This window comes from Pseudonocardia sp. P1, assembly GCF_000178675.2.
Classification (GTDB): domain Bacteria; phylum Actinomycetota; class Actinomycetes; order Mycobacteriales; family Pseudonocardiaceae; genus Pseudonocardia.
On the sequence record NZ_ADUJ02000001.1, the window covers coordinates 4,697,786 to 4,926,866 of the forward strand.

Sequence of the window (229,081 nt, forward strand, 5' to 3'; positions counted from 1 at the left end):
GTGATCGAGTACCAGCGCGAGGGGTTCGACATGTTCTCCGCGATGCTCGAGGGCATCAAGGAGGAGACGATCGGCCACCTGTTCAACGTCGTCGTCCAGGTGCAGCAGCCGGCCGCCCCGGTGCAGGAGGAGGAGCCGGTCACCACCGAGATCCCGGTGATCCGCCGGGCGCCGGCCGAGGACCCGAGCGAGAGCACGGTGGTCCTGCCGAACCTCTTCCGCACCACCCCGCCGCAGAACCTGCAGTACAGCGGCCCGGAGGAGGGCGGTGGCGTCAGCCGCCGCGGCGAGGACGGCGCTCCCGCCGCGGCGGGTACCGGCCGGACCGGTCGCTACGCGGCGCGCCCGGCCCAGGGGCCGCCCCCCGGCGGCGTGCCGAACGGTGCCGCGTCGCAGGGCGACGGCGGGTCGAACCGGGCCGAGCGCCGGCGCGCGGAGAAGGCGAACCGCCGGCGCCGCTGACCGGCACCGCCGTGCCGGTGGCCGTCAGAGCAGCCGGACGGCGGTGACCCGCCAGTGCGGGCCACCGGGCCTCCGGTCGAGACGCAGCACGAGCGCACGGGTCCGACCGGTGACGGGCAGCGTGGTGCAGACCTCGGCGGCGTCCGGGTGCGGTTGTGCGACGTGCACCCGGCCCGCCCACCGGCCGGCGGGCCGCGGCGTCCCGCACCCCGGAGCGCCGGCCCGCCCTCCGCGGCCGACGGTGGACCGCGCCGGCCGTGCGGCGGTGCCCGTGCGGGCGGCGGTGAGGTAGCGGAGCACCTGCGGTGTGACGACCGGCCCCAGCTGCGCCGGGGCGCGGCGGCCGGTCAGGACCTCGGCGACGAGCCGGGTCAGCTCGGCGGCGCGGACCCGGGTCGCCGGGGCGTCCGGTGGGACGACGTCGGGCGGCTCCACCTCCGGTGCCGGCGGCCCCGGGAGCGGTGCCGGCCGGGGCGGACGGCCCGACCTCATCCGGAACCCGCCCGGGAGCACGACGACGAGTCCCGGTGGCAGGTCGGCGGGGACGTCGTCGAGGGTCCGGGCTACGAGAACCGTCTCGCCGGCGGACGGTGGCACGTCCCCGACGTGAGCACCGGCAGGACCGGCGGCACCGGCGGGACCGGCGGCACCCGCGGCACCGGGGGCGCCGGCGGCACCGGGGGCGCCGGCCGCGGCGACGACAGGTGCGCGAGGAGCGGGGAGCGGGGCGGTGCCGGGGCCGGAAAGGACGGCCCCGGCGACGGGAGGTGCGGGCGCGGCGCCGGGAGACGTGGTCACGCGTCCAGCCTGCGGAGCCGGCCGCCGCCGAGGACCGGTCCGGCCGGGATCCGTTCCTGCACCGTCCGTTCCTGCACCGTCCGTTCCTGCACCGTCCGTTCCCGCACCGTGCGAGTCCGCACCGTGCGAGTCCGCACCGTGCGAGTCCGCACCGTGCGAGTCCGCACCGTGCGGGTCGGCACCGTTCGCGCCCGCACCGGGCGCCCCCGCGATCCGCCCCGGCGCCGGGCCGCGCCCCCGTACCCTCCCGCGATGCCCGACCGCCCGACGCACCCGTCGCCGTCGCCCCTGCTCTGCCCGCCCCGCCTCGTCCCCGCGGGCGGCGGATCCGCCGGTGGCCCGCACGGGACGAGCACGGCCGATCTCCTCGTCCGTACCGGCGCCGCGGTGCTCGGTGCGCGCCGGGCCCGCGCGGCCGCGCACGGGCTGCCGCTCACCGCCGTCACCGTGCTCGACGTGCTGTCCCGCACCGGCGGCGGCCTCGTCCAGCGCGAGCTCGCCGCCCGGGCGCGGATCGGGCCGACCACCCTCGTACCGGTCCTGGACGCGCTCGCGGACGCGGGGCTCGCGGAGCGGGTCGTCGATCCCGTCGACCGGCGCGTGCACCGGGTACGGATCACCGACGCCGGCCGGGAGCGTCTGCGCGCCGCCCGGCCGGCCGTGCGCGGGCCGCGCCTGCCCGAACCTCCCGCGGAACACGCGGAGGCGATCAGGGGGTATCTGGTCGCGGTGGTCGTGGCCCTGGAGCAGGATCACCGGGAGACGTCGTCGTAGGGGGACACCATGGGACAGGCCGCGGTCGAGGTCGTCGACCTGGTGAAGCGCTACCCGAAGGCCGACCGCAACGCCGTCGACGGGTTGTCGTTCGAGGTCGGCGAGGGCGAGGTGTTCGGCCTGCTGGGCCCGAACGGTGCAGGGAAGACGACGACGGTCGGCGTCCTGACGACGCGGGTGGTGCCGACGTCCGGGATCGCCCGGGTCGCCGGGCTCGACGTGCGGACCGACGCGGTCGCGGTGTGCGCGAAGCTCGCCGTCGTGCCGCAGCGGCAGAACCTGGACCGCTCGCTCGGCGTCCGCGACAACCTCGTCTTCCATGCCGCGTACCACGGGGTCGGCCGCGCCGAGCGGAACCGGCGGGCCGACGAGCTGCTGGAGCGGATGGGCCTGGCGGACAAGGCGAAGGCGATCGCCGACGACCTCTCCGGCGGCCAGGCGCAACGCGTGATGATCGCGCGAGGGCTCATGCACCGGCCGGAGGTCCTGTTCCTCGACGAGCCCTCCACCGGGCTCGACCCGCAGGCCCGGCTGTTCGTGCACGACCAGATCCGCGGGCTGTCCGACGAGGGCGTGACCGTCGTCCTCACCACGCACGACATGGACGAGGCGCACAAGCTCTCGGACCGGATCGGCATCGTCGACCACGGGGCGCTGCTGGCGCTCGACACCCCGGAGGCGCTCGTCCGCGAGCTGCCGGGCAGCGCGACCGTCGGCGTCGTCGCCGAACCCGGGCCCGGCGGCCCGGAGCCGCTGCGCGACGCGCTGGCCGGGCTCGACGGCGTCGCCCGGATCGAGTCGGTGCCCGGGACGGGCGGTGAGGGCACCGTGACGTTCCGGCTGTCGGTGACCTGCGAGCCGGCGACCCTGCTCGCCCCGGTCGTCGACCTGCTCGGGCGGCACGGCGCCGGGGTGCGGGACGTGTCGCTGGGCGAGGCGACCCTGGAGGACGTCTTCATCGACCTGACCGGGAGGGACCTGCGATGAGCGGGCGCGCGTTCCTGGCGGTGCTCCGCCGCGACGTCTACGTCACCGGACGGGAGCTGCCCTCGTTCCTGGCCCAGGTGCTGGTGCAGCCGTTCTTCTTCCTGCTGGTGTTCGTCGTCGTCCTGGGCCGCGGCGGGTTCGTCGCCGAGGGCTACGGCGAGATCATGCTGCCCGGCCTCATCGCGCTGAACGCGATGTTCGGCGCGCTGCAGAGCGTCACGCTGCCGCTGGTGTTCGAGCTGTCCTGGACCCGCGAGATCGACGACCGGTTGCTGGCACCGATGCCGGTGTGGGCGGTCGCCGTCGAGAAGATCGTGTTCGCCGGGCTGCGCGGGCTGCTGGCGAGCCTGCTGATGGTGCCGATCGGCCTCGCCATGATCGACGTCGGCTGGCCGGCGGAGGGGCTGCTGCCGGCCCTGCTGATGGTCGTCCTCGGTGCGCTGCTGGGCGCCGCCATGGGGCTGACGATCGGCACGGCCGTCCCGCCCCGGCGGATCAACATCCTGTTCGCGGTGATCTTCACGCCGCTGCTGTTCACCGGCTCCGTGCAGTACCCGTGGCTGACGCTGGAGGACCTGCGCTGGTTCCAGGTGCTGTCGGCGCTGAACCCGCTCACCTACGTGAGCGAGGGGCTCCGCGCGTCGCTGGTCCCCGGGATCCCGCACATCCCCCTGTGGGTCTGCGTGCTGGTCCCGGTGCTCGCCATCGTGCTGTTCACCCTGCTGGGTATCCGCGGTTTCCTCCGGCGCGCGCTGGACTAGCGTCCGAGGTGGCGCTGGGTACAGTCGCGGGGGTGGCGGAAGCACGCACCCTGCGCGGCCTGATCGTCGACTACGGCGGCGTCCTCGACGAGCCCGGTGGCGGCGCGCTGCTGCTCGACTACGCCCGCCGCGCCGCCGGCGCCGGGGTCCGGACGGCACTGTTCTCCGGTGCGCACGCGGTGCCCGACGAGTGCGCCGAGGCGTTCGGCACCGTGCTGCTCGGCGCGGTCCGCGGTGCCCGCAAGCCGAGCCCGGACGCGTTCGCGGCGGCGGCCGCGGAGCTGGGGCTGGAGGCGGCCGACTGCGTCGTCGTCGACGACCTCGGGGCCTGCGTGCGCGGCGCCGCCGCGGCCGGGGCGGTCGGCGTCCGGCACGTCGAGCCCGGTGCGACCCTCGCCGAGCTGGAGATCCTCCTGGGGGTCCCGGCCGGCCCGTGACCCGGTCCGGACGTGCGGAGGCGCCGCCCGCGATGCGGACGGCGCCTCGGAGTCGCGGTGCCGGCGGATGCCGGACCGGTCGTGCCGCGTGCCGGTGCTACCGGCACGCGCTCACTGCTGCGGCGGGGGCGGCGGAGCCTGGCCCGGCTGCTGCCCGGGCGGGGGCGGCGGGGCCTGGCCGTCCGGGCCGGGCTGACCGGGCTGCTGGGTGCTGTCCCCGGTCCCGGTCCGCTCGCGCGCGAACTTCGTCGCGGTGTCGATGTGCTGCTCGTTGCCGGCGAACTTCTTCTTCGCCGCGTCGCCGGCCTTGTTCAGCGCCTGATCGACCTTGTCGTCGTGCTTGCCGAGCAGTTCCTTGGCCTTGTCCAGGAAACCCATGCGGACATGGTGGCCTCGTCACCGGCCCCGCGCACCCGGTGCGTGTAGTCCGTCCGGGTGAAGGGGACGGGTGGTCGCCGGGCGGAGCCGGGCGTGCTCCGGGCGCAGGTCGTCGATCCGGGTGACGCCGAGCAGCTGCATCGTGCGCTCCACCTCCGCCCGCAGGATCTCGATCGACCGCCGCACACCGGCCTCGCCACCGGCCATCAGGCCGTACAGGTAGGCACGACCCACGAGCGCGGCCCGCGCACCGAGCGCGACGGCCGCGACGACGTCGCCGCCGTGCAGGATCCCGGTGTCGACGAGCACCTCGGCGTCGTCGCCCAGCTCCTGCACGACCGGCTCGATCAGCTCCGCGGGCACCGGCGCCCGGTCGAGCTGGCGGCCGCCGTGGTTGGAGAGCAGGACGGCGTCGGCACCGGCCGCGACCACCCGGCGCGCGTCGGCGACCGACTGGACGCCCTTGATCACCAGCTTGCCCGGCCAGGTCTCGCGGAGCCAGGCGACGTCGTCCATCGTCAGTGCCGGGTCGAACACCTTGTTGATGACCTCGAACGGGCTGCCGCCCGCGGTGAGGCTCTCGAACGTCAGCGGCTCGGTGGTGATCAGGTCGAACCACCAGCGCGGGTGCCGGGCGCCGTCGACGAAGGTCCGCAGCGAGAGCGCGGGCGGGATGGACAGGCCGTTGCGGGCGTCGCGCCGCCGGTTGCCGCCGACCGGCGTGTCGACGGTGAGCAGCAGGGTGTCGTAGCCGGCGGCCCGGGCCCTGGAGACCAGGTCGTGCGCGACCGAGCGGTCCTTCCAAAGGTAGAGCTGGAACCAGTGCCGTCCGCCGCGGCCGGCCTCGGCGACGCCCTCGATCGTCGTCGAACCCATGGTGGACAGCGCGTACGGGATCCCGGCCGCCGCCGCCGCGGCGGCCACGGCCCGCTCGCCCTCGGTGTGCATCATCCGGGTGAAGCCGGTCGGGGCCAGCGCGAACGGCAGCGCGGACCGGCCGCCGAGCACGTCGCGGCCGGTGTCGACCCGGGAGACGTCGCGCAGCACCGTGGGCGTGAACTCGACCGACGACCACACCTCGCGCGCCCGCCGCAGGCTCACCTCGTCCTCGGCGGCGCCGTCGGTGTAGTCGAACACCGCACGCGGGGCCCGCTTCCGGGCGAGGGCGCGCAGGTCGCCGATGCTCGTGGCACGGGCCAGCCGCGCGGCCGTCCGGTCCAGCGTGACCGGTGCCGGGCGCAGCAGCGGCGCGAGCTCGGACGGGCGGGGCATGCGACGTCGCACCATGACCCGACCCTAGGCAGCCGGCGGCGTCCGGGGGAGGGGTCAGTCCCGGCGGCGCAGCAGCTCGTAGGCCGCGACCGCGCCGGCGGAGGCGACGTTGAGCGACTCCACCCCGCCGTACATCGGGAGCGACAGGATCCCGTCGAGCCGCTCCCGGACGTCCTCGGTCAGGCCGTCGGTCTCGTTGCCGAGCACCAGCGCCACCCGGTGCGGCAGCTCGGCGTCGAGCAGCGAGCCGGAGCCGGTGTCGAGGCCGAACACCGAGAACCCGGCGTCGCGCATCAGGTCGACGCCCTCGGCGGCGGTGCCGCAGCGCAGCACCGGGGCGGCGAACGCGACCCCGGCCGACGCCTTGATCACGAGCGGGTCGATGGCGGGCACGCCGCGGCGGGGCAGCAGCACGCCGTCGAGCCCGGCGGCGGTGGCGCTGCGCAGGATCATCCCGACGTTCGACGGGTTGGTGACGGCGTCGAGCACCAGCACCGACGCCGGTCGGCGGCTCCCCAGGTCGGAGAGGAACACCGGCAGCGGCGCCATCCGCGGGGCGACGACGTCGGCGAGCACCCCCTGGTCGTGCCGGCCGTTGCCGGCGAGGACCTTCACCCGCTGCGCCGACGCCCGCTGGACCGGCACCCCCCGACCGCGGGCGGCGGCGGTGATCTCGCGTTCCCCGGCACCCCGCACCGAGTCGGCGAGGACGATCTTGTCGACCTCCAGATCCGGGTCGGACAGCGCCTCCAGGACCGGCTTGCGGCCGTACACGGTGATGAATCGGTCCTTCGGGGACACGGCGCGGTCGGTCACGGCGGCCACGATCCCACGCGCACGTAGGATCGCGGCCATGCCGTCCCGGCTCTCCGCGCTCGACGCCTCCTTCCTCTACCTGGAGGAGGCGACCACACCCATGCACGTCGGCGGTGTCGCCGTCTTCGACCGGCCGCGCGACGGCTTCGACTACGACCGGCTCGTCGAGCTCATCGAGCAGCGGCTCGCCCTCGTGCCCCGGTTCCGGCAGAAGGTCCGGCACGTGCCCGGGAACCTCGCCCGCCCGGTGTGGGTCGACGATCCCGAGTTCGACATCGCCTACCACGTGCGGCGCTCGGCGCTGCCCCGTCCGGGCAGCGAGGAGCAGCTGACCGACCTGGTCGGGCGGCTGATGTCCCGCCCGCTCGACCACGGGCGCCCGCTCTGGGAGATGTACCTGATCGAGGGGCTCGCGCCTGCCTCCGACGGGCGTCGCGGCGGTGAGGACCGGGTCGCGATCGTCACCAAGACCCACCAGGCGATGGTCGACGGCATCTCCGCCATCGACATCGGCCAGGTCATCCTCGACGTGTCCGCCGAGCCCCGTGACACCCCGGACGAGCTGTGGATGCCGCGTCCGGAACCGAGCGACGGCCAGCTCGTGCTCGACGCGATCGGCGAGGCCGTGACCCGGCCGACCGAGCTGGTCGAGAACGTCCGCGTCGCCACCGGCGACGCCCTCGCGACCGTCGGCAAGGTGACGGGTGCGGCCGGGAAGGTGCTGGCGATGGCGCGGACCGCGGGCAGGCGTGCCCCTGGGCTCCCGCTCAACGCCGAGATCTCCACGCAGCGCCGGTTCGCGCTGGCCCGCACCGGCCTGGAGGACTACCGCAAGGTGCGCGCCGCCTACGGGTGCGACGTCAACGACGTCGTGCTCGCGGTGATCGCCGGTGCGCTGCGCACCTGGCTCATGTCGCGCGGCGAGCCGGTCGGCGGGTCGTCGACGGTGCGGGCGCTGGTGCCGCTGTCGGTCCGCGGCGAGGGCGACGTGCCCAGCTCGGCGACCGGCAGCTCGCTCGGCAACCGGGTGGCGTCGTTCCTGGTGGACCTGCCGGTCGGCGAGCCGAGCCCGCTGGTGCGGCTGCACCAGGTGACCCACCAGATGCGCGAGCACACCGACACCGGCGACGCCGTCGGTGCCGACACCCTGGTCCGGATCGGCGGGTTCGCCCCGCCGACGCTGCACGCCGTGGGCGCCCGCGCGGCCAGCGGCATGTCCCGGCACTTCTTCAACCTGATGGTGACCAACGTGCCGGGCCCGCAGTTCCCGCTCTACGCCGCGGGTGCCCGGATGCGGGAGATGTTCCCGGTGGTGCCGCTGGCGAAGGGGCAGGCGGTCTCCATCGGGCTGACCAGCTACGACGGCGGCGTCTACTACGGACTGAACGGCGACCGGGACGCCATGCCCGACATCGAGGTGCTCGCCGGGATGGTGAACGAGTCGCTCGACGAGCTGCTCGAGACCCTCCGGCAGTAGCGCCGCGAGCTTCGAGAAAGGACCCCCGACGTGCGGATCTACCTCCCCGCGACGTGGCCCATGCTGGCCCGCACGGTGAAGACCGGCAGCTTCGAACCGCTCGGCGGGACCGCGTTCGCGCTGACCCCGAAGCTGCGCGAGTCGTACACGACCGGCGACGACGAGGAGCTCGAGTACGCCGCGCTGAACGAGGCCGCGCGCGCCTCGCTGCGGCTGCTCGCCGTCGAGTTCGGACTCGGCGAGGACGGGACCCCGTCCCGCCGGGTGGTCGTCGCGGCCGACACCGACGACGTCACGCTGCGCCCCGATCTCGACGACGGCGCGGTCCGGGTGACCGGCCCCGTGCCCGTCGCGAAGCTCGCGGCGGTCCACGTGGACCTTCCGGAGGCCGAGCACGCCGTGCGGGAGGCCGCCGCTGCCGTCGACAAGGCGGACCTGGGGGACCTCGACGCCGAGTTCCTGGTCGGTGAGGCCGAGGACCACGAGCTGGCCTGGTACGACCCGTCCGAGCTGCCGTTCCTGGTCGAGCTGGGCTGAGCGCCCTCAGGACGCCGACGACAGGCCGGCGCGGGGCCGGGCGGAGGAGCGCACGACCAGCTCGGGGGAGAAGACGAGGTTGCTCCGCCCCGCGGCGTCGTCCAGCAGGAGGCGCGCGGCCTCGGTCCCGAGCTGCCGTGCGGGCTGGGCCACGGTGGTGAGCGCGACGCTCGCCGTCTCGGCGAACGAGATGTCGTCGTAGCCGACCACCGCCAGCTCGTCGGGGACGGCGACGCCGCGCCGCATGCAGGCGTTGAGCACACCGATCGCGAGCAGGTCGTTCGCGCAGAACACCGCCGTCGGCCGGGCCGGCTCGGGGACCGCGAGGATCTCGTCGAGGACCGCGGCGCCGGAGCGGATCGACAGGTCGGCGCTGTCGATCACCCGGATACGCCCGCGGGAGCCGGACCGCAGCCCGTGCAGCCGGTCGGAGACCTGGCGCAGCGACACCGGCCCACCGGCGAACGCGATCCGCTCGTGGCCGCCGGCGTCGAGCAGCTCGCCGACGAGCTCGCCGCCCCGGACGTCGTCGACGGCGACCGAGGCGAACCCGGGACCGGCCGGCACCCGGTCGACGAAGACGACCGGCGGGTGCGACCGACGCGCCGCGAGCTGCTGCGCGCTCGCGACCTCGTGCACCGGGGACAGCAGGATGCCGAGCACCTGCTGCTGCAGCAGCCGGTCGAGGTGCCGGGCCTCCCGGGCCGGATCCCCGGCGCTGTTGCAGACGACCACCTGGGCGTCGTGCTGCTCGGCGATCTCCTCCGCACCCTCGACGATCTCGCCGAAGAACGGGTTGGTCACGTCCAGCACGACGACGGCGACGGTCCGGCTCATCCCCGCCCGCAGCTGGCGGGCCGGTTCGCTGCGCACGAACCCGAGTTCGGCGATGGCCCGCTCGACGCGGGCCCGGCGCTCCGGGCCGACCCGTTCCGGCCGGTTCAGCACGTTGCTCACCGTGCCGAGGGAGACCCCGGCCAGGCGTGCGACGTCCTTGATGCTGGCCACGGGCACCACGGTAGCCGCCGGTCGCGCGTGTCAGCCGACGGCCGGTGAGCCCGGCTTCGGGGTGCCGGGGGCGATCTCCGGAGAGACGACCTCGCCGTAGCGCTCGATCTCGATCTGCTCGAGGCTCTTGCCACGGGTGTCCGGGGCGAACACCGCACCGACGACGAGCGCGACGACCAGGAAGGCGATCATCAGCAGCCCGACCGGGGCGACGCCGTGGGTGGCGAGCAGCGTCGGGAACCAGTAGCTCAGCACGCCGATCGCGAACCGGACGGCGAAGAACAGCACGCCCTGGGCGCTGGCCCGGTACGGCGTCGCGAACAGCTCGCTGGTCCACAGCGCGTAGAACGCCTGCGCGCCGATGCCCGCCGAGACGCCCCAGCTGACCGCGAAGAGCAGCAGCAGCGGCAGGTTCGCCTCCGCGAAGACCAGGATGACCCAGGCGAAGATGCCCAGCGCCGCACCGATGACGTAGAGGGTGCGGCGGTTCACACGGTCGCCGTAGCGCATGAAGCCGAACCAGGTGGCGGCCACCGTGCAGCCCCACAGCAGCGCCTGCAGCAGGTTCTGCTCGACCTCGCTGGTCACGCCGGAGGTCTCGTAGACCCGCGGCATGAAGATCCCCATCTGGCCGGCGACGAGGTTCCAGAAGCCGTAGATGCCGAACAGCACCAGCAGCGCGGTGACGTTGGCCCGCCCGGAGAACAGGGCCCGCAGCCCGCCGCGGCGCACGGCTGCGCCGGCCTGCTGGTTGTGCTTCCACATCCGCGACTCGGAGAGCCCGCGCCGGATCCACCAGACCACGAACGCCACGACGAACAGGTGGGCGAACACCAGCCGGGCGCCGAACAGGCCGAGCGGGGCGGTCAGCACGACGGCGAGCAGGAACCCGACGACCGGGCCCGCGGACCAGGCGAGCTGCGCGGCCCCGACGTGCTTGGCCCGCTCCCCGGGCGGCGCCTCCTCGGCGATGTAGGTCCACGACGCCGGGACGCCGGCCCCGACGGCGATGCCGGTGATCAGGAACGCCGCGAGCAGCATCGGGAAGTTCACCGCGAACGCGGCCAGCAGCACGCCGACCATGAACACGACGAGGTCGTAGGTGTAGATGAACTTGCGGCCGTAGCGGTCGCACAGCGGGCCGCCGATCGCCGCGCCGATCGCGGCACCGAAGGCGTTCGCGCTGAACGCGGCGAGCAGCCCGACGGCGAAGTCGTCGATGCCGAACGCGTCCTGCCACAGCGACAGGCTCGTCGCGATGGCGATGATCGATCCGGCCTCGATGTAGTTGGACATGGCGACGGATGCCGTCGCCTTCCAGCCGGTGGTGTGCGTGCTTCCGATTCGCATCGTCGCAGCCCTCTCAGGGGTCGGAAGTGCCGTGGTCGGTCAGGCGAGGTGGAAGTACTCGGTGAGCCGGTCGAGCCCCTGATCGGGGCGGGTGCCGTCGCCGGCGGCGAAGAACCGCGACATGGTGGCCTGCCAGCGCTCGTTGACCGGCTCGCCGTCCATGCCGGCCAGGGATGCGGCGAAGTCGTCGCAGGTGACGGTCCCGACGACGAGCGCGGCCTCCGGCTTCACGAACAGCGAGTAGTCCCGCCAGCCGTGCCTGCGCAGCGCGTCGAGCATCTCCGGCCACACCTCGCGGTGGGCCTCGAGGTACTCGTCGACCAGCTCGGGCCGCAGGTGCATCAGGAAGCAGACACGCTCTCCCACCGGCATCCCCCTCGATGTGTGGAGTCGATGATGAACCGTTTCAACATCTGGCGGCGGAGTGTGGCACGGCGCACCGCTGCCGGACAAGCCCTCTCTCGCCTCGTCCGTCGGGGCTCGATGGTGTCGAGGGTTGACCGGCCGTCGGTGACGTCCGTACCGTCCGGCTCAGCAATTGATTCGTTTCAACGGCTGCGGCCGTGCCGATGCACCCCGGGGTGATCACCGATGACGCCGTCCGAGACGGTCCTGTCCGCGCTGGCCGAGCAGAGCATCGAGCTGCCCAGCTGGGCGTTCGGGAACTCCGGCACCCGCTTCAAGGTGTTCGGGCAGCCGGGCACCGCGCGGACCCCGTACGAGAAGGTGTCCGACGCCGCGACCGTGCACCGGTGGACCGGGCTGGCGCCGCGGGTGTCGCTGCACGTGCCGTGGGACCGCGTCGACGACTGGGCCGCGCTCTCCGCGCACGCCGCCGACGAGGGCGTGCGCCTCGGCGCCGTCAACTCCAACCTGTTCCAGGACGACGACTACCGGCTCGGCTCGCTGACCCACCCGGACCCGCTGGTGCGCAAGAAGGCGATCGCGCACCACGCCGAGTGCGTCGACGTCATGCGGGCGACCGGATCGACCGACCTGAAGCTGTGGCTGCCCGACGGCACCAACTACGCCGGCCAGGACGACATCCGCGCCCGCCAGGACCGGCTCGCCGAGTCGCTGTCGGAGATCTACGCGCTGCTCGACCCGCACATGCGGCTGCTGCTGGAGTACAAGTTCTTCGAGCCGTACTTCTACACCACCGACGTCCCGGACTGGGGCACGTCGCTGCTGCACTGCCTCGCACTGGGCGACCGGGCGCAGGTCGTGCTCGACACCGGGCACCACGCACCGAACACCAACATCGAGTTCATCGTCGTCCAGCTGCTGCGGGCCGGGCGGCTCGGTGCGTTCGACTTCAACTCCCGCAACTACGCCGACGACGATCTCATCGTCGGCGCTGCCGACCCGTTCCAGCTGTTCCGGATCATGAACGAGATCGTCGGCAACGACGCCCTGACCGGGCAGGGCGTGAACTTCATGCTCGACCAGTGCCACAACATCGAGCCGAAGATCCAGGGCCAGATCCGCTCGGTGCTCAACGTGCAGGAGGCGACGGCGAAGGCGCTGCTCGTCGACCGCGCCGCCCTGCGGGCGGCACAGACCGCCGGTGACGTCCTGGGCGCCCACCAGATCCTGGTCGACGCGCACTCGGCCGACGTCCGCCCGCTGCTCGCGGAGTTCCGCGAGTCCCGCGGCCTGCCCGCCGACCCGTTCGCGGGCTACCGCGCGTCCGGCCACGACCAGCATCTCGCCGCGACCCGCGTCGGTGGCGAGCAGGCGTCCTGGGGCGCCTGATGACCACGCACGAGGAGACCATGAGCCCGCACCCCGTCGTCGCCGACCTGATCGCCCGCTCGAACCGGCTGGGCGCCGACCCGGCCACCACCAACTACGCCGGCGGCAACACCTCCGCCAAGGGCACCGCCACCGATCCGGTCACCGGCGGCGACGTCGAGCTCGTCTGGGTCAAGGGCTCCGGCGGCGACCTCGGCACGCTCACCGCGTCCGGGCTCGCCGCGCTCCGCCTCGACCGGCTGCGGTCGCTGGTCGGCACCTACCCGGGCGTCGAGCGCGAGGACGAGATGGTCGCCGCGTTCGACTACTGCCTGCACGGGCGCGGCGGTGCCGCCCCGTCGATCGACACCGCGATGCACGGCCTCGTCACGGCCCCGCACGTCGACCACCTGCACCCGGACGCGGGTATCGCGATCGCCTGTGCCGCCGACGGCGAGGCCCTGACGAAGGAGATCTTCGGGGACCGGGTGCAGTGGGTGCCGTGGCGGCGCCCCGGATTCCAGCTCGGCCTGGACATCGCCGCGGTCGCCGAGGCGAACCCACAGGCCATCGGGGTGGTCCTCGGCGGGCACGGGATCACCGCCTGGGGCGACGACGCCGACGCCTGTGAGGCGCACTCGCTGGAGATCATCCGGACGGCGCAGGCGTACCTGGACACCCGCGGCGCCGCCGAGCCGTTCGGCCCGGTCCGCCCCGGCTACGAGGCACTGGCGGATGCCGAGCGGCGGGCGAAGGCCGCGGCGCTGGCCCCGGTCGTGCGCGGGCTCGCCTCGACCGACCGGGCGCAGGTCGGTCACTTCACCGACTCCCCGGTCGTCCTCGACTTCCTGTCCCGGGAGAAGCTTGGCGCGCTGGCCGAGCTGGGTACCTCCTGCCCGGACCACTTCCTGCGCACCAAGGTGAAGCCCCTGGTGGTGGACCTCCCGGCGGACGCGGGCGTCGAGGAGACCGTCGCGCGGCTCCGGGAGCTGCACGAGACCTACCGGGAGGGTTACCGCGCCTACTACGACCGGCACGCCGACGCCGGCTCGCCCGCGATCCGCGGTGCGGACCCGGCCGTCGTGCTCGTCCCCGGGGTGGGGATGTTCTCCTTCGGCGCGACCAAGCAGACCGCACGGGTGGCGGGCGAGTTCTACGTCAACGCGATCAACGTGATGCGCGGCGCCGAGGCCGTCTCCCGCTACGCCCCGATCGACGAGGCGGAGAAGTTCCGCATCGAGTACTGGGCGCTGGAGGAGGCGAAGCTGCAGCGGATGCCTGCCCCGAAGCCGCTCGCCGCGCGGGTCGCGCTGGTGACCGGCGCGGCGTCCGGGATCGGGAAGGCCGTCGCGCAGCGGCTGGCCGCCGAGGGCGCCTGCGTCGTGGTCGCCGACCTGGACGCGCAGCAGGCCGCCGACACGGCCGCCGCGCTGGGCGGCACCGACGTCGCGATCGGGGTCGCGGCCGACGTGTCGAGCGCGGACGGGGTGGTCGCCGCGTTCGCCGCGGGCGCGCTCGCGTTCGGCGGGATCGACCTCGTCGTCAACAACGCCGGGCTGTCGATCTCCAAGCCGCTGCTGGAGACCACCGAGCACGACTGGGACCTGCAGCACGACGTGATGGCGAAGGGCTCGTTCCTGGTGTCCCGCGAGGCGGCCCGGACGATGATCGCGCAGGGGACCGGTGGTGACATCGTCTACATCTCCTCGAAGAACGCCGTGTTCGCCGGACCGGACAACGTCGCCTACGGCGCCACCAAGGCCGACCAGGCCCACCAGGTGCGGCTGCTCGCCGCCGAGCTGGGCGGGCACGGGATCCGGGTCAACGGCATCAACCCGGACGGCGTCGTCCGCGGCTCCGGGATCTTCGCCGGGGGCTGGGGCGCGCAGCGGGCCGCGGTCTACGGCGTCGAGGAGTCCGAGCTCGGCGAGTTCTACGCACAGCGCACCATCCTCAAGCGTGAGGTGCTCCCGGAACACGTGGCGGCGGCGGTGTTCGCACTGACCGGCGGCGACCTCACCCGGACCACCGGCCTGCACGTGCCGGTCGACTCCGGCGTCGCGGCGGCGTTCCTGCGATGAGCGCGGGGACGTTCGCCGCGGTCGACCTGGGCGCCTCCAGCGGCCGGGTCATGACCGCCCGGATCGGCCAGGGCGTCCTCGAGCTCGCCGAGGCGCACCGGTTCGCGAACCGGCCGGTGCGGGTCCGCGGCACCCTGCACTGGGACGTGCTCGACCTCCACCGCGGTGTGCTCGACGGGCTCCGCGCCGCCGCCCGCGCCGCGGGCCGCCTCGACGGCGTCGGCGTCGACAGCTGGGCCGTCGACGTCGGACTGCTCGACGCCGACGGCGACCTGCTCGGCAACCCCGTCCACTACCGTGACCCGGTCCACGAGCGCGGCGTGCCGGTGGTGCACGGGCTCGTCCCTCCGGACGAGCTCTACGCCGTCAACGGGCTCCAGCACCTCCCGTTCAACACCGTGTTCCAGCTCGCCGCCCGGCAGGGGAGCGCCGCGCTCGCCGCTGCCCGCCGGATGCTGCTGGTGCCCGATCTCGTGGCGTACTGGCTCACCGGCGCCGTCGGCGCGGAGGTCACCAACGCCTCCACCACCGGGCTGCTCGACGCCCGCACCCGGCGGTGGGCGACCGGGACGGTGTCGCGGCTCGGGTTCGATCCCACGCTGCTCCCGCCGTTGTGCGAGCCCGGCGACCGGATCGGGGAGCTGCTGCCGGAGGTGCTGGACGCGACCGGGCTCACCGGCCCGGTGCCGTTGACCGCGGTCGGCTCGCACGACACCGCGTCGGCGGTGCTCGGCGTCCCGGCGGCCGGGGACTCGTTCGCCTACGTCTCGTGCGGCACCTGGTCGCTGGTGGGCGTCGAGCTGGCGAAGCCGGTGCTCACCGAGGACGCCCGCACGGCAGGTTTCACCAACGAGCTAGGTGTCGACGGCACGGTCCGGTTCCTGCGCAACGTGATGGGGCTCTGGCTGTTGCAGGAGTCGTTGCGCACCTGGGCCGACACCGACGGCACCGAGCCGGACCTCGCCGCGCTGCTCGCGGGGGCGGCCCGGCTGCCCGCGTTCGGGTCCGTCGTGGACGCCGGAGACCCGCGCTTCCTCGCCCCCGGCGACATGCCGGCGCGGATCGCCGAGGCCTGCGCCGAGCGCGGCGAGCCGCCACCCGACGGCCGGGCCGGGACCGTGCGCTGCATCCTCGACAGCCTCGCGCTGGCCTACCGGCGCGCCGTCGACCGGGCCTGCACGCTGTCCGGGAATCCCGCCGAGGTGGTGCACCTCGTCGGCGGCGGCGCGCGCAACACGCTGCTGTGCGACCTGGCGGCCGACGCCTGCGACCGGCCGGTCGTCGCCGGGCCGGTGGAGGCCGCGGCGCTGGGCAACGCCCTGGTCCAGGCCCGGGCGGCCGGGATCCTCGACGGCGGCCCGCCCGAGCTGCGACGGCTGGTCCGCGACACCCAGGAGGTGCGGACCCACCGGCCCGACCCGGTGCGGGCCCGCGCCGCGGCCCGCGCGCTGGAACGTCTCGGGGCCTGAGACCCCGGCCCGCCGGCTCAGCCGTCGGTGAAGCGTGGCGCGCGACCCTCCAGCCGGGCGACGACCGCCTCACGCTGGTCCGGGCTGCCGATCAGCGCGCCGATCTCGTCCTGCTCGGCGGCGAGGCCGTCGGCGATCGGGGACCGGCCTTCGTCGTCGAGCAGGCGTTTCGCGGCGCGTACGGCCTGCGGGCTCAGGGCGGCGATCTCCCGCGCCGTCTCCCACGCCGCGGCCCGCGGGTCGGTGGCGGTGCGGGTGGCCAGCCCGAGCGCGACGGCGTCGGTGCCCGACACCGGCCGCCCGGTGAAGGTGAGGTCCTTCGCGACGTCCCGCCCGACCAGCCCGGGCAGCAGCCGGGTGCCGCACATGTCCGGGACCAGGCCCCAGCGGATCTCCAGCACCGACAGCGTCGCGTCCGGGGCGACGATCCGGATGTCGGCGCCCAGCGCGATCTGCAGGCCGCCGCCGAGGGCGTTGCCCTGCACCGCGGCGATCACCGGGACGGGCAGCTCCGCGAACCCCCACACCGCGCGCTGACCGGTGGCCCGCGCGGGTGAGCCCGCGGCGGGCGGGGGAAGCTCGGCCGTCGCGGAGAGGCGTTCGCCGGACCCCATCGCGCGGAACATGTCGCGGTCGAGACCGGCGCAGAAGTCCGGCCCGTCGGCGGAGAGGACCACCGCGCGGAGTCCCGGCGTCGTGCGGAGACCGTGCGTGGCGTGCACGATCGCGGAGAACATGGCGACGTCGAGTGCGTTGCGCTTGTCCGGCCGGGACAGCCGTACCTCGGCGACGCCGCCGTCCACGGTGGTCCGTACGCGCTCGTCCATGGGCCGACCGTAACCCGCGAGGAGGCAATGTCGGATGTTCGTCGCACCGGAGCTGCACGAGGTGACCCGTGGGCTGGCGTTCCCGGAGGGCCCGGTGGCGCTGTCGGACGGGTCGGTGCTCGTCGTCGAGATCGCCGCGGGCCGGGTGACCCGGGTGCTGCCGGACGGCACGCACGCGCTCGTCGCGGAGACCGGCGGCGGCCCGAACGGCGCGGCGATCGGCCCCGACGGCGCCGTGTACGTCTGCGACAACGGCGGTTTCGCCTGGCACACCCGCCCTGACGGCACCGTCTATCCGGGGAACCAGGCCGAGGACTACCGGGGCGGCGCGATCCTGCGCATCGACCCGGACAGCGGCGCGACGACCGTGCTGTACGACGGGCTCCGCGGCCCGAACGACATCGTCTTCGCCGCGGACGGGACGTTCTGGTTCACCGATCTCGGCAAGCGGCGCCCGCGCGAGATGGACCTCGGCGGGCTGCACCACGCGACCACGGACGGGTCCGCGCACACCGAGGTGGTGCACCCGCTGATCACGCCGAACGGTGTCGGGCTCTCCCCGGACGGCTCCCGGCTCTACGTCGCCGAGACCGCGACCGGCAGGGTCTGGTGCTGGGCCGTGACGGGCCCGGGGACGCTCGCGGCGCCCGACGAGCTGCCCGGCCCGCCGGGGCCCGGCGGTGCACGGCTGCTGCACGGGTTCGCCGGGTACCGCAACCTCGACTCGCTGGCCGTCGACGGCGACGGGAACGTCTGCGTCGCGACCCTGGTCAGCGGGGAGATCAGCGTGCTCTCCCCGGCGGGCGAGCTGCTGGGCACGGTCGCCCCGCCCGAGCACGACCCGCACGTCACGAACATCTGCTTCGCCGGTGCGGGGTCCCGGGAGGCGTGGGTCACCTCGTCCGGGTGGGGCAGGCTCTACCGCTGCACCTGGCCGGTGGACGGCCTCGACCTCGCGTTCCGGCGGTGAGCGCTCAGCCCGGCACCGGCGGCTCGATCGACACCGGCGCGCCCCAGTCCCGGTAGCGGATCAGCAGGTCGAGCGTCCCGGCCCCGGGCAGCTGCTGGCGGAGCCTGCTGCGCAGCGGTCTGCGGTCGGCGTCCAGCCACACCTCGGTGCTGATCCGCGTCACCCCGGCCCGGTGCTGCGCGGCGAGCGCCTCCCGGCTCGCCGGGTCGTGCTCGCTCGCGATCGCGCGCACCAGGTCGACGACGAGCGTGTAGTGCACCGCCGGGGTGCCGTCGACATCGGAGTCGCTCGCGTCGGCGACCAGCACGGCGTCCGGGTAGCGGGCCACCGCGGCGAGCGGGTCCACACCGGACGCGACGTTCGCGGCGGTCGTCGCGTCGGCGGTCACCTCCGGCGGCATCGCCGCGCGGCCGGCCTCGGCCCAGCCGGTGCCGGTCGGGTGCAGCCACGTGCGGTCCCCGACCCGGACGAGTTCGGTCGTGCGCCCGCCGTCGCCCTCCGGCCCGGTGCGCAGCACCAGCCGCACCGACGGCCCGGCGCCCGCCGGGTCGAGCCGCATCACGCCGTCGCCGCTGACCGGGACCGGGCCGGAGCCGCCGTCGAGCGTCCCGGCGACCGACAGCCCGGCGGTACCGTCGGACCGGGTCCGGGCGCGGACGTCCGCGAGCATCGGGGCCGGGTCGTAGTACTTCGGCAGCTCGGCGGCCGTCGGCGACGGTTCCGGGGTGGACCCGGACGAGCCGGGCCAGGCGCAGCCGGAGAGCACCGCGGCGAGCACGGCGATGCCGGCCACGAGTGCCGCGCGGCGCCGTCCCGGCACGTCCGCCTCCGTCCTGCGGGTCAGCCCTGGTTCAGCGCCACGAGGATGCGGCGCAACGCCCCGAGTCTGCCCCCGGCGAGCGCGCCGGAGGCGACCAGGTCGTCCAATGCGCACTCCGGGTCGGCGGGCGGACCGAGGTGGCCGCAGCCGCGCGGGCAGTCGTCGATCACCGCGGCCAGGTCGCCGAACGCCGCGACGACGTCGTCCGGGCCGACGTGCGCGAGCCCGAACGAGCGGATCCCCGGGGTGTCGACGACCCAGCCGTCGGCGTGCGGGAAGGCGAGCGCGGCCGTCGTCGTGTGCCGTCCCTTCCCGACACCGGAGACCCGGCCGGTCGCCTGGTCGGCGTCCGGGACGATCGCGTTGACCAGCGTCGACTTCCCGACACCGGAGTGGCCGACGAGGGCGCACAGCCGTCCGGACAGCTCCGCGTGCAGGGCGTCCGCCCCCTCGGGCGCCCCCGCCGCGTCCCGCCCGGTGATCACCAGCGGCACCCCGAGCTCGCGGTACTGCGCGGCGAACGGCTCCGGATCGGCCAGGTCGGACTTCGTCAGGCAGAGCACCGGCTCCAGGCCGCCGGCGTAGGCGGCGACCAGGCAGCGGTCGACGAACCCGGTGCGGGGGACCGGGTCGGCGACGGCGGTGACGACGACGAGCCGCTCGGCGTTCGCGACGACCACCCGCTCGTACGGGTCGGTGTCGTCCGCCGTGCGCCGGAGCACCGTGTCCCGCTCGGCGACCCGCACGATCCGGGCCAGGGTGTCCGGCTCACCGGACAGGTCCCCGACGAGATCGACCCGGTCCCCGACGACCACCGGCGTCCGGCCCAGCTCCCGGGCCCGCATCGCGACCACCTGCGGGCGTGCCGGGTCGGCGTCGACCGCGCAGGTCCAGCGCCCCCGGTCGACGGCGGTGACCATCGCCCGGGTGGCGTCGGCGTGCGCGGGCCTCCGCTTGCTGCGCGGTCGCGATCCGCCCCGGCCCGGGCGGACACGGACGTCGGTCTCGTCGAGGGCACGGATGTCGCGGGCCACGATCAGCCGTTCGCCGGGGTCCCGAGGAGGGCCGACCATCGGCCGGGGAAGTCCGGGATGGTCTTGTCCGTGCAGCCGATGTCGTCGACCAGCACCCCCGGCACGACCAGCCCGACGATCGCCCCCGCCGTCGCCATCCGGTGGTCGGCGTAGGCCCCCCACGGCCGGTCGGCGCGGCCGGTGAGCGGTTTCGGGTCGATCACCAGGCCGTCGTCGGTCTCGGTGACGGACCCGCCCAGCGCGGTGATCTCCGCGGCGAGCGCGGCCAGCCGGTCGGTCTCGTGCCCGCGCAGGTGGCCGATGCCGCGCAGCCGGGACGTGCCGTGCGCGAGCGCGGCGATCGCGGCGACGGTGGGGGCGAGCTCACCGGCGTCGTGCAGGTCGACGTCGATCCCGGACAGCCGGTCCGGCCCGGTGACGGTCAGCCCGGCGGCGTCGTGGGTGACGGTGGCGCCGAACCGCTCGAGGACGGGCAGCACGTCCACCCCGGGCTGGGTGGACGTCGCCGGCCAGCCCCGCACCGTGACCCGTCCGGCGGTGACGGCCGCCGCGGCCAGGAACACCGACGCGTTCGACAGGTCCGGCTCGATGTCCCAGTCGCGCACCGCGACCGGGCCGGGCTCCACCCGCCAGGTGTCGGGATCCTCGCCGGTCGTCCGGTCGGCGACGGTCACGCCGGCCTCGCGCAGCATCCCCACCGTCATGTCGATGTGCGGCAGCGACGGCAGCGCCCGCCCCGCGTGCCGCACGGTCAGCCCGCGCTCGAAGCGGGCACCGGACAGCAGCAGCCCGGACACGAACTGCGACGACGCCGACGCGTCGATCGTCACCTCGCCCCCGGCGATCGGCCCGCCGTCGAGCCGGAACGGCAGCGCGTCGCCGTCGACCCGGGCGCCCAGCGTGCGCAGCGCCGACAGCACCGTGCCCATCGGACGTTCCCGGGCGCGGGGGTCGCCGTCGAACCGGACCGCACCGGACGCCGTCGCCGCGGCGGGCGGGGCGAACCGCATGACGGTGCCCGCGAGCCCGCAGTCGATCTCGGCCGGGGTGTCCCCGGTGCCGCCGCGCAGCCCGTCGTGCGCCCCGGTCGTGACGGTGTCCCCGTCGGCCGACACCGGGACGCCGAGCGCGGCGAGCGCGCCGGTCATCAGCGCGGTGTCGCGGGTCAGGGGTGCCCCGCCCACCCGGCAGGCGCCGCCGGAGAGCCCGGCGAGCAGCAGCGCCCGGTTGGTCACCGACTTCGAGCCGGGGACGGAGACGGTGCCGGTCACCGGGGCACCGGGCGTGGGGGCGGACCAGAAGCTCACGCCCCCATCTTCTCCCACGTGCCAGGATGGGGCGCATGTGCGGCCGTTACGCCTCCACGAAGGCCCCCGCCGACCTGGCCGACGAGTTCCACGCCGTCGACGCCACGGCCGAGACGTCGCAGCGCGCCGACTACAACGTCGCACCGACCAAGGACATCACCGTCGTGGTCGAGCGGCACCCCCGCGACGACGACGGCGAGGCCGACCCCACCGTCACCGAGCGGTCCCTGCGCACCGTGCGCTGGGGCCTGGTGCCGTTCTGGTCGAAGGACCCCTCGGCCGGGGCGCGGATGGTGAACGCCCGCTCGGAGACGATCACCGAGAAGCCCGCGTTCCGGCGCGCGGCGGCGTCGCGACGGTGCCTGTTCCCGATGGACGGCTGGTACGAGTGGCAGCGCTCCGCCGCCGTGCCGAAGAGCGAGGGCGGCACCGGCAAGCCGCAGAAGCAGCCGTACTTCACGCACTACGCCGACGGCTCCACGATGGCGATGGCCGGGATCTGGGAGTTCTGGCGCCCGAAGGACGGCGAGCTCGCCGAGAAGTACCCCGACGGCCTCGTCACCGCCTGCGTCCTCACCACCGAGGCGGTCGGCCCGCTCGCCCAGGTGCACGACCGGATGCCGCTGGTCCTGCGGCCCGGCGACTGGACCGACTGGCTGGACCCCGACACCGGGTCGGGCGACGAGCGGGTGTCCCGGCTGCTCGTCCCGCCGACCCCGGAGCTGGTGTCCACCTGCGAGATCCGGCCGGTGTCCGCGCAGGTCAACAACGTCCGCAACAACGGCCCCGAGCTGCTGGACCGCATCCCCGACGACGAGGTGCGCGAGCCGATCCAGCTCGACCTGCTCTCGTGACCGGCGAGGAGACGGCTACCGGGATCGACACCCCGCGCGGCCCGGCCCGGGTCACGTGGCACCCGTCGACGTCGGGGCCCGCCCGCGCGCTGCTCCTGCTCGGGCACGGCGCCGGCGGCGGGATCGGCGCCCCCGACCTGGTCGCCGCGACCGCGGCGGCGACCGCCGCCGGGTGCGACGTCGGGCTGGTCGAGCAGCCCTACCGGGTCGCGGGGCGGCGCGCACCGGCCCCGGCCGGGCACCTCGACGAGGCGTGGCTCGCCGTCGCGGCCGCCGTGCGGAAGGACGGCGACCTCCCGCTCCTGCAGGGCGGGCGCAGCTCCGGGGCCCGGGTCGCCTGCCGCACCGCCGCCGCGACCGGCGCCGCGGGCGTCCTGTGCCTGGCGTTCCCGCTGCACCCGCCCGGGCGTCCGGAGCGGACCCGGCTGCCCGAGCTCGACGGTGCCGGCGTCCCGGTGCTGGTCGTGCAGGGCCGCTCCGACCGGTTCGGCGTCCCGGATCCCGGCCCGGACCGCCGCGTCGTGCTGCTCGACGGCGACCACGGGCTGAAGAAGCAGCACGCCGAGCTGCGCAGCGCCGTCGGGGAGTGGCTGACCGGGTTCACCCGGCCGGGCGACGCCCGTCCCCGAAGCTGACCCGCCGGTCCAGCATCTGCTCGACCTCGCGCGCAGGCAGCGGCGGCGCCATGAACCAGCCCTGACCGACGTCGCAGCCCAGCGAGCGCAGGTGCGCCGCCTGCCCGTCGGTCTCCACCGACTCGGCGACGACGCGCAGCCCCAGGCTGTGCGCGAGATCGATCATCGCCGAGAGGATGACCGGGCTGTCGACCTCGCGCGTGGCGTCGGCGGCCTGCGGGTCCTGCGCGGACACGAACGACCCGGCCAGCTTCAGTACGTCGACCGGCAGCCGGTGCAGGTAGACGAGGTTCGAGTAGCCGGTGCCGAAGTCGTCGATCGCGATCCGCACGCCGAGCCGGGACAGCTCCTGCAGCGCGGCGACCGGGCGGCCGCTCGCCGACATCAGGTCGCTCTCGGTCAGCTCCAGCTGCAGCGCGTGCGCCGGCCACCCGGTGCGCTCCAGCACCCCGGCGATCCGCTGGACGGCGTCGGGCTGGCGCAGCTGACGTCCGGCGACGTTGACGCTCAGCACGAACTCACGTGACGGGTCGGCGTCCACCCAGGCCCGCGCGTCGGAGCAGGCCCGGTGCAGCAGGTGCAGGCCGAGCGGGACGATGAGCCCGGTCTGCTCGGCGAGCGGGATGAACACGTCCGGGCCCAGCCGGTCGCCGTCGGCGGTCCGCCAGCGCGCCAGCGCCTCCACGCCCGCCACCCGGCCGTCGGAGAACGACACCAGCGGCTGGTACTCGAGGTCGAACTCGCCGCGGTCCAGCGCGCCGGGCATCCGTCCGGCGAGCTCGAACAGGTGGACGTCGTGGCGGTGCCGGGCCTGGTCGAACACCGCGATGCGGTCCCGGCCGTCGCGCTTCGCCCAGTACATGGTGGTGTCGGCGGCCTGCATCAGCTCCGCCGCACCGCTCTGCCGGGCCTCCCCGGTGTCCTGCGGTCCGCCGGGATCGTCGTCGTGCGGCACCGGCCACACGACGATGCCGATGCTGGCCGACACCACGACCTCCCGGCCGCGCAGCGCCACCGGCCGCCGCACGACGTCCAGCGCCCGCTCCGCGACCGCGTTCAGCTGCGCGGTGCCCGTGCACGCCTCGACGAGCACCACGAACTCGTCGCCGCCCATCCGGGCGACGGTGTGCCCGTCCACCCCGAGCTCGTCGTGCAGCCGCTGCGCGACGGCGGAGAGGAGCTGGTCGCCCGCGTCGTGGCCGAGGGTGTCGTTGACGGCCTTGAACCCGTCCAGGTCGAGGTAGCAGACGCCGACCCGGGAGTCCGGCCCGGCGTCCAGGGCGGCGGTCAGCCGGTGGAAGAACAGCGCGCGGTTCGGCAGCCCGGTGAGCGGGTCGTGCTCGGCCTGATGCTGCAGCCGGGACTGCAGCCGGTGCCGCTCGGTGACGTCCTCGATCATCGCGACCAGGTGGCGCGGTGTGCCGTCCGGGTCGCGGATCAGGGACACGACGAGCTGGGTCCAGACCTGCTCGCCGTCCTTCCGGAAGTACGACTTCTCCATCCGGACGTGCCCCACCCGGCCGCCGAGCATGGCCTGGATCTGCGGCCACATCTCGGGGGTGTCCTCGGGGTGGATGAACTCGAACACCGAGCGGCCCACCAGCTCGCCCGGGGGGTAGCCGAGCATGCCGGCCAGCGCCCGGTTCGCCTCGAGGATGGTCCCGTCGGCGTCGGCCACGCTGATGCCGAGCGCGGTGTTCTCGAAGACCGCGCCGTAGCGGGCCTCCGAACGCCAGCGGGCGTTCTCCGCCGCGCTGCGGGCCGCGAACGCGGCCGTGCTGATCCGGTCCTGCTCGGTGCGTGTGCGCTGCTGCAGCGTCCGGGCGTACCCGGCCGACATCGCCCCGACCGCCGCGGTGAACCGCCGCAGCCGGGCCGGGTCGGTGGTCCGGTCGGCGAAGTGCGACGACAGGACGTCGAGCGAGCAGCGCAGCGCAGCGGGGTCGGTCAGGTGCGCCGCGACCAGCTCGGCGCCGACGTCGGCCGCCATGTCGGTCTCGGCCCGGCCGTCGACGACGGCGGTGGTCCACCAGGCGGCCCCGGACAGGAGCTCGTACAGCTCGGCCCGGCCCGCCGAGACGAAGCCGCGGGCGTGGATCGCCGCCACCCAGGCGTCGGTCAGCTGGCCGACGCTCGCGTCGTGCCGCCCACCGGCGTCCGCCGGTACGGGTTCGCCCACGCCGTCTCCTCCGCGTCCGCCGGGTACGGGCCGCTCAGCGCCGGGCCACCGCGGCCAGGCCCGGATAGCGTTGTGCCTCCGGCCCGACCGGGGACTCCGGCCGCCACAGCGGTATCCGCACCACTCCCGGTTCCAGCAGTTCCAGGTCGCCGAACAGGGCGCGCAGCTCCTCGGTGCTCCGCATCCGCATCGGATTCGGCGACTGATCGCGGTTGTAGACCCTCTGCGCCTGGTTCGCACCCGAATGGCCGCCCTCGTCGCTCGCATGGGTGACCACCACGTGGCTCCCCGGCGCGGTCGCGTCGGCGAAGGTCCGGACGATGCCCGCCGGCCCCAGTGCGTCGGGGACGAAGTGCAGCACCGACACCAGCAGCACCGCGATCGGCTGCGAGAAGTCCAGGTGCGAGCGGGTCAGCGGGTCGTCGAGGATGCGTGCCGGCTCGGTGAGGTCGGCGGCCAGCACCTCGGTGCGGTGGTCGCCCTCGAGCAGCGCCCGGCTGTGCACGACCGCGATCGGGTCGTTGTCGACGTAGAGCACCCGCGGGTCAGGGCACTCCGCGGCGGCGAGCTCGTGCACGTTGCCCGCGGTCGGGATCCCGGAACCCAGGTCGAGGAACTGGGTCACACCCTGGGAGCAGAGGTACCGCACCACCCGCCGCAGGAACGAGCGGTTGGCCTGGGCGACGGTCGCCATCTCCGGCATCGCGGCGAGCACCTGGTCGGCGAACCTGCGGTCCGCGTCGAAGTTGTGCGATCCGCCCAGGTAGTAGTCGTACACCCGGGCGACGCTCGGCCGGGTGATGTCGACCTCGTCAGGTGCCCACGCCGGCCTGTCCATTCGCTGCCCCCCGGGTAACCGCTTTCGACGCCTTCGGCGATCACGACCCTACTCAACCTGCGGCGATCGGGGCCACGACGGCGCCGGTCAGGGCGACGAGGTCGTCCGGGGCCAGCTCGATCTCCAGGCCGCGGCGCCCGCCCGAGCAGAACACCGTCGGGTGCTCCCGGGCCGAGTCGTCGACGACGGTGGGCAGCCGCCTGCGCTGGCCGAGCGGGGAGATCCCGCCCGCCACGTAGCCGGTGGCCCGCTCGGCGTCGGCGACGTCGGCGAGGACGGCCTTCTTGCCGCCCGTCGCGGCGGCCAGCGCCTTCAGGTCGAGCTGCGCGGCGACGGGCACGATCCCGACGGTCATGACGCCGTCGACCAGCGCGACGAGTGTCTTGAACACCCGTCGCGGGTCCTGGCCCATCTCCCGCACGGCCTCCTCGCCGTACCCGGCGCCGCCCGCGTCCTGGTGGGTGTAGGTGTGCACCTCGTGCGGCACCTTCCGCTTCGCCAGCAGCGCCGTCGCCGGAGTGCCCTTGCCCGCCATCGCCGCCGTCCCCCGCCCGTCGCGCCGCGGGAGGGTCCTCCCGCCGCGGGCAACCTACGGGAATGCCGGCCCGGGCCGCACCGTTGTTCCGGACGTGAGCACAGCAGTGATGGAGTCGCCGCGGTCCGGCCGGACCCGGCGTGGACGCGTACTCTCCGACGGGTCCGCAGTGCCGGTGACCCGCACCGGTGCGCGGCTCGTGTCACTGGAGAGGGGACCGTTGTCACCACAGCCGGAGCAGTCCGGGACCGAGGAGTTCCGTACCACCGGTGAGGCCGCCCTCGACGCCACGGAACCGGCCGAGGTCGGCACCGCCGACGAGGACGGCAACCGGGCGCCCGAGGACGAGTCCGTCGAGGAACGCACCGCACGCTTCGAGCGGGACGCGATGCCGATGCTCGACCAGCTCTACGGGGCCGCACTGCGAATGACCCGGAACCCGGCCGACGCCGAGGACCTCGTCCAGGAGACCTTCCTGAAGGCCTACTCCGCCTTCGGGTCGTTCCGCCGCGGCACGAACCTGAAGGCCTGGCTGTACCGGATCCTGACCAACACCTACATCAACGGTTACCGGAAGCGGCAGCGCCAGCCGCTGCAGTCCCCGACCGATGAGATCACCGACTACCAGCTCGCGCAGGCCGGTGAGCACACGTCGACCGGGCTGCGGTCCGCCGAGGTGGAGGCCCTCGACGCGCTGCCCGACAGCGACGTGAAGGAGGCCCTGCAGGGGCTCCCTGAGGACTTCCGGATCGCGGTCTACCTGGCCGACGTCGAGGGGTTCGCCTACAAGGAGATCGCCGAGATCATGGGCACCCCGATCGGGACCGTGATGTCCCGGCTGCACCGTGGCCGGCGTCAGCTGCGCGAGATGCTGACCGACGTGGCGCGCGACCGCGGCATCGTCCGCGGGAGCGACGAGGAGGTGACGGCGTCGTGAGCGCCGAGAAGGACACCCCGCTCGAGCGCAATCCGATGCTCTCCGGCGGTGGGGCCGACTGCGGTGAGGTGCTGGCCGAGGTGTGGATGTTCCTCGACCGGGAGTGCGACCAGAACCGGCGGCAGCTCCTGCAGCAGCACCTCGACGAGTGCGCGCCCTGCCTGGCCGAGTACGGCATCGACGAGAAGCTCAAGGCCCTGCTCGCCCGCAAGTGCGGTGGCGAGGCGGCGCCGGAGTCGCTGAAGGACCGGCTGCGGACCCAGATCCGCTCGGCGGTGCTGGAGCAGGCCCAGGTGACCGTGGAGAGCGGGCCGGAGGGCACCAGCGTGTCGGTCGCGCGGCGGCGTACGGAGTACCGCTCCGAGGGCTGAGCGACCCCCTCTCACGCACGAAGGGCGGGCACCCCGGTGGGGTGCCCGCCCTTCGTCGTCTCGCGTGGCGACTCAGGTGTTCGGCTTCTTGCCGTGGTTCGCCTTGTTCTTGGAGCGGTCGCGACGCTTACGGGCGCGCTTGGACATGATCGCCCTCCTTCCACCGGATCAACACGTGCGGCGGAACCCGCCGCGGGGGAACCCTGATTCTCGCATGTGGTGGGATGGGCGACCGTGACCACGCTGAGCGAGCTGCTCGCCGAGCACACGACGATGGGCGGCGAGACCGCCGACCACCTGCAACGGGTGGTCGGTGAGTGGCAGCTGCTCGCCGACATGTCGTTCGCGGACTTCCTGTTGTGGGTGCCGCTGGACGACCTGAACGCGGTCGCGGAGGACGGCACGACGTCGCGGGCGTCGACCGCGCAGTTCCTCTGCGTCGCCCAGGCCCGCCCGACCACGGCACCCACCGCGCACCCGGACGACGTCGTCGGGCGCCGGGCGGCGACCGTCGAGGTCGGTCAGCTGCGCCGGGCGGTCCTGGAGGGCCGGATCTGCCGCGACGACGACCCACGCTGGCACCTGGAGGTGCCGGTCCGCCGCGAGACCATCCCGGTCCGCCACCACGGCCGCACCGTGGCCGTGCTGTCCCGGGACACGAACCTCGCGACGCCCCGGGTCCCGTCCCCGCTGGAGATCGCCTACCTGGGCAGCGCCTCGGACCTGTGCCAGATGATCGTCGACGGCACCTTCCCGCCGCAGTCCGGCCCGCCCGGCAGCGCCGAGGGCAGCCCGCGCGCCGGTGACGGCCTGGTCCGCCTCGACGTGCACGGCAACGTGGCCTACGCCAGCCCCAACGCGCTCTCGGCCTACCACCGGATGGGCCACGCCAGCGACGTCGCCGGGGCCGATCTCGCCGCCGTCACGAAGGCGCTCGTGCTCGACCCGTTCGACGCCAAGGACGTCGCGGGCCGGATCAGCGACGCGCTGGCGGGCACCCCGTCGAGCCGCATGGAGGTCAAGGGGCGGCGGGCGACGATGCTCGTCCGGGCGCTGCCCCTGCGCCCGCGCGGCGACGCGGCCGGCGCGCTGGTGCTGGTCCGGGACGTCACCGACCTGCGGCGCCGGGACGCGGCGCTGATGTCGAAGGACGCCACGATCCGGGAGATCCATCACCGGGTGAAGAACAACCTGCAGACGGTCGCGGCGCTGCTGCGGCTGCAGGGCCGGCGCAGCGAGTACCCGGAGGCCGGCCGGGCGCTGGAGGAGGCGGTCCGCCGGGTCACCTCGATCGCGCTGGTGCACGAGGCGCTGGCGTACTCGGTCGCCGAGACCGTCGAGCTCGACGAGCTGCTGCCGAAGGTCCTGCCGGCGATCCGGGACGGCGCGACGACCGAGTCCCGGGCCAGGGTCCGGGTGGACGCCGGGTTCGGTGCGCTGCCCGCCGCGAAGGCCACCCCGCTGGTGCTGGTGCTGGCCGAGCTGGTGCACAACGCGCTGGCGCACGCCTACGACCCCGGCATCGCGGGGGAGGTGGTGGTGAGTCCGCAGCGGTCCGCGGGGCGCCTCGAGGTGTCGGTCGCCGACGACGGCCACGGCATGCCGCCCGAGTTCGACTTCGAGAAGTCCAAGGGGCTGGGCCTGCAGATCGTGCGCACGCTGCTGAGCTCGGAGCTGGAGGCCACCATCACCGTCTCCGACCGCGACGGCGGCGGCACGGTGGCGCTGATCCGCGTGCCGCTCGGCGGGTCCTGACGCAACGCCCGGACCGCTCGCCGTCCCCGGGCGGTCGGTCCGGTGCGGCGGGTGACCGCAACCGTCACTGCGGGTGACCCGGGGCGTCAGTGGGCACCACGAGGGCACCGGATACGCTCGTCGCGTGACCGTTGATCCCGGTGCCGTGGTCGCGCCGGCGCCGTGGTGGACGAGTCACTCGGGGTGGCAGATCACCCCGAACACACCTCGGGCCCGTTGCCGGTGGCGTCCGGCTACGGGCCCGAGGTCGGGGAGCTATTGCGCTGTCGAGCGTGTTGCTCAGGCGGGTGTTGCTCAGGCGGTGTGCGCGCGGGGACGCGTGCTGCGCCGCTTCAGGGCGCGCCGCTCGTCCTCGCTCATGCCGCCCCAGACACCCGCGTCCTGGCCGGACTCGAGGGCCCACTGCAGGCACGACTCGGTGACCGGGCAACGCCGGCACACGCTCTTCGCCTCCGCGATCTGCATCAGGGCGGGGCCGCTGGTGCCTACCGGGAAGAACAGCTCCGGGTCCTCGTCGCGGCAGATCGCGTCGTGACGCCAGTCCATGATTGCCTTCTCCTCTGGTGCGCGATCGGGGGTCGCGCCGATCGTCGTGTCTGTTACGTGCGTGTTTCGAAGCTTGTGAATACTTTCACGAGCTCCGTGCGTCCTCAATGGGAAACTGCCCGCCGGATGCGTGAGCGGCCTCATAGCCGCTCGCACACGACAGACCAGTGCCCGGGACCTCGGGAGTCCGGGCCCGGTTCCGACAACAAGTGTCCCTGTCCCACACACATTCGGCTACCCGAATGCTGTGTAGGGCCGGACACCTTGCAGGACCGGATCCTTGCTGATCCGGGCCTCGCGACCCGGACCGCCACGAGCCGCGCTGCCCGTGGATCCCTCGCTTGCGTAGGGACCACCTTGGATCACCGGTTTGGGCTGGTGTAAGCCCCAACGGGATCGGCGGTCCGCTGACATCGGTGAATGGCGGGGTTGCTCACTCCGGCGTGTGAGAGGGCCCGCACGGGGCGCGACGAACCGCCCGTCTCACACGACGACGCGTAACGCTCCGGCCACGCTCAGGAACTCCACGTCGGTGCGCATGCCGAGGTGGTCGCCGTCGAGCTGCAGCGCCAGCGGCCGGTCGGAGGTGATCCGGACCTGCGGGACGGCGTCGTGCCGGACGATGTGGCGGCCGTGCGGGTCACCGTCCGCGGCCAGTATCTGGCGCAGCGTGGCCGCGATCGTCCGCGGCCCGAGACCGGTGAGCGCGAACAACCCGAGCCCGCTGCCGAACGACGAGCGCGGGTTCGTCCGCACCGCGCGCCCCGACAGGTAGGTCCACGGGTCCGTGTTGGAGACGAACGCCAGCTTCACGCCCTCCAGCGGCGCGGCACCGGGGATGTCGACCGTCATCGACGGCGGCCGGCGCAGCTGCGCGACGTACTGCGCGAGGGCGGTCATCGCGTAGCGGCCGGGGCTGGCCTCGTGGCCCTGCGCCCTGGCCCGCTCGACCGCGGCGACGACGTCGGCGTCCCAGCCGATGCCGGCGTTGAAGGTGAACCAGCGGTCGTCGGCGTGCCCGAGACCGACCAGGCGCCTGCGCCGCTGCGCCAGCGCCTGCAGCACGTGACCGGTCGCGTCCACCGGGTCGCGGGGCAGCTCCAGGGCCCTGGCGAAGACGTTCGCCGAGCCGCCGGGGACCACCGCCAGCATCGCCGTGGCGTCCGGGTCCGGGCGCGGGGCGCCGGTCCCGGTGCCGGTCTGCGCGGCGAGCAGGCCGTTGACGACCTCGTTCACCGTGCCGTCGCCGCCGAGGGCGACGACGAGCTCGACGCCGTCGGCGACGGCCGCGGCGGTCGCCTCCGCGGCGTGCCCCCGGTACCGGGTCTGCAGCACCTCGAGCTTGAGCTCGCTGGCGAGTGCCTTGGTCAGCACATCCCGTCCGGCGGCGGTGGTGGACGTGGCCTGGGGGTTGACCACGAGCATCGCGCGCACGGGGCCGACTGTATCGACCGGCCCGATCCCTATCCTCGACACCGTGGCCGAGGAACAGGGGAAGGGTGCCGGTGGGCGCACCGCGGTGCCGGAGAACGTGCGGGTCTCCGGGGTCCTGGTGGGGGTGCAGGGCCTGGCCGGGATCGTCGTGTCGGTGGTGCTGGCCGTCCGGGCGATCGGTGCCGGTGACGCCCGCGGCTACTACGGACTGGCCGAGGCGGGGATCTTCCTGCTGATGGCGGGGGCCGTCGCGGGGATCGGGTACGGCCTGTTCCGCGGGGTGCACGGCTGCCGGACGCCGGCGATCGTCGTCCAGCTGCTGCTGTTCCCGGTCATCTACTACGTCCTCGGTCCCAGCCGGCAGCTGCTGTGGGGGATCGTCTGCGGGCTGTTCGTGCTGTTCACGTTCCTGATGCTGATCAGCGAGCAGACCCGGCGGTGGTCGATGGGGGAGGACTACCCGGACTGAGCGGCGCGCGACGCGAGCGCGGCCAGCGGGTCGCCGGTGAGCCGGTAGGTGGTCCAGCCGTCGTTCGGCCCGGCCCCGATCGACCGGTAGAAGCCGATCGCCGGGGTGTTCCAGTCGAGCACGTTCCACTCCAGCCGGGCCCACCCGCGGTCCGCGCACTCGGCGGCCAGCGCGGCGAGCAGCCGCACGCCGTGGCCGCCGCCCCGGTGCGCGGGCGAGACGTAGAGGTCCTCCAGGTGCATCCCGGCGACGCCCTCCCAGGTGGAGAAGGTCCGGAACCAGATCGCGATCCCGACCACCTCGCCGTCGCCGGTGGTCGCGACGTGCGCCCACGCGACGGGCTCGGCGCCGAACAGCGCCGCGTGCAGCTGGTCGTCGGTGAGACCGCACTCGTCGGCGGCCTTCTCGTAGTCGGCCAGCTCGTGCACGAGCCGGACCATCGCCGGGACGTCGGCCGGGCCGGCCGGGCGCACGGCGCTCACGACGACGTCCCGGTGGGCCGCTGGTTGAGGTGGTCGAGGCGCGGGACCCCGCGCTCGAACCCGAGGACGGTGACCCCGGCCGGGTCCATCCGGAAGTGGACGCCGCCGCTCGCCGGCTGCCCGATCCACCGAGCGGTGAGCACCCGGGAGAAGTGGCCGTGCCCGACCAGGACGACGTCACCGCCCCCGAGCAGCGCGCGGGCGTCGGCCAGCACGGAGTCGGCGCGGGCGGACACGTCTCCCGCGGTCTCGCCGCCGGGCCACGGGCCGTCCCACACGGTCCAGCCGGGCAGCGTCTCGCGGATCTGCGGGGTGGTGAGGCCCTCGCCGTCGCCGTAGTCCCACTCGGACAGTCGCTCGTCGACGGCGTCGACGGCCAGCCCGGCGAGCTCGGCGGTGTCCCGCGCGCGTGTGCGCGGGGAGCAGAGGACGCGGGCGGGCGGGTCGTCGTGGCGGACCAGGGTCAGCGCGTCCCGGACGCTGCGGGCGGCGGCCCGCCCGGCACCGGTGAGCGGGATGTCGGTGCGGCCGGTGTGCTTCCCGGTCCGCGACCACTCGGTCTCACCGTGCCGCAGGAGCAGGACGCGGCCGTACGGGTCGGCTTCGGAGCTCACACCCGGTGACGCTAGTCGTGCGCCGGGCCGCGCGCCGCTCCCCGGGCGTGGGCTGCGGGGTGCGGGTTTCGCCCGGTCGTGGCGCCCGCCCACCCGTCCGGGGCGTGACGGCGTCCGGCCCGCCCTCGTTGGGGCCGCGACGGGGTGCGGTCCCGCGCCCACCGGCCCGCCGTCCGAGGAGTGTCATGTCGCAGCTGCCCCGCCGTCTCGCACGGCGGATCGCCGGGATCTGCGCCGCGGCCGGCCTGTCGGCCGTCGCGGTCCTCACCGTCCCCGGTGGCACCGCGCTCGCCCAGCCGGGGCCCGCCCCGATCGGGCCCGGCGTGCAGATCGTCACGCCGCTCGGCGACGGCGCGGAGCTCTGCACGGCGAACTTCCTGTTCACCGGAGCGGGCGGCCAGGACGGGCACCGCGACGGCGACGGCGCCGAGCACCAGTCGTCCCCGGCCGGGAAGCTCTACCTCGGCACGGCCGCGCACTGCACGGGTACCGCCGAGTCGACGGGCTCGGTGGACGGCTGCGTCGAACCGGTCATGCCGGAAGGCACGGAGGTCGGCATCACCGGTCGTGACGGCCGCTCCTACAGCGGCACCGTCGCCTACAACTCGTGGGCGGCGATGCAGGCCCGCGGCGAGACCGACCGGGCGGCCTGTGGCTACAACGACTTCGCGCTGATCGAGCTGAGCCCGGAGGCCGCGGCGGTCGCCGACCCGACGGTGCCCGGCTTCGGCGGCCCCGTGGCCCTCGACACCGACGGCACCCGCAACGGCGAGACCGTCTACAGCCACCAGCCGAACCAGCTGGCGGCGACGCCGGACAAGCAGGGGATCAGCCTGGGCAGGCCGGAGGGGCCGCGCACGCACGTCGTCGTCACCGCACCGCCGGGGGTGCCGGGCGACTCGGGCTCGGGCTACCTCGACTCCGAGGGCAAGGCCTTCGGTGTGCTGTCCAGCCTGCTGCTGCCGACCGCGGCCAACGGCGTCGCCGACATCGCGCAGGCCCTGGACTACGCGGCCGAGTACGGCCGGATCGGGAAGGTGGACCTCGTCCCCGGAACCGCGCCGTTCGCGCCGGACACGCTCCGGATGACCGAGCTGCCGGCCGGCCCGCAGCTCCCTGCGCAGCCGCTGCCGGACCTCACGCCCGCACCGCTGCGCTGAACCCGCAACCCGTACGCGCGTCCTGTGCGGGTGCCCACTCCGGCCGTGCCGGACCCCCGGATCCGGGCCTCGCCCTGGTTAGACTGCGCGCCAGTACCCGACAGCCGTGTCCCGCCCCGGATCCGCATCCGGAACCGGAGAGGCGGGATGGCCGTCCGGCACCGCGATCCGGTCGACGACACCCGCGACCTCCGGTGCAACGGCAGGCGCCCCCGACCGGCGCCGCTCACGTACCAGACCAGTGGAGTCACTCGATGACGCTCGCCCAGGACCGCCCGACCGCCGCCCCGCACCGAGACGAGGTGTTCGGCGCGCACGAGGGCGGGAAGCTCGCGACCGGGCTGACCGCGCCGCTGGCCGACGCCCGGGACCTGTCGATCGCCTACACCCCCGGTGTGGCGGACGTCTGCCGCGCCATCGCCGACGACGCCTCGCTCGCCTCCCGCTACACCTGGGCGCACCGGCTGGTGGCGGTCGTGAGCGACGGCACCGCGGTGCTCGGCCTGGGCGACATCGGCCCGCGGGCGTCGCTGCCGGTGATGGAGGGCAAGTCGGCGCTGTTCAAGTCGTTCGCCGGCCTGGACTCGATCCCGCTGGTGCTCGACACCACCGACGTCGACGAGATCGTCGAGACGCTCGTGCGGCTGCGTCCGACCTTCGGGGCGGTGAACCTGGAGGACGTCTCGGCCCCGCGCTGCTTCGAGCTGGAGCGCCGGCTGGTCGAGGCCCTGGACTGCCCGGTCATGCACGACGACCAGCACGGCACCGCCGTGGTCCTGCTCGCGGCGCTCGACGGCGCCTGCCGGCTGCAGGGCCGCCCGCTCGCCGACCTGCGGATCGTCATCTCCGGTGCCGGTGCCGCCGGCATCGCGTGCGCCCGGATCCTGCTCGCCGCCGGTGCCTCGGACGTCGTGCTGCTCGACTCCCGCGGGATCGTCGACGCGGGGCGCGGGGGCGAGAAGGCCGACCTGGCCGCGGTCACCAACCCGCGTGGCGTGACCGGCGGGATCGCCGAGGCGATGGACGGGGCGGACGTGTTCGTCGGCCTCTCCAGCGCGACGCTGCCGGAGGAGGTGCTGGCCACGATGGCCCCCGAGGGCATGGTGTTCGCGCTGTCCAACCCGGACCCCGAGGTGCACCCGGACGTCGCCGCGCGGCACGCGGCGATCGTCGCGACCGGGCGCAGCGACTTCCCGAACCAGATCAACAACGTGCTGGCCTTCCCCGGGATCTTCCGGGGCGCGCTGGACGTGCACGCCCGCCGGATCACCGACGGGATGAAGGTCGCGGCCGCCCGGGCCATCGCGGACGTGGTGGCCGACGAGCTGAGCCCGTCGAAGATCGTTCCCGGGCCGTTCGACCCGCGCGTGGCGCCCGCCGTCGCAGCCGCCGTCGCCCGTGCCGCGGGTGACAGCGGGGCGACGTCCGGGTGACGACGACCGGGTAGATCCGGTTACCAACCGTGCACGACGGGGCGGTGCGGCGAACGGCGCGCTGCGCTGTGAGCGGTCGTGCACGGTGCGTCAAGCCTCCGTGCGCCGTTCGGCGACCCTCCGACGCCCTTCACCCTGAGGGACGGGCGTACCACTCACGGTGAATATGGCCCGGAGGAGCGCAATTGCGCCGAACGGCCCCATTACCCGCTGTGCAGGATGCCTCGATCGGGCTACGGGGGCGGATCGCCCGGCCCGGTGGCTCGTTGTCCACGGTGGAGCTGCCGAGCAGAACGGAGGCGGGCGTGGCCGAGCTGGATCCACGGACGGGACACCGTCCGGGGGGTACGCCCCGTGGCGTGTACGACGACGAGTCGATGGGCGGTGCTGCCGGGGACCCACGCCGCGACGTGGACCGGCCCACCGGTATCGCCGGTGACCTCGCCCGGGCGTTCGCCGGGCCCGGAGGCACCGCGGCGTCACGGCCGCGGCCGGCGCCGTCGCCGCGTCCCGCCGAGGGCGAGCCGCTCGCGGAGGCGCTGTACGCGCCCACCGCCGGGAACGCCGCGGACGTGTTCGACGGTGCTGCCCCGATGACCGGTGCCGCCCCGGTGCCCGGCGCACCCGAGGCCCGGGCCGACCGTGCGCCGTCGCCGACGCCGCGCCCGGCGGCCGACGAACTCCCACAGCTCCCGGCGCTCCCGCCCTCGCCCGCCCTGCTCTGCGACGCCGCAGGCACCGTGCTCCACACCAACGCCGCGCTCCGCAGGCTCGCGGGGTCGGCCGACCCGACGGGCATGAAGCTCCCGCAGCTGCTCGTCGGCCCCGACTCCGACGCCCGGCTGGTCCGCGCCGACCGCCGGCTGGCCCGGGTGAAGGTCGTCCGCTGGCCGCACCCGGGGGACCACACCGTCGTGCTGCTCACCGCGTTCCCGGACGCGGCGCCCGCGGCGTCCGACGAGGCCCCCGCTCTGGACCTGGAGCGGGCCACCCGCTCCGGCACCTGGACCTTCGACCTGCAGGCCGGGACGCTGACCCGCAGCGAGGGCCTGGTCGAGCTCTACCGGGTGCTGGGCGTCCGCCCGGACGGCCCGGACGGCCCGATCGAGGGCGAGCAGGTCGAGCGGGTCTGCCGGATGCTGCGCCGCGGCCCGGAGGAGTCGTCGTCGGCGGCGCACGCCTCGCACTCGTCGGAGATCCGGCCGGAGGGCGGCGCGGTGCTGTCCTGCCGCACCCGGATCGACCGCACCCCCGGCGGCGCGCCGCTGCGGCTGATCGGGACCGTGCAGGACGTCTCCGACCGCCGCCGTGCCGAGTCCCGCGCGCAGCGCTCCGGGCAGCGGTTCGCCGACCTGGTCGCCACGATCACCACCGGCGTCGCGATGCTCGACGGCCGCGGCCGGATCGTCGATGCCAACCCCGCGCTGTGCCGGCTGCTCGACGCCGACCTGGAGACCCTGCGCGGTGTCCCGGCGCGGGCGCTGTCCGCGGAGCCGCAGCGCGGCGACCGCGGCGGCCTGCCGGACTGGCTGCGCGACCCCTCGCACCCCGAGCCGACGTACCGGATCGAGTCGCTGCCGCTGCTGCGGGCCGACGGCACCCGGGTCGACTGCGAGGTCGTCGTCAACGCCGCCCCGTCCGACGACGGCCGCCCGTTCTGGCTGCTCGTCGTCACCGACGTCGGCGAGCGCCGGCGCGCCGCGGACGTGCTCCGCGAGGCGAACACCGTCGACCCGCTCACCCGGCTGCCCAACCGTGCCGGGCTGCTCGAGCTGGCCGACCGCCTCCTGTCCGGGCCGGGCGCCGACCGGGTCGCGGTCGTCTGCGGGGACGTCGACGACTTCGCCCGGGTCAACACCGGCCTCGGTCACGACGCCGGCGACACCCTGCTCACCGAGCTGGCGGGCAGGCTGCAGCGCGAGCTGCCGCCGCTGTGCACCGCGGCCCGGCTGTCCGCGGACGAGTTCGCCGTCGTCTGCGCGGACACCGACGACGTCGGCGGCGCGGCCACGCTGGCCGGCACGGTCGCCGACCTGCTCCGCGGCTCCGTCACCGTGGCCGGGCGCCCGGTGACGCTGAGCGCCTCGGTCGGTGTCGCGACCCGCGACGCCGTGCCCGAGGGGCCACGTGCCCCGCGGGGCGACGACCTGCTCCGCTCGGCCGAGGTCGCCGTGCAGCAGGCCAAGAAGCGCGGCCGTGGCACCGTCGTGGTCGCGGACCGCGGCACCGTCGGTCCCGCCCAGCGTCAGCTGGAGCTGGAGGCGGAGCTGCGCGCCGCGATCGAGTCCGACGAGCTGCGCCTGGAGTACCAGCCGGTCGTCGGCCCGGACGGCACCGTGCTCTCCGCCGAGGCGCTGCTGCGCTGGTCGCACCCGGTGCACGGCGAGGTCTCCCCGGGCGAGTTCCTGCCGGTCGCCCAGCGGGGTGGTCTGCAGCGGGATCTCGACCTGTGGGTGCTGCGGACGGCGGCCGCCGAGGCGGCGACCTGGCCGCGGCACGGCCGGTCGATCGCCGTCGCGGTCAACCTGGCCGGCCTGCTGCCGGCCGACCCGGACTTCCTGGAGGAGGTCAGCGCGATCGTCGACGGTGCCGGGCTGGGCTGGGACCAGCTGGTGCTCGAGCTCGTCGAGACCAGCCTGGTCGCGCTGCCGCGCCCGGCGCTGGACGCGATGAGCGAGCTCGTCCGGCGCGGGGTCCGGTTCGCCGTCGACGACTTCGGCACCGGCTACTCCTCGCTGGCCCGGCTCAAGGAGCTCCCGGCGCAGACGGTGAAGGTGGACCGCGCGTTCGTCACCGGGGTCGGCACCGACCCGGCGGACTTCGCCCTGGCCCGGGCGGTGGTCGAGGTCGCCCGGGCGATGGGCCGTGCCACCGTCGCGGAGGGCGTGGAGACCGCCGAGCAGTTCCACGTGCTGCGCGGGCTCGGGGTCAACGCGTTCCAGGGCTGGTTGTTCGCCCGCTCCCTGCGGCCGGACGACCTGCACCGGGTGCTGCGCGGCGGCGGCCTCCCCACCCCGGCGACGACCGCGACGCCGCCCGGAGGCACCCCCGGCGCCTGGTGACCGGACCGGCCGGCCCGGAGCCGTCCGGTCCGGACACGTGCCCGCACGGCGGCCGGCCGGGTCGCCGGTCGTCCACGACCGGGTTAGTGTTCTCCGACCATGCGGCCCCTCGGCCGCACGCCGAGGGCAGGGGGAACCGGCGATGATCGAGTTCCGGGGCGTCACGAAACGCTTCCCGGACGGGACGGTCGCGGTCGACGAGCTCGACCTCGTCGCGGAGCAGGGACGGATCACGGTGTTCGTGGGTCCGTCCGGCTGCGGGAAGACGACCTCTCTCCGCATGATCAACAGGATGGTCGAGCCGAGCTCGGGCGAGTTGCGGGTGGACGGTCAGGACGTCCTGTCCGCGGACCCCGCCGAGCTGCGCCGGGGCATCGGCTACGTGATCCAGCAGGCCGGGCTGTTCCCGCACCGCACCGTCGTCGACAACATCGCCACCGTGCCGATGCTGCTCGGCAACGGCCGCAAGGCCGCACGGGACCGGGCGATGGAGCTGATGGAGACCGTCGGCCTCGACACCGCGATGGCGCGCCGCTATCCGGCGCAGCTGTCCGGCGGCCAGCAGCAGCGCGTCGGTGTGGCGCGCGCGCTCGCCGCGGACCCGCCGGTGCTGCTGATGGACGAGCCGTTCTCCGCGGTCGACCCGGTGGTCCGGGAGAGCCTGCAGGACGAGCTGTTGCGGCTGCAGTCCGAGCTCGGCAAGACGATCGTGTTCGTCACTCACGACATCGACGAGGCGATCAAGCTCGGCGACCGCGTGGCGGTGTTCCGGGTCGGCGGGCGCCTCGCCCAGTACGACGAGCCGGGTGTGCTGCTCTCCCGCCCGGTCGACGACTTCGTCGACACCTTCGTCGGGCGGGACCGCGGCTACCGCGGGCTCGGCTTCCTGACCTCGGACGCGATCCCGATCGGGCCGCTGCCGGTGCTCTCGGTAGGCGACCCCCTGCCCGACGACGGCTGGGCACTCGTCGTCGACACCACGGCCCGCCCGCTCGGCTGGGCCAGGGCGGGCGACGGCGTCGTCACCGAGGACCTGGTGGTCCCGGGCGGCTCGCTCTACGCCGTCGGGTCGGGGTCGCTGCGCGGCGCGCTGGACGCGGCGCTGTCGTCGCCGTCGGGGCAGGGCGTCGCGGTGGACGCCGACGGTCGCGTCGCCGGGTCGGTGACCGCCGACGACGTGCTGGCGGCGCTGCCCGCGGCCCGCGACGACTCCGCCGCGTAGGGGTCCGGCGATGGACTGGGTCTTCCGCAACTCCGACCTCGTGCTCGAGCTGACCGGCCAGCACCTCGTGTTCGCGCTGGTCCCGGTGCTGGTCGGGCTGCTGCTCGCGATCCCGCTGGGGTGGCTGGCCAACCGCCGCTCGTGGGGCCGCACGCTCACCCTCAACGCGGCGGGCTTCCTCTACACGCTGCCGTCGCTGGCGCTGTTCGTGTTCCTGCCGCCGATCCTCGGCACCCGGATCCTCGACCCGGTGAACGTGGTCATCGCGCTGACGGTCTACGTGCTGGCGCTGCTGGTCCGCACCGTCGCCGACGCGCTGTCCGCGGTCCCGTCGCGGATCGTCGACTCGGCGACGGCGATGGGCTACCGGCCGGTCCGCCGGTTCCTCGCGGTCGAGCTGCCGATGGCCGTCCCGGTGATCGTCGCCGGGCTGCGCGTCGCGGCGGTCAGCACGATCAGCATGGTCACCGTCGGGTCGGTGATCGGTTTCGGCGGGCTCGGCAAGATGTTCACCGAGGGCTTCCAGCGGGAGATTCCGCAGCAGACGATCGCCGGCATCGTGCTGGTGCTGCTGCTGGCACTGGTGGTCGACCTCCTCCTGGTACTGATCGGCCGGCTCCTCACACCGTGGGAGCGGGCGCGGACGGGGGCCGCGGCATGACCTACCTCGGCTGGCTCTTCGACGGCGCGAACTGGACGGGACCCGAGGGGATCCTCGTCCGGCTCGCCGAGCACCTCGGCTACACGGCCCTGACGATGCTGGTCGCGATGGCGATCGCACTGCCCCTGGGCGCCTGGATCGGCCACACCGGACGCGGCGGCGTGGTCGTCGTCGGCCTGGCGAACGCGCTCCGCGCGCTCCCGACGCTAGGGCTGCTGGTACTGCTGTTCCTCCTGGTCGGACTCGGCCTGCTCGGCCCGCTGATCGCGCTGGTGATCATGGCCGTGCCGCCGCTGCTGGCCGGCGCGTACTCCGGTGTGCGCAACGTCGATCCCGCCGTGGTGGACGCCGCGCGGGGGGTCGGCATGCGCGGGCCCGAGGTGCTGTGGAAGGTGGAGCTGCCGAACGCGCTCCCGCTGATCGTCGGCGGGGTCCGCAGCGCGACGCTGCAGGTCGTGTCCACCGCGACCGTCGCCGCCTACGTCGGCATCGGCGGGCTGGGCCGGTTCATCCTCGACGGCCTCGGGCAGCGCGACTTCGGCGCGATGATCGGCGGTTCGGTGCTGGTCGCGTTGCTCGCGGTCGTCGCCGACCTGGTGCTGGGCGGGCTGCAACGGCTGATCGTCTCGCCCGGCCTGCGGGCCGGGGTGGCCGCGCCCGCGCCGTCCGGCCGCGGGGGGCTGCGCGTGCTGCGCGGCGGACGGGACACGGAGGCGAGTGCGGCGTGAAGAAGCTCGTGACCCTGCTGGCGGTCGCCGTGTTCGTGCTGACCGGGTGCGGCGGCGACCCGCTCGCCGGCTCCGACACCGCCCCCGACGTGGTGGCGATCGGCTCCGGGAACTTCACCGAGTCCCAGCTGCTCGCCGAGGTGTACGCGCTGGCCCTGCGCGACGCCGGTGTGCAGGTCGAGGACCCGGTCGCGATCGGGTCCCGGGAGGCGTACTTCCCGGCCCTGCAGGACGGGTCGGTCGACCTGATCCCGGACTACTCCGGCGCGCTGATGACCTACCTGGACGAGGAGGCGACCGCGGTCGAGCCGGACGAGGTCTACGCCGAGCTCGGCCGGGTCCTGCCGCCCGGGCTGGTGCTGGGCCGGATGTCGGAGGCGGAGAACAAGGACGCCGTCGTCGTCACCCGGGAGACCGCGACCCGGCTGAACCTGCGCACGGTGGCCGACCTGGCCCCGCACTGCCCGCAGATGACCTTCGGCGGCGGGCCCGAGTTCCGGACCCGGCCGGACGGCATCCCCGGCCTGGCCAAGAACTACGGCTGCGCGTTCGGTCAGTACCGGTCGCTGGACTCCGGCGGCCCGCTGACCGTCGCGGCGCTCGAGGGCGACGACGTGCAGGCCGCGAACCTGTTCACGACCGACCCGGCGCTGCCGCAGAACGACTTCGTCCCGCTCGCGGACCCGAAGGAGAACTTCGCCGCGCAGAACGTGGTGCCGGTCGTCGCGGAGCGCAAGGCGTCGCCGCAGGTCCGCGCGGTGCTGGACAGGATCTCCGCGGCGCTGTCCACCGAGGAGCTGCTGGCGATGAACACCGAGGCCGCCGGGCCGGAGAAGCCGGCGCTGCGCACCGTCGCGGCCGACTGGCTCGAGCGCAAGCAGCTGCTGGGGAGCGGAGCGTGAAGGTCCTCTCGCTGCACCGCTACCCGGTGAAGTCGATGCTCGGCGAGGACCTCGGTGCGCTGGACCTCGACGGGCACGGCGTCGTCGGGGACCGCGCGCTGGCGCTGCTCGACACCGAGCACGGCCGGGTGGCGACGGCGAAGCAGCCCCGGCACTGGCGGGCACTGCTGCGGTGCCGCTCCGCGGGATCCGGGGCAGCGGTGCGGGTCACCCTGCCCGACGGCCGCACCCTGCCCGCCGGTGACGCGGGCGACGCACTGTCCGAGCTGCTCGGCCGCCCGGTGCGGATGAGCGTCCGCCGGGACGACGGCGCCGTCGTCGAGCGGCCGGACCCCGAGGACGTGCTGGCCGCCGGCCTCGACGCCGACGTCGACGCCCCGCTGCTGGAGATCGCCCAGGGCACGCCCGGCGGCCGGTTCGTCGACCACTCGCCGGTGCACCTGATCACCACCGCGACCCTCGACGCGCTCGGGGTGGAGGCGCTGCGCTACCGGCCCAACGTCGTCGTCGCGACGCCGGACGGGACGCCGGCGTTCGTGGAGAACGACTGGCTCGGCCGCCGGATCACTCTCGGCGCGGTGACCCTGGTCCCGACCCTGCCGACGCCGCGCTGCTCGGTCCCGACCCTGGAGCACGGTGACCGTCCGCGCGCCCCGGAGGCCCTGCGCGGCCCGGCCGAGCGGAACCGGGTCGAGGTCGAGGGGTTCGGCGTGCTGCCGTGCGCCGGCATCTACGCCCGCGTAGAAATCCGCGGTCCCCTCCGCACCGGCGACCCCGTCACCGTCACCTGACCTGTGCCCGCCCGGGACGCTCACCGGACCCGGGGACGCTCACCGGATCGGGTGCGCGCGGACGGATCCGGTGAGCGGAGGGGCTAGAACAGCCGGGACTGGACGTCGGTGATCAGCAGGATCAGGAACAGGACCGACGAGATGCCCAGGACGCCGTTGGAGAGCCAGCCGTTGCGGCCCTCCTTCGGTACCAGCTTCGTGTTCAGCAGCAGGAGCAGGGTGACCGCCAGGAACGGCATGAAGAACGAGCCCAGCACGCCGTAGACCAGGGTCAGCGCGAACGGCCGGTCCAGGAACAACAGTGCCATCGGCGGGATCGTCAGCCAGAGCAGGTACCCACGGAACGCCCAGGAGCGTTCGGCCGCCGCCGCCTCGTAGGCACCGGGGCGCCCCGGGCCCGCTCCGCGCTCGTCGTCCCCGGCCGGATCCTCGCCCGGCACCACGACGGTGGGGCCGTCCGCGGCGGTGCCGATCGCTGCGGCCTTCCCGTGCGGGAGCCGGATCGCCCGCGTCCAGTCGGTGAACAGCAGCGAGACGCCGTTCCACACCCCGAGCAGCGACGTCACGGACGCCGACAGGAAGCCGATGAGGAAGAGGATCCGCACACCCTCGCCGTAGAGCTCACCCAGCCGGTCGCCGAGCACCAGCAGCCCGCGGTCGCTCTCGGTGATCTCGGTGCCGAGCAGGATGGTCGCGCCGATCACCAGCATCGCGATCACGAACAGCCCGGTCAGCACGTAGCCGACCGCGTTGTCGAGCCGCATCATCGACAGCCAGCGCGGTCCCTTCCAGCCCTTGGCGTAGAGCCAGTAGCCGTAGCTCGACATCGTGATCGTGCCGCCCACACCTCCGATGAGGCCGAGCACGTACACGGTCGAGCCCTCGGGCAGTCGCGGGACGAGGCCGGACGCCAGCGCACCGAGATCGGGACCGACCAGGACCGCGATCCCGATGACGGACACGAACATCACCGCCACGAGGACGGTCATGATCTTCTCGAACAGCGCGTAGCGCTGGAACCACACGAGCACCAGCCCGGCGAGACCGGCGATGATGCCCCACCAGCGCACGGACAGGCCGTCGAACAGCGCGTTCAGCGGCAGGCCCACCGCGGACATCGCGGTCGCGCCGTAGACGAAGCCCCACACCACGATGTAGACGCCGAAGAAGACGGTCGCCCAGCGCCCGAGCCGTCGCCAGCCGTCGAGCATCGTCGCGCCGGAGGCGAGGTGCCAGCGCCCGACGGCCTCGCCGAGGGCGAGCTTGACCAGCGTGCCGACGACCGCGGCCCACAGCAGGACGGTCCCGAAGCTGGCGCCGGCGACCATCGTGGCCACCAGGTCGCCGGCACCGACCCCGGTCGCGGCGGCGACGAGGCCCGGACCGATCGAGCGGATCTTCTTCGCGCCGGTCGGCGGTTCGAGGAAGTCGGTCTGCGGACCGGGGGAGGCCATCGTCACACTCCGAATCGCGACGCCGGGGTCGGAACGGCCGGGGTCGGCCGACCGGGTGCACGCTAGGCCAGCCGGGGGCGTCATTCCAGCGCGATCGGGTCACGACTGTCCGGTTCGTGCCGCTCGTGGCGGTGACGGTCACGTTCGGCGAGCGTTGCGCGGGGTCACCGCGCGGCTCACCATGGTGACGACCACCTGCCGATAGATTCTGCGCGGCGTCCGGGCACCCCGGCACGCCACGTACGCACGCACGGAGGGCGGCATGGCGAACATCGACGAGATCCGGGCCGGGATCGGGCGGGCCAACCAGCAGGCCACCGAGAGCCTGGGCGCCCTGCGCCACGCCCGGCAGGCCATCGAGGAGGCAGGCTCGGCCTTCTCCCAGAACATCTACGGCACCGCTCAGGGCGACGCCGACGACGCCCGCGCCCGGTTCGCCGCCGCCTCCGAGAAGATCGACGAGGTGGAGCAGGCCCTGCACGTCGCCATGCAGTCCGCCGACGACGTCGCCGCCCGGCTCTGAGGCCCGGCGCCCGCCCCGATGGCCCGCCGCCGCGAACGGATCCGGACCGCGTTCCAGAGCTTCCACTCCGCCGCCTCCGCCGCACTCGGTGCCGCCGAGGTCCGGCGGGACCGGGCGGCCGCGGCGCACGCGGAGGCGATGGCGGAGCTGTGGCTGCGGGAGACCGGGCACGACGCCGCCCAGCACGACCCGGGGCTCGCGCCGGTGCTGGCCAACCCGCGGCTCGCCGGCGTCGTCGCCCGGGTCGCGGAGGACCGCGCGCACGCCTTCGACGGCTGGCAGGACGACTCGCCGCAGGCGCTGTCGGGCATCGTCGCCGGGGCCGCACCCGGTGCCGCCGGTGACGACCCGTCCGAGTGGAAGGCCGTCGCGGGCCGCGCCGAGGCCGTCGACGGCGTGCCGGAGATGTGGGCGCTGGGCACCGGCTCGGTCGAGGGCGGCACCCCGTTCCGGGTCGCCGTCCCGCTGCTCGACGGCGCGCACCTGCAGGTCGTGTCGTCTCCGCGGACCCGTGAGCGGGCCGAGTCCATGGTCGAGCAGCTGGTCCTGCGGCTGCTGCGCCACTACCGGCCCGGCGTCGTCAACGTGCACGTGTGGGACGTCGGCCAGCTCGCCGGGGCGCTGCCCGGCCTCTACCCGCTGACCCGCACCGGCCTGCTGACGGTGCACGACCCCACCCGGCTGGAGTCGCTGCTGTCGCAGCTCGCCGACCGGATCCGCCGGGTGCAGACCCGGGTGCTCGCGGCGGGCTGCTCGTCGCTGGCCGAGCTGGCGGGCGAGACGGGCAAGCGCCCCGAGTCGTGGATGGTCGCGGTCCTGGTCGGCAACGGCCGGGAGCTGCCCGAGGCCGAGCTGCGCCAGCTGCAGCGGGTCGCCCGCGGCGGGATCGCGGCCGGGGTGGTGCTCGTGCTGCTCGACGTGCCGGTCGGGCTGCGCCGCCCGGTGGAGGCGGTCGACTTCGGCGACCCGCCCGGCACCGATCCCGACGACGTGTCGATCGCCGTCCCCGTCCGGACGTCGCTGACCGGCCCGCACGTGCTCGTCGAGCCGGACGCCCCGGTGCCCCCCGACGACGTCACGAAGATCTGTACGGCGATCGCGGCGGCGCACGAGGAGTGGCGCGGCCGGCTCGGCGCGTTCGCCGACCTGCTCCCGGCCGGCCCGGACCGCGGGCGGGACCGCTCGCACCAGGGGCTGGTCACCGAGATCGGCTTCTCCGACGGGATGCCGTCCGAGCTGGTCCTCGACGACCACTCGCCGCACGCCCTGGTCGGCGGGCCCAGCGGGTCGGGCAAGACGAACCTGCTGCTGGCCTGGATCTCCGGTCTGGCCGCCCGCTACGGCCCGGACGAGGTCGAGCTGTACCTGCTCGACTTCAAGGAGGGCGTCTCCTTCACCCAGTTCGCACCGGACCCGGACGGGCACCGGCCGGACCGGCTGCCGCAGGCCAGGCTGATCGGCGTCAACATCAACACCGACCGGGAGTTCGGGCTGGCGCTGCTGCGCCACCTCTCCGAGGTCATGCGGTCCCGGGCCGAGGCGGCGCGGCGTCACGGCGCGACGAAGCTCTCCGAGCTCCGCGACGAGCTCGCCGACCGCGGGATCACGGGCCCGGAGGCCCGGCTGCCTCGGATCGTCGCCGTCGTCGACGAGTTCCAGTTCCTGTTCACCGGGCGCGACGCGGTGAGCGCCGAGGCCACCGCGCTGCTCGAGGACGTCGCCCGGCGCGGCCGGTCGCAGGGCGTGCACCTGGTGCTGGCCAGCCAGGACATCTCCGGGATCGACGCCCTGTGGGGCCGGTCGGCGATCTTCGAGCAGTTCGTGCTGCGGATCGCACTGCCCCGCGCCCGGCGGATCCTGGCCCAGGACAACGAGGCCGCGCTGGAGATCCCCCGCTGGCACGCGGTGGTGAACCACGACTCCGGCGTCGAGCACGGCAACCGGGTGGTGCGGGTGCCCGAGGCCGGTGCGCCGCTGCTGCGCGAGGTGCAGCGCACCGCGTTCGAGACGTTCCCCGACGAGCCGGACCCGGTCGTCTTCGACGGGGCGCGCGCCCCCGCGCACGACGCGCTCGCCGCCCGGCTGCCCGACGACGGCGTCCCCTGCGCACTGGTCGGGCAGTTCGTCGACGTGCACGGCAGCCCCGCCGCGGCCGGGCTCGCCGACGGCCCGGGGCGCAACCTCGGGGTGATCGGGCCGGACGCGCGGGCCGCCGTCCCGCTGCTGTGCGCGGCGGTGGAGTCCTACCTCGCCGCCCTCCCCGGCGACGACGCCCGGGTCGTGCTCGTCCCGCTGGCCGCCGATGCGGGCCCGGCCGCGGACGAGCTCGCGGGCCGGCTCCGCGGCGACGTCGAGAAGGTCGCCGCGGACGGGTTCGCGGAGCGGGTGCGGTCGCTCGCGGCGACCGTCCGCGACCGGACCGGCGCCGGGGCAGGCCACCCGCCGCTGGCTGTGGTGCTCTTCGGCGCGGACGTCGCCGAGGCGATGCTGGACCGGACCGGGACCGAGGACCTGCGGGCCGTACTGCGGCACGGGCCCGGGGTCGGCGTGCACGTGCTGGGCTGGTGGCAGGGCGCGCAGCGGCTGAAGACGCTCCTCGCGCCGCCCGGGGCCGCGATCGACGATCTCGGTGCGTGGGTGGCGACGGGCGTGCAGGGCGCCGACCTGGTCCCGCTGCTCGGCGGGCAGCCGTTGGACTGGATGCCGTCGCCGGGGCGGGCGCTGTTCCTCGACCGGGCCCGGCACTCGCGCCCGCAGCTGGTGATCCTGACCGACCGTGGAGGTGGCGGATGAGCGCTCCGGAGCGCTACCGCGAGGTGGTGTCCCGGCTGGCCGGGGCGGTCGTCGACCTGCGGGAGCGGGACGCGGAACGGGCCGCCGAGCTGCGCCGCGAGCTGCGCGGCACCGAACGGGAGCTGCGCGCGGCCGCCGACACCCTGACCCTCGCCCGCGGGATGTACGAGCTGCGCTGGGAGGCGGCCCTGCAGGTGCTGTGGTCGGCGGAGGAGCCGGGCAAGCCCCGGCCGCGGGCGGACCACCGCGCCGACCCGGCCCGGCACGCCGAGCTCGAGCTCGAGGCCGACGAAGCGCTCGGGGCGCTCCGCGCGTCGGGTGACCGGCGCCTGTTCCGGCTGCGGCGCGCCACGGACTGAGTCCGGGCGCGCCGCGGGGTGGTCTCCTGCGCGGTCAGCCGACCGGGACGACGCCGAGCACCAGCGCGGTCGCCAGCATCACCAGCGAGCAGACCGCCGCCCGCCAGATCACCTTCCGGTGGTGGTCGGCGAGGTTCACCTTCGCCAGCGACACGAGCAGCAGCAGTGCCGGGACCAGCGGGCTCGTCATGTGCACCGGCTGGCCGATGATCGACGCGCGGGCCATCTCCACCGGCTCGATGCCGTAGTGCCCGGCGGCCTCGGTGAGGATCGGCAGGATGCCGAAGTAGAACGCGTCGTTGGTGAGGAAGAACGTCAGCGGCATGCTCAGCACCCCGGTGATCACCGCGAACCAGCTGCCGATCGACGGCGGCACCGCCGCGACGATCCCGTTCGCCATCGCCGTCACCATGCCGGTGCCGGACAGCACTCCGACCAGCACGGCCGCCGCGAACACCATCGCGACGACGGCGACGATCGACGCGGAGTGCGACGTCACGGCCTTGAGCTGGTCCTCGGGCCTCGGGAAGTTGACGACCAGCGCGATCGCGGTGGCCACGACGAACACCAGCGCCAGCGGCAGCACGTCCATGCCCAGCAGGACCAGGAGCGCGACCGTCAGGGCGAGGTTGAACCAGATCAGCTTCGGGCGCAGGGTCGGCCGGTCCGGGTCGAGGATGTCGCCCGTGCCGCCGGTCGCGTCACCGCCGGTCGCGCCGTCGCCGGTCGCACCGTCACCGGACGCCGGGCGCGCGGTTCCCGTGCCACCGCCGACACCCGCGAGCGCCGGCTCCCGCGCGGGGGTCATGGTCTCGGCCACGACGTCCAGCGTGCGGCCCGACGCCAGCAGCCGCTTGCGCTCCGAGCGGCCCAGGAACCAGGCGAGCACGAGCACGGTGAGGATGCCCAGGACCATGCCCGGCACCATCGGGTTGAACAGCTCCGAGGGCGAGACGCCCAGCACCGTCGCGGCGCGGACGGTCGGACCACCCCAGGGCAGGATGTTGAGCACGCCGTTCGCCAGGTTCGCGACGACCGTCAGCACGACCGGGCTCAGGCCGAGCCGCAGGTAGATCGGCAGCAACGCCGAGACGGTGATGATGAACGTCGTCGAACCGTCGCCGTCGAGCGAGACGACACCCGCCAGCACCGCGGTGAGCACGACCAGCCGGACGGGGTCGTTGTTCACCGTGCGCAGCACGAACCGGATGAGCGGGTCGAACAGCCCGACGTCGATCATCGTGCCGAAGAAGATGATCGCGAAGAACAGCAGCACGGCGGTCGGTGCGAAGTCCGAGATCGCCGTCATGATCGAGTCGACGACGCCCTCGTCACCTGCTTCGGCGACTCCGGTGCCGACGGTGACCAGCGCGAACGTCAGCGGGACCAGTACCAGTGCCAGGATCGGCGCGAGCCGCTTGGACAGGATCAGGTACATGAAGACCGCGATCATCGCGGACCCGAGAACGATGAGCATCGACGCTCCTCCTCCTGTGGTGGCAGAGAGGAACGCTAGGTTCGACGACGGCCGGGGCCACGCTTGCGGACACAGCTCTCGTAGTGGTCCTTGTGGTCCCGCTGCCCTACACCGTCGCGGCCCGCGTCCGCAGGCCCGCGAGGAGAAGGTCCAGGTAGTCCTCCGCGCGGGCGGAGGGATCCACGGGGTCGAGCCGGGCGGCGTAGGCCACCCCGCACAGCAGTCGCTGGACGTCCATGGCGGTGGTCCCGGCCGGCGTCGCACCCTCGCGCACCGCCCGGGCCAGCACGCGATCGGCGAGGAGCAGCACGCGGGCCTTGCGCCCGCTCGTCTCTTCCCGCTCGTCGTCGGTCGTGGCGAACACCTCGGCGAACCCCGTCACCCCCAGCTGCCGCACCAGCACGGCGCGGGCGAGCCGGGCCAGGCCCGTCGCGGCGTCCGGCTCCCCGGCGGCGGCCTCCGCCTCGGCGACCAGCTCGTCCAGCCGGCCGTCCATGAGGGCCTCCAGCAGGGCCCGCCGGGTCGGGAAGTGGCGGTAGACCGTGGCGACCCCCAGGCCGGCCTGCTTGGCGACGTCGTTGAGGGCGAGGGTGTCGTCGCCGGACGCCAGCAGCAGGCGTCCGGTGTCCAGGGCGCGGTCGCGGTTGCGGGCGGCGTCGGCGCGGGGCACCCCGTCATCGTAGCGGATGACTCATCCACTTCTGCTACTGTCGGAACCGGATGACTTATCCGTTCAGCTTCGGGAAGAGGACTCACATGAACGACCAGCAGGGACGCACCGTCGTGGTCACCGGGGCGGGCTCCGGGTTCGGCGCGGCCGCCACGCGCGTGCTCGCCGGGCGGGGCGCCCACGTGGTGATGGCGGCGCGGGACACGGCCAAGGCCACCAGGGTCCGGGACGAGATCGTCGCCGAGCAGCCCGGCGCCCGGCTCACCGTCCGGGCGCTGGACCTGTTCGACCCGGCGTCTGTGCGCGCGTTCGCCGAGGCCACCGACGAGGTCGACGTCCTGCTCGCCAACGCGGGGCTGGGGTCGATGCAGCGCGTCGTCGGGCCGCTGGGGGTGGAGCGCGGGTTCGCCACCAACCACCTGGGGCACTTCGCGCTCGCCGCCCTGCTGTTCCCGCGGATGGAACGGGCGGCGGCACCGCGCGTGGTCACCGTCTCGTCCAGCCTCTACCGTCGGGGCCGGATCCCGGAGGACCTCACCTACCGTGGGCGGGCGGCGATGCTGCGCTCCTACAACGACTCGAAGCTGGCCAACGCCCTGTTCGCCGTCGAGCTCGGCCGCCGCACGGCCGCCGCGGGATCACCGGTCGCCAGCGTGCTGGTGCATCCCGGCATGGCGAGCACGCCGATGCAGGACGGCCATCCGGCGCCGGTCCGCGCGGTCCTCGGGCTGCTCACGCGGTGGGTCGGCAACTCCGTCGACGCGGGCGCGGCGGCGCTGGTGGAGGGTGTGGTGGGCCGCGTGCCCGCCGCGGGCATCATCGGCCCCGACCGGCACGGCGGCCGCCCCGAGGTGCGGGCCCTGCGCGCGCCCGCCGACGACGTCGAGCTCGCCCGCAGGCTGTGGGAGCGGTCCGAGGAGCTCACCGGCGTCCCGTTCCCCGTCCGCGCCCCCGCGGTCTGATCACGTCCCCGGGCCGGACCGGGGTCAGTCGTCGTCGGCGTCGTCGCGCGCGAGGAAGCTCGACAGGCGCTCGACGGCCGTCTCGAACTGCGGGTTCAGGTCGACGAAGGCCCGCAGCCGGTCGGCGAGCCACTCGACGCTGACCTGCTCGTCGCCACGCCGGTCGACGAGCTCCTCGATGCCGCGGTCGGTGAAGTACACAGGGCACAGGCTAGTCACGGGGGTGCCGATGGGTTCGGGTGTGGTGGTCGGACCGCCGCTGGTGATCGCGCTGCTCGCGCTCGTGGCGCTGGCCGCGGCCGCCGCGACGATCGGGGGTACCGGGACGGCGTGGTCGTCGGCGACCGCGGTGGCCCGTGCCGTCGCGCAGCTCGCGCTGGTCGCCCTGGTGCTGCTCGCCCTGGTCCGGACGTGGTGGGGGACGGCCGCGTTCGTCCTGCTGATGGTCGTCGTCGCGGCCTGGACGTCGGGCCGGCGGATCACCGGGGCTCGCGGGTGGGGGGTGGCCGGGACGGCGATCGTCGCCGGTGTGACGCCGGTGCTGGTCGTCGTGCTGACCAGCGGGGCGGTGCCCTTCACCGGGATCGCCGTCGTCCCGGTCGCCGGGATCGTGATCGGCGGGGCGATGACGGCGACGTCGCTGGCGGGCCGCCCGGCGCTCGACGAGCTGGGGACCCGCCAGGGCGAGCACGAGGCGGCACTGGCCCTCGGCCTGCTCCCGCGGGACGCGGCGCTGCTCGTCGTCCGGCCGTCGGCGGGACGGGCACTCGTGCCCGCGCTGGACCAGACCCGCACGGTCGGGCTGGTGACGCTGCCCGGCGCGTTCGTCGGGGTTCTGCTGGGCAGCGGTGATCCGGTGCAGGCCGCGGCCGCCCAGCTCCTGGTGCTGGCGGGCCTGCTGGCGGCCGAGACGATCGCGGCGACGGTCGTCGTGGAGCTGGTGGCCCGAGGACGCCTGCACCGCCCCTGACACGCACCGCACCACGCCGCCCGGACCGATCGTGCGCGACCGAACCCCGTCGAGATGCGGCCCAGCGTCGTCCCGTGATCGACGATTCGCGCTGAGCTGCATCTCGGCGCGGGGCGGGACCGGCGGGTGCGGGAAGCCCGGAACGACGGAACGGCCGGGCGCGGAGGACCCGCGCCCGGCCGTCCGGGACTGCTCAGGCGATCAGGACTTCGCGAACGCCTTGTCGATCAGCTCGGCCTGCTCGACCTCGTGCACCTTCGACGAGCCCGCGGCCGGGGCCGCCATCCGCCGCCGGGACACCCGGGTGAAGCGGCCCTGCAGCTGCGGGAGCTTCTGGGGCAGCTCCAGACCGTAGTACGGCCACGAGCCCTGGTTGGCGGGCTCCTCCTGGACCCAGCGCACGCTCTGCGCGTCCGGGTACCGCTCGAGGATCTCGGCGATCTGCTCGGTCGGCATCGGGTAGAGCTGCTCGACGCGGACCAGCGCGGTGCCGTCGACCGAGGTGTCGCCGTTCTTGCGGCGCTTCTCCTTCGCCGCGGCGAGCTCCCAGTAGATCTTGCCGCTGCAGAACAGCACCCGGTCGACGCCCGACACCGGGCCCGTCGTGGCCCGGTGCTCCGGGTCGTCGATCACCGGGCGGAACCGGCCCTCGGTGAAGTCCGACAGCGGGCTGACGACCTGCTTGGCCCGCAGCATCCACTTCGGCGTGAAGACCACCAGCGGCCGGCGCACCCCGTCGAGGGTGTGCTGGCGCAGGAGGTGGAAGTAGTTCGCCGGCTCGGAGGGCAGCGCGACCGTCATCGAGCCCTCGGCGCACAGCTGCAGGAACCGCTCGATGCGGCCCGAGCTGTGGTCGGGGCCCTGGCCCTCGAGGCCGTGCGGCAGCAGCAGTGCGACGTCCGACAGCTGGCCCCACTTCGCCTCACCGGACGAGATGAACTCGTCGATGATCGACTGGGCGCCGTTGACGAAGTCGCCGAACTGGCCCTCCCACATCACCAGCGCGTCCGAGTTGGCCACCGAGTAGCCGTACTCGAACCCGACGGCGGCGAACTCGGAGAGCGCCGAGTCGTAGGGCAGGAAGCGGCCCTGGCCCTCGGCGAGGTTGCGCAGCGGGAAGTACTCGGCACCGGTCTTGCGGTCGATCAGCACCGAGTGGCGCTGCACGAAGGTGCCGCGCCGCGAGTCCTGGCCGGACAGCCGGACCAGCCGGCCGTCGATCGCCAGCGAGCCCATGGCGAGCAGCTCGGCGAACGCCCAGTCCACGTTGCCCTCGCGGGACATGGTGTAGCGCTTCTTGAGCACCGGCTCGACCCGCTTGTGCACGGCGAAGCCCTCGGGCAGCGTCTCGTGGACGTCGCCGATCCGGTGGACGATCTCCAGCGGGATCGAGGTGTCCAGGTCGGACGGGACCTGCTGCTCCTGCTCGATCGACGGCGAGATCACCGGCGGGGTCTTCTCGAGCTCGCGCACCTCGTTGAAGACGTGCTCCAGCTGGTTGGAGAAGTCCTTGAGGGCCTGCTCGGCCTCCTCCATCGTGATGTCGCCCCGGCCGATCAGCGACTCGGTGTAGATCTTCCGGACGCTGCGCTTGGCGTCGATCACGTCGTACATCGACGGCTGGGTCATCGAGGGGTCGTCGCCCTCGTTGTGGCCCCGGCGCCGGTAGCAGATCATGTCGATCACGACGTCGTTGTTCCAGCGCTCGCGGTACTCGACCGCCAGCTTGGCGACCCAGACGCAGGCCTCCGGGTCGTCGCCGTTCACGTGGAAGACCGGCGCGCCGATCATCTTCGCGACGTCGGTGCAGTACTGCGAGGAGCGCGAGTGCTCCGGCGCGGTGGTGAAGCCGACCTGGTTGTTGACGACGACGTGCACGGTGCCGCCGGTGCGGTAGCCGCGCAGCAGCGCCAGGTTCAGCGTCTCGGCCACGACGCCCTGGCCGGCGAACGCGGCGTCGCCGTGCATGAGGACGGGCAGCACGGTGAAGCCGCCGTCGCCCTTGTCGAGCAGGTCCTGCTTGGCGCGGACGATGCCTTCGAGCACCGGGTCCACGGCCTCCAGGTGCGAGGGGTTCGCGGTCAGCGAGACGGTGGTCTCGCCGTCGCCGAACATCCGGAAGTACTTGCCCTCGGCGCCCAGGTGGTACTTGACGTCCCCGGAGCCGTGCGCCTGGCCCGGGTCGAGGTTGCCCTCGAACTCGCGGAAGATCTGGCTGATCGGCTTGCCGACGATGTTGGCCAGCACGTTCAGCCGGCCGCGGTGCGGCATGCCGACGACGACCTCGTCGAGCTCGCGCTCGGCGGCCTTGTCCAGCACGGCGTCGAGCAGCGGGATGACGGTCTCGCCGCCCTCCAGCGAGAAGCGCTTCTGCCCGACGTACTTGGTCTGCAGGAACGTCTCGAACGCCTCGGCGGCGTTCAGCCGCGAGAGGATGTACTTCTGCTCGCTCTGGTCCGGCTTCTGGTGCGGGACCTCGATCCGCTCCTCGAGCCACTTGCGCTGCTCGGGGTCGGCGATGTGCATGTACTCGGTGCCGATGGTCCGGCAGTACGACGCGCGCAGCAGGCCGAGCACGTCGCGCAGCTTCATGTGGCTCTGGCCGCCGAACCCGCCGACCGCGAAGTCGCGGTCGAGGTCCCAGAGGGTCAGCCCGTGGGACAGGACGTCGAGGTCCGGGTGCCGGCGCTGGCGGTAGTTCAGCGGGTCCGTGTCGGCCATCAGGTGGCCACGGGTCCGGTAGGACTCGATCAGCTCGAGGACGCGGGCGGTCTTGTCGACCTCGCCCTCGGGGAAGTCCTGCACCCAGCGGATCGGCTCGTAGGGCACCCGCAGGGAGGCGAAGACGTCGTCGTAGAAGTTGTTCTCGCCCAGCAGCAGGTGGTGCACCCGGCGCAGGAAGTCGCCGGACTCGGCGCCCTGGATGATCCGGTGGTCGTAGGTCGACGTCAGCGTGATGATCTTGCTGATGCCGAGCTCGGCCATCCGCTCCTCGGACGCGCCCTGGAACGCGGCCGGGTACTCCATCGCGCCCACACCGATGATCGCGCCCTGGCCGACCGTCAGCCGCGGCACCGAGTGGTTGGTGCCCAGGGTGCCCGGGTTGGTCAGGCTGATCGTGGTGCCGGAGAAGTCCTCGGCGGTGAGCTTGCCGTCACGGGCCTTGCGGACCATGCCCTCGTACGCCGCCCAGAACTGGGCGAACGACATGTTCTCGCAGCCCTTGATCGACACGACGATCAGCGAGCGGCTGCCGTCCTTGCCCGGCATGTCCATGGCCAGGCCGAGGTTGACGTGCTCGGGGGTGGCGACCGCGGCCTTGCCGTCGGTCTCGGCGAAGTGCCGGTTCATGTTCGGGAAGTCGGCCAGCGCCTTGACCAGCGCGTAGCCGATCAGGTGCGTGAACGAGAGCTTCCCGCCGCGGGTCCGCTTCAGGTGGTTGTTGATGACGATGCGGTTGTCGGCCAGCAGCTTGGCCGGGACCGCACGGACACTCGTCGCGGTCGGCAGCTCCAGCGACGCGGTCATGTTCTTGGCGATGGCGTTCGCGGCACCGCGCAGCGGGGTGGTGGTCGCTCCACCCCCGTCCTGTGCCGGCCTGGCCGCCTTCGACGTGCTCCCGGCCGCCGGCTTCGCGGCGCCGTTCGTGGAGGGCGCGCTGCCGGTGCGGAGCTTCTCGTCGGCGGGCGGGGCCTCGGCCTTGGGCGTGACCGGCGGCGGGACGTCCCGCGAGGAGCCGGACGACCGTCCGCTCGCCCGGCCGCCGTTCCTGACGGCCTTCTGGGTCGGCGCCGACGAGGTGTCGGACCCCTCGTCGTCCTCGGTGGCCGATCCGCGGGTCACCCCGCCGGAGCTCGCCGACGGGGCGGACCCGTTGGCCGCGGATCCGGTGGCGCCGCCCGTGTCGGCCGTCTCACCGGACGCGGGGCGCTTCTCACCGTCCCCGCCGCCGTAGTCGGCGAAGAACTCGTGCCAGGCCGGGTCCACGGCCGACGGGTCCTCCTGGAAGCGCTGGTACATCTCCTCGACGAGCCACTCGTTGGGACCGAAGTCGCCCGCCGGATGGGAGGTACTGCTCGATGACACTCTGCGTCAACCGCCTTGTTCAGCTGCTCGATTTGTCGCGACCGGGTACCAGGTTAGTCCCCTCCGCACGAGCGGTGGCAGTGTGCCGGGTCCCATTCCGTGACCTTCCCGTGATCATCAGGGACCGGACCGGTACACGACACGATTCAGAAGCCGGGAGGTGACCCCAGGACGTCGACCACGGAGGTCTCGACGGTCGTCTCGGCGACGACGGTGCCGACCGGCGGGCCGACGCGGGCCGGGCGGCGGACGGTGTCGCGCTCGCCGGCGTACTGGCCGTCGACGGGGGAGACGAACAGCTCGGAGCGGACCGGGCCGTCGTCGTGCACGAGGGTCGGGTGGAGGTCGCCGTCGAGGTTCGCGGCCTCGCCGAGCTCGACCGCGGGCAGCAGGCGCAACGCGGTGTAGAGCACGGCCCGCTGCGCGGCCGGGACGCGGCAGGTGCGCAGCGCGTCGACCGCGCTCTGGAACGGGCCGGTGTAGCCGCGGCCGGGCGGGCTCTCCTCGATCAGCCGCTGCAGCATCGCCTCGGGCTCGACCGGCAGTGTGGCCAGGAACTGGGCCGTCGGGTTCGACCACGAGCCGGGCCGGGCGGCCGGCAGGTGGCCGTGCAGCTCGGCGTAGAAGTCGCCGTGCGGGGCGCGGAACCGGCCGGTCGGCCACTGGTCGGCGATCCGGAACCCCTCGTCGACGGCGCGGGCCCCGTCCCCGGACAGCCAGCGCACCTGCCCGGTCAGCTCGCGGTCGAGCAGCCAGTCCGCACCGGGGTCGACCGGCGTCCACTGCTGGAGGAGGTGCTCGGAGAAGTGCACGCAGACCTCGTCACCGGCGAACCAGGTGCCCATCCACCAGGCGTGCGTGGCCGTGTGCCGGTACTGCCCCGGGGAGATCGGCTCGTCGGAGGTCCGGATGGCCAGCTCCAGCAAGTCGGTGCTCCTCCTCGTCGTGCTCGGGGGGCTGCCCCGTGCGCGGTGACCGTGGACGACCTCACACATTCTGTACGCATCGGATACCGGCCGTGACGCGGCCCCCCGTCACTGGGCCGAACGGCGCAGTGACGGGCGGTGCCGGACGGACGTCTCACGCGACGGCCCGGCGGTCTCCCAGCCGGAACCCGCGGTAGCCGTCCCGGGCGACGTCGGCGCACGTGCCGGCGTAGCGGGCGAACCCGCCGGCGTAGGGCATGAACACGCTCGGCTTCCCGGGGACGTTCGCCCCCAGGTACCAGGAGGTGGCGGCGCGGGGCAGCAGCGTCGCGTCGGCCGCCTCCCGGTTGTGCTCCCCCCACGCCTGCTCGGCGCCGGGGTCGGCCTCGATCCGGTCGGCGCCGGTGGCGCGCAGGTGGGCCAGGCACCCGGCGATCCAGTCCACGTGCTGCTCGATCGAGCTCGGCATGTTGGTCAGCACCGACGGGCTGAACGGCCCGGTGATCGTGAACAGGTTGGGGAAGCCGGAGACCGCCAGGCCCAGGTAGGTCCGCGGGCCGTCCCGCCAGGCGCTGCGCAGCGACGTGCCGTCCGGGCCGGTCGGGTCGAGCCGCAGCAGCGGGCCGGTGAGCGCGTCGAAACCGGTGGCGAACACGATGTCGTCGAGCTCGTGCACGGCGCCCGAGCGCAGCCGCAGACCCTCCGGGACGACGGCCTCGACCGGGTCGGCCCGGACGTCGACGAGCGTCACGTCGTCGCGGTTGTACGTCTCGAAGTAGCCGGTGTCGATCGGCGGGCGCTTGGTGGCGAACCCGTGGTCGTGCGGCAGGAGCCGGGCCGCGGTCTCCGGGTCGCGCACGATCTCCCGGATCCGGTCCCGCACGAACTCCGATGCGGTCTCGTTCGCCTCCTCGTCGGCGAGCAGGTCGCGGTAGCTGGCCCGGAAGCGCAGGCCGCCGCGTTCCCACGCGGCCCGGTAGACGCCGTCCCGCTCGGCCGCGTCCACCTCCAGGGCCGACTGCGGGTTGACGACGAACGGGTGCCCGTTCGCCGAGGCGGCCTGCACCGCGCGGATGTCCGCGTAGTCCGCCTTGTAGGAGCGCGACTCGGCCTCGGACAGGGGGCCGTTGCGAGCCGGGACCGAGTAGTTCGGGGTGCGCTGCAGGACGGTCAGGTGCGCCGCCTCCCGCGCCAGCACCGGGATCGCCTGGATCCCGGTCGACCCGGTGCCGACGACGCCGACCCGCCGCCCCGTCACGTCGACGCCCTCGTGCGGCCACCGCCCGGTGTGGAACCAGCGCCCGGCGAACGTCTCCAGCCCCGGCAGGTCCGGGACGTTCGCCGCGGACAGGCAGCCGACCGCGGTGACCAGGAACCGGCAGTGCAGGTCGGTGCCCTCCTGCACCGAGACGGTCCAGCCGCGCCCGTCGGCGTCCGCGCGGGCGCCGGTGACCGTCGTCGAGAACCGGATGTCGCGGCGCAGGTCGAACCGGTCCGCGACGTGGTCGAGGTAGGCCTTGATCTCCGGCTGCCGCGGGTACCGCTCGGTCCAGGTCCATTCCTGCTCGAGCTCGCGGTCGAACGAGTAGCAGTAGTAGTAGCTCTCCGAGTCGCACCGCGCCCCCGGGTACCGGTTCCAGTACCAGGTCCCGCCGACGCCGCCGGCCTGCTCCAGCACGACGGCGGACATCCCCAGCCCGCGCAGGCGGTGCAGCATGTAGAGCCCGGCGAAGCCGGCCCCGATCACGACCACGTCGAAATCGCGGTCCCCGACGTCGGTGTCGACCATGGGATCCAGACCAGCACGCCCGCGTGGGGCGGGGCAAGACCGCTCAGGAGATCCAGGTCTTGAGCTTCTCGAACATCCCGTTGACGTCGGAGGTCATCGGGTTCACGTGCAGGTGGGTGATCCCGTTCTCGCGCAGCGCCGCGATCCGCTCGCGGACGTGACCCTCCGGCCCGATCAGCGCGACCTTGTCGATGAAGTCGTCCGGGAGGGCGGCCATGGCCTCCTCCTTCTTCCCGTCCAGGTAGAGGTCCTGCACGACCTTCGCCGCGTCGGCGTAGCCCTGCTTCGCGAAGACGGTGTTGTAGAAGTTCTTCCCCCGCGCGCCCATGCCGCCGATGTAGAGCGCGTACAGGCCGCGGGCCGCCTGGCGGGCCGGCTCGAACATCTCCTCCTCGAGCGCGCAGATGCCACCACCGGTGATCTGCAGCGGACCCAGCTCGGGGGCGCGCTTCGCGAAGCCCGCCTCCAGCGACGGCCCGAACACCTCCTGGATCTTCTCCGGCAGCACGACGTGCGGCAGCCAGCCGTTCGCGAGCTCGGCCGTCATCTGGAGGTTCTTCTCGCCCAGGGCGGCCACCCAGATCGGGATGTCCGACCGCTGAGGGTGGTTGATGATCTTCAGCGGCTTGCCGAGGCCGGTGCCGCCGGGCAGCGGGATCGGGTAGAGGCCGTCGTTGGTCAGTTTCTCGTCGCGCTTCCACACCTTCCGGCAGATCTCGATGATCTCGCGGGTGCGGCCGACCGGCTTGTCGTAGGGCACCCCGTGGAAGCCCTCGATCACCTGCGGCCCGGACGCGCCGAGCCCCAGGCTGAACCGGCCGCCGGACAGCGCGTCCAGGCCGGCCGCCGTCATCGCGGTGAGGGTGGGGGTGCGCGAGTAGATCGGGAGGATGGCCGACCCGATCTCGAGCCGCTCGGTGCGGGCCGCGAGGTAGCCGAGCAGGGAGACCGCGTCGAAGCTGTACGCCTCGGCGGCCCAGACGACGTCCAGGCCGGCGCGTTCCATGTCGGTGACCGCGTCCGCGTTGCGGATCGGGTCGTCGCCGTAGGGGAGAACCGTGGAGAGCTTCACCCTCCGGTGAGTAGTCGTAAGTTACTCGCGGGTCAAGTCCACGCGCGGCCGAACCCGACTCGCGATAGGGGGGTTAGCCGCACTGCCGGGCGGGTACGTCCGCCGGTCTCATGGAGGCATGACGCTCGAGGCAGCACCTCCCCGCTCCACCCCCGAGAAGCGGACGCCGCCGCCGGTGACCGAGGGGCAGCGCCCGCCCGGCGCGATGTTCCTGGTGGGGGTCTTCGTGATCCTCCCGACGCTCGCGCTGTTCACCGCGGTCCCGCTCGCGTGGGGCTGGGGGCTCGGCTGGGTCGACGTGGCGCTGTTCGCGGTCTTCTACCTGATCAGCGGTCTCGGCGTGACCGTCGGTTTCCACCGGTACTTCACGCACGGCTCGTTCAAGGCGAAGCGCCCGCTGCGGATCGCGCTGGCGGTCGCGGGCAGCATCGCCCTGCAGGGCAGCGTCCTGGACTGGGTCGGTGACCACCGCCGGCACCACGCGTTCTCCGACAAGGAGGGCGACCCGCACTCGCCGTGGCTCTACGGCACCGGCGCGAAGGCGCTGGTCAAGGGCTTCTGGCACTCGCACATGGGCTGGCTGTTCGACCGCGACCTGACCAACATGAAGCGGTTCGCGCCGGACCTCCTCGAGGACAAGGACATGATGCGGGTCGGCCGGGCCTTCCCGCTGATCGTCGTGATCAGCCTGCTCGGCCCGGCGCTGATCGGTGGCCTCGTCACGATGTCCTGGTGGGGTGCCTTCACCGCGTTCTTCTGGGCCGGTCTGGTCCGCGTCGCGGTCCTGCACCACGTCACCTGGTCGATCAACTCGATCTGCCACATCTGGGGCGAGCGTCCCTTCGCCTCCCGCGACAAGTCCGCCAACGTCTGGTGGCTGGCGGTGCTGTCCTTCGGCGAGTCGTGGCACAACCTGCACCACGCCGACCCGACCTGCGCCCGGCACGGCGTCAAGAAGGGCCAGATCGACATCTCGGCGCTGGTCATCCGCGGCTTCGAGAAGCTCGGCTGGGCGACCAACGTCCGCTGGCCCACCACCCGGCGGCTGGAGAAGCTGTCCGCCAAGAAGCAGGCCGCTGCCGCTGCCTGACCCCTCGCGTCGTCGTACGACCGGCCCCGCACCGATCCGGTGCGGGGCCTCGTCGTGTCCGGGGGACCCGTGGCTCAGCGGCGGGGCCTGCCGCGGCGGGCCGTCCGTCGTCGGGCGGTGGGTCGCTTCGCGGGGGTGTGAGCCGGGGCGTCCTCCCGGCGCGGGGTGCGGGAGCTGTTGACCGTGCGGCCCCGGACGATCCCGATGAACTGCTCCATCAGGTCGGAGGTCTCCGCGTCCGGCCAGGTCAGCACGACGCTCGACGCCGGGGCGCCGGCCAGCGGCCGGTAGGTGAGATCCCGGCGGTGGTGGAGCCGGGCCAGCGACTGCGGGACGACGAGCACGCCGACACCCGCGGCGACGAGCTCGACCGCCTCGGCGGTCGTGGCGGGGACGACGGTCGCCGCCGTCCCCGGCCCGTCGCCGTCCCAGCCGAGGGTCCCGTCCGCGGGATGCAGGACCACCTCGTCGGCCAGGTCCTCGACGGTGACCTCGTCGGCGGCGGTGACCACGTGGTCCTTCGGGACGACGACCACGGTGGCCTCGGTGTAGAGCGGGATCGCGTGCAGGCCGGTCCGGTCGATCGGCAGCCGGACGACACCGGCGTCCACCGCGCCCGACCGGACGGCGTCCTCCGCCTCGGCGGCGCCCACCGTGACCAGGTCCAGCGGGACGTCGGGCACGCGCTCGGCCCACATGCGGGCCCACTTGCCCGGTGTGGCGCCCGGGACGTAGCCGAGCCGGAAGGATGCGGGGGCGCCCGGGTCGGTCACCGGTCCAGGCTATCCGCCGGTGACGGGCCCGCCTGCCGGCCCTCGATACCCTTGCGGGATGACGCCGCAGAAGTCCAGCCAGACGATGAAGCCCGCGACGGCGGCGAAGAAGCTCGGTGTGTTCCTCGACGCGACCCCCGCCGAGTTCCGGGACGGTGAGATCTCGCGCGACGAGCTCAACGCCCTGCAGGCCGACCCGCCCGAGTGGCTGCGCGACCTCCGCCGGGACGGTCCGCACCCGCGCCCCGTCGTCGCGGACAGGCTCGGGGTGTCGATCTCCGGGCTGGCCCGCGCCGGTATCACCGAGCCGCTGACCACCGAGCAGATCGCGGCGGTGAAGGAGGAGCAGCCCGAGTGGCTGCGCCGCGAGCGCAACACCCGCGCGGAGGCCGACCGGGAGGCCGCGCGGCTGAAGGCCGAGCGGTCCGGGAACCGCCAGGGGAAGTAGCCGGCCGAACGAGGACCGGACCTGTCCGCGATGCCCGGCACGATGACGGGCATGACGACATACGTGCTGGTCCCGGGGTTCTGGCTGGGTGCGTGGGCGTGGGACGCGGTCGCGGCGGACCTGCGTGGCCGCGGCCACCACGTCGTGGCGGTCGAGCTCGGCCACGACCCGCAGGACACGGCCGAGTCCCACGTCGACGACGTCCTCGCCGCGCTCGCGGAACTCGGCGGGCCGGGCGTGCTCGTGGGGCACAGCGGTGGTGGCCCGGTCTGCGCCGCGGCCGCCGAGCGGGCCCGGGAACGGGTCGCGCACCTGGTGTTCGTCGACACCGGCCCGCTGCCCGACGGCATGGCGCAGATCGACTTCACCGAGCCGTTCGTGCAGGAGCGGACCCGGGCGACGATCGCCGGGCACGGTTCCGGGCAGCCGATGCCGTCCCGCTCGGAGTTCGACGAGCTCGGGACGAGCACCGAGGGCATCCCGGACGCGCTGTTCGACGACGTCCGCGCCCGGTCGCTGGTCGAACCCGCGGGGGCCGTGCTGACCGGCGTGAAGCGGGGGACATCCGACCCTGCGCTGCCGAAGACCGTCGTGGCCTGCAGCTTCACCCCGGACGACGTGCGCCCGCTGATCGAGGCGGGGGTGCCGGGCTTCGCCGAGATGGGCGGGCCGGAGTGGTCGTTCGCGGCGCTGCCGACCGGGCACTGGCCGATGCTCTCCGAGCCCGTGCGGCTCGCGGACCTCCTCGACGGCCTGCGGTAGCACCGGCGGTGGCCGGGACGGATCGCCCGGCGTGACCCGCGAGCCGGCCGGAGCACCCCACGAGTGGCACGCCGTCAACCCGGGCCCGATGCCGACGGGTGCATGGCGCGCCATTCGCCCGCACGGACCCGTCACAGCCCGACGATCCCGGACCCTCCCGGGAGCTGATCCGGGCACGCAGCATCCCCGCCGAGATGCGCACGAGCGCGAATTGTCGATCACCGGACGACGCTGGGCTGCATCTCGGCGGGGGCGGACCGGCGCGGGGCGGACCGGCGCGGGGCGGACCGGCGCGGGGCGGACCGGGGCGGGACCGGGGCGGGGCGGACCGGTGGGGCGGGCCCGGACACGACGACGCCCGGGCCGGTCGGAACCGGGCCCGGGCGTCGTGTGGAGCTACGCGACGATCAGATGTCGTAGCGGTCGGCCGTCATGACCTTGTCCCACGCGGCGACGAAGTCCTGGACGAACTTGTCGCCGGCGTCGGCGCTGGCGTAGACCTCGGCGACCGCGCGCAGCTCGGAGTTCGAGCCGAACACCAGGTCGGCACGGGTGCCGGTCCACACCTTCTGGCCGGTGGCGGTGTCGACGGCCTCGAAGGCGTCGTCGTCACCGGCGACGGACTTCCACTCGATCCCGGCCGAGAGCAGGGTCGTGAAGAAGTCGTTGGTCAGGGTGCCCGGCTTGTCGGTGAGCACGCCGGCGGTGTTGCCACCGGTGTTCGCGCCCAGCACCCGCAGGCCGCCGACCAGCACGGTCAGCTCCGGCGCCGTGACGCCGAGCAGGTTCGCGCGGTCCACGAGCTGGTACTCCGCCGGGAGGCGGTTCTCCTTGCCCAGGACGTTGCGGAACCCGTCGGTCGTCGGCTCCAGGTAGGAGAACGACTCGACGTCGGTCTGCTCCTGGGTCGCGTCGGTGCGGCCCGGGACGAACGGCACGGTGACGTCGTGCCCGGCGTCCTTGGCGGCCTTCTCGACACCCGCGGCGCCGGCGAGGACGACCAGGTCGGCGAAGGAGATCTTCTTGCCGCCGGACAGCGAGCCGTTGACGTCGGCCTGGATCGACTCCAGCTTCGAGATCACGGTGTTGAGCCGGGCCGGGTCGTTGACCTCCCAGCTGCGCTGCGGCTCCAGGCGGATGCGGCCGCCGTTGGCGCCGCCCCGCTTGTCCGAGGTGCGGAACGACGAGGCCGCGGCCCACGCCGTCGACACCAGCTCGGAGACCGACAGGCCCGACTCGAGCACCTTCGCCTTGATCGACGCGACGTCGTCGGCGGAGACGAGCTCGTGGTCCACGGCCGGGACCGGGTCCTGCCAGAGCAGCTCCTCCTGCGGGACCCAGGCGCCGATGTAGCGCTCACGCGGACCCATGTCGCGGTGGGTCAGCTTGTACCAGGCGCGGGCGAAGGCGTCCTCGAACTCCTGCGGGTTGTCCCGGAAGCGGAGCGAGATCTCCTTGTAGATCGGGTCGAACCGCAGGGAGAGGTCGGTGGTGAGCATCGTCGGCTTGCGCGCCGGGTAGCCCTCCTCCGGGTCCGGGATGATCGCCTCGGCGTCCTTGGCGACGTACTGCCAGGCGCCGGCCGGGGACTTCTCGACCTCCCACTCGTACTTGAAGAGGAAGTCGAAGAAGTCGTGGCTCCACCGGTTCGGGGTGCGGGTCCAGGTGACCTCCAGACCCGAGGTGATGGCGTCACGGCCCTTGCCGGAACCGAAGCTCTGCTTCCAGCCGAGACCCTGCTCGGTGATGTCGGCGCCCTCGGGCTCCGGACCGACGTTGCCGTTCTCGTCGGGGTTCGCCGCACCGTGGGTCTTGCCGAGGGTGTGGCCGCCGGCGATCAGCGCGACGGTCTCCTCGTCGTTCATCGCCATCCGGCCGAAGGTCTCGCGGATGTCGCGGGCCGCGGCGACCGGGTCGTGGTTGGCGTCCGGGCCCTCCGGGTTGACGTAGATCAGACCCATGTGGGAGGCGCCGAGCGGCTTCTCCAGCTCGCGGTGCGCGACGTCGGTGCTGCCGCCGTAGCGCGCCTCGTTGCCGAGCCAGGTCGTCTCGGCACCCCAGTAGACGTCCTCGTCCGGCTCCCAGACGTCGGCGCGGCCACCGGCGAAGCCGAAGGTCGTGAAGCCCGAGACCTCCAGCGCGCGGTTGCCCGCGAAGATCATCAGGTCGGCCCAGGAGACGGTGCGGCCGTACTTCTGCTTGACCGGCCACAGCAGACGGCGGGCCTTGTCCAGGTTGCCGTTGTCGGGCCAGCTGTTCAGGGGGGCGAAGCGCTGCATGCCGGCGCCGGCGCCGCCACGGCCGTCGAAGGTCCGGTAGGTGCCTGCTGAGTGCCAGGCCATCCGGATGAAGAACCCGGCGTAGCTGCCGTGGTCGGCGGGCCACCAGTCCTGCGAGGTGGTGATGACCGCGTCGACGTCGCGGGCCAGCTCGTCGAGGTCGACGGTCGCGAACGCGGCCGCGTAGTCGAACTCGCCGTGGAACGGGTCGGACGCGGGCTGGTGCTTGCGGAGGACCTTCAGGTTGAGCTGGTTCGGCCACCAGTCGATGTTGCCGCCACCCTCGGTGGGGTGCGGGATGCGGCCGTGGGCGACCGGGCAGCCCCCGTCCTCCTCCCTGTTCAGCTCGCCCTCGACGGTTACCTTCTCGTCAGACACGGGAAATCCTTCCGGGTTCTGTGGTGGTGGAGCAGTCGGGGCACCGTCCCCAGTAGACGACCTCGGCCTCGTCGATCACGAAGCCGCTGCTGTCGGAGGCGGTGAGGCAGGGCGCTGCGCCGACGGCGCAGTCGACGTCGGCGATGGCCCCGCAGGACCGGCAGACGACGTGGTGGTGGTTGTCCCCCACCCGTGCCTCGTAGCGGGCGACGGAGCCCGTCGGCTGGATGCGCCGCACGAGTCCCGCGCCGGTGAGGGCCTTCAGGACGTCGTAGACGGCCTGGTGGGACACCTCGCCGAGATCGTTCCGCACGGCCCGGATGATCGAGTCCGTGTCCGCGTGCGGATGATCGTGCACGGCGTGCAGAACGGCCACCCGAGGGCGCGTCACACGCAGCGCGGCCCCGCGCAGCATGCCCTCGTGGTCCGAATCGGTCGACACGGCTGCGAGCCTGCCGTCGTTTCTGGAACGAGTCAAGTTTCGGCGTGTCTCATTTTCAGACGGTGGAGCGCTCCCGGTCCGCCCAGTACGGCGCCCGCAGGTCCTTCTTGAGGATCTTGCCGGTCGGGTTGCGCGGCAGCTCCTCCAGGACGTCGACGGACTTCGGGACCTTGAACGACGCGAGGTGCGCGCGGGCGTGCGCGAGGAGGCCGTCGGCGTCGACCGTCGCGCCCGGCGCGGCGACCACGCAGGCCTTCGGCACCTCGCCCCAGCGCTCGTCGGGGACACCGATGACGGCGACGTCGCCGACCGTCGGGTGCTCCGCCAGGACGCGCTCGATCTCCGCCGGGTACACGTTCTCCCCACCGGACACGATCATGTCCTTGATCCGGTCGGTGACGTAGACGTAGCCGTCGGCGTCGACGTGCCCGCCGTCGCCGGACCGCAGCCAGCCGTCGGCCGTGACCGCCGACGCGGTGGCGTCCGGCTTGCGCCAGTACCCGCTCATCAGCTGGTCGGTCCGCACCCAGATCTCACCCGGCTCGCCGGTCGGGACCGGGTCGCCGGTCGCGGGGTCGCGCACCTCGATCTCCACGCCGGTGATCGGCTTCCCGGCCGAGACGAGCCGGTGGGCGACGGCCGGGTCGGTGTGGTCCTCCGGCCCGAGCGAGCTGACCACGCCGCAGGCCTCGGTCATGCCGTACACCTGGTGCAGCCGGGGCCCGAACAGCTCCAGGCTGGCGCGCATGACGGGCAGCGGCATCGGCGAGGCGCCGTAGGAGATGGCCCGCATCGACGAGTAGTCCCGGTCCGCCGCGCCGGGCACCTGGGTCATGGCGCCCATCAGCGCCGGCACCCAGAACGTGTGCGTGATCCGCTCCGCCGCGACCATGTCGAGCAGGGCGGCCGGGTCGGGCATCCGGGCCATCACGATCCGCGCGCCCTGCGCGAGCGCGACGAACGCGTAGCTGGTCCCGCCGACGTGGAACAGCGGCATCGCGACCTGCACGACGTCGGACGGGGTCAGCCCGAAGTCGGCGGTGACGTGGGCGGCGTGCGCGAGCATCGCGCCGTGGGTGAGCATCGCGCCCTTCGGGAAGCCCGTCGTGCCCGAGGTGTAGAGCTGCACGAAGCACTCGCCGGGCGCGGCGTCGTAGGGCTCGGGGTCGGGATCGCCCGCGGCGAGGAACGCCTCGTACTCGTCCGCCTCACCGCCCACCTGCAGCACCCGGCGCACCGAGCTCATCCGGTCCCGCAGCTGCGCGGCCGCCGCGGCGAACTCCGGCCCGACCAACAGCAGCCGCGCCTGGGCGTCGTCGATCACGTAGAGGATCTCCGGCGGGGCCAGCCGGAAGTTGACCACCGCGTTCGCCGCGCCGATCCGCGCGCAGGCCAGCGACAGCTCCAGGCAGGACGGGTGGTTGAGATCGAGGACGGCGACCCGGTCGCCGGGGCCGATCCCCTCCGCCCGGAGCGCGGACGCCAGCCTGCGCACCCGCTCGTCGAGCTCGGACCAGGTCCGGCGGACGTCGCCGAAGCGCAACGCCTCGTCGTCCGGGCGTCCGGCCGCGTGCGTGCGCAGCAGGGACGAGACGGTGCTGTTCGGATCGATCACGACGGGTGCTCCCGGACGGCTCGGCTCTGAGCATGTGACGCGGGTCATCCTGTCCGTTTCGTCGCGCTCCCGCCAGGGCCGGTCGGCCGTATGCGTCCCGCTCACGGCCCCGGTTCCCGGGTGGATCCGGTACTGGGTCAGGATGGCCGGGCACGCGGCACCCGGGAACGCCCGGGCACAGCCACGCGACCATGCGGGAGGCCCACGTGCAGGAGACTGCACCCGCCGAGCCCGGGCGGATCACCGTCGAGGGGCTGGGCAAGCGGTTCGGGCCGGTCGAGGCGGTGCGCGACCTGTCGTTCACCGTCGAGCCGGGCTCGGTGACCGGGTTCCTCGGCCCGAACGGGTCGGGCAAGACGACGACGCTGCGGATGATCCTCGGACTGGTCGTCCCGACGTCCGGCCGGGCACTGATCGACGACGTGCCGTTCGCCGAGCTGGAGTCGCCGGGGAAGGTCGTCGGCGCGGTCCTCGAGGTGCAGGGGGTGCACCCCAAGCGCACCGCGCGGGCCCACCTGCGGGCGGCCGCGGCCGCGATCGGTGTCGCCGACTCCCGGGTCGACGAGGTGCTCGGGCTGGTCGGCCTGGCCGCTGCCGCCGACCGTCCGGCCGGGGACTTCTCGCTCGGCATGAACCAGCGGCTCGCGCTGGCCGTGGCGCTGCTCGGTGATCCCCGGATACTCGTCCTGGACGAGCCCGGCAACGGCCTCGACCCGGACGGCATCGCCTGGCTGCGCTCGTTCGTGAACGCCTTCGCGGCGTCCGGGCGCAGCGTGATCGTGTCGTCGCACCAGCTCGCCGAGATGGAGCTGATGGCGCAGCGGCTGGTCGTCATCGACCGCGGCCGCTGCCGGTTCGACGGGGCCGTCTCCGAGCTGCGGGCCGGCCACGGCGCCCGGGTGCTCGTGCGGGCGGCGGACCCCGCGAGGCTGGCGGAGACGCTGGTCGCGGAGGGACTGACCGAGGTCGACAAGATCGACGACGGCTGGCTGGCCGTCGGCGGGACCGACGCGGTCCGGGTCGGCGACCTGGCGCTCACCGCCGGCGTCGCCGTGTACGGCATGACCGAGGAGCGGGTGGGTCTGGAGCAGATGTTCCTGCGCCTGCTCTCGGGTGGGGAGGCGGCATGAAGCTCGGCGCTCCGCACCGCTGGACCGCGGTGCTCTCCGGCGAGGTCCGGCGCACACTGTCGACGAGACTGTGGTGGCTGCTGCTGATCCCGGTGGTGCTGCTGGCGCTCGCGATGAGCCTGTTCGGCAGCCTGATCACGCTGCTCGTCCCGGCCGCGACCGACACCTCGGCGATCCTCATGCTCACCGGGCTGGCCTCGGCGCTGAGCATGACCGCGATCATCGGCGCGGCGTTCGGGGCGCTGCTCGCCGCGGGCGAGTACCGGCACCGGACGATCACGCTCGCGTTCCTCACCGGGTCACGGATACAGGTGCTCGGCGGGAAGGTCGTGGTGGCCGCCGTCGTCGCCGCGGCGTACGGGCTCGTGGTCGCGGTGCTCGGGCCGCTGCTCGGCGGCGCCGTGCTGGGCGGGCAGCAGCTGCCGACCTGGGGCCAGCTGGCCGGCCTGGGCGCGGTCGGCGTGCTGGTCTGTGCGCTGTGGGGCGTGCTCGGTGTCGCCGTCGGGACGCTGGTGCCGAACCAGCCCGGCGCGGTGTCGCTGACCGTGGGCTACCTGCTGATCGGCGAGAACGTGGTGTCCGCGGCCCTGCAGGCCGGGGGCTCGCCGTCCGGGGACCCGTCGGTGTTCGCCCGCATCACCCCGTTCCTCCCGGGCAACGCCGGCGATCTCGCGCTGTACGAGGCGCCGGTCTCGGCGGCCGGGACGGACGCGCGGACGGTGCTGGAGTTCCTCGCCGGGGTGAGCGCCCCGCCGCCGGGCTGGGTCGCACTGCTCGTCCTGGCCGCCTGGGCGGTCGCCGGGGTGGCGCTGGCGGTCGTCGTCGGCGGACGTCGCGACATCACCTGAGGGGCACCCGCCTCGCCGGGCGCGGGACTGTCGGGGGGCGGGCATAGCCTGATCCCGTGTCCCGATCCACCGCTCCCTCCCGCCCGGGCTGGATCCGCCGTCTGGCCGGAGCCTGCCTGAAGCACCGTCGCGTCACCGTCGGCGCGCTGGTCGCGTCCATGGCGGGGGTCGGGCTGGAGGCCGTCGGCCCGCTGCTGATCCGCGAGGGCGTGAACGGTGTGGTCGGCGGGGACCCGGGTGTGCTCACGCCCGTCGTGGCGGGCCTGCTCGTGCTCGGCGTGCTGAAGTTCGGCGGTGCCTTCGTCCGGCGCTACCTCGGCGGGCGGATGGCGCTCGACGTCCAGCACGACCTGCGGCGCGCCGTGTTCGCCGCGGTCCAGCGGATGGACGGGGTCCGCCAGGACCGGCTGCGCACCGGGCAGGTCGCGTCCCGGTCGATCTCCGACCTGCAGCTCGTGCAGGGCTTCCTGTCGATGGTGCCGCTGTCGGCGGGCACCGTCGTGCTCGTCGTCGTCGCGGTGTCGGCGATGTTGTGGCTGTCGCCGCTGCTGACGGTCATCGCGCTGGTGATGCTGCCGCTGGCGTTCCTGGCGACCAACCGGATCCGCCGCACGCTCTTCCCCGCCACGTGGTCCGCCCAGCAGCGGGCGGCCGAGATCGCCCAGCAGGTCGAGGAGACCGTCACCGGGGTCCGGGTGGTCAAGGGCTTCGGGCAGGAGTCGCGCGAGATCACGGCGCTGGAGGGGCGCGCCCACCGGCTCTACGGTGAGCGGCTGCGTGCGGCCGGCCTCACCGCGCGGCTGAACCCGGCCCTGCTCGCGCTGCCCGGCCTCGGGCAGGTGGCGGTGATCGGCGTCGGCGGCTGGATGGCCGCGCAGGGGTCGATCGACCTCGGCACGTTCCTGGCCTTCACGACCTACGTCGGGATGCTCGTCGGCCCGGCGCGGCTGATCGGCGCGCTGGTCGTCACCGGCCAGCTCACCCGGGCCGCCGCGGAGCGGGTCTACGAGATCGTCGACGCCGAGCCGGGGATCGTGGACCCGGACCGCCCGCGCGAGCTGCCCGCGGGCCCGCTGACCGTCGAGCTCGACCGGGTCCGGTTCGGCTACGAGCCCGCCGGGTCCGGGCCCGACGGGGACGCCGCTCCCGACCCGGTGCTCGACGACCTGTCGCTGCGCGTCGAACCGGGGGAGACGCTGGCGCTGGTCGGGCCGCCGGGATCGGGCAAGTCGACGGTCGCCCTGCTGCTGCCCCGGTTCTACGACCCGCAGGCGGGGAGCCTGCGGATCGGCGGGACCGACCTGCGCGAGCTGCGCCTGCACGACCTGCGCGCCGAGCTGGGTGTGGTGTTCGAGGAGGCCTTCCTCTTCTCCGACTCGATCCGGAACAACATCGCCTACGGCCGGCCCGACGCGAGCGACGACGAGATCCGGGCCGCCGCGGAGGCGGCCCAGGTGGCGGGGTTCGTCGAGGAGCTCCCCGACGGGTACGACACCGAGATCGGCGAGCGCGGGCTGACGCTGTCCGGCGGGCAGCGTCAGCGGATCGCGCTGGCCCGGGCCATGCTCACCCGTCCCCGGGTGCTGCTGCTCGACGACGCGACGTCCGCGGTCGACACCGCCACCGAGGCGGCGATCCACGCGACGCTGCACGACCTGACGGCCGACCGGACGACGCTGCTGGTCGCCCACCGGCGCTCGACGCTCGCCCTGGCCGACCGGATCGCGGTGCTCGACCGCGGCCGCGTGGTCGACCTCGGCACCGAGGACGAGCTGCGCGGCCGCTGTGCGCTGTTCCGGGAGCTGCTGGCGACCGGACCCGCCGACGAGCTCGGGGGCTCCGGGCAGGCGGAGGTCCCGGCCCTCGCCCCCGGGAACGGCGTGGTGTCCGGTAACGGCGCGACGGCACCGACCGGGGGTGCCACCCCGGACCTCTGGCCCGACGTGGACCACCCCGAGGACCCGGACCGCGCACTCGGCCGGGAGGCCGGCGGCGGGGCCGCGGGCTGGGCCGGCGGGATCAGTGCCACCCCGGAACTGCTCGACGCCGTCGCGAAGCTGCCACCGGCGGACGAGTCACCGCGGCTGCGGGGTGAGGGGGACCCGACGGCACCGGATCCGGAGTTCCGGCTCTCGTCGCTGCTCCGCCCGGTCCGCCGGCTGCTGGTGCTGGGCGTCGCGCTGATGGCCGCCGACGCGCTGGCCACCCTGGCGCTGCCGAGCATCGCCCGGGTCGCGGTCGACTCCGGGATCGTGGGGACCTCGGGCCGGGTGCTGCTGATCGCCGCCCTGGCCGGGCTGCTGATCGTGCTGGCCGACGCCGTCGTCGTGGGGTTCCAGACACTGGTCACCGCGCGGGCCGGCGAGAGCCTGCTCTACCTGCTGCGGCTGCGCAGCTACGCGCACCTGCAGCGGCTCGGGCTCGACTACTACGAGCGCGAGCTGTCCGGCCGGATCATGACGCGGATGACGACCGACGTGGACGCGCTGTCGACGTTCCTGCAGACCGGGCTGGCGCAGGCGGTGGTCAGCGTGCTGACGATCGGCGGCGTCGCGGTGGCACTCGTCGCGACCGACGCCGAGCTCGCCCTCATCGCCCTGGGCTGGCTGCTGCCGCTGCTCGTCCTCGGCACGGTCGTGTTCCGCCGGTTCTCCTCGCGGGCCTACGCCGAGGCGCGGGAACGGGTCAGCGTCGTCAACGCCGACCTGCAGGAGAACGTCAGCGGCGTGCGCATCGCGCAGGCCTACGTCCGCGAGGAGCTGAGCTACGACCGGTTCGGCGAGCGCTCGGACGCGTACCGCCGCTCCCGGCTGCGCGCGCAGCGCTACATCGCCCTCTACTTCCCGTTCGTCGCGTTCCTGTCCGACGTCGCGGGCGCGGTGGTGCTCGGCGTCGGCGGCATGATGATCGTCTCGGGGGAGATCACCGCGGGGATCCTCACCGCATTCCTGCTGTACCTGACGCTGTTCTTCGGGCCGGTGCAGCAGCTCTCCCAGGTGTTCGACGGCTACCAGCAGGCCCGGGTCGGCCTGAACCGGATCTCCGACCTGCTGCGCACCCCCACCTCGGTACCGGACCGGCCGGAGGACCCGGCCCCGGTGCCGGACCGGCTGCGCGGCGACGTGGAGCTCGACCACGTGACGTTCCGCTATCCCGGTGTCGACACCCCGGCGCTCGACGACGTGTCCCTGCGCGTCGCGGGGGGCGAGACCGTCGCGCTCGTCGGGGCGACCGGTGCCGGGAAGTCGACGCTGATCAAGCTGCTCGCCCGGTTCTACGACACCGGCGAGGGACAGGTCCGGGTCGACGGCGTCGACGTCCGCCGCTACCCGCTCGCCGGGTACCGGTCACGGCTCGGGGTGGTGCCGCAGGAGGCGCACCTGTTCACCGGCGACGTCGCGTCCAACATCGCCTACGGCCGGCCCGACGCGTCGCCCGAGCGGATCGAGGCCGCGGCCCGCGCGGTGGGCGCGCTCGATCTCGTGCGATCGCTGCCGTCGGGGTTCCGGACGCCGGTCGGGGAGCGTGGACAGGGTCTGTCGGCCGGGCAGCGGCAGCTCGTCGCGCTGGCCCGCGCCGAACTCGTCGAACCCGACGTGCTGATCTTCGACGAGGCGACCGCGGCGCTGGACCCGGCGACCGAGGCATCGGTGCTCGCGGCGGGGGAGCGGGTCTCACAGCGGCGCACGGCGTTCGTCGTCGCGCACCGGCTGCAGACGGCCCGCCGCTCGGACCGGATCGTCGTGCTCGCGGGCGGGCGGATCGTCGAGGAGGGACCGCACGACGAGCTGGTGCGTGCCGGCGGCCGCTACGCCGCGCTGTGGCGTGCCGGCGAACTGGAGCCGGAGCCGGACAGCCCGCTCGCCACGCAGCCCTGAGCAGGGACGGTCCTCAGTCGAGCAGCCGTTCGAGCCGGGCGGCGACGGCGGCGCGGCGCGGGTCGTCGCGCACGAGCAGCTCCAGGAGCCGCTCGTGCGCCTCGAGATCGTCGGCGCCGAGCGGGTGCCCGGTGAAGCGGTGCAGCAGCTCGGTGTCGTCGGCGGCGAGCACCGCGTGCCGCAGCCCGGCGACGAGCTCGTCCCGCAGCTCGCGGACGGCCGGGGCGTCGGAGCGGGGCAGCAGCTCGCCGTGGCAGGTGGCGAGCGCGTCGGACGCGCGGCCCTCCCGCAGTGCGACGCGCAGCCGCAGGAAGTCGGCGTCCGGTTCGGCCGCGAGCCGGTACGGGCGGGTGAGCAGCAGGTCCGCTCCCAGCGAGGCACGCAGGCGGTGGATCTCCCCGCGGACCGTCGTCGGGTTGCCGTCCTCGCCGTAGAGCATCAGGGTGAGCTGCTCGCCGGACAGCCCGTCCGGGTGCAGTGCCAGCGCGGTGAGGATCTCGGCCGGGCGCAGCGTCGCCGCGCTCTCCGTGCCGTCCAGGGTGATGCGCGGCCCGGAGCCCCCGGTGAACCGCAGCGCCAGCTGCGGGACCTCCTCGGTCCGGGCGACGACCCGGCCCCGCCGCCGCGACGGTGTCACCAGGAGGTATCCCTCCGGCAGCGCCTCGACGGCCATCTCCCGGCCGTCGCCGAGCCGGACCCGGTCGACGCCCTCCTGCAACCGCACCCGTTCCGGGAACCGGCCGTAGGGCTCGCTCGCGATCACCCGGCCGGACGCCGACAGCAGCGCGCCCTCGGCGCCCCGCAGCGCGGCGAGGTGCGGCATGTTCTTGACCCGGAGCCGCTCGTCGGCGATCGCCAGCCGCACGCGCAGCTGGTTCTCGGCGAGCTGGGCGGTCGCGGTGACGAGCTGGACCAGGGCCGGGTGCACCGTGTGCAGGGGCCCGGAGATGTCGACGGCGCCGATGGTGTCGCCGGTGTCGGGGTCGTGCACGGGCGCGGCCACGCACGTCCAGTCGTGGTAGGTCCGGACGAGGTGCTCGGCGGAGTGGATGCGGACCGGCTCGTCGAGGGCGAGCGCCGTGCCCATCGCGTTGGTGCCGATCGCGTCCTCGGTCCAGCGGGTGCCCTCGCAGAGCCCGACGTCGTCGGCGGAGTGCAGCAGCCCGTGCGCACCGTCCCGCCACAGCACGTGGCCGTCGGCGTCGGTCACCAGCATGAGGTGCATCGCCTCGTCGGCGATGCTCACCAGCGTGGTGCGCAGCAACGGCATCACCGAGTGCAGCGGATGATGCTCCCGGACGTCGCGCAGCTCGTCGGCGCGGTACACGAGCGGTGGCAGCCTGCTCTCCGGATCGACGCGGGCGGCGAGGCTGCGCTGCCAGGAGTCCGACACGACCGGTCGAGGGCTGCCGGTCGCGCCACCGGTGCCGAGGCCGTCGTCGTAGATGCGGCGCAGCCGGTTCGCGTCCGCGACGAGCTCCTCGGGCGACGCGCCGTTGTCCGCATCGAGCATCTCGCCTCCCGTTCCGGCCGGGGACGCGCAGGGCGTCCTCGTCATGCACGGTCTCCCGCAGCGTTGCGGGTCCGCCACCCACGGTTCTCGGACCGGGATCGCGAGCATACCTGCTGATCGCCGGTTGCCCCATCGCCCGGCGACGGCCCCGGGCCGCCCTCCGTGCGCAACGTGCGGGCAACGTAACCCTCCCTACGGTTGCCCGCGACCGCCACGGAGGCGGTCCGCGACGACGCACCCGGAGGACAGCGATGACGCTCGAAGCCGTTCGAGAGGCCACCGATCTGCCGGTCCGCGGGGGCGAGGGTGCCGACACGATCCGCCGGGCGGCGCGCGTACTGGTCGTCGACTCGGAGCCGGTGGTCCGGCACGGCCTGCGGGCCCTGCTCACCGCCGAGCCGGATCTCGCACCGGCCGGGGAGGCCGCCTCCCCGCGTGACGCGCTGATGGCCGCCGAGCGGACCCGCCCGGACGCGATCATCGTCGACATCGAGTTCGGCCGGGACGAGCGTCCGGGCCTCGACCTCGTGCGCGCCCTGCTCGAGCGCTGTCGCGGGGTGCGGATCCTGGTGCTGACCGGGTGCCGGGACCGCGAGTCGATGATGCGGACCGTGCGCCTGGGTGTGCACGGCTACCTGCGCAAGGGCGCCGACACCCCGGAGATCGTCCGCGCGCTGCGCTCGGTGCTGCGCGGTGAGGGCGTCTTCGACCCGGGCACCACCAGTGCCGGTCCGCTGCAGGTGCTGCGCGAGCCGGCCCCCGCGGCACCGGCCGCCGGCGCGGACCTGTGCAAGACCTCGCTGCTGACCGACCGGGAGAACCAGGTGCTGCGGCTGCTGGCCGTCGGGCTGAGCAACCGCGAGATCGGCGGCCGGCTGCGGATCTCCGAGGCCACCGTGAAGTTCCACGTCCGGAACCTGCGCGACAAGCTCGAGGTCCGGCGCCGCACCGAGATCGTCTACACCGCCGCCCGCCAGGGCATCGTCTGAGGGACCGGCGCCGGACGAGGACCAGCCGGGCCGGGGCGCGTGGAGGATTCCCGCCCCGGCCCGCGCACCCGCGTCCCGCGCGGTGAGGTCCTCAGCGGACCGGGCCGAGCGGCATGTGCCGGTTGACGTCCTTGTAGAGCAGGTACCGGAAGCGCCCCGGGCCGCCCGCGTAGCAGGCCTGCGGGCAGAAGGCCCGCAGCCACAGGAAGTCGCCCTCCTGCACCTCGACCCAGTCCTCGTTCAGCCGGTACACGGCCTTCCCCTCGAGGACGTAGAGCCCGTGCTCCATCACGTGGGTCTCCGCGAACGGGATGCAGCCGCCCGGCTCGAAGGTCACGATGTTGACGTGCATGTCGTGGCGCAGGTCCGCCGGATCGGCGAAGCGGGTCGTGCTCCAGGCCCCGCCGGTGTCGGGCATCGGCACCGGCTCGACCTCGGCGTCGCTGGTCACGAAGGCCTCGGGCGGCTCGATCCCGTCGACGTACTGGTACCGCTTCCGGATCCAGTGGAAGTGCGCGTGCTCCGCACCGTCGTGGTTCCAGGCGGTCCAGTTCCCGCCGGGCGGGAGGTAGGCGTACCCGCCGGCGCCCAGCTCGTACGCGCGGTCGCCGATCCGCAGCGTCAGCGTCCCCGCGGTCACGAACAGGACCGACTCCGCCGCCGGGTCGTCGTCCGGGCGGTCGGAGCCGCCGTGCGGGGCGACGTCCATCATGTACTGGGAGAACGTCTCGGCGAACCCGGACAGCGGGCGCGCCAGCACCCAGAGCCGCGTCCCGGTCCAGAACGGGAGCGAGCTGGTGACGATGTCCGAGTTCGTCCCCCGCGGGACGACCGCGTAGGCCTCGCGGAACATCGCCCGGTCGGTCAGCAGCTGGGTCTGCGGCGGCAGCCCGCCGGTCGGACGGTAGTAGCTCTGCTCGGTCACGAAGGCTCCTGCCTCGGTCGGGGACGGGGGTCGCGCGGGGACGCCGGAGGTCACCGTCGCACCTCGTCGGCGGGCTGTGGGGCGGGCACGCGCGGCGGGCCGGTGTCCGAGGCCCCGGCGGGCTCCGGCGCGCCGTCCTCGTGCTCGTCGTCGACCGGTGCCCGGCCGTCGAGCACCGCGCGCATCCGGTCGCGGTCCAGCATCCCCTCCCACCGCGCGACGACGAAGGTCGCGAGGCAGTTGCCGAGCAGGTTGGTGAACACCCGCATCGAGTCCATGAGGCGGTCCGCGCCCAGCAGCAGCGCGACCGCCGCGACCGGGAACGCGCCGACCGCGGCCGCCGTCGCCGACAGCGCGACGAAGGCGGAGCCGGGGACACCGGCCATGCCCTTCGAGCTGAGCATCAGGATCCCGAGGACGACGATCTGCTGACCGAGCGTCAGGTCGGCGCCCACCGCCTGGGACAGGAAGATCATCGCGAGCGACAGGTAGATCGCCGCGCCGTCGAGGTTGAACGAGTACCCCGTGGGGACGACGAGCCCGACCACCGCGCGATCGCACCCGGCGCCGGTGAGCTTGGAGATGATCCTCGGCATCACTGCCTCGGAGGAGCCGGTGCCGAGCGCCAGCATGAACTCGTCCTTGCAGTAGCGGAGGAACTTCCACGCGTTCACCCCGGTGATCAGCCAGACCACGGTCGACAGCAGCACGATGAAGACGACGGCCGAGCCGTAGGCCGCGAGGACCAGCATGCCGAACGACGTGAGCGAGCCCGCGCCGTAGTCGGCGACCGTGGCCGCCATCGCGCCGAACGCACCGAGGGGTGCCAGGTACATCACGTAGCCGACGATCTTGAAGATCACGTGCAGGGTCTGGTCGATGACGTCCATCAGCACCGGGGGCGCGCTGCTGCTGACCGCTGCGAGTGCGACCCCGAAGAGGAGCGCGAACAGGAGGACCTGGAGCAGGTTGTTGTCGGCGAACGCGCTGAAGACGCTGGTCGGGATGATGCCGAGCACGAACTCGACCCCACCGGGCAGGTGCTCGCCCTGGGTCTGCGACTCCAGTGAGCTCGCGTCGAGGGTGGCCGGATCGATGTTCATGCCGGCACCCGGCTGGACGAGGTTGCCTACGACGAGGCCCAGCGTCAGCGCGGACAGCGTGGCGACGGTGAACCAGCCGAGAGCCTTCACGCCGATCGAGCCGAGCGCCCTCATGCTCCCGACCTTGGCGATCCCGGTCACGATGACCAGGAAGATCAGTGGCGCCACGACCATCTTGATCAGCTTGATGAAGCCCTCGCCGAGCGGTGCCAGGAGGCTGCCGAACCCGGGGAAGGCGAGACCGGTGGCGATCCCCAGGGCGATCCCGATCAACACCTGGACGAACAGTGAGGGGAACCGGCGCCGGCGAGGTGAGGTCATGCAACTCTCCCTTGAGTTCCGCATGGTGGAATTGCCATTTCGCAATTCGGGTTCATGGAACGGGCTGGCTCTCGCCGTGTCAAGGGCGGACGGGGCGCCGCACGTGGCCGAGCCCACTCGCCTGCCCGGAGGTCGTTCACCCGGCGGCCACCTTCTCCTCACCCGTACGGAGGACGGGACTGCTGTGATGCGGAGGAACCGGACGACACCCACCGTGACGTCGTCCGCCGACGCCCTCCCACCACGACCCCCAGGAGAACGACCGTGGCCGACTGCTGCCCCGGCGACGCCCCCGAGGCCGGCGCCCGCCGCACGCTCCCCGTCATCGACCGGCTCCGGCCCGGCCGCCAGGGCTTGACCTGCCGGTACAAGTGCGGCGACGCGTGCTCGAAGCCGGAGCCGAACACGTCGTCGAACGGGTACTTCGGTGATGTCCTGCAGACCGTGCTCGACCGCCGCGGCATGCTCCGTGCGGGTGCGGTCCTCGGCCTGACCGCCGGCACCGGCGCCGCGCTGGCCGGCACCGCCTCGGCCGGTACCCCCGCCCCCACCCCGGCGCACCCCCTCGGCGCGGCGGCCGCCCCGGCCGCGGCGCAGGCCGAGCCGCCGCGCGGGCTGCGCTACGAGACCGTCCCGCCGAACCTCGACGACACCATCCGGGTGCCGAAGGACTACGCGAGCAACGTGGTCATCCGCTGGGGCGACCCGATGTTCCCCGACGCCCCGGAGTTCGACTTCGAGAACCAGACCGCAGCGGCACAGGCCCGCCAGTTCGGCTACAACAACGACTTCTGCGGGATCCTGCCGATCGACGGCGCCGGGAAGCGCTACGTCATGTTCTCCAACCACGAGTACACGCTCGAGCCGCTGATGTTCCGCGGGTACGACGAGGACGCGCCCACCGAGGAGCAGATCCGGATCGGCATCGCCGCGCACGGCGGCGGGATCGTCGAGGTCACCCGGGACCTGAAGACCGGGGAGATGCACTACGACCGCGCGGGGAAGCTCAACCGGCGCATCACCGCCGAGACCGAGATGGTGCTCGACGGTCCGGCGGCCGGGGCCGAGGTCCTGCGGACGAAGGCCGACCCGACCGGCCGCGCCGTGCTCGGCATGATCGGCAACTGCGCGGGCGGGACGACCCCGTGGGGCACGTTCCTGTCCGGCGAGGAGAACTTCGACGGCTACTTCGCCTCCGGTCCGGTCACCGATCCGCGGCTGGAGCGCTACGGCCTGGAGGAGGGCGGCTCCGAGCGGAAGTGGGAGCGCGTCGACCCGCGCTGGGACCTGGCGAAGGAGCCGAACGAGGCGAACCGCTTCGGTTACATCGTCGAGATCGACCCGCACGACCCGTCGTCGAAGCCGGTCAAGCACACCGCGCTGGGCCGGTTCAAGCACGAGGGCGCCACCGTCGCCCTCACCGACGACGGCCGCCCCGTCGTCTACATGGGCGACGACGAGCGCTTCGACTACGTCTACAAGTTCGTGTCGGACAAGAAGATGCGCAAGGGCGACAGCCGGGCCGCGCGCGAGCACAACGCGACGCTGCTGGCGTCGGGCACGCTGTACGTCGCCGTCTTCACCGGCAACAGCCCGGCCGCGGAGATCACCGGGAACGGCGCGCTGCCCCGCGACGGGCAGTTCGACGGCGGCGGCGAGTGGAAGCCGCTCGCCTCCACGACGAAGTCCTACGTGGCCGGGATGAGCGTCGCGGACGTCTTCGTCTTCACCCGGCTCGCCGCGGACAAGGTCGGCGCGACCAAGATGGACCGTCCCGAGGACGTCGAGCCGAACCCGAGGACGGGCAAGGTCTACATCGCCTGCACCAACAACTCCGACCGCGGCAAGGCGGGCGAGGCCGGCGCGGACGAGCCGAACCCCCGCGTCGACAACCAGCACGGCCACGTCATCGAGCTGACCGAGTCCGGCGACGACCCCGCCGCGACGAAGTTCGGCTGGAACATCCTGCTGGTCTGCGGCAACCCGGACGACCCGTCGACGTACTTCGGCGGTTTCGACAAGTCCCAGGTCAGCCCGATCACCTCGCCGGACAACGTCGCGTTCGACCCCTACGGCAACCTGTGGGTCTCCACCGACTCCACACAGGCGCTGGAGATCAACGACGGGCTGTACGGCGTCGTGCTCGAGGGTCCGCAGCGCGGGTCGACGCGGCTGTTCGCCAGCGTCCCGGTGGGCTCCGAGTGCTGCGGCCCGGTCGTCACCGAGACGTTCGTGCTGGTCTCGGTGCAGCACCCGGGCGACGTCGACGACGCCTCGCCGGAGGCCCCGGCGTCGCACTGGCCGGACGGTGGCCCCGCCCAGCCGCGGCCGGCGGTCGCCGCGATCCGGCACCTGCAGGACGGGCGGCCCGCCAAGATCGGGCTCTGAGGACGCCGCGGTGGGCGGGGTCCGCCCCGCCCACCGTCAGGCGCAGCGGCCGAGGTCCGGGTCGCCGGAACCCGCGCTCTTCTCGAACGAGATGTGCACGTGGTCGTAGTGGTTCGCGGTGTCGTCGCCGCGGTCCGACATCTCGGTCCACCCGGAGCCGTCGTTCATCGCCTGCTCCCAGATCACGTACTTCACGCCGAGCTCGTCGGCGTTGGCCAGGGCGCAGTCGGCGATGCGGTCGCCCTTCTCGCCGCGGACCATGAGATCCAGCGCGTGCCCGGTGGGGTGGTCGGAGGCGTTGGCGCGCTGGGCGACGCCGATCAGCTCCGGCTCGTCGTAGGCGCAGGCGAGGAACTCCGCGGCGTCGGAGACCCAGCTCTTCACCGAGCCGAGGTCGTCGGTGTCGACGTCGCAGGACCCGGTGCCGCCGAGCCGGGCCCGGTCGGCGACCTCCCGGGCGATGCGTTCGGCCTCGTCGGCCGCGGCCCGGCCGGCGTCGGCGGTCGCGTCGAGCAGGCCCGCGTCACGCACGATCTCCGCGCCGAGGACGGGCTCGGTACGCGGTGTGTCGACGGCCGCCGCGGCCGCCACCGGCTCGGCCGTCCCGTCGAGGAGGTCCGCGCTCCGGCTGCCGCCGTCGAGGGCGTCGTCGAGGGCTCCGGTGCTGTCGGCGGCGAGCCGCAGCTCCGCCTCGGCCGGGCCCGGGCCGAGCCCGGCCATCGGCGTGACGACGACGAGCGCGCCACTCGTGACGGCGGCCGCGGTGGCGACGTGGCGCAACCCGGGACGGATCGCGGCCTGTTCCCGCCGGTGGCGGTGTCGGGGCACGACGTTCTCCTCCGGCACGCGTCCGGGCGGGCTGCGGGGGAGTGTGGGATCGGGGGAATCCCTGCCCGTCGGGGGACCGGATCGCGTGTCCTCACCGGACGGTAGCGAAGCGTGCCGGAATGTCCGGTCCGGGGGATTCACCGGGACGACGACCGAACCCGGCCGTGCGGCGAGCGGCACGGGAGGTGCGACCGCCGTCGATGCGCGACGAATGTCCGGAACCGTCTTTACCCGACCGGACGTTCGGTGCACAGTATCCGCGGACCGGCACACCGCGGTGCCGGCGAGGGGGGAGCGCCCGCATGTCCGACCAGCACGCCGCCGGCCAGGAGGCCGGCCCGCGCACCGTCGCCGACACGACCGGATCGTCGCCGTCGCAGGTGCGCCGGGTCGCCGCGACGAGCGCGATCGGCACGACGATCGAGTGGTACGACTTCTTCATCTACGCCACGGCCGCCGCCCTGGTGTTCAACAGCCAGTTCTTCTCGACGATGTCGGCGGCCTCGGGCACGCTGGCCGCCTTCGCGACCCTCGGCGTCGGGCTGGTCGCCCGGCCCGTGGGCGGCATCGTCTGGGGCCACTTCGGGGACCGGCTGGGGCGCAAGAGGATGCTGGTGGCGTCGCTGCTGCTGATGGGGTTCGCGACCGTCGGCGTCGGCCTGCTGCCCACCTACGCGCAGATCGGCGTGGCCGCGCCGGTGCTGCTGGTCGTGCTGCGCCTGCTGCAGGGACTCTCCGCGGGCGGTGAGTGGGGCGGCGCCGCGCTGATGTCGGTCGAGCACGCCCCGCCCGGCCGGCGCGGCCGCTACGGCTCGTTCCCGCAGATCGGTGTCCCGGCCGGGCTGATCCTGGCCCAGCTGGTGTTCCTCGTCGTGTCGAACGTGACCACGCCCGAGCAGTTCGCGGCGTGGGGCTGGCGGATCCCGTTCCTGCTCTCGATCCTGCTCGTCGTCGTCGGGCTGGTGATCCGCCTGCGGGTCGAGGAGAGCCCGGTGTTCGCGATGCTGCGCGAGAACCGGTCCCGCAGCCGCGCGCCGATCCTGGAGGTGTTCGCGCAGCGTCCGCGGGAGCTGGTCCTGGCCTCGGTCAGCTTCATCGCCAACAACGCGATCGGCTACATCTTCCTGGCGTACCTGCTGTCCTACGGGACCCAGGTGCTCGAGGTCCCGCGCAACACCATGATCGTCGTCGTGATCATCGGCTCGCTGAGCTGGCTGGTCAGCATCGTGGCCGGAGCGATCTGGTCGGACCGGGTGGGCCGCAAGCGGGCCTACCTCGTCGGCTCGGTGATGCTGGTGGTCTGGCCGGTGCCGTTCTTCCTGCTGCTGGACACGACCTCGTTCGCGGCGATGGTCCTGGCGGTGGTCGTGCTGACGGCCGGTCTCGGCCTGTCCTACGGCCCGCAGTCGGCGCTGTTCGCCGAGATGTTCGAGGCCCGCTACCGCTACAGCGGCGCGTCGTTCTCCTACGCCGTCGGCGCGGTCCTCGGCGGCGGGTTCGCCCCGCTGATCGCCACCGCGCTGCAGCAGGGCTACGGGTCGTCGACGCCGGTGGCGGTCTACATGGTCGTCGTCGCGGTGATCTCGCTGGTGGCGATCGTCCTCATCCGCGAGACGCACCGGCCGGGGGCGCCGGCGCAGCTGTCCTGACGACCGGCGGCGGCCGGGTGCCACGCCGCCCGGCCGCCGGGGTGATCAGGGGGAGCGGTGCCGGCCGTCGGCCAGGCCGGCGGCGTTGAACTCCCGGGCCCGGCGGCGCCCCGCGACGGTCCCGGCTGCCGGGGCGTCGTCGGTGCCGTTCATCGAACGGGCCTGCTCGGCGAGCTCGCGGGTGACGCACGGCCAGGTCGCGCTGATTCCGCTCGCGTCCCGGCACTCCCGGCAGTAACCCTGGTCGTCGGGGGTGTGCTCCGACAGGGTCCGCTCGAGCAGATCGGGCATCTCGGACAGGATGTTCGCGAGTGCCAAGACTCACCTCCAGGTCGATTGCCGGGGACAGTAGTAGTCGTGGATCACCCGCGCGGCCCAGGGGCGCGGGCTCCGTACGGACCGTCCGAGCCGGAGTTCGGGGGCCTCCCGGGCCTCGGGAAATCCACTGTGGAGGTCGGGTTCCCGCTGCGCACGGGAAGGTGTGTGGCTGTCGCTCGGCCGGGTGGACGGAGGTGTGCCGGACCGGCTCCCGACGGCCGTGACCGTCGGACGCATCACGAACCGCCGGACATCGCTCGGTGAGCCGTACCGGTGATCGGCGGCCGGTGGCAGTGGCGCGACGACACACCCTTCCCGTGCGCCGGGCGTAGCCGATCGATCACTCCGGCGGGCGGGCGATCGGTGTCCCGCGCCAGGCCGGGCCGGGCCTGGTGCTCACCGGTCGGGGAGTGCGCCCTCGCGGGTTCTCCGCAGACCGTCGCCGACGCGTTCGCTGGTCAGGGGTTTGCTATCGCGAACGTTTACTAGCGGATCGAACACATGTTCGGATACTGTCTGGCTCATGACCGCGGTCCAGGAACCTCCACGCACCGGCCTCCCGGTCGGGGATCCGGGGTTCCCGCAGGTCGATCTGGCGCTGGTGCAGCTGGCGGTGGAGCAGGCCGCGCAGGACGACCTGTCCGGTGTGTCCGAGGCGGAGTTGATCGATCAGATCCAGCAGCTGGAGTCGGTGCAGCACTCCCTAGCAGCGTTGCAGGCGACTCGGGTGCGGGCGTTTGCCCGGCTCCATGTGGAGAACGGCATCGCGGCCGGGCAGGTCGATCCGGATCGGTTGCTGCGTGGGGTGGTGGCGCAGGTCGGGTTGGCCTGCCGGGTGTCGCCGGCCGAGGCGCGGCGTCGGGTGAGCACGGCCCGGGATCTGCACGATGGTCTCGATCATGTGCGTGGGTTGTTCGGGGCCGGTGAGTTGAGCTCGGCGAAGGTGGCGGTGGTGGTGGCCGCGTGTTCGGGTCTGGACCGTGCTGAGCGTGCCGCGGTGGATGTTCGTCTGGCTGCGCACGATCTGACCAGGCTCGGTCTGGGCCGGTTGCGGGATCTCGCACGCCGCTTCGCCGCCGAGGTCGCGCCGGGGAAGTTCCTCGCCCGCGTGGAGTCCGCACGGGCGGAACGGCGCGTGACGCTGCGTCCGGCGCCGGATGCGATGACCTTCCTGACCGCGTATCTGCCGGTGGAGCAGGGTGTGGCGTGTCTGGCCGCTCTGAACAAGGCGTTCACCGAGGTGTCGGTGGACCCGGCACCGTTGACCCGTACCCGTGGTCAGGTCATGGTCGACACCCTGGTCGAACGTCTCACCGGCCAGGCGGTGGCGACCGATGTGGGTGTCGAGGTCCAGGTCGTGGTGCCGGTCGAGGCGCTGCTGGACCCGGACTCGCCGTTGCCGGCGGAGATCCCCGGTCACGGTCCCGTCCCGGTCGAGCTCCTGGCCACGGGCGAGGGGAGGAAGACCCTGCGTCGTCTGATCACCTGCGACGGAGTCGTGATCGGCGGAGACTCGCGGCAGCGCACCTTCACCGGTCTCCTCGCTCGTCTGGTGCGGGCGCGGGCGGGGAACCGGTGCACCGAGCCCTACTGCGATGCCCCGGTGCGGCACATCGATCACATCCACCGCGATGCCGACGGGGGAGCGACCGAGCTCGACAACGGCTGGTGTGTGTGCGAGTTCCACAACCACGTCCGGGAGCAGGCCGGGTGGCGCGTCGCCCGCGGCCCCGACGGTGGCGTGCGGACCACGACCCCGACCGGGCACACCTACCGGGCGCCCGGATGACCGACCGTGGCCCGGCCGGTCATCGGGCGCCCTCAGGCGTCCGGGACCTCGCGTTCGATCTCCGCCAGCCACAGGGCGGCCGACATGTCCGACGGCGCCCGCCAGTCCCCGCGTGGCGACAGCGCACCCCCCGCGGAGACCTTCGGCCCGTTGGGCAGGGCGGACCGCTTGAACTGGGCGAACGCGAAGAACCGCTTCGCGAAGACCTGCAGCCAGCACCGGATCTCGGCGGCGTCGTAGGCGGGGCGCTCGTCGTCCGGGAAGCCGGGCGGCCACTCCCCGGCCGTCGGGTCGGACCAGGCGTGCCCGGCGAGGAAGGCGATCTTCGACGGCCGGAAGCCGTACCGCAGCGTGTACCAGAGCGTGAAGTCCTGCAGCGCGTACGGACCGACCGTGGCCTGGCTGGACTGGACCTCCTGCGTCCCGTCCGACGGGACCAGCTCCGGGGTGATCTCGGTGTCGAGTACCGACCGCAGCACGGCGGAGACGCCGTCGTCGAACTGCCGCGAGGAGATCACCCAGCGGATCAGGTGCTGCATGAGCGTCTTCGGCACGCCGCCGTTGACGTTGTAGTGCGACATCTGGTCGCCGACCCCGTAGGTGGACCAACCCAGCGCCAGCTCGGAGAGGTCACCGGTGCCCAGCACGATCCCGCCGCGCTGGTTCGCGAGCCGGAACAGGTAGTCGGTGCGCAGACCGGCCTGGACGTTCTCGAACGTCACGTCGTACACGGGTTCGCCGCGGCCGAACGGATGCCCGATCTCGGTCAGCATCGTGCGCGCGGTACCGGTGATGTCGAGGGTCTCGAAGGTGACGCCCAGCGCCTCGGACAGCGCGACGGCGTTGCCGCGGGTGTGGTCGGAGGTGGCGAAGCCGGGCATCGTGAAGGCCAGGATGTCGCTGCGCGGCCGGCCGAGGCGGTCCATCGCCCGCGCCGCGACGATCAGGGCGTGCGTGGAGTCGAGCCCCCCGGACACCCCGATGACGACCTTCGGCTGGCCGATCGCGCGCAGCCGCTGCTCCAGCCCGGAGACCTGGATCGAGTAGGCCTCGTAGCAGTCCTGTTCGAGCCGCTCGGCGTCGGCGGGGACGAACGGGAAGCGTTCCACGGTGCGGCGCAGCCCGATGTCGTGCCCGGGCGGGTCGAGCCGGAAGGTGACCGTCCGGAAGGCGTCGGTGCGGTCGGCGTGGGTGCGGCGGTTGTCGTCGAAGGTGCCCTGCCGCCGTCGCTCGGCGGCGATCAGGTCGAGGTCCAGGTCGGCGACCGCGCGGCGCGGGCCGTCGGGGAACCGCTCCGACTCGGCGAGCAGCTCGCCGTTCTCGTAGACCAGCGTCTGGCCGTCCCACGACACGTCCGTCGTGGACTCGCCCTCACCGGCGGCGGCGTAGACGTAGCCGGCCAGGCAGCGCGACGACGCCGACCGGCACAGCAGCCGTCGCTGCTCGGCGCGGCCGACGGTGATCGGCGACCCCGACAGGTTCGCCAGCACCGTCGCCCCGGCCAGGGCTGCCTCCGCCGAGGGCGGCACCGGGACCCAGAAGTCCTCGCAGATCTCGGCGTGCAGCACGAAGCCCGGCAGGTCCTCGGCACGGAACAGCAGATCGGTGCCGAACGGGTACGCCGTGCCGCCGACCGTGATCATCGCGTCGCGCACGTCGTCACCCGCGGCGAGCTGGCGACGCTCGTAGAACTCCCGGTAGGTCGGCAGGTACGACTTCGGCGCGACGCCCAGGATCCGCCCGCGGTGGATCACGACGGCGGTGTTGTAGACGCGGTGCCGGTGCCGCAACGGAGCCCCGACGACGAGGACCGGCAGCAGCTCCGCGGTCGCGGCGGCCAGCGTCACCAGCTCCCGCTCGACCGCCTCGAGCAACGTGTCCTGCAGCAGGACGTCCTCGATCGAGTAGCCGGACAGCGTGAGCTCCGGGAACACGACCAGGCCCACGCCGTCGTCGTGGCAGGAGCGGGCGGCGTCGAGGACGGCGGCCGCGTTCGCGGCGGGCTCGGCCATCGTCGTGTGCAGGGTCGCCGCGGCGGCCCGCAGGAACCGGTGGCGGTAGACGGAGCGGAAGTCCACCCGATCATTGTGGCCGGTCGGTCCGGCGGTCCGCCGGATGGTTCCTTCCCGGGAGGGCTCCCGGGGCCCTCCCCGCACACTCCCGGCACGGAGGCGACCGGCCGCCGGGGAGAGGGAGCCACCGGTGGAACGCACACGGCCGGACGACGAGGGCCACGCGGGGGACGGGGACGCCCCCGACGCGCGGCGGGACGGGACCGCGGAGGGGTCGGCCCCGTCCCGCGGGCCCGTCGGGGAGTCCGCTCCGCCGACGGTCACACCGTCCCAGTCGACGGTCCCCCCGGAGCGGGCGGCGGCGCTCCCCTGGTGGGAGCAGGCGGGCACGGGCGGTGCCTCCGCGACCGGCCGGACGGTGCCGGCCGGCGCGGCCGACGGACAGCCCGACACCGGTGGGCTGCCGCCCGGGCCGGACACCGACGGGCCGTCGGCCGGCCCCGCACCGCGTCGCCGCCGGGTGCGCGCTCTCGTGATCGTCCTCGTCGCCCTGCTCCTCGCCACCGCGGCGACCGTCGCCTGGCTGCAGTGGCCACCGAGTACCCCGGACGCGGTCGCGGAGGCGGCAGCGGACGTCCGCGGCTGGGACGGTGTCACCTACCGCGCCCGGCTGACCCAGCCCGGCACCGGACCCGTCGACGTCGAGCTCACCAGCGACGGCAGCGGGGACGTGTACGGCACCCTCACCCGGCCCGGTGGCGGCCGTGCGGAGTACGCCCGGGTCTCGGGCACCGAGGTGCTGAAGGGTGCGTCGGACTGGTGGCGGCCCGAGAAGGACGGGGCGGTCAAGGCGTCCCGGCTGTCCGGCTACTGGGTGACCCCGCCTGCCGCGGTGACGGCGTGGCTGGCCCCGGCCGTGCCGCCATCGGTGACCGGGCTGGCCGGCGACCTGACCGGTGCGGGCGGGGCGCCGCCCGCGTACGCCGAACCGGGGGAACGGGAGATCGACGGTGCGCCCGGACGGGTCGTGTCCTGGCCGGGGCGGGAGATCGTGCTGTCCGGTGGCCCGGAGCCGCGGCTGCTCTCCGTGGTGCCGGCCGGGTCGCCCGACCCGACCGGGATCCGCGCGGCACGGCCGGCACCCGGTGCGGTCGGCGCGGTGGGACGGGGCCCGGACCGGGTCTCCGACGCCCGGTCCTACGACTCCCTGTTGTACGCACCCGGCGCCGTCGACCCGGTGACCCGGCAGCTCCCCGACTGCTTCACCCCGCAGTGTCCGACGCCGTTCGAGCTGGTCAACAGCGGTGGGTTCGAGGCGAGGGGGACCGCGGTACTGGTCGTCGACGGGACCGAGTCGGGCCGGGTCCCGTTCCGGCTCGCGGCGGGCGCGCGGCGGGGGTTCGAGCTGTCGTTCGTGAACCGCGCGATCCAGCAGGGCAGGGACCGGGTCGACGTCTCCTACCGGATCCGGATCGATCCGCTGCCCTGACCGGACACGACGGTCACCGGCGCAGCAGCCGCTGCACCGCCGGTGGTCGTCCGCCGAACCCCTCCGCCTCCAGCACGACGAACAGGATCCGCGGCAGGTCCCGGACGGCCGGGAACAGCACGTAGCGCGGGTACCAGGCAGGCCGGAACTTGGCGTTGAACCGGTAGAGCGAGTCGATCTGCCACCACCGCGACGCGATCCGCAGCAGCCGCGCCCAGGTCCGCGCCACCGGTCCGGCGCCGATCCGCTCGCCCCGTTCGAGCGCGGAGCGGAACACGGCGAAGTTCAGCGACACCCGCGTCACGCCGAGCCCCGGCGCCGCCGCCAGGAGCTCGGCGATCATCAGCTCGTTGATGCCGTTGTCCGCGCCGGCCGCGCGGACCATCAGGTCGAGCGAGAGGCCGTCGGGACCCCAGGGGACCAGCTGCAGCATGCCGGTCGGCTCGCCGTCGCGGAGTGCGGTGACGACCACGGCGTCCGGGTCGGCGGGGTCCGCGACCCGCGACGACGCCATCGAGAACCCGCGCTCGTGGTCGTCGCCGCGCCAGCGGTGCGCCCGCTCGGCGATCGCGGCGAGCTCGTCGGGGGTGTGCTCGGAGAGCCGCGCGACGGTGACCGTGTGCCCGCTCCGCTGCATCCGGGCGACCGTCTGCCGGACCCCGCGCATCGGGCGTCCGTCCAGGGTGAAGGTCGCCGTGTCGAGGACGGCCTCGTCGCCCAGCTCCAGCGCGTCCAGCCCGGCCTTCGCCCACGCCGTCGCACCGCGTTCGGAGCAGCCCAGCACGGCGGGCGACCAGCCGTAACGCGTGCACTGCCCGAGGAACTCCTCGATGGCGCCGGGCCAGGCGCCGACGTCGCCGACCGGGTCGCCGGAGGCGAGCGCGACCCCGGCCAGCACGCGGTAGGAGACCGCGGAGCTGCCACCGTGGGAGAACACCGCCGCCTTGTCCCGGCGCAGCGCGAAGTAGCCGAGCGAGTCCCCGCCGGGCCGGCCGAGCAGGGAGCGCAACTGCTGCTCGTCGCCCGGTTCCAGCGACGGCCGCGGCTCCGGTGAGCGCAGCAGGTGGTACCCCGCGGTGACGACGGCGACGACCCCGAAGGTCAGCCCGGCTGCGGCGGTGAGATCGTCCAGCCAGGCCGCGCCGGGCACGAACGCCACCGGGCCGGTGACACCGATCAGGGAGAGACCGGCGTGCGCGGCCTGCGCGGCGACCGACGGGTCGTCGAGCAGCCGTCGGGGATTGACGGCGAGCAGCACCCAGACGACGAGGAACCCGGACAGCCCGAACTGGACGAAGGACCGCACCGCGCGCCCCGGCCCGCCCGGATCCTGCCGCGCGACGAAGTGTCGCCGGGTCGCGAGCAACGCCACCAGCAACGCTCCCACCAGCACGGCCGGGGCGAGGCCGCGCCGCTGGTCCAGGACGTGCACGACGTTGACCACGACGAGGACGGTCGTGACCCCGGTCGCGACCCACCACGCGCGCTGCTTGCGCCGCCGCAGGCCGGTGGCGAGGAACAACAGGCCGGCGCCCGCCACCGTCGTCACGACGAGCGCGGCCAGGCCGACGCCCGCAGGCAGACCGAGGGTGCTGCGCAGCTCGCCGCCCAGCAGGCGGCGCGGAGCGGGGAGCACCGCGGAGACGACGGTGAGCAGCCCGACGATCCGGGCCGCCCACACCACCGCCCGGACGACGGCGGCCTCCGACAGCCGTCGCCGCCGCGCGTCCGCATCGGGGCGTGGAGGGGCGACGCGCCCGGCATCGTGGCGGTCCCCGTCGAACTCGGCCCCCGACACGCGATCCTCCCGTCCCCCGGGCCCGATGGCGCGTTCCGGGACGTCCCGGAAGTCGCCGGTGGGCGCCGCCAACCTAGACCGGTCCCGGTGGCCGGGCGCCACCCGGTCGCCGGTGGGCGGGCATCATCGTGGGGTGCCGGTCGACGAACTGCGGGCCGCCCTGCGTGCGCGGGCCGCCCCTGACGCCGTGGCCGGGATGCAGCGCTACTTCCCGGGCGGCGTGCGGGCGCTCGGCGTGGGCAACGGCGAGGTCCGCGCACTGGCGTACGCCGACGTCCGCGCCCACCCCGGATCGTCGGCCGAGCTGATCGACCGGGCAGAGGCCCTGCTGGACGGCGCCGAGTACCACGAGGAGGTGCTCCTGGCGTTCGCGCTGCTGCACCGGGCCGCCCGGCGGGAGCTCGACGCGTCGTTCCTCGACCGGAGCCGCGGCTGGCTGGAGGGCCCGGTCGGGAACTGGGCGCAGTGCGACGACCTCTGCCTGAAGCTCCTGCACCCCTACCTGCTGGGACGTCCCGAGCTCGTCGCGGACACGGCCGCCTGGACCGGCTCGTCCGGGCCCTGGGCCCGTCGGGCGTCGTGCGTCGCGGTCGTGAAGCTCGCCGGTCCGCGGAGCGCGCAGCCCCTGCCGCTCACGGACGTGCTCGACCGCGTCGACGCGCTGCTCGACGACCCGGACGGCTACGTGCAGAAGGGGGTCGGCTGGTTGCTGAAGGTGGCCGCGCAGACGCACCCCGACGACGTCGTGGACTACCTGCGGGCCCGGCGGTCGCGTCTGCGGCGGGACACGTTCCGTTACGCGGTCGAGAAGCTGGACCCGGCGACGCGGCGGGAGCTGATGGCGCTGCGGTGACGCGCAGCCGGGTTACCGTCGGAATGTGACGCACTACACCGTTCAGACTCTTCCCGACTCGCACCGTCGAGCCCGGGAGATTCTGCAGAAGCGCTGGTCGCCGTACTTCGAGAACGCCTCGCCCGCCTGGGTCGTGACCGCCGGCACGAAGGCGGCAGTAGTGGTCGTCGGAATCTCGAAGATCATCATCGTCGTGCCCGGCCTGACGGGGAGCGAGTACGCGATCGCCCTGTCCGGCGCACGACCTTATGAGCAGGATCGGCGCCTGGTCGGCCTGTCGGACTCGGCCGGCTTCGTCGAGAAGGTGCTGTTCGGCGATCCCGGTGACGCGGAGACCTTCGTCGATATGGCTCAAGGTCGTGCGGCGAGAGCCTCGGAAGCCGCTGAGACCCATCGACGCGCACTCGACGAGATCGTCATCGTGACGACCGATTCGTTGCCGGGATTCACAGTGCGTGCCGTGCAGGGAGAGGTCTTCGGCGTGGTGGTGCGTGCCCGGAACATCTTCGCGAACCTGGGTGCGAGCTTGCGGACGGTCGCGGGTGGGGAGGCCGCCGGCTACACCAAGCTGATGGAGGACACCCGCAACGAGGCGCGGGAGCGTCTCGCACGGGCCGCGGTGGACCGCGGTGCCAACGCAGTACTCGCTATGAGGTACTCCTCGACCGAGGTCGCGGATCTCATGAGCGAGGTCATTGCCTATGGCACGGCGGTCACGGTGGTGCCGATCGGCCGGGACGCGGGTGGTTCGTAGCAGCCCTGGGGTCGCCCCCGAGCCGCGACATGGATCAGTCTGCGTATCAGCGCACGAGCGCGCGCAGCGTGTCGGTGAAGACCGCGGTGACGGCGGTCCGGTCGACCTGCTCCGGATCGGTGCCGTACTCGAGGGCCAGCCCGAGCCGCAGAGACTGCAGGGTCAGCGCGAGCTGCTCCGGCGACACCGTGAGCTCCAGACCGAGGTTCTCGCAGGCCGTCGCGAGGGTGGCGGCGAGCTCGTCGCGCAGGCTGCGGCGCACCTCGACGTAGACGTCGCGTACGTCGGGATCGTGGCCGGCCTGCTGGGCGATCTCCACGAGCAGCCGCGCCCAGGTGCCCTGCTCGACGATCCCGGTGGCGAAGACCTCCGCGATGTCCTCGAGTGCTCGTTCCGGACGCCCCTTGGACCGGATCTCCTCGGTGCTCGTCGCGAGCTGGGTGCGGACACGCTGCTCGATGAGCTCCGCGAGCAGCGCGTGCTTGCCCGCGAAGTTGGAGTAGACCGCGCCCTTGGTGAACCCGGCGGCGTACGCGATCTCGTCGAGCCGCGCGGCGGCGAAACCGCGGTGGGCGAACACCTCCGCCGCCGCGTCGAGCAGGCGGCGGCGGACCTCGTCGCGCTTGACCCGGGGGACCGGTCCGGTCACCGCGTCCGGCCTCGTCGTGTGTCCATGGTCAGCAGGATACCCAGGGTATCGAGCTCGACCGATGAGGTCGGCCCGACCCATCCCTTACAGGGGCGAGCATTGTGCTGAATGGTGAGTTCAGCTGGTACGACTGATGCGAATCCAAGTTTATAGCGTGATCTGTTCTTGGTGTTCTGAGCGTTGACTCGATGGCTGAGCAGCTCAGCAGCGCGACTCATCGTCGATGGGGTCGAAGAGGTTTGCCATCGCCAACGCCTCCACGCGATGCGCACTGCCGCGTGCACTTCTCAACTACGTTACCGCTCACTGCCAGTGGACGGAGATTGGACGCTATGGGCGACCTGGGTTGCGATGATGTGCATAGATCAGTGCTGTTGGCAGCTCTCGATGTCGGCTTCAAGTTCAAGCAATCCGACTCTGTCTACGAGACCCGCGCGGCTGCGACCGAGATTCGCGACCGCATTGTGAGATCGCTGCCTCGTGAAGGATGCACGGTCGAGCGACTCCTCGAACAGTTCGTCATCGACATCCTGCCGTTCTGTAAAAACGAGGCGAGCCCCCGATTTCTCGGGTTCGGGGACACGGGCGATGACGTCGCCGCCCTCGCCGGTGAGATTATTTCGATCTTCCTGCAGCAGAATCTCATCAACCAGAGCTTCGATGCGCCGAGCGCCACCTTCGTCGAGATCGCTGTACTGCGTTGGCTGAGGGAGCTCGTTGGCTTGTCCGTTGGGGCCGTTTCCGAGGTGTCGTCGGTTTGGGATGTGGGTGGCATCATCACTCATGGAGGTACTGCGAGCAACGCTGCTGCCATGATGCTTGCCCGCGAACAGCGACGGCCTGGCACGATGCTGCGGGGCGTGAAAGATTCGAATCAGTTCTCTGTGGTCGTGCCACGAGGTATCGGACACTGAACTCTTTCCACTTGGCGTCAGCCAGCGAGGATGAGGGTTTGGATCGCGTTGACCAGCGCGGTGGTGCGCTGCGGGCAGCACCTGATCTTCCGCAGGACTTTCCAGCTCTTGAACATCGCGTTGGCGCGTTCCCCAGGCCCGCGTTGCGCCGCGTGGGCGGCGTTGACCTCCCGCTGCGCCGGGGAGAGCCGCCGGCGCTCACCGGTGTCCCGATCGGCCGGTCGCCGGCGCTGCGGGAGATCGAACGTCGGGCTGGCGCCGCGGTATCCGCTATCGGCGACCACCTGCACCCGGGCAGCGGCGAGGGCGTCGATGATCCCGTGCTCGCGGGCGGCACCCATGTCGTGCCGCGCACCGGGCAGCGCCGGTGAGGCCCAGACCAGCCGCCCGGCCGGGTCGCTGATGACCTGGACGTTCATGCCGTGGCACTTCCATTTCCCCGAGTAGTACGGGCGGTCACGTCCCGAAGCCATGGCGACCCGGTCGATCCGCAGCAGGGTCCCGTCGAGGATCACGAACGCCTTCCGTAGCGCCACCGCGACCGCTTCGGCCAGGGTCGGGGCTTGGGCGGCGAGGACGTCGATCGCCTCGCGGATGTAGCGGAACGCTGTGGTGGTGCCGATTCCGAACCCGGCGGCGAGGTCGGGGTAGGTCTCGCCCTTGCGCAGGTGCGCGAGGGCGAGCAGGGCGTGGCGGCTGACCGGGAGTCGCCGCCAGCGGGTACCGCGCTGGTTGCGGCTGCGCTGCAGGGCGTTGGTCAGGGTGATCAGCGCGCGGCTGGACACCGACAGCGCGGACGGGTAGGAAAGCACCGGAGCTCCTGGTGGACAACGAGTTGATCTAGGCAATCACTCGTCTACCAGGGGCTCTTCTACTTTCCGGGCCCGCCACGCCGGGCACGACCAGCCGCATGATCACCAGGTTGGAAAGGGTTCACTACAGTGTTCGAAGCTCGCTGGGATGGATCGGCGTAGGCGCTCAGATCGTAGAGGTTGACTGCGTCAATTATCGATACGATTTGAATAGTCTGCGATCAACGTTGAGGCGTTGTGGCGATCGAGTGATGGCAGTCGTTGCATATGCGGGTGACAGTCGAACGCAGACAATCGATCAGCTTCGCGCGGTGAACGACATAGTCCGTGCGCAGGACTCAAAAATCTGGCTACACGCAGACGCATGTTGGGGTTTCCTGTGCGCGTTCAGCGAAAATCTCCGCGGCCGTATCGACGGTATCGAGCTCTACGACAGCATTACCGTCGATGCTCACAAGATAATGGACGTCCCCTACAGTCTGAGTGCGTTACTCGTTCGAGAGCCACGGATGCTTCGCATGATATCCAGCTACTCGGATCTGATCATGCAGGAAGAATTCGCATTCGGTCAGGTGACTCCCTTCGTTGGATCGCGTGGATGGTTGTCGCTGAAGTTGTGGATGATGATGCAGGCGCGGGGGATTTCCGGGCTGTCGCAGATGGCGGAGGATCGTGTAGCAAAGGCTGAATGGTTCGCTCAGATCGTAGACGAGCATCCCAGATTTGTCCTGGTTAATCAGCCCGACCTCCTGGCGGTGGCGTTTATGTACGTTCCCGGCAGTATTAATTTTCAGACAGGTGGGCTTACGCCAGCCGATCTCGATCGGCTGAATTCGCTAAACGTTTCGATCCATGCTCGTCTCCTGGATGAAGGGGTCTGGCACCTGCATCAATTCAGCGTTCTCGATGGCCGGGGAGTGCTTCGCCCCGGCTTCGTCCTCCATCCGCTCCGGTTGATGGCGAACAACGACAGGACGACCAGGTCCCACATGATTCAGGTCTTGGAGTACGTGGAGCGCCTGGGTAGGACAATGGAGCGTGCCTCGGATGGTTGAGTCTCAACAGTTCCGGGCTGTCTATGAATCGGCTGGTGTCTACGATGAGCGGCTTTTGCCTCACTACTACGGTGGAGTCGAAGACGTCGACATCGTCGCCCGTCACCTCCTGGGGAAATTCGGAAGGCCAACCAGTTCTCTCGATGTCGTCGAATTTGGCTGCGGGACGGGTCGAATCTCCCAGGTGCTCGTCCCGTATGCGGAGAAACTCACTGCATGCGACTACAGTCAGGTCATGATCTCGGCTATTCAGGATCGCTTTCCTTGCGTCGAAACGATGGTCGGCGACACGAGGGATCTCGTGGCGAAGCTGCACGAGGATGGGCGGGGCGGGGCATTTGATGTCGTAGCTGCATTCTGGTCGCTCAGCTATCCTATCGGCGAGTTTTTCGAGACGATGAGCGCGGACGGAATCATCCCGGTAACGGACTTCGCTGCAGCCTCCCGAGCTGCGGAAGATTTTGTATCGAGTATGGTCTCGCTCCTGGCTCCGGGTGGCCGGCTCATTGCGCTGTACTTTGATAGTGACACGCCGGAGCAGAAGCTGGTGACGCGTATGTGGGAGCGCATCGCTTCGTTCCCTGACGGGGGGCGTGGCTATACCCGCAAAGTACTTCTCCGTGCCCTTCGTTCCGCGGAAGACACGGGAGTCGGAACGTTGTCCGTCGCCCGATACGGTGGATGCGCGCTGGCCGCGGATGCCTCCACTGCGCGCGAGTGGTTCAACGTCGTCCACTTCAAGGGGCTGCCCGCACTGGTCGGTGATTCGGCTGTCGCGAGGGAGCTGGACGACTTCATCGGGGCGCGGACGACCCCGACCGGAGAGGTTCTGCTCCCCAGTGGAGTGCATCTCGTCGACTTCCAACGGGTCAACCACCCGCTCAGCCACGTCCCTCCGAGGTACTGATGGAAGCCACGCACGGAGTATTCGACACCGCAGTCCGGCTCTCACGTCGATTCGCAGGGCCCGGTGGCTATGGGATCGCCTACGGCTCTCATGCAGCAGGAATTTCCTCCCGGCAATCGGATCTTGATCTCGTCGTCATCTCGGTGGAGCCTCTCGGCGTAGTGGAGATCGACGAGCTGGTCGCAGGAGTCACGGTGTTGCATCACGAACACGGTCTTCTCCTGGATACCGAGGTCGATCACATCAAGAAGATCCATGCCACTGTGCGCGACGTCGACTCCGCGACGTCGTTGCGTTGCTTTCCACTTCAGGCGAACGGCGAGGTTGATCTCCCGGCTGTCGTTCCGCAATCGTGGTTTCTCAACTCCGATACGTTCCGGCTGCGTCTGCTCCTTAACGCTCTCACCACGCCACACGTCTTCCTCGACGGTGATATCGGCCGGTTCGACCAGGATCGTCGTGCGGCCGAAAGGGCTGTGGCTCTCCTGGCGATGGCGGCGAGTCGAAGCGTCAGTCCATCGACCCGGGTACTGATGCGTGTCCTGTGCGTGCGGAGCGACGGTTCCGCGGGGGAGGACTTTCTCGGCTACACGCCGGGTCCTCATCTGTATTCGGTACTGCGGCGGGGTCTGGCCCGGTTACGGGACGAGAATCTGGTCACGACCATCGACGGCGACCGCTACGAGTACGACCCTACGAGTATCCGTACGGCGATCGCCCAATCCCGTGACCAGGCGTGGCGGCGTGGACTGATGCAGGGATGATGGCCGAGCATCGGCTTGAAGACAGCAGGCCGGTTGAACGAGGGAAGGGAACTTCGTGAGCAGTCATCGGATCCAATCGCTGACCGAACGCATCGCAGATCTGGTGTCCGAGGCCATCGACCGTCGTCACCCGGAGTTCGCCGGCTCCGATCCGATTATCCGCCCGTCCGGCCGAGCCGACTTCCAGGCCAACGGTGCGCTCGCGTTGGCGAAGCATGCCGAGGTCCCACCCCGGGATCTCGCGGCCGGACTCGCGGACGAGGTGAGTGCCGCCGACGTCATCGGATCCGTCGAGCTTGCGGGGCCGGGGTTCCTCAACATCACCGTTCCCGACGCGATGATCTGGTCGCAGGTCGCTGCCCGTCTCGGCGACGACCGATTCGGTGTCGCTGCTCCTGAGCGGGGGCGTCGCACGGTGGTCGACTACTCCGCGCCCAACATCGCCAAAGAAATGCACGTGGGCCACCTGCGCACCACCATCATCGGTGACTGTCTGGTCCGGGTCCTCGACTTCCTCGGTGCGGATGTCGTCCGGCAGAACCACCTCGGCGACTGGGGAACCCAGTTCGGGATGCTGATCCAGTATCTAGACGAGCACCCCGACACCACCTGGCGACTCGACGACCTCGACGGGAACACGTCCGCGGTCTCGGCGCTCGACGGTCTCTACAGGAATTCCCGCGCGACGTTCGAGGCGGACGCCGATTTCGCAGATCGGGCCCGCCGCCGCGTGGTGGCACTCCAGTCCGGGGATCCGGCGACGATCGCGGTCTGGTCCGAGATCGTCGCCGAGTCGGAGAAGGCGTTCCGCGGCATCTATGACCGTCTCGGTGTGCTGCTGACGGCCGACGACTCGGTCGGGGAGTCCTTCTACAACCCGTTGCTCACCGGCACCGTCGACGAACTCGTCGCCGACGGCATCGCCGTCGACAGCGACGACGCGCTGGTGATCTTGTCCAACGAGGTCGACGGCCCCGACGGTGAGCCGGTGCCGCTCATGGTGCGGAAGCGCGACGGCGGCTACGGCTACGACACGACCGATCTCGCGACCATCCGCTACCGCATCCGTGACCTCGAGGCCGACCGGCTGCTCTACGTCACCGACTCACGTCAGTCGTTGCACTTCCGTCTCGTCTTCGAGGCCGCCCGCCGCGCGGGATGGCTCACCGAGGGCGTGCGGGCCGAGCACGTCCCCTACGGCACCGTTCTCGGGCCCGATGGTCGTCCGTTCAAGACCCGTGCCGGAGGGACGGTCCGTCTCATGGACCTCCTCGACGACGCCGTGAGCCGTGCCCGCGCCGTCGTCGCCGAGAAGAACCCGGACCTCGACCCGGCGGAACTCGACCGCATCGCCGAGCAGGCCGGGATCGGGGGCGTCAAGTACGCCGACCTGTCCACGTCGCGTGTCAAGGACTACGCCTTCGACGTCGACCGGATGGTCTCGTTCACCGGCAACACCGGTGTCTATCTCCAGTACGCCCATACGCGGATCCGGTCGATCCTGCGCAGAGCGGGGGAAGGCTCGCACGCGGTCGACGGCGGCGTGGCGCTCGACGGCGCGGAGCGGGCCCTCGCACTGGCGCTCGACAGCTATGGCGAGGTCCTGGTCGACGTTTCCATGAGCCTCGAACCGCACCGGCTGTGCGGCTATCTCTACGAGCTCGCGCGAGCCTTCACGTCCTTCTACGAGGCGTGTCCGGTTCTGGGCTCGGAGGATCCGGTCCGCGGCAATCGTCTCGCGCTCTGCCGGCTCACGGCGCGGACCCTCGGCCACGGTCTCGGCCTGCTCGGCATCGCTGCGCCGGACCGGATGTGATCGAGGGGCGACAATAGGAAACAACGCAAACGGCCCCTCACCCTGCGTGAGCAGGTGAGGGGCCGATTGTGCTGTGGGCACTCGATGTGCCCCCGGCAGGATTCGAACCTGCGCTCCCGCCTCCGGAGGGCGGTGCTCTATCCCCTGAGCTACGGGGGCCGTGCAACAGGGAGAACACTAGCGCACCACCCCACCCCCTCCACACGGGGGGTGGTGATCGTCAGCTCATCGGGAGCGGCTGCGCTCCGCGCTCCGACAGCAGGCCGCGCATCAGCTCGGACTCGGCCGTCTGCGCGCTCAGCATCTGCTCGGAGAGGTTGCGGACCTCCGCGGTCTGCGCGTGGTCACGGCCGTACTCGAGCATCGACACCCCGCCCTCGTGGTGGCGCAGCATCAGCTGCAGGAAGACGACGTCGAGCTGCTGCCCGGCCGGCGTCGCACGCATCCGGGCGAGGTCCTCGGTGGTCGCCATCCCGGGCATCTGCGCCATGCCACCGCCGTGCTCCGCGTGACCGCCGTGGCCCGCGTGCGCGTCGGCCATCCAGGCCATGTGGCCGTCGGTGGGCAGGTTGGGCGCGTTCCACAGCCCCAGCCAGCCCTGCATCCGGCCGATCTGCTGGTTCTGCAGGCTCTCGATGTCGAACGCGAGCTGCCGGACCCTCGGGTCGGCGGCGCGGTCGCGCTCCCACGAGGCCATCTCGACGGCCTGGCGGTGGTGCACGGTCATGTCCTGGGCGAAGCCGACGTCGACCGAGCCCGGCTCGGGCACGTAGGGCCCGAAGGCCCCGCGCACGGCGAACCCGGCGACCAGCACCGCCGCGACGGCGAGCACGGCGAACGTGACGGTCAGCGGGTTCCGCCAGGCGGACCGCTCCGGGGCGGGGCTCACTGGCCCGGGACCACCGGGTCGGGGGCGGGGGCGCCGCCCGGGTTCGCGCCCTCGTTCTCCGGGAACACGGTCTGCTTGTCGACCGCGGTCTGCGGCGGGATCGGGGCGAACGGCGGCGGGTTGTCCTGGTCGAAGCCCTGGGCGCCGAGCGCGTCACACGACGCTCCGACCTCGGGGTGGGTGAAGCGGTTGGTCCGCAGCGACCGGATGAACTGGTCGATCCGCTCGTCCTCGGCGTCGGTCAGCTTGAGCTGGTGACCCCAGGACTGCAGCGAGATCGGGGAGTCGAGGCCCGGGTAGGGCGACATCACCGTGTACGGCTGCCCCTCGACGCGCTGACGCAGCGACCCGAGGGCGGCCTCGTCGACCTGGTCCGGGTTGTAGGTGATCCAGATCGCGCCGTGCTCGAGCGAGTGCACGAGGTTCTCCGAGCGCACCGGCTGGGGGTAGACGACGCCGTTGCAGGCCGCCCAGAAGCCGTCGTGCGCGCCGCCGAACGGCGGGCTGTGGGTGTAGGCGACCGACTGGAACCCGAGGACGTGCTGCAGGCCGGGGTACTCCTGGCTCACGATGCCCTCGATCGCCAGCGACGGGTCGCGGTTCTCCTCGCTCGGGGTCCACTGCGCGTTCTGGCCGCGCTGCAACAACGGGTAACCGATGAACCCGGCGGCCAGGGCCACGATGACGACGACGGCCGCGACGGTCCCCCAGGGGATCTGGCGCTGGTTCACCGCCCCCACCGACGGCGGACGCTTCTTGCCGGACGACTTGCCGCTGGCCATGCGGGGATCCTGTTCGTGGTCGGCGGGCGGGCCACCGAGTCTAGGGACGCCCGGCCAGTGCCCCGTCCACCACCCGTGGACCGGGGCCGATACCAGCATGAAGGTGCCCGCGGTCACCTCCTAGAATCCCGATGGTGAATCCCGACGTTCTCGCCGATCTGGTCCGTGACGTCGCGCGGGACGTGCTGGCCCGACGCGACCTGGACGTCTCCGCGCTGCCCGCGGACGCCGGCGTCGAGCGTCCCCGCAACCCCGAGCACGGCGACTACGCCACGAACATCGCGCTGCGCACCGCCAAGAAGGCCGGGGTGAACCCGCGCGAGCTCGCGACCTGGCTGGCCGAGGAGCTCGCGACCCGCGACGGCGTCGCCGGCGCCGAGATCGCCGGGCCGGGCTTCATCAACCTGCGGCTGGCCGCGGACGCGCAGGGTGCGATCGTCGGCGAGGTGCTCGCGCAGGGCGAGCGCTACGGCACCGGCGACGAGCTCGCCGGCACCCGGATGAACCTCGAGTTCGTCTCGGCCAACCCGACCGGTCCGATCCACCTGGGCGGCACCCGCTGGGCCGCCGTCGGCGACGCGCTCGGCCGGGTGCTGGTCGCCCGCGGCGCCGACGTCACCCGCGAGTACTACATCAACGACGCGGGCGCCCAGATCGACCACTTCGCCGCGTCCCTGATCGCCGCCGCCACGGGCGCGCCCACCCCGGAGAACGGCTACGGCGGCGCCTACATCGGCGAGATCGCCGAGCGGGTGGTCGCCGCCGAGCCCGGCATCCTGGAACTGCCCGAGGCCGAGCGGCACCAGGCGTTCCGCCGGACCGGCGTCGCGCTGATGCTCGAGGAGATGCGCCGGTCGCTGCACGAGTTCGGCACCGACTTCGACGTGTGGTTCAGCGAGCTGTCGCTGCACGAGTCCGGCGCCGTCGAGGACTCGGTCCGGCAGCTGAAGGACGACGGCAGCCTCTACGAGAAGGACGGCGCCTGGTGGCTGCGCTCCACCGAGCAGGGCGACGACAAGGACCGGGTCGTCATCAAGAGCGACGGCACCCCGGCCTACGTCGCCGGTGACATCGCCTACCTGCGGGACAAGCGCGGCCGCGGGTTCGACCGGTGCCTCTACATGCTCGGCGCCGACCACCACGGCTACACGGTGCGGCTGAAGGCGGTCGCCGCGGCGTTCGGCGACGACCCGTCGGTCGTCGAGGTGCTGATCGGCCAGATGGTCAACCTGATCCGCGCCGGCGAGCCGGTCCGGATGAGCAAGCGGGCCGGCACGATCGTCACCCTGGAGGACTTCGTCGACGCCGTCGGTGTCGACGCGGCCCGCTACTCGCTGGTGCGGTCCTCGGTGGACTCGACGCTGGACATCGACCTGGACCTGGTGTCGAGCCGGACCAGCGAGAACCCGGTCTTCTACGTCCAGTACGCGCACGCCCGCCTCTCGTCGCTGGCCCGCAACGCGGCCGACCTCGGCGTCGAGCCGGGTGACGGCTACGGCCTGCTCGTCCACGACCGCGAGGGCGACCTGATCCGGACGCTCGGCGAGTTCCCCGACGTCGTCCGCACGGCGGCCGAGCTGCGGGAACCGCACCGGGTGGCGCGCTACCTGGAGTCGCTCGCCGGGGCCTACCACAAGTTCTACGACTCCTGCCGCGTCCTGCCCCAGGGCGACGAGGAGATCTCCGACCTGCACCGGGCCCGGCTGTCGCTCTGCGGCGCCGCCCGACGCGTGCTCGCCAACGGGCTCGGCCTGCTCGGCGTCGGCGCGCCCGAACGGATGTGACACCCATGCGCGCTCACCCCGCCGGCCCGCTGCACGCCGGCATCACCCCCGCACCCGAGTCGGCCGGTCCGCGCCCGGAGTCGGCCGCCGCGATGGACGCCCTCGCCCCGGCCGTGTGGCCGCGCGGCGCGGCCCGCGGCGACGACGGCGCCCTGCGGATCGCCGGGACCGACGTCCGCGACCTCGCGGCGGCCCACGGCACGCCGCTGTTCGTGCTCGACGAGGCCGACTTCCGCTCCCGCTGCGCCGAGTTCGCCGCCGCGTTCGGGGCGTCCGCCGTGCACTACGCGGCCAAGGCGTTCCTGTGCACCGAGGTCGCCCGCTGGGTCGCGCAGGAGGGCCTGTCGCTCGACGTCTGCTCCGGCGGCGAGTTGGCCGTCGCGTTGCGTGCCGGGTTCCCTCCGCCGCGGATCGCGTTGCACGGCAACAACAAGTCCGTCCCGGAGCTGGCGGCGGCGGTGGACGCCGGTGTCGGCGGCGTCGTCGTCGACAGCTTCGACGAGATCGCCCGCCTGGAGGCCGTCGCGGCCGAGCGGGGCGTGACGGCGCCGGTGCTGATCCGGCTGACCGTCGGCGTCGAGGCGCACACCCACGAGTACATCGCGACCGCGCACGAGGACCAGAAGTTCGGCTTCTCGATCGCCGCGGGCAGTGCCGGCGAGAAGGACTCGGCGGCGATCGAGGCCGCCCGCCGGGTGGTCGCCGCCCGGCACCTGGAGCTGGTCGGGCTGCACAGCCACATCGGCAGCCAGATCTTCGACACCGAGGGCTTCGAGGCCGCCGCCCGCCGCGTCGTCAAGGTCCTCGCCGACCTGCACGCCGAGCACGGCACGGAGAACCTGGCCGCGCTGCGCACCCTCGACCTGGGCGGCGGCATCGGCATCGCCTACCGCCCCGGCGAGGTGCCGCTGTCCATGCCGGCGCTGGCCGAGGAGCTGCGCGCGATCGTCAAGCGCGAGTGCGCGGCGTCCGGGCTGGACGTCCCGGCGATCGCCGTCGAGCCGGGCCGGGCCATCGCCGGGCCGGGCACCGTCACCGTCTACGAGGTGGGGACGATCAAGGACGTGCCGCTGGGCGGGTACTCCCGGCGCTACGTCAGCGTCGACGGCGGGATGAGCGACAACATCCGCACCTCGCTCTACGACGCCGAGTACGACGTCCGGCTGGTGTCGCGATCGTCCGAGCGGGACTCGGTGCCGGGCGGCGACGAGCCGGTGCTGTCCCGGGTGGTCGGCAAGCACTGCGAGTCCGGTGACATCGTGGTGCGCGACTGCTGGCTGCCGGCCGATCTCGCGCCGGGTGACCTGCTGGCGGTCGCGGCCACGGGTGCGTACTGCTACGCCATGGCGTCCGGTTACAACCGGCTGCCGCGGCCCGCGGTCGTCGCGGTGCGCGAGGGGGCCGACCGGACCCTGTTGCGCCGCGAGACACTGGAGGACCAGTTCCGGTTCGAGGTGTGAGCGATCCCGCGGGCCGGGTGACAACGGCCACCCGGCGCTGCCCGGGAGGGTCTGACCAGGAATGATCGGCGCCCGCTGAGGGGTGGGCGCGGTACTCGAGGAGGGCACGTGGCGAGCGGCGAGGGCTCCGTGGGACCGGCGGCCGTCCGGGTGGCGCTGCTGGGCTGCGGCACCGTCGGCACCGAGGTGGTACGTCTGATCACCGGGCAGGCCGACGACCTGACCGCGCGGGTCGGTGCCCCGGTCGAGCTGGTCGGCGTCGCCGTCCGGCGGCCGCACCGGCACCCGTGGTTGCACGAGAACTTCGGGCACCTGGTGACCACCGACGCGTCGGAGCTGGTCACCCGCGACGACGTCGACGTCGTCGTCGAGGTGATCGGCGGCATCGAACCGGTGCGTGGCTGGTTGCTGGAGGCGTTGAAGGCCGGCAAGTCGGTGGTGACGGCGAACAAGGCACTGCTGGCGGAGGACGGGCCGACGCTGGCCGAGGCCGCGGACGCGTCCGGCGCCGACCTGTACTACGAGGCCGCGGTGGCCGGTGCCATCCCGCTGCTGCGGCCGTTGCGCGAGTCGCTCGCGGGGGACCGGATCACCCGGGTCGCCGGGATCGTCAACGGCACCTCGAACTTCATCCTGTCGGCGATGTCGGCCGGTGGGACCTCCTACGCCGACGCGCTGGAGGAGGCCACCCGCCTCGGGTACGCCGAGGCGGACCCGAGCGCCGACGTCGACGGCTACGACGCGGCCTCCAAGGCCGCCATCCTGGCCACACTGGCGTTCCACACCCGGATCACCGCGTCTGACGTGCACCGCGAGGGCATGCGCGAGGTCAGTTCGGCCGACGTCGCCGCCGCCCGGAGGCTCGGCTGCACGATCAAGCTGCTGGCGATCTGCGAGCGGGTCGTCGACACCGCGGCGGACGGCACGGCCACCGAGTCGGTGTCGGCCCGCGTCTACCCGGCGATGGTCCCCGAGTCGCACCCGCTGGCCCGCGTCGACGGCGCCTTCAACGCGGTGTTCGTCGAGGCCGAGGCCGCCGGCCAGCTGATGTTCTACGGCCAGGGCGCCGGCGGTGCGCCCACCGCGTCGGCGGTGCTGGGTGACCTGGTCGCGGTCGCCCGCAACCGGGTCGGCGGCGGACGCGGGCCGCGCGAGTCGGCGTACGCGAGCCTGCCGGTCCGCCCGGTCGGCGAGGTCCCGACCCGGTACCACGTCGACCTGGAGGTCGCCGACCGTGAGGGTGTGCTCGCCGCGATCGCCGGCGAGTTCGCCCGGCACGGCGTCTCGATCGCGGCGGTCCGGCAGACCGGTGGGGTGAACGGCTCCGTCGACCGGCCCGACGGCTCGGACCGCAGCCAGGCCCGGCTCACGGTCGTCACGCACTCCGCGCCGGAGGCGGCACTGGCCGCCACGGTCTCCGCGCTGCTCGATCTCGACCACGTCCTCGGTGTGGCCGGTGTGCTGCGCGTCGAGGGCCTCGGCCGTGCGGTCAGCGCACTGGGCATGGGCGAATGAGCCCGGAGCCGGTGCGCGCCGCCGCGCCGCGACCGGAGGAACGGTGCACGATTTCCGGCTGCCGCCGGAGGAACACGGGAGGCGACCGGCGATGACCGGCAGCGTGCAGAACGTCCGGGGGCCGGCCGCCGGCCGTCCGGATCTCGCGGCGCAGGTGGCGGGCGCGGTCGCGCCCCCGCCGCCGGGCCACTGGCCCGGGATCATCGAGGCGTACCGGAACCGGATGCCGGTGCAGCCGGACTGGACCGTGGTGACCCTCGGTGAGGGCGGCACCCCGCTGCTGCCGGCCCCGCGGCTGTCCGAGCGGACCGGCTGCCAGGTGTTCCTGAAGGTCGACGGGGCGAACCCGACCGGGTCCTTCAAGGACCGCGGGATGACGATGGCGGTCACCGCGGCACTCGCCGAGGGCAAGCAGAGCGTGCTCTGCGCCTCCACCGGCAACACCTCGGCGTCGGCGGCCGCCTACGCGACCCGGGCCGGGATGACCTGCGCGGTGCTGGTGCCGCGCGGCAAGATCGCGCTCGGCAAGCTGGCCCAGGCCGTCGCGCACGGGGCCCGCATCCTGCAGATCGACGGCAACTTCGACGACTGTCTGGAGCTCGCGCGCAAGACCACCGCGGACTACCCGGCGATCGCGCTGGTCAACTCGGTGAACCCGACCCGGATCGCCGGGCAGGCGTCGGCCGCCTACGAGATCTGCGACCAGCTCGGGCAGGCCCCCGACATCCACTGCCTTCCGGTCGGCAACGCCGGCAACATCACCGCGTACTGGCAGGGCTACCGCGGCTACCACGCCGACGGCGTGATCTCCGAGCTGCCGCGGATGTTCGGCTTCCAGGCCGCCGGTGCCGCGCCGCTGGTGCACGGTGCTCCGGTCACCGAGCCGGAGACGATCGCGACCGCGATCCGGATCGGCGCCCCGGCGTCGTGGAAGGGCGCGACCACCGCGCGCGACGAGTCGGGCGGGCGTTTCGCCGCCGTCACCGACGACGAGATCCTGACCGCCTACCGGATGCTCTCCGCCGAGGAGGGTGTGTTCGTCGAGCCGGCGTCGGCGTCGAGCGTCGCCGGGCTGCTGCAGTCGCACGCGGACGGCTCGCTGCCCACCGGGTCGCTGGTCGTCTGCACGGTGACCGGGCACGGCCTCAAGGACCCGGACACCGCGCTGCTCACCGCGCCGGACCCGGAGATCGTCCCGATCGACCCTGGCGCCGTCGCGGCGGCCCTCGAGCTGGCCTGATGGGACGTCCGACGCGCGTCCGGATCCGCGTCCCGGGTTCGACGGCGAACCTGGGGCCCGGTTTCGACTGCCTCGGGATGGCGCTCGGCCTGTACGACGAGATCGACGTCGAGGTCCAGCCGACCCCCGGGGTGTTCGTGGACGTCGCGGGGGAGGGCTCCCGGTTCGTCCCGCGCGACGAGCGGCACCTCGTCCTCCGTGCCATGCGGCAGGCGTTCGAGGTGTTCGGAGGGGCCCCGGTGGGGCTGCGGCTGCGCTGCACGAACGCCGTGCCGCACTCGCGCGGGCTGGGCAGCTCGGCGGCCGCCGCCGTCGCGGGCGTGACGGCGGCCGCGGTGCTCTCGGGGCACGACCACGAGCTGGAGCGCGACGCGGTCCTGCAGATCGCCGCCGGGATGGAGGGCCACGCCGACAACGCCGCGGCCAGCCTGCTCGGCGGGTTCGTGGTCGCGTGGGAGGTGCAGGGCTCGGCCCGCCGCTTCCACGCGGAGAAGCTCGACGTGCACCCGGACGTGCGACCGGTCGCCCTCGTGGCCGGGACCGAGTCCTCGACCAAGACCACCCGTGGGCTGCTGCCCGAGCAGGTCCCGCTGGGGGACGCGGCGTTCACCGGCAGCCGCTGCGCGCTCGCCGTGCTGGCGATGACCCGGCGACCCGAGCTGCTGCTCGCGGCGACCGAGGACCGGCTGCACCAGCCCTACCGGCGGCCGGCCTACCCGTCGTCGTTGCGGCTGGTGGAGGCGTTGCGCAGCCACGGCGTCCCGGCCGCGATCTCCGGCGCCGGGCCGACGGTCCTCGCGCTCACCTCGGACGGGACGGTGCCCGCCGACGTCGACACCGACGGTTTCGCGGTCCGCGCGCTGCCGGTCGACACCGACGGCGTCCGCGTCGAGATCGTCTGACGTGAGCAACGCGACCCGGTTCGTCGGCGCGTCGCGGTGGGGGGTTGTTGCCGCCCAGGGGCGATACGTCTAGTCTCGCCGGTGCATGGCGATCCACGCGACATCGGCGTAGTCTTGCGGCCGGGCCCGCTCGCCCGATCTCCTTTTCTGACTGGACTCGGAATCCCGAACGGGCGGCCTGACTCCCACGACGTCGTTGTGGGCACCATCTTTGTGAATGCTGCCGGTGCGGGCTCTCCGCGCCGGTCGAGCGTGCGACATTTTCCCTGACCTGGACAGGACAACCGGGTCGGTCAGGAAGGAACTCTGTGAGCGAGACCGATCTCGCCGGTACCGGGACCGCGTCGAACGAGGCGGCGCCCCGCCGTCGCGGTGGCCTGTCCGGCATGGTGCTGGCCGAGCTGCGTCAGCTGGCCACCGAGCTGAACGTCCCGGACATCTCCGGTATGCGGAAGGGCGATCTGATCGCCGCGATCAAGGAGCGTCAGGGCGGCGCGGCCGCGCCGGCGCGCAAGTCGCGGTCGAAGTCCGGTTCCGACGGCGCCGAGACGCCGCAGCTCCCCCTCGGCGACACCGGTGCGGACACCACCGCGCCCGCCGCCAACGGCTCCGGTGGTGCGGCGAAGCCCGCCGCCACCGAGGAGGCCCCCGCGCCGCGCACCCGCCGCCGTCGTGCGGCGACCCGGCCCGCCGGGGCCCCCGAGTCGGCTGCCGAGCCGGCCGACGCCCCCGCGAGCACGCCCGCCGAGGCCGCTCCCGTGACGCCGGCCGCCGAGGCCGTGAAGGCCCTGACCGCCGAGAGCGCTCCGGCCGAGGCCCCCGCCACGACGGACCGCGAGCCGAAGACGGGCGACGACCGCAACGACGACGGCCAGGACGGCGGCGGACGCCGTGCCCGCACCCGGCGCCGCGGCGGCCAGGGTGGCGACGACGCCCCGCGCGACGGCGGCCGGGACGGCCAGAAGGACTCCGGCCAGAAGGACTCCGGCCAGAAGGACCCGGGCGAGAAGGACCAGGGCCGGAAGGACGCGGGCCAGCGCGACGCCGGTCAGCGCGACGCGCAGTCCGACTCCGGCTCCGACGACGGCCGTGACGGCGGCCGCGGCCGCAACCGCAACGACGGTGGCAACGACCGCAACAACGACCGCAACAACGACCGCAACAACGACAACGGCCGCGGCGGCAACGACCGCAACGACAACGGCCGGGGCGGTCGCAACCGCAACGACGACAACGACGGCGGGCGGAACAACCGCAACCGCAACCGGAACGACAACAACGACGACCTGGACGACGACGGCGACGGCCGCGGCCGTCGCGGGCGCCGCTTCCGGGACCGTCGCCGGGGCCGGGACCGCGAGCGCACCGGCGGGGGCGGCGGCAACGTCGACACCGAGATCCGCGACGACGACGTCCTGCTGCCGGTCGCCGGCATCGTCGACATCCTGGACAACTACGCGTTCGTGCGGACCACCGGCTACCTGTCCGGCCCGACCGACGTCTACGTCTCGATGTCGATGGTGCGCAAGAACGGCCTGCGCCGCGGTGACGCGATCACCGGTGCGGTCCGCCAGCCCCGCGAGGGCGAGCAGCAGCGCCAGAAGTTCAACCCCCTGGTGCGGGTCGACACCATCAACGGCCGCGACCCCGAGTCCGCGCGCCAGCGTGCCGAGTTCACCAAGCTGACCCCGCTCTACCCGAACGAGCGGCTCCGCCTGGAGACCGACCCGACCCAGCTCACCACCCGGGTCATCGACCTGGTGATGCCGGTCGGCAAGGGGCAGCGCGCCCTGATCGTCTCGCCGCCGAAGGCGGGCAAGACGACGATCATGCAGAACATCGCGAACGCGATCACGACGAACAACCCCGAGTGCCACCTCATGGTCGTCCTCGTCGACGAGCGGCCGGAGGAGGTCACCGACATGCAGCGGTCGGTGAAGGGCGAGGTCATCGCCTCGACCTTCGACCGCCCGCCGTCGGACCACACCACCGTCGCGGAGCTCTCCATCGAGCGGGCGAAGCGCCTGGTGGAGATGGGGCACGACGTCGTCGTCCTGCTGGACAACATCACCCGTCTCGGCCGCGCCTACAACCTGGCCGCGCCGGCGTCGGGCCGGATCCTCTCCGGTGGTGTCGACTCGACCGCGCTGTACCCGCCGAAGCGCTTCCTGGGCGCCGCGCGGAACATCGAGGACGGCGGCTCGCTGACGATCTTCGCGACCGCGCTGGTCGAGACCGGGTCCACGATGGACACGGTGATCTTCGAGGAGTTCAAGGGCACCGGCAACGCCGAGCTCAAGCTGGACCGCAAGATCGCCGACAAGCGCGTCTTCCCGGCGATCGACGTCGGCGACAGCGGCACCCGCAAGGAAGAGCTGCTGATGTCGCCGGACGAGCACGCGGTGATGGTCAAGCTCCGTCGCGTCCTCTCGGCGCTGGACGACCAGCAGGCGATCGACCTGGTGCTCGACCGGCTCAAGAAGACCAAGACCAACATCGAGTTCCTGATGCAGGTCGCGAAGAACGCGCCCGGCAAGGACGAGGACTAGGTCGCAGGCCACGCACCCGGGCCCCGGTGGGAATTCCACCGGGGCCCGGGTGGTTGAATGGTCCGTCAGCTTCCCGGCTCCGGTTCACCCGCCCGTGCGGGACCCGGCGGCCACCGAGAGGAGAAATCCCATGCGCGAGGGCGTCCACCCCCAGTACGTCGACACCCAGGTCACCTGTGGTTGCGGCAACCAGTTCACGACCCGGAGCACCAAGGCGAACGGTGCGATCACCGTCGAGGTCTGCTCCGCCTGCCACCCGTTCTACACGGGCAAGCAGAAGATCCTGGACTCCGGCGGCCGCGTGGCCCGCTTCGAGGCCCGCTACGGGAAGCGCGGCGCCCGCGCCGGCCAGTAGCTCCCGTCACGGCGCCCGTCACCTCGTTCCACGAGGAGGCGGGCGCCGTTTCGCGTCTCCGGCCTCGGAGGCGCCCCCTCCCCTCCGGACGAAGGATCGCGCGCGATGGCCAGCCAGTCGGTCGACTCCCTGCTCGACGAGTACGCCGAGCTCGAGCAGCGCCTCGCCGACCCCGAGGTGCTGGCGGACCAGGTGCAGGCCCGCAAGCTGGGCAAGCGCTACGCCCAGCTCGGGCCGGTGGTGCGGTGCGCCCGAGACCTGGCGCAGGCCCGGGAGGACCGCGACGCGGCCCGTGAGCTGGCGTCCGAGGACCGGTCGTTCGCGGCCGAGGCGGACGCGCTCGACGTCCGGGTCGTCGAGCTGGAGACCGAGCTCGCCGAGCTGCTGGTCCCGCGCGACCCGCACGACTCCGACGACGTCCTGATGGAGGTCAAGTCCGGGGAGGGCGGCGAGGAGTCCGCGCTGTTCGCCGGGGACCTCGTCCGGATGTACACCCGCTACGCGGAGTCCCGCGGCTGGAAGGTCGAGCTGCTCGGCTCCACACCGTCCGACCTGGGCGGGTTCAAGGACGTCACGCTCTCCGTGCGGTCCAAGGACCCCGCGCAGGGCGCCTGGGCGGCGCTGAAGTTCGAGGGCGGCGTGCACCGGGTGCAGCGGGTGCCGGTCACCGAGTCCCAGGGCCGCATCCACACCTCCGCGGCCGGCGTCCTGGTGTTCCCGGACGCCGACGAGACCCCGGACGTGGAGATCGACGAGAAGGACATCCGGGTCGACGTCTTCCGGGCGTCCGGCCACGGCGGGCAGAGCGTCAACACCACCGACTCCGCGGTCCGGATCACCCACCTGCCCAGCGGCATCGTCGTGAGCTGCCAGAACGAGCGCTCCCAGCTCCAGAACAAGGCACGTGCGATGGACGTGCTGCGCGCCCGGCTGCAGGCCAAGGCCGAGGCCGAGGCCGCCGAGGCCGCCTCCGAGCAGCGCCGGTCCCAGGTCCGCACCGTCGACCGCTCCGAGCGGATCCGGACCTACAACTTCCCGGAGAACCGGATCTCCGACCACCGGGTCGGTTTCAAGGCGCACAACCTCTCGTCGGTGCTCGACGGGAACCTGACCGACGTGTTCGCCGCCCTCACCGCGGCCGACCGCGCCGAGGCGATGGCGGGGGAGAGCGGGGACGAGTGATCGCCCGCCCGTGTGATCTGCGGGTCCGCACCCGTGTCCCCGGTGCTGTCACGGGCGACACTGGGGCCGTGACCAGGAACGTCCGGTGAACCGGCTCCCGTTGCGGGTGGCGATCGCAGAGGCGGAACGCACCCTGGCGGCGTCCGGGGTGGCGTCGCCGCGGGTCGACGCGGAGCTGCTCGCCGCGCACGTCTCGGGCCGGAGCCGCTCCACGCTGCTGCTGACGCCCCTGGTCGACCCGGGCGTCGTCGAGGAGCTGAAGGTCCTGGTGAAGCGCCGGGCGGCCCGGGAGCCGCTGCAGCACATCCTCGGCACCGCGGTCCTCGGCCCGGTCGAGGTCGCGGTCGGGCCGGGGGTGTTCACCCCGCGCCCGGAGACCGAGCTGCTCTTCGAGTGGGGCCTCGGTGCGCTCCGCGACGTGCGCCGCCCCGTCGTCCTCGACCTGTGCACCGGGTCCGGTGCGCTGGCGCTCGCGTTCGCGGTGTCCCGGCCGGACGCCGCCGTGCACGCCCTGGAGGCCGATCCCGCGGCACTGGTGTGGACACGCCGCAACCTCGACGCGCACGTCGGCCGGGGCGGGCGGCCGGTGACGCTGCACGCCGCCGACGTCCGCTGGCCGGACCTGCTCGTCGAGCTGGAGGGCCGGGTCGACCTGGTGGTCTGCAACCCGCCCTACGTCCCGGACGGGACGCCGGTCCCGCCGGAGGTCGAGCGGTGGGACCCGCCCGGCGCGGTGTTCGGCGGGCCGGACGGCACGGAGATCATCCAGGCGGTCGTGCGCGGAGCCACCGGCTGGCTGCGGCACGGCGGGGCGCTGGCGATCGAGCACGACGACACGCACGGCGACACCGTGCCCGCACTGCTGCGTCGCCGTCGGACCCTCGCCGAGGTCACCGAGCACACCGACCTGACCGGCCGTCCCCGGTTCGTCACCGCCCGCCGGGTGCCGTTCCGGGACTGACCGCCGCCCCGGCCCGGGGGCCGGTCGCGCAGGTCGCCGTCCGTCCGCGGACCCCGACGGGAGAGCCGCCCCGCGCCGGGGAACCGGCCGGTCGTATTCTCGCGGATCGTGAGTGCACCTCAGACCCAGCCGCTGTTCGACTGCGGCCGACCGGCGGAGCGACAGCGCGGTCTGACCGCGGCGGCGCGGGCGGTCCGGTCCGGTGAGCTGGTCGTCCTCCCCACCGACACCGTCTACGGGATCGGCTGCGACGCCTTCAGCGGCACCGCGGTGCGGAACCTGCTCTCGGCCAAGCGCCGGGGCCCGGACATGCCGGTCGGCGTGCTCGTCGGGTCCTGGACGACGATCGACGGCCTCGTCACGTCGGTGCCGCCGTCCGCGCGGGCGCTGATCGAGGCGTTCTGGCCGGGTGAGGTGTCGCTGGTGCTGGAGCACGCGCCGTCGCTGGCCTGGGACCTCGGCAGCACCCGTGGCACGGTGATGCTGCGGATGCCGCTGCACCCGGTCGCCCTGGAGCTGCTGCGCGAGGTCGGCCCGATGGCCGTCTCCAGTGCGAACACCTCGGGCAACCCGCCGGCGTCGACGGTCACCGAGGCGATCACCCAGCTCGCGTCGAGCGTGCAGGTCTACCTCGACGGCGGCCCGTCCGGGGACCCGGTGGCGTCGACGATCGTCGATCTGACCGGCGTCCGGCCGCGGCTCCTGCGCGAGGGCGGGGTGTCTGCCGAGCAGGTCGCCGAGGTCGTCGGGCAGGAGGTCGACCGCCCCTGAGGGGTGAGCACGTGTTCAGGGGCACAGCCAGGGACGATCCTGGCGGGTAGCCTCTCCGCACGTGAGTGAGCAGACCTTCTGGGGCCCGGACTTCTCCGCACTGCAGCAGCAGGATCCCGAGATCGCGGGAGTCGTGCTGGACGAGCTGGACCGCCTGCGTGGCGGCCTCCAGCTCATCGCGAGCGAGAACCTGACCAGCCCGGCCGTGCTGGCGGCGCTCGGGTCGACACTGTCCAACAAGTACGCCGAGGGCTACCCCGGCCGGCGCTACTACGGCGGCTGCAGCGTCGTCGACGAGGCCGAGAACATCGGCAACGCGCGCGCCAAGGAGCTCTTCGGCGCCGAGCACGTGAACCTGCAGCCGCACTCCGGTGCGAGCGCGAACCTCGCCGCGTACGCCGCCTTCGCCAAGCCGGGCGACACCGTGCTGGCGATGGACCTCAAGCAGGGCGGTCACCTGACGCACGGCAGCAAGGTGAACTTCTCCGGCCTGTGGTTCAACGCGGTCTCCTACCTGGTGCGTGAGGACACCGAGGTCATCGACTACGACCAGGTCCGCAGCCTGGCCCGCGAGCACCGACCGAAGATCATCATCGCCGGTGCGACCGCCTACCCGCGCCTGATCGACTTCAAGATCTTCCGCGAGATCGCCGACGAGGTCGGTGCCGTGCTGATGGTCGACGCGGCGCACTTCATCGGCCTGGTCGCCGGCCAGGCGATCCCGTCGCCGGTGCCCTACGCCGACGTCGTCACCGCCACCACGCACAAGGTGCTGCGCGGGCCGCGCGGCGGCATGGTGCTGTGCAAGGCCGAGCACGCCAAGGCCATCGACAAGGCGGTGTTCCCCTTCTCCCAGGGCGGCCCGCTGATGCACGCGGTCGCGGCGAAGGCCGTCGCGATGCGGGAGGCGGCCCAGCCCGAGTACCAGGCCTACGCCCGCCAGGTCGTCTCGAACGCCCAGGCGCTCGCCAAGAGCCTGGAGTCCGAGGGCATGCGCGCGGTGTCCGGTGGCACCGACAACCACCTGGCGCTGATGGACCTGCGGCCGATCGGAGTGACCGGGTCCGAGGCCGAGACCCGCTGCGACCGGGCCGGCATCACGCTGAACAAGAACGCCATCCCCTACGACCCGGCCCCGCCGATGAAGCCGTCCGGCATCCGGGTCGGCTCGCCGAGCGTCACGACCCAGGGGATGACGGAGGCGGACATGGCCGAGGTCGGCGCCCTGCTGGCCCGTGCGGTGAAGGCCGAGCACGACACCACGGCGGGCGACAAGGAACTCGGTGCCGTCGCCGAGGCGGTCACCGCACTGGTCCGGAAGGCACCCGCCTACCCTCGGGGGTGACCTGACCCGAAGGCGGACCGGAGAGGCGCAGTCGACGTGCCGGTGGACCAGCTGAGCTACGGACTCCCCGTCCGTGAGTTCCTGCTCGTCGGCCTCGTCTCCGCCGTGGTGACGCTGCTGCTCACCGGGCCGGTCCGCATGCTGGCCCTCAAGGTCGGCGCCGTGGCCTGGCCGCGGGGTCGGGACGTGCACGTCACCCCGACCCCGCGGTGGGGCGGCCTCGCGATGTTCGGCGGGGTCCTCGCCGGCCTGCTGCTCGCGCTGCAGCTGCCCGCCCTGCGGCTGGCGTACTTCGAGGGCAGCACCGAGGTGATGGGCGTCGTCGTCGCGACAGCCCTGCTCGTCGGGGTCGGGATGCTCGACGACCGCTACGACCTCGACGCGATCACCAAGTTCGCCGCCCAGGTGACGGCCGGTGGCCTGCTGGTGCTCTACACCGTGCAGTGGTCCGCGATCTGGATCCCGCTCGGCGGTGGCGGGAGCGGCATCTCCGGCTCCTACCTGTTGCTCGGGCAGAGCCAGTCGGTGCTGCTCACCGTCCTGCTGACGGTCGGCCTGGTGAACGCCCTCAACTTCATCGACGGCCTCGACGGACTCGCCGCCGGCATCGGCATGATCACCACGCTGGCGACGGCCGTGTTCTGCGTCGGCCTGATCAGCGAGAACGGGAACGATCCGGCGGCCTTCACCCCGGCCCTGATCGCGGTCGTGCTGGCCGGAGCCTGCCTGGGGTTCCTGCCGCACAACTTCAACCCGGCCCGGATCTTCATGGGCGACACCGGCTCGATGATGGTCGGCGTGATGCTGTCCGCGGCCATCACGAGCGCGTCGGGCCGGCTGACGTTCAACGAGACCGTCGGCCCCGGTGACATCTTCGCCCTGGTCTCGCCGGTCTTCGTGCTCGTCGGGATCGTGTTCATCCCGGTGCTGGACCTGATGCTCGCGGTGATCCGCCGGACCCGTGCCGGGACCAGCCCGTTCAGCCCGGACAAGATGCACCTGCACCACCGGCTCCTGCAGGTCGGGCACAGCCACCGTCGCGCCGTGCTGCTCGTGTACCTGTGGGTCGCGGTCATCGCGTTCGGTGCGGTCGCGCTCGCGCTCGTCCCGCAGACCGGGCTGGTCGTCGCGGCCACCGTCGTCGCCCTGATCGTCGCCTTCGTCGCGTCGGTGGTGCCGCACCGGTCCCGGCAGCGGGCCGCGGCGGCCGCGGCCCCGACGGTCGTGCCGGTGGCCTCCGTCGACGACGAACCCGTCCCGGACCCGGTGCCGCCGGTGCCGGACGCCCTGACGGCCGGGTCCGGTGGGGTGACCGCCCCCGTCCGGCAGGACGTGGCGGGGCCCGGGCTGTCCGAGGTGGCGGGGTCCGGCCGGCACGAGGTCGCCGGGCCCGGCCGGCCTGACGTGGCCGGGCCGCACCGGCAGGAGACGCCGCGCGGATCCGGGCCCGTGGAGCCGGGCCGGGGACCGGCGGGCCGCCCACCGATGCGGCGGCCGGCGGGGGCGTCCCCGTATCCGGCCACGCCCGGTCCACCGACGGACGGGGGCCGCGGGCCACGGGAACGGCGACCGGCACCGCCGCCCGCCGGCCCGCCCGGGGGACCGCAGCCGACCGGCGGGGCGCCGTACCCGGGCAACGGGACGCCGGCGCGCCCTCCGGGCGAGACCCCGGTGCCCGGACGCGGGGTGCCGCCGTACCGGCCGGGGGAGACGCCGGCACCCGGTGGTGGGGTGGCTCCGTACCGCCAGGGGGAGACTCCCGTGCCCCCGCACCGGTCCGGGGAGACATCTGCTCCCGGTGGGGCGGTCCCGTACCGCACGGGAGAGTCGCCGGCCCCCGGCCGAGGAGCTCCGCACCGCCGTCCCGGAGTGGATCCGGTGTCCGGCAACGGGACCCGGGCCCCAGGCACCGGACCCATGGGCCCGCGCCGGGACGCGTCCGCTCCCGGGACGCCGGAGGCTGCAGGGCCCGGCGGACCCGAGGAGCACACGGAGCAACCGACGGTCCCCACCCACGGGGCGCACCGCCGCCCCCACGACGACCCCCCGGCCCACTGACGACGCACCCCGTCGCCGCGCGACGCACCGCTTCCCCGCGCGACGCACCGCTTCGCCGGGTGGCGCACCTCGTCGCAGGGTGGCGCACCCCGTCGCAGGGTGGCGCACCGCTTCGCAGGGTGGCGCACCCGATGCAACGGGTGCGCGGACCGGTCGAGGGGTGCGTCGACGGGGTTCTGACAGCGGCGCGGGGCGGGTGCCGGGAGCGTCGCCAGGTGATGGTCGCCGGCCCACGTGCCTGGGGCCGGCGAACGGGATGCACGTTCCGGCCCTCGCCGGGGCCACCGCGTGCGTCCCGATCGGCGGCGGTGGCGGAGCCTCACCGATGGTTCGGGTGTCCGCGGTCACCTCTGCCGGGCGAGCCGGGGAACGCCCGCTCCGACGGGCGCCGGAGACCGCGGTGCCGGCCGGCGATACCGTGGTCGTGGCTCGTTCCGGCTGGTGGAGCGGCCGTTGATCCGGGAGGACGGGCGAACCGTGTGGCGATGGGACCGGTGGGGGACGGTGGACTACAGCGGCCCTGCCGTCGGGCAGGCGCAGGTGGTCCGGAGGCTCTCCGCGTCGATGGCGCGCGGTGCCGCCCTGGTCGGGGGCGTGACCTCGGTGCTGTGCATCGGTGCCGCCGCGCTGGCCGCCGGGCTGCCCGGGCTCTACGGCGCCGCCCTGGGTGGGGTGCTCGCCACGGGCTCCGCGCTGCTCACCCCGGTCCTGATGCTGCGCACCACGGCACTGGATCCGGGGGCTGTGATGCTGGCCTCATTCATCGGCCTGGTGACGAAGGCCCTCATCCTCCTGATCGTCCTGTTCACCCTCGGGGGTGCCCCCGGCCTGCACCGGATGTCACTGGCCGTCACGTTGCTCGTGGTGTTCGTCGCGACGACCGCGGCCGAGGCCTGGGCGGGCAGCAAGATCAAGATCCTGATCGGGCCGGAGCCGGACCCGCCGAGCGCCTGACCTGCACCGACTCGACCGAAATGCCGGTTTTGGCCAGGCCCGGATCCGGGTCTCCACAGCCGCTCGCACGGCTACCACGGAGGTGGGGGTGGCGCCCGCGCGGCGTGTTAACGAATGATTGCACCGCGCCCCGCGCGCGCCCCGACCAAGATCGTTGCGTGGCGTGAAGGCGCAGGTGAGATGCGTGCCAGCCCCCGACACGTTGTAGAAGTACGGCTGATAGCATCCGCCACGTAGGCGATGTGGGTGACTTCCGGTGTTTCGGCCCGGACGCCCGGAAGGCATCGCGCCACGAGGCACCTTGCAGGCGATCCCCCGTTTCGCGTGGACGCGGGACGGGAGCACCGGAAGGACCCCCATTGGGTACGTTCGTACTTGCGGCAGAGGAGTTCACGCCGCCGGGCCAGGGACTCTTCAACTACCCGCCGATCTTCGGCGAGGTCACGAAGCCGATGGTCCTCGCCGTGCTGTCGCTGATCATCGTCGTCGCGGTGTTCACGCTCGGCACCCGCAAGCTCTCGATCGTCCCCGGCCGGGGGCAGTTCGCGCTGGAGTCGTTCTACAACATCCCGCGCAACACGATGGCCCGCGACCAGATCGGCTCCGCCGACTTCAAGCGGTTCATTCCGTTGATCCTGGGCCTGTTCAGCTTCATCCTGATCAACAACCTCTTCGCGATCATCCCGGTGATCCAGTTCCCGACGATGTCGCGGATCGGGTTCCCGATCGCGCTGGCGTTGTTCGTCTACGTCTTCTACCACTACGCCGGGTTCAAGAAGCACGGTTTCGCGGGCTACATCAAGCACGCCGCGCTGCCGCCGGGTGTCCCGGTCTTCATCGCGCCGCTGATCATCGTGATCGAGCTGCTGCAGAAGTTCGTGGTGCAGCCGCTCTCGCTCGCGCTGCGTGTGTTCGCCGCCATGTTCGCCGGCCACCTGATCATCGCGCTGACCGCGGTGGCCGCCGAGTTCCTGCTCTTCGCGGGTGGCGGGCTGGCGGTCGCGGCGCCGTTCTCGTTCGTCGCCGGCATCGCGTTCACCTTCCTGGAGGCGCTGGTCCAGGTCATCCAGGCCTACGTCTTCGCCCTGCTCGCCGCCGTGTTCATCGGTGCGGCGATCTCGGAGGACCACTAGACACCCGGTGCGCGAGCGCCGATCCGATCCGCCGGCTCGTCCGGCCCGACCCACCGAACGACCCGCATCCCGCGGACCCGACGGAAGGAAACCGAAGTGAACGTCCCCACGCAGGTCCTGGCCCAGGCCGCCGACATCAACCCCGGCCTCGCGGCCATCGGCTTCGGTGCCAGCGCCATCGGCGCCGGCATCGGCGTCGGCCTGATCTGGTCGGCCGTCATCAGCGGCACCGCCCGCCAGCCGGAGGCCCGTGGCCAGCTGATGGGTATCGGCTGGACCACCTTCGTGCTCGCCGAGCTGGTCATGCTGATCGGCCTGGTGCTGTTCTTCATCGCCGGCGGCTGATCAACCCCATGCCGGTCCACACACCGGCGGCCACGTCAGGGAAGGACTCACGGTGGAACTGATTCTCGCCGCCGAGGAACCGCTGCCGATTCTCCCGCACGGCAACGAGCTCGTCCTCGGGATCGTCGCGTTCGCCATCCTGCTCTTCGTGCTCTGGAAGTTCGCGGTTCCGCGCTTCGAGACGCTCTACGAGGAGCGGACGGACGCGATCGAGGGCGGTCTGAAGCGTGCTCAGGAGACCCAGGAGCAGGCGGACCGGCTGAAGAAGGAGTACGAGGACCAGCTGGCCGGCCTCCGGGCCGAGGCGGCGCGCATCCGCGACGATGCGCGTGCCGAGGGCCAGCAGATCAAGGCCGAGCTGCGCGAGGAGGCCGAGCAGGAGGCCGCTCGCATCCGGACAAGGGGCGAGGAGCAGGTCTCCGCGGCCCGCGACGCCGCGCAGCGCGCCCTCCGCAACGAGGTCGGCGGCCTGTCCGTGCAGCTGGCCGAGCGCCTGCTGCGCGAGCAGCTCACCGACGACTCGCGTCGCTCGTCGACGATCGACTCGTTCCTGGGTGAGCTCGACCAGCAGGGCGCCGCGCGGAGCGGGGCGAACTGATGGCCACGGTCCTGCAGCCCGCGTCCCGGGACGCGCTCGTCGCGCTGACCGAGCGGCTGGACGGCTACGTCGACGGTGCGTCCGCCCGGGACCTGACCACGACGGCGGACGAGCTGTTCGCGGTGGCCCGGTTCCTGGACGGCGAGCGCGCCGTGCAGCGGCTGCTGGCCGACTCCGCGTCGCCGGAGGAGGCCCGGGCCGATCTGGTCCGCCGCCTGTTCGGTGCGCAGCTCTCGCAGCCGACCGTCGACCTCGTCTCCGAGCTGGCGCGCAAGCGCTGGTCGAAGACCCGGGACGTCGTCGTCGCCGCGGAGGCGCTGGCCCGCCAGGCCGCCGTCGCCGTCGCCGAGAAGACCGGGTCGCTCGACGAGGTCGAGGACCAGCTGTTCCGGTTCGGCCGCATCCTCGGCCGCGAGCCGGAGCTCAACGGTCTGCTCGCCGACACCACCAGGCCGGTGGAGGGTCGCGTGCAGCTGCTGGACGGCGTGCTCGGCGACCGGGTCTTCCCGGTCACCGCGACGCTGCTCCGCGAGGCGGTCCGGCTGCCCCGCGGCCGGCACCTGGACGTCGTCGCCGAGGAGCTCGCCGAGCTCGCGGCGGCCCGCCGGGACCGGTCGGTCGCGAAGGTGCGCACCCCCGTCGCGCTGACTCCCGACCAGGAGTCGAAGCTCGAAGAGTCCCTCGGCCGGATCTACGGCCGCAAGATCTCCCTGCAGGTCGAGCTCGACCGGGACCTCCTCGGAGGTCTGGTCGTGCAGGTCGGCGGCGAGGTCATCGACGGCAGCGTGGCGGGCAGACTCGCCGCCGCGCGCCGGTCCCTGCCCAGCTGACCTGCTGAGCCGGCCGCCCCGGCGGCCCGATCTCAGATCCCGTTCGAGAGAAGGAACGACGCAGCATGACAGAGCTGACGATCTCCTCCGAGGAGATCCGGAGCGCGATCTCCAGCTACGTCTCGTCGCTGGAGAGCGACACGTCCCGCCGCGAGGTCGGCGCCGTGTCCGACACCGGTGACGGCATCGCCCACGTCGAGGGCCTGCCCTCGGCCATGACCAACGAGCTGCTCGAGTTCGAGGGCGGCGTCCGAGGCGTGGCGCTGAACCTGGAGCAGAACGAGATCGGCGCCGTCGTCCTCGGCGACTACACCGGCATCGAGGAGGGGCAGCAGGTCACCCGCACCGGCGAGGTCCTCTCGGTCCCGGTCGGCGAGGGCTACCTGGGCCGGGTCGTCGACCCGCTCGGCAACGCCATCGACGGTCTCGGCGACATCGAGACCGACTCGCGGCGCGTGCTCGAGCTGCAGGCGGCCTCGGTGATGGAGCGCCAGTCGGTGCACGAGCCGCTGCAGACCGGCATCAAGGCGATCGACGCCATGACGCCGATCGGCCGTGGCCAGCGGCAGCTGGTGATCGGCGACCGCAAGACCGGCAAGACCGCGGTCTGCGTCGACACGATCATCAACCAGAAGGAGAACTGGGCGTCGGGCGACCCCAAGAAGCAGGTCCGCTGCATCTACGTCGCCGTCGGCCAGAAGGGCTCCACGATCGCCGGTGTCCGGCAGTCCCTCGAGGACGCCGGTGCGCTGGAGTACACGACGATCGTCGCCGCCCCGGCGTCCGACCCGGCCGGCTACAAGTGGCTCGCCCCCTACACCGGCTCGGCCATCGGCCAGCACTGGATGTACCAGGGCAAGCACGTCCTGATCGTCTTCGACGACCTCTCGAAGCAGGCCGAGGCGTACCGCGCGATCTCGCTGCTGCTGCGCCGTCCGCCGGGCCGTGAGGCCTACCCGGGCGACGTGTTCTACCTGCACTCGCGGCTGCTGGAGCGTTGCGCGAAGCTGTCCGACGACCTCGGCGCGGGTTCGATGACCGGTCTCCCGATCATCGAGACCAAGGCGAACGACGTGTCGGCGTACATCCCGACCAACGTCATCTCCATCACCGACGGCCAGGTCTTCCTCGAGTCCGACCTGTTCAACCAGGGCGTCCGGCCGGCGATCAACGTCGGTATCTCGGTCTCCCGGGTCGGTGGCGACGCCCAGGTCAAGGCCATGAAGACGGTGTCCGGTTCGCTGCGTCTGGACCTCTCGCAGTACCGCGAGCTGGAGGCGTTCGCCGCCTTCGGTTCGGACCTCGACGCGGCGTCGGCGGCCTCGCTGGGCCGCGGTGAGCGTCTGGTCGAGCTGCTGAAGCAGGCCCAGTACGCGCCGGTCGCGGTTCAGGACCAGGTCGTCTCGATCTGGCTCGGCACCTCCGGCAAGCTCGACTCCGTCCCGGTCGCCGACGTGCAGCGCTTCGAGGGCGAGTTCCGCGAGTACGCGCGCCGGCACGCCGCGGGTCCGCTCAGCGAGATCGTCGACACCGGGAAGCTCTCGGACGACGCGATCTCGACGCTGACCTCGGCCGTCGACACCTTCAAGCGCAACGAGTTCACCGCCTCCGACGGTTCCTCGGTCGTCCCGAACGAGAAGCCGGCGAAGGCCCTCGACGAGGACGACGTCGAGCAGGAGACCGTCACCGTCAAGAAGAGCTGAGGCTGATACCCGATGGCGGCACAGATCCGGGTGCTGCGCCGGCGTATCCGGTCGACGCAGTCCATCAAGAAGATCACCCGCTCCCAGGAGCTGATCGCGACCTCACGGATCGCGAAGGCCCGGGCGCGGGTGGACGAGGCGCGTCCCTACGCCGAGCTGATGACGAGCACGCTCTCCGAGCTCGCCTCCAACTCGGCGCTGGACCACCCGCTGCTCGTCGAGCGTGAGCAGCCGAAGCGGGCCGCGGTCCTGGTCGTGACCAGTGACCGCGGTCAGTGCGGCGGCTACAACGCCAACGTGCTCAAGGAGGCCGAGAAGCTGCAGTCCCTGCTCCGTGAGCAGGGCAAGGAGCCGGTGCTGTACGTGATCGGCCGCAAGGGCGTCTCGTACTACCGGTTCCGCAACCGGGACATCGAGCAGTCCTGGACCGGTTTCTCCGAGCAGCCCGGTTACGAGCACGCGGCCGAGGCGGCACGCACGCTGGTCGACGCGTTCATGGCCGGCGAGGACGACGGCGACGGCAACGCCGACGGCGTGCACGGGGTGGACGAGCTGCACCTCGTCTACACCAGCTTCAAGAACATGATCACGCAGATCCCGCAGGCCCGGCGGATGGCGCCGCTCGAGGTCGAGTACGCGGCGGACTCCGCGTCGGCGAAGCCGGTGGACGAGGACGACCGCACCGCGGACACCGCGCAGAGCCAGGTGGAGAGCCCCGGCAGCAAGGGGCTGCAGTCGCTGTACGAGTTCGAGCCGGACCCGGACACGCTGTTCGACGCGCTGCTGCCGAAGTACATCGGGGCCCGCCTCTACGCGGCCCTGCTGGAGTCGGCGGCGTCGGAGTCGGCGAACCGGCAGCGGGCCATGAAGGCCGCGACCGACAACGCCAACGAACTGATCCGTAGCCTGACCCTGGAGGCCAACCAGGCTCGCCAGGCTCAGATCACCCAGGAGATCAGCGAGATCGTCGGTGGTGTCGACGCCCTCGCGAGCGCAGGAAGTGAGAGCTGATGACCGCAACCGCCGATACTTCGGCCACCGGCACGATCACTGGGCGCGTCGTCCAGGTGACCGGCCCGGTCGTCGACGTCGAGTTCCCGCGTGACCAGGTCCCGGACCTGTACAACGCGCTGTCCCTGGAGGTCGACCTCTCCGGCGACCACCGCAAGCTGACCCTGGAGATCGCCCAGCACCTGGGCGACAACCTGGTCCGCGCGATCTCCATGCAGCCGACCGACGGCGTGGTCCGCGGCCAGGAGGTCACCGACCTCGGCCGTCCGATCTCGGTGCCGGTGGGCGACCAGGTCAAGGGGCACGTGTTCAACGCGCTCGGCGACTGCCTGGACGACCCGAGCATCCAGTTCACCGGTGACCTGCGGTCGATCCACCAGAAGGCCCCGCGGTTCGACCAGCTCGAGGGCAAGACCGAGATGCTGGAGACCGGCATCAAGGTCCTCGACCTGATGACCCCGTACGTGGTCGGCGGCAAGATCGGTCTGTTCGGTGGTGCCGGTGTCGGCAAGACCGTGCTGATCCAGGAGATGATCCAGCGTGTCGCGCTGAACTTCGGTGGCACCTCGGTGTTCGCCGGCGTCGGCGAGCGCACCCGTGAGGGCAACGACCTCATCACGGAGATGACCGAGTCGGGCGTCATGAAGAACACCGCCCTGGTGTTCGGTCAGATGGACGAGCCGCCGGGCACCCGTATGCGCGTCGCGCTCTCTGCGCTGACGATGGCGGAGTACTTCCGGGACGCGCAGGACCAGGACGTCCTGCTGTTCATCGACAACATCTTCCGGTTCACCCAGGCCGGCCAGGAGGTCTCGACCCTCCTCGGCCGCATGCCGTCCGCGGTGGGCTACCAGCCCACCCTGGCCGACGAGATGGGCGAGCTGCAGGAGCGGATCACCTCGACCCGTGGCCGTTCGATCACCTCGATGCAGGCGATCTACGTCCCCGCGGACGACTACACCGACCCGGCTCCGGCGACCACGTTCGCCCACCTGGACGCGACCACCGAGCTCTCCCGGCCGATCTCCCAGAAGGGGATCTACCCGGCGGTGGACCCGCTGACCTCGACCTCCCGGATCCTCGACCCGCAGTACGTGGGCGACGAGCACTTCCGGGTCGCCAACGAGGTCAAGCGGATCCTGCAGAAGTACAACGACCTGCAGGACATCATCGCGATCCTCGGTATCGACGAGCTGTCCGAGGAGGACAAGCAGCTGGTCGGCCGGGCCCGCCGGATCGAGCGCTTCCTGTCGCAGAACCTCCTGGTCGCCGAGCAGTTCACCGGCCAGCCGGGCTCGACGGTCCCGCTGAAGGAGACCATCGAGGCGTTCGACAAGATCGCCAAGGGCGAGTTCGACGACGTGCCCGAGCAGGCGTTCTTCCTCTGCGGCGGTCTGGACGACCTGGAGAAGAACCGCAAGAAGCTCGAGGGCTGATCTCATGCCTGCTGAGATGACCGTGGAGCTGGTCTCCGTCGAGCGCCGGCTGTGGTCGGGTGACGCGCGCTTCGTGCTCGCCCGCACCACCGTCGGCGAGGTCGGCATCCTGCCCGGCCACCAGCCGATGCTGGCCCAGCTCGAGGAGGCCGGCACCGTCCGGATCGACTCGACCGACGGCTCGAAGCGCACCATCGCGGTGCACGGCGGGTTCCTGTCGGTCTCCGCGGAGCGGGTGTCGATCCTGGCCGAGTTCGCCGAGCAGTCGGACGAGATCGACGTCGACCGGGCCCGCCGGGCGCGGGACGGCGCCGACACCTCGACCGACGAGGGCAAGGCGGCCGTCGCCCGGGCCGAGGCCCGCCTCCGGGCGGCCGAGGCCAACTAGGCGGAGGACCGGCACGGCAGTGGAACTCATCGCGGCGATCGTCGGAGTTCTGCTGCTGTGTCTGGTCGTCCCCCTGATCTGGCTCGCCGTACGGCGGGTGCGACTCATGCGTAACGGCGGCGTGGACCTGTGTCTGCGCCGCCGTTTCGCTGTCACGGACTGGCACTTCGGTGTCGGTCGCTACGAGGGCGAGCGCTTCGCCTGGTACCGGCTCACCAGCTTCCGGATCGGCGCCACCGTGGTCCTGGACCGCGCCGGGCTGGACATCGTCGAGCGACGCCCACCGCACCGCTCCGAGGAGTTCGCCATCCCGACGGCGGTCGAGGTGCTCCGCTGCCGGGGCCGCGACGCCGGCGGCCGCGGCATCGACGTCGAACTGGCGATGTCCCAGGACGTCCGCACCGGGTTCCTGGCCTGGCTGGAGGCCACACCGCCGGGACGCACCCGCGGATTCCGCGAGGCGTCCTGAGCGCAGGCGGGGCGTCAGGCGTCGGGGGCGCCGTGCGGGCCGCCGGGCTGCCAGTGGACGTCGCCGTCCGGGTTCGCGACGCGGCCCAGGATGAACAGCAGGTCCGAGAGCCGGTTCAGGTACTGCGCGGTGAGCGGGTTCGTACGGTCGCCGTCGTCGTCCAGCAGGGCCCACACCGACCGCTCGGCGCGACGGGTGACGGTCCGGGCGACGTGCAGGTACGCGGCGCCGGGTGTCCCACCGGGCAGGATGAACGAGTTCAGCTTCGGCAGCTCCGGGTTGAACTCGTCGCACCACGACTCGAGCCGCGTCACGTAACCCTCGGTGATCCGCAGCGGCGGGTACTCCGGGTTCTCGACGATGGGCGCGCAGAGGTCAGCGCCGACGTCGAACAGGTCGTTCTGGATCTGCCGGAGAGGATCGGCGACGCGCTCGGCGAGGCCGCCGACCGTCACCGCGACGCCGATCGCGGCGTTCGCCTCGTCGGTGTCCGCGTACGCAGCCAGGCGCGGGTCGGTCTTGCGGACACGGCTGAAGTCGCCGAGTGCCGTCGTCCCGTCGTCGCCGGTCTTCGTGTAGATCCGAGTCAGGTGCACCGCCACCCCGACAGGCTATGCGGACGATCCGCGCGGAGGCCAGGCCGCCGGTCGGGGCGCCTCTCGGCAGCCGTCGCGTGTGCTGCGCCGGACGGCGCAACCCTGCCCGACACGTCGGGGTGTGCCCGTGCCCCGGTGACCGCCCCGTTACCGTTCCGGACGTGGTGGAGCATTTCGCGGTCCGCGGCGGGGCCCGGCTGAGCGGGTCCGTCGACGTCGTCGGGGCGAAGAACAGTGTGCTCAAGCTGATGGCTGCGGCGCTGCTGGCCGAGGGCCGGACGACGCTCGAGAACTGCCCCGAGATCCTGGACGTGCCGCTGATGGCGGACGTCCTGCGCAGCCTCGGCTGCGCGGTGGCGATCGAGGGCGGCACCGTGCACATCGACGTCCCGGCGAACCCCGGCGCCGAGGCGGACTACCGCTCGGTGTCGAAGCTGCGCGCGTCGGTCTGCGTGCTCGGGCCGCTGGTGGCGCGCTGCCGGCGGGCCGTCGTCCCGCTGCCCGGTGGCGACGCGATCGGCTCCCGGCCGCTGGACATGCACCAGAACGGCCTGCGGAAGCTGGGCGCGACGACCGACATCGAGCACGGCAGTGTCACCGCCTCGGCGCAGGACCTGCACGGTGCGCAGATCTGGCTGGACTTCCCCAGCGTCGGCGCGACCGAGAACATCCTGATGGCGGCGGTGCTCGCCGAGGGCACCACCGTCATCGACAACGCGGCCCGCGAGCCGGAGATCGTCGATCTCTGCGTGATGCTGCAGCAGATGGGCGCGAAGCTGGAGGGCGTCGGGTCCTCGACGCTGACCGTGCACGGCGTGACCGGCCTGCAGCCCACCACGCACCGCGTGATCGGCGACCGGATCGTGGGCGCGACCTGGGCGTTCGCGGCGGCGATGACCCGCGGCGAGGTGACCGTCCGCGGGGTGGACCCGCACCACATCGACCTCGTGCTGGACAAGCTGCGCAGCGCGGGCGCCGAGATCTCCACCGGCGAGGAGGAGTTCTCCGTCGCGATGCCGGGCCGCCCGGAGGCGGTGGACTTCGTGACGCTGCCCTACCCGGGTTTCGCCACGGACCTGCAGCCGATGGCGATCGCGCTCTCCGCCGTCGCCGAGGGCACGTCGATGATCACCGAGAACGTGTTCGAGGCGCGGTTCCGGTTCGTCGACGAGATGGTCCGGCTCGGCGCCGACGCCCGCACGGACGGGCACCACGCCGTCGTGCGCGGGCGGGAGGAGCTGTCCTCGGCGCCGGTGTGGGCCAGCGACATCCGGGCCGGTGCGGGCCTGGTCCTGGCCGGACTGTGCGCCCGCGGCACGACCGAGGTCTGGGACGTCGCGCACATCGACCGCGGCTACCCGCGCTTCGTCGAGAACCTCTCCGCGCTGGGCGCGGACATCCGCCGGGTGGCGGGCGAGCCGGAGCGCTGAGCCCGGCCTCCCGGCGTCCGCGAGCCCGAGGGTCCCGATCGGCGCGCGTCACCCGATCGTGGCAGGCTTCCGGTACGCCACGGGCGGCCCGGCTGTCGGGTTCCGCCGTCGACGAGGAGGCCGCCATGGTGAGCACCCCGGATGCTGCTGACGTGTCACGGGCCGGTCGCCGGGCGGCGAGCGGAGCACGGGACGTGGCGCACTCCACGCCGGTCCGGATCGCGGCGCGGGTGGGGATCGCCGCGAACGGCGTCCTGCACCTGCTGATCGGCTGGCTGGCGGTGCAGGTGGCGCTCGGGTCCGGAGCGCAGGCGGACCAGAACGGTGCGCTGGGTGCGATCGCCGCCGAACCGCTGGGCCGGGCCTTCCTGTGGGTCCTGGTCGTGGGGTTCGCGGCGGTCGTCCTGTGGCGGGCCGTCTCGGCGGTGTGGGGTTTCGGCTACGTCGGCGACCGGTCCCGCAGACTGGTCAAGCGCGTGGTGTCCGCCGGGCAGGCCGTGGTCTACGCGGTGCTGGCGGTCGCGGCGGCGACGACGGCGCTGAGCGGACGTGCGTCGTCGGGCGGGGGCGGGCAGGCGACCGCGGGCCTGCTGGGCCTGCCGGGCGGGCAGATCGTGACCGCGCTCGTCGGACTCGGGGTGCTCGTGGGCGGTGGCGTGATGGTGTGGAACGGCTGGCAGCAGCGCTTCCTCGAGGACCAGGACCTGGCGGGTGCCGATCGCCGGGTCCGCCGGCTCGATGCCCGTACCGGGCAGATCGGGTTCATCGCGAAGGGCGTCGCGATCGGTGTGCTCGGGATCCTCGTCGGTGTCGCCGCGCTGACGTTCGACCCGGCGCGTGCGAACGGACTCGACTCGGCGCTGAAGGCCCTGCGTGAGCAGCCCTACGGGGTGTTCCTGCTCGTCGCGGTCGGGCTGGGGATCGCCTGCTACGGCGTGTTCTGCTTCTTCGACGCCCGGTACCACCGGGTCACCTGAGCGTCCGTCAGTCCAGTGCGCCCCGGCTGAGCACGACCCGGGCGTCGGGCACGTCCTTCGGGAAGACGAGCAGGGCGAACCCGCCCCGGTCGTCGGAGCCGGGCGTGATCGTCGCCCGGATGCCCTGCGCGCGCAGCCGGTCGCGCAGGATCCGCGCCGCGTCCTTCCCCGGTACCCGCGAGACCTCGGTCAGCAGGCCGGTCGCGACGGGGTCGTCGGGGTCGTCGGTGGGGAGGGTCACGTTCTTCTGGTGCCCGAACGTCCAGCGCAGCAGCAGTCCGATGGCGACCAGCACCACGACCAGGCCGACGATCGTGCCGAGCCGTGGGACGACGTCCATCTCCATCGCCCGATGGTCGCACCCGCCGGGCCCTGCCGCCCTCCCCGACGGGTGGGGCGTGAACCGATCCAGTGCTCGGTTTCCCGTACGGATCGCGTAGTTTGCCGCGCAGACGTGTGTGACGAGGGACGACCGGGCACCCGATCCGCCCTACTCGCCAGTAGTCTTGTCCCGACGTGCAGACAGTGCCGACTGTGCAGACGACGACGGAGGTTCCGGTGCCGTACCCGACCGATCGCGAGCGCGACCGTCCGTGGGTGATCCGCACCTACGCCGGTCACTCGTCGGCCGAGAAGACCAACGAGCTGTACCGCCGGAACCTGGCCAAGGGCCAGACCGGTCTCTCGGTGGCCTTCGACCTGCCGACCCAGACCGGCTACGACCCCGACGACGAGCTCGCCAAGGGCGAGGTCGGCAAGGTCGGCGTCCCGGTCAGCCACATCGGTGACATGCGCGCCCTGTTCGACGGCATCCCCGTCGCCGAGGCCAACACCTCGATGACGATCAACGCGCCGGCGATGTGGCTGCTCTCCCTCTACGTGGCGGTCGCCGAGGAGCAGGCCGAGCAGCAGGGCCTCGACTACTCCGAGGTCCGGGCGAAGCTCGCCGGCACCACGCAGAACGACATCGTCAAGGAGTACCTGTCGCGGGGCACCTACGTGTTCCCGCCCGGACCCAGCCTGCGGCTGATCACCGACATGGTCGCCTGGTCGGTCACCGAGATCCCCAAGTGGAACCCGATCAACATCTGCAGCTACCACCTGCAGGAGGCCGGGGCGACGCCGACGCAGGAGCTGGCGTACGCGCTGTCCACCGCGATCGCGGTGCTGGACTCGGTGCGCGACTCCGGCCAGGTGCCGCCGGAGAAGTTCGGCGACGTCGTCGGGCGGATCTCGTTCTTCGTGAACGCGGGCCTGCGGTTCGTCGAGGAGATGTGCAAGATGCGGGCGCTCGCGCGCCTGTGGGACGAGATCACCCTGGAGCGCTACGGCGTCGAGAACCCCAAGCAGCGGCGCCTGCGCTACGGCGTGCAGGTCAACTCGCTGGGACTGACCGAGGCGCAGCCGGAGAACAACGTCCAGCGGATCGTGCTGGAGATGCTCGCCGTCACCCTGTCCAAGGACGCGCGGGCCCGCGCCGTGCAGCTGCCGGCGTGGAACGAGGCGCTGGGCCTGCCGCGGCCGTGGGACCAGCAGTGGGCGCTGCGGATGCAGCAGGTGCTGGCCTACGAGACCGACCTGCTCGAGTACGAGGACATCTTCGACGGCTCCCGGGTGGTCGAGGCCAAGGTGTCCGAGCTCGTCGAGGGCGCCCGCGGCGAGATCGACCGGGTGCAGGAGATGGGCGGTGCGGTCTCGGCCGTCGAGTCCGGCTACATGAAGGGCGAGCTGGTCAGCTCCCTGGCCGCGTACCGCCGTGAGATGGAGTCCGGCGACCGCGTCGTCGTCGGGGTCAACAAGTTCGACACCACCGAGCCCAGCCCGCTGCAGGCCGAGGGCGCCGGGGCGATCTTCACGGTCGACCCCGAGACCGAGCGGTCCGCGATCGAGGCCATCGGGCGGTGGCGTTCCGAGCGGGACGCCGCGGCCGTCGACGAGTCGCTGCGGGCACTGCGCGACGCCGCGAAGACCGAGCAGAACCTCATGCAGGTCTCGATCGACTGCGCCAAGGCCGGCGTGACGACCGGCGAGTGGGCCGGTGCGCTGCGCGAGGTGTTCGGCGAGTTCCGTGCCCCGACCGGTGTGTCGTCGGCGTCGGCGTCCGGTGAAGGCGCCGGGGAGATCGCCGAAGTCCGCGAGCGGGTCCGCGCCACCGGTGACGAGCTCGGCCAGCGCCTCCGGATGCTCGTCGGCAAGCCGGGTCTCGACGGCCACTCCAACGGTGCCGAGCAGGTCGCCGTGCGCGCCCGCGACGTCGGCTTCGAGGTCGTCTACCAGGGCATCCGGCTCACCCCGTCGCAGATCGTCGCGGCCGCGGTGCAGGAGGGCGTGCACGCCGTCGGGCTGTCGGTGCTGTCCGGCTCGCACCTGGAGGTCGTGCCGGCGGTCGTGCAGGGGCTGCGTGACGCGGGCGCCGGGGACATCCCGGTCGTCGTCGGGGGGATCATCCCGCCGGAGGACGAGAAGCGGCTGCGTGAGGGCGGGATCGCCGCGGTGTTCACGCCGAAGAACTTCCGGCTGACCGGGATGATGGACGAGATCGTGACCCTCGTCCGGGACGCGCAGGGCCTGTCCTGATCCGGCGGACCGCCCGGGTCAGCGCACCCGGGCGGCCGCGGTGTCGGCGAGACGGCCCGCGAGTTCGCACAGCTGCGACGTCGAGCGCCCGCCCTCCTCGGCCTTGACCCGGACGAGCTCGGCCATCGGGCGGCCGTTCGTCCCGGTGAACTCCCGCACCGGGACCTCGCCGTTGCACGCGTCGGGGCCGTCGTCACGGACGAACGCCGCCGTGCCCGCGAGCGGCTGCCCGGTCGCGGACGGGGTGTCGTAGCGGTCGAACGAGACCGTCAGCTGGAGGTCGTCGCCCGCGTCGCCGGCGTCCCAGCTGCAGGACCAGCCGGCGAAGTCGCGGTAGGAGTCGGTGCGCGCCGGGGCCGGCAGCATCGTGAGGTCCCCGGGGCGCAGGGTGTCGCAGGCGTCGGTCGTCCAGAGGACGCTGCCGCCCGGCGGCGGTACCGGACGGCGGGGGATGCCGTCCGCGGCGAGCCGGGTCGCGGCGGAGGCGGCGGCCGCCTCGGCGGCCGCGCAGGGGTCCAGTCCGCGGGTCCGGCCGGCGTCGTGGTCGGCCGAGATCGAGACCTGGGTGCCGTCGTCGAGCCACAAGAACCGCATGCACGACGTGCCCTCGGCCGGTCGGCGCACCAGCACGGCGTCGCCGAGGCGCTGCTGCTCGCCCTCGGGCGGGCTGCCGGTGGCGCGGCGGTAGCGGATGTCGACGCCACCGGCGTCGTCGCCGCCGACCACGAACACGATCGAGCAGGCCGCGAGGTTGCCGTAGTCGGGCTCCCTCACCGCGGGCGCGAACGGGGCGAGCGCCGCCGGGTCGGCCAGGCACGGGTCGGCGGTGCGCTGGTCGCCCGCGGCCAGCGGCGGGACCGACGCGGGCAGCGCCACCGGGGCCGGGGCGGGCGCGTCGGCGCCGCGTTCCTGCGGGATCAGCGCGACGGCGGCGACGACCGCCACGACCGCGACGACGGCCGCTCCGCCGAACAGGAGACGGCGCCGGCGGGCGGCGACCGGGCCGTCCGCCGTCGCGTGGCCGGGCGGGTCGGTCGGATCGTCCGGCCGGACCTCCGGGGTGGTCGTGCGGCGTGCGGTGGGGCCGGGGTCCGCCGGGGCCGCGGGCTCGGGCTCGTCGCGGTCGGCCAGCGCCCAGAGCCGCCGGGCCGCCTCGGCCGCCGTCGGACGGGCGGCGGGGTCGGCCGCCGTCATCGTCGCGAGCAGTGCACCCAGTGGACCGTCCAGTGCGGGCGGCGGGACCGGGTCGGCGTCGGCGATGCGGCGGATGAGGGCCAGCGGGCTGTCGTCGGCCCAGCCGAACGGGGGCTCTCCGTCGACGGCGACCCGCAGCGTCGCACCGAGCCCGTAGACGTCGGCCGGGGCCGCCGGTTCGTCGCCCCGCGCTGTCTCCGGGGCGAAATAGGCCGGGGTCCCGAGTGTTCCGACGGTCAGCGAGTGCCGGCCGGGGATCAGCGAGATGCCGAAGTCGGTGAGCTTGACGGGGCCGTCGTCGGACACCAGGACGTTGCCGGGCTTCACGTCGCGGTGCACGATGCCGGCCGTGTGCAGCGCCGCGAGCGCCTCGGCGACCTGCGCGCCGATCCGGGCCGCGGCGCCGGGCGCCAGCGGCCCGGTTCCGGTCAGCAGCGCGTCCAGGCCTGCCGAGGGCACGTACTCCATGACCAGCAGCGGGCCGGCCGGGAGCTCCAGGACGTCGAAGACGGTGACGATCCGCCCGTGGTGCAGCTGGGCGGCGACCTGAGCCTCACGCCGGAGGCGGCGCATCGCGGCCGCGCCGTCCTCGGCGGCGGCACCCGTCTGCACCTGCTTGAGGGCGACGTCGCGGTCCAGCGCGGTGTCGCGTGCCCGGTGCACGACGCCCATGCCCCCGGCGCCCAGCCGCTCCCGGACCTCGTACCGCCCGGCGACGACGGTGCCCTCGACGAGCGGTGCGGTCACCCGGGCTCCCGGTCCAGCTCGTCGAGATCGGGTTCGGTGACGGTGTTGGTGCGGATCAGCTCGGCCACCAGGTTCTCGTTGAGCCGGTTGCCCACCGGCGGCTCGATCTCCGAGGCCAGCAGTCCGGCCACCCCGGCGGCGGACAGCCGCTCCCGGATCGCGCGCACCGTGTGCTCGGCGCGGCGGTGGGTCCAGCCGCCGCCGGGATCGGCCTGCTGCATCTCGTCGCTGACCTGGCGCCAGGACTGCGGAGCCGGACGGGGGTCGTTCTGCAGGTAGCGGCGGGCGAGCGCGAGGGCGGCGAGGCGCTCGTCCCCGTCGAGCGGCCAGGGCCGGGGGACCCGGGTGCTGTCGTCGTGCCGGGGGAGCGGGCGCACCCGGTCCGGGCCGCTGACCCGCACCTCCAGCGCGTGCTCCCGGCCGGGGGAGCCGAGCACGGTGACCAGCGTGTATCCGGGCGGGACCGGCACCGGCTCGCCGCCGGGACGCAGCTCGGTACCGGCCGGGAACCGGATGCCGGTCCGTCCGGAGTTGCTGAGCCACCAGCGGCCGCCGGTGAACCTCAGGCGGCCGTGCTCGCGGCTGACCTGCGGATCGTCCTCGCCGAGGGTGAGGTGCACCAGCGGCCGGTTGCGTCCGAACAGGACCTCACGGCCCTCCTTCGGGCCGAAGGTGGCGCTGCCTGCCAGGGTCTGCACGAACAACGTGTGCTCGGCCGACGGTCGCTGCTGCACGTGTCCTCCCCTCGCTCAGCTGTCGTCCTTCTCGCCGCCCCGCCGGCTCAGGAGCTTGAAACCGGGGATACCGATGATCGCCTGCCGGACCTCCTTCAGCACGTCCAGGAGCTCGTGGACGTCCGGTCCGACGCGGTCGAGTGTCGCGAGGATCGGCAGGATGTCGTCCTCGAGGTGCTCGGTGAGCACCGGGAGCTGGTCGACCAGGCGGATCGCGGCGTGCACCTCGTCCTCGGACAGCTCGTCGAGGAACTTCGTCGCGAGCGGCGCGGCGCGGCGGGCGAGCGGGGCGTAGAGGTCGACGAGCTCCCCGGCGCGGTCGCTGATCCCGGACGCCTGGTCGACGACGGTCGTCGCCGACCCGGTGACCCGCTCGACCTGCGTGATCAGGTCGCCGGCCCGGTCGCTGACGGTGGTGACGGTGGTGATCAGGCCGTCGGCGTTCCCGGCGACGGCGTCGACCCGGGCGACGAGGCCCTCGGCGTTCCCGGCGACCGCGGACACCTGCTCCACCAGGCCGTCGGCCCGCTCGGAGACCGTGGTGACCCGCCGGACCAGCCCGCTCGCGTCCTCGGAGACGGTGGTGACCTTCTGCACCAGCCCGTCGGCGTTCTCGGCGACGGTCGTGACCCGGCGGACGAGCCCGTCGGCGTCGTCGGCGACGGTGGTGACCTTGCGGACCAGGCCGTCGGCGTTCTCGGCCACGCCGGTGACCCGTTCGACCAGCGAGTCCGCGTCGTCGGCCACGGTGGACACCCGTCGCACCAGGCCGGTCGCCTCCTCGGCCACCGTGGACACCCGGGTGACCAGGCCGGTCGCGTCGTCGGCCACGGTGGACACCCGGGCCACCAGCTCGTCCGCGCGGTCGGCCACCGGCCGGACGCGCGCGACCACGTCGGTGGCCTCCGCGGCGACCGAGCCCACGGTCCCGATCAGGTCCTCGGCCCGGTCCACGACGCCGTCGACCCGGTCGAGCAGCGCCTCCGCCCGGGTCGCGATCGTGCCGATCCGGCCGACCAGCGAGCCGACCTCGTCGAGCAGCTCCCCGGCCCGCGACGGCAGCCCGGCCACGGTCTCCGCCAGCTCCCCGGTCCGGTCGACGACCGAGGCCGCTCCGGAGAGCAGGTCCGACGGGCCGGGGACCGGGATCCCGGCGATGCGCAGTGACATGGTCGGATCCTCGCATTCCCGCGAGGCCTGCCGGGTCACGACTCGGGTGTCCGCGCGCAGAGATCGTCGATGGTGAGCCCGCGCGGCGGGACGTTCTCCTCGGTGAAACCGAACGGCCGGGCCGCCTCCAGCCAGCGCCCGGACTCCTGCAGTGCGGTGAGGCCGCGGTCGAACTCCTCGCGGAAACCGGTGTCGGCCGGGCGGAACGCGAACGCCCCCGCACCGACGACCGGGCGGCCGTTCACCTCGGGCTCGAACCCGCCCGTCACCTCGAGCCCGATGCCGGCGTTGCGGCGCACCTCGTCCTGCAGGGAGATCCGGGTGAGCGCCCCGACCTGCGCCTCCTGGCGGGCGATGCCGCGGACCAGCGCACCCTGCGAGTCGAAGGTGACGATCTTCTCGTTCGGGATGCGTGCCGCGTAGGCGTACTCCTGCTCGGCGGAGCTGCGCAGCACCCCGAGGGTGGCGCCGGAGCGGCGGACACCGCCGAGCGTCGCGACGCCGAGCGGGTTGCCGGTCGGCACGAGCAGCCCGGTGCGGGCGATGTAGTCGGGCCGGGAGAACGCGACCTGCTGGCAGCGCAGCGGTGTGACGGTGAGCCCGACCGCGATCATGTCGAAGCGGCCGTCCAGCAGGGCGGGCACCAGCTGGTCGAACGCCAGCTGGACGGCGACGAGCCCGCCGCCGCCTATCTCCCCGACGACGGCGCGGGCGACCTCGGGGCTCTCCCCGGTGGGGCGGCCGGAGCCGTCGGTGAAACCGAACGGGCGCTCCCCGGACAGCCCCACGACGACGTCGCCGCCGGCCCGCAGGCGGGTCAGCGCGTCACCCGACTCACGGCCACAGCCGGCGAGCAGCGCGGCGCCGCCCAGCGCCGCGGCGGCGCCGAACAGCCGTCTTCTGCTCAGCAGGCTCGGATCGGACATGGTCCGGCAGAGCCTAGGTGATCGCTAGTCGGGCCACACCGGGGTGCGCTTCCCGAGGAACGACGCCATGCCCTCGCGCGCCCCGCCGGACTGCGACATGGACGCCATGACCTCGGTGGCGATCGCGTAGGCGTCGGCCTCGGGCCGGTCGAGCTGGGCGTAGAGGGTCTGCTTGCCGACGGCCTTGGACAACCGGCTGCCGCGGGTGGCGCGGGCCAGCAGCTCGTCGACGCGGGTGTCGAGCTCGTCGTCGGGGACCGCGTAGTTGACCAGCCCCCAGTCGGCTGCGGTGGCGGCGTCGATCGCGTCGCCGGTCAGCGCCAGCTCCATGAGCCGCTTGCGGCCGACGGTGCGGGCGACCGGCACGGCCGGGGTGTGGCAGAACCAGCCGCCCTTGCCGCCGGGCAGCGCGAACGACGCCGACTCGGCCGCCACGGCGAGATCGCAGGACGCGACGAGCTGGCAGCCTGCCGCCCACGCCGTCGCGTGCACGCGCGCGACGACCACCTGCGGGACCTCCTGCACGGTCCGCATCACGGTGGTGCAGAGCCGCAGCAGCTCGCGGACGCCGGCGAGGTCGCGGTCCGCGACGTCGCCGAAGTCGTGCCCGGACGAGAACGCCTTGCCCTCCCCGGCGAGCACGATGCCGGTCGCGTCGGTGCGGCCGGCGCTCTCGAACGCGTCCAGCAGCTCGCGCAGGTGGCCCTCGGTCAGCGAGTTCCGGCGCTGCGGCCGGTTCATCGTGATCCGGACCGTGTCGCCGTCCTGCTTGACCAGCAGGTGTTCGTAGTCGGACATGGTCCGACGGTATCTCGACAGGCCCGTGCGGCGGAGCTACCGTGACCGTATGACCGGAATCGTCGATCCGGTCACGGACGGAGGTTCCCGTGTCGGTGGCGGAGCAGGTGACCGGTGATCGGGCGCGGATGGGGCGCGTGCTCGACGCCGCCGCGGACCTGCTCGTCCGGCGCGGGTACCGGCGGGTGACGATCGAGGACGTCGCCCGGCAGGCCGGCGTCGGGAAGGGCACGGTCTACCTGCACGTCCGCACCAAGGACGCGCTGTTCCTCACGGTGCTCCTGCGCTCCCAGCACCGGCTGTTCGGCGAGATGGCCGACCGGATGCCGGACGAGCCCGAGCTGGTCCTGCCGTGGCGGATGACCCGCCTGATCCACGAGCTGGTGCAGTCCGACGAGGTCACCCGGGCCCTCTACCTGGGCGACGCCGAGGTCCTCGGCCGGCTCGCGCACGAGGCCGCCGGGACCCTGGGCGAGCTGGCGCGCCGCCGGGAGGACGCCGTGCGCGAGCACCTCGGCCTGCTGCGCGAGGCCGGGCTGGTCGGCACCGACCTCTCCATCGGCGAGCAGATCCGCAGCTGGGGCGCGATCGCCTACGGCTTCCTCGCCACCACCGGGCTCCCGGTGCCGGGCGGTGACCCGTCCGCGCCCGGCGACGCCGCCCGGCAGGGCGTCCTCGCCGAGCACGCCGTGGGGGCGCTGCTCGCCGGCCCCGCCGCGCGTGCGGGCGAGCCGGTCCCGCCGGACGTCGCCGCGCGGGTCGCCGGCGTCTACCACCCGCTGGTCGCGCACGTCGACCAGGAATGGCGCAGCCGGGTCCGGTGATCGCCGGGGTCCGGCACCTCCACCACCACCGAGGGAGCACGACATGACCGCATCGACCGAACCGCGCGACCTCCTGTCCCCGGACCTGACCGCCGACCCGTACGCCGCCTACGGCCGGATGCGGGAGGAGGCGCCCGCCGTGACCGTGACGATGATGGGCACCCCGCCCGCGGTGATGGTCACCCGGCACGACGACGTGCGCACCGTGCTCACCGATCCCCGGTTCGTCACCGACGTCGAGCTCGTCGGCGGCGCCGAGAGCATGCGGGAGGCGATGTTCGAGAAGCTCGGGGTCCCCGACGACCTGGCCGGCTACCTGCTCCGCAACATCCTCACCACCGACGGCGCCGAGCACGCCCGGCTGCGCAAGCTGGTGTCCCGTGCCTTCACCGTGAAGCGGGTGCAGGCCCTGCGGCCGCGGGTCGAGGAGATCACCGCGCGACTGCTCGACCGCATCGGCGACGCCGGGCGGGTGGACCTCGTCGAGACGTTCGGCTACCCGCTGCCGATCACCGTGATCTGCGAGCTGGTCGGCGTGCCCGATGGCGAGCGCGAGCAGTGGCACGAGTGGGGCCGGGTGCTGACCTCGATGGACCCGCAGCGGGTCCCGGCGGTGCTGCGCGCGGCCGTCGACCACGTGCACGCGCTGGTCGACGCCCGCCGGGCCGAACCGTCCGACGACCTGATCAGTGCGCTCGTCGCGGCCCAGGACGACGACGGCGACCGCCTCACCGACCGCGAGATGGTCACGATGATCTTCGCGCTGGTGATGGCCGGCCACGAGACGACCGCCCACCTGATCTCCAACGGTGCCCTCGCCCTCCTCACCCACCCCGACCAGCTCGCGGTGCTGCGGGAGCGCCCGGAGCTGTGGCCACAGGCGGTCGACGAGCTCATGCGGTTCCGCGGGCCGGTGCAGTTCACACAGTTCCGCTACCCGACCGAGGACGTCGAGCTGGGCGGGGTCGCGATCCCCGCCGGGACGCCGGTGATCGCCGGTCTGCTCCCCGCCAACCACGATCCGCGGGCCTACGACCGGCCCGACGAGCTCGACGTCGGCCGGGACACCGGTCGCGGCGACGGGCACCTCGGCTTCGGCCGCGGCGCGCACTACTGCCTCGGAGCGGCACTGGCCAGGCAGGAGGGCGAGGTGGCGCTGCGGATGCTGTTCGACCGCTTCCCCAGCCTCGCCCTGGACGCGCCCGCCGCGGAGATCGTCTGGGTGCCGCGTCCGGGCTTCAGCCGGGTGGGGGAGCTGCCGGTCCGGGTGTCCTGACGCTCCTCGGCCGGCCCGCCGGCCCCGCCGGACCCGCCGGACCCGCCGGACCCGCCGGACCTCGACCCGCCGGACCTCGACCCGCCGGACCCGCCGCGCCTCGACCCGCCGGACCCGCCGTGCCTCGGCCCGCCGGACCCGCCGTGCCTCGGCCCGCCGGGCCTGTCGTGCCTCGCCCCGCCGGCGCCGCCGAGCAACGACCCGCCGAGATGCAGCTGAGAGCGAATTGTCGATCTCTTCACGACGCTGAGCTGCATCTCGGCGGGTGCGGGCGGGCGGTGTGTCTCGTGGAGGTGCGGGGAGCGTGTGCGTGGAGGTGCGGAGCGTGTGGGGCCGCGCGGGGCTCGGGTGGTGTCCGTCCGGGGCCCGTTCGGGGCCCGTGTGGGTGGAGGTGCCGGTCGGGTGTGCGGGGAGGTACGGGCCGGTGCGCGGGGAGAGGCGGCGCGCGTGTGCCGGGCGCGGGTCAGCGGGCGTGCCACGGGGCGGTGGCGAGGACGTGCGCGAGCAGCAGCGCGGTGCTCGCCGTCGCGTCGGGATGGGTCACCACGTGCCACGGCCGGTCCAGCGGTGTGCCGGGCACCGCGAGCTCGGTCAGCTCCCCGTCGGCGAGGAACCGGCGCACCGCGTCACGTGAGACGAGGGTGATCCCGAGCCCCGCGCGGGCGGCGGCGACGGTCGCGCCGTGCGAGCCCAGCAGGAGCCGCGGCGGGTCCACACCGAGGTCGGCGAGCAGCGCCTCCTGGGTGGCCCGGGTACCGGAGCCCGGCTCGCGCAGCAGCCAGGTCGCACGCGCCGGATCGTGCTCGGCGGCCTGCGCACCCACGACGACCAGCGTGTTCTCCCGCACGGCCCGCACCAGGGGTGGACCGGACGCCCCCGGCCCGGTCGCGGCGGCGGGCGGACGGCCGGCGACGACGACGTCGACCTCGTGGTGGGCGAGCATCGGCCACACCCGGTCGCTGGGGGCGACGTCGACCTCCAGCGTGACGCCCGGGTGCCGGTCCCGGAACCCGGCGAGCAGGTCCGGCAGGAGGTGCTCGCCCGCGGTGGTGACCGCGGCCAGCCGGACCCTGCCGTGCTCGGGGTCGGCCTCGCCCCGGGCGGCCGCGGCGCCCTCCTCGAGCAGGCCGAGCACCTGTCGGGCGTAGCCGGCGTAGCGGTGCCCGGCCGGGGTCAGGCGGACCCCGCGGCCGTCGCGCTCGACGAGCGGGACGCCCACCTCCTCGGCGAGCGCCCGCACCGCCGCGGACACCGTGGACTCGGTGACCACCAGCCGGGCCGCGGCGCCGCGCACCGAGCCCTGGTCGGCGAGCGCGACGAACGCGCGCATCCGGGCGGTCGTGGTCACCGGACCAGCGTAGGTCCGGCCCGGCACACTCCGTCCCCGCGCAGCGCACCTCGTCCCCCGAGGGGCGCACCCGTTCCTCCGGGCCGCACCCGCACCCGGGCACCGGACCTCGCTCCGAGCGCCGCGCTCCTCTGCGCGCCGCACCCCGTCCCCGCGCGCCGCACCCCGTGGCCGGCGCCACGCACCCCGTCCCCGCGCGCCGCACCCCGTGGCCGGCGTCACGCACCCCGTCGCCGTGCCGCGCACCCCGTCGCCGTGCGCCGCACCCATCGAGTGGGGTGCGTGACGCCGCCACGGGGTGCGCCGCCGTGAGGGGGTGCGTGGCGCCGCGGGTACCGGACCGGGCACGGGTACGGCCGAGGACGGTGCGGGCGGGGACGGTGCGGCCGGGTGGCGGCCGGGCACGGGTGCGCCCGCGGCGACGGGTGCGGCCCGGCACGGGGTGCGTGATGCCGGCACGGGGGCGGGATGCCGGGCGGGTGACCGGCGGCGGGGAGCACCGCCGGTCGCTCGGGCCGGCGGGAGTGCTCAGCGGGACAGGCCGCCGTCGAACACCCGGCTGGCGCGCAGGTCGGCGGCCGTGAGCGTCCGGAGCTCGGGGAGGCCGATCCGTCCGGTCCCGGCGGACAACCGCAGGGCCTGCCGCATCCGGGCCCGGTCGAGGGCGTTGCGGACGCTGCGCGCCCCGGCGAACCACGGTTGCTCCACCCGCAGCGTCAGGTACTCGTGCAGCGTCGTCCGCGCCTCGCCGGACAGTTCCAGGTCCAGGTCGGCGACCATCCGCTGCCCGATCTCGGCGAGCTCGCCCACGGAGAAGTCCGGGAAGTCGACGTGGTGGGCGACCCGCGACTGCATGCCCGGGTTCGCGGTGAAGAAGGTGTCCATCCGGTCGGCGTAGCCGGCGAGGATCACGGCGACGTCGTCGCGGTGGTCCTCCATCGCCTGCAGGAGGATCTCGATGGCCTCGCCGCCGTAGTCCCGCTCGTTGCCCGGCCGGTGCAGGTAGTAGGCCTCGTCGACGAACAGCACCCCGCCGAGCGCCTTCTGCACGATCTCCTTGGTCTTCGGCGCGGTGTGCCCGACGTACTGGCCGACGAGATCGTCGCGGGTCGCGGTGACCAGGTGCCCGCGGCGGAGGTAGCCCAGGCCGTGGAGCAGACCGGCCATCCGTTGCGCGACCGTCGTCTTGCCGGTGCCCGGGTTCCCGGTGAAGCACATGTGCAGGGTCGGCCGGTCCGTGGCGGTGCCGAACCGGGCACGCACCCGGTCGACGACGAGCAGCGCCGCCAGCTCGCGCAGCCGCTGCTTCACCGGGGCGAGCCCGACCAGCTCGCGGTCCAGCGCGTCGAGGACGTCGTCGACGCCGGCCGCCCGGCGCACCTCGCCGAGATCGACGGTGTCGCCGGGGGCCAGCTCGGGGCCGCCGTCGTCGGAGAGGGAGCCGGAGACGGGGTCGGGGTCGGCCGGACGGGGCGCCGCGGCCCCGAACGCGATGCGGGTGCTCACTGCGCCCGGACCGGCCGGGCCGGCCGGACCGGTGCCGGGCCGCGCCCCGGCCCGCTCAGTGCTCGGCACGGCCGTTCCCGTCGTGCCCGCCCGTCACCGGGTAGCGCGCCCCCGACGGCCGCTCGGTCGCGTAGGGGTGCACGGTGTAGCCGATCCGCCGGTCGCCGCCCTCGGCCCGGTCCAGCCGGAACCCCGGCTCCTCCGACGGCCGCTGCACCAGGAACGACAGCGCGACGGTCTGCCTGCCCAGCGAGGCGTCGTAGGCGTTGACCCGGACGTAGTTTTCCGGGTGCTCCCTCCGGCAGGCGTCGATCTCGGCCAGCACCCCCGCGGGGTCGGCGAGGTCGAACATCGGCATGCCCCACATCTCCCAGTAGGTGTTGCGGGGGTGCGGGTCGTCGGTGAACTCGACCGCGCACGGCCAGCCGTGGTCGAGCGCCCAGCCGATCTGGGCGGTGATCTCGTCGTCGGTGAGGTCGGGCAGGAACGAGAACGTGCCCTGGGTGATCCGCATGGTGGTCCTCCTGCTCAGGCCGGGGTCGGCGTGCTCACGACGTCCGGGGTGTCGGTCGAGGCGTAGTCGAAGGTGACGTCGCCCCAGGTCGCCAGCGCGGTCTCGAGCGGACGGTTGCGCCTCGCGGCCGCGCGCAGGATCTCCGGGCCCTGGGCGAGGTAGTCCGCGCCCTCGTTGCGGGCCTTGATCATCGCCTCGACGGCGACCCGGTTGGCCTCGGCACCGGCGGCGATGCCCATCGGGTGCCCGATCGTGCCGCCGCCGAACTGGAGCACGGTGTCCTCTCCGAGGTGGTGCAGCAGCTGGTGCATCTGCCCGGCGTGGATCCCGCCGGAGGCGACGGGCATCGTCGCCGGCATCGACACCCAGTCCTGGTCGAAGTAGAGGCCCTTCACCGGGTCGGCGGCGTAGCGTCCCTTGCGCAGGACGTCGTAGAACCCGGCGACCGCATTCGGGTCCCCCTCCAGCTTCCCGACGACGGTGCCCGCGTGGATGTGGTCCACCCCGGCCAGCCGCATCCACTTGGCGATCACCCGGAAGCTGACGCCGTGGTTCTTCTGCCGGGTGTAGGTGCCGTGCCCGGCCCGGTGCAGGTGCAGGATCACGCCGTTGCGGCGCGCCCACGTCGAGAGCGACTGGATCGCGGTGTAACCGACCGTCAGGTCCACCATGACGATCACGCTGCCCAGCTCGCGGGCGAACTCCGCCCGCTCGTACATGTCCTCCATCGTCGCCGCGGTGACGTTGAGGTAGTGCCCCTTCACCTCGCCGGTCGCGGCCTGTGCCCGGTTCACCGCCTCCATGCACGCCAGGTACCGGTCGCGCCAGCGCATGAAGGGCTGCGAGTTGATGTTCTCGTCGTCCTTGGTGAAGTCCAGGCCGCCGCGCAGCGCCTCGTAGACGACCCGGCCGTAGTTCCGGGCGGACAGCCCCAGCTTCGGCTTGGTGGTGGCGCCGAGCAGCGGGCGGCCGAACTTGTCCAGGTACTCGCGCTCGGTGACGATGCCGTGCGGCGGTCCGGGGAAGGTCTTCACGTAGTGCGCCGGGATCCGCATGTCCTCCAGGCGCAGCGCCTTGAGCGGCTTGAAGCCGAAGACGTTGCCGATGATCGAGCTCGTCAGGTTCGCGATCGAGCCCTCCTCGAACAGGTCGAGGTCGTAGGCGATGTAGGCGATCCACTGGCCCGGCGTGTTCGGCACGGGCTCCACGGCGTAGCACTTGGCCTGGTAGTGCTCGTAGGTCGTCAGCCGGTCGGTCCAGACCACGGTCCAGGTGGCGGTGCTGGACTCCCCGGCGACGGCGGCCCCCGCCTCCTCCGGCGGCACCCCGTCCTGCGGGGTGACCCGGAACGCGCAGAGCAGGTCGGTGTCCTTGGGCTCGTAGTCGGGCTGCCAGTACCCCATCTCCGCGTAGGGGATGACACCCGCGCTCCATCGGTCGCTCATGGGCCTCAGAGTGCGGCGCGACCGTCAGTCGGACAATCGAGTGTTCCCAGCGGACTCTTCGTCGATCGGCTCAGTGTCGCCCGGGGCGGTGACCACCACCGTCGTCCCCGATCCCGGTCGTGCGCGCACCCGCAGCGTCCCGCCGATCAGCTCGGCGCGCTCCCGCATGGAGGCCATCCCGTACCCGCCGGGCGGCCCGCCGTGGGTCGCGAACCCGCCGCCGTCGTCGGTGATGTCCAGGCGCACCCCGCCGTCGTCGGCGGCCAGCCGGACGACGACGCGGTGCGCCCCCGCGTGCTTCTGCACGTTCTGCAGCGCCTCCTGGGCGATCCGGTACAGGGCGACCTCGACGTGGTCGGGCAGCCGTCGCTCGTCGAGGTCGAGCCGGACGTCGAGCTCCGGGACCTCCCGGGCCAGCGCGGCGAGGGCCCCGGCCAGCCCGAGGTCGTCGAGCACCGGCGGCCGCAGCGCCCCGATCGCCGCCCGCGCCTCGTCCAGCGTGGTGCCGACCAGCCCGGCGGCGCAGGCCAGCTCGGTGCGGGCACCGCCGGTGTCACCGTGGCCGAGCAGGGTGCCCGCGGCGTCGAGGTGGAACGACAGCGTGACCAGCCGCTGCGAGATGCCGTCGTGGATGTCGCGGGCGAGCCGTCGCCGCTCCGTCTCCTGCGCGGCGACGGTCTGCTCGGCGAACCGCTCGTGGGCCTGCTCCCGGGCGCGCAGCCGCCGGTGCATGCGGGCCTGGTGCAGTGCCGCGGCCAGCAGCCTGCCGATCGCCAGCAGCAGCCGGACGTCGCGGTCGCCGAACTCGCGCCGGTCCACGGTGTGCACGTTGAGCACCCCGGCGAGGCCGTAGGGCTCGGACAGCATCGGCACCGAGACCATCGAGGTGTAGTCCTGCCCGCGCAGCTCCGGGATCGGCAGGTAGCGCGGGTCGGACGTCTTGTCGTCGGTGATCACGGCCGGGGTGCGGTGGGCGGCCACCCAGCCGCTGACGCCGTGGCCGAGCGGCAGGTGCACGGTCCCGACGCGGGCGCCGAACGGCGGAGTGGCGCCGGCGAGGGTCAGCGCGGTGTCGGTGTCGTCGAGGACGTGCACGAAGCAGACGTCGGTCGCGGTCGCCTCGGTGATCACGCGGGCGACGGCGGCGGCGAGCGGCTCCACCGCGGGCCCGGACGCAGTGGCCTCGATGATCCCGAGCAGGACGGCGTTCTCCCGCTCCGGGTCGCCGAGCCCCAGACCGCGCCCCGCCGCAGTCACCGGAACACGCCCTCGCGCAGCGCGGCGGCGACCGCCGCCGTCCGGTCGGGGACGTCGAGCTTGCGCAGCACCGAGCGGACGTGCGACTTCACCGTCTCCTCGCCGATCACCAGCTCCGCGGCGACCGAGCGGTTCGAGTGCCCGGCGACCAGCAGGGCCAGCACCTCGCTCTCCCGGTGGGTGAGCCCCAGCCGGGCCCCGGGCCAGAACTCGTTGCGTTCCAGCCGGGCCGCCGACGCCGCCGCGCGGCCGGCCATCGTCGCGTCCACGACCGTCACCCCGGTCGCGGCCAGCTCCAGCTGCCGCACCAGCTCCTCGCCGCCGATCCGCTTCAGCAGGTAGCCGGCCGCTCCGGCGCGCAGCGCCTGGAACAGGTACTGCTCGTCGTCGTAGACGCTGAGCAGCACGACCTTCTGCCCGGGCAGCCGGTCGTGCAGACGCCGGCACAGGTCGAGCCCGGAGTCGCCCGCCATCCGGACGTCGCACAGCACGATGTCCGGGGCCAGCGACAGCGCCGCGTCCATCGCGGCCGTCACGTCGTGCGCGGTGCCGACCACCCGGACGCGGCCACGGAACGGGGCGAGCATCGCCTTCAGCCCCTGGACGACCATCTCGTGGTCGTCGACCACGACCAGTCGCAGTGGTGTGGCCTGCGTCATACGGCCCACGATAAGGGCCGGTCTCCCCCGGTGGGTCCCCCGTGCCGGGGGAGACCGCCCGGCCCGCGGTTCCTAGCGTCGGTGACCCGACCGGGAGAGGAGCACGCCGTGCCGGACAAGTCGCTGCGGATCCGGCGGGCCGGGCCCGAGGAGGCCCGCCGCCGACCGATCATGCTCGCCATCGCGGGGGACAGCGCCGCGGGCAAGACCACGCTGACCCGCGGACTGGTCGAGGCGCTGGGGCCCGACCGGTGCGTGTCCCTGTGCACCGACGACTACCACCGCTACGACCGGGCCGAGCGCAGGGACCTCCCGTTCACGGCGCTGCACCCGGACTGCAACTTCGTCGAGATCATGGAGCAGCACCTGCAGCTGCTGGCCACCGGCGAACCCGTGCTCAAGCCGGTCTACGACCACTCCACGGGCGAGCTGGCCCGGCCGGAGCCGGTCGAGCCGGCCGAGGTCGTCATCGTCGAGGGGCTGCTGCCCCTGCACTCGAAGCTGTCGCGGGCCTGCTTCGACGTGACCGTCTACCTGGACCCGCCGGAGGAGATCCGGCGGGACTGGAAGGTGCAGCGCGACTGCGCGAAGCGCGGCTACACCCCGGACCAGGTGCTGGCCGAGCTCGACCGGCGCGAACCCGAGTCGGCCGAGCACATCCGCCCGCAGCGCCGGCACGCCGACCTGGTGGTGCGGTTCGCGCCGATCGAGAGCCGCGACGACCCGGAGGGCACCCCGCTGTCGGCGACGGTGATGCTGCGGCCGACGATCCCGCACCCGGACCTGTCCGGGGTGATGCAGCCCGGGCTCACCCGCGCGATGCACCTGAAGCTGGAGCGGGACCCGGACGGCCGCCCGGTCGAGTCCCTGCACGTGCACGGCTACGTGCCCCACGAGGAGAGCGTCGCGGTGGAGAAGTCGATCTGGGCCGAGATGGGCGACGCGGGCCGCGACACCCCGGACTGCCTGGGTCGCGTCGGGGACGGCCGCAGCGAGCCGCTGGCGATCGCCCAGCTGCTGATCCTGTTCCACCTGATGGAGCTGGGCCGGTGAGCGCCCCGGAGGCGGTGCTGTTCGACGTCGACGGGACGCTCGCCGAGACCGAGCGCGACGGGCACCGGCCGGCCTTCAACCGGGCCTTCGCCGAGCACGACCTGGGTCTGCACTGGACACCGGCGCACTACACCCGCCTGCTGCGGGTCCCCGGCGGACGGCAGCGGATCGCCGCGGACCTGCGCGCCCGCGGGGTGCCCGGTGTGGAGGCCGACCGGGTCGCCGCGGCGGTGCACCGCACCAAGACGGCGCTGTTCGCCGAGCACGCCCGCTCCGGTTCGATCCCGGCCCGGCCGGGCGTCCGGACGCTGGTCGCGGACCTGCGGCGGCACGGCACGCGGATCGGCGTCGTGACGACCGGGCGCCGGGAGTGGGCCGAGCCGCTCGTGCGGCACCTGATCGGCGACGTCGCCGGGGCGCTCGACGTGGCGGTGTACGGCGACGACGTCACCGCGTTGAAGCCGGACCCGCAGGCCTACCGGCTCGCGCTGCGCCGGCTGGGGCTGCCGGCGTCGTGCGCGGTCGCGGTGGAGGACTCCGCGCCGGGACTGCAGGCGGCGCTGGGAGCCGGGCTGATGACCGTCGTCGTGCGGTCGGAACCGACGGCCGGGCACGACGCCCGCGGAGCCGCCCTGGTGCGGGACTCCTTCGACGGGGATCCGCCGCTCGACGCCGTGCTGCTGCGCGAGCTGCTCACCGCGGCGGAGGATCAGGCGCTCGCGGCCCGGCGCTCGTCGTGCAGGCGGAGCAGCGCGTAGGCGGCGAGGGTCTGCGCGTCGGTCAGCCGCCCGTCGAGGATCATCCGCTCGAACTCGACCGCGGTGAACCAGGCGGCGCGCATGTCCTGCTCCTGGTGCTCGCGCCGCGGCGGGCCCTCGGTCAGACCGGTCGCGAGGTAGACGTGTCCGCGCTGGCTGGACATGCCCGGCGCGCAGTCCAGCGTCCCGAGCAGCGCCATCGACGACGCCGCGAGCCCGGTCTCCTCGGCCAGCTCGCGCACGGCCAGCTCGGCAGGGTCCTGGTCGGCGCGTTCCGGCGCGGTGCCGGCCGGGAACTCCCAGCGGCGCTCGCCGACCGGGTAGCGGAACTGCTCGACCAGGTGCAGGCGGCCGTCGTCGTCGCGGGGGACGACCAGGGCGTAGGTCGGCTTGTCGACCACCCCGTAGATCCCCTCGGTGCCGTCGGAGAGGCGGATGCCGTCCTCCCGGACGGTCATCCAGTCGTTCGCGTAGACCTGGCGGGTGGAGGTCTGCTCGATCACGGTGACCAGCCTGGCCCAGGCCGGGGACGGTCGCGCACCGGGGCCGCCTTACAGTGAGCCGGGTGCGTCTCGTGATCGCCCGCTGCCAGGTGGACTACGCCGGACGGCTGACCGCCCACCTGCCCATGGCACCCCGGTTGCTGCTGGTCAAGGCCGACGGCTCGGTGAGCGTGCACGCCGACGACCGCGCCTACAAGCCGCTGAACTGGATGTCGCCGCCGTGCTGGCTGTCCGAGGAGCCCGGCGTCTGGACGGTGAAGAACAAGGCCGACGAGTCGCTGGTGATCACCATCGACGAGGTGCTGCACGACTCCTCGCACGAGCTCGGCGTCGATCCGGGCCTGGTCAAGGACGGTGTCGAGGCGCACCTGCAGGAGCTGCTCGCCGCCCACCCCGAGACCTTCGGCGACGGCTGGACGCTCGTCCGCCGCGAGTACATGACCGCCGTCGGGCCGGTCGACCTGCTCTGCCGGGACGGCGACGGCGGGCACGTCGCGGTCGAGATCAAGCGCCGCGGCGAGATCGACGGCGTCGAGCAGCTCACCCGGTACCTGGAGCTGATGAACCGCGACCCGCTGCTCGCCCCGGTGCAGGGCGTGTTCGCGGCCCAGCAGATCAAGCCGCAGGCGCGCACCCTGGCCACCGACCGCGGCATCCGCTGCCTGACCGTCGACTACGACGAGCTGCGCGGGATGACGTCGAAGGACATGCGTCTGTTCTGAGGACGAGGACCCGTCACGGCGTGACGGTGAACCGGACGGCGTTCCCGGTCAGCGAGGTGACGGCGACCCGGTAGGGGCCCACGGCGTCGGAGCGGCGCTCGCCGATGCGCACGTCGCGACCCTCGAAGCTCGCGACGAGCGCCGCCCCCGGGTCGATCCGGATGCGGATCCGGGGCCCGTCCCCGCAGCTGACGAACGTCCCCGCGTCGCTGGTCTGCAGGGTGCCGCCGGCCCCGCCGCCGAAGTTCGTCGACATGCGGCCGTCGGTGCGGCGCTCCATCGACCCCGTGCACGTCGGATCCGGTGCTGCGGTGGTCGTGGGAGGTGCCGGGGCCGCAGCCGCGGGCGGCGTGGTCGCGGGTGCCGCACGTGGTGCGGGGGCGCCGCCCCCGCACCCCGCGACGGCGACGGCGGCGCAGGCGGCGAGCACGAGCGGCGGCAGGATGGAGCAGTGGGCCGGCACGGTGGTCCTCCTCGGTCGGTGCACCAGCAGACACCGAGGTGCCCGGGAGGGCTCCCGGCCCGGCCGGGCCAGCTCGGGCACGGCCGGACCCTCCCGGCACGTTTACGCTGATCACGTGAGTGCCACCGCCGCTGACTCCGCCGCGACCACGACTCCCACGCCCGAGGACTTCGCCTCGCTGTCCCCGCGCACCGGTGCCGAGCTGGCCCGCTACCCGGTGCACGACGGCGAGCACGTCCGCGCCGCCGTCCGTGACGCGGCCGGGGCGGCCGCCTGGTGGGGCGGCCTCGACTTCGCCGAGCGGCGCCGCCGCCTGGCCGCGTGGCGCAAGGTGCTGGTCGCCCAGCTCGACCGCGTCGCGCGGGTCGTGTCCGACGAGTCCGGCAAGCCCTTCGACGACGCCCGGCTCGAGGTCGTCCTGGCGATCGACCACCTGGACTGGGCCTCGGCCAACGCGAAGAAGGTGCTCGGGAAGCGGTCGGTGTCGCCGGGCCTGCTGATGGCGAACCAGGCCGCGTCGCTGCGCTACCGGCCGCTGGGCGTCGTCGGCGTCATCGGGCCGTGGAACTACCCGGTGTTCACGCCGATGGGCTCGATCGCCTACGCGCTCGCCGCCGGCAACACCGTGGTGTTCAAGCCGTCCGAGCTGACCCCCGGGGTCGGGCACGAGCTCGCCCGCACCCTCGCCGAGGCGATCCCGGAGGTCGGTCGCCACCCGCTGCTGACGGTCGTCACCGGGTACGGGGCGACCGGCGCCGAGCTGTGCCGCGCCCCGGGCATCGGCAAGATCGCCTTCACCGGGTCGGCAGCGACCGGGCGCAAGGTGATGGCCGCGTGTGCGGAGAACCTGGTGCCGGTGCTGATGGAGTGCGGCGGCAAGGACCCGCTGATCGTCGACGCCGACGCCGACCTGGACGCCGCCGCGGACGCCGCCGTCTGGGGCGGGATGTCCAACGCCGGCCAGACCTGCGTGGGCGTCGAGCGCGTCTACGTCGTCGAGTCGGTCGCCGGGCGCTTCCTGGAGAAGGTCCGCGCGACGGCGTCGAAGCTGCAGGTCGGCACGGCCGCGAACGAGGGCGACCTCGGGCCGATGACGATGCCGTCGCAGACCGGGACCGTGCGCCGGCACGTCACCGACGCGCTGGAGAAGGGCGGCCGGGCGATCGTCGGCGGCGCCGGCTCCGTGCCCGACGAGGGCGGCTCCATCTCGCCGGTCGTGATCGCCGACGTGCCGGAGGACTCGGTCGCCGTGACCGAGGAGACGTTCGGCCCGCTGCTGGTGGTGAACCGCGTCCCGGACGTCGACGAGGCGGTCCGCCGCGCCAACGCCACCGGCTACGGCCTCGGCGCGACCGTGTTCTCCGCGAAGCGCGGCGAGGAGATCGCCGAGCGGCTGCGGTGCGGGATGGTGTCGGTCAACGGCGTGATCGCGTTCGCCGGGATCCCGTCGCTGCCGTTCGGCGGGGTGGGGGAGTCCGGGTTCGGCCGGATCCACGGCGCCGACGGGCTGCGCGAGTTCACCCGCTCCCAGGCGATCGCCCGCGCACGGTTCCCGATGCCGATCGCGGTGACCAGCTTCAAGCGCACCGCGAAGACCATGCAGACGCTCACGTCGATCGTGAAGGCGCGGTACGGGCGCTGATGCGCCCGTGAGTGGAAAACACGGTCAGGGCCGTGTTTTCCACTCACGAGCCCGGAGGGCCTGACCCTGTGCTTCGGGGGTGGCCCTGGTCGCATGTTACCCACCGGTAGCACTCCCGGATGGCAGGATCGCGCGCAACGCGAGACAGAGACGTCGAACTGGGAGGTTCCAGCGTGGCACGCGAGATCCGGACGGTCGGTGTGGTCGGCCTCGGCACGATGGGTGCGGGGATCGTGGAGGTCTTCGCCCGCAACGGCCTCGAGGTGATCGCCGTCGAGGTCGACGCGGCCGCGGGGGAGCGCGGACGCGCCCACCTGGCCGCCTCCACCGGGCGCGCGATCGAGCGCGGGAAGCTCACCCAGGAGCAGGCCGACGAGCTGCTCGGGCGGATCACCGTCACGACGTCGCTCTCCGACCTGGCCCCCGCCCAGCTCGTCGTCGAGGCGATCCCGGAGAGCCTCGAGGCCAAGGCCGAGGTGTTCGCCGCGGTCGACGGCGTCGTCGGCGAGGACACGATCCTCTGCTCCAACACCTCGTCGCTGTCGGTGACCGAGCTGGCCGTGCGCACCAAGCGTCCCGGCAAGGTCGTCGGGATGCACTTCTTCAACCCGGCGCCGGTGCAGAAGCTGGTCGAGGTGGTGCGCACCGTCGTCACCGAGCCGGACGTGATCGAGGACGTGCAGGCGTTCGCCGACTCGCTCGGCAAGGTCCCGGTCGTGATCGGCGACCGCGCCGGCTTCATCGCGAACGCGCTGCTCTTCGGCTACCTCAACCACGCGGCGAAGATGTACGCCGAGCGCTACGCCAGCCGCGAGGACCTCGACGCCGGCATGCGCTACGGCTGCGGGTACCCGATGGGCCCGCTCGCCCTGCTCGACCTGATCGGCCTCGACACCGCCTACGAGATCCTCGAGACGATGTACCGGGAGTCGCGCAACCTGCTGCACGCGCCGAACCCGGTGTTCAAGCAGATGATCACCGCCGGGCTGCTGGGCCGGAAGGCCGGGCGCGGCTTCTACACCTACGAGGCGCCACACAGCTCGACCGTCGTCGCCGACGGTGAGACGCCGTCGTCGTCGGTCCCCGAGGACGTCACGCTGCGCGGGGTCGACCGGGTCGGCGTCGTCGGCACCGGCACCATGGCCTCGGGCATCGTCGAGGTGTTCGCCAAGGCCGGGTACGACGTCGTCGTCCGCGGGCGCAGCGAGTCCAAGGTCGACGGCTCGATCGCGCACGTGCGCAAGTCCCTGGACAAGGCGGTCGCCCGCGGCAAGCTGGAGGAGGCCGACCGCGACACGATCGTCGGCCGGATCACCGGCACCACGCAGCTGGAGGACATGGCCGACGTCGACCTCGTCGTCGAGGCCGTCGCCGAGGAGCTCGACGTCAAGCGGGCGATGTTCGGCGCGCTGGACGAGATCTGCAAGCCCGGCGCGATCCTCGCGACGACGACGTCGTCGCTGCCGGTCGTCGAGTGCGCCGCCGCCACCCAGCGGCCCGGCGACGTGATCGGCATGCACTTCTTCAACCCGGCACCGGTGATGAAGCTGGTGGAGGTCGTCTCGACGATCGGCACCTCGCGCGACGTCGCCGCGACCGTCCTGCAGGTGACCAAGAACCTGAAGAAGGTGCCGGTGAGCTGCGGCGACCGCGCCGGGTTCATCGTCAACGCGCTGCTGTTCCCGTACCTGAACGACGCGGTGAAGATGCTGGAGGCGCACTACGCGACCGCCGACGACATCGACGCCGCCATGAAGACCGGCTGTGCGCTCCCGATGGGCCCGTTCGAGCTGCTCGACGTGGTGGGCCTCGACGTCTCGCTGGCGATCGAGCGTTCGCTGTACTCGGAGTTCCGCCAGTCCGGGTTCGCCCCGGCGCCGCTGCTGGAGCACCTGGTGACCGCGGGGCGGCTCGGCCGCAAGACCGGGCACGGGTTCCGGGACTACACCGCACGCTGAGCGGCGGGCGGCGGAACACATCGTGGTGCGATCGGGGACGGTGCTGCTCAGCCCCGAGCGCCGCCGACGTGCTCGACGAACGCTCGCGCGGTGCGCCGGGCGACCTCGGCGGGGTCGGCGTCCCAGACCTGCTGGTTGAAGATCTCGACCTCGACGTCGCCGCGGTAGCCGGCCGCCTCGACGAGGTTCGCGATCGACCGGAAGTCGATGTGTCCGTCGCCCATCATCCCGCGTGCGAGCAGGGTGTCCGGCGGGAGTGGGGTGATCCAGTCGCACACCTGGAACGCGGCGATCCGGCCGGAGTTCCCCGCGCGCTCGACCTGGGCTGCCAGCTCCGGGTCCCACCACACGTGGAAGGTGTCGACGACCACGCCGACCCCCGGAACCGCCTCGGCGATGTCGAGGGCCTGGCCGAGCGTGGAGATCACTCCCCGGTCGGCGGCGTAGATCGGGTTCATGGGCTCGACGGCCAAGGTCACCCCGGCCGCGTCGGCATCAGGAGCCAGCTCGGCCACCGCGGCGGCGACCCGCTCCCGGGCACCGCCCAGGTCCCGGTCGCCTTCGGGCAACCCACCCGGCACGAGGACGAGGACCGCTGCCGACCCCTCGGCGCCCGCCGCGGCGAGCACGGCTGTCTCCTCGATCGCTCGGCGGTTGTCGTCGAGCGCGACCGTGCGCGCCGGTTCGTCGGCCGCGGTGACGAACCCGCCACGACACAGGCTGGAGACCCGCAGGCCCGACCGGGTCACCGCCTGCGCGGCGCGCTCGAGCCCCATCTCGTGCACCGGCTCGCGCCAGAGCCCGACCGCACCAATCCCGGCCTCGACGGCCACTTGCAGAGCCGTCTCCAGGTCGGCGTGGCGGACGGTGGCCTGGTTGAGCGACAGCGCGCCGGCGCCGATCACCGGGCGCCGCCGTCGACGGTGTGGTCGTCGATGCCGTGCGCGGCCAGCAACCGGGCCCACCGGTGGGCGGCGAGGCCGGGATCGGAGAGCGCGCCCGCCGAGTCGGCCAGCTCGACCAGGGTGGACAGGTGCGGCAGGCTGCGGGCCGCGTGCAGTCCGCCCACCATCGTGAACGCCGGCTGGTGGCCGTTCAGCCAGGCCAGGAACGCGATCCCGCTCTTGTAGTGCCAGGTCGGCGCGGCGAAGACGTGGCGGGCCAGGGGTTCGGTCGGTCCGAGGATCGCGCGGTAGTCGTGGGGCCGATCGTCGTCGAGTGCGGCGACGGCCGCGGCCGCGTTCGCCGGCATCGCGGCGAACGCGCCGAGCAGGGCGTCGGAGTGGTGTTCGCCGTCGCCCTCGATGAGGGAGACGTAGTTGTAGTCGTCGCCGGTGAACATCGTGACGTCGCGTGGCAGGCGGGCCCGCAGGGCGATCTCGTGGCCCGCGTCGAGCAGGCTCATCTTGATGCCCCGGACCTTCGAGACGTCGTCCTCGATGATCCGGAGGACCGTGTCGGAGCAGCGGGCGACATCGTCCGAGCCGAAGTAGCCGGCGAGGTGGGGGTCGAAGGCGGTTCCCAGCCAGTGCAGGACGACCGGGGCACCGGCCCGGGCGAGCACCTCCCGGTAGACCCGTTCGTGGTCCGCCGCCGATCGGGCCGCGCGGGCGAGGTGCCGGCTGGCCATCAGGACGACGCCCGCGCCGTGGTCCTCCGCGTGGTGCAGCTGCTCGATGTAGGCCCTGATCACCCCGTCGAGGCCGGGGTCGGGGTCGTCGACGTGGTCGGTGCCGACCCCGACCACCAGTTCGGCACCGGCTGATCGCGCCTCCGCCGCGCTGCGCGAGATCAGCTCGCGGGTGGCGGCCGGGTCCAGGCCCATGTTGCGCTGCGCGGTGTCCATCGCGTCGGCGACACCGAGTCCCCAGGACCACACGTGGTGGCGGAAGGCCAGCGTGGCGTCCCAGTCGATGTCCGCGGGGGCGCCCGGGCTGTTGTCGCCGGTCACCCGGGGGACCACGTGCGCGGCGGCGAACACCGTGCGGGACTGCAGTCCCCCGGAAGGCCGGGTGAGCTCGGGGGGAGGTGCGAGCTCGCGGCGTCCGGTGCGGCCGTCGGTCCCCAGGGTGAGGACGGTGCTCATGCGCGGGCCCGGTCCGGCGTGACCCGGGTGTCCGTACCGGCGTCGCCGGTGATCGTCGATGCCATCTCGAAGTCCTCCGTCGGGGGAGCGGGTCGGGTCGATGACGACCGTTCAGGGGGAACCCTGGCGATCAGAGAGATGCTGGTAATCGGTTACCCCTATCGGCACGGTAGGAGGTCTCGAAGTCGGCCGTCAAGAGAGGTCGTCCCTGGGCGATCTCGCGATCGGGCCTTGCGCGGGACGGATTGGAGTGCGTAGGTTGCCGAGTCGGTAACCGGTTACCCAACGGAGGGGCGATGCCAGCGACCACCGAGCGGGTACAGCTCGACATCAGTGACGCCGTCGCGACGATCACCCTGTCGAACCCGCCGTTGAACCCCCTGACCGGGGACATGCGCGAGTCACTGCGGGTGGTCGCCGAGCAGCTGCGGGAGCGGACCGATGTTCGCGCCGTCGTGCTCGCCTCGGACTCCGACCGGGCGTTCTCGGTCGGTTCGGACATCTCGACCTTTCCGCAGGACGTCGCGAGCGGGCATGCGGTGTCCGAGCACGAACACGCCGCGTACGCGGCGCTGGAGAGGCTGCCCCAACCCGTCGTCGCGGCTCTGCGGGGCCACACCGTCGGGGGCGGCCTGGAGCTGGCGCTGACCGCGGACATCCGCCTGGTGGAGGACGGCGGCGTGCTCGGTCTCCCCGAGGTGAGGATCGGCGTGTTCGCGTCCGGCGGAGGGACCCAGCGACTGCCCGGCGTGATCGGGGCCGGCCGCGCCGCCCTGATGCTCCTGACCGGTCGATCGATCGACGCGGCCACCGCCCTCGACTGGGGCCTGGTCTCCGAGATCGTGCCGGCCGGTGGTGTCGACGACGCCGCGCAGGCGCTGGCCCGGGAGATCGCCGCGTTGCCCCGGCGAGGGGTCCGGTCCACCAAGAGGTGCCTGCGCGAGGGCCTGACCCACGGCCGGGTGCGGGGCGAGGCCACGGAGGTCGAGGAGATCGCTGAGGTCTACGCCTCCGCGGATGCCCAGGAAGGCGCCCGGGCCTTCGTCGAGAAGCGCGCCCCGGTCTTCACCCACTCATGACCCCGAGGAGTACCACGATGAAGCAGGTCACCGCCTTGGAGGCGGTCAGCACGATCCCGTCGGGGGCCACGCTGGTGATCGGCGGGTCCGGCGGCGGGCACGCCGTGCCCGAGGCGCTGCTGGAGGCGCTCGAGGAGCGCTACCTGACGGCAGCCGAGCCCCGCGATCTGACCTCCGTCCACCCCGTGGGTATCGGGGACAAGGAATCGCGGGGCGCGCACCGGCTCCGCCACAAGGGACTGCTCCGGCGGGTGGTGTGCGGTACCACGGTCGACGCCCCGGGGATCGGCGAGGCGGCGGCGCGCGGCGAGCTGGAGCTCTTCACCGTCCCGCAGGGCTCGCTGTCGCAGCTCATGCGGGACTCCGCCGCACGGCGTCCCGGTCTCTTCACCGACGTCGGGGTCGGCACCTATGTCGATCCGCGTCTCGGCGGAGGGCGGCAGGGTGCTCCGGCGACGGACCCGCCGTCGGAGGCGGTGGAGATCGACGGCAAGCCCTACATCAGGTACCGCCCGGTCGCGCCGGACATCGCCCTGCTGCGGGGGTCCACCGTGGACGAGCTGGGCAACGTGTCCATGGAGGACGAGGCGTACTTCGGCGAGATGCTCTCGATGGCCCAGGCCACCCGCAACAACGGGGGCCGGGTGATCGTTCAGGTCGCCAGGGTCGTTCCCGCCGGGACCACCCCGCCGAAGTCGGTCAAGATCCCGTACTTCCTGGTCGACGACGCGGTGGTCGTCCCGGACCAGCCGACCACCTACAGCGCGCCGGACAACCGCGCCTTCGCCGGCGCCGAGCGGATCGATCTCACCGAGCTCCCGCCGCTGCCCACCGGCAGCCGCGGTCTCATCGCCCGCCGGGCCGCGCGCGAGCTGACCCCCGGCGCGGTCTGCAACCTCGGGTCCGGCATCTCGACCGGCGTCTCGATCGCGGCGGCGGAGACCGGTGTCCTGGACTCGGTCGTCCTGACCAACGAACAGGGCCTCAACGGCGGGTTGCCGATGAGCGGGCTCGACGCCGGCGCCGCGGTGAACTACGACGCGATGCTCGATCAGCCCTACCAGTTTGACTTCTACGACGGCGGCGGCCTCGACATCGCCTTCCTGTCCTTCGCCGAGGTCTCGCCCCGTGGCGACGTGAACATCAGCCGGTTCGGCGGGCGGATCGTCGGCGTCGGCGGTTTCGTCAACATCAGCCAGGGCGCGAGCACGGTCGTGTTCAGCGGCACGCTGACCGCGGGCGGACTCGACGTGCGGTGGGACCGGGCGGCCGGCGCCCTCACGATCGTGCAGGAGGGCCGTGCGCAGCGGTTCGTCGAGACCGTCGAGCAGATCTCCTTCAGCGGTCCACTGGCGCAGCGACGCGGCCAGCGGATCGTGTTCGTGACCGAGCGATGCGTGTTCGAGCTCGGGACCGGAGGCCTCGTGCTGACCGAGATCGCCCCCGGCGTCGACATCGAGCGGGACGTGGCCCCACAGGTCGGTTTCGCCCTCACCGTCGCCGACGACCTCCGCACGATGGACCCGGCCCTGTTCGACGCCTCGTTCTGAACCCGGGGGTCCCTCCCCGTCACCGCCACACATCCCACGAACTCCCACACAGGACAGAACTCCCACACAGGACAAAGGAGTCTCGACGTGCAGGACACGCAGGACCGCCCACCGGTCTCACCCGAACAGGAACGCCGGGTACTCGTCGCCGGCACCGTCGGCTCCGTCGTCGAGTGGTACGACTTCGGCCTCTACGGTGCGGCGTCGGCACTGGTCATCGGACCGCTGTTCTTCTCGGGCGACCTCTCGCCGGCCGCGGCGACCATGGCGTCGTTCGCGACGTTCGCGATCGGCTTCTTCGCCCGTCCGCTGGGCGGGCTGCTCATCGCCAACTTCGGTGACCGGCTCGGCCGCAAACCCGCCCTCGTCTTCACCCTGGTGCTGATGGGCGGCTCGACCTTCCTGATGGGCTGCCTCCCCACCTACGAACAGATCGGGTTGTGGGCACCGGCGCTCCTGGTCATGTTGCGCCTGCTCCAGGGCGCCGGTGCCGGCGCCGAACTCGCGGGCACGATGACGATGATCTCGGAGACGATCCGGCCCTCCCGGCTCGGATTCGGGACGGCCATGCCCAACGCCGCGACGGCGATCGGGTCCGCACTGGGCATCGTCGCGTTCCTCGTCGTCGCGCTGCTCCCCGGCGACGTCCTCCTCACCTGGGGCTGGCGCGTCCCGTTCTGGCTGAGCGCGGTGATCCTCGCGGTCGCCTACTTCATCCGGCACCGGGTCGAGGAGACACCGGAGTTCGTCGACGCGCGCCGTCGTGTCGACGAGGCGGACCACCGCAAGGTCCCCATGTGGGAGCTGTTCCGTGAGCACCGCGGCGCGGTGCTGCTCGGTTTCGGTGCGATGGTCGGCCACCAGGCCATGTCCTACATCACCACCACCTTCGCCCTGACCTACATCCGCGACGACCTCGGGATGCCGCAGACGCTCGCGCTCTCGGCGTCGCTGACCGCCTCGGTCGTCGGCGCACTGCTCGGGGTCGGCGGCGGGATCCTCACCGACCGGCTCGGGGCGACCCGCGTGTTCACTCTCGGCGCGTCCTACTGCCTGCTGATGTCGTTCCCGCTGTTCCTGCTGCTCGGAACGACCGTCCCCGGGCTGATCGTGCTGGCGCTGGTGGCGACCTACTCGGTGTCGTTCGGTCTCATGGCCGGCGCGCAGGGGCTCTACCTCGTCGGGCTCTTCCCGGCCGAGGTGCGGTTCTCCGGTGTGGCGACCTGTCGCGAGCTCGCCGGCACCCTCATCGGCGGACCCGCCCCGTTGATCGCTGCGGCGCTCGTCGCCGCCGCCGGAGGCGCCCCGTGGTTGTGCGCGCTGTTCCTCGCGGCCTGCTGTGCGGTGTCGGTGGCCTGCCTGTTGCTGGGCCGGGGCTACAGCGCACGCCGCAACGCTTCCCACGTGGTCGGTGACCGCGCCGACACGAGAGCGGAGACCGCATGAGCAGCCCCTTCCGGCTCGACGACGAGGTCGTCCTGCTGACCGGTTCCACCGGCGGGCTGGGGCGTGCGATGGCGCACGCACTCGCCGGCGCCGGGGCCCGGGTCGCGCTCAACCACCTCGACGACACCGGACGCGCCGAGGCCCTCGCTGCCGAGCTGACGGACCGGCACGGCACCGAGGTGGTCGTCGCAGGTGGGGACGTCAGTCGGCCGGACCGCATCGACGCCGTGCTCGACCGCACGGAGGAGCGGCTCGGCCGCTGCACGGTGCTCGTCAACAATGCGGGGACGATGGAGGCCGCGCCGTTCCTGGAGATGACGCGCGAGCACTGGGACCACACTCTGCTGCACGACCTGACCGCTCCGATGCTCGTCGCCCAGCGCTTCGCCCGCCGGGCGCGGGGCCACGGCCGCATCGTCAACGTGTCGTCCCAGCTCGCTTTCAAGGGCGCCCGCGAGTTCGCGTCGTACACCGCGGCGAAGGCCGGGGTCGTGGGACTCACCCGCGCGCTCGCGCGGGAACTCGGACCGGGTGTGCGGGTCAACGCGATCGCGCCCGGACCCGTGCTGACCCCGCTGATCAGCGACCTCGCCGAGGACCCCGCCTGGGTCGAGGAACGGACGGCCGGTGCCGTGACCGGAACCATCGCCACCCCCGAGGAGCTCGCCCCCGTCGTGGTGTTCCTCGCCGCGGCCGCCTCCGAGCTCATGCACGGCCAGGTCCTGCACGTCAACGGTGGCGGGGTGATGATGTGACGCCATAGGGTCGTAGCGGTGACATCCGTGTCCCGCTCCCGCAGGCCGACGGTCCGAGACGTCGCCTCGGAGGCCGGGGTGTCGGTCGCGTCCGTCTCCCGGGTGCTCGCCGGAGCCGCCAAGCCGGTCTCGGAGCCCACGCGGCGCAAGGTCCTCGATGCGGCCGACCTGCTCGGCTACTCGGTGAACGCCGTGGCTCGCAGCCTCGCGACGGGCAGGACCGGCACGGTCGGCCTGATCGTGCCGGACCTCGGGAACCAGTACTTCACCACGGTCGCCCAGTCGATCGTGCACGCCGCTCGTGAGGACGGCTTCGAGGTGCTCGTCGGGGACTCGCTGAACGCCTCGGACGCCGAGCCGGACCTCGCGCGCCGGGCGATGTACCGCACCGACGGACTCATCATGTGCAGTCCGCGATCGGACACCGAGGAACTCGGTGACCTCACCACCGACGGGACGCCGATGGTGATGGTCAACCGGCGTGTCCCGGCCGCACCCGCGCTGTCGACGGTCTACACCGACGTCCTGGGTGCCACCCGGGCTCTGGTGGAGCACCTCGTCGCGGGCGGGCACACCTCGATCGCGTTCGTCGGGGCGAGCATCGCCAGCGAGCACGCCCAGGCACGCTGGCGGCTCATCGAGGAGCTGGCGGTCACGGCCGGGCTGCGCGCCTGGCAGGCCCCGTTGGAGACCGACGGGCCGGACCCCGACCGGACGATGCGCCCGCTCCTCGCGGCGGGCTGCACCGGGATCCTCGCCTTCAACGACCTGCAGGCCGCGGCCGTGCTGCGGGTGCTCGCCGACATCGGTGTCAGGGTGCCGGACGACGTGTCGGTGGTCGGTTTCGACGACACCCCACTGGCCCGCTGGCTCCAGCCCAGGCTGACCACGGCGAGCATGCACGAACGAGAGGTGGGTCGCGCGGCCTGGCGCGCGATGCACGCACTGCTCATCGACCCCGGCGACGTCTCCCACGTGGAGTTCACCGCCGAGGTCGTCCTGCGCGACTCGGTCGCCCCGGCCCCGGCCGGAGTCACCGGCCGCGCGCCGGCCCCCACAGAGAGGGGGCACCCGACGACAAGGAGCTGACATGGAACGCGAGCTGAGCTGGAACGACCTCACCGTCGGCCGGGAGTTCACGACCCGGACCCGGACCATCACCGAGACCGACGTGGTGCAGTTCGCGGGTTCGACCTGGGACACCTCGCCCATGCACGTCGATCACGAGTTCGCGCACCGGTCCTCGTTCGGCCGCCCCATCGCGCACGGGCTGCTCGTCCTGTCCTACGCGCACGGCCTGATGTTCGGCTCGGAGCTGCTGGGGCGCAACGCCATCGCGTTCATGGGGGTCGCCGACTGGCGGTTCCGGGCCCCGGTCGGGTTCGGCGACACGATCCATGTCGAGTTCTCGGTGTCGGAGCGCCGGCCCCGGCGCAGCGTCCCGGGCCAGGGACTCGTCACGTTCGACGTGCGGGTGGTCGACCAGAACGGCGTCGTGGTCCAGTCCGGGCACAAGACGCTGCTGCTGCACACGGACTGACCCGTTCCTGCGGCCGCGGACCTCGGCGGGCGGTACCTCACGACCCGTCGGCCCACCGTCCGGCCGCCGTCGGCCCGGTGCAGTGGGTCAGGGCACCGTCGTGGCGCGCGAGCCGCAACCGTCACACTGGTCGCATGGCCCGCGGTCGTTCGAGACGGCCCCGCCCCACGGAGAGGGGGCGGGGCCGTCCCGTCGCGCCGCCACTCGGCAGCGGCATGATCACGTCGCGGGAGAGCGGCCGCGACGGCGAGTGGAACGTCCGCCGGGTGCCCGGCGGGTCGTCGGTGAAGAACTACCGGTGCCCGGGCTGCGACCAGCTCCTGCCGTCGGGCACCCCGCACGTGGTCGCGTGGCCCGCCGACGACCCCGGTGGGGTCGAGGACCGCAGGCACTGGCACCTGCCGTGCTGGAACGCGCGGGACCGGCGTCGTCCGGGGTTCCGCCGGTACTGACCGTCCCGCGGTCCCTCAGCGGGAGCGGGCCGCGTGCTTGGTGTGGCCGTTGGCCCCGGCCCGGGGCGACGGCGAGGGCCGCGGCGCCGTGGGCTCCTGTCCCGTCTCCGCGGCGGTGGCCTCCGGCTGCTCCGGGACGTCGGCGAGGGACGGGCCCGCGTCCAGGTCCCCGGCCTGGGTCTCGATCAGGGTCCGCGCCGAGTGCAGCTGCTCGGTCACCCGGCTGCGCAGCTCGGTGAGCTCCTCGACCCGGCGACGGGCACGGCCGGTGGTCTCCTCGGCGTCCCGGCGGGCGTCCGACCGGATCCGCTCACCCTCGGCGTGGGACTGCTCGAGCGCCTGGCGGATCTCCTCGTCGGTCTCCGCGCGACGCCGTCGGATCTCATCGGACAGGGCGTCCCGCTCCGCGAACAGCGACGTCAGTGCCTCGGCACGGCGCTGGTCCATCGCGATCCGGAAGTCGTGCTCGACCTGCTCGCGGACCTCGTGGGCCTCGGTGTCGGCGCGGGAGATCCGCTCGGTGACGGTCCGCTCCTGCTCGCCGAGCTCCCGCTCGGTGTTCTGCCGCTGCTCGGCCAGCGACCGCTCCGTGGTGGACGTCAGCTCCGCGAGCTCGGCCTCGGTGCGCTCCTTCAGCTCGGCGAGCTCGCGCTCGACCCGGGCCTGCTTGTCGTCGAGCTCGCGGTCCCGCTGCTCGGCCTTCCGGTCCAGTTCGGCCCGGCGCGCCTCGGCGTCGGCGGTGATCTGCTCGGCCCGGGACCGGGCGTCGGTGAGGACCCGGTGGGCGTGGTCGTCGGCCTGCTGACGCTGGTCGGCGATCTCCCGGTCCGCCTTGGCGTGCATCTCGGTGACCTCGTCCTCGGCTAGCCGGAGCATCGACCGCAGCCGCTCGCTCATGCCCTGCACGCTCTGCGGCGGGCCGGCGAGCCGGTTGACCTGCTGCTGCATCGCCTCGGTACGGGTGCGCGCGTCGTCCAGCTCGCGGCTCAACCGGGTGTTCTGGGAGACCGAGGCGTCACGATCGGCGGCCAGCATCCGCACCTCGGCGTCGAGCCGGCGCAGGTGGCTGTCGACCTGCGCCTGGTCGTAGCCCCGGCGCGCGATCGAGAAACCGGTCCGGGGTACGGGCACATCGTGGTCACCGGCCATGCCCGTCACCGTACCGTCGCCCACGTTGCACGGTCGTGAGTTCGACGGCCGCACGTCACCATGTTCACCCCGGTATGGACGTGGGGCCCGTCCGTATGGCACGGACGGGCCCCACGCCCTTCGAGAGGGGATGTGTCAGACGCCGCGGAAGCGGTTGATGCCGTCGAGGTGACGCTCCCGCTTCTCCTGGTCGGCCACGCCCAGGCCCTCCTCGGGGGCCAGCGCGAGCACGCCGACCTTGCCCTGGTGCGTGTTCTGGTGGACGTCGAAGGCCGCCTGGCCGGTCTCGGCCAGCGGGTACACCCGGGACAGCGTCGGGTGGATCATGCCCTTCGAGATCAGCCGGTTGGCCTCGAACGCCTCGCGGTAGTTCGCGAAGTGCGAGCCGACGATCCGCTTGAGGTTCATCCACAGGTACCGGTTGTCGAACTCGTGCATGTAGCCCGAGGTCGAGGCACAGGTGACGATCTGACCGCCCTTGCGGGTGACGTAGACCGAGGCGCCGAAGGTCTCCCGCCCGGGGTGCTCGAACACGATGTCCGGGTCCTCACCGCCGGTCAGCTCGCGGATCTTCGCGCCGAGGCGCTTCCACTCCTTCGGGTCCTGGGTCTGCGGGTCCTTCCAGAACTTGTAGCCCTCGGCGTTGCGGTCGATCACCAGCTCGGCGCCCATGTCCCGGCAGATCTGGGCCTTCTCCTCGGAGGAGACGACGCAGACCGGGGTGGCGCCGCCGTTCAGCGCGAACTGGGTGGCGTAGGAGCCGAGGCCGCCGGACGCGCCCCAGATCAGGACGACGTCGCCCTGCTTCATGTCGGCGCCGTTCTTCGACACCAGCTGGCGGTAGGCGGTGGAGTTGACCAGGCCCGGGGACGCGGCCTCCTCCCAGGTGAGGTGGTCGGGCTTCGGCATGAGCTGGTTCGACTTCACCAGCGCCAGCTCGGCGAGGCCGCCGAAGTTGGTCTCGAAGCCCCAGATCCGCTGCTCCGGGTCCATCATCGTGTCGGAGTGCCCGTCGGGGCTCTCCAGCTCGACGGACAGGCAGTGCGCGACGACCTGGTCGCCGGCCTTCCAGCTGTTGACGCCCGGCCCGGTGCGCACGACGACGCCGGCCAGGTCGGACCCGACCACGTGGTACGGCAGGTCGTGGCGCGCGGTCAGCGGGGAGAGCTTCCCGTAGCGCTTCAGGAAGCTGAACGTCGAGACCGGCTCGAAGATCGACGTCCAGACGGTGTTGTAGTTGATGGCGCTGGCCATGACCGCCACCAGCGCCTCGCCCGGCCCCAGCTCGGGGACCGGCACGTCCTCGAGCCGCAGGCTCTTGCGCGGGTCCTTCTCCTTGGTGGGCAGGCCCTCGAACATGTCGGCGTCCTCGGCCCGGACGGTGACGCCCTGGTAGGACTCGGGCACCTCCAGGCCACCGACGTCGGCGAACTGCCCGGCGAGGATGGCGTCGCGGATGTCCTTCACTGCTGGCCTCCGATGGCGACGTTGCTAGGGGAATGGCCCGGGCGCGTACGCCCGGCTTTGCTTGGGATACCGCAAGTTACTGCGTAGTATGTTAACCGTTACGGCCCGGTGGTGGTGATACCCGACGACGGCTTCGTGAGCGAGGCCACCGGACGCCCGTACTGTCCTTCGGGACGGGGGTCCCCGCCCGATCGGTGCGGGTCAGTGCCCGTCCGCGGCCGGTTCGACCAGCTCGACCAGCACGCCGCCGGCGTCCTTCGGGTGCACGAAGTTGACCTTCGAGTCGGACGTGCCCCGGCGCGGCTCGTCGTAGAGCAGGCGCAGGCCCTTGGCACGCAGCGCGTCCGCCGCGGCGGCGACGTCGGTGACCCGGTAGGCGACCTGCTGCAGGCCCGGGCCGTTGCGGTCGATGAACTTCGCGATCGTCGAGTTCTCGTCCAGCGGCGCGAGCAGCTGGACCTTGGTGGCGCCGCTCGCCTCGCCGGGAGCGCCCAGCATGGCCTCACGCACGCCCTGCTCGGTGTTGGTCTCCTCGTGCACGGAGACGAGCCCCAGGTTCTCGGCGTACCAGCGGATCGCCTCGTCCAGGTCCGGCACGGCGATACCCACGTGGTCCACGGCCACGACCAGCGGCGACAGAGCATCCTCGGTTGTCGTCATGGGGGCAGAAGGTACCTTGACTACTCGCGAGTAGGGGTGTGTGCCACTGGTCACCCCCACCGTTCGGTGCGTCCGCGTCGCCGGACGGCGTGGGTATGGTGGCCGCCCGCCCACCTGCCAACGAAGCTTGCTGGAGGACCCGTGTCCGGAACCGTGATCGTCAGCGGCGCGCGTACGCCGATGGGCCGTCTGCTCGGCTCGCTGAAGGGGTTCTCCGGGGCCCAGCTCGGCGGTATCGCCATCAAGGCCGCGCTCGAGCGCGCGGGAGTCGCGCCGGAGCAGGTCGACTACACGATCATGGGACAGGTGCTGACGGCCGGTGCCGGCCAGATCCCCGCCCGCCAGGCCGCCGTCGCGGCCGGCATCCCGATGGACGTGCCCGCGCTGACCATCAACAAGGTCTGCCTCTCCGGTGCCGACGCGATCGCGCTCGCCGACCAGCTCATCCGCGCCGGTGAGTTCGACGTCGTCGTCGCCGGTGGCCAGGAGTCGATGACCCAGGCGCCGCACCTGCTCACCAAGTCCCGCGAGGGCACCAAGTTCGGTGACGCGACGCTCACCGACCACATGTCGTACGACGGCCTGTTCTGCGCCTTCGACCAGGTCGCGATGGGCGCCTCGACCGAGAAGTACAACGAGCGCTACGGCCTCACCCGCGAGGAGCAGGACGCCTTCTCCGCCCGCTCCCACCAGAACGCGGCCCGTGCCGCCACCGACGGCACGTTCGAGCAGGAGATCACGCCGGTCGAGATCCCGCAGCGCAAGGGCGACCCGGTCGTCTTCGCCACCGACGAGGGCGTGCGCGGCGACACGACCGCCGAGAGCCTGGGCAAGCTGCGTCCGGCCTTCGCCGCCGACGGCACCATCACGGCCGGGTCGGCCTCGCAGATCTCCGACGGCGCCGCCGCGGTGGTCGTCATGAGCAAGGCCAAGGCTGAGGAGCTCGGTCTGGAGTGGATCGCCGAGATCGGGGCGCACGGCGTCGTCGCCGGCCCGGACGCCTCGCTGCACGAGCAGCCCGCGAACGCGATCGCCAAGGCCTGCGAGAAGGAGGGCATCCAGCCCGCCGACCTCGACCTCGTCGAGATCAACGAGGCCTTCGCCGCGGTCGGGATCGTCTCCGCCCGCAAGCTCGGCATCGACGAGAGCAAGGTCAACGTCGACGGCGGCGCCATCGCACTCGGCCACCCGATCGGCATGTCCGGCGCCCGGATCGCGCTGCACCTCGCCCTCGCGCTCAAGGCGCGTGGCGGCGGTGTCGGTGCGGCCGCCCTCTGCGGCGGTGGCGGCCAGGGCGACGCGCTGATCGTCCGCGTGCCGAAGTCCTGATCCCGGTGTGAGTCGTCGGCCCCCGCCGCGGCGGGGGCCGACGCGCATCCGGGGCCGCACCGACGAGGAGGACGACGACCGTGGCCGGACCCCCGGACCCCCACGAGCTGGTGGAGCGCGCGCGACGCGGCGAGCAGCTCGCCGTCGCCCGGTTGATCTCGATGGTCGAGAACGCCGGCCGGCAGCTCCGTGAGGTGTCGGCGGCGCTCACCCCCTACACCGGACGGGCGCACGTCGTCGGTCTGACCGGGTCGCCGGGCGTCGGCAAGTCGACCTCGACGTCGGCCCTGGTCACCGAGCTGCGGGCGCGTGACCGGAAGGTCGGGGTGCTGGCGGTGGACCCGTCGTCGCCGTTCAGCGGCGGTGCGCTGCTGGGGGACCGGGTCCGGATGGGCGAGCACGCCGGCGACGACGGCGTGTTCATCCGGTCCATGGCCACCCGCGGGCACCTCGGCGGCCTGTCGTGGGCGACGCCGCAGGCGCTGCGCGTGCTCGACGCCGCCGGGTGCGACGTGGTCCTCGTGGAGACGGTCGGCGTCGGGCAGTCCGAGGTGGAGATCGTCGGGGCGGCGGACAGCACCGTCGTGCTGCTCGCACCGGGCATGGGGGACGGGATCCAGGCAGCGAAGGCGGGGATCCTCGAGATCGGCGACGTCTTCGTCGTGAACAAGGCCGACCGGGACGGTGCCCGGCGGACCGTGCGCGAGCTGCGGAACATGCTCCACCTGCGGGAGGACGGAGGCGCCGACGCCTGGGCGCCCCCGGTGCTGTCCACCGTCGCCTCGCGCGCCGAGGGGATCGACGCCCTCGCCGACGCCCTCGACGAACACCTCACCTGGTCCGAGAAGTCGGGCGAGCGGGAGCGGCGCCGCAGGTACCGGGCCCGCCGTGAGATCGAGGCGATCGGGATGGAGCAGGTGCGGGCCCGCATGGAGCGGGTGCGCGGCGGCGCCGCCCTCGACGCACTGACCGACCGGGTCCTGGCCGGCGAGCTCGACCCGTGGGCCGCCGCCGACGAGCTGCTGGACCGGTCGGACTGACCCGCGCTCCGGCCCCCGCCGCCGGTCATCGGCCGAGCGCCGCGAGCCGGGCGAGGGTGCGCGCCGACCCGGCACGCAGGGCGAGCAGGCGGGCGCGGGACGCGGCCGCCGCGGCGTCGCCGCCGTGCCCGGTCCGATCGGCGTCGACAGCCTCGCGCAGCGCCTCCTCCGCCCGGGCCCGGACCGACGGCCCGTCCCCGTCGTGTGCGGGCTCGATCGCGATCGGTACCGGCGGCGCGTGCACGTCGATCCCGGCGGTCCGGGCCCGGTGGCCGGTCGTCGTGGACAGTTCCTGCCGGAGGACGTCCCGGCCGCGGTCGGCGAGCCCGACGAGGTCGTCGCGCCCGGCCCGCCGGGCCGCGTCGGCGGCCACGGCGTAGGCCCGCCACGCGAGGTCCGGCGCGTCCCGGTCGCGTTCCTGGTCCGCGGCGAGCAGCGCGGCACCGGCGAGCAGGGCGGCGAGCCGGACGGCCGTCGCAGGATCGGTGCAGTGCGCCAGCAGGTCGCCGAGCTGCTCGACCTGGGCCGACGTCGCGGCGTGGGCGGCCGCGGTGCCGAGCCGGTGGTCGAGTGCCGCCGTCGCGCGGAGCTGGTCGTGCAGCAGGTCGAGGCCGTGCTCGTCGACCGCCTCCGCCCGCGCGAGCGCGGCCCGGAGCCGGTCGGCACCGCCCGCGTCGCCCGCCGGCGTCGCGGGCTCGAGCCCCAGGTCCGTGGCGGTGCTCGCGTAGAGCTCGGCGAGCAGTGCGCGGTGCTCGGGGGCGGGCGTCGCGTGCCCGTTCTCCCAGCGGGACAGCTGGGTCTTGAGGCTGCCGGGCCGCGCGGCGCCGGCGCCGTGACGGGACGCCAGCGCGGCCAGCCGGCCCGCCGCCTCGGACTGGGACCACCCGCGGCCCTGCCGGGCCGCGCGCAGCAGGGAGCGGGGCGCGGCGGCCGCCGCTGCGGCGTCGTCGGTGTCCACGGAGCCGATCCTGTCGGTGGTCCGTCGTACTGTCAACGCCGTTGCCGCAACACCTCGTCAACACCTCGTCACCAGTGTTCGGAGCGTGCTCGATGGATCTGATCGACTACCTCGGCTGCGTCGCCCTGTCCGGGGCCTGCGGTGCCGTGGCCGGCTGGACGACGGTGCGGCGGATGCTGCGCCCACGGACCCCGCCACGTGGCACGGTGATGCGGGACTGGCCGGGGCGCGGCCACTTCGTGCCGCCGGTCGGGCGGCCGCGGCGGCGCCGGCGCAGGCGGGACCGGTGAGCGGCCGGTCGCGGGTCCTAGTCGAAGTCGCCGGCCGAGCGGCGCACGGTGCGCAGCAGTGCGGTCAGCTGCTCCTTCTCGGCGTCGTCCAGGCCGGTGAGTCCGAAGTCGATCGAGGTGACCGCCCCGGTTGCCTTCGCGAGCCGGTCGCGGCCGTCCGGGGTGAGTTCGACGAGCGTGGCCCGCCGGTCGGTCGGGTGCGGCAGCCGCCGGACGAGCCCGTCGCCCTGCAACCGGTCGACGATGTTGGTGACGCTGGTCGGGTGCAGCTGCAGCCGCTCACCCATCACCCGCATCGGCAGGCTGCCGCGCCGGGCGAAGTCGAGGAGCACGAGCGCCTCGTAGCGGGCGAAGGTGAGACCGAGCGGTTTCAGGGCACCGTCCACCTGGGACAGGAGGATCTGCTGCACCCGCATCACGCTCGTGACCGTGGCCATCGTGCGCGACGGGCCGACCCGGTCCTCCCACAGGTCGGCGGCGCGCTGGATCGGGTCGAAGGGGAGCGACCCGTGTGCTGCCATGTCCCGACGCTAGCAAGTCGTACCGGCCGGTACGCGGCCCGCGCGGTCCCGCGCGCCCGGGCGGCACCCGATCGGCGTGGCAGTGTGGCTCCATGCTCTTCGCGTTCAGCATCGGGCCCTCCGGATCCGACTCGGGCGACGGCAGCGTCGGCGCCGCCGTCGCCGAGGCGGTCCGGGTGGTCCGTGACTCGGGTCTGCCCAACGAGACGACCTCGATGTTCACCACGATCGAGTCCGAGACCTGGGACGAGGGGATGGCGGTGGTCAAGCGCGCCGTCGAGGCGGTCGCCGCCGTGTCCCCGCGGGTCAGCCTGGTCCTCAAGGCCGACATCCGGCCCGGTCACGAGGGGCAGCTGCAGGCCAAGGTGGAGCGGGTCGAGGAACACCTGCGGAAGGGCGGGGGGTGACCGCGGGAGGTCCGGCCCGGGTGGTGCTGGTGCACGGCGCCTGGCACCGGGGTTCGTCGTGGGAACCGGTCGCGGGGGACCTGGAGCGCGCGGGGATCCCGGTGTCCGCACCGGACCTGCCGGACACCCGGGGCGCGGGGCACGCCGAGCAGGTCGCCGCGGTGCTCGCGGCCGCCGGGCCGGACGGGGCGCACTCCGCGGAGGCGGCGGAGGCGGGTTCCGGCTCCGGGGGCGCCGTGGAGCCGGTCGTGCTCGTGGGGCACTCGCTGGGTGGCCTGGTCGCGCCGGTCGTCGCGGACCGGCTCGGGCCCGCGCGGGTCCGGGCGCTCGTCCTGGTCGGGGCGCTCGTCCCGGAGCCGGGGCGGGCGTACCGGGACCGGCTGCGTGCGGAGCGGGACCTGATGGTCGCCGGCTACGACGCGGGGGTGTGCCGCGGGGAGGGGCGGGTGACGTACTGGCCGGACGCGGAGACGGTCGCGGCCGGGCTCTACCGCGGTGTCGCCGACGAGCTGCACGAGCTCGCCGGTGCGACGGAGCCGTCGGTGTCACCGGGAGGTTCGGTGTCGCCGGGAGGTTCGGTGTCGCCGGGCGGGGCGGGCTCGGTGGAGACGGTGCCGGGTCCGAAGGCCGTCGTCGCGGCGGCGGCCGCGGAGATGCGTCCGCAGGACTGGACGCTGCTCGCCGAGCCGTGTCCCCTCACCGCCTGGCCGCGGGTGCGGACCCTGTCGGTGGTCTGCACCGGGGACCGCGTCGTCGATCCGGTGGCGGGCCGGCGGGAGGCGGCCCGGATCGGTGCGGAGGTCGTCGAGCTGCCCGGTGGGCACTTCCCGATGCTCACCCGCACGGGCGAGCTGACGGCGCTGCTCGCCGGTCTGGCGACGGGCGCCACGGCGGCCGCAGCCGGCACCTGAGCCCGGCCGGGACCTGAGCCCGGCCGGGACCTGAGCCCGGCCGGCACCGGAGCTCGGCCGGCACCGGTGCCCGGAACGACGACGGCCGGTGGCGGGAGTCCCCGCCACCGGCCGTCGTCGGATCCGGACCCTGGTCAGCCCGCGATGTAGCTCGTGAAGGTGTAGACGCCCACCAGGATGGACACGAAGCCGAGGGCCATGCCGAACTGGCCGAGCTTCGCGGTGGCCGGCTGGCGGAAGGCCAGGAAGCCGAGGATCAGGCCCGCGGCTCCCAGGATCCACGCGGCGATCGGCACCGGCAGCAGCCCGGCGATCACGCCGAGGGCGCCCAGCGCCAGCGACACGTAGGCGAGGGCCGGCTTGGCAGTGGTCTGGACGTTGCTCATCTTCGGATTCCTCCGTCGCTCACCGGCCGTGCGGGCCGGCGTCTCACTCGTCGTCTCGGGGTGTCGCACCGCGGGCGGCGACGCGGCCGCGCCGCACCCCAACGGTCACGCAGGGTAACCGTTGGTGCCCTGCACCGTGTTCAACGAGTGGCCGGGGCCGGTGATGCTCCGCCGGTCCGGTGATCGTCGACTCGCGCGGGCCCCGGCCCACCGGTGCCGCACCGCCTCCCGCGGGCGGGGCGCGTCACGTCCGGACCGTGCGCGTGCCAGGATGGACGGCGTGTCACGCCCAGATCCTCGTCAGGCGGCCCAGCAGGCGGCGATGTCCTCGGCCATGGCCGGAGCGGTCGACCTCTCCGGTCTGAAGGCGCGGGCCGATGCGGCCGGCCGGCAGCCCGGACCCGACGGTGCCCCGGGCGCCGCGCCCGCGGGCGGCGGTGCCGGCGGTCCCTACGTCGTCGAGGCGACCGAGCAGGGCTTCCAGGACGAGATCCTCGAGCCGTCGCTGCAGATCCCGGTCGTCGTCGAGCTGTGGGCGAGCCGGTACCCGCGCGAGGAGCAGCTCTCCTCCGAGCTCGAGCGGCTCGCGTCGACCGGTGGCGGCGCCTGGATGCTCGCCCGGGTCGACATCGACACCCAGCCGCGGATCGCCCAGGCCTTCCGCGTGCAGCAGGTCCCGATGCTGGTGGTGCTCGTCGGCGGGCAGCCGGTGGACGCCGTCAACGGTGCCGTGCCCGACGACCGCGCCGCCGAGTGGGTCAGCTCGCTGCTCGACGCGCTGCGCGACCGGATGCCGGCGATCGCGGAGGGCGAGGCCCGCGCCGCGTCCGCCGAGGGTGCCGAGGAGCCCGCGGAGGAGCCGGAGGACCCGCGCTTCACCGCCGCCGAGGACGCCGTCGAGCAGGGCGACTACGCGGCCGCGGAGGCCGCCTACCAGTCGATCCTGGACGCCGAGCCGGCGAACGAGCAGGCGAAGGCCGCGCTCGCGCAGGTGAAGTTCCTGGCCCGGGCCGAGCAGGCCGACCCGTCCGCGATCGAGCGCGCCGACGCGAACCCCGACGACGTCGACGCCCAGATCGCGGCGGCGGACGCCGAGATGGCCGCCGACAGCGTCGAGAGCGCCTTCACCCGGCTGGTGGCTGTCGTGTCCCGCACCGCGGGCGACGACCGGGACCGGGCCCGCGGTCACCTCGTCGGGCTGTTCGAGCTGTTCCCGTCCGACGACCAGCGGGTCGCCACGGCGCGCCGGGCACTCGCCCGCGCGCTCTTCTGAACCGGTAGGGCCGGGTGGCCCGGCTGAACCGGGCCGTCCGGGCGGGCGCACCCGTCGTCGTCGTGGCGGCGCTGGTGACGGCGGTCCTGCTGTTCGCGTTCGGGCAGCCGCCGCTGCTCCGCTGGATCGCGTCGCCCGACGTGCCCGGGATGCACGTCGACTTCGACACCTTCTGGCGTTCGGCGCACGCACTGGTGGAGCAGGGCCCGGGCAGCGCCGCGATCTACCGGACCGATGCGCGGCTGCACAATCTGAACCCGCCGCTGCTGTCGGTGCTGCTGGCACCGCTCGGGCTGCTCGACCCCGTCACCGGGTACCGGATCCTGACCGCGCTGTCGGTGCTCCTCGTCGCCGGCTCCGTGCTGCTGGTGTGCCGGGAGCTGCGGCTCGGCCGCACCTGGACGCTCGCCGCCACCGCCGCGGTGCTCGCGTCGTCCCCGCTGCACGGGAGCCTCCTGCTCGGGCAGATCTACCCGTTGCTGCTGGCCGGGCTGGTCGCGGGCTGGCTCGCCGAGCGGCGCGGGCACCCGCTGCTGGCCGCCGTCTGCTTCGGCGTGACGGTCGCGGTGAAGCCGTCGCTCGCCCCGGTGCTGCTGCTCGCCGGGGTGCAACGCCGGTGGGCGCCGTTCGCCGCGGGGATCGGGGCCGCCGCGGTCGCGTCACTGACCGGGGTGGCCGTCGCGGGGTGGCCGACGGCGTTCCAGTGGCTCGCCACCGCGCTCACCGAACCGGTCGGCCCGACGCCGGACAACGCGTCGCTGCCCGGCCAGGCGCTGCGCTGGGGACTGCCCCCGGTGATCGGGACGGTCGCCGGCGCGCTCCTGCTCGCCGGCACGCTCGTCCACCTCGCGCGCCGCACCCGCCGGGTGGGCGGCCCCGGCCCCGCGGGCACGGACCCGGCCGGGACCGCACCGTTCGCCGTCCTCGCCACCGGCCTGCTCATGGCGCCGATCTCGTGGCACAACTACCTGCTGCTGCTCGTCCCCGGCCTGCTCGTCCTGGTCGCGAGCGGGCGGCCGGGGGACACCCGTCGCCGGGTCGTCGCGGCCGTCCTCGCGGTCGCGGTCGTCCCGGTGAGCTGGGCCGACCTGTGGAGCGACGGCTCCTGGGCGACGCCGCTGGGGCGGGCGCTGTACACCGTCGTCCTGCTCGTGACCTGGTGGGCGCTGCTCCGGCCGGCCCGCGGAGAGCTCCCGACTCCACCAGCGAGTTTCCGCCCTGCGGAAGCCGGCACCCGCGCTCCGGCCTAGCCCGGCACACTCCCCGCCACCGTCGGGCGAGGAGGCACGCGGATGACGAACGCATCCCGGAGCGGGGACGCGACCGGAACGACCGGCCGGGCCGGCCGTGGCGGTTGGGTCGCGCCACTGTGCTGGTCCGCGGTGGCCCTGGAGGGTTTCGACCTCGTCGTGCTCGGCGTGGTGCTTCCCTCCCTGCTCGACGAACCGAGCTGGGGGCTGACCCCGGCGACCGCGTCCCTGGTGTCGACGGCCGGCCTGCTCGGCGTCATGGTGGGCGCGCTCTCCGCGGGCCCGCTGGCCGACCTGCTCGGGCGGCGGCGGGCGATGCTCGCGACCGTCGTCTCGTTCTCGGTGCTCACCCTGCTCTGTGCGGTGGCGACCGGGCCGTGGACCTTCGGTGCGCTGCGGTTCCTCGCCGGGCTCGGGCTCGGCGGTGTCCTCCCCGTCGCGCTGGCGATGGTCAACGAGCACAGCCGCTCGGGCCGCGGCGGCAGCGCCACCACGGTCCTGATGACCGGCTACCACGTCGGCGCCGTCGCGACGTCGTTGCTCGGCATCCTCGTCATCCCGTTCTGGAGCTGGCGGCCGATGTTCGTGCTCGGTGCACTGCCGGCACTCGTGCTGGTCCCGCTGCTGGCCCGCTTCCTGCCCGACTCCCGACCCGTCCCGCAGGCGGCGACGCCGGCCGCGGCGCCCCGGGCCCGCAACCCGATCGCCCAGCTCGTCCGCGACGGCTACCTGCGCTCGTCGGTCGCGTTCTGGGTGGCGTCCTTCATGGGGCTGCTGCTGGTCTACGGCCTCAACACCTGGCTGCCGCAGATCATGCGCGTCGCCGGCTACGGCCTCGACGCCGCGCTCGCCCAGCTGCTCGTGCTCAACGTCGGCGCGATCGCCGGGCTCCTGGTCGCCGGGCGGGTGGCCGACCGGATCGGCGTCCGTCCGGCCACTCCGGCCTGGTTCGCCGCGGCCGCGCTGTTCCTCGCCCTGCTGGCGATCCCGCTGCCGGGGATCGGGATCTACGTCAGCGTGCTGCTCGCCGGGGTGTTCGTGTTCAGCGCGCAGGTCCTCGTCTACGCCTACGTCAGCCAGCACTACCCGGACCACGCCCGTGCCTCCGCGCTCGGTGCGGCCAGCGGGATCGGCCGTCTCGGCGCGATCAGCGGCCCGCTGCTCGGCGGGGCGCTGCTCACCGCGGGGATCGCCTACCCGTGGGGCTTCTTCGCCTTCGCCGCCGTCGCGGCGCTCGGCGGTGTCGCTGTGCTGGCCGTGGGCCGGTCCCGCCCGGCGGACGCGCACTGACCCCGCGAACCCGAACCCGCCCGCCCACCGCGGGCGGCGCCGCGACCGGAAGGGGAGGCATGGCCCGCATCTGGACGGGCGAACCGGTGTCCGGCCGGGGGCCCGGCGGCGATCCCGCGGCTCAGTCCGTGGAGGTGCGGCCGGTCTCCGAGGTCCCGGCACCGGACGTGCCGGTGACGAACGAGCCGTTGCGCACCGCGCGCCGGCCGACGGTGCCCGGCGCGGGCGAGACGCTCGACGAGACCTGGTCCTCCGGCACGTCCGGGGACTCCGGCACCGCCGGCTCCGGGGACTGCTCCGACACCACCGGGCCGGTCGACGCGCGGTAGCCGTCGTCCGGCGTCGCGGGCGCCTCGAGGTCGGTCTCCTCCGGCTCCTCGGGGAGCTTCGTGGACGGCAGCGCCGGCGGTACGGACGCCGTCGTCGCCGTCGCGGTGGAGGTCACCGGGCCGCCGATCTCCTCCGGCACCAGCCACAGCACACCCGACGGGGGCAGCCGCAGGACCGCCGACGCCGGCTGGCCGTGCCACATGACCTGCTCGGCCCGCACCCGCCCGAGGTTCCCCACACCCGAGCCGCCGTAGCCGGCGGCGTCGGTGTTGACCACCTCCGTCCAGTTTCCTGCGAACGGCAGGCCGACGCGGTAGTCGTCCCGCGGGGCACCCGCGAAGTTCGCGACGCAGGCCAGCACGGTCGCGCGCCCGTCGGCGTCGACGCCGTGGCGCAGGAACGAGAACACGTTGCCCTGGGCGTCGTTGGCGTCGATCCAGGCGAACCCGTCCGGTGTGGTGTCGCGCGACCACAGCGCCGACCGGTCGCGGTAGGTCCGGTTGAGGTCCCCGACCAGGGTCGTGATTCCGCCGTGCAGCAGGTCGCCCTCCTGCAGGTGCCAGTCCAGCGACCGCTGCTCGGACCACTCACGGGGCTGGCCGAACTCGCCGCCCATGAACAGCAGCTGCTTGCCCGGGTGCGCCCACATGTAGGCGAGCAGCGCGCGGACACCGGCCGCCTTGTTCCAGTCGTCGCCGGGCATCCGGGTCCACAGCGAACCCTTGCCGTGCACGACCTCGTCGTGGCTGACCGGGAGCATGTAGTTCTCGCTGAACGCGTACATCAGCGAGAACGTCATCTGGTTGTGGTGGTAGCTGCGGTGCACGGGGTCGCGCCCGGTGTAGTCGAGCGTGTCGTGCATCCAGCCCATGTTCCACTTGAAGCCGAAGCCGAGCCCGCCCATGTAGGTGGCCCGGGTGACGCCCGGCCAGGCGGTCGACTCCTCCGCGATGGTGATGACGCCCGGGTGCTCCCGGTAGACGGTCGCGTTCATCTCCTGCAGGAACGCCACCGCGTCGAGGTTCTCGCGGCCGCCGTGGATGTTCGGCAGCCACTGTCCGTCGGCGCGGGAGTAGTCGAGGTAGAGCATCGAGGCGACCGCGTCGACCCGCAGCCCGTCGATGTGGAAGGACTCCAGCCAGTACAGCGCGTTCGCGACGAGGAAGTTGCGGACCTCGTTGCGGCCGAAGTCGAACACGAGGGTGCCCCAGTCGGGCTGCTCACCCCTGCGTGGGTCGGCGTGCTCGTAGCAGGCGGTGCCGTCGAACCGGGCCAGCGCCCACTCGTCGCGCGGGAAGTGCGCGGGCACCCAGTCGACGAGCACGCCGTAGCCCGCGCGGTGCAGCCGGTCGACGAACCAGCGGAAGTCGTCCGGGGTGCCGAACCGCGAGGTCGGCGCGTAGTACGAGGTGACCTGGTAGCCCCAGGATCCGCCGAACGGGTGCTCGGCCACCGGCAGCAGCTCGACGTGGGTGAACCCGGTGCCGTCCAGGTAGGCGACGAGGCGCTCGGCGATCTCCCGGTAGTCCAGGCCGGGCACCCAGGAGCCGAGGTGCATCTCGTAGACGCTCATCGGTTCCTCGTGCGGCCTGCGCTGCGCACGGGCCGCCATCCACTCGCCGTCGCCCCACTCGTGGACGTCGCGGGTGACGACCGATGCCGTCTGCGGCGGGATCTCGGTCGCGAACGCCATCGGGTCGGCCTTGTCGCGCCAGCGGCCGTCCGGGCCGAGGATGCGGAACTTGTACCGGCTGCCGACGCCGACCCCGGGAAGGAACACCTCCCAGACGCCGGAGGTGCCCAGCGAGCGCATCGGCAGCGACCAGCCGGCCCAGCCGTCGAAGTCGCCGGTCACACGGACGCCGCGGGCGTTGGGCGCCCAGACGGCGAAGCTGGTGCCGGAGACGGTCCCGGAGGCCGTGTCGTAGTCCCGGACGTGGGCACCGAGGACGTCCCACAGGCGCTCGTGCCGTCCCTCGCCGATGAGGTGCAGGTCCATCTCGCCCAGCGTCGGCAGCCAGCGGTACGGGTCGTCGACGACCCGCTCCTCGGCGGCGTCGCCGCCACCCTGGGTCACCAGCAGCCGGTAGTCGCCGCCCGAGCCCGGGACGATGCCGGAGAACAGTCCGGCGTCGTGCACCTTCGTCAGCTCGTGGGCGAGCTCGCGCTCGCCGTTGGGCAGCACCGCCACCGCCGTGGCGTGCGGCTGCAGGACGCGGACGACGGTGCCGTCGGCGTGCGGGTGCGCGCCGAGCACCGAGTGGGGGTCGTGGTGCGCTCCGCCCAGGAGCCGGTCCGTCGTCGCCCGGTCCGGCGCGTGAGCAGCGGTCTCGGCGTCGCGGGTCGCTCGCAGCTCGTCGGAGGTCACGTGCGGAACCGTACTGGTGGTGCGTGCCGCCCGCCGACCGCGGGCGGGGACCGTTGCCGGATCGCAGTGCGGCGCCGCCGTGACGGGCTACGCGAGCGTCCCGAGCACCCCGGGGAGCCACCCGGCGACGGCATCGGCGGCCGCCTCGGTCGCCTCGAAGTGGACGAGGTGCCCGACCCCGGGGAGCACGTGCAGCGTGCTGTCCGGGATCCGCGCGGCCAGTGCCTCCTGGCTCGCCACCGGGCCCATGTCGTCGCGCTCGCCGGCGACGAGCAGCGTCGGCGCGTGGTAGCCGTCCGTGAAGTCACGCACGGTCGCGCCGGTGGAGGCCGCGAACGCCTCCAGCACCGGGTCGCGGCCGGCGAACAGGTCGGCCTGGCGGACGTGCTCGGCCCGCATCCACTGCCGGAGCTCCCGGTCGGTGCTGGTCGCCATCAGCTCGCTGGTGAGCACCGCGACGAGCCGGTGGGCGAGCAGCGCGCGGGCGGGGCGGGCCGGCAGCCGCCGGACGAGCCCGTAGTAGGCCCGGGTCACGGCGACGGCGCCCCGCCGGGACGCCTCCAGCGGGTCGGTGGCGATCGGGTTGACCAGCACGACGGCCCGGTGCGGGACGCCGCGGGCGACGGCGGCGCTCACCACGACCGAGCCGAACGAGTGGCCCAGCAGCACCGGCGGCGCACCCAGCAGGGCGGACAGCTCCACCAGCCACCCGGCGTACCCGTCGATGTCGTGGCGCGCGGTGAGCGGGGTGGAGGCCCCGGTCGCGGGCAGGTCCGGGACGAGGACCCGGTAGCCGCGGTCGGCGAGCTCGCGGGCGACGGGCTCCAGGCCGATGTGGGTCCCGCGGAACCCGTGGACGGCGAGGACGACCGGCCCGGCCGGGTCGCCGTAGCCGTACACCGTGGTGCTGCTGCCCGCGACGTCGACGACGGTCGTGTCCGGGGTGGCCGGTGCGCGCTGGTCAGGCCGCACGGTGCACCCCGCTGCCGTCGTCGCTGCGCGGTCCGCCGTGTCCGGCCGTCACGTCCCGGTAGACGGCGACGAGCCGTTCGGTGAGCCGGCTCTGCACGAACTCGCCGGGCGGGTCCCCCACGGGGCGGGGTGCGGCGACGGCCGTGCCGATCGCGGTCGCCAGGGCGTCGACGCTCTCGTCGGCGACCACCCGGCACCACGCGTCGGGGACGTCCCGGGCGATCGCGGGGTCGCGCAGCAGCACGGGCGTGCCGAGCGCGACGGCCTCGTAGACGGTGAGGCCCTGGGTCTCGTAGCCGAGCGAGCTCTGCGCGACGAGATCGGCCTGCCGCATCGCGGCCAGCACGGTGTCGTGCGAGACGGAGCCCGCGAACCGGACCCGGCCGCCGATCCCGAGCCGGTGGGCGAGCGCGCGGCAGTGCCCGAGGTCGCTGCCGCCCCCGTAGACGGCCAGGTCGGCGTCGGCGCCGCTGCGGGCGAACGCCTCGAGGAACTCGCCGAGCCGCTTCTCCCGGCTGACCCGGCCCGGCCACACCACGAGGGGCCGCCCGCGCGCCGCCCGCGGCTCGGCGAGCAGGGCGCTCACCCGGTCGTCGTCGACGCCGGTGGGGACGACGTGCGGGCGCCGGGTGACGCCGTAGCCGGCGAGCCGGTCGGCGAAGTGGCTGCTCGGGACGACGACGGCGTCGGCGGCCTCGGCGAACGTGCGGACGTAGCCGGCGACGTCGCGGACGGGCCCGCACCGCAGGTGGTGCCGGTGCGCGGCGTACATGATCCGCAGCACGGCGCGCGGGAACGGCATCACCGCCGGCAGCCCGACCTCGACGTTGGTGTGCATGGTGTGCACGACGGGCAGCCGGTGCCGCCGCGCGAACCGGTAGCCCGTCCACGCGCCCCAGAAGTCGGCCTGGACGTGCACGACGTCGACCGGCGGCCGCGCGCCGAACCCGCGGTCGGCCGCCCGGTCGGCGGCCGCACCGGCGACCGCGAACGAGTACTCGCCGGCCGGTGCGGCCGGGAGCAGCACGTCGTCGTCGCGGCCGTAGCGCGCCGACGGCACCCGCCGCGCGACGGGCGCGCACACCGTCACGGTGTACCCGGCCCGCTCGAGGTACTCCCGCTGCAGCCCCAGGGAGACCTGGAGGCCGCCGAGGGTCGCCGGGTGCTGGTCGGAGAAGAAGGCGATGTGCACGCGTCAGCCGTCCCGCCCGGACCGCGTCAGCCCGCGGCGGTCGGCGGTGCGACGGGTGTCGGGCAGCCGGGTGGCCCGCTGGGCGCGGTAGATCGCCTCGAACGCGTCCAGGGTGGCGGGCAGGGTGTGCTCGGCGACGATCCGCAGACCCGCCTCGCCCATCGCGGCCGCGGCGCCGGGGTCGGACAGCACCCGGACCACGCGGTCGGCCAGCGCACCGGCGTCGCCGTGCGGGTAGCGGAAGCCGTTCTCGCCGTGCCGGACGAGGTGCGGCAGGGCCCCGGCGTCGACCGCGACGACCGGCCGCGCCGTGGCCATCGCCTCCAGGGTGACGAGGCTCTGCAGCTCCGCGGTGCCGGCGTTGACGAAGACGTCGATCGCCGCGTAGACGTCGGAGAGCTCCTCGTCGGAGAGCCGTCCGGTGAAGGTCACGGCCTGCTCGAGGCCCTCCGCGCGGACCGTGGCCCGGAGCCTGGCCTGCTCGTCGCCCTCGCCGACGATCAGCAGCCGGGCATCGGGGACGCTGCGTCGCACGATCGTCAGCGAGCGGATGATCTCGTCGACGTGCTTCTCGTGGTCGAGCCGCCCGACGACGCCGAGCAGCGGCCCGGCGGGGATGCCGTGCCGCTCCCGGAACGCCGTACCGCGCCCGGAGGTGTCGGGCTGGAACCGCGAGGTGTCGAGCCCGTTGGAGACCGGCAGCACCGGCCCGGCGACGCCGTGGGTCTCGGCGAGCATCGCGGCGTGCGGTGTGGGGGCCGTGACGACGCCCGCGCGGCCCAGCACCCGCGCCGCGTCCCACCAGAACAGCCGGCGCAGCCGCGCCGGGGGCAGGTGCAGGAAGCTGATCGCGGGCAGGATGTTGTCCGGGATCATGTGGGTCGTCGCGACCGCGGGGATGCCGAGGTCCTGTGCGGCGCCGAGCAGCATCCGGCCGAGGATCATGTGGCTCTGCACGTGGACGACGTCGGGCCGGACCCGGCGCAGCAGGGCGCGCGCCGACCGGCGCAGTCCCGGCGGCGGGCAGATGCGGAACCCGGACGGCCGCGGCACCGGCATCGAGCGGACCCGGTGCTCGGTGATCGGACCGACCTGTTCGGCCGGACGGCTGCGGAACCCCCGTGCCGGTGCCGCGACGTGGACCTCGTGCCCGCGCTCGGCCAGCCCGGCCGCCAGCCGACGGGCTGCGTAGCAGGCACCGTTGACGTTCGGTGTCCAGGTGTCGGCGCCTATCAGGACGCGCACACGTTCTCCTTCCGCGAGGCCGCGACGCGCATCCACAGCGCACGCCCGGCCATGAGGACGAGGCCTGTTCCGGCCCCGACCGCCACGATGATCCACGGCCGGTCGGCGAGCTCGGACGCGAACCGGCCCCCCACCCACCCGCCGATTCCGACCAGGACCGCCGTCCGGACGGCGGCGGCCGGGACGGCCCAGGCCAGGAACCGGTGGTACGAGACCCCGGCCAGACCGATGGCCAGGAACGCGGGGATGGCCCCCACGTCGACGACCTTCGCCCCGATCACCACCTGGCCCAGGTTCTCATCCACCCTGTCGCGCAGTGCCTCCCGGCGCCGGGTGGTGAGGCCGAGGCGCACCAGCAGCGGCGCCAGCCGGGGCCGTGCACCACCACGTCCGAGCAGGTAGAAGACGGTGTCCGACACGACGTCGGCGAGGACCGCGACCAGCCAGACCGCCCACCAGTCGAGCAGCCCCGCCCCGGCCAGCGAACCGGCGACCACCGTGACGACCGGTCCCTCGAGGACGACCCCGACCGCGAGCGCGGCCAGGACGATCCCGATGGTGCCGGGACCCGGCTGCAGCACCAGCCCGAGCACGTCGTCCAGTACCGGGGACGTGACGTCGACAGCCGACGCCATCACAGCGTCCGAAGTCGTCGTGTCATGGTCGATCCTCCTGCTCGGGAGGATTCCACGATCCCGCGGTGCGGCGCCCGGTGGGTCGGGCGTTGCCCGGGCGACGGGATCGGGAAGGTCCGGTGGCTACCGGGTTACGCGATGCCGGGTCGCATGCTACAGCGACGTGCTCCGGGCGACAGCGGTCAGCGGGATCGGCAGCCAGGTCGGACGGCTGCGGGTCTCGTAGAGCACCTGGTAGACGGCCTTGTCCAGCTCGTAGGCGCGCAGCAGCGCGTCCTGCTCGCGCGGATCGGTGCCGGTCCGCGCGGCGTACCCGGCGCAGAACGCGTCCCGGTTCCGGGCCGACCAGCCGTGTGCCGCTCGTGCCTCGGGAGTGTCCGAACCGAGACCTCCGCCGGGCGTGTCGGAGCGGGTCAGGAGGTGGTGGAAGGCCGCGTACTCGAAGGAGAACAGCATCCCGACGACGTCCCGGACGGCCGCGTCCGGAGCGCGCCGCTCCTGCGCGGTGGCCGAGGGCTCGCCCTCGAAGTCGATGACGAGCCAGCTGCCGCCGGGGCGGCGGAGGGTCTGACCGAGGTGGAGGTCGCCGTGCACCCGCTGCACGACGACCGGCGAGTCGAGCGCCGCGACCTCGTCGTAGACGGCGCGGATCGCGGGCACGTGCGGGGCGAGGACGGGGACCTGGGTCGCCACGGCGTCCAGACGCGACGTCCAGTGTGCGGCCATCCCGGCCGGATCGGCCTCCGAGGTCCCCAGCTCGGCGCGCAGTGCGAGATGGATGTCGGCGAGCGCCTCGCCGAGCGCGCGGGCCTCACCGGTGAAGTCGGTCCCGTCGCGGACGGCGTCGGTGGCCCGCTCCCAGCCGTCCTCGGAGCCGGACGCGAACTCCTGCAGCAGGCCGTAGGTGGCGGGCTCGCCGTCGAGCGCGCCCTCGATCCCGCCCTGCAGCGCCGCGACGGACCCCGATCCGGCGGCCCGCAGCGCGCGGTGCAGCTCCAGGTCCGGATTGAGCCCGGGGGACAGCCGCCGGTAGACCTTGAGGATGGAGCGGTCGCCCCAGCGGACGGACGTGTTGGACTGCTCCGCGTCGACGACCCGGCCGGTCTCGGTCAGCGGCAGCACCGCGTCGGGCTCGGGGACGAAGGCCAGCCCGCCGGTCGAGGTGCCCCCGGCGATCGCGCGCAGGATCCAGCCGGTCACGGCCGGGTCGTACAGGCCGTCGTAGAGGACCTCGCCGCCGACGGTGCCGATCTCGTCGGCGCCGACCGGCGCCGCCCCGGCGCGTGCCAGGTGCAGCTGGTAGTGCCGGTCCGGGCCGTCGGCGAAGGACACCGCGAGGACGACGACCTCCAGGCCGTGCAGGCCCTCCGGTGCGGGCAGCGCGGTCCGGGAGGCGATCCGCACCCCCTCCAGCGGACGGCCCTTCTCGGCGAACCACCGGCGCCCGGGCAGCCAGTCCCGCAGCAGCCGGGGAAGCGCCTCGACGTGCTCGGATGCTCCGGTCGGACCCACGTTCGTCCCCCTCCACGCCGGTGTCGCTCGCCCGGCCGTCTTCCCGCTGCACCGGCGGTGCACACCTGCACCGGCCGGCCCCGGGGACCCTATCCGGGCCGGGCGGTCCGGGCCGGGCGCGGACCCGGCCCGCTGGTACGGTCCGTGTCGGAACGACCACCCGTTGGTCACGGGTGGTCACCGATTCGCGACGCTTCCTTCCGCCCGGCACACCCGTGCCCGGAAACCCATACTGAACGCGGTGCCCGGTGCCTCCGCGACGGTGCCGCACGCCCGCGAGCGCCGTCCGGTCGCGGGTACCCGGGCCCCCGGGCGGACCCGGCCCGGCCCGATCCAACCGACCACGAACCGACCCGGAGGACCGGCGGCGTGACCGAGCGAGAGCCGATGGCCGAGACCCAGGCCGACGCGTCCACGACGGAACCGGGCGGCCCCGCGCCGTCCGGAGCGGACACCCACGACGGCGAGCACACGCCGCCGGAGGTCAACTTCGCCGAGTACTACCACGAGGCGCGGCCCCGGACCCTGCGTCACCGTGCCCGGGTCCGCTCGACCGTGCGCCGCCGGTCGGTCTCCCAGGACGGCCCGGCCTCCGGCGAGAACCCGGTCTACGTCTCGTGGCTGCTCGCCCAGTCGATGCTCGGCCACGCCGACGAGCTCGCCCGCCAGTTCTCCGGGCAGGGCTCGATGTGGCAGAACCCGTTCGCCAGCCCCGGCCCGCGCGGCGCGGTGGAGACGGCGTCGGTGTGGTTCACCGCCTACCCGATCTCGCTGATCACGCCGGAGGGCGTGTCGTTCCTCGGCGCGCTCGGCGACACCGAGCTGTGGCAGGCGTTCGAGACGATCGGCATCGAGGGCGTCCACACCGGACCGGTGAAGCGCGCCGGCGGGCTGTCCGGCTGGCAGCCGACCCCGAGCGTCGACGGGCACTTCGACCGGATCTCCAACGAGATCGACCCGGTCTTCGGCACCGAGGACGAGTTCCGGGCCATGTGCGCCACCGCGACCTGGCACGGCGGCACGATCATCGACGACGTCGTGCCCGGCCACACCGGCAAGGGCCCGGACTTCCGGCTCGCCGAGATCGCCTACGGCGACTACCCCGGCGTCTACCACATGGTCGAGATCGAGCCGGGTGACTGGGGGATGCTGCCCGAGGTCCCGCCCGGCCGCGACTCGGTGAACCTCGACGCCGCCACCGAGGAGGCGCTGGAGAAGGCCGGCTACATCGTCGGCCGGCTGCAGCGGGTGATCTTCTACCGGGAGGGTGTGAAGGAGACCAACTGGTCGGCGACGGCCGAGGTCACCGGGGTCGACGGCGTCGTCCGGCGGTGGGTCTACCTGCACTACTTCAAGGACGGCCAGCCGTCGGTGAACTGGCTGGACCCGACCTTCGCCGGGATGCGGATGGTCATCGGCGACGCCCTGCACTCGCTGGCCGACCTCGGCTCCGGCGCGTTGCGGCTCGACGCCAACGGGTTCCTCGGCGTCGAGAAGGCGGGCGGCGGGATGCCGGGCTGGTCCGAGGGGCACCCGCTGTCGGAGGCGGCGAACCACCTCATCGCGTCGATGGTCCGCAAGGTCGGCGGGTTCACCTTCCAGGAGCTGAACCTCACCGTCGACGACATCAAGGTCACCTCCGAGGCCGGAGCGGACCTGTCCTACGACTTCATCAACCGGCCCGCCTACCACCACGCACTGGCCACGTCGGACACCGAGTTCCTCCGGCTCACCCTGCGCACCGCGCTGGACCTGGGCGTGGACCCGGCGTCGCTGGTGCACGCGCTGCAGAACCACGACGAGCTGACCTACGAGCTCGTGCACTGGACCGCCGGGCACACCGACGACCTGTTCCCGTTCCGCGGCGAGGAGATCACCGGGGGCGAGCTGGCGGACACGATCCGCCGGGACCTGTGCGAGCACCTCACCGGCGCCGGCGCGCCCTACAACCTGATCTTCACGACGAACGGCATCGCCTGCACCAGCGCGACCGTCATCGCCGCCGCGCTCGGCATCTCGGCGCTCGACGACATCGGCCAGGACGACGTCGAGCGCATCCGCCGCGTGCACCTGCTGCTGGTCATGTTCAACGCGTTCCAGCCCGGTGTGTTCGCGCTGTCGGGCTGGGACCTGCTCGGCATGCTGACACTGCCGCCCGAGCAGGTGGCCGACCTGCTGGCGTCCGGTGACACCCGGTGGATCTCGCGACCGGCGCACGACCTGATGGGGGACCGGCCGGACGCCGACCGGTCGTCGTCGGGGATGCCGCGGGGCCGCAGCCTCTACGGCAGCCTGCCCGAGCAGCTCGCCGACGAGACCAGCTTCGCCCGGCAGATGCAGGCGATCCTGGCGGTCCGCAAGCACAGCGGGGTGGCGACGGCGCGGCAGGTCGACGTCCCCGACGTCTCGCACCGCGGGCTGCTCGTGATGGTGCACGAGCTCGACGACGGCCGGACCCAGGTGACGGTGCTGAACTTCGCCGACGAGCACGTCGACGCGGCCGTGCGGTCCGAGCACCTCGCACCGGGTTCGACGGTGGTGGACCTGTTCTCCGGGGAGACCGTCGGCACGGTCGACGACCTGCAGGTCTTCCGGATCGACCTCACGCCGTACCGGGCGACGGCGGTCGTGCTGGAGCCACCGGCCGGCGAGGACGACGCCGCGACCGCGTGACCGGCCCGCCGGGGCGGTCGGCCACGATGGACCGGTGACGATCGCGACGCTCAACGGCATCCGGCTGTCCTACACCGACCACGGCGGTGACGGCCCGCCCGTCGTGCTCGTGATGGGCACCGGCAGCCCGGGCCGGGTCTGGGACGTGCACCAGGTGCCCGCACTCCGGAACGCGGGCCTGCGGCCGGTGACCCTGGACAACCGGGGGATCCCGCCCACCGACGAGTGCGCGGCCGGGTTCACCGTCGACGACATGGCCGCCGACGTGGCCGCACTGGTCGAGCACCTCGGGGCGGGACCGGCCGCGGTCGTCGGGACCTCGCTGGGGTCCCGCGTCGTCCTGGAGCTGGCGCTGGCGCGCCCGGACCTGGTGAGCCGGGTCGCGGCCCTCGCCGCGCACGCCCGCCTGACGCCGGTGCAGCAGGCATGGACCGCCGGGACGGTCGCGGCCGCCGACGCCGGTGTCACGCTGCCCGCCGAGCTGTGGGCGGCGGTGCAGGCGACGCACAACCTGTCCCCGGCGACCCTCGACGACGAGCGCGCCGCCCGGGACTGGCTGGACATCATCGGTTTCGGCGGGTCCACCGTGTCACCGGGCCACCGCGCCCAGCTGCAGGTCTCGCTCGACCTCGGCGACCGCACCGCCGCCTACCGCGGGATCGCGGTCCCGGCGCTGGTGCTCGCGTTCGCGGACGACCGGGCGATCCCGCCGCGGCTGAGCCGGGAGGTCGCCGCCGCCGTCCCCGGGGCCCGCTACGCCGAGATCCCCGACGCCGGCCACTACGGCTACCTCGAGCAGCCGGCGGCGACGAACCGGGCGTTGCTGGACTTCCTGGCCTGAGCCCGGGGCTCAGACCAGCGGCACCTGCGACGGCAGCCGCAGCACGTGCGCGACGTGCTCACCCGGGACCAGCCGGACGAAGTTGTACTCGCCCCAGCGGTAGGTCTCGCCGGAGATCTCGTCGTGCACGTCGACCACGTCGGCGTAGTCCAGGCCCAGCGCCGGCATGTCCAGCTTGATCGTGCCCTGCTGCGGGGAGAACGAGTCGAGCGTGCAGACGACCAGCACCTGGTCGCCGGTGGCCGGGTCGAGCCGCGAGTAGGCGATGAGCTGCTCGTTGTCGATCTCGTGGAAGTGCACCTCGCGCAGCTGCTGCAACGACGGGTGCGCGCGCCGGATCTCGTTGAGCCGGGTCAGGTAGGGCTCCAGCGAGCGGCCCTGGTTGAGCGCGGACTCGAAGTCGCGCGGGCGCAGCTCGTACTTCTCCGAGTCGAGGTACTCCTCGCTGCCCGGCTTCACCGGGGTGCCCTCGTACAGCTCGAATCCGGAGTAGACACCCCAGGTCGGCGACATCGTCGCGGCGAGCGTCGCCCGGATGGCGAACATCGCGGGCCCGCCGGTCTGGAGCGACTCGTGCAGGATGTCCGGGGTGTTGGTGAAGACGTTGGGACGGCACTCGTCGGCGTGCTCGGCGTGCATCGTCGCGAAGTCGGCCAGCTCCTCCTTCTCCGTGCGCCAGGTGAAGTAGGAGTAGGACTGGGTGAAGCCCAGCCGGGCGAGGCCGAACAGCCGGGCCGGGCGGGTGAAGGCCTCGGCCAGGAACAGCACGTCCGGGTGCTGCCGCTTGACCTCCCAGATCAGCCAGTGCCAGAAGTTCGGCGGCTTGGTGTGCGGGTTGTCGACCCGGAAGATCGTCACCCCGTGCTCGACCCACGTCAGCACCACGCGCAGGCACTCGGCGTAGATGCCGTCCGGGTCGCGGTCGAAGTTCAGCGGGTAGATGTCCTGGTAGCGCTTCGGCGGGTTCTCCGCGTAGGCGATCGTCCCGTCGGGACGCACGGTGAACCACTCCGGGTGCTCGGTGACCCACGGGTGGTCCGGCGCGCACTGCAGCGCCAGGTCCAGCGCGACCTCCAGCCCGAGCTCCCCGGCACGGGCGACGAACGCGTCGAAGTCGTCGAAGTCGCCGAGCTCGGGATCGATGGCGTCGTGCCCGCCCGCGGCGGAGCCGATCGCCCACGGCGAGCCGACGTCACCCGGCTCGGCGTGCACGGAGTTGTTGCGCCCCTTGCGATGCACCGTGCCGACCGGATGGATCGGCGGCAGGTAGGCGACGTCGAAGCCCATCCGCGCCACCCGGTCCAGCTCCTTGGACGACGTCGCGAACGTGCCGTGCACCGGCCGCCCGGTCTCGTCGCGGCCCCCGGTGGAGCGGGGGAAGAACTCGTACCAGGAGCCGTAGAGCGCACGACGCCGGTCGACGTGGATCTCACGCTCCGGTCCGCGGGTGATCAGTTCCCGCACCGGGCGCTCGGCCATGATCTTCGCGACGGCGTCGAACAGCGCGGGCGCGACCCGGGTCCGCAGCGGCAGCGCGGTGTCCCGGAGCGTGTTCGCCGCACCGAGGAGCAGGTCGCGGCTGTCCTTCTCGGACGGACGGCGGCCCACCCGGGACAGCAGCCGGGCGCCGATCTCGAGGTCGTTGGCGAGCTCGTCGGCGGACTGCCCGGCCTCGATCTTCTTCTCGACGCCCGAGCGCCACGTCGACCACGGGTCGCTCCACGCGTCGACCCGGAACGTCCAGCGGCCCTCCGCGTCGGGGGAGACCCACGCGACGAACCGGTCGGTGCCGACACCCTCGGGGCGCATCCGCACGTAGCGGGACTCGCCGGGGGTCCCGTCCGCCCCGAGCGGGGTGAAGACGACGTTGGCGGCGACCGCGTCGTGACCCTCGCGCCAGACGTTCGCGCGGATCGGCACGACCTCGCCGACGACGGCCTTGGACGGGTCGCCGGTCTCCACGAACGGAGTCACGTCATCGATTCCGAGCCGCCCCGTCATCGGACGTCACCCCCGGGTTCCTCGTCGATCGGATTGTGCACACCGGGACCTGTGTGGCGCGCGGGACAACCGTACCCATCCGGTCCAGTCCGGGCGCGGCGGGACACGGCCCCGACACCGCAGTTCGGCATCGGTTCAGTAGCCGTTCGTGACCGGATGGTGGCCGGACCGTGCGGGCCGGTCAGGCGCCCGGTCCCGGCAGTGCGGAGACGATCCGGTCCAGCAGGGCGATCAGGGTCTCGCGCTCGGCGCGGTCGAACTCCCGGTTCATCGGCGACCGCGCGGCGAGGCGCGCCCCGATCCGGTGCACGGCGTCCTCGCCCTCGGGGGTGAGGCGGGCGAGCCGCTGGCGCCGGTCGCCGCCGGGGACCCGCTCGACCAGGCCGCGGTGGCCGAGGTCGCGGGCGAGTCCCGACACCCGCGCCGGGTCGACGCCGAGCCGGTCCGCGAGCTCGCCCTGGGGAAGCGGATCGCGCAGCGTGCGCAGGTAGCGGGCCTGCAGCGGGGTGAGGTCCTCGTCGGCGCAGGCGGCGTCGAGCATCGCGGTGAGCCGGCCCGCGGCCAGGAGCACCGCCTCCCCGGCGCGGCGCCCGGTCGGGTCGGGGGCGTCCCCGGCGGACGGCGGGGTGCTCGTTGATCGGCTCACCGGTCGTCCCTCCCGTGGAGCAGTGTCCCGAGCGCCGGGACCAGCCCGGCGCGCCAGCATGCCGGATCGTGCCCGCCGCGGAACTCGTGCAGGCCGGCGAGGTCGCCGCGGGCCGCGAGGACGTCCGCGACCCGCCGGGTCGCATCGCGCAGCACCCACTCCTCGGAGCCGACCTCCAGCAGCACGCCGTGCGTCCGCGGCCCCGACGGGAGCACCGAGGTCAGCCACTCGCGGTCGTCGTGCGTGTTCGGCCACCAGAACGAGCCGGACTGGCTGAGGGCGAGACCGAACCGGTCGGGCGCGGCCTGGGTGGCGTACACGGCGGTCAGCCCGCCCAGGCTCTGCCCGGCGACGACGGTGCGCGCCGGGTCGACGGTGAGTGCCCGGTGCCCGGCCGCCCACCCGAGCACGTCCTCGGCCAGGAAGGCTGTGAAACCGGGATCGCAGCCCAGCTCCCGGGTCCGGCCGTCGCCGGGCCGGGCCGCGACGCCGACGGTGCGCACCGGTGGCAGCGCCGCGGCGGCGACCGCGCCGTCGAGCACCGCGGGGAGGCCGTCGGCGAGCCGGTGGTGCCCGTCCGTCAGGACGACGACCGGCAGCGGCTCGCCCGGGTCGGTGCCCGCCGGGTCGTGCAGCCAGACCGGCCGGCCGCCGAGGTCGCCGTGCAGCACCGTTCCCCGCGGCCCGCCGGGCCGGGGCGGTGCCGGGGCGCCGGGCAGCGAGGCGACCGAGGTCCCGTCGACCAGGTGCTCGCGGGCGAGCGGGTCCGGGCGGGCGGCCGCCTGGACGTCGAGGAACTGCGCCACCGCGGGGCGCCGGTGCCCGGGGACGGCGGCCAGCGCCCGGGCCCGGCGGCCACCGTCCGGTGCCGGGCCCGTCCCGGCCGGGCGCTCCGGGAGCTCGGCGACGCCGTAGCCCGCCCGCCAGTCCCGCGGCATCCGCAGGGTCAGGACCCACGCCCCGGGCAGCCGTTCCGCCGCGGTCGCCGCAGGGTGCGCGGCGTCGGCGAGCTTGTTCGGCAGCACGTGCACCTCGGCCGTCCCGGCCCGGTCCGGGACGACGAAGGTGACCGCGCACGTGCCGTCGCCGAGGTCGTCGACCAGCGGGGTGCCCGCCCGGCGGACGTGCGCGAGGAAGGCGTCCCGGTCGCCGTCGCGCAGCAGCCGGGCGACCGCGGGGCAGCGGTCCGCCGGCAGCCGCTCCGGTGGGGCCGGGCGGGGGACCTGCGGCGGGACCGCGAGCTCCGGCGGGACACCGGGTGGCGTGGGGAACATTGACGGCAGATTAGGCTTGCCTAATAGTACTGGCAATGAAGCAAGCTTCACACCGAGCGGTGCTGCTGCTGGCCGTCGTGCTCGGGCTCGTGGCCGGGTGCTCGTCGCCGTCCGGGGGGTCGGTGGCGGGCACCGACCCGGGCACCCGCACCGTCACCCACGCGCTGGGCACCGCCGAGGTCCCCGCGTCACCGCAGCGCGTGGTGTCGGCCAGCGTGACGATGACCGGGCACCTGCTCGCCCTGGACCTGCCGGTGATCGCGTCGGCCACCACCCGCCCCGGTGGCGGCACCGCCGACGGCAACGGGTTCTTCGTGGCCTGGGGCCCGCGTGCCGTGGAGCAGGGGACCGTCCCGCTCGGCGGCCCGACCGTCGACGTCGAGGCGGTCGCCGCGCAGTCGCCGGACGTGATCGTCGGCAGCGCGGTCGGCGCCGACGCCGTCACCCCCGAGGCCTACGCGCAGCTGTCCGCGATCGCGCCGACCGGCGTCGTCGACCACAGCTCGCTGTCCTGGCAGGAGCTGTCGGCCCGGCTCGGCGCCGATCTCGGCCGCGCCGACGAGGCGGCGGCCGCGGAGCAGGGGTTCGCAGCCCGGGCCGCCGAGGTGGGGCAGCGGATCGACACGTCTCGCGAGGCGGTCGCGCTGACCATCACCCCGGACGGCTACAACGTCTTCACCGCCGACTCCGCCCAGGGCAAGCTGCTGACCCAGCTCGGGCTGCGGCTGCGGCCGGTCGAGGCGAGCGGCCGCTCCGGGCTCGGGAACGCGGGGCAGCGCAGGGACGCCGTCCCGGTCGCGCAGGAGAACGCCGGGCAGTTCGGCGACGCCTCGCTGTTCGTCGTCAACGCCACCGACGAGCAGGTGGAGCAGCAGCGGGCGCGGCAGCCCCTGCTCGCCACGCTGCCGGCCTTCACCGAGGGCCGGGTGTACGGGCTGGGCCCGGAGTCGTTCCGGCTCGACCGGTTCGCCGCCGACGCCGTCCTGGACCGGCTGGAGGCCTCCGCCGGATGACGCGGCGTGGGGGCGGCCGGGCGCCCCGGAGCGCCTGCCGCGCCACGGGCGTCACGGCACTAGGGTCCGCGCCGTGAGAGCCCTCCGCCGATTCACCGTCCGTGCCCAGCTCCCGGGTCCGCTCGCACCGCTGCAGACCCTGGCCACGAACCTGCGGTGGACGTGGCACGCGCCCACACGCGACCTGTTCGCCTCGCTCGACCCCGACGCGTGGGACGCCTGCGGCCAGGACCCCGTCCGGCTGCTGGGCGAGATCCCGACCGGCCGGCTCGCCGAGCTCGCCGACGACGACGCCGTCGCCGGGCGGGTCGCCGAGCTCGCCGAGGACCTCGACCGCTACCTGACCGAGCCCCGCTGGTACCAGCAGGACCCGGACGCCGGCCTGCCCGCCGCCGTCGGGTACTTCTCGATGGAGTTCGGCGTCTCGGAGGTGCTGCCCAACTACTCCGGCGGGCTCGGCGTCCTCGCGGGCGACCACCTGAAGGCCGCCTCCGACCTGGGCGTCCCGCTGGTCGCCGTCGGGCTGCTGTACCGCTCCGGGTACTTCCGCCAGTCGCTGTCGCTCGACGGCTGGCAGCTCGAGCACTACCCGGCGATCGATCCGCAGGGCCTGCCGCTGCAGCTGCTCGCCGGTGCCGACGGCGCGCCGGTGCTCGTCGAGGTCGCGATGCCCGGCGACCGCACGCTGCACGCCCGGGTGTGGCTCGCCCGCGTCGGACGGGTGCCGCTGCTGCTGCTCGACACGGACATCGAGGAGAACGAGCCGGACCTGCGCGGCGTCACCGACCGGCTCTACGGCGGCGACCAGAACCACCGGATCCAGCAGGAGATCCTGATCGGTGTCGGGGGCGTCCGGGCGGTCCGCGCGTTCTGCGGGGCCACCGGCCACGCGGCCCCCGAGGTCTTCCACACGAACGAGGGCCACGCCGGGTTCCTCGGCCTGGAGCGGATCCGTGAGCTGTGCACCGGCTCCCCGGCGTCCCCGGCCGCGACCGCGCCGGGTACGAGCCTCGACTTCGACGAGGCGCTCGCGGCCGTCCGGGCCGGGACGGTGTTCACCACGCACACCCCCGTCCCCGCCGGCATCGACCGGTTCGGCCTCGATCTCGTCCGGCACTACCTGACCGACCGGCTCCTGCCCGGGCTCCCCGCGGACCGGCTGCTCGCGCTCGGCGCGGAGGAGGACCCGGAGACGTTCAACATGGCGCACATGGGGCTGCGCCTGGCCCAGCGCGCGAACGGCGTCTCGCAGCTGCACGGCGTCGTGTCCCGGGAGATGTTCGGCGGCATGTGGGCGGGCTTCGACCGCGACGAGGTGCCGATCGGCTCGGTCACCAACGGTGTGCACGGCCCCACCTGGGAGGCCCTCCAGGTCACCGAGCTCATCGGGTCGCCCGAGGAGCGGCCCGCCGAGGTGTCCGACGCCGACCTCTGGGCGCTGCGCAACACCCTGCGTTCCCGGCTGGTCGACGAGGTCCGCCGCCGGGTCCGCGCGGCCTGGCTGGAACGCGGCGCCTCCGAGCCGGAGCTGGGCTGGACCGACCACGTCTTCGACCGGGACGTCCTGACGGTCGGGTTCGCCCGCCGGGTGCCGACCTACAAGCGGCTCACCCTGATGCTGCGCGACCCGGACCGGCTGCGCGGGCTGCTGCTCGACCCGCACCGCCCGGTGCAGCTGATCGTCGCCGGCAAGTCGCACCCCGCCGACGACGGCGGCAAGGCCCTCATCCAGCAGATCGTCCGGTTCGCCGACGACGCCGGCGTCCGGCACCGGATCGTCTTCCTGCCCGACTACGACATGTCGATGGCCCGGTACCTCTACTGGGGCTGCGACGTGTGGCTGAACAACCCGCTGCGCCCGCTCGAGGCGTGCGGCACGTCCGGCATGAAGTCGGCGCTCAACGGCGGGCTCAACCTGTCCATCCGGGACGGCTGGTGGGAGGAGTTCTACGACGGCCGCAACGGCTGGGCGATCCCCACCGCCGACGGCGTCGAGGACCCCACGCGGCGCGACGACCTGGAGGCCAACGCGCTCTACGAGCTGCTCGCCACCCAGGTCGGGCCGGCGTTCTACGACCGCACCGACGGCGTCCCGGACCGCTGGGTGGAGATGGTGCGGCACACGCTCACCACGCTCCGCCCGAAGGTGCAGGCGACCCGGATGGTGCGCGAGTACGTCCAGGACTGGTACGCCCCGGCCGGTCGCGCCGCCGCCGGTGCCGCGGCCGACGACTACGCCGCGGCCCGGGACATCGCGCAGTACCGGGCCCGGCTGAACAAGGCCTGGAACCACGTCCGGATCACCGGCGTGGACGCCTCGGGGCTGCCCGACACCCCCGTCGTGGGATCGCCGATGACCGTGCGCGCGGGCGTGGACCTCGCCGGGCTGGAGCCGTCGGACGTGGTGGTGGAGGCCGTCGTCGGGCGTGTGGACGACACCGACGAGCTCGCCGAACCCGTCACCGTCGCCATGGAGCACCGCGGCGACGACAGCTGGGAGGTCGCGGTGCCCCTGCCGCACGCCGGGCTGACCGGGTACACGGTGCGGGTGTTGCCGCACCATCCGCACCTGGCGTCGTCCGTCGAGCTGGGGCGGATCGTGCTGGCGGGGTAGGCCCGGTCAGCCGCAGCAGCCTCCGCCGCAGCAGCCACCGCCTCCGCCGCCGCCGGCGGGGACCGGGGCGGGCGCGCCGCCACCCGGCGCGCGCCCGCCCAGCGAGACGGTGGAGAGGAGCTTGACCGTGTCGGCGTGGCCCTGCGGGCACGGCGCGGGGTCCGCGGCCGCGGCCATCGGCCGGTCCACCTCGAACGTTCCCGGCACGCCGCCGGAGGCGCAGACCCGGCAGCGGAACTCGTAGCGCGGCATGGGCCGATTATGTCCCGCCCGGGCCGCGCGCAGAACCACCGAGCACCGTCCGTGCCCGGACCACCCGCGCCGAGATGCAGCTCAGCGCTCCCGGGAGCCCCGGGCACAGCGCTGAGCTGCATCTCGGCGGGTGAACGGTTCAGCGGCTCCGCAGCAGGCGCACCGAGCGCGGCGGGAGCACGACGGTCGATCCGGCCAGGAGCGGGGCCGGGTCGGCCGGTTCGCCGTCGGGCGTGGTCGAGTCGAGGACCGGATCGAGGTCGTGCCCGTCCGGCAGGAGGCAGTCCACGGGCTCGTCACCGGCGTGCAGGAGCAGCAGCCAGTAGTCGGCGAGCAGCACCACGAGGGTCCGCCGCCCGCCGTCGTGCCAGTCCTCGGGCTCCATCGGCCGCCCGGACGGGTCCCACCAGAGGACCTCGCCGTCGACGTAGAACTGGTCGCGGTGCAGCACCGGCGACTCCCGGCGCAGCGCGGCGACCTTCGCGGTGAAGGTCTCCATCGCGGCGGTCTCGTCGGTGCCGGTCCAGTCCACCCACGACGTCTCGTCGTCGCGGCAGTACGGGTTGTTGTTCCCGCCCTGGGTGCGCCAGCGCTCGTCGCCGCCGGTGATCATCGGGGTGCCGATCGACAGCAGCAGGGTCGCCATCATCGCGCGCGCCGTCGAGAGCCGGGCGGTGCGGATGCCGGCGTCGTCGGTCTCGCCCTCCGCACCGAGGTTCTGCGAGCGGTTGTCGTCGGTGCCGTCGCGGTTGTTCTCGCCGTTGCCCTCGTTGTGCTTGCGCTCGTAGGAGACGAGATCGCGCAGGGTGAAGCCGTCGTGCGCGGTGACGAAGTTGACCGACGCCCACGGGCGGCGCCCCGACAGCGCGTAGATGTCGGAGCTGCCGGTCAGCCGCGACGCCAGCTCGGCGACGCCGCCGTGGCCGCGCCAGAAGTCGCGCACGGCGTCGCGGTAGCGGCCGTTCCACTCCGACCAGGCGACGCCGAAGCCGCCGACCCGGTAGCCCTCACCGGTCGCGTCCCACGGCTCGGCGATCAGCTTGCAGGTCGACAGCGTCGGGTCCTGCGCGATCGCGGTGAGCAGTGCCGAGTCGGGGGAGAACGGGCCGGAGCGCGGGCGGCCGAGCACCGAGGCGAGGTCGATCCGGAAGCCGTCGACGCCGTAGGCGTGCACCCAGTGCCGCATCGCGTCGCAGACCAGCCGGATGACCGTCGGCGACCCGGCGTCGAGGGTGTTGCCGGTGCCGGTGATGTCGGCGTCGTGCCCGGAACCGCCCAGCGAGTAGTACGCCGGGGCGTCCAGCCCGCGGTAGGACAGCGTCGTCCCGCCGACCCCGCCCTCGCAGGTGTGGTTGGGGACGATGTCCAGGATCACCTCGATCCCGGCCGCGTGCAGGGTGTCGACCAGGTAGCGGAACTCGGCGGTCTCGTTGCCGGGCACGGCCGCGTATCCGGGGTGCGGAGCGAGGAACCCGAGGGTGGCGTAGCCCCAGTAGTTCGCCGCGCCCCGCTCCAGCAGCGGCGGCTCCGGCGCGCTCGCCTGCACCGGCAGCAGCTCGACGGCGGTGATCCCGGTCCGCTGCAGCTGCGCGATGACGGCCGGGTGCGCCAGCCCGAGGTAGGTGCCGCGGTGCGCCTCCGGGACCTCCGGGTGGAGCTTCGTCCAGCCCTTGACGTGGATCTCCGAGATCACCGTGTCGGACCACGGCACGTCCGGCCGGGCCGGGCGGGATCCCCGCTCGGGGGCGGTGACCACCGACAGCGGGACGCTGCCCAGCGAGTCGACCGTGCTCGGCCGTCCGGACATGGGGTCGCCGTGCCACCCGCGGGCGGCGACGACGTCGGTGACGGTGCCGGTGACCCGCTTCGCGTACGGGTCGACGAGGATCTTGTGCGGGTTGGCGCGCAGCCCGTCGAACGGGCGGTAGGGGCCGTGCGCGCGGAAGCCGTAGCGCTGGCCCGGCTTCACCCCGGGGACGTGCCCGTGCCACACGCCGAAGGTGTGCTCGCGCAGCTCGACCCGTCTCTCGGTCAGTGCGCCGTCGACGCCGTCGACCAGGCAGACCTCGACCGTCTCTGCGCTGGTGGAGGCGACCGCGAAGCGGGTCCCGTGGTCGTCGGGGTGGGCACCGAGCGGGAAGACAGGCACGGTCGGCCAGGATAGGGGGGTGTCTTCCCCCGGGCTCCCGCACGCGAACGGTGTCACAGAGATCGACGACGACGACCTGGTGATCGGGATGGACGGTGCCACCGTCCGCCGCGGCACCACCACCCTGCTCGACGCCGTGGACTGGCGCGTCGAGCTCGACGAGCGCTGGGTCGTCCTCGGCCCGAACGGCGCAGGCAAGACGACCCTGCTGCGCCTCGCCGGCGCCGAGCTGCACCCGACGGCCGGGCGCGTCCACGTCCTGGGCGAGCGGATGGGCCGGGTGAACGTCTTCGAGCTGCGCCCGCGGATCGGACTGACCTCGGCGAACCTGGGCGTCCGGATCCCCGGGGACGAGAAGGTGGCCGACGTCGTCGTCTCCGCAGGCTACGGCGTCCTCGGCCGCTGGCACGAGGAGTACGAGAGCACCGACACCGGCCGCGCGCACCACCTCCTGGAGCAGCTCGGGATGGGCGGGTTCGGTGACCGCGCCTACGGGACGCTGTCCGAGGGCGAGCGCAAGCGCACCCTGATCGCCCGCGCCCTGATGACCGACCCGGAGCTGCTGCTGCTCGACGAACCCGCCGCGGGTCTCGACCTGGGTGGCCGCGAGGACCTCGTCGGACGCCTCGCCGACCTGGCCGACGACCCCTACGCGCCGGCGTCGGTGCTGGTCACGCACCACGTCGAGGAGATCCCGCCGAACTACACGCACGGGATGCTGCTGCGCGACGGCAGGGTCGTCGCCGCCGGCCTGCTCGACGACGTGATGACCTCCGGACCGCTGTCGGAGACGTTCGGGCTGCCGCTGGCCGTCGAGCGGCGCAACGGCGGCCGGTACACCGCGTACCGCCGGGACTGATCACACCGCCGGCCCGCGCGGGGGACGTTAGGGTCCGCGACGTGACCGAATTCGTGAGCCTGTCCGTGGACGACGGCGTCGGGACGATCCGGATCGACCGGCCGCCGATGAACGCCCTGAACCGGCAGATCCAGGGTGAGCTGCTGGAGGTGTCCGACGAGGCGGCGACGCGCGCCGACGTGCGCGCCGTCGTCGTGTACGGCGGGGAGAAGACCTTCGCCGCCGGTGCGGACGTCAAGGAGATGGCGTCGATGTCGTACTCCGACATGGCGCCGGTGGCCCGGAAGCTGTCCGCCGGGCTGGGGGCGATCTCGACGATCCCGAAGCCGACCGTCGCCGCGGTGACCGGCTACGCCCTGGGCGGTGGCCTGGAGGTCGTGCTCGGCGCGGACCGGCGGATCGCCGGGGACAACGTGAAGCTCGGCTTCCCGGAGATCCTGCTCGGCATCTTCCCGGGCGGCGGCGGCACCCAGCGCGCCGCGCGGCTGATCGGGCCGAGCCGCACCAAGGACCTGATCTACACCGGTCGCATGGTGAAGGCGGAGGAGGCGCTGGAGATCGGCCTGGTCGACGAGATCGTGCCGGCCGACGAGGTCTACACCCGCGCGGTGGCGTGGGCGTCGCAGTTCACGGCCGGTCCGGCGCTGGCCTACGCGGCGGCGAAGAAGGCGATCGACAACGGCCTCGACACCGACCTGCGCACCGGCCTCGACATCGAGTCGGAGCTGTTCGCCGGCGTGTTCGCCAGCGACGACGCGTCGACCGGCATGGCGTCGTTCGTGGAGAACGGCCCGGGGAAGGCCACCTTCACGGGACGCTGAACCGACGTTCCCCGCCCGGCGCCGCCGGGCGGGGAGGCGTCCCGCGCCGTGACCGAGCCCACCGACGGTTTCCGTCGGACCGTTCTGCAAAACTCCTACTCATGAGTTCGGACCCGGCGCCCACCCCGCACGCCACCGCCGAGCAGGTCGAGGCGGCCTGGCGCGACCCGAAGCTCGCGAACGTGCTCTACCACGACTGGGAGGCGGGCACCTACGACGAGAAGTGGTCGATCAGCTACGACGAGCGCTGCATCGACTACGCCGCCGGACGGTTCCGCGCCGCCGCTCCGTGGGACGGCCGCCCCTACCTGCGCGCCCTGGAGCTGGGCAGCGGCACCGGGTTCTTCCTGCTCAACCTCATGCAGGCCGGGGTCGCCGAGCGCGGCGTCGTCACCGACCTCTCGCCCGGGATGGTGCAGGCCGCCACCCGCAACGCCGAGGGGCTGGGCCTCGACGTCGAGGGCCGGGTCGTCGACGGCGAGCACATCCCGTTCCCGGACGACAGCTTCGACCTCGTCGTCGGGCACGCGGTGCTGCACCACATCCCGGACGTCGAGGCGGCGTTCCGCGAGATCCTGCGCGTGCTGGAGCCGGGCGGCCGGTTCGTCTTCGCCGGTGAGCCGACGACCGTCGGCGACGCCTACGCCCGCACCCTGGGGCAGTGGACCTGGAAGGCCACGACGACCCTCACGAAGCTCCCCGCACTGCAGAGCTGGCGGCGCCCGCAGCACGAGCTCGACGAGTCGTCCCGCGCGGCCGCGCTGGAGTCCGTCGTGGACATCCACACCTTCGATCCCGCGGACCTGGAGCGCACCGCGCGCCGGGCCGGGGCCGACGGCGTCCGCGCCTCCACCGAGGAGTTCTCCGCGGCGATGCTGGGGTGGCCGGTGCGGACCTTCGAGGCCGCCGTCCCGCCCGGCAAGCTCGGCTGGAACTGGGCGATGTTCGCCTACCACGGCTGGCAGCGGCTGTCCTGGGTGGACGAGCACCTGCTCTCCCGGGTGGTCCCGCGCAGCTGGTTCTACAACGCGCTGGTCACCGGCACCAAGCCGCGATGACGGCCGCGCGATGACCAGCCTGCCGGAACGGGCCCGGTCACGGGCGCGGGACGCCACACTCGTCGACGTGGAGCACCCGCTCGAGCCGTTCTGGCGCGGCATCATCGCCTACCGGCTGCTGACGCTGCTCACGGTCGTCGGGATCACGCTCTACCACCTGCGCACCGGCTACGTGCTGCCGCTGGCCGCGCTCGGCGTGCTGCTGGTGATGACGGTGTGGACGGCCGTGACGTCCTGGGGCTACCTCGGCGGCCTGCCCGGCAGCCCGGACCGCCGGGGCCGTCTCGCACTCGCCGATCTCGCCGTCTGCGTCGCGATCATGGCGACGACCCCGTGGATCGTCACCCGGGCCCACCTCGACGACGGTGCGCCCGGCATGGGCTCGATCTGGACCTCCGGCGCGGTCCTCGCCTGCGCGGTCGCGTTCCGGATCCGCGGCGGGGTGCTCGCCGCCACGGCGATCTCGGCCGCGCTGGTGCTGTCGAAGGAGCGCTTCGGCGCGCTCGAGCTGGGCGACATCCAGCTGCTGGTGCTGGCCGGGCTGACCGTCGGGTTCGCGTCGCACGTCCTGGAACGCACCGCGGCCCGGCTGCGCAGGCTCGCCGCGGAGCAGGCGGCGGCCGCCGAGCGGGAACGGCTCACCCGCGCGGTGCACGACGGCGTCCTGCAGGTGCTGGCGCACGTCCAGCGCCGCGGCGCCGAGCTCGGCGGGGGCGCGGCGGAGCTCGGGCTGCTGGCGGCGGAGCAGGAGACCTCGCTGCGCGCGCTGCTGTCCGGCCCCGGGACGACCGACGCGTCCGGTCGGCGGGACCTCGGTGCCGCGCTGCGGATCCTGGCGTCGGACCGCGTGACGGTCTCCGCGCCGGGCCACCCGGTGGAGCTGGCCGCCCTCGTCGTCGACGAGGTGGAGGGCGCGGTCCGCGCGGCGCTGGCCAACGTCGCGCTGCACGCGGGGCCCGGTGCGCGGGCCTGGATCCTGCTGGAGGAGCTGCCCCGCGCGATCGAGGTCAGCGTCCGCGACGACGGTCCCGGCATCCCCGACGGCCGGCTCGCCGAGGCCGTGGCCGAGGGCCGGATGGGGGTCTCGCGGTCCATCCGCGGCCGGGTCGAGGACGTCGGCGGTGCGCTGACCCTGGACACCGGGCCCGAGATCGGTACTGAATGGGTGATCAGGCTCGAACGGGGGGACACATGACCGAGGGCGGGGAGACGCCGATCCGGGTGATGGTCGTCGACGACCACCCGATCTGGCGCGAGGGCGTCGCACGGGACCTGACCGAGCGGGGGTTCGACGTCGTCGCCACCGCGCCGGACGCCCCGGCCGCCGTGCGGATCGCGGGCACGGTGCGGCCCGACGTCGTCCTGATGGACCTCAACCTCGGTGCGACGTCCGGGGTACAGGCGATCGCGGAGATCGCGGAGCGGAGCCCGGACTCGCGGGTGCTGGTGCTGTCGGCGTCCGGCGAGCACGCCGACGTCCTGGAGGCGGTGAAGGCGGGCGCGCTCGGCTACCTGGTGAAGTCCGCCGGCGTCGACGAGCTGCTGGAGGCGATCCGGCGCACCGCCCGCGGCGTCGCGGTGTTCACGCCCGGGCTCGCCGGGCTGGTGCTGGGCGAGTACCGACGTCTCGCCGAGACCCCGAAGCCCGCCGACGGCTCGCCTGCGGTGCCCGCGCTCACCGAGCGGGAGACCGAGGTGCTGCGGCTCGTCGCGAAGGGCATGACGGCCCGCCAGATCGCGGCGAAGCTCGTCGTCTCGCACCGCACCGTGGAGAGCCACGTGCAGAACACCCTGCGCAAGCTGCAGCTGCACAACCGCAGCCAGCTCGTCCGCTACGCCATCGAGCAGGGCCTCGCCGACTGACCGGGCGCGGGGGACACCCGGGTCACGATCCGGTCACGGGACCCGGCACACTCGGAGGCGCCCCCCGAACGACGCTCCCGCCCGGAGACGCCCGTGACCGACCCGACCGCGATGATCGGGTACGTGCTGGACAGCCCCTGGCTGCTGCCGCTGCTCACGCTCGCCGTGATCTGTGACGGGCCGCTGCCGTTCCTGCCCAGCGAGCCGGTGCTGTTCAGCGCCACGGCGACCGCCCTCGCCGACGGTGACCGCTGGCGGATCGCGGCCCTGTTCGGCGCCGCGCTGCTCGGGTCGCTGCTCGGTGACGGACTGCTCTACGGTGCGGGCCGCTCGTCGAACGCGGTGGTGCGCCGCCCCCGGCGCGACGACGGCATCGGCGCCTGGGTGCACCGCCACCTGCACCGACGCCCGGTCGTCGCGCTCGTGGCCACCCGCCTGCTGCCCGGTGGCCGGCTCGCGAGCGTGTCGGCGGCGGGCCGCGTCCGGCTCCCGTTGCGCGCGTTCCTGCCGGCGACGGTGGCCAGCTCGGTCGTCTGGAGCACCTGGATGACCGGGATCGGGGTGCTCGTGGGGCCCTTCACCCGCGGCGACCCGCTGCTGTCGGTGCTGGCAGGGTTCGTGCTCGCGACGATCGTCGCCGCCACCGCCGGGCTGGCCCGCCGGATCGTCCGGGCCCGCCGGCTCGCGACGGTGCGCTGACGGCACGACGCCCGGAGGGGTGGCGCCCGTTCGGGCGTCCCCGATGCGTTGCGCGGCATGCCAAGCTGTTCCGTCCGGCCGAGCGGACGGAACGGGAGACCTGCACGTGCGCGACGACCAGACCGTCCGTACCGGAGTCGTCGTCGTGGGGGCCGCACCCGTTCCCGCGGGTGCCGACGTCGTCGCCCGGGCCGGGCACGGGCCCGCCGAGGCGGTGGCCGCGACCGTCGCGCGGCTGGCGCCGTCGCTCGTCGTCGTCGGGCTCGGGGCCCGCGACGCCGGGCTCGCCGCGATCGCCGCGGTGCTGGCCCGCACCCCCGGGATCCCGGTCCTCGCCGTCGTGGAGCCCGGCGCCGACCACACCCTCGTCCTCGACGCCGTCCGCGCCGGCGCCACCGGCGTCGCGGCGACCGACGACCCGGCCGAGCTGGCCGGCATCGCCGCGGCCGCCACGGCCGGGCGGCCCGCGTTCTCCCCGGGGCTCGCCGCGGTGGTCCTGGAGTCGGTGGCGGCACCGGCGGTCGCGGTGCCCGCACTGAGCCCCCGCGAGTCGGAGGTGTTGCGGCTGGTCGTCGAGGGGCTCACCGCGAAGCAGATCGCGGGCCGTCTGGTGCTCTCGCCGCGCACCGTGGAGAACCACGTGCAACGGCTGCTGCGCAAGTTCGGCGTGCCCGGTCGCGGTGCGCTCGTCCGGCGCGCGATCGAGCACGGTCTCGCCTAGAGAGACCGGCCCGGCCGACGGGGTGCGTCGGCCGGGCCGGTCGGTGGTGCCGGTGGATCAGGCCGGGGTGTCGATCAGCTGCTTGGTGCTGCGGCGGAAGGCCCAGACCACGACCAGGGCGGCGAGCACGGTCAGCGGGGTGCCCATCGCGACCTTGGTGATCGCCAGCCAGGTGGTGGAGTCGGCGAGGTACAGCCACTCCTTGACGACGAAGCGGGCGCCGAAGACGGCGGCGGCGGCGAGGGTCGCGACGTCGTGGGCGCGCAGGACGGTCCGGTCGCCGCGCCAGTCGTGGGTGCCGCCGTGCACGGCGTTCCAGACCAGACCGCTCAGCGGGCGCCGGGCGAGTACGGAGCCGAAGGTGACGAGGAAGCCGGCGGCCGCGGCCCAGATCCCGATCAGGAAGAAGTCCTTGGCCGAGCCGGTCCAGGCCACGACCCCGGCGGCGACGGCGACGCCGGCCAGGCTGCCCGCCGCTGCGGTGAGCTTCTCGCCGCGCACCGTCCGGAAGACGGTCAGCGCCAGGCCGGAGCCGACTGCGATCGCGATGGTCAGGGGCAGGGACAGGAACGCGTTGGCGGTCACGAAGACCACGACGGGCAGCGTCGAGTAGACGAACCCCATCGGGCCGCCCATCTGGTCGAGCAGCGTCGGCTTCGGCTGCCCGGTGGCCGCCGTGGCGTCGGCTGTGTCCGCTGCGGCGGGGACCACCGGGATCGGCCGGGTCGCCACGTCGTCGATGCGGTGGGGGGCGTGGTCCTGGACGGTCATGGTCTTCGAACCTCTTCCGACGGGGAGCGGGGTGAGCTGTCCCCAGCAGAAGGTGTGCCGCTCCGGCACCCTCAACCCGATCGTGATCTACATCACATGATGAAGGCGGGTTCGACGGCCTCAGCGGTCGGAGCGGGCGTCGTAGAGCCGCCGGGACCACAGATAACCGACCGCTGTGACGGACAGGCACCACCCGACGGCGAGGGAGGCGCTGGTGCCCAGGTCGACCGCGTCCCCGGGGGCGCCCAGCAGTGCCCGCAGGGTGTCGATGACCGGGGTGAAGGGCTGGTACTCGGCGAACCAGCGCAACCCGGCGGGCACGACACCGGTCGACCGTCGACAGCCGCCCCTTCGGGATCCGGTGTCGTCGGAGTCTCCTCCGAGGTCGCCCACGGCCGCGCCGGTCCCGGGAACGACCAGCCTCCGGGCGCGCTGCGACCGGTGTCGTCCGCCATGGTCCGTCCCGACGTGGATCGACGTTGTCGAGTCCTTCGGCGAAGGTGGCCCTTCCGCCCGGGTCCGGCATAAGGATTGGCCGCCGGGGCGCAAACATCGTGCTCGGCCGGCGGTCACCGGCCGGGCAGAGGCGCATAACGGGAGGTAGCGCGCCCCACCCCGGGGTGCCTCGCCGAACAGGAGATCCGGTGACTCTCGCCGAACTGGTCCCGTCGCTGCGCACCACGCTCAACGCCCGCCTCGAGCCGGGGATCTGGCCGTCCACGTCCCGGACCACCTCCGCCGGGGACCTCCGTATCGGCGGCGTCGACGTCCACGAGCTCGCCAACCGCTTCGGCACCCCGCTGCAGGTCCTCGACAGCGCCGACATCCGGTCGCGCTGCCGTGCCTACCATGACGCGCTCCCCGGTGCGGAGATCATCTACGCCGGGAAGGCGTTCCTCTGCCGCGGCACCGCGCGCCTGGTGGCCCAGGAGGGATGCTCGATCGACGCCTGCTCCGGCGGCGAGGTCGCCGTCGCGGCCGCCGCCGGGGTCCCTGGTGAGCGCATCCTGCTGCACGGCACCGTCAAGACCGACGAGGACCTCAAGGCCGCGTTCGCCGCCCGGGTCGGGCGCATCGTCATCGACTCCGTCGGTGAGATCGACCGCATCGCCGCTGCGGCGCCACGCCGCCAGAAGGTGCTGCTGCGGGTACGTCCCGACATCGACGCCCGCACCCACCCGGGCCTGACGACTGCCACCGCGGACTCCTGGTTCGGCATTGCCGCCGGGGAGGTCCTCGCCGCGGTCGGCCGGATCCTGGCGCGTCCGCAGCTGCGCCTGATCGGCCTGCACTGCCATCTCGGCTCCCAGGTCTGCTCCATCAGCCGCTACGAGGCCGCCGCGACCCGGATGGTCGAGGTCCTCGCCGCCGTCCGGGCCCGCTACGGCCTCGAACTGCCCCAGCTCGACCTCGGTGGCGGTCACGCCGTCGGCTACGCCGAGGGTGAGCGGTCCACCGACCCGGTGTCGTTCGGCCGCGCGGTGCGCCGGGCCGTCTCCGGTGCGTGCACTGCCCACGGCATCGTCGAGCCGCAGCTGCTGGTCGAACCCGGCCGGGCGATCGTCGCGCGCGCCGGTGTGACGCTCTACCGGGTCGCCGCCGTCGAGCGCAGCGGCGGTCGCAGCACCGTGCTGGTGGACGGTGGCATGAGCGACAATCCCCGCCCGGCCCTCTACGGTGCCCGCTACCCCGTGCGGCTCGTGGGACGCGCCACCAGGGCCGACCTCGAGCCGATGCGGGTGGCCGGGCGGCACTGCGAGTCCACCGACGTCCTCGCCGACGCCGTGCGGCTCCCCGCGGACCTCACGGCCGGTGACGTGCTGGCGATGCCGGTCTCCGGGGCCTACCAGGCGTCGATGGCCTCGACCTACAACCAGATCCCCCGCGTCCCGGTGGTCGCCGTCAGTGGCGGTGCGACGCTGCCGTTACTGCGCCGCGACACCCCCGAGGACCTCCTGCGTCGCGACATCGGATGACGCTCACGACCGGCCGGGCGGCCGCACCGCCGCGCGAACTGCTGCTCGACGCCTTCGAGCACGTCCTGCTGGACGGGGGGCCGCGATGCGCGACGACCGCCGCGGTCGCGCACCGCGCCGGGATGTCGAAGGGCGGGCTGCTCCACCACTTCCCGTCCCACGCGACGCTGGTGCACGCACTCTGCCGGCGCCTGGAGGATCGAGTTGCGCTCGACCTGAGTCTCATGCGGGCCGCCCCGGCCGGGCGGGTGCGCCACTACCTGGGCACCTGCCTCGCCGAGGCGTCCCCGCTCAACCGCACCTTCGTCGCCGTCACCCGGCTGCGCGACGCCGCCGACCCCGAGGCCGGGAGCGTCCACCGCGCGGCGCTCCAGGCCTGGCGCACCGCGCTGCGCGAGGAATCCAGGTCCCGTGCGGACGCCGATGTGGTCCTGCTCGTCGGCCACGGTGCCCGCCACGGCGCCCTACCCCCACACGAAACCGGAACCGGCACCGGCCCGGCGAGCGCACTGGCCGAGGCCGTGGACGCGCTGCTGCTCGGCGGACCGTGCGAGCACCGTCCGGGGGCGCGGTGAACGAGGGCCGGGCCGCGCCCGCTCATGCCCCCGGGTGCTCGTCCCGGTTCCCGGGGGCCCGCACCTGCTCGGCGAGGGTGACCGCGACCAGCAGCTGTTCCGGGCCGGGCCGGCGCACCCGGGTGCTCGCGGTGAGCAGGAACCGCCCGTCGTCGGGGCCGCTCCCGGCCGGGAGCTCGATCACGTCCATGGTCGGGAGCCCCTCCCGTGCCATGTCGATCCGGCGCCGCCCCCACGTGAGCGAACCGTCGCGATGCAGCACCGGGCTACCAGGGGCGTCCCCGGTACCCACCGGCCCGTGCTCGTAGCGGGCCCCGTCCACGTCGAGCACCTCGACGATCATCGACTCGACCGTGGCCACCAGGTCCCGGGCGGACGAGCCGTCCGCCGCCATCCGCGCGGCGTGCGCGACCCCCTCCAGGTATCTCTGCCTGCCCTCCGACCGTGACCGGTGGCGACGCCCCCACCAGCAGATCTCGGTGACGGCGACCCCGATCGCCAGCAGCAGCACGGCCGTCTCGATGTCGGCCGCGGTGCGGATCGCGAAGGCGTAGTAGGGCACGGTGAGGAAGAAGTCGAACGCCGCGGCGGAGGAGACCGCAGCGAGCAGCCCGGCCACGCGGTCCCCGGCGACCGCGGTCGCCACGATCACGAGCACGAGTACCAGCGCGGCGCTGGTGTTGGCGAGCACCGCGCGCAGCTCGCCGGCGCCGTAGGCGACCACCACGGGGCCCACCGCGCCGGCCCATCTCATCGTCGTGCTCCCGGTCGCCGGCATCGGACCAGCACAGCCCTCGGCGTGACCCGGGACAAGCCCTGCTGACGGGATGTTGACGGGTATCGCGGTGCCCGGTCCCGGCGCCCGTTCACCCGTGACGAGTCCCGACGGAGTGGACCCGCGGCACCGTCCGGATCATGGTCCCGCTCGCCGCGGTGGCCGCGATCGTGCTCGTCGCCGGCGGGGTCGTGCAGCCGCTGCGCGCGGGCGTCGAGGTCACCGGTGTGGACGGTGCGACCCACACACTTCCCCTGGCCCCGGCCGCGTCGCAGGAGGCGGTCAAGGAGCTGGGCACCAACGGGGGCGGGATCTTCAACGCCAACTCCGCGCACCCGTTCGAGAACCCGAACCCGTTCACCAACATCGTCGAGATCTTCCTTGCGCGGCGGCGGCCTCACCGCCGGTCCGGTCGGCTCCGTCGACCGCACACGCACCCTCGCCGACGACGCCGGTGCCACCTTCCACGCCGTCGTCGGCGACGGCGAGGCCGGCGCCGTGACCCGGGCGCTGCTGGACTTCGCCCGCGGGGTCAACGCCACCCAGCTCGTGCTCGGCACCTCTCGTCCGCAACCAGGGAAGGCTCGTCGACCGTCGGCAGATCCTGCACGACGTGTGGGGGGCCCTCCTACGACACCGAGACGCACTCTCTCCGGGTCCACCTCGCCCAGATCCGGCGGAAGCTCGAGCCCGTGCCCGCCGCTCCCCGATACCTCATCACCGAAGCCGGGATGGGATACCGGTTCGAGCGGTGACCGGAGGGGACGGGCACGAGCCGTCCGGCGGCGTCAGTGGTGGCCGCGGCCCTTCCCGCCGAAGACCTTCTTCAGGGTCTCCTGCGCCTTCGCCCGGTTGCGCGGGTCCTGCGCGTAGCGCTTCGCCTGGTCGGCGTACTTCCTGCCCTGCGGGCTCTTGAGGAACTCGGACACCTTCTGGAACAGGCCGGGCATTCATCTCTCCTGGTTCTCGTCCGGAGGTCCGGGCGGGCCCCGGTCACCCGAACGGTACCGACATCCCGGGCGTGGGCCGCCGGTCCCGGTGCCGACCGACGGGGCGGGCGGGTCGTGCGGGCCGGTGTGGACACCCCGGCTAGGCTCGATCGCCGAGGCCCGGTGCGGCCTGCCGCCCGCTCGCCGTCAGGCGTGGTGAACGCACCGACCACGGTCGTCGCCGGCGTTCCAGCGGTGTCCGTCCAGCAACGCGGGCACTGGACCGATGACACCGTGGACAGGCCGACGATGGACCTCACCACCGACGCTGCCAAGGCAGCGGCCCGCTCCCTGCGAGCCGATCTTGCGGAGCAGCACGTCATGATCAGCCATGCCCGCGCGCTGGAACTGGTCGCTCACCAGCTCGGGTTCCGTGACTGGAACACCGCGAGCGCGGTCCTGGACCGGAGCCGGGACGACGCTGCGGGGCTCGGCGCGCCCGTTCCGATCCTGCGCGTCCAGCGCTTCGACGACGTCCGCTCGTTCTACCTGCACCACCTCGGGTTCGTCGTCGAGTGGGAGCACCGGTTCGAACCCGGCATGCCGATCTACGCCCGCCTGGCCCGTGGGGCGACGAGGCTCGACCTGTCCGAGCACCACGGCGACGGAACTCCCGGTTCGGCCGTGTGGGTACCGGTGGCCGACGTGACGGCGCTCCACCGGGAGCTGCGCCGGACGGCGCACCCGTCGATGCGGCCCGGGATCGAGCAGGACGCCCCGGGCGGCCCGACCCTGACCGTCATCGACCCGTCGGGGAACACCCTGCGCTTCTGCGAGGCGGACTGACCCGGTGACGCCGAAACTCGGGTGCGCCGGACCATCGCAGTTGCGATAGCCCGGCGTGTGGAGCTGCAGGACGTCGACCACGTCCTGGCGCGGCCCTGGGTCTGCCCACGCCGGGACCACCGGGCGGCTACCGATTCAGGCGGGCCCGAGTTCGAGGAGGGTACGGCCGTCGGAGACCGGGGCGTGGTCGCGGAGCACGAGCCCGGCACCGGCGGCGAGCGCAGGGTGCAGACCACGAGGTCGACGGCGTCGTCGTCGACCGGGAGCGCGACACGACCGCCGGTCCCGCGCCACGGTCAGTCCGACCGTGGGCGGCGGCGCAGCCTCCACCGGTACGCGTCCGTCGCGGCAGCGAACAGTAGGAGCACGGCGAGGACCGCGATCGCCCATGTCGGCATCCCGAGCCCCGCCACTCCGGCCAGGAGGGCCAGGCAGATCAGGGTCACCCAGCCGACCGGTAGCTCGCGTGGTCCGTCGCGGTCACCCGTCGACCCGTGGTCGTCGTCCTGTGCCACGGTCGTTCTCCTGATCGCAGTTACGTCCGGCCGCTCGTGAGCTGACTGGCGCGCTGATGCGAGACCCCGATGGCGTCACCGAGATCCCGCATCGACAGGCCCTGTCGCTTCAGCTCGACCGCCGCTTCACGGAGCTCGGTGGCCGCGGCGGACCGAGCCTCGGACTCCACGCGGCGCAGTCGCCGAGCCTCGGCGAGGTGCTTCGCCGCGGTCTCGGGCAGATCCACCTCGACGTCGAGCGCCGCGTCGGACTCGCCGGTCATGATGTAGATCAGATCGATGGCCATCTCCGGCACCTCGGCCAGGGTGCGGGCCTGGGTGACACGGTCGATCTCGACGACGTGGACGTGCCACACCTTGTCGGCGCGGCTCACGTCGACGGTGTAGCTCATGTCCGCCACCAGCCCTTCCCCAGTTCGGTCTCGCACTCGTCGACCTCGCGATGACGTGGGATCGGGTTGATCGTCGTCCCGATCCGGTAGACGGTGTGCTCGGCGCCCTCGCGGTCGAGGCCGAAACTCACGCTTCGGCGCTCCGCCTCGCGGCTGATGCGCTTCACGATGTCTCTCGCCTCGTCACGACTGTGGTCTACCCCGCACCGGACAACCAGAGTTGGAATTGTCTACCCCGGACTAGACGGCAGTGATTCGAGCTCTGCCGGCCCGACCGCACAGCGGCGCACGACCTGAACGATCAGCTCGGAGGCCCGGCCCGACCGGATCGCGATGCCGGACGAACGGTCCGGCTGCGGCTGAGCTGTTCGAGACTGCGGCCGGCCGGCACTACCGTCCTGGTCGTGGACCGGATCGACGACGCGCACCGGCAGCCGTCGTACGGGGTGGGCCTGGAGTGGGGTGCGGCGGGAGCCGACGCGCTCGGTCCGGGGTGCCACGTGGCGGTCGTCGTCGATGTCCTCAGCTTCACCACGACGCTCACGGTCGCCGCGGACCGCGGGATCACGGTGTACCCGTACCGGTGGCGCGACGCGGCGGCAGCGACGTACGCGGCGGAGCGCGGCGCGGTTCTCGCCGTGGGCCGTTCCCGGGCCCGGCCGGGAGAGATCAGCCTGTCCCCGGCGAGCGTCCGCACCGCGCGGCCGTCGCCGTCGCGCCTGGTCCTGCCCTCGCCGAACGGTTCGACGATCTCCGCGCGGCTCGCCTCCGGTTCGACGGAGGTGATCGGGGTCTGTCTCCGTAACCGGCAGGCCGCCGCGGAGTGGTTGTGCCGCCGTCGTCGTACGGATCCGGCCCTGCGGGTGGCAGTGATCGCCGCAGGGGAGCGGTGGCCCGGCGGTGCGCTCCGCCCCGCCGTCGAGGACCAGTGGGGAGCCGGAGCGCTGATCGAAGCGCTCGTCGCACGGGGTTGGGACGACCTGTCGCCGGAGGCCAGGTCGGCGGTCGGAACCTTCGACGCGGTCGCCGGCGACCTCGGCAGGGCGCTACGTCACTGCGCCAGCGGCCGTGAGCTGGTGGACCTCGGCTACCAGGACGACGTGCGGACGGCCGCCGAGCTCGATCACAGCGAGTCCGTCCCGTTGCTGAGCGGAGAGGCGTTCCTCGCGAGCTGACCCCGGACGCCGGCGGGTCACCGTGACTCGGGATCCTGGCCCCGGGCGGCCCGCCCGCCGTCGACCGGCAGCACGACCCCGCTGACGAAGGCGGCGGCGGGGGACAGCAGGTAGGCCACGGCGTCGGCGACCTCCTCCGCGCGCCCGACACGGCCCAGTGGATGGATCTCGCCCATCTCCTGCCGCGTCCGGGCCGCGAGTTCGGGGCCCTGCCGGTCGAGCAGGTCCTCGTAGCGGTCGGTCGTGATCGAGCCCAGGGCGACCGCGTTGACCCGGATCCCGTCGGGGCCGTGGTCGACGGCGGCGGCACGGGTCAGTCCCTCGACGGCCGCCTTCGCCGTCGCGTAGGGAAGTGCGCCTCGTACCGCGCGCTGTGCCTGGTGACTCGACACGTTCACGATCGACCCGGCCGTGCCGCGGTCCCGGAACCGGCGCACCGCGACGGCACAGCCCACCAGGACCGGTGCGAGGTTCGCGTCGACCAGCGCGACGAGATCCTCCGGCGGTCCTGTGTGGAGGTCGGCGTCGCGGAAGACGGCGGCGTTGTTCACCCAGCCCGCGAGCTCGCCCGTCCGCTCCGCGAGGTCGGCCGCGCGTTCTGCGATCACCGGGTCGCCTGCGCTCCCGGTGACGGCGGCGACCCGGTCGCCTGCGGGGTGGGTGCGGGTCCAGCCGACCTCGTCGGGGTCCCGCTCCAGGACGACGACGGCGTGGCCCTCGGCGAGCAGTTTCTCGGCGATGGCGCGACCGACCCCGCGGCCGGCGCCGGTGACGACGTACGACGAGACCATGGGCGCCATCATCCCGACCGCGAGGTGGACCCGGGGGCGATGCTGCGATATCCGGTTGACCGGCGAGCGAGGGTCGAACGATGCACGAGCCCTTGGCTTCGGAGATCCTGGGTCTCGGCCCGTGTGCTCGGGTCCTGCTGATCAACGCTGACGACTTCGGGATGCATCCCGCCGTCAACCGCGGAATCCTCGCGGCACTCGACCACGGCATCGCCCGATCAACCAGTCTGATGACCATGTGCCCCGGCACCGACGAGGCCATCGGCGTCCTCCGACACCGGCCGGACATTCCGTTCGGGATCCACCTCACCCTGGTCCGGGACCATCCCGCGGACGACTGGAGACCGCAGGCCGGTGCTGACGAGGTGTCATCACTGGTCGACGAACGGGGACGCTTCCCGCTGCATGCCGACGCCGCGGATGTTCTCCGGCGGGTTCGTACGGAGGAGGTCGCCATCGAGTTCCGTGCTCAGATCGCCACCGTCATGGACGGAGGCCTGCGTCCCACCCATCTGGATTTCCACTGCCTTGCGGATGGGGGACGGCCCGACCTGCTGGCGGTCGCCACGGACCTCGCCGAGCAGTACGGACTGGCTGTTCGCGTGTGGCTCCCGACCAATCTCGTCCGCCCACGGGAAGCAGGGCTTCCCGTCGTCGATCATCCTTTCGTCGACAGCTTCACCATCGATCCCGGAAGGAAGGCGTCTCTGTACGAACAGATGTTGCGCGATCTGCGGCCAGGACTCACGGAGTGGGCGGTCCATCCAGCCGTCCACCACGCCGGAGCGCGAACCCGCGATCCGCACGGCTTGGCCGTCCGAACGACCGACTACGAGTTCCTCACCTCGCCCCGAGCCGCCGAGGTCATCTGCCAAGAGGGCATCACGCTGGTGGACTACCGTCCGTTCCAGCGCCTGTGGCGTGACAGGGGGGTCGGGAGTTCGTGATGCGAGCGGCCGGGACTTCTCCGCGGCGCTACTCGCCATGGCATGACGGTCGAGCGAACACGGATCACGGGGCCGTCCGTGCTCGGCCGCCCAGCGCCGTTACCTGCGAGGGTGGGGGTGGAGAGCGGCGGCAGCCGAACGGCGCGCGTCCTCTGGGTGGTCACCGAGCCCGATGATGAGGTTCGTACCCATCGGGAGGAGCACCTCTCCGAGCGGATCCGAGAGATCGTCGAACAAACCCGAGAGCTCGAGGCCGACGTAACCGTGCAGCATGCTCCACAGCTGCGCTGCGACCGGCTCTGCCGGAACGCCACGTAGACGGCCCTGACCGCTACCGCGTTCCACCGCATGAACGAGGTGCAGGAACGCCTGGCGGGCGGGGCCCTGGGTTGCGGAGATCCCGGGCGACGGAGTGGGGCGTTGCCCGCCGGGCGCGGAGAGCCCGAACATCAGGTCGTACAGGTGCGGGCCGCGGCGCGCCGCGGCCCGGTAGGCCAGGGCGAGACCGGCGATGTCGGTGATCGCGTCCTCGGTGGAGGGGACGGCGGCGAGGGTCTGATCCAGACGGTCGAACCCGAGATCCACGACGGCACGCAGCAGGGTGGGCATGTCACCGAAGTGGTGGTAGATCGCCGAGGTCGAGGCGCCGATGTCCTTGCCGAGCCCGCGGGCGTTGAGTGCCTGCGGCCCCTTTTCCTCCAGTGCCCGAGCTGCCGCGTCGATCAGCTGCTCACGTTTGCGGGTGGCGCGTTCGGCGCGACTCATCTTGCTCTCCAACCTGCAACGCCGTTACAGTACTCGACTTGTAACGATGTTACAGCCAGGGAGGGGACGTGATGTCGATGCGGGTACGGGCCTGCGCGACGCGACACCGGCCAGACGGCGAAGGTCGCGGCGGAGCGGCTCATGGACAGTCGCTGCCGAGCCCATGACGACCACGATCGTCAACAGGCACGAGCGAACCCTTCCTGCCGGGAGCGAGGTGCTCGCGCCGTCTCTCGACGGCCTGGGAAGCTCGACCGACCGTCTCTGGCCTCACCGGGACTGGCCGGCGATCGAGTTCGAGGGTGCCATCGGTATCGGCGTCGAGGGCCGGCACGGGCCGATCCACTACCGGCTCACGGAGTACGAGCCCGGACGGCTCCTGCATTTCACCTTCCTCCCCAGCCTCACCCTCGAGCCCCGCGGGCACCACCGGTTCGAGCTGCATCCGGTCAGCGCCGCACGATCTCTCCTCCGGCACGAATTGCAGCTCGTCGACCCTTCGCCCGGAGTCGTGCTGATGTGGCACCTGGTCATCGAACCGCTGCACGACGCCCTGATCGAGGACCTGCTCGACAACGCCGTGGGGCTGACGAGCGACCGGGCCGCAGGGAGTCGTGATACGTCCGGTACCGCCCCGGCATCGGTCGGCTCCGGCGTGTGCCGGACGGGATGGTCGCGCCGCGTGAGACTCATGCGACCCGTCGCGCTGCCGCTGCTGGCGAGTCTCGGCTGACGACTTCCCCGGAGCTGCTCCGTCTCCGTCGCGGGTCAGCCGCGCAGCCGGTCCAGGACCGCGTCCGGGACGGCCGGAACGTCGGGCGCCGACAGCACGTCGACCGGCGGCGTCGTCGCCTCCGGAGCCCGGTGCGGCACGGTCGCCCCGCGCGCCGGGCCGAACCCGGTGTCCACGGTCAGCGGTGTCGGCGTCGCCGTCAGCGACCCGGGCGCGACGCACTCCAGCAGGGCGACGGCGTCGTGCAGTGCGACGGCGTCGCGGCCGTACCGGTCGCGGTAGAAGTCGCGGTAGGGCGCGATCATCGCCCGCAGCTCGGCGCACACCGCGTCGCCCGCGGCGAGCGCGTCGAGCCACTCCGGGCCGGCGGCGCAGCCCAGCGTCGTCTCCAGCGGTACCAGCGCGACCGGCACCCGGTCCTGGGTGAGCACGCGGTGCGCGGCCTCCGGGTCGGCGTGGACGTTGAACTCGGCGGCGCCGGTGACGTTGCCGCCGCCGATCGCCCCGCCCATGACGACGATCCGGCCGATCCGGCCGGTGAGCTCGGGATGCGTGGCGAGGAGCAGGGCGGTGTCGGTCAGCGGGCCGATCGAGGCGATGGTGACGGGCTCGGTGGTGTCCTCCAGCACCTGCGCCATCAGCTCGATCCCGGAGCCGGGGCGCGGCGCGACCGGATCGGGCAGGTGCGCCGCGCGCCCGCCGAGGCCGTCCTCGCCGTGCACGTGACCGGCCCGGCGCTCCAGCCGATGCACCAGCGGCCGCTCGGCACCGGTCCCGAGCGGCACGTCGGTGCGGCCGGTCAGTGCGAGCAGCCGTCCGGCGTTGTCGAGGGTGCGGTCCAGCCCGACGTTGCCGAACGCCGCGACGACCGCGCGGACGTCCACCTCGGGGCTCCGCAGGGCGAGGACGAGCGCGACGGCGTCGTCGACGCCCGGGTCGGTGTCGATGATCAACGGGGGCACCCCGGCAGGGTACGGCCGGACCGCGGCACCCCCGCGGACTCACTCGCTGCGGGTGGGCTCGTCCTCGTTCTCGGCGTCGAGCTCGGCGGCCGCCGCCCCGGTGACGCCGGAGTCGTCGGGGGAACCCGCCGGGCGCGGGTTCCCCTCGTGGTCGCGTTCCTCGCGGACCGTCCCGGTCCCGCCGGAGGTCAGCTCGCCGGTACCGACGTCGGATCCGTCGTCGGGCTCGCGGTGCTCGGTCACGTGGGTGCCTCCCGTCGTCGTGTGCAGGCGGAGGTACCCGCGGAGCGCGCACCGCACACGCCTAGGGTCGGGTCCGTGCGACCGCAGGACGATCCGGAGCAGGCCCGGCTGTTCACGCTCACCTCGCTGCGCTGGATCCTGCGGCACCGCGCCTTCACCCCCTGGTACCTGCGGCGGTACTGGCGGCTGCTGGTGCTGCGGGTCCGGCACCCGCACGTCGTGCTGCGCGGGATGGTCTTCCTCGGCAAGGGCGTGACGCTGGAGGCCCGCCCCGGCCTCGGCCGCCTGGAGATCGGGCGCTGGGTGCACATCGGTGACGGCACCGCGCTCCGCTGCCACGAGGGATCGATGCGGATCGGCGACAAGGTCGTCTTCGGCCGGAACAACACCCTGAACTGCTATCTCGACGTCGAGGTGGGCGCGGCGACGCTGGTCGCGGACTGGGTGTACGTGACGGACTTCGACCACCGCACGGAGGACGTCCACCGCCCGATCAAGGACCAGGGCATCGTCAAGTCGCCGGTGCGGATCGGCGAGGGCTGCTGGCTCGGGGTGAAGACCTCGGTGCTGCGCGGGACCCGCATCGGCTCCGGCTCCGTGCTGGGCGCGCACGCCGTCGCCCGCGGGGACCTGCCGGCCGAGTCGATCGCCGTCGGGAGCCCGGCCCGGGTGGTGCGGGACCGCCGGGCGGACTTCGAGGCCGCGGCCGCCGAGCGCGCTGCCGTCGCGGACATGGCCCGCAAGGCCGACCGGGCCCTGCGCGCCCGGCTCGACCGGGCCTGAGGCCCGGCTCAGGACCGGTCGAACAGGTTCCCGGTGGGGATCTTCGGTCGGGCCAGGTCGTGCGGGCCGTCCGCCCGGGCACCGGCGTAGATGGCGGCGGTGCGCTCGGCGATCGTCGGCCACGCGAAGTCGGTCCGCAGCCGTGCCCGTGCCGCGCGTGCCCGGCGCCGGGCGGCCCGCGGGTCGGCGAGCGCCCGGTCGACGGCGTCGGCGATGCCGGGCAGGTCTCCGGGTGTGAAGGCGAGGCCGGTCTCGCCGTCGCGCACGACCTCGCCGAGCCCGCCCGCGGTGGAGGCGACGAGCGTCGCCCCGACGGCGGCGGCCTCCAGCGCGACGATCCCGAACGGCTCGTACCGGCTCGGCAGGACGACGGCGTCGGCGGCGCGCAGCAGCGCGGTCAGGTCGGCGTCGGGCAGGTGGCCGAGGAAGTCCACCGACCGCCTGACGCGGTGCGCGGCGGCGCGCTCGGCCAGCATGGCGGCCTGCGTCCCGGTCCCGGCGACCAGCAGCCGGGTGCCGGGGTGGCGGCGTCGGATCCGGGGCAGCGCCGCGATCAGGTCCTGCACGCCCTTCTCGAACTCCAGCCGTCCGAAGTAGACCAACCGCGGCCCGGACGACGACGGCACCGGCGCGGCCCCGCGGGTGCGCCAGCGACCGGGGTCGATGCCGTTGTGCACCACGTGCACGTCGTCGGCGTCGAGGTCGTAGAGGGCGGCCACCTCGGCCCGCATCGCGGACGAGCAGGTGATCACCTCGTCCGCCCGCTGGGCGAGCCACCACTCGGTGGAGTGCACCTGACGGTTCATCGGGCCCGGCAGCCAGCCGGAGTGCCGTCCGGCCTCGGTGGCGTGCAGCGTCGTCACCAGCGGGACGCCGAGCACGTCGGCCAGCGCGATCGCCGGGTGCGCGACCAGCCAGTCGTGGGCGTGCACGACGTCCGGCCGCCAGCCGGGCAGCAGCGCCGTCAGCGCGTGCCGCAGCAGGCCGTGCCCCATGCCGAGGGTCCAGGCGACGAGATCGGTGCCGAACTCCAGGTGCGGCGGGTCCTCCGCGACGCGCAGCACCCGGACGCCGTCGACCGTGTCCGTGACGGTCGGGTGGGTGCCGGCGTCGGTCCCGGCGGGGGCCCGCGACAGCACGACGACCTCGTGCCCGAGCACGACGAGCTCGCGGGCCAGCGCGTGCACGTGCCGGCCCAGCCCGCCGACGACGACCGGCGGGAACTCCCAGCTGACCATCAGCACCCGCATCCGGAGATCCTGGCAAACGCCGCCGGGGCCGGTTACCCCCGGGTAGTCGGGAGTCCTCCGGGCGCGGCCAGGTCCCGGGCGTCGACGTGCCCGAACACCGGCGCCGTGGCGTCCGTCCAGTGCGCGGCGCGGCGTCCGGCCGCGCGTCGCCGTCCCGCGCGAAGCAGGCCGGACAGCTCGGCGACCCGCCCGGCGTGCGTCGCGGAGCGGGACCGGGCGTAGTCCGCCGCGGAGTCCTTGCTGACCATGAACGCCCAGTCGCTGGACAGCGCGTGCAGCGCCTGGTCGACGAGCAGGTCCGCGAGCGGGTCGCGGGCATCGGGCCGCAGCAGCGGGCCGTCGCCGGGAAGCACGGTGTCGACGCCGGCGAGCAGGTCGCGCTGGACGTCGTCGTTGCGGGCGACGACGTCCGCGACCTGCGGCCCCGCCCAGACCCGCCAGTCCTTGCCGGACCCCCACGAGCACTCCGGCAGCGTCACCGGGTCGCCGACGAGGCCGTCGTCGATCGCGCCGCCGAGCGTCCGCACCGCGACCCCGGCCTCGGGCAGCAGCCGCAGCACCGCGGCGAGCCAGTCCGGACCCTCCTGCCACCAGTGCCCGAACAGTTCCGTGTCGAAGGCCGCGACGGTGAGCGCGGGCCGCCCGGTCGTCCCACGGAGCGCTCGCAGCCGGGCGACGACGGTGTCGACGAAGTCCCGGGCGTCCCGCTGCACGGCCCGGGCGGCGAGGTCGGGGGAGTACGGCTTCTTCCGCTCGGACGGCACCCGGCGGCCGGTCACCCGGGCCGGTTTGAGCCCGGACGCGTGGTCCCAGGTGTGGAAGTCGCGGTACTCGGCGGAGCCCGGGTAGCCCTTGCGCGGCGACCACACCCGGTAGGTGACGTCGAGGTCGCGGCCCACGCAGAGGACGTCCGAGTCACCGACGGGGCGGGCCAGGGCGGTGTCCCCGCGCAGCGCCGGGCCGTCGACGAGGAACCGGCCGACGCCCGCCGTCGCGTAGTCGTGTTCCATCCCCGGCGCGTAGCCACACTCGGGCGCCCAGATCCCGGCCGGACGCGACCCGAGTCGCAGCGCGTGGTCGGCCAGGCCGGCGCGCAGCGAGAACCGCCGGACCCGCGGGTCCAGGAGCGGCTGGAACGGGTGCGCGGCCGGCCCGCCGAGCAGTTCGACGGCGCCGGAGTCCCGCAACGACCGCAGCGCGGGCGAGCCGCCGTGCCGCCAGTGCGCCTCGAACTCGGCCGTCGCCGTCGTCGACAGCCGGTGCTCGTGCGCGGCGAGATCGGGCAGCCGTCCGGCGGCGGAGTGCGCCCGCAGCGTCCAGCCGCCCAGCCAGTCGTGTACCCCGCGCAGGCAGTACGGGTCGTCGAGCTGCGCGGCCAGCACCGGGGTCACGCCGAGCGTGGCGAGCCCCCCACGCCCCTCGGCGGCCAGCTCCCGCAGCGTCGCCACCACCGGGAGGTACGACTGCGCCCACGACTGGTAGAGCCACTCCTCGCCCACCGGCCAGCGCCCGTGCCGGGCCAGCAGCGGCAGGTGCGAGTGCAGGACCAGGCAGAACGTGCCGACTCGCGCGTCCGTCACGGGCGGGCCGCGTGGGTCGTGCGGGTCGTCGCCGACACGAGAAGGTCGAGGGACCCCGCGAGGTCGCGGTCGTGCAGCTCGAAGTCCGCGGCCCGGACCGCCGCGACGTCGGCGGTCAGCTCCGCCGGCCACGGCTCGCCGGAAAGCGCGAGCGCGGTCTGCGCCTCGATCAGGCCGCCGTGGCGTTCGTCCATCGCGCGCAGCCGCGGACCGTGGTGCAGGCCGCGGACGCCGACATCGTCGAACCCGGCGTCGCGGGTCATTCCGGCCAGCTCGTCCGGGTCGAGCTCGCGGGTGTGGAACGGGTTCAGCGGGGTGTCCCGGCCGGGGGAGAAGGTGATCCGGTTCGGGGTCGAGACCAGCAGCCTCCCGCCCGGGCGCAGCACCCGGCGGCACTCGCCGAGGAACCGTTCCTGGTCCCACAGGTGCTCGATGACCTGGAGGGACACGACGACGTCGACCGAGGCGTCCGGCAGCGGCAGCGCCACCAGGTTCGCCCGTGCCACCACCACACGCGGGTACCGGGCGCGGACGTGCGCGACCGTCGCCGGGTCGTAGTCGAGGGCCAGCACCCGGTGCGCGGTACCGGCGAGCAGGTCCGCGCCGTAGCCCTCGCCGCAGCCGGCCTCCAGCACCGTCACGCCGTCGCAGTCCGCGGCGATCGCCTCGTAGACGACCTCGTGGCGGCGGAACCAGTAGTTCTCGACGGCGAGCCCCGGCACGGTCCGCTCGCCGGTGAGGGGCAGGTGATCCGCCCGGTCGGCCCCCACGTCCGTCATCGCCCGCACCCCGCGCCGTTCGCCGCTTCCGGACGACGGTCGTCGCCGGTGACGCCGAGTCGATCAGGGGAGGTGTGGCCGGTGGACGGACCGGCCGACGGGTGGCTGCTCACGCTCGGAACGGTGTCAGACCGGCCCCGCCCCGCGTACGCCCGGGCTGGCCGCACCCTCCCGGACGCACCGCACCCGCCCGGACACGCCGCACCTGCCCGGGGCGCCGCACAGGACCCGGCGCAGCCGCACAGGCTCGGGCGCAGCCGCACAGGACTCTCGACCACCGAGCGCCCTACCGCCCGCACAGCCGCACAGGTTGAGGCGCTCCCGCACAGGTTCGAGGGCCGTCGGACAGGTTCCAACCGGTGCGGGGGCAGGTGAACCTGTGCGGTTCGCTTCGCGGCGATGTCTCGGGGTCACGGAGTCGCGATGCAGCGACGGCAGGTCGGGCCCGGCGGGCTGTTCAGCGATGCCAGCCGCCCGCCGCGCAGGCTCGCCACGGCCCGCCTCGACCTCGGTCTGATCCTGGCCCGCGCCCGGCGCCCGGACGAGGCCGCGGCACTCGGTGTGCTCGCGTTCGACGCCGGTGTGCTGGTCCCGTCGAACGCGTGGCGCGCCATCGAGCTGGACGACGCGCTGGACGGGTTCCGCGACGTGCCGGAGGTGGCCGAGCTGCACGCTCGGCGACGCGCCATCGCCCCGTAGCGGCCGCACCGGCTCGGGCGCTCCCGCACAGGCCGAGCGCTGCCGCATAGCTCGGGCGCAGCCGCATAGCCCGGGCGCAGCCGCATAGCTCGGGCGCAGCCGCATAGCTCGGGCGTAGCCGCACAGCCTGGGCGCTGCCGCACAGGTTCGGGGGCGGCCGCACGACTTCGAACCTGTGCGGCTGCCCGCGATCCTGTGCGGCTACCGGCGAACATGTGCGGGTGCCCGCGAAGGTGTGCGGCGCGGCGTGGCGACGGCTCCGGTGCGGAAATCCGGACGCGGAGGGCAACGTCCGGGCCCTCCCGGACGTCCTCGGATCGGGGGACCCGACGCCGAGGAGGACGCACAGCATGCGCGAGACGCTCACCGACGAGGGGATGCTGTCCCTCACGATCACCGGCCGGACCGGGTCGTGGCTGGTCTCCGGGGTGCTGGGCGACGAGGACCTCGACCTGCAGGGCATGGACGACGCCGCACTGGCCGACATGCTGCGCGCACTGCTGCCCACCCGTACGGCGCCGACCTCCGGCCTCGAGACGGCCGCCGGGTCCGAGTGCCAGGGGGCCGGTGCGCCCGTCCCCGCGGCACCGCGGCGCGGCCGGCACCGCCGGGCCGGCTGAGCACCGCCGGGCCGGCTGAGCACCGCCGGGCCGGCTGAGCGCCGGCGGCACGGGCTCCCGGGGCGCGCTACGCCGCCGTCGTCACCCGGTCGGTTCACCTGCCACGGACACGACGCCGCCGACGTCGTTGCGCAGCCACGCCAGCAGCGTGCCGTCGTCGAGCGTCAGCGGCACCTCCGGCCCGCCCCACCCCAGACGGGTGGTCGGCCGGTACGCCAGCGCGTCCTCGAGCATCGCGGCGAGACCCTCGGTCGCGCGGACCGTCGTCCCGTCGTGCTCGACCGTCCGGCTGCCCGGAACGTCCTCGTCGGCGTGCGCGCCGGTGCTCAGGACGTAGCCGGTTCCCAGACGGTCGTCGAACCCCGTCACCTGCACGTCGGCTCCTTCCTGCCGGTGCGTGAGGTGCCGACGGTAGCGAAACCCGTCCCCCGTCCCGCGGACGCGCGGTGTGACGTCGTGCGTGACGACGGTGACGAGTGCCGCCCGTGAGTACGGTCACGGCGCCGGCACGTTTGCCAGGTGGCTACTCGTTGGTAACAATGAACGTCACAGTGGCACGGCGTGCCATTACGGCACGACGCTGGCAGAGTCATCGGCTACATGGCGGGCGCGACGCCGCGGCCCACCCCCGCTCCTGCCGGAGCGCGCGGCGCAGCACCGTCACGGTGACGCGATGCGGGTACGGCCCCGGACCACCGGGACCGGCCCGCTGGACGAGGACGACGCGGCCTGTGCACGAGCCCAGGCCGCCGCGGCAGGAGGTCGAAGAGGTCCTATGAAGATCGTGGCCCTGGTGAAGCAGGTGGCCGACACCTACTCGGAGCGGAAGCTGTCCGACTCCGACCACACCCTCGACCGTGAGGGGACCGAGGCGGTCATCGACGAGATCAACGAGCGTGCCGTGGAGCAGGCCCTCCTGGTGAAGGAGGCGGCCGGCGAGGGCGAGGTCGTGGTCGTGTCGATCGGCCCGGACCGCGCCACGGACGCGATCCGCAAGGCGTTGTCGATGGGCGCGGACTCCGCGGTGCACCTGTCCGACGAGGCGATCCACGGTTCGTGTGCGGTGCAGACCGCTCGCGCGCTGACGAAGCTGATCGGCCGTCAGGAGGGCTGGGACCTGGTCATCGCCGGGAACTCGGCCTCGGACGGTCAGATCGCCGCGGTGCCGGCGATGGTCGCCGATCTGCTCGGTGTGCCCGCGTTGACGTGGGCGAACGAGCTGTCGGTGTCCGGGTCGACGGTGACGGTGAAGCGGGAGACCGACGACGGTGTGACGCACCTGTCGGCGGAGCTGCCGGCGGTGGTCGCGGTCGGTGAGAAGTCCAACGAGCCGCGCTACCCCTCGTTCAAGGGGATCATGGCGGCGAAGAAGAAGCCGGTGGAGAGCCTCGATCTGGCCGGTGCCGGGATCGACGCCTCCGAGGTGGGTCTGGCGAACGCGCTGACCACGGTGACCAGCTCGGCGCCGAAGCCGCCGAAGCAGGCCGGCGAGAAGGTGACCGACGAGGGCGACGGCGGGGCGAAGATCGCCGAGTTCCTGGTCGGTCAGAAGCTCATCTGATCCGGGTTTCGGTTCCTGCTTCTTCTTCGTAATTGGAGACATACGACATGGCAGAGGTCCTGGTACTCGTCGACCACACCGACGGGGAGATCAAGAAGACCACCTACGAGATGCTGACCGCGGCGCGGGCGCTGGGTGCGCCCTCGGCCGTGGTGGTGGGTGCCGCCGGGGTGGCGGACAAGCTGGCCGACGGGCTGGCCGAGCACGGCGCGGAGAAGATCTACGTCGCCGAGACCGACTCGACCGACTTCCTGGCCCCCGAGGTCGGGGTGCTGGAGTCGCTGGTCGGGTCGGTGGGCCCGGCGGCGGTGCTGGTCGTCGCGGCGGCCAACGGCAAGGAGGTCGCCGGCCGGCTGGCGGTGCGCACGAACTCCGGGCTGCTGTCCGACGTGGTCGGCGTGACCGCCGACGGCGTCCAGCACTCGATCTTCGGTGGTGCCTACACCGCGGAGGCGAAGGCGAACACCGAGCACCCGGTGATCACGGTGCGTCCGGGTGCGGTCGACATCGAGGCCTCGGCCGGTGCGGGTGCGCGGGAGACCGTCGAGGTCCCGGCGCCGTCCGGGCGTCAGGCCACGGTGACCGGTCGTGAGCCGATCACCGGTGGGTCGCGTCCGGAGCTGACCGAGGCGACGGTGATCGTCTCGGGTGGTCGTGGTGTCGGTTCGGCCGACGACTTCACCGTCGTGGAGGGTCTGGCCGACTCCCTGGGTGCGGCCGTGGGCGCTTCGCGTGCGGCGGTCGACTCGGGCTACTACCCGCCGCAGTTCCAGGTCGGGCAGACCGGTAAGAGCGTGTCGCCGCAGCTCTACATCGCGCTGGGCATCTCGGGTGCGATCCAGCACCGGGCCGGGATGCAGACCTCGAAGACGATCGTCGCGGTGAACAAGGACGAGGAAGCACCGATCTTCGAGATCGCCGACTACGGCATCGTCGGTGACCTGTTCAAGGTCGCCCCGCAGCTGCAGGAGGAGGTGACGAAGCGCAAGAGCTGACGCTTCGTCCCACGACGACGCCCGGGTGCCTGGTGCACCCGGGCGTCGTCGTGTGTGGGAGGCCCGTTCACCTGCTCCTACCTGCGACGACACCGCGGACGGGTGAGTCGGGCGGCGTTCACGTGGCCGCCACCGCCGTGTCGACGCGGAACCGTCCGGGTGTCGCGCGCGGCCGGTACCAACACCCGCGTGAACCAGGTGATCGTCTCGACCCCGGAGACCGCGGCCCGGCGGTACTCCCTGCTGCTCACGACCGACGCCGGTGACGTCGCCGCGGCGCAGGCGCTGCGCCACCGGGTGTTCGCCGACGAGATCGGCGCGACGCTGGACACCCCGGTGCCCGGCCGCGACGTCGACCGCTTCGACGAGTTCTGCGACCACCTCGTCGTCCGCGAGGACGCGACCGGCGAGATCGTCGGCACCTACCGGATGCTCCCGCCCGACCGGGCGCGCGCGGCCGGCGGTCTCTACGCCGACGCCGAGTTCGACCTCACCGCGCTGGACCCGCTGCGCCCGGAGCTGGTGGAGACCGGCCGGTCCTGCGTGCACCCCGACCACCGGGGCGGTGCCGTCGTCGGGCTGGCGTGGGCGGGCATCGCCCGCTACATGTTCCTCACCGGGCACCGCTGGCTGATCGGCTGCGCCAGCGTCCCGCTCGACGACGGCGGCGCGCAGGCCGCCGGCGTCTGGGACCGGGTGCGGGCGAAGCACCTCGCGCCGCCCGAGTACCGGACGACGCCGCGCCGCGGCTGGGACCCGGCCGGCGCCACGCGGCACCGCACGACGACGATCCCGCCGCTGCTGCGCGGCTACCTGCGCCTCGGGACGTGGGTGTGCGGGCCGCCGGCCCACGACCCGGACTTCGGCGTCGCCGACTTCCCGGTGCTGCTGGGGATGGACCACATCGACCAGCGCTACCTGCGGTTCTTCCTCGGCGAGTCGGACGGTGCCGGGGCGGCCGCGGGACCCGCGGCATGACGCTCACCGCCGGCACCGCCGGCACCGCCGGCACCGCCGGCGCCGCCGGCGCCGCCCGTACCGCCGGGCCGCCCCCGGCTCTTCGCACCCCGGCGCACCACCCGGCCCGCGCGGCCCTGCGCACCCCGGTCCCCACCGCCCCCGACCACACCGACCACCCGACCCACCCGGCCGAACCGGCGTCGGTGCGCCGCCCGGGCGGGCCCTGGGCGACCTGGTCGCCCTGCACCCCCGACGACTGCCTGCCGGCCCGTGCGACGACCGGACGGTTCCGGCTGGTCTACCGCACCGTCCTGCTGCTGGCCGTGCTCGTCGCCGCCGTCTCGCTGGTCCCGGCCGCGGCGCTGCTCGGCGCCCGGGTGCTCGGCGCGGTCCTGCGGTCCCTGCACCGGGCGGTGCTGCGCGCGGCCGGGGTGCGGCTGGTCGTCCGCGGCGGGCCGCTGCGCCCCGCCGACGGGCGGGGCGCACTCGTCGTGGCCGACCACACGTCCTGGATCGACATCCCGGCGCTCGGCGCGATCGGCCCGGTCACGATGCTCGCCAAGCGGGAGGTGCGCGACTGGCCGCTGATCGGCCTGCTGGCCACCCGGATCGGCACCCTGTTCGTGGACCGGGAGGGACTGTCCCGGCTGCCCGGCACGGTCGCGGCGACCGCGGACGCGCTGCGCGAGGGCACCCTGGTCGGGGTGTTCCCGGAGGCGACGACCTGGTGCGGGGCCGTGCGCGGCGACTACCGGCGTGCGCCGTTCCAGGCGGCGATCGACGCGGGCGTCGCGATCCGGCCGGTGACGGTCTCCGTCACCACCACGGACGGCCGCCCGACGACGGCCGCCGCGTTCGTCGGCGAGCAGACCCTCGGCGACGCCGTCGGCCGGGTGCTGCGGCTGCCGGGGCTGGTCTGCGAGGTCACGGTCGGGGAGCTCGTCGAGCCCGGGGTGGACGACCGGCGGGCGCTGGCGGCCCGCGCGCGGGACCGGGTGCGGCACGGGCGATAGCACGCGCGGGCCCCGGGCGAGCGACACGGTCGTACACCACGGGATTACCCTGGAGTCCGATGACGTACCTGGACCACGCGGCGACCACACCGATGCTGCCCGCTGCCGTTGCCGCCATGAGCGACGCGCTCGGCCGCACCGGCAACGCGTCGTCGCTGCACTCGTCGGGCCGGCGGGCCCGGCGCGAGGTCGAGGAGGGGCGCGAGCGGATCGCCGCGGCGGTCGGGGCGCGCCCGTCCGAGGTCGTGTTCACCACCGGCGGTACCGAGAGCGACAACCTCGCGGTCAAGGGGTTGTACTGGGCCCGCCGCGCGGAGGACCCGCGCCGCACCCGCGTGCTCGTCTCGTCGGTCGAGCACCACGCCGTGATCGACGCCGCCGAATGGCTCGCCGCGCACGAGGGCGCCAGGCTCCGGCTGCTCGAGGTCGACCCCGCGGGCCGGGTCCGCCCGGAGACGCTGCGCGCCGCGCTCGCCGAGGACCCGGAGGGCACCGCCCTGGTCTCGGTGATGTGGGCGAACAACGAGGTCGGCACGGTCAACCCGGTGCGCGAGCTCGCCGCGGTGGCGCACGAGTTCGGCGTGCCGTTCCACACCGACGCCGTCCAGGCCGTCGGGATCCTCGACGTCGACTTCGGCGCGTCGGGCGTCGACGCGCTCACCCTCACCGGGCACAAGCTCGGCGGGCCGTACGGGGCCGGGGCGCTGCTGCTCGGCCGCGAGGTCGACTGCACCCCGCTGCTGCACGGCGGCGGCCAGGAGCGCGACGTGCGGTCCGGGACCCTCGACGTCCCGTCGCTGGTCGGGCTGGCCACCGCGGTCACCGAGTCGGTCGCGTCGGCCCCGCGCCGTCGCACCGAGCTGGCCGCGCTGCGCGACGAGCTGGTCGACGCGGTCCGCGCGGCGGTGCCGGAGGCCGTCCTGAGCGGCGACGCACTCGACTCCCGGGTCGACGGCGGCCCCGGCCGGCTCCCGGGCAACGCGCACCTCGCGTTCCCCGGCTGCGAGGGCGACAGCCTCCTGATGCTGCTCGACGCGCACGGGATCGACTGCTCCACCGGGTCCGCCTGCACGGCGGGCGTCGCGCAGCCCAGCCACGTGCTGATCGCGATGGGTGCCGACGAGCACACCGCACGCGGGTCGCTGCGGTTCTCCCTCGGGCACACCAGCACCCGCGCCGACGTCGCCGCCCTGACCGAGGCGATCGGCTCGGTCGTCGAGCGGGCGCGGAAGGCCGGACGCGCCCCCGCCGCGGTCACGGGCTGATCCGATGCGGGTCCTCGCTGCGATGAGTGGCGGTGTCGACTCCGCGGTCGCCGCCGCGCGTGCGGTCGCCGCCGGGCACGACGTCGTCGGGGTGCACCTGGCGCTGTCCCGCACCCGCGACGCGATGCGGTCCGGTTCCCGCGGATGCTGCTCCAAGGAGGACTCGGCGGACGCCGCGCGCGCCGCCGACGTGCTCGGCATCCCGTACTACGTGTGGGACCTGTCCGAGGAGTTCGCCCGGGACGTGGTCGACGACTTCGTCGCCGCGTACGCCGCGGGCGAGACGCCGAACCCGTGCCTGCGCTGCAACGAGAAGATCAAGTTCGCGGCCGTGCTCGACAAGGCGCTCGCGCTCGGGTTCGACGCCGTCTGCACCGGTCACTACGCCCGGCTCGACCCGGCGGTGCCGTCGCTGCGGCGCTCGGCCGACGCGGACAAGGACCAGTCCTACGTCCTCGCGGTGCTGCGCGCGGACCAGCTGCGGCACGCGATGTTCCCGGTGGGGGACACCCCCAAGCCGGAGATCCGGGCCGAGGCCGAGCGGCTCGGGCTGCGGGTCGCCGGCAAGCCGGACAGCCACGACATCTGCTTCATCCCGACCGGCGACACCCAGGGCTTCCTGCGCGAGCGGCTCGGGTCGCAGCCGGGCGAGCTGGTCGACGCCGGCACCGGCGACGTCCTCGGCAGTCACGATGGTGTGCACGGCTTCACGGTCGGGCAGCGCAAGGGGCTCGGCATCGACCGTCCCGCCGCCGACGGCCGTCCCCGCTACGTGCTCGGGATCGAGCCGGTCAGCGGCACCGTCCGGGTCGGGCCCGAGTCCGCGCTGGACGTCTCCGGCATCACCGCCCGCAGTCCGGTCTGGACCTCCGGTGGCGCTCCGGACGGGCCGTTCGGCTGTGTCGTCCAGGTCCGCGCGCACGGCGGGATCGCTCCCGCCGAGGTGACGCCGTCCGGTCGTGGCGACGACGGCGTGGACGGTGTCGAGATCGCCCTGGCCGAGCCGCTGCGCGGGGTCGCGCCGGGCCAGGCCGTCGCGTTCTACCGCCCTGACGACGACGGCGATGTCGTCCTGGGCAGCGCGACGATCACCGCCACCTCCTGAGTCCCCTCCTCTCGACGAGAGCACTGCTCTTGTTTTTGTGTGCCGATGAGAGAACACTGCTCTCATGACGAATCAGCGCTCTCACGGTCGCTACCTCGCACCCGGGCGGTTCACCCGCTACGTGATGAACCCGCTGGTCGCGGGCCTCACCCGGCTCGGGATCCCGCTCGCCGGCTCGGCGGTGCTCGGTGTCCGCGGGCGTCGTTCGGGCGAGGTCCGGACGGTCCCGGTCAACCCGATGCGCCTCGACGGCGCCCGCTACCTCGTCGCGGCCCGCGGTGAGACGCAGTGGGTGCGGAACCTCCGCGTCGCGGGGGAGGCGGAGCTGACCGTCGGGCGCCGGTCCGAGCGTGTCACCGCGACCGAGCTGACCGACCCGGCCGCTGTCGTCCCGGTGCTCCGCGAGTACCTGCGCCGCTGGGCGTGGGAGGTCGGCGCGTTCTTCGACGGTGTCGGAGCGGACTCCTCCGACGAGGAGCTCGCCGCCGCGGCGCACCGGCACCCGGTCTTCGTGCTCGCCGGCCCCTGAGACCGCGCGCCCGTCGCGGATCGGTGGGACGCTGCGGCCATGGGCGATCACCACTACCGCGCACCCGGTCTCCTGTCCCGGCGCCTGCTCAACCCGGTGGTCGCGGCGCTGGCCGAGCGCGGCGCCCCGGTCGGCGGAGCGGTCGTGCTCGCGGTCCCGGGCCGGGTGACCGGCCGGGTCCGCACGGTCCCGCTCACCCCGGTGACGATCGACGGCCGCCGCTACCTGATCTCCCCGCGCGGGGAGACCGACTGGGTGCGGAACCTGCGCGCCGCCGGTGGGATCGGTGCACTGCGCACCGGTGGCGAGCCCGAACGGGTCCGGGCCGTCGAGCAGGGCGTGGAGGCGGCCGTCCCGGTCCTGCAGGCGTACGTGCGCGGCCTAGGTCGCGGCGCAGGGCTCCTGTTCGACGACATCACCGCCGGCTCCACCGAGGCCGAGGTCGCCGCCGCGGCGCCCCGCCACCCGGTGTTCGAGCTGACCGCCGCAGGCTGAGCGCCGCAGGCTGAGCGCTGCAGCCTGGGCGCCGCCGGCCGGCGGTGGCACAGCTGCCCGGCGAGGTCCGGGGTACACCCTCCGTGGAATCGCTGCCTCGGGCAGCGATCTCGTGGAAAGGGACCTGTCAGTGCCGGGCTCGGCGGGCCCGCGCTGCCCCTCCGACCGATTCGCGACCAGCGACCAGCCCGGGGTGTACCCCTCGTGAATTCGCTTCCTCGGGCAGCGATTCCGTCGATGGGCACCCGGTGCCTCCTCCGGCAGATCGCTGCCCGAGGAAGCGAATCCACAGAAGGTGCCGGTGGTGGGCGACGGTGCGGGGTGTCACGCGAACCCGCGCGCCACGCCACCCCACGGGTTCCTCGTCGCTGCCGCGGGGGAGACTGGATCCGTGAGTACCGACGACCCGCTGGCCGCCGCGCTCGCCGCCGCCGGGCTGGGCGACGTGCGACCCGGTGAGA

The 229,081-nt window shown here is 73.5% G+C and carries 217 protein-coding genes, 1 tRNA gene and 1 pseudogene (2 of these 219 cut by a window edge); 126 read left to right on the plus strand and 93 right to left on the minus strand.

Annotation, left to right across the window (positions count from 1 at the left end; translation table 11 throughout):
• Positions 1–462, plus strand: partial view of a preprotein translocase subunit SecA gene (gene secA / locus PP1_RS21695; protein ID WP_249266045.1) — the final stretch only. 2,394 nt of this gene lie to the left of the window's left edge; the window shows 462 of its 2,856 coding nt (coding positions 2,395–2,856); its start codon lies beyond the left edge, outside the window; the stop codon is at positions 460–462.
• Positions 463–486: 24 nt separating this feature from the next.
• Here the strand turns inward: secA and PP1_RS21700 are convergent, their stop codons facing one another.
• The gene (locus PP1_RS21700; protein ID WP_060574924.1) at positions 487–1,260 is read right to left on the minus strand and encodes an Rv3235 family protein; all 774 of its coding nucleotides are present in this window, start codon (positions 1,258–1,260) and stop codon (positions 487–489) included.
• A complete protein-coding gene (locus PP1_RS21705) occupies positions 1,257–1,382 on the minus strand; it encodes a hypothetical protein (RefSeq protein WP_283161939.1) in 126 nt (41 codons plus the stop codon). Before PP1_RS21705 ends, PP1_RS21700 begins: the two co-directional genes overlap by 4 nt.
• Before the next feature lie 130 nt (positions 1,383–1,512).
• Between PP1_RS21705 and PP1_RS21710 the strand changes: the two genes are divergently transcribed.
• The 4 genes from PP1_RS21710 to PP1_RS21725 are packed head-to-tail and all read left to right on the plus strand — an operon-like array spanning position 1,513 to position 4,219.
• A complete protein-coding gene (locus PP1_RS21710) occupies positions 1,513–2,034 on the plus strand; it encodes a MarR family winged helix-turn-helix transcriptional regulator (protein WP_075314677.1) in 522 nt (173 codons plus the stop codon).
• Between the two features lie 9 nt (positions 2,035–2,043).
• Positions 2,044–3,021 (plus strand): ABC transporter ATP-binding protein, encoded by a 978-nt coding sequence (locus PP1_RS21715; protein WP_010232952.1) that lies wholly within the window; start codon positions 2,044–2,046, stop codon positions 3,019–3,021.
• Positions 3,018–3,782: an ABC transporter permease gene (locus tag PP1_RS21720; protein WP_010232954.1), complete on the plus strand. Its 765-nt coding sequence runs from the start codon at positions 3,018–3,020 to the stop codon at positions 3,780–3,782. The genes PP1_RS21715 and PP1_RS21720 overlap by 4 nt, the downstream gene beginning before the upstream one ends.
• Positions 3,783–3,814: 32 nt before the next feature.
• Positions 3,815–4,219, plus strand: a complete 405-nt coding sequence (locus tag PP1_RS21725) for an HAD-IA family hydrolase (RefSeq protein WP_060574926.1) — start codon at positions 3,815–3,817, stop codon at positions 4,217–4,219.
• A 111-nt stretch (positions 4,220–4,330) separates the two neighbouring features.
• On the opposite strand, the gene PP1_RS21730 is transcribed toward PP1_RS21725, so the two are convergent.
• Genes PP1_RS21730 through PP1_RS21740 form a run of 3 tightly spaced genes read right to left on the minus strand, consistent with a single transcriptional unit; the run spans position 4,331 to position 6,724 of the window.
• Positions 4,331–4,597, minus strand: a complete 267-nt coding sequence (locus PP1_RS21730; protein ID WP_010241553.1) for an antitoxin — start codon at positions 4,595–4,597, stop codon at positions 4,331–4,333.
• 18 nt (positions 4,598–4,615) lie between these two features.
• Positions 4,616–5,884, minus strand: coding sequence for an alpha-hydroxy acid oxidase (locus PP1_RS21735; RefSeq protein WP_050802542.1), 1,269 nt, complete (start codon positions 5,882–5,884; stop codon positions 4,616–4,618).
• A 39-nt stretch (positions 5,885–5,923) separates the two neighbouring features.
• Complete coding sequence (locus tag PP1_RS21740; RefSeq protein WP_010241549.1) at positions 5,924–6,724, minus strand: TrmH family RNA methyltransferase; 801 nt, start codon at positions 6,722–6,724, stop codon at positions 5,924–5,926.
• Between PP1_RS21740 and PP1_RS21745 the strand changes: the two genes are divergently transcribed.
• Together PP1_RS21745 and PP1_RS21750 are read left to right on the plus strand one after the other, a co-directional pair.
• Positions 6,723–8,162 carry a WS/DGAT/MGAT family O-acyltransferase gene (locus PP1_RS21745; RefSeq protein WP_010241547.1) on the plus strand — a complete coding sequence of 480 codons (1,440 nt, stop codon included), beginning with the start codon at positions 6,723–6,725 and terminating at the stop codon, positions 8,160–8,162. The genes PP1_RS21740 and PP1_RS21745 overlap by 2 nt on opposite strands.
• Before the next feature lie 30 nt (positions 8,163–8,192).
• Positions 8,193–8,699, plus strand: a complete 507-nt coding sequence (locus PP1_RS21750) for a DUF6912 family protein (protein WP_010241545.1) — start codon at positions 8,193–8,195, stop codon at positions 8,697–8,699.
• 6 nt (positions 8,700–8,705) lie between these two features.
• Here the strand turns inward: PP1_RS21750 and PP1_RS21755 are convergent, their stop codons facing one another.
• The 3 genes from PP1_RS21755 to PP1_RS21765 are packed head-to-tail and all read right to left on the minus strand — an operon-like array spanning position 8,706 to position 11,429.
• Complete coding sequence (locus PP1_RS21755; protein WP_010241543.1) at positions 8,706–9,707, minus strand: LacI family DNA-binding transcriptional regulator; 1,002 nt, start codon at positions 9,705–9,707, stop codon at positions 8,706–8,708.
• A 30-nt stretch (positions 9,708–9,737) separates the two neighbouring features.
• Positions 9,738–11,057 (minus strand): MFS transporter, encoded by a 1,320-nt coding sequence (locus PP1_RS21760; protein WP_010241541.1) that lies wholly within the window; start codon positions 11,055–11,057, stop codon positions 9,738–9,740.
• Positions 11,058–11,096: 39 nt separating this feature from the next.
• A complete protein-coding gene (locus PP1_RS21765; RefSeq protein ID WP_010241539.1) occupies positions 11,097–11,429 on the minus strand; it encodes an L-rhamnose mutarotase in 333 nt (110 codons plus the stop codon).
• 219 nt (positions 11,430–11,648) lie between these two features.
• Between PP1_RS21765 and rhaI the strand changes: the two genes are divergently transcribed.
• From rhaI to PP1_RS21780, 3 genes are read left to right on the plus strand one after another with little or no spacing between them, the layout of a single operon-like run.
• The gene (gene rhaI, locus PP1_RS21770; protein WP_010241538.1) at positions 11,649–12,812 is read left to right on the plus strand and encodes an L-rhamnose isomerase; all 1,164 of its coding nucleotides are present in this window, start codon (positions 11,649–11,651) and stop codon (positions 12,810–12,812) included.
• Entirely contained in the window at positions 12,812–14,872 is a 2,061-nt protein-coding gene (locus PP1_RS21775; protein WP_010241536.1) for a bifunctional rhamnulose-1-phosphate aldolase/short-chain dehydrogenase, read from the plus strand. Before rhaI ends, PP1_RS21775 begins: the two co-directional genes overlap by 1 nt.
• A complete protein-coding gene (locus PP1_RS21780) occupies positions 14,869–16,341 on the plus strand; it encodes a rhamnulokinase (protein ID WP_010241534.1) in 1,473 nt (490 codons plus the stop codon). The genes PP1_RS21775 and PP1_RS21780 overlap by 4 nt, the downstream gene beginning before the upstream one ends.
• 17 nt (positions 16,342–16,358) lie before the next feature.
• Here the strand turns inward: PP1_RS21780 and PP1_RS21785 are convergent, their stop codons facing one another.
• Complete coding sequence (locus PP1_RS21785; protein WP_010241533.1) at positions 16,359–17,168, minus strand: crotonase/enoyl-CoA hydratase family protein; 810 nt, start codon at positions 17,166–17,168, stop codon at positions 16,359–16,361.
• Positions 17,169–17,202: 34 nt separating this feature from the next.
• On the opposite strand from PP1_RS21785, the gene PP1_RS21790 reads away from it, so the two are divergent.
• A complete protein-coding gene (locus tag PP1_RS21790; protein WP_010241532.1) occupies positions 17,203–18,138 on the plus strand; it encodes an SMP-30/gluconolactonase/LRE family protein in 936 nt (311 codons plus the stop codon).
• 4 nt (positions 18,139–18,142) lie between these two features.
• Here the strand turns inward: PP1_RS21790 and PP1_RS21795 are convergent, their stop codons facing one another.
• From PP1_RS21795 to aroA, 3 genes are read right to left on the minus strand one after another with little or no spacing between them, the layout of a single operon-like run.
• Positions 18,143–18,958 carry a hypothetical protein gene (locus tag PP1_RS21795; RefSeq protein WP_010241530.1) on the minus strand — a complete coding sequence of 272 codons (816 nt, stop codon included), beginning with the start codon at positions 18,956–18,958 and terminating at the stop codon, positions 18,143–18,145.
• Between the two features lie 20 nt (positions 18,959–18,978).
• Positions 18,979–20,031: a ribosome small subunit-dependent GTPase A gene (gene rsgA / locus PP1_RS21800; protein ID WP_010241528.1), complete on the minus strand. Its 1,053-nt coding sequence runs from the start codon at positions 20,029–20,031 to the stop codon at positions 18,979–18,981.
• Positions 19,995–21,299 (minus strand): 3-phosphoshikimate 1-carboxyvinyltransferase, encoded by a 1,305-nt coding sequence (aroA, locus tag PP1_RS21805; RefSeq protein ID WP_010241527.1) that lies wholly within the window; start codon positions 21,297–21,299, stop codon positions 19,995–19,997. The genes rsgA and aroA overlap by 37 nt, the downstream gene beginning before the upstream one ends.
• A gap of 35 nt (positions 21,300–21,334) precedes the next feature.
• Between aroA and PP1_RS21810 the strand changes: the two genes are divergently transcribed.
• Both PP1_RS21810 and PP1_RS21815 read left to right on the plus strand, forming a co-directional pair.
• On the plus strand, positions 21,335–22,153 hold the full coding sequence (locus PP1_RS21810; RefSeq protein ID WP_010241525.1) for an SOS response-associated peptidase: 819 nt from the start codon (positions 21,335–21,337) through the stop codon (positions 22,151–22,153).
• Entirely contained in the window at positions 22,150–22,788 is a 639-nt protein-coding gene (locus PP1_RS21815) for an alpha/beta hydrolase family protein (protein ID WP_075314675.1), read from the plus strand. Before PP1_RS21810 ends, PP1_RS21815 begins: the two co-directional genes overlap by 4 nt.
• Here PP1_RS21815 and PP1_RS21820 read toward each other — a convergent pair.
• The 3 genes from PP1_RS21820 to ybaK are packed head-to-tail and all read right to left on the minus strand — an operon-like array spanning position 22,754 to position 26,340.
• Complete coding sequence (locus tag PP1_RS21820; RefSeq protein WP_010225805.1) at positions 22,754–24,967, minus strand: putative bifunctional diguanylate cyclase/phosphodiesterase; 2,214 nt, start codon at positions 24,965–24,967, stop codon at positions 22,754–22,756. The genes PP1_RS21815 and PP1_RS21820 overlap by 35 nt on opposite strands.
• A 34-nt stretch (positions 24,968–25,001) precedes the next feature.
• Positions 25,002–25,805, minus strand: coding sequence for an SAM-dependent methyltransferase (locus tag PP1_RS21825; protein ID WP_010225807.1), 804 nt, complete (start codon positions 25,803–25,805; stop codon positions 25,002–25,004).
• 52 nt (positions 25,806–25,857) lie between these two features.
• Positions 25,858–26,340 (minus strand): Cys-tRNA(Pro) deacylase, encoded by a 483-nt coding sequence (gene ybaK / locus PP1_RS21830; RefSeq protein ID WP_010225808.1) that lies wholly within the window; start codon positions 26,338–26,340, stop codon positions 25,858–25,860.
• Between the two features lie 220 nt (positions 26,341–26,560).
• Between ybaK and PP1_RS21835 the strand changes: the two genes are divergently transcribed.
• Positions 26,561–27,277, plus strand: coding sequence for a sigma-70 family RNA polymerase sigma factor (locus tag PP1_RS21835; RefSeq protein WP_202796317.1), 717 nt, complete (start codon positions 26,561–26,563; stop codon positions 27,275–27,277).
• Positions 27,274–27,648: a mycothiol system anti-sigma-R factor gene (rsrA, locus tag PP1_RS21840; RefSeq protein ID WP_010225810.1), complete on the plus strand. Its 375-nt coding sequence runs from the start codon at positions 27,274–27,276 to the stop codon at positions 27,646–27,648. The genes PP1_RS21835 and rsrA overlap by 4 nt, the downstream gene beginning before the upstream one ends.
• A gap of 72 nt (positions 27,649–27,720) precedes the next feature.
• Here the strand turns inward: rsrA and PP1_RS31605 are convergent, their stop codons facing one another.
• Positions 27,721–27,795, minus strand: coding sequence for a 50S ribosomal protein bL37 (locus PP1_RS31605; protein ID WP_369821693.1), 75 nt, complete (start codon positions 27,793–27,795; stop codon positions 27,721–27,723).
• Between the two features lie 87 nt (positions 27,796–27,882).
• Between PP1_RS31605 and PP1_RS21845 the strand changes: the two genes are divergently transcribed.
• A complete protein-coding gene (locus PP1_RS21845; protein ID WP_029239263.1) occupies positions 27,883–29,403 on the plus strand; it encodes a sensor histidine kinase in 1,521 nt (506 codons plus the stop codon).
• 294 nt (positions 29,404–29,697) lie between these two features.
• On the opposite strand, the gene PP1_RS21850 is transcribed toward PP1_RS21845, so the two are convergent.
• A complete protein-coding gene (locus PP1_RS21850; protein ID WP_010225812.1) occupies positions 29,698–29,949 on the minus strand; it encodes a WhiB family transcriptional regulator in 252 nt (83 codons plus the stop codon).
• Between the two features lie 483 nt (positions 29,950–30,432).
• Positions 30,433–31,383: a diacylglycerol/lipid kinase family protein gene (locus PP1_RS21855; protein ID WP_010225813.1), complete on the minus strand. Its 951-nt coding sequence runs from the start codon at positions 31,381–31,383 to the stop codon at positions 30,433–30,435.
• 43 nt (positions 31,384–31,426) lie between these two features.
• Between PP1_RS21855 and PP1_RS21860 the strand changes: the two genes are divergently transcribed.
• Positions 31,427–31,852: a hypothetical protein gene (locus PP1_RS21860; RefSeq protein ID WP_010225814.1), complete on the plus strand. Its 426-nt coding sequence runs from the start codon at positions 31,427–31,429 to the stop codon at positions 31,850–31,852.
• Here PP1_RS21860 and PP1_RS21865 read toward each other — a convergent pair.
• Positions 31,840–32,334: a GNAT family N-acetyltransferase gene (locus PP1_RS21865; protein WP_010225815.1), complete on the minus strand. Its 495-nt coding sequence runs from the start codon at positions 32,332–32,334 to the stop codon at positions 31,840–31,842. The two genes, PP1_RS21860 and PP1_RS21865, sit on opposite strands and share 13 nt — an antisense overlap.
• Positions 32,331–32,948, minus strand: a complete 618-nt coding sequence (locus PP1_RS21870; RefSeq protein ID WP_010225816.1) for an acid phosphatase — start codon at positions 32,946–32,948, stop codon at positions 32,331–32,333. Before PP1_RS21870 ends, PP1_RS21865 begins: the two co-directional genes overlap by 4 nt.
• 185 nt (positions 32,949–33,133) lie before the next feature.
• On the opposite strand from PP1_RS21870, the gene PP1_RS21875 reads away from it, so the two are divergent.
• From PP1_RS21875 to PP1_RS21910, 8 genes are all read left to right on the plus strand, one after another.
• On the plus strand, positions 33,134–34,108 hold the full coding sequence (locus PP1_RS21875; RefSeq protein ID WP_010225817.1) for a trypsin-like peptidase domain-containing protein: 975 nt from the start codon (positions 33,134–33,136) through the stop codon (positions 34,106–34,108).
• 254 nt (positions 34,109–34,362) lie between these two features.
• Entirely contained in the window at positions 34,363–35,541 is a 1,179-nt protein-coding gene (locus PP1_RS21880) for an NAD(P)-dependent malic enzyme (RefSeq protein WP_010225818.1), read from the plus strand.
• Positions 35,542–35,900: 359 nt separating this feature from the next.
• Complete coding sequence (locus PP1_RS21885) at positions 35,901–38,603, plus strand: bifunctional diguanylate cyclase/phosphodiesterase (protein ID WP_010225820.1); 2,703 nt, start codon at positions 35,901–35,903, stop codon at positions 38,601–38,603.
• A 142-nt stretch (positions 38,604–38,745) separates the two neighbouring features.
• On the plus strand, positions 38,746–39,825 hold the full coding sequence (locus PP1_RS21890; protein WP_010225822.1) for an ABC transporter ATP-binding protein: 1,080 nt from the start codon (positions 38,746–38,748) through the stop codon (positions 39,823–39,825).
• Positions 39,826–39,835: 10 nt separating this feature from the next.
• Positions 39,836–40,486, plus strand: a complete 651-nt coding sequence (locus PP1_RS21895) for an ABC transporter permease (RefSeq protein WP_010225824.1) — start codon at positions 39,836–39,838, stop codon at positions 40,484–40,486.
• Positions 40,483–41,214, plus strand: coding sequence for an ABC transporter permease (locus PP1_RS21900; protein ID WP_033198889.1), 732 nt, complete (start codon positions 40,483–40,485; stop codon positions 41,212–41,214). The genes PP1_RS21895 and PP1_RS21900 overlap by 4 nt, the downstream gene beginning before the upstream one ends.
• The gene (locus tag PP1_RS21905) at positions 41,211–42,116 is read left to right on the plus strand and encodes an ABC transporter substrate-binding protein (protein ID WP_010225828.1); all 906 of its coding nucleotides are present in this window, start codon (positions 41,211–41,213) and stop codon (positions 42,114–42,116) included. Before PP1_RS21900 ends, PP1_RS21905 begins: the two co-directional genes overlap by 4 nt.
• Positions 42,113–42,907, plus strand: coding sequence for an MOSC domain-containing protein (locus tag PP1_RS21910; RefSeq protein ID WP_010225829.1), 795 nt, complete (start codon positions 42,113–42,115; stop codon positions 42,905–42,907). Before PP1_RS21905 ends, PP1_RS21910 begins: the two co-directional genes overlap by 4 nt.
• A gap of 83 nt (positions 42,908–42,990) precedes the next feature.
• Here the strand turns inward: PP1_RS21910 and PP1_RS21915 are convergent, their stop codons facing one another.
• On the minus strand, positions 42,991–44,361 hold the full coding sequence (locus tag PP1_RS21915) for an Nramp family divalent metal transporter (RefSeq protein ID WP_029239264.1): 1,371 nt from the start codon (positions 44,359–44,361) through the stop codon (positions 42,991–42,993).
• A gap of 262 nt (positions 44,362–44,623) precedes the next feature.
• Here PP1_RS21915 and PP1_RS21920 point away from each other — a divergent pair, with 262 nt between their 5' ends.
• Genes PP1_RS21920 through PP1_RS21930 form a run of 3 tightly spaced genes read left to right on the plus strand, consistent with a single transcriptional unit; the run spans position 44,624 to position 48,036 of the window.
• Positions 44,624–44,884 (plus strand): hypothetical protein, encoded by a 261-nt coding sequence (locus tag PP1_RS21920; RefSeq protein ID WP_010225833.1) that lies wholly within the window; start codon positions 44,624–44,626, stop codon positions 44,882–44,884.
• 18 nt (positions 44,885–44,902) lie between these two features.
• Positions 44,903–47,677, plus strand: a complete 2,775-nt coding sequence (locus PP1_RS21925; protein WP_010225835.1) for an FtsK/SpoIIIE domain-containing protein — start codon at positions 44,903–44,905, stop codon at positions 47,675–47,677.
• Positions 47,674–48,036, plus strand: coding sequence for a hypothetical protein (locus tag PP1_RS21930; RefSeq protein ID WP_010225837.1), 363 nt, complete (start codon positions 47,674–47,676; stop codon positions 48,034–48,036). Before PP1_RS21925 ends, PP1_RS21930 begins: the two co-directional genes overlap by 4 nt.
• 34 nt (positions 48,037–48,070) lie before the next feature.
• On the opposite strand, the gene PP1_RS21935 is transcribed toward PP1_RS21930, so the two are convergent.
• Together PP1_RS21935 and PP1_RS21940 are read right to left on the minus strand one after the other, a co-directional pair.
• Entirely contained in the window at positions 48,071–49,513 is a 1,443-nt protein-coding gene (locus tag PP1_RS21935) for a CitMHS family transporter (RefSeq protein ID WP_010225840.1), read from the minus strand.
• Between the two features lie 106 nt (positions 49,514–49,619).
• Positions 49,620–50,183 carry a TetR/AcrR family transcriptional regulator gene (locus tag PP1_RS21940; RefSeq protein WP_010225842.1) on the minus strand — a complete coding sequence of 188 codons (564 nt, stop codon included), beginning with the start codon at positions 50,181–50,183 and terminating at the stop codon, positions 49,620–49,622.
• A gap of 86 nt (positions 50,184–50,269) precedes the next feature.
• On the opposite strand from PP1_RS21940, the gene PP1_RS21945 reads away from it, so the two are divergent.
• Positions 50,270–51,145: an SDR family NAD(P)-dependent oxidoreductase gene (locus PP1_RS21945; RefSeq protein WP_010225844.1), complete on the plus strand. Its 876-nt coding sequence runs from the start codon at positions 50,270–50,272 to the stop codon at positions 51,143–51,145.
• A gap of 24 nt (positions 51,146–51,169) precedes the next feature.
• Here PP1_RS21945 and PP1_RS21950 read toward each other — a convergent pair whose 3' ends face one another.
• On the minus strand, positions 51,170–51,346 hold the full coding sequence (locus tag PP1_RS21950; protein ID WP_010225846.1) for a DUF6104 family protein: 177 nt from the start codon (positions 51,344–51,346) through the stop codon (positions 51,170–51,172).
• 28 nt (positions 51,347–51,374) lie between these two features.
• On the opposite strand from PP1_RS21950, the gene PP1_RS21955 reads away from it, so the two are divergent.
• Entirely contained in the window at positions 51,375–52,115 is a 741-nt protein-coding gene (locus PP1_RS21955; protein ID WP_029239265.1) for an ABC transporter permease, read from the plus strand.
• A gap of 201 nt (positions 52,116–52,316) precedes the next feature.
• Here PP1_RS21955 and PP1_RS21960 read toward each other — a convergent pair whose 3' ends face one another.
• The 4 genes from PP1_RS21960 to PP1_RS21975 form a co-directional block, all read right to left on the minus strand.
• Positions 52,317–56,201, minus strand: coding sequence for a multifunctional oxoglutarate decarboxylase/oxoglutarate dehydrogenase thiamine pyrophosphate-binding subunit/dihydrolipoyllysine-residue succinyltransferase subunit (locus PP1_RS21960; protein ID WP_010225848.1), 3,885 nt, complete (start codon positions 56,199–56,201; stop codon positions 52,317–52,319).
• Positions 56,202–56,347: 146 nt separating this feature from the next.
• Positions 56,348–57,127 carry a hypothetical protein gene (locus PP1_RS21965; RefSeq protein WP_010225849.1) on the minus strand — a complete coding sequence of 260 codons (780 nt, stop codon included), beginning with the start codon at positions 57,125–57,127 and terminating at the stop codon, positions 56,348–56,350.
• A gap of 154 nt (positions 57,128–57,281) precedes the next feature.
• Positions 57,282–58,916, minus strand: coding sequence for a flavin-containing monooxygenase (locus PP1_RS21970; RefSeq protein ID WP_010225852.1), 1,635 nt, complete (start codon positions 58,914–58,916; stop codon positions 57,282–57,284).
• Positions 58,917–58,959: 43 nt separating this feature from the next.
• Complete coding sequence (locus PP1_RS21975; RefSeq protein WP_010225854.1) at positions 58,960–59,988, minus strand: LLM class F420-dependent oxidoreductase; 1,029 nt, start codon at positions 59,986–59,988, stop codon at positions 58,960–58,962.
• A 118-nt stretch (positions 59,989–60,106) separates the two neighbouring features.
• Between PP1_RS21975 and PP1_RS21980 the strand changes: the two genes are divergently transcribed.
• A complete protein-coding gene (locus tag PP1_RS21980; protein ID WP_029239266.1) occupies positions 60,107–61,078 on the plus strand; it encodes an acyl-CoA desaturase in 972 nt (323 codons plus the stop codon).
• A 74-nt stretch (positions 61,079–61,152) separates the two neighbouring features.
• On the opposite strand, the gene PP1_RS21985 is transcribed toward PP1_RS21980, so the two are convergent.
• Positions 61,153–61,851: a LysR substrate-binding domain-containing protein gene (locus PP1_RS21985; RefSeq protein ID WP_010225859.1), complete on the minus strand. Its 699-nt coding sequence runs from the start codon at positions 61,849–61,851 to the stop codon at positions 61,153–61,155.
• Between the two features lie 58 nt (positions 61,852–61,909).
• Here PP1_RS21985 and PP1_RS21990 point away from each other — a divergent pair, with 58 nt between their 5' ends.
• On the plus strand, positions 61,910–62,299 hold the full coding sequence (locus PP1_RS21990) for a DUF5997 family protein (RefSeq protein WP_010225861.1): 390 nt from the start codon (positions 61,910–61,912) through the stop codon (positions 62,297–62,299).
• A gap of 51 nt (positions 62,300–62,350) precedes the next feature.
• A complete protein-coding gene (locus PP1_RS21995) occupies positions 62,351–63,061 on the plus strand; it encodes an alpha/beta hydrolase (protein ID WP_029239267.1) in 711 nt (236 codons plus the stop codon).
• Between the two features lie 407 nt (positions 63,062–63,468).
• Here PP1_RS21995 and katG read toward each other — a convergent pair whose 3' ends face one another.
• From katG to PP1_RS22010, 3 genes are read right to left on the minus strand one after another with little or no spacing between them, the layout of a single operon-like run.
• Positions 63,469–65,718: a catalase/peroxidase HPI gene (gene katG / locus PP1_RS22000; RefSeq protein ID WP_010229536.1), complete on the minus strand. Its 2,250-nt coding sequence runs from the start codon at positions 65,716–65,718 to the stop codon at positions 63,469–63,471.
• Entirely contained in the window at positions 65,711–66,160 is a 450-nt protein-coding gene (locus tag PP1_RS22005; RefSeq protein ID WP_010229533.1) for a Fur family transcriptional regulator, read from the minus strand. The genes katG and PP1_RS22005 overlap by 8 nt, the downstream gene beginning before the upstream one ends.
• Before the next feature lie 55 nt (positions 66,161–66,215).
• On the minus strand, positions 66,216–67,775 hold the full coding sequence (locus tag PP1_RS22010; RefSeq protein ID WP_010229531.1) for a long-chain-fatty-acid--CoA ligase: 1,560 nt from the start codon (positions 67,773–67,775) through the stop codon (positions 66,216–66,218).
• 206 nt (positions 67,776–67,981) lie between these two features.
• Here PP1_RS22010 and PP1_RS22015 point away from each other — a divergent pair, with 206 nt between their 5' ends.
• Genes PP1_RS22015 through PP1_RS22025 form a run of 3 tightly spaced genes read left to right on the plus strand, consistent with a single transcriptional unit; the run spans position 67,982 to position 73,631 of the window.
• Positions 67,982–68,905 (plus strand): ATP-binding cassette domain-containing protein, encoded by a 924-nt coding sequence (locus PP1_RS22015; protein WP_029239507.1) that lies wholly within the window; start codon positions 67,982–67,984, stop codon positions 68,903–68,905.
• Positions 68,902–69,753 (plus strand): ABC transporter permease, encoded by an 852-nt coding sequence (locus PP1_RS22020; RefSeq protein WP_010229528.1) that lies wholly within the window; start codon positions 68,902–68,904, stop codon positions 69,751–69,753. The genes PP1_RS22015 and PP1_RS22020 overlap by 4 nt, the downstream gene beginning before the upstream one ends.
• 56 nt (positions 69,754–69,809) lie before the next feature.
• Positions 69,810–73,631 (plus strand): ABC transporter ATP-binding protein, encoded by a 3,822-nt coding sequence (locus PP1_RS22025; protein WP_010229526.1) that lies wholly within the window; start codon positions 69,810–69,812, stop codon positions 73,629–73,631.
• 13 nt (positions 73,632–73,644) lie between these two features.
• On the opposite strand, the gene PP1_RS22030 is transcribed toward PP1_RS22025, so the two are convergent.
• A complete protein-coding gene (locus PP1_RS22030) occupies positions 73,645–75,144 on the minus strand; it encodes a helix-turn-helix domain-containing protein (protein ID WP_010229524.1) in 1,500 nt (499 codons plus the stop codon).
• A 251-nt stretch (positions 75,145–75,395) separates the two neighbouring features.
• On the opposite strand from PP1_RS22030, the gene PP1_RS22035 reads away from it, so the two are divergent.
• Positions 75,396–76,133: a LuxR C-terminal-related transcriptional regulator gene (locus tag PP1_RS22035; protein ID WP_010229523.1), complete on the plus strand. Its 738-nt coding sequence runs from the start codon at positions 75,396–75,398 to the stop codon at positions 76,131–76,133.
• A gap of 91 nt (positions 76,134–76,224) precedes the next feature.
• Here the strand turns inward: PP1_RS22035 and PP1_RS22040 are convergent, their stop codons facing one another.
• Together PP1_RS22040 and PP1_RS22045 are read right to left on the minus strand one after the other, a co-directional pair.
• A complete protein-coding gene (locus PP1_RS22040) occupies positions 76,225–77,058 on the minus strand; it encodes a bifunctional allantoicase/(S)-ureidoglycine aminohydrolase (RefSeq protein ID WP_029239505.1) in 834 nt (277 codons plus the stop codon).
• Positions 77,059–77,108: 50 nt separating this feature from the next.
• A complete protein-coding gene (locus PP1_RS22045; protein WP_050802354.1) occupies positions 77,109–78,482 on the minus strand; it encodes a cation:dicarboxylate symporter family transporter in 1,374 nt (457 codons plus the stop codon).
• A gap of 264 nt (positions 78,483–78,746) precedes the next feature.
• On the opposite strand from PP1_RS22045, the gene PP1_RS22050 reads away from it, so the two are divergent.
• The gene (locus PP1_RS22050; protein WP_075314672.1) at positions 78,747–80,870 is read left to right on the plus strand and encodes a PhoX family protein; all 2,124 of its coding nucleotides are present in this window, start codon (positions 78,747–78,749) and stop codon (positions 80,868–80,870) included.
• A gap of 36 nt (positions 80,871–80,906) precedes the next feature.
• On the opposite strand, the gene PP1_RS22055 is transcribed toward PP1_RS22050, so the two are convergent.
• Positions 80,907–81,698, minus strand: coding sequence for a hypothetical protein (locus tag PP1_RS22055; protein ID WP_139316870.1), 792 nt, complete (start codon positions 81,696–81,698; stop codon positions 80,907–80,909).
• Positions 81,699–82,000: 302 nt separating this feature from the next.
• Between PP1_RS22055 and PP1_RS22060 the strand changes: the two genes are divergently transcribed.
• Positions 82,001–83,347 carry an MFS transporter gene (locus tag PP1_RS22060; RefSeq protein ID WP_010228959.1) on the plus strand — a complete coding sequence of 449 codons (1,347 nt, stop codon included), beginning with the start codon at positions 82,001–82,003 and terminating at the stop codon, positions 83,345–83,347.
• Positions 83,348–83,392: 45 nt separating this feature from the next.
• Here the strand turns inward: PP1_RS22060 and PP1_RS22065 are convergent, their stop codons facing one another.
• Positions 83,393–83,638 carry a hypothetical protein gene (locus PP1_RS22065; RefSeq protein ID WP_139323957.1) on the minus strand — a complete coding sequence of 82 codons (246 nt, stop codon included), beginning with the start codon at positions 83,636–83,638 and terminating at the stop codon, positions 83,393–83,395.
• Positions 83,639–84,188: 550 nt separating this feature from the next.
• Between PP1_RS22065 and PP1_RS22070 the strand changes: the two genes are divergently transcribed.
• Positions 84,189–85,454 carry an HNH endonuclease gene (locus PP1_RS22070; protein ID WP_075314671.1) on the plus strand — a complete coding sequence of 422 codons (1,266 nt, stop codon included), beginning with the start codon at positions 84,189–84,191 and terminating at the stop codon, positions 85,452–85,454.
• A gap of 32 nt (positions 85,455–85,486) precedes the next feature.
• Here the strand turns inward: PP1_RS22070 and PP1_RS22075 are convergent, their stop codons facing one another.
• Positions 85,487–87,532, minus strand: a complete 2,046-nt coding sequence (locus PP1_RS22075; RefSeq protein ID WP_010243543.1) for an NAD(+) synthase — start codon at positions 87,530–87,532, stop codon at positions 85,487–85,489.
• A 124-nt stretch (positions 87,533–87,656) separates the two neighbouring features.
• Between PP1_RS22075 and PP1_RS22080 the strand changes: the two genes are divergently transcribed.
• On the plus strand, positions 87,657–88,955 hold the full coding sequence (locus PP1_RS22080; RefSeq protein ID WP_075314670.1) for a hypothetical protein: 1,299 nt from the start codon (positions 87,657–87,659) through the stop codon (positions 88,953–88,955).
• 13 nt (positions 88,956–88,968) lie between these two features.
• Here PP1_RS22080 and PP1_RS22085 read toward each other — a convergent pair whose 3' ends face one another.
• A complete protein-coding gene (locus PP1_RS22085; protein ID WP_010243933.1) occupies positions 88,969–90,753 on the minus strand; it encodes a phosphatidylglycerol lysyltransferase domain-containing protein in 1,785 nt (594 codons plus the stop codon).
• A 133-nt stretch (positions 90,754–90,886) separates the two neighbouring features.
• Here PP1_RS22085 and PP1_RS22090 point away from each other — a divergent pair, with 133 nt between their 5' ends.
• Together PP1_RS22090 and PP1_RS22095 are read left to right on the plus strand one after the other, a co-directional pair.
• Entirely contained in the window at positions 90,887–91,606 is a 720-nt protein-coding gene (locus tag PP1_RS22090) for a DNA alkylation repair protein (protein ID WP_010243931.1), read from the plus strand.
• 25 nt (positions 91,607–91,631) lie between these two features.
• Positions 91,632–92,360: a YbjQ family protein gene (locus PP1_RS22095; RefSeq protein ID WP_010243928.1), complete on the plus strand. Its 729-nt coding sequence runs from the start codon at positions 91,632–91,634 to the stop codon at positions 92,358–92,360.
• Between the two features lie 46 nt (positions 92,361–92,406).
• Here the strand turns inward: PP1_RS22095 and PP1_RS22100 are convergent, their stop codons facing one another.
• Positions 92,407–93,009 (minus strand): TetR/AcrR family transcriptional regulator, encoded by a 603-nt coding sequence (locus PP1_RS22100; protein WP_010243926.1) that lies wholly within the window; start codon positions 93,007–93,009, stop codon positions 92,407–92,409.
• Positions 93,010–93,341: 332 nt separating this feature from the next.
• On the opposite strand from PP1_RS22100, the gene PP1_RS22105 reads away from it, so the two are divergent.
• Entirely contained in the window at positions 93,342–93,923 is a 582-nt protein-coding gene (locus PP1_RS22105) for a pyridoxal-dependent decarboxylase (RefSeq protein WP_139323955.1), read from the plus strand.
• Between the two features lie 17 nt (positions 93,924–93,940).
• Here the strand turns inward: PP1_RS22105 and PP1_RS22110 are convergent, their stop codons facing one another.
• On the minus strand, positions 93,941–94,735 hold the full coding sequence (locus PP1_RS22110; protein ID WP_010227053.1) for an IS5/IS1182 family transposase: 795 nt from the start codon (positions 94,733–94,735) through the stop codon (positions 93,941–93,943).
• A 98-nt stretch (positions 94,736–94,833) separates the two neighbouring features.
• On the opposite strand from PP1_RS22110, the gene PP1_RS22115 reads away from it, so the two are divergent.
• From PP1_RS22115 to argS (PP1_RS22130), 4 genes are all read left to right on the plus strand, one after another.
• Positions 94,834–95,790, plus strand: coding sequence for a pyridoxal phosphate-dependent decarboxylase family protein (locus PP1_RS22115; protein WP_075314669.1), 957 nt, complete (start codon positions 94,834–94,836; stop codon positions 95,788–95,790).
• A complete protein-coding gene (locus PP1_RS22120; RefSeq protein ID WP_010241970.1) occupies positions 95,783–96,697 on the plus strand; it encodes a class I SAM-dependent DNA methyltransferase in 915 nt (304 codons plus the stop codon). The genes PP1_RS22115 and PP1_RS22120 overlap by 8 nt, the downstream gene beginning before the upstream one ends.
• Complete coding sequence (locus tag PP1_RS22125; RefSeq protein ID WP_139323954.1) at positions 96,697–97,461, plus strand: hypothetical protein; 765 nt, start codon at positions 96,697–96,699, stop codon at positions 97,459–97,461. The genes PP1_RS22120 and PP1_RS22125 overlap by 1 nt, the downstream gene beginning before the upstream one ends.
• 103 nt (positions 97,462–97,564) lie before the next feature.
• The gene (gene argS, locus PP1_RS22130) at positions 97,565–99,277 is read left to right on the plus strand and encodes an arginine--tRNA ligase (protein ID WP_010241973.1); all 1,713 of its coding nucleotides are present in this window, start codon (positions 97,565–97,567) and stop codon (positions 99,275–99,277) included.
• Between the two features lie 87 nt (positions 99,278–99,364).
• Here argS (PP1_RS22130) and PP1_RS22135 read toward each other — a convergent pair.
• The 3 genes from PP1_RS22135 to PP1_RS22145 all read right to left on the minus strand — a co-directional run bounded on the left by PP1_RS22135 (position 99,365) and on the right by PP1_RS22145 (position 100,948).
• Positions 99,365–99,436, minus strand: a tRNA-Arg gene (locus PP1_RS22135).
• Positions 99,437–99,497: 61 nt separating this feature from the next.
• Entirely contained in the window at positions 99,498–100,166 is a 669-nt protein-coding gene (locus PP1_RS22140; protein WP_010241975.1) for a DUF305 domain-containing protein, read from the minus strand.
• The gene (locus PP1_RS22145; RefSeq protein WP_010241976.1) at positions 100,163–100,948 is read right to left on the minus strand and encodes a DUF3105 domain-containing protein; all 786 of its coding nucleotides are present in this window, start codon (positions 100,946–100,948) and stop codon (positions 100,163–100,165) included. The genes PP1_RS22140 and PP1_RS22145 overlap by 4 nt, the downstream gene beginning before the upstream one ends.
• Positions 100,949–101,082: 134 nt before the next feature.
• Here PP1_RS22145 and argS (PP1_RS22150) point away from each other — a divergent pair, with 134 nt between their 5' ends.
• The 22 genes from argS (PP1_RS22150) (at position 101,083) to PP1_RS22255 (ending at position 125,937) form a co-directional block, all read left to right on the plus strand.
• Positions 101,083–102,732: an arginine--tRNA ligase gene (argS, locus tag PP1_RS22150; protein ID WP_029240020.1), complete on the plus strand. Its 1,650-nt coding sequence runs from the start codon at positions 101,083–101,085 to the stop codon at positions 102,730–102,732.
• 5 nt (positions 102,733–102,737) lie between these two features.
• Positions 102,738–104,192 (plus strand): diaminopimelate decarboxylase, encoded by a 1,455-nt coding sequence (gene lysA, locus PP1_RS22155; RefSeq protein ID WP_010241978.1) that lies wholly within the window; start codon positions 102,738–102,740, stop codon positions 104,190–104,192.
• A 108-nt stretch (positions 104,193–104,300) separates the two neighbouring features.
• Positions 104,301–105,707: a homoserine dehydrogenase gene (locus tag PP1_RS22160; protein ID WP_010241979.1), complete on the plus strand. Its 1,407-nt coding sequence runs from the start codon at positions 104,301–104,303 to the stop codon at positions 105,705–105,707.
• A 223-nt stretch (positions 105,708–105,930) separates the two neighbouring features.
• Positions 105,931–106,947, plus strand: a complete 1,017-nt coding sequence (gene thrC / locus PP1_RS22165) for a threonine synthase (RefSeq protein ID WP_238592009.1) — start codon at positions 105,931–105,933, stop codon at positions 106,945–106,947.
• Entirely contained in the window at positions 106,947–107,849 is a 903-nt protein-coding gene (thrB, locus tag PP1_RS22170) for a homoserine kinase (protein WP_010241981.1), read from the plus strand. Before thrC ends, thrB begins: the two co-directional genes overlap by 1 nt.
• 308 nt (positions 107,850–108,157) lie before the next feature.
• Positions 108,158–110,398: a transcription termination factor Rho gene (gene rho / locus PP1_RS22175; RefSeq protein ID WP_075314668.1), complete on the plus strand. Its 2,241-nt coding sequence runs from the start codon at positions 108,158–108,160 to the stop codon at positions 110,396–110,398.
• Positions 110,399–110,528: 130 nt separating this feature from the next.
• Entirely contained in the window at positions 110,529–110,753 is a 225-nt protein-coding gene (rpmE, locus tag PP1_RS22180) for a 50S ribosomal protein L31 (RefSeq protein WP_010241986.1), read from the plus strand.
• Between the two features lie 105 nt (positions 110,754–110,858).
• Positions 110,859–111,935 (plus strand): peptide chain release factor 1, encoded by a 1,077-nt coding sequence (gene prfA, locus PP1_RS22185; RefSeq protein ID WP_010241988.1) that lies wholly within the window; start codon positions 110,859–110,861, stop codon positions 111,933–111,935.
• A gap of 85 nt (positions 111,936–112,020) precedes the next feature.
• Positions 112,021–112,896 (plus strand): peptide chain release factor N(5)-glutamine methyltransferase, encoded by an 876-nt coding sequence (gene prmC, locus PP1_RS22190; RefSeq protein WP_010241989.1) that lies wholly within the window; start codon positions 112,021–112,023, stop codon positions 112,894–112,896.
• A gap of 108 nt (positions 112,897–113,004) precedes the next feature.
• On the plus strand, positions 113,005–113,667 hold the full coding sequence (locus PP1_RS22195) for an L-threonylcarbamoyladenylate synthase (protein ID WP_010241991.1): 663 nt from the start codon (positions 113,005–113,007) through the stop codon (positions 113,665–113,667).
• Positions 113,668–113,728: 61 nt separating this feature from the next.
• Positions 113,729–115,012, plus strand: a complete 1,284-nt coding sequence (gene glyA, locus PP1_RS22200) for a serine hydroxymethyltransferase (protein WP_010241992.1) — start codon at positions 113,729–113,731, stop codon at positions 115,010–115,012.
• A gap of 36 nt (positions 115,013–115,048) precedes the next feature.
• Positions 115,049–117,070 (plus strand): hypothetical protein, encoded by a 2,022-nt coding sequence (locus PP1_RS22205; RefSeq protein ID WP_075314667.1) that lies wholly within the window; start codon positions 115,049–115,051, stop codon positions 117,068–117,070.
• 477 nt (positions 117,071–117,547) lie between these two features.
• Positions 117,548–118,024 (plus strand): hypothetical protein, encoded by a 477-nt coding sequence (locus PP1_RS22210; RefSeq protein ID WP_050802185.1) that lies wholly within the window; start codon positions 117,548–117,550, stop codon positions 118,022–118,024.
• 359 nt (positions 118,025–118,383) lie between these two features.
• Complete coding sequence (gene atpB, locus PP1_RS22215) at positions 118,384–119,157, plus strand: F0F1 ATP synthase subunit A (protein ID WP_010224416.1); 774 nt, start codon at positions 118,384–118,386, stop codon at positions 119,155–119,157.
• Positions 119,158–119,253: 96 nt separating this feature from the next.
• Positions 119,254–119,502, plus strand: a complete 249-nt coding sequence (locus PP1_RS22220) for an ATP synthase F0 subunit C (protein ID WP_010224415.1) — start codon at positions 119,254–119,256, stop codon at positions 119,500–119,502.
• 52 nt (positions 119,503–119,554) lie between these two features.
• Positions 119,555–120,100, plus strand: coding sequence for a F0F1 ATP synthase subunit B (locus PP1_RS22225; RefSeq protein WP_010224414.1), 546 nt, complete (start codon positions 119,555–119,557; stop codon positions 120,098–120,100).
• Positions 120,100–120,930: a F0F1 ATP synthase subunit delta gene (locus PP1_RS22230; RefSeq protein ID WP_010224413.1), complete on the plus strand. Its 831-nt coding sequence runs from the start codon at positions 120,100–120,102 to the stop codon at positions 120,928–120,930. The genes PP1_RS22225 and PP1_RS22230 overlap by 1 nt, the downstream gene beginning before the upstream one ends.
• 65 nt (positions 120,931–120,995) lie before the next feature.
• Positions 120,996–122,633, plus strand: a complete 1,638-nt coding sequence (gene atpA / locus PP1_RS22235; RefSeq protein ID WP_010224412.1) for a F0F1 ATP synthase subunit alpha — start codon at positions 120,996–120,998, stop codon at positions 122,631–122,633.
• 12 nt (positions 122,634–122,645) lie between these two features.
• Positions 122,646–123,644: a F0F1 ATP synthase subunit gamma gene (locus PP1_RS22240; protein WP_010224411.1), complete on the plus strand. Its 999-nt coding sequence runs from the start codon at positions 122,646–122,648 to the stop codon at positions 123,642–123,644.
• The gene (gene atpD, locus PP1_RS22245) at positions 123,644–125,080 is read left to right on the plus strand and encodes a F0F1 ATP synthase subunit beta (RefSeq protein WP_029239153.1); all 1,437 of its coding nucleotides are present in this window, start codon (positions 123,644–123,646) and stop codon (positions 125,078–125,080) included. The genes PP1_RS22240 and atpD overlap by 1 nt, the downstream gene beginning before the upstream one ends.
• Positions 125,081–125,096: 16 nt before the next feature.
• The gene (locus PP1_RS22250; RefSeq protein ID WP_010224409.1) at positions 125,097–125,468 is read left to right on the plus strand and encodes a F0F1 ATP synthase subunit epsilon; all 372 of its coding nucleotides are present in this window, start codon (positions 125,097–125,099) and stop codon (positions 125,466–125,468) included.
• A 19-nt stretch (positions 125,469–125,487) separates the two neighbouring features.
• A complete protein-coding gene (locus PP1_RS22255; RefSeq protein ID WP_010224408.1) occupies positions 125,488–125,937 on the plus strand; it encodes a DUF2550 domain-containing protein in 450 nt (149 codons plus the stop codon).
• Between the two features lie 14 nt (positions 125,938–125,951).
• On the opposite strand, the gene PP1_RS22260 is transcribed toward PP1_RS22255, so the two are convergent.
• Positions 125,952–126,539: a cob(I)yrinic acid a,c-diamide adenosyltransferase gene (locus PP1_RS22260; RefSeq protein WP_010224407.1), complete on the minus strand. Its 588-nt coding sequence runs from the start codon at positions 126,537–126,539 to the stop codon at positions 125,952–125,954.
• Between the two features lie 155 nt (positions 126,540–126,694).
• Here PP1_RS22260 and murA point away from each other — a divergent pair, with 155 nt between their 5' ends.
• Positions 126,695–127,963 (plus strand): UDP-N-acetylglucosamine 1-carboxyvinyltransferase, encoded by a 1,269-nt coding sequence (gene murA / locus PP1_RS22265; protein ID WP_029239152.1) that lies wholly within the window; start codon positions 126,695–126,697, stop codon positions 127,961–127,963.
• A gap of 194 nt (positions 127,964–128,157) precedes the next feature.
• Entirely contained in the window at positions 128,158–128,940 is a 783-nt protein-coding gene (locus PP1_RS22270) for a DUF1206 domain-containing protein (protein ID WP_010224405.1), read from the plus strand.
• A 7-nt stretch (positions 128,941–128,947) separates the two neighbouring features.
• On the opposite strand, the gene PP1_RS22275 is transcribed toward PP1_RS22270, so the two are convergent.
• A complete protein-coding gene (locus tag PP1_RS22275; RefSeq protein WP_010224404.1) occupies positions 128,948–129,286 on the minus strand; it encodes a hypothetical protein in 339 nt (112 codons plus the stop codon).
• Positions 129,287–129,498: 212 nt separating this feature from the next.
• Between PP1_RS22275 and PP1_RS22280 the strand changes: the two genes are divergently transcribed.
• Complete coding sequence (locus tag PP1_RS22280) at positions 129,499–131,517, plus strand: protein meaA (RefSeq protein WP_029239149.1); 2,019 nt, start codon at positions 129,499–129,501, stop codon at positions 131,515–131,517.
• 18 nt (positions 131,518–131,535) lie between these two features.
• Here the strand turns inward: PP1_RS22280 and PP1_RS22285 are convergent, their stop codons facing one another.
• The 5 genes from PP1_RS22285 to PP1_RS22305 are packed head-to-tail and all read right to left on the minus strand — an operon-like array spanning position 131,536 to position 137,086.
• Positions 131,536–133,458, minus strand: coding sequence for a serine/threonine-protein kinase (locus tag PP1_RS22285; RefSeq protein WP_075314665.1), 1,923 nt, complete (start codon positions 133,456–133,458; stop codon positions 131,536–131,538).
• Positions 133,455–134,192 (minus strand): FHA domain-containing protein, encoded by a 738-nt coding sequence (locus PP1_RS22290; RefSeq protein WP_010242591.1) that lies wholly within the window; start codon positions 134,190–134,192, stop codon positions 133,455–133,457. Before PP1_RS22290 ends, PP1_RS22285 begins: the two co-directional genes overlap by 4 nt.
• Positions 134,193–134,207: 15 nt before the next feature.
• Entirely contained in the window at positions 134,208–135,362 is a 1,155-nt protein-coding gene (locus tag PP1_RS22295) for a hypothetical protein (RefSeq protein WP_010242593.1), read from the minus strand.
• 35 nt (positions 135,363–135,397) lie between these two features.
• Complete coding sequence (locus tag PP1_RS22300; RefSeq protein WP_010242595.1) at positions 135,398–136,288, minus strand: transporter substrate-binding domain-containing protein; 891 nt, start codon at positions 136,286–136,288, stop codon at positions 135,398–135,400.
• Between the two features lie 24 nt (positions 136,289–136,312).
• The gene (locus tag PP1_RS22305) at positions 136,313–137,086 is read right to left on the minus strand and encodes an enoyl-CoA hydratase-related protein (RefSeq protein WP_010242596.1); all 774 of its coding nucleotides are present in this window, start codon (positions 137,084–137,086) and stop codon (positions 136,313–136,315) included.
• 95 nt (positions 137,087–137,181) lie between these two features.
• Here PP1_RS22305 and PP1_RS22310 point away from each other — a divergent pair, with 95 nt between their 5' ends.
• On the plus strand, positions 137,182–137,910 hold the full coding sequence (locus PP1_RS22310; protein WP_227013340.1) for a TetR/AcrR family transcriptional regulator: 729 nt from the start codon (positions 137,182–137,184) through the stop codon (positions 137,908–137,910).
• A gap of 43 nt (positions 137,911–137,953) precedes the next feature.
• Entirely contained in the window at positions 137,954–139,186 is a 1,233-nt protein-coding gene (locus tag PP1_RS22315) for a cytochrome P450 family protein (RefSeq protein ID WP_075314663.1), read from the plus strand.
• Positions 139,187–139,649: 463 nt separating this feature from the next.
• On the opposite strand, the gene PP1_RS22320 is transcribed toward PP1_RS22315, so the two are convergent.
• The 6 genes from PP1_RS22320 to PP1_RS22345 all read right to left on the minus strand — a co-directional run bounded on the left by PP1_RS22320 (position 139,650) and on the right by PP1_RS22345 (position 145,915).
• Positions 139,650–140,534: a LysR family transcriptional regulator gene (locus PP1_RS22320; RefSeq protein WP_212592121.1), complete on the minus strand. Its 885-nt coding sequence runs from the start codon at positions 140,532–140,534 to the stop codon at positions 139,650–139,652.
• Between the two features lie 528 nt (positions 140,535–141,062).
• Positions 141,063–142,109 (minus strand): AAA family ATPase, encoded by a 1,047-nt coding sequence (locus PP1_RS22325; protein WP_010228017.1) that lies wholly within the window; start codon positions 142,107–142,109, stop codon positions 141,063–141,065.
• Complete coding sequence (locus tag PP1_RS22330) at positions 142,096–142,554, minus strand: ribulose bisphosphate carboxylase small subunit (RefSeq protein WP_010228019.1); 459 nt, start codon at positions 142,552–142,554, stop codon at positions 142,096–142,098. Before PP1_RS22330 ends, PP1_RS22325 begins: the two co-directional genes overlap by 14 nt.
• A 14-nt stretch (positions 142,555–142,568) precedes the next feature.
• Complete coding sequence (locus PP1_RS22335) at positions 142,569–143,999, minus strand: form I ribulose bisphosphate carboxylase large subunit (RefSeq protein WP_010228021.1); 1,431 nt, start codon at positions 143,997–143,999, stop codon at positions 142,569–142,571.
• Positions 144,000–144,023: 24 nt separating this feature from the next.
• A complete protein-coding gene (locus tag PP1_RS22340; protein WP_010228023.1) occupies positions 144,024–145,256 on the minus strand; it encodes a GAF domain-containing sensor histidine kinase in 1,233 nt (410 codons plus the stop codon).
• Entirely contained in the window at positions 145,253–145,915 is a 663-nt protein-coding gene (locus tag PP1_RS22345; protein ID WP_010228026.1) for a response regulator, read from the minus strand. The genes PP1_RS22340 and PP1_RS22345 overlap by 4 nt, the downstream gene beginning before the upstream one ends.
• 108 nt (positions 145,916–146,023) lie before the next feature.
• Between PP1_RS22345 and PP1_RS22350 the strand changes: the two genes are divergently transcribed.
• A complete protein-coding gene (locus PP1_RS22350) occupies positions 146,024–146,968 on the plus strand; it encodes a phosphoribulokinase (RefSeq protein ID WP_010228028.1) in 945 nt (314 codons plus the stop codon).
• On the plus strand, positions 146,965–147,726 hold the full coding sequence (locus tag PP1_RS22355) for an HAD-IA family hydrolase (RefSeq protein ID WP_010228030.1): 762 nt from the start codon (positions 146,965–146,967) through the stop codon (positions 147,724–147,726). Before PP1_RS22350 ends, PP1_RS22355 begins: the two co-directional genes overlap by 4 nt.
• On the opposite strand, the gene PP1_RS22360 is transcribed toward PP1_RS22355, so the two are convergent.
• Positions 147,678–148,184, minus strand: a complete 507-nt coding sequence (locus PP1_RS22360; RefSeq protein ID WP_050802326.1) for an NUDIX hydrolase — start codon at positions 148,182–148,184, stop codon at positions 147,678–147,680. The genes PP1_RS22355 and PP1_RS22360 overlap by 49 nt on opposite strands.
• Positions 148,185–148,291: 107 nt before the next feature.
• On the opposite strand from PP1_RS22360, the gene nucS reads away from it, so the two are divergent.
• Positions 148,292–148,951 carry an endonuclease NucS gene (nucS, locus tag PP1_RS22365; protein WP_010228034.1) on the plus strand — a complete coding sequence of 220 codons (660 nt, stop codon included), beginning with the start codon at positions 148,292–148,294 and terminating at the stop codon, positions 148,949–148,951.
• Between the two features lie 13 nt (positions 148,952–148,964).
• On the opposite strand, the gene PP1_RS22370 is transcribed toward nucS, so the two are convergent.
• Positions 148,965–149,414, minus strand: coding sequence for a hypothetical protein (locus PP1_RS22370; protein WP_075314661.1), 450 nt, complete (start codon positions 149,412–149,414; stop codon positions 148,965–148,967).
• 115 nt (positions 149,415–149,529) lie between these two features.
• On the opposite strand from PP1_RS22370, the gene PP1_RS22375 reads away from it, so the two are divergent.
• Together PP1_RS22375 and PP1_RS22380 are read left to right on the plus strand one after the other, a co-directional pair.
• Complete coding sequence (locus tag PP1_RS22375) at positions 149,530–151,056, plus strand: aldehyde dehydrogenase family protein (RefSeq protein WP_075314659.1); 1,527 nt, start codon at positions 149,530–149,532, stop codon at positions 151,054–151,056.
• Positions 151,057–151,229: 173 nt separating this feature from the next.
• The gene (locus tag PP1_RS22380) at positions 151,230–153,014 is read left to right on the plus strand and encodes a 3-hydroxyacyl-CoA dehydrogenase family protein (RefSeq protein ID WP_010230034.1); all 1,785 of its coding nucleotides are present in this window, start codon (positions 151,230–151,232) and stop codon (positions 153,012–153,014) included.
• A 47-nt stretch (positions 153,015–153,061) separates the two neighbouring features.
• On the opposite strand, the gene PP1_RS22385 is transcribed toward PP1_RS22380, so the two are convergent.
• Both PP1_RS22385 and PP1_RS22390 read right to left on the minus strand, forming a co-directional pair.
• Positions 153,062–153,919: a sugar phosphate isomerase/epimerase family protein gene (locus PP1_RS22385; protein ID WP_010230033.1), complete on the minus strand. Its 858-nt coding sequence runs from the start codon at positions 153,917–153,919 to the stop codon at positions 153,062–153,064.
• Positions 153,916–155,100 (minus strand): dihydrodipicolinate synthase family protein, encoded by a 1,185-nt coding sequence (locus PP1_RS22390; RefSeq protein ID WP_010230032.1) that lies wholly within the window; start codon positions 155,098–155,100, stop codon positions 153,916–153,918. Before PP1_RS22390 ends, PP1_RS22385 begins: the two co-directional genes overlap by 4 nt.
• A gap of 296 nt (positions 155,101–155,396) precedes the next feature.
• Between PP1_RS22390 and PP1_RS22395 the strand changes: the two genes are divergently transcribed.
• From PP1_RS22395 to PP1_RS22425, 7 genes are all read left to right on the plus strand, one after another.
• Positions 155,397–156,179, plus strand: coding sequence for an enoyl-CoA hydratase/isomerase family protein (locus tag PP1_RS22395; protein WP_010230031.1), 783 nt, complete (start codon positions 155,397–155,399; stop codon positions 156,177–156,179).
• Positions 156,180–156,196: 17 nt separating this feature from the next.
• Positions 156,197–157,729: an acyl CoA:acetate/3-ketoacid CoA transferase gene (locus PP1_RS22400; RefSeq protein ID WP_010230029.1), complete on the plus strand. Its 1,533-nt coding sequence runs from the start codon at positions 156,197–156,199 to the stop codon at positions 157,727–157,729.
• Positions 157,730–157,816: 87 nt separating this feature from the next.
• Positions 157,817–159,175 carry an MFS transporter gene (locus PP1_RS22405; RefSeq protein ID WP_010230028.1) on the plus strand — a complete coding sequence of 453 codons (1,359 nt, stop codon included), beginning with the start codon at positions 157,817–157,819 and terminating at the stop codon, positions 159,173–159,175.
• Positions 159,172–159,930: an SDR family NAD(P)-dependent oxidoreductase gene (locus PP1_RS22410; RefSeq protein WP_010230025.1), complete on the plus strand. Its 759-nt coding sequence runs from the start codon at positions 159,172–159,174 to the stop codon at positions 159,928–159,930. The genes PP1_RS22405 and PP1_RS22410 overlap by 4 nt, the downstream gene beginning before the upstream one ends.
• 18 nt (positions 159,931–159,948) lie before the next feature.
• A complete protein-coding gene (locus PP1_RS22415) occupies positions 159,949–161,019 on the plus strand; it encodes a LacI family DNA-binding transcriptional regulator (protein WP_083697223.1) in 1,071 nt (356 codons plus the stop codon).
• Position 161,020: 1 nt separating this feature from the next.
• Complete coding sequence (locus PP1_RS22420) at positions 161,021–161,470, plus strand: MaoC/PaaZ C-terminal domain-containing protein (RefSeq protein WP_010230017.1); 450 nt, start codon at positions 161,021–161,023, stop codon at positions 161,468–161,470.
• A gap of 215 nt (positions 161,471–161,685) precedes the next feature.
• The gene (locus tag PP1_RS22425) at positions 161,686–161,922 is read left to right on the plus strand and encodes a hypothetical protein (protein ID WP_010230015.1); all 237 of its coding nucleotides are present in this window, start codon (positions 161,686–161,688) and stop codon (positions 161,920–161,922) included.
• Between the two features lie 15 nt (positions 161,923–161,937).
• Here the strand turns inward: PP1_RS22425 and PP1_RS22430 are convergent, their stop codons facing one another.
• The 3 genes from PP1_RS22430 to mce form a co-directional block, all read right to left on the minus strand.
• Positions 161,938–163,071 (minus strand): hypothetical protein, encoded by a 1,134-nt coding sequence (locus PP1_RS22430; protein ID WP_139323951.1) that lies wholly within the window; start codon positions 163,069–163,071, stop codon positions 161,938–161,940.
• Between the two features lie 135 nt (positions 163,072–163,206).
• Complete coding sequence (ccrA, locus tag PP1_RS22435) at positions 163,207–164,538, minus strand: crotonyl-CoA carboxylase/reductase (RefSeq protein ID WP_010230010.1); 1,332 nt, start codon at positions 164,536–164,538, stop codon at positions 163,207–163,209.
• A gap of 201 nt (positions 164,539–164,739) precedes the next feature.
• Positions 164,740–165,198, minus strand: coding sequence for a methylmalonyl-CoA epimerase (gene mce, locus PP1_RS22440; RefSeq protein ID WP_029239527.1), 459 nt, complete (start codon positions 165,196–165,198; stop codon positions 164,740–164,742).
• A gap of 141 nt (positions 165,199–165,339) precedes the next feature.
• Between mce and PP1_RS22445 the strand changes: the two genes are divergently transcribed.
• Both PP1_RS22445 and meaB read left to right on the plus strand, forming a co-directional pair.
• Positions 165,340–166,527, plus strand: a complete 1,188-nt coding sequence (locus PP1_RS22445; protein WP_010230004.1) for an acetyl-CoA C-acetyltransferase — start codon at positions 165,340–165,342, stop codon at positions 166,525–166,527.
• 80 nt (positions 166,528–166,607) lie between these two features.
• On the plus strand, positions 166,608–167,567 hold the full coding sequence (meaB, locus tag PP1_RS22450) for a methylmalonyl Co-A mutase-associated GTPase MeaB (RefSeq protein ID WP_010230000.1): 960 nt from the start codon (positions 166,608–166,610) through the stop codon (positions 167,565–167,567).
• Between the two features lie 25 nt (positions 167,568–167,592).
• Here the strand turns inward: meaB and PP1_RS22455 are convergent, their stop codons facing one another.
• On the minus strand, positions 167,593–168,525 hold the full coding sequence (locus PP1_RS22455) for a helix-turn-helix domain-containing protein (protein WP_075314657.1): 933 nt from the start codon (positions 168,523–168,525) through the stop codon (positions 167,593–167,595).
• 92 nt (positions 168,526–168,617) lie between these two features.
• Between PP1_RS22455 and PP1_RS22460 the strand changes: the two genes are divergently transcribed.
• Entirely contained in the window at positions 168,618–168,815 is a 198-nt protein-coding gene (locus tag PP1_RS22460; protein ID WP_010238547.1) for a hypothetical protein, read from the plus strand.
• A gap of 17 nt (positions 168,816–168,832) precedes the next feature.
• Here PP1_RS22460 and PP1_RS22465 read toward each other — a convergent pair whose 3' ends face one another.
• Positions 168,833–169,336, minus strand: coding sequence for a MarR family winged helix-turn-helix transcriptional regulator (locus PP1_RS22465; RefSeq protein ID WP_010238550.1), 504 nt, complete (start codon positions 169,334–169,336; stop codon positions 168,833–168,835).
• Between the two features lie 92 nt (positions 169,337–169,428).
• On the opposite strand from PP1_RS22465, the gene PP1_RS22470 reads away from it, so the two are divergent.
• Positions 169,429–169,743 carry a thiamine-binding protein gene (locus PP1_RS22470; RefSeq protein WP_075314655.1) on the plus strand — a complete coding sequence of 105 codons (315 nt, stop codon included), beginning with the start codon at positions 169,429–169,431 and terminating at the stop codon, positions 169,741–169,743.
• Positions 169,740–170,654, plus strand: coding sequence for a lipase family alpha/beta hydrolase (locus PP1_RS22475; RefSeq protein ID WP_075314653.1), 915 nt, complete (start codon positions 169,740–169,742; stop codon positions 170,652–170,654). The genes PP1_RS22470 and PP1_RS22475 overlap by 4 nt, the downstream gene beginning before the upstream one ends.
• 134 nt (positions 170,655–170,788) lie before the next feature.
• Here PP1_RS22475 and PP1_RS22480 read toward each other — a convergent pair whose 3' ends face one another.
• On the minus strand, positions 170,789–171,040 hold the full coding sequence (locus PP1_RS22480) for a hypothetical protein (protein WP_010232644.1): 252 nt from the start codon (positions 171,038–171,040) through the stop codon (positions 170,789–170,791).
• A gap of 280 nt (positions 171,041–171,320) precedes the next feature.
• Here PP1_RS22480 and PP1_RS22485 point away from each other — a divergent pair, with 280 nt between their 5' ends.
• The 3 genes from PP1_RS22485 to PP1_RS22495 are packed head-to-tail and all read left to right on the plus strand — an operon-like array spanning position 171,321 to position 174,853.
• The gene (locus tag PP1_RS22485; protein WP_249266044.1) at positions 171,321–172,313 is read left to right on the plus strand and encodes a tetratricopeptide repeat protein; all 993 of its coding nucleotides are present in this window, start codon (positions 171,321–171,323) and stop codon (positions 172,311–172,313) included.
• Positions 172,314–172,327: 14 nt separating this feature from the next.
• A complete protein-coding gene (locus PP1_RS22490; protein ID WP_010232012.1) occupies positions 172,328–173,563 on the plus strand; it encodes a glycosyltransferase family 87 protein in 1,236 nt (411 codons plus the stop codon).
• Positions 173,564–173,605: 42 nt separating this feature from the next.
• Positions 173,606–174,853, plus strand: a complete 1,248-nt coding sequence (locus tag PP1_RS22495) for an MFS transporter (RefSeq protein WP_010232011.1) — start codon at positions 173,606–173,608, stop codon at positions 174,851–174,853.
• A gap of 121 nt (positions 174,854–174,974) precedes the next feature.
• Here PP1_RS22495 and glgB read toward each other — a convergent pair whose 3' ends face one another.
• The 6 genes from glgB to PP1_RS22525 form a co-directional block, all read right to left on the minus strand.
• Entirely contained in the window at positions 174,975–177,551 is a 2,577-nt protein-coding gene (gene glgB, locus PP1_RS22500) for a 1,4-alpha-glucan branching protein GlgB (protein ID WP_010232010.1), read from the minus strand.
• Between the two features lie 87 nt (positions 177,552–177,638).
• Complete coding sequence (locus tag PP1_RS22505; protein ID WP_010232009.1) at positions 177,639–178,523, minus strand: alpha/beta fold hydrolase; 885 nt, start codon at positions 178,521–178,523, stop codon at positions 177,639–177,641.
• Positions 178,513–179,715 (minus strand): glycosyltransferase, encoded by a 1,203-nt coding sequence (locus tag PP1_RS22510; RefSeq protein ID WP_075314649.1) that lies wholly within the window; start codon positions 179,713–179,715, stop codon positions 178,513–178,515. The genes PP1_RS22505 and PP1_RS22510 overlap by 11 nt, the downstream gene beginning before the upstream one ends.
• A gap of 3 nt (positions 179,716–179,718) precedes the next feature.
• Positions 179,719–180,960: a glycosyltransferase gene (locus PP1_RS22515; RefSeq protein WP_010232008.1), complete on the minus strand. Its 1,242-nt coding sequence runs from the start codon at positions 180,958–180,960 to the stop codon at positions 179,719–179,721.
• Positions 180,948–181,595: a VTT domain-containing protein gene (locus PP1_RS22520; protein WP_010232007.1), complete on the minus strand. Its 648-nt coding sequence runs from the start codon at positions 181,593–181,595 to the stop codon at positions 180,948–180,950. Before PP1_RS22520 ends, PP1_RS22515 begins: the two co-directional genes overlap by 13 nt.
• Positions 181,596–181,748: 153 nt before the next feature.
• Positions 181,749–183,107, minus strand: coding sequence for a maltokinase N-terminal cap-like domain-containing protein (locus PP1_RS22525; protein WP_010232005.1), 1,359 nt, complete (start codon positions 183,105–183,107; stop codon positions 181,749–181,751).
• A gap of 369 nt (positions 183,108–183,476) precedes the next feature.
• Between PP1_RS22525 and treS the strand changes: the two genes are divergently transcribed.
• The gene (gene treS, locus PP1_RS22530) at positions 183,477–185,780 is read left to right on the plus strand and encodes a maltose alpha-D-glucosyltransferase (protein WP_010232003.1); all 2,304 of its coding nucleotides are present in this window, start codon (positions 183,477–183,479) and stop codon (positions 185,778–185,780) included.
• 34 nt (positions 185,781–185,814) lie between these two features.
• On the plus strand, positions 185,815–186,621 hold the full coding sequence (locus PP1_RS22535; RefSeq protein ID WP_010232001.1) for an alpha/beta fold hydrolase: 807 nt from the start codon (positions 185,815–185,817) through the stop codon (positions 186,619–186,621).
• A 9-nt stretch (positions 186,622–186,630) separates the two neighbouring features.
• Here PP1_RS22535 and PP1_RS22540 read toward each other — a convergent pair whose 3' ends face one another.
• The 3 genes from PP1_RS22540 to PP1_RS22550 form a co-directional block, all read right to left on the minus strand.
• On the minus strand, positions 186,631–188,622 hold the full coding sequence (locus PP1_RS22540; protein ID WP_010231999.1) for an alpha-1,4-glucan--maltose-1-phosphate maltosyltransferase: 1,992 nt from the start codon (positions 188,620–188,622) through the stop codon (positions 186,631–186,633).
• 181 nt (positions 188,623–188,803) lie between these two features.
• Complete coding sequence (locus tag PP1_RS22545) at positions 188,804–189,268, minus strand: MarR family winged helix-turn-helix transcriptional regulator (RefSeq protein ID WP_075314647.1); 465 nt, start codon at positions 189,266–189,268, stop codon at positions 188,804–188,806.
• Positions 189,265–190,542, minus strand: coding sequence for an alpha/beta hydrolase-fold protein (locus PP1_RS22550; RefSeq protein ID WP_075314645.1), 1,278 nt, complete (start codon positions 190,540–190,542; stop codon positions 189,265–189,267). Before PP1_RS22550 ends, PP1_RS22545 begins: the two co-directional genes overlap by 4 nt.
• 35 nt (positions 190,543–190,577) lie before the next feature.
• Between PP1_RS22550 and fepB the strand changes: the two genes are divergently transcribed.
• Entirely contained in the window at positions 190,578–191,555 is a 978-nt protein-coding gene (fepB, locus tag PP1_RS22555) for a Fe2+-enterobactin ABC transporter substrate-binding protein (protein ID WP_033200244.1), read from the plus strand.
• A 73-nt stretch (positions 191,556–191,628) separates the two neighbouring features.
• Positions 191,629–194,169: an alpha-glucan family phosphorylase gene (gene glgP / locus PP1_RS22560; RefSeq protein WP_010237371.1), complete on the plus strand. Its 2,541-nt coding sequence runs from the start codon at positions 191,629–191,631 to the stop codon at positions 194,167–194,169.
• A gap of 6 nt (positions 194,170–194,175) precedes the next feature.
• On the opposite strand, the gene PP1_RS22565 is transcribed toward glgP, so the two are convergent.
• Positions 194,176–194,421: an FmdB family zinc ribbon protein gene (locus PP1_RS22565; protein WP_060574997.1), complete on the minus strand. Its 246-nt coding sequence runs from the start codon at positions 194,419–194,421 to the stop codon at positions 194,176–194,178.
• A 139-nt stretch (positions 194,422–194,560) separates the two neighbouring features.
• Entirely contained in the window at positions 194,561–196,570 is a 2,010-nt protein-coding gene (gene glgX, locus PP1_RS22570) for a glycogen debranching protein GlgX (RefSeq protein WP_010240169.1), read from the minus strand.
• 88 nt (positions 196,571–196,658) lie between these two features.
• Between glgX and PP1_RS22575 the strand changes: the two genes are divergently transcribed.
• From PP1_RS22575 to PP1_RS22605, 7 genes are all read left to right on the plus strand, one after another.
• Positions 196,659–197,429 carry an ABC transporter ATP-binding protein gene (locus tag PP1_RS22575; protein ID WP_060576476.1) on the plus strand — a complete coding sequence of 257 codons (771 nt, stop codon included), beginning with the start codon at positions 196,659–196,661 and terminating at the stop codon, positions 197,427–197,429.
• 41 nt (positions 197,430–197,470) lie between these two features.
• Positions 197,471–198,250, plus strand: coding sequence for an enoyl-CoA hydratase/isomerase family protein (locus tag PP1_RS22580; RefSeq protein WP_010240165.1), 780 nt, complete (start codon positions 197,471–197,473; stop codon positions 198,248–198,250).
• Positions 198,251–198,351: 101 nt separating this feature from the next.
• Positions 198,352–199,308, plus strand: coding sequence for a class I SAM-dependent methyltransferase (locus PP1_RS22585; RefSeq protein WP_010240163.1), 957 nt, complete (start codon positions 198,352–198,354; stop codon positions 199,306–199,308).
• Positions 199,309–199,318: 10 nt separating this feature from the next.
• Complete coding sequence (gene macS, locus PP1_RS22590; RefSeq protein WP_010240160.1) at positions 199,319–200,503, plus strand: MacS family sensor histidine kinase; 1,185 nt, start codon at positions 199,319–199,321, stop codon at positions 200,501–200,503.
• Entirely contained in the window at positions 200,500–201,171 is a 672-nt protein-coding gene (locus PP1_RS22595; RefSeq protein ID WP_010240157.1) for a response regulator, read from the plus strand. Before macS ends, PP1_RS22595 begins: the two co-directional genes overlap by 4 nt.
• 93 nt (positions 201,172–201,264) lie before the next feature.
• A complete protein-coding gene (locus tag PP1_RS22600; protein ID WP_010240155.1) occupies positions 201,265–201,870 on the plus strand; it encodes a DedA family protein in 606 nt (201 codons plus the stop codon).
• 106 nt (positions 201,871–201,976) lie between these two features.
• Entirely contained in the window at positions 201,977–202,591 is a 615-nt protein-coding gene (locus PP1_RS22605; RefSeq protein WP_075314643.1) for a helix-turn-helix transcriptional regulator, read from the plus strand.
• A gap of 57 nt (positions 202,592–202,648) precedes the next feature.
• On the opposite strand, the gene PP1_RS22610 is transcribed toward PP1_RS22605, so the two are convergent.
• Positions 202,649–203,362 carry a DUF3159 domain-containing protein gene (locus PP1_RS22610; protein ID WP_010232496.1) on the minus strand — a complete coding sequence of 238 codons (714 nt, stop codon included), beginning with the start codon at positions 203,360–203,362 and terminating at the stop codon, positions 202,649–202,651.
• 120 nt (positions 203,363–203,482) lie between these two features.
• Positions 203,483–203,683 (minus strand): multidrug ABC transporter permease, encoded by a 201-nt coding sequence (locus PP1_RS22615; RefSeq protein ID WP_010232495.1) that lies wholly within the window; start codon positions 203,681–203,683, stop codon positions 203,483–203,485.
• 323 nt (positions 203,684–204,006) lie between these two features.
• On the opposite strand from PP1_RS22615, the gene lysA (PP1_RS22620) reads away from it, so the two are divergent.
• Positions 204,007–205,338 (plus strand): diaminopimelate decarboxylase, encoded by a 1,332-nt coding sequence (lysA, locus tag PP1_RS22620; protein WP_010232494.1) that lies wholly within the window; start codon positions 204,007–204,009, stop codon positions 205,336–205,338.
• Complete coding sequence (locus PP1_RS22625) at positions 205,335–205,913, plus strand: TetR/AcrR family transcriptional regulator (RefSeq protein ID WP_010232493.1); 579 nt, start codon at positions 205,335–205,337, stop codon at positions 205,911–205,913. The genes lysA (PP1_RS22620) and PP1_RS22625 overlap by 4 nt, the downstream gene beginning before the upstream one ends.
• A 22-nt stretch (positions 205,914–205,935) precedes the next feature.
• Here PP1_RS22625 and PP1_RS22630 read toward each other — a convergent pair whose 3' ends face one another.
• A complete protein-coding gene (locus PP1_RS22630) occupies positions 205,936–206,667 on the minus strand; it encodes a DUF4118 domain-containing protein (RefSeq protein WP_249266043.1) in 732 nt (243 codons plus the stop codon).
• A gap of 140 nt (positions 206,668–206,807) precedes the next feature.
• On the opposite strand from PP1_RS22630, the pseudogene PP1_RS22635 reads away from it, so the two are divergent.
• Positions 206,808–207,071, plus strand: a pseudogene (locus PP1_RS22635) (potassium-transporting ATPase subunit KdpA); the annotation flags it as partial.
• A 288-nt stretch (positions 207,072–207,359) separates the two neighbouring features.
• Positions 207,360–207,443 carry a hypothetical protein gene (locus PP1_RS31610; protein ID WP_369821694.1) on the plus strand — a complete coding sequence of 28 codons (84 nt, stop codon included), beginning with the start codon at positions 207,360–207,362 and terminating at the stop codon, positions 207,441–207,443.
• A gap of 33 nt (positions 207,444–207,476) precedes the next feature.
• Here PP1_RS31610 and PP1_RS22650 read toward each other — a convergent pair whose 3' ends face one another.
• Entirely contained in the window at positions 207,477–207,638 is a 162-nt protein-coding gene (locus tag PP1_RS22650; RefSeq protein ID WP_010232490.1) for a hypothetical protein, read from the minus strand.
• Between the two features lie 273 nt (positions 207,639–207,911).
• Here PP1_RS22650 and PP1_RS22655 point away from each other — a divergent pair, with 273 nt between their 5' ends.
• Entirely contained in the window at positions 207,912–208,463 is a 552-nt protein-coding gene (locus PP1_RS22655; RefSeq protein WP_202968871.1) for a glyoxalase superfamily protein, read from the plus strand.
• A gap of 296 nt (positions 208,464–208,759) precedes the next feature.
• On the opposite strand, the gene PP1_RS22660 is transcribed toward PP1_RS22655, so the two are convergent.
• From PP1_RS22660 to PP1_RS22670, 3 genes are read right to left on the minus strand one after another with little or no spacing between them, the layout of a single operon-like run.
• On the minus strand, positions 208,760–208,978 hold the full coding sequence (locus PP1_RS22660; RefSeq protein WP_010232487.1) for a hypothetical protein: 219 nt from the start codon (positions 208,976–208,978) through the stop codon (positions 208,760–208,762).
• A gap of 20 nt (positions 208,979–208,998) precedes the next feature.
• Positions 208,999–209,352 carry a hypothetical protein gene (locus PP1_RS22665; protein WP_139323950.1) on the minus strand — a complete coding sequence of 118 codons (354 nt, stop codon included), beginning with the start codon at positions 209,350–209,352 and terminating at the stop codon, positions 208,999–209,001.
• Between the two features lie 14 nt (positions 209,353–209,366).
• Positions 209,367–209,501, minus strand: a complete 135-nt coding sequence (locus PP1_RS22670; protein WP_255357010.1) for a hypothetical protein — start codon at positions 209,499–209,501, stop codon at positions 209,367–209,369.
• Between the two features lie 273 nt (positions 209,502–209,774).
• Between PP1_RS22670 and PP1_RS22675 the strand changes: the two genes are divergently transcribed.
• Positions 209,775–210,545, plus strand: a complete 771-nt coding sequence (locus tag PP1_RS22675; protein WP_010232484.1) for a 2-phosphosulfolactate phosphatase — start codon at positions 209,775–209,777, stop codon at positions 210,543–210,545.
• 17 nt (positions 210,546–210,562) lie between these two features.
• On the opposite strand, the gene PP1_RS22680 is transcribed toward PP1_RS22675, so the two are convergent.
• Complete coding sequence (locus tag PP1_RS22680) at positions 210,563–211,336, minus strand: SDR family NAD(P)-dependent oxidoreductase (protein WP_010232483.1); 774 nt, start codon at positions 211,334–211,336, stop codon at positions 210,563–210,565.
• Positions 211,337–211,416: 80 nt separating this feature from the next.
• Between PP1_RS22680 and PP1_RS22685 the strand changes: the two genes are divergently transcribed.
• Positions 211,417–212,283, plus strand: coding sequence for a ChbG/HpnK family deacetylase (locus PP1_RS22685; protein WP_010232482.1), 867 nt, complete (start codon positions 211,417–211,419; stop codon positions 212,281–212,283).
• 99 nt (positions 212,284–212,382) lie between these two features.
• On the opposite strand, the gene PP1_RS22690 is transcribed toward PP1_RS22685, so the two are convergent.
• Positions 212,383–213,048: a TetR/AcrR family transcriptional regulator gene (locus PP1_RS22690; RefSeq protein WP_010232481.1), complete on the minus strand. Its 666-nt coding sequence runs from the start codon at positions 213,046–213,048 to the stop codon at positions 212,383–212,385.
• 163 nt (positions 213,049–213,211) lie between these two features.
• Here PP1_RS22690 and PP1_RS22695 point away from each other — a divergent pair, with 163 nt between their 5' ends.
• On the plus strand, positions 213,212–213,781 hold the full coding sequence (locus PP1_RS22695) for a hypothetical protein (RefSeq protein WP_010232480.1): 570 nt from the start codon (positions 213,212–213,214) through the stop codon (positions 213,779–213,781).
• Between the two features lie 35 nt (positions 213,782–213,816).
• Here PP1_RS22695 and PP1_RS22700 read toward each other — a convergent pair whose 3' ends face one another.
• On the minus strand, positions 213,817–214,743 hold the full coding sequence (locus tag PP1_RS22700) for a nucleoside hydrolase (protein WP_010232479.1): 927 nt from the start codon (positions 214,741–214,743) through the stop codon (positions 213,817–213,819).
• 39 nt (positions 214,744–214,782) lie between these two features.
• The gene (locus PP1_RS22705) at positions 214,783–214,986 is read right to left on the minus strand and encodes a hypothetical protein (RefSeq protein WP_082398813.1); all 204 of its coding nucleotides are present in this window, start codon (positions 214,984–214,986) and stop codon (positions 214,783–214,785) included.
• A gap of 75 nt (positions 214,987–215,061) precedes the next feature.
• Between PP1_RS22705 and PP1_RS22710 the strand changes: the two genes are divergently transcribed.
• Positions 215,062–215,769 (plus strand): acyltransferase, encoded by a 708-nt coding sequence (locus tag PP1_RS22710; protein WP_010232477.1) that lies wholly within the window; start codon positions 215,062–215,064, stop codon positions 215,767–215,769.
• 8 nt (positions 215,770–215,777) lie between these two features.
• On the opposite strand, the gene PP1_RS22715 is transcribed toward PP1_RS22710, so the two are convergent.
• From PP1_RS22715 to PP1_RS22725, 3 genes are read right to left on the minus strand one after another with little or no spacing between them, the layout of a single operon-like run.
• A complete protein-coding gene (locus PP1_RS22715) occupies positions 215,778–217,019 on the minus strand; it encodes a glycosyltransferase family 4 protein (RefSeq protein ID WP_010232476.1) in 1,242 nt (413 codons plus the stop codon).
• A 32-nt stretch (positions 217,020–217,051) separates the two neighbouring features.
• On the minus strand, positions 217,052–218,599 hold the full coding sequence (locus PP1_RS22720; protein ID WP_010232475.1) for a 1,4-alpha-glucan branching protein domain-containing protein: 1,548 nt from the start codon (positions 218,597–218,599) through the stop codon (positions 217,052–217,054).
• Complete coding sequence (locus PP1_RS22725) at positions 218,596–219,378, minus strand: class I SAM-dependent methyltransferase (RefSeq protein ID WP_033199847.1); 783 nt, start codon at positions 219,376–219,378, stop codon at positions 218,596–218,598. Before PP1_RS22725 ends, PP1_RS22720 begins: the two co-directional genes overlap by 4 nt.
• Before the next feature lie 423 nt (positions 219,379–219,801).
• Here PP1_RS22725 and PP1_RS22730 point away from each other — a divergent pair, with 423 nt between their 5' ends.
• Both PP1_RS22730 and PP1_RS22735 read left to right on the plus strand, forming a co-directional pair.
• On the plus strand, positions 219,802–220,077 hold the full coding sequence (locus tag PP1_RS22730) for a hypothetical protein (RefSeq protein WP_010232473.1): 276 nt from the start codon (positions 219,802–219,804) through the stop codon (positions 220,075–220,077).
• 350 nt (positions 220,078–220,427) lie between these two features.
• Entirely contained in the window at positions 220,428–220,697 is a 270-nt protein-coding gene (locus tag PP1_RS22735; protein ID WP_010232472.1) for a hypothetical protein, read from the plus strand.
• 81 nt (positions 220,698–220,778) lie between these two features.
• Here PP1_RS22735 and PP1_RS22740 read toward each other — a convergent pair whose 3' ends face one another.
• Entirely contained in the window at positions 220,779–221,072 is a 294-nt protein-coding gene (locus tag PP1_RS22740; RefSeq protein WP_010232470.1) for a hypothetical protein, read from the minus strand.
• A 400-nt stretch (positions 221,073–221,472) separates the two neighbouring features.
• Between PP1_RS22740 and PP1_RS22745 the strand changes: the two genes are divergently transcribed.
• The 9 genes from PP1_RS22745 to PP1_RS22785 form a co-directional block, all read left to right on the plus strand.
• Complete coding sequence (locus tag PP1_RS22745; protein WP_010232469.1) at positions 221,473–222,258, plus strand: electron transfer flavoprotein subunit beta/FixA family protein; 786 nt, start codon at positions 221,473–221,475, stop codon at positions 222,256–222,258.
• 47 nt (positions 222,259–222,305) lie between these two features.
• Positions 222,306–223,253 (plus strand): electron transfer flavoprotein subunit alpha/FixB family protein, encoded by a 948-nt coding sequence (locus tag PP1_RS22750; RefSeq protein WP_010232468.1) that lies wholly within the window; start codon positions 222,306–222,308, stop codon positions 223,251–223,253.
• A 189-nt stretch (positions 223,254–223,442) separates the two neighbouring features.
• Complete coding sequence (locus PP1_RS22755) at positions 223,443–224,231, plus strand: GNAT family N-acyltransferase (protein ID WP_075315215.1); 789 nt, start codon at positions 223,443–223,445, stop codon at positions 224,229–224,231.
• A complete protein-coding gene (locus PP1_RS22760; RefSeq protein WP_083697220.1) occupies positions 224,228–225,226 on the plus strand; it encodes a lysophospholipid acyltransferase family protein in 999 nt (332 codons plus the stop codon). The genes PP1_RS22755 and PP1_RS22760 overlap by 4 nt, the downstream gene beginning before the upstream one ends.
• Positions 225,227–225,285: 59 nt before the next feature.
• Complete coding sequence (locus PP1_RS22765) at positions 225,286–226,491, plus strand: cysteine desulfurase family protein (RefSeq protein ID WP_010242533.1); 1,206 nt, start codon at positions 225,286–225,288, stop codon at positions 226,489–226,491.
• 4 nt (positions 226,492–226,495) lie between these two features.
• The gene (gene mnmA, locus PP1_RS22770; RefSeq protein WP_010242534.1) at positions 226,496–227,596 is read left to right on the plus strand and encodes a tRNA 2-thiouridine(34) synthase MnmA; all 1,101 of its coding nucleotides are present in this window, start codon (positions 226,496–226,498) and stop codon (positions 227,594–227,596) included.
• 64 nt (positions 227,597–227,660) lie between these two features.
• On the plus strand, positions 227,661–228,125 hold the full coding sequence (locus PP1_RS22775) for a nitroreductase/quinone reductase family protein (RefSeq protein WP_010242535.1): 465 nt from the start codon (positions 227,661–227,663) through the stop codon (positions 228,123–228,125).
• Positions 228,126–228,164: 39 nt separating this feature from the next.
• Entirely contained in the window at positions 228,165–228,620 is a 456-nt protein-coding gene (locus tag PP1_RS22780) for a nitroreductase/quinone reductase family protein (RefSeq protein WP_010242536.1), read from the plus strand.
• Positions 228,621–229,011: 391 nt separating this feature from the next.
• Positions 229,012–229,081: the start of a methionine synthase gene (locus PP1_RS22785; RefSeq protein WP_010242537.1), read on the plus strand. The gene runs 1,112 nt beyond the window's last position; only the first 70 of its 1,182 coding nucleotides appear in the window; its start codon is at positions 229,012–229,014; the stop codon falls past the right edge of the window.

Bases quoted from the DNA above. Each gene is read 5' to 3' on its own strand.
- PP1_RS21710 (WP_075314677.1), top strand. From the start codon at position 1,513: ATGCCCGACCGCCCGACGCACCCGTCGCCGTCGCCCCTGCTCTGCCCG.
- PP1_RS21715 (WP_010232952.1), top strand. From the start codon at position 2,044: ATGGGACAGGCCGCGGTCGAGGTCGTCGACCTGGTGAAGCGCTACCCG.
- PP1_RS21720 (WP_010232954.1), top strand. From the start codon at position 3,018: ATGAGCGGGCGCGCGTTCCTGGCGGTGCTCCGCCGCGACGTCTACGTC.
- PP1_RS21730 (WP_010241553.1), bottom strand. From the start codon at position 4,597: ATGGGTTTCCTGGACAAGGCCAAGGAACTGCTCGGCAAGCACGACGAC.
- PP1_RS21735 (WP_050802542.1), bottom strand. From the start codon at position 5,884: ATGGTGCGACGTCGCATGCCCCGCCCGTCCGAGCTCGCGCCGCTGCTG.
- PP1_RS21745 (WP_010241547.1), top strand. From the start codon at position 6,723: ATGCCGTCCCGGCTCTCCGCGCTCGACGCCTCCTTCCTCTACCTGGAG.
- PP1_RS21740 (WP_010241549.1), bottom strand. From the start codon at position 6,724: ATGGCCGCGATCCTACGTGCGCGTGGGATCGTGGCCGCCGTGACCGAC.
- PP1_RS21760 (WP_010241541.1), bottom strand. From the start codon at position 11,057: ATGCGAATCGGAAGCACGCACACCACCGGCTGGAAGGCGACGGCATCC.
- PP1_RS21765 (WP_010241539.1), bottom strand. From the start codon at position 11,429: ATGCCGGTGGGAGAGCGTGTCTGCTTCCTGATGCACCTGCGGCCCGAG.
- rhaI (WP_010241538.1), top strand. From the start codon at position 11,649: ATGACGCCGTCCGAGACGGTCCTGTCCGCGCTGGCCGAGCAGAGCATC.
- PP1_RS21775 (WP_010241536.1), top strand. From the start codon at position 12,812: ATGACCACGCACGAGGAGACCATGAGCCCGCACCCCGTCGTCGCCGAC.
- PP1_RS21780 (WP_010241534.1), top strand. From the start codon at position 14,869: ATGAGCGCGGGGACGTTCGCCGCGGTCGACCTGGGCGCCTCCAGCGGC.
- PP1_RS21785 (WP_010241533.1), bottom strand. From the start codon at position 17,168: ATGGACGAGCGCGTACGGACCACCGTGGACGGCGGCGTCGCCGAGGTA.
- PP1_RS21790 (WP_010241532.1), top strand. From the start codon at position 17,203: ATGTTCGTCGCACCGGAGCTGCACGAGGTGACCCGTGGGCTGGCGTTC.
- rsgA (WP_010241528.1), bottom strand. From the start codon at position 20,031: ATGGTCGGCCCTCCTCGGGACCCCGGCGAACGGCTGATCGTGGCCCGC.
- PP1_RS21810 (WP_010241525.1), top strand. From the start codon at position 21,335: ATGTGCGGCCGTTACGCCTCCACGAAGGCCCCCGCCGACCTGGCCGAC.
- PP1_RS21825 (WP_010225807.1), bottom strand. From the start codon at position 25,805: ATGGACAGGCCGGCGTGGGCACCTGACGAGGTCGACATCACCCGGCCG.
- ybaK (WP_010225808.1), bottom strand. From the start codon at position 26,340: ATGGCGGGCAAGGGCACTCCGGCGACGGCGCTGCTGGCGAAGCGGAAG.
- PP1_RS21850 (WP_010225812.1), bottom strand. From the start codon at position 29,949: ATGGACTGGCGTCACGACGCGATCTGCCGCGACGAGGACCCGGAGCTG.
- PP1_RS21875 (WP_010225817.1), top strand. From the start codon at position 33,134: ATGTCGCAGCTGCCCCGCCGTCTCGCACGGCGGATCGCCGGGATCTGC.
- PP1_RS21880 (WP_010225818.1), top strand. From the start codon at position 34,363: ATGACGCTCGCCCAGGACCGCCCGACCGCCGCCCCGCACCGAGACGAG.
- PP1_RS21890 (WP_010225822.1), top strand. From the start codon at position 38,746: ATGATCGAGTTCCGGGGCGTCACGAAACGCTTCCCGGACGGGACGGTC.
- PP1_RS21895 (WP_010225824.1), top strand. From the start codon at position 39,836: ATGGACTGGGTCTTCCGCAACTCCGACCTCGTGCTCGAGCTGACCGGC.
- PP1_RS21900 (WP_033198889.1), top strand. From the start codon at position 40,483: ATGACCTACCTCGGCTGGCTCTTCGACGGCGCGAACTGGACGGGACCC.
- PP1_RS21915 (WP_029239264.1), bottom strand. From the start codon at position 44,361: ATGGCCTCCCCCGGTCCGCAGACCGACTTCCTCGAACCGCCGACCGGC.
- PP1_RS21920 (WP_010225833.1), top strand. From the start codon at position 44,624: ATGGCGAACATCGACGAGATCCGGGCCGGGATCGGGCGGGCCAACCAG.
- PP1_RS21925 (WP_010225835.1), top strand. From the start codon at position 44,903: ATGGCCCGCCGCCGCGAACGGATCCGGACCGCGTTCCAGAGCTTCCAC.
- PP1_RS21930 (WP_010225837.1), top strand. From the start codon at position 47,674: ATGAGCGCTCCGGAGCGCTACCGCGAGGTGGTGTCCCGGCTGGCCGGG.
- PP1_RS21935 (WP_010225840.1), bottom strand. From the start codon at position 49,513: ATGCTCATCGTTCTCGGGTCCGCGATGATCGCGGTCTTCATGTACCTG.
- PP1_RS21945 (WP_010225844.1), top strand. From the start codon at position 50,270: ATGAACGACCAGCAGGGACGCACCGTCGTGGTCACCGGGGCGGGCTCC.
- PP1_RS21955 (WP_029239265.1), top strand. From the start codon at position 51,375: ATGGGTTCGGGTGTGGTGGTCGGACCGCCGCTGGTGATCGCGCTGCTC.
- PP1_RS21970 (WP_010225852.1), bottom strand. From the start codon at position 58,916: ATGGTCGACACCGACGTCGGGGACCGCGATTTCGACGTGGTCGTGATC.
- PP1_RS21980 (WP_029239266.1), top strand. From the start codon at position 60,107: ATGACGCTCGAGGCAGCACCTCCCCGCTCCACCCCCGAGAAGCGGACG.
- PP1_RS21990 (WP_010225861.1), top strand. From the start codon at position 61,910: ATGACGCCGCAGAAGTCCAGCCAGACGATGAAGCCCGCGACGGCGGCG.
- PP1_RS21995 (WP_029239267.1), top strand. From the start codon at position 62,351: ATGACGACATACGTGCTGGTCCCGGGGTTCTGGCTGGGTGCGTGGGCG.
- PP1_RS22020 (WP_010229528.1), top strand. From the start codon at position 68,902: ATGAAGCTCGGCGCTCCGCACCGCTGGACCGCGGTGCTCTCCGGCGAG.
- PP1_RS22030 (WP_010229524.1), bottom strand. From the start codon at position 75,144: ATGCTCGATGCGGACAACGGCGCGTCGCCCGAGGAGCTCGTCGCGGAC.
- PP1_RS22035 (WP_010229523.1), top strand. From the start codon at position 75,396: ATGACGCTCGAAGCCGTTCGAGAGGCCACCGATCTGCCGGTCCGCGGG.
- PP1_RS22045 (WP_050802354.1), bottom strand. From the start codon at position 78,482: ATGACCTCACCTCGCCGGCGCCGGTTCCCCTCACTGTTCGTCCAGGTG.
- PP1_RS22060 (WP_010228959.1), top strand. From the start codon at position 82,001: ATGTCCGACCAGCACGCCGCCGGCCAGGAGGCCGGCCCGCGCACCGTC.
- PP1_RS22065 (WP_139323957.1), bottom strand. From the start codon at position 83,638: ATGCCCGATCTGCTCGAGCGGACCCTGTCGGAGCACACCCCCGACGAC.
- PP1_RS22070 (WP_075314671.1), top strand. From the start codon at position 84,189: ATGACCGCGGTCCAGGAACCTCCACGCACCGGCCTCCCGGTCGGGGAT.
- PP1_RS22105 (WP_139323955.1), top strand. From the start codon at position 93,342: ATGGGCGACCTGGGTTGCGATGATGTGCATAGATCAGTGCTGTTGGCA.
- PP1_RS22115 (WP_075314669.1), top strand. From the start codon at position 94,834: ATGATCACCAGGTTGGAAAGGGTTCACTACAGTGTTCGAAGCTCGCTG.
- PP1_RS22120 (WP_010241970.1), top strand. From the start codon at position 95,783: ATGGTTGAGTCTCAACAGTTCCGGGCTGTCTATGAATCGGCTGGTGTC.
- PP1_RS22125 (WP_139323954.1), top strand. From the start codon at position 96,697: ATGGAAGCCACGCACGGAGTATTCGACACCGCAGTCCGGCTCTCACGT.
- PP1_RS22145 (WP_010241976.1), bottom strand. From the start codon at position 100,948: ATGGCCAGCGGCAAGTCGTCCGGCAAGAAGCGTCCGCCGTCGGTGGGG.
- lysA (WP_010241978.1), top strand. From the start codon at position 102,738: ATGCGCGCTCACCCCGCCGGCCCGCTGCACGCCGGCATCACCCCCGCA.
- thrC (WP_238592009.1), top strand. From the start codon at position 105,931: ATGCCGGTGCAGCCGGACTGGACCGTGGTGACCCTCGGTGAGGGCGGC.
- thrB (WP_010241981.1), top strand. From the start codon at position 106,947: ATGGGACGTCCGACGCGCGTCCGGATCCGCGTCCCGGGTTCGACGGCG.
- rpmE (WP_010241986.1), top strand. From the start codon at position 110,529: ATGCGCGAGGGCGTCCACCCCCAGTACGTCGACACCCAGGTCACCTGT.
- prfA (WP_010241988.1), top strand. From the start codon at position 110,859: ATGGCCAGCCAGTCGGTCGACTCCCTGCTCGACGAGTACGCCGAGCTC.
- PP1_RS22230 (WP_010224413.1), top strand. From the start codon at position 120,100: ATGGCCACGGTCCTGCAGCCCGCGTCCCGGGACGCGCTCGTCGCGCTG.
- atpA (WP_010224412.1), top strand. From the start codon at position 120,996: ATGACAGAGCTGACGATCTCCTCCGAGGAGATCCGGAGCGCGATCTCC.
- PP1_RS22240 (WP_010224411.1), top strand. From the start codon at position 122,646: ATGGCGGCACAGATCCGGGTGCTGCGCCGGCGTATCCGGTCGACGCAG.
- atpD (WP_029239153.1), top strand. From the start codon at position 123,644: ATGACCGCAACCGCCGATACTTCGGCCACCGGCACGATCACTGGGCGC.
- PP1_RS22250 (WP_010224409.1), top strand. From the start codon at position 125,097: ATGACCGTGGAGCTGGTCTCCGTCGAGCGCCGGCTGTGGTCGGGTGAC.
- PP1_RS22275 (WP_010224404.1), bottom strand. From the start codon at position 129,286: ATGGAGATGGACGTCGTCCCACGGCTCGGCACGATCGTCGGCCTGGTC.
- PP1_RS22295 (WP_010242593.1), bottom strand. From the start codon at position 135,362: ATGTCACTGCGCATCGCCGGGATCCCGGTCCCCGGCCCGTCGGACCTG.
- PP1_RS22300 (WP_010242595.1), bottom strand. From the start codon at position 136,288: ATGTCCGATCCGAGCCTGCTGAGCAGAAGACGGCTGTTCGGCGCCGCC.
- PP1_RS22305 (WP_010242596.1), bottom strand. From the start codon at position 137,086: ATGTCCGACTACGAACACCTGCTGGTCAAGCAGGACGGCGACACGGTC.
- PP1_RS22315 (WP_075314663.1), top strand. From the start codon at position 137,954: ATGACCGCATCGACCGAACCGCGCGACCTCCTGTCCCCGGACCTGACC.
- PP1_RS22330 (WP_010228019.1), bottom strand. From the start codon at position 142,554: ATGCGGATCACCCAGGGCACGTTCTCGTTCCTGCCCGACCTCACCGAC.
- PP1_RS22335 (WP_010228021.1), bottom strand. From the start codon at position 143,999: ATGAGCGACCGATGGAGCGCGGGTGTCATCCCCTACGCGGAGATGGGG.
- PP1_RS22345 (WP_010228026.1), bottom strand. From the start codon at position 145,915: ATGACGCAGGCCACACCACTGCGACTGGTCGTGGTCGACGACCACGAG.
- PP1_RS22360 (WP_050802326.1), bottom strand. From the start codon at position 148,184: ATGACCGTCCGGGAGGACGGCATCCGCCTCTCCGACGGCACCGAGGGG.
- PP1_RS22390 (WP_010230032.1), bottom strand. From the start codon at position 155,100: ATGAGCACCGTCCTCACCCTGGGGACCGACGGCCGCACCGGACGCCGC.
- PP1_RS22395 (WP_010230031.1), top strand. From the start codon at position 155,397: ATGCCAGCGACCACCGAGCGGGTACAGCTCGACATCAGTGACGCCGTC.
- PP1_RS22400 (WP_010230029.1), top strand. From the start codon at position 156,197: ATGAAGCAGGTCACCGCCTTGGAGGCGGTCAGCACGATCCCGTCGGGG.
- PP1_RS22410 (WP_010230025.1), top strand. From the start codon at position 159,172: ATGAGCAGCCCCTTCCGGCTCGACGACGAGGTCGTCCTGCTGACCGGT.
- PP1_RS22420 (WP_010230017.1), top strand. From the start codon at position 161,021: ATGGAACGCGAGCTGAGCTGGAACGACCTCACCGTCGGCCGGGAGTTC.
- PP1_RS22425 (WP_010230015.1), top strand. From the start codon at position 161,686: ATGATCACGTCGCGGGAGAGCGGCCGCGACGGCGAGTGGAACGTCCGC.
- PP1_RS22430 (WP_139323951.1), bottom strand. From the start codon at position 163,071: ATGGCCGGTGACCACGATGTGCCCGTACCCCGGACCGGTTTCTCGATC.
- mce (WP_029239527.1), bottom strand. From the start codon at position 165,198: ATGACGACAACCGAGGATGCTCTGTCGCCGCTGGTCGTGGCCGTGGAC.
- PP1_RS22460 (WP_010238547.1), top strand. From the start codon at position 168,618: ATGGATCTGATCGACTACCTCGGCTGCGTCGCCCTGTCCGGGGCCTGC.
- PP1_RS22465 (WP_010238550.1), bottom strand. From the start codon at position 169,336: ATGGCAGCACACGGGTCGCTCCCCTTCGACCCGATCCAGCGCGCCGCC.
- PP1_RS22470 (WP_075314655.1), top strand. From the start codon at position 169,429: ATGCTCTTCGCGTTCAGCATCGGGCCCTCCGGATCCGACTCGGGCGAC.
- PP1_RS22480 (WP_010232644.1), bottom strand. From the start codon at position 171,040: ATGAGCAACGTCCAGACCACTGCCAAGCCGGCCCTCGCCTACGTGTCG.
- PP1_RS22495 (WP_010232011.1), top strand. From the start codon at position 173,606: ATGACGAACGCATCCCGGAGCGGGGACGCGACCGGAACGACCGGCCGG.
- PP1_RS22520 (WP_010232007.1), bottom strand. From the start codon at position 181,595: ATGGCGTCGGCTGTCGACGTCACGTCCCCGGTACTGGACGACGTGCTC.
- PP1_RS22540 (WP_010231999.1), bottom strand. From the start codon at position 188,622: ATGACGGGGCGGCTCGGAATCGATGACGTGACTCCGTTCGTGGAGACC.
- PP1_RS22550 (WP_075314645.1), bottom strand. From the start codon at position 190,542: ATGTTCCCCACGCCACCCGGTGTCCCGCCGGAGCTCGCGGTCCCGCCG.
- fepB (WP_033200244.1), top strand. From the start codon at position 190,578: ATGAAGCAAGCTTCACACCGAGCGGTGCTGCTGCTGGCCGTCGTGCTC.
- PP1_RS22565 (WP_060574997.1), bottom strand. From the start codon at position 194,421: ATGCCGCGCTACGAGTTCCGCTGCCGGGTCTGCGCCTCCGGCGGCGTG.
- PP1_RS22575 (WP_060576476.1), top strand. From the start codon at position 196,659: ATGGACGGTGCCACCGTCCGCCGCGGCACCACCACCCTGCTCGACGCC.
- PP1_RS22585 (WP_010240163.1), top strand. From the start codon at position 198,352: ATGAGTTCGGACCCGGCGCCCACCCCGCACGCCACCGCCGAGCAGGTC.
- macS (WP_010240160.1), top strand. From the start codon at position 199,319: ATGACCAGCCTGCCGGAACGGGCCCGGTCACGGGCGCGGGACGCCACA.
- PP1_RS22595 (WP_010240157.1), top strand. From the start codon at position 200,500: ATGACCGAGGGCGGGGAGACGCCGATCCGGGTGATGGTCGTCGACGAC.
- PP1_RS22610 (WP_010232496.1), bottom strand. From the start codon at position 203,362: ATGACCGTCCAGGACCACGCCCCCCACCGCATCGACGACGTGGCGACC.
- PP1_RS22625 (WP_010232493.1), top strand. From the start codon at position 205,335: ATGACGCTCACGACCGGCCGGGCGGCCGCACCGCCGCGCGAACTGCTG.
- PP1_RS22630 (WP_249266043.1), bottom strand. From the start codon at position 206,667: ATGAGATGGGCCGGCGCGGTGGGCCCCGTGGTGGTCGCCTACGGCGCC.
- PP1_RS22650 (WP_010232490.1), bottom strand. From the start codon at position 207,638: ATGCCCGGCCTGTTCCAGAAGGTGTCCGAGTTCCTCAAGAGCCCGCAG.
- PP1_RS22680 (WP_010232483.1), bottom strand. From the start codon at position 211,336: ATGGTCTCGTCGTACGTCGTCACCGGCGCCGGCCGCGGGGTCGGTCGC.
- PP1_RS22685 (WP_010232482.1), top strand. From the start codon at position 211,417: ATGCACGAGCCCTTGGCTTCGGAGATCCTGGGTCTCGGCCCGTGTGCT.
- PP1_RS22690 (WP_010232481.1), bottom strand. From the start codon at position 213,048: ATGAGTCGCGCCGAACGCGCCACCCGCAAACGTGAGCAGCTGATCGAC.
- PP1_RS22695 (WP_010232480.1), top strand. From the start codon at position 213,212: ATGACGACCACGATCGTCAACAGGCACGAGCGAACCCTTCCTGCCGGG.
- PP1_RS22715 (WP_010232476.1), bottom strand. From the start codon at position 217,019: ATGCGGGTGCTGATGGTCAGCTGGGAGTTCCCGCCGGTCGTCGTCGGC.
- PP1_RS22725 (WP_033199847.1), bottom strand. From the start codon at position 219,378: ATGACGGACGTGGGGGCCGACCGGGCGGATCACCTGCCCCTCACCGGC.
- PP1_RS22730 (WP_010232473.1), top strand. From the start codon at position 219,802: ATGCAGCGACGGCAGGTCGGGCCCGGCGGGCTGTTCAGCGATGCCAGC.
- PP1_RS22735 (WP_010232472.1), top strand. From the start codon at position 220,428: ATGCGCGAGACGCTCACCGACGAGGGGATGCTGTCCCTCACGATCACC.
- PP1_RS22745 (WP_010232469.1), top strand. From the start codon at position 221,473: ATGAAGATCGTGGCCCTGGTGAAGCAGGTGGCCGACACCTACTCGGAG.
- PP1_RS22750 (WP_010232468.1), top strand. From the start codon at position 222,306: ATGGCAGAGGTCCTGGTACTCGTCGACCACACCGACGGGGAGATCAAG.
- PP1_RS22760 (WP_083697220.1), top strand. From the start codon at position 224,228: ATGACGCTCACCGCCGGCACCGCCGGCACCGCCGGCACCGCCGGCGCC.
- PP1_RS22765 (WP_010242533.1), top strand. From the start codon at position 225,286: ATGACGTACCTGGACCACGCGGCGACCACACCGATGCTGCCCGCTGCC.
- mnmA (WP_010242534.1), top strand. From the start codon at position 226,496: ATGCGGGTCCTCGCTGCGATGAGTGGCGGTGTCGACTCCGCGGTCGCC.
- PP1_RS22775 (WP_010242535.1), top strand. From the start codon at position 227,661: ATGACGAATCAGCGCTCTCACGGTCGCTACCTCGCACCCGGGCGGTTC.
- PP1_RS22780 (WP_010242536.1), top strand. From the start codon at position 228,165: ATGGGCGATCACCACTACCGCGCACCCGGTCTCCTGTCCCGGCGCCTG.